Annotated in this window: 162 protein-coding genes and 3 pseudogenes; 83 read left to right on the forward strand and 82 right to left on the reverse strand. The window is 69.2% G+C overall.

Annotation, left to right across the window (positions count from 1 at the left end; all coding sequences use genetic code 11):
* Nucleotides 1-205: 205 nt before the first annotated feature.
* The 3 genes from Raf01_RS17690 (at nt 206) to Raf01_RS17700 (ending at nt 6,863) form a co-directional block, all read left to right on the forward strand.
* The gene (locus tag Raf01_RS17690; RefSeq protein ID WP_203919014.1) at nt 206-1,324 is read left to right on the forward strand and encodes a GntR family transcriptional regulator; all 1,119 of its coding nucleotides are present in this window, start codon (nt 206-208) and stop codon (nt 1,322-1,324) included.
* 321 nt (nt 1,325-1,645) lie between these two features.
* Nucleotides 1,646-6,100 (forward strand): glycoside hydrolase family 38 N-terminal domain-containing protein, encoded by a 4,455-nt coding sequence (locus tag Raf01_RS17695; RefSeq protein ID WP_203919015.1) that lies wholly within the window; start codon nt 1,646-1,648, stop codon nt 6,098-6,100.
* A complete protein-coding gene (locus tag Raf01_RS17700; protein WP_203919016.1) occupies nt 6,093-6,863 on the forward strand; it encodes a DUF7158 domain-containing protein in 771 nt (256 codons plus the stop codon). Before Raf01_RS17695 ends, Raf01_RS17700 begins: the two co-directional genes overlap by 8 nt.
* Nucleotides 6,864-7,033: 170 nt before the next feature.
* Here the strand turns inward: Raf01_RS17700 and Raf01_RS17705 are convergent, their stop codons facing one another.
* From Raf01_RS17705 to Raf01_RS17715, 3 genes are all read right to left on the reverse strand, one after another.
* Entirely contained in the window at nt 7,034-8,197 is a 1,164-nt protein-coding gene (locus Raf01_RS17705; protein ID WP_239133690.1) for an endo-1,4-beta-xylanase, read from the reverse strand.
* Nucleotides 8,198-8,458: 261 nt separating this feature from the next.
* Nucleotides 8,459-9,640 (reverse strand): ABC transporter permease, encoded by a 1,182-nt coding sequence (locus Raf01_RS17710; protein ID WP_203919017.1) that lies wholly within the window; start codon nt 9,638-9,640, stop codon nt 8,459-8,461.
* Nucleotides 9,637-10,569 carry an ABC transporter ATP-binding protein gene (locus tag Raf01_RS17715; protein WP_203919018.1) on the reverse strand — a complete coding sequence of 311 codons (933 nt, stop codon included), beginning with the start codon at nt 10,567-10,569 and terminating at the stop codon, nt 9,637-9,639. Before Raf01_RS17715 ends, Raf01_RS17710 begins: the two co-directional genes overlap by 4 nt.
* Nucleotides 10,570-10,901: 332 nt before the next feature.
* Here Raf01_RS17715 and Raf01_RS17720 point away from each other — a divergent pair, with 332 nt between their 5' ends.
* Entirely contained in the window at nt 10,902-11,741 is an 840-nt protein-coding gene (locus Raf01_RS17720) for a DMT family transporter (protein ID WP_203919019.1), read from the forward strand.
* A gap of 84 nt (nt 11,742-11,825) precedes the next feature.
* Here Raf01_RS17720 and Raf01_RS17725 read toward each other — a convergent pair whose 3' ends face one another.
* The 3 genes from Raf01_RS17725 to Raf01_RS17735 form a co-directional block, all read right to left on the reverse strand.
* Nucleotides 11,826-12,425, reverse strand: a complete 600-nt coding sequence (locus Raf01_RS17725) for a GNAT family N-acetyltransferase (RefSeq protein WP_203919020.1) — start codon at nt 12,423-12,425, stop codon at nt 11,826-11,828.
* 80 nt (nt 12,426-12,505) lie between these two features.
* On the reverse strand, nt 12,506-13,060 hold the full coding sequence (locus Raf01_RS17730; protein ID WP_239133691.1) for a hypothetical protein: 555 nt from the start codon (nt 13,058-13,060) through the stop codon (nt 12,506-12,508).
* 304 nt (nt 13,061-13,364) lie between these two features.
* Entirely contained in the window at nt 13,365-13,628 is a 264-nt protein-coding gene (locus tag Raf01_RS17735; protein ID WP_203919021.1) for a hypothetical protein, read from the reverse strand.
* 570 nt (nt 13,629-14,198) lie between these two features.
* On the opposite strand from Raf01_RS17735, the gene Raf01_RS17740 reads away from it, so the two are divergent.
* Entirely contained in the window at nt 14,199-15,158 is a 960-nt protein-coding gene (locus Raf01_RS17740; RefSeq protein ID WP_239133718.1) for a glutathione S-transferase family protein, read from the forward strand.
* 105 nt (nt 15,159-15,263) lie between these two features.
* Here Raf01_RS17740 and Raf01_RS17745 read toward each other — a convergent pair whose 3' ends face one another.
* Nucleotides 15,264-16,691 carry a carbohydrate-binding protein gene (locus tag Raf01_RS17745; RefSeq protein ID WP_239133692.1) on the reverse strand — a complete coding sequence of 476 codons (1,428 nt, stop codon included), beginning with the start codon at nt 16,689-16,691 and terminating at the stop codon, nt 15,264-15,266.
* 565 nt (nt 16,692-17,256) lie between these two features.
* Here Raf01_RS17745 and Raf01_RS17750 point away from each other — a divergent pair.
* Both Raf01_RS17750 and Raf01_RS17755 read left to right on the forward strand, forming a co-directional pair.
* A complete protein-coding gene (locus Raf01_RS17750; RefSeq protein WP_203919024.1) occupies nt 17,257-17,832 on the forward strand; it encodes a DUF6585 family protein in 576 nt (191 codons plus the stop codon).
* A gap of 29 nt (nt 17,833-17,861) precedes the next feature.
* The gene (locus Raf01_RS17755; protein ID WP_203919025.1) at nt 17,862-18,326 is read left to right on the forward strand and encodes a hypothetical protein; all 465 of its coding nucleotides are present in this window, start codon (nt 17,862-17,864) and stop codon (nt 18,324-18,326) included.
* Between the two features lie 76 nt (nt 18,327-18,402).
* On the opposite strand, the gene Raf01_RS17760 is transcribed toward Raf01_RS17755, so the two are convergent.
* Nucleotides 18,403-18,822, reverse strand: coding sequence for a nuclear transport factor 2 family protein (locus Raf01_RS17760; protein WP_239133693.1), 420 nt, complete (start codon nt 18,820-18,822; stop codon nt 18,403-18,405).
* A 118-nt stretch (nt 18,823-18,940) separates the two neighbouring features.
* Nucleotides 18,941-19,585 carry a class I SAM-dependent methyltransferase gene (locus Raf01_RS17765; protein WP_203919026.1) on the reverse strand — a complete coding sequence of 215 codons (645 nt, stop codon included), beginning with the start codon at nt 19,583-19,585 and terminating at the stop codon, nt 18,941-18,943.
* Between the two features lie 285 nt (nt 19,586-19,870).
* On the opposite strand from Raf01_RS17765, the gene Raf01_RS17770 reads away from it, so the two are divergent.
* From Raf01_RS17770 to atpB, 6 genes are all read left to right on the forward strand, one after another.
* Nucleotides 19,871-21,118, forward strand: coding sequence for a LacI family DNA-binding transcriptional regulator (locus tag Raf01_RS17770; RefSeq protein WP_203919027.1), 1,248 nt, complete (start codon nt 19,871-19,873; stop codon nt 21,116-21,118).
* 27 nt (nt 21,119-21,145) lie between these two features.
* On the forward strand, nt 21,146-22,537 hold the full coding sequence (locus tag Raf01_RS17775) for a type 2 periplasmic-binding domain-containing protein (RefSeq protein WP_203919028.1): 1,392 nt from the start codon (nt 21,146-21,148) through the stop codon (nt 22,535-22,537).
* Nucleotides 22,538-22,823: 286 nt separating this feature from the next.
* On the forward strand, nt 22,824-23,681 hold the full coding sequence (locus Raf01_RS17780; RefSeq protein ID WP_203919029.1) for a carbohydrate ABC transporter permease: 858 nt from the start codon (nt 22,824-22,826) through the stop codon (nt 23,679-23,681).
* Nucleotides 23,678-24,595 carry a carbohydrate ABC transporter permease gene (locus Raf01_RS17785; protein ID WP_239133694.1) on the forward strand — a complete coding sequence of 306 codons (918 nt, stop codon included), beginning with the start codon at nt 23,678-23,680 and terminating at the stop codon, nt 24,593-24,595. Before Raf01_RS17780 ends, Raf01_RS17785 begins: the two co-directional genes overlap by 4 nt.
* Nucleotides 24,595-26,124 (forward strand): arabinosylfuranosidase ArfA, encoded by a 1,530-nt coding sequence (gene arfA, locus Raf01_RS17790; protein ID WP_203919030.1) that lies wholly within the window; start codon nt 24,595-24,597, stop codon nt 26,122-26,124. The genes Raf01_RS17785 and arfA overlap by 1 nt, the downstream gene beginning before the upstream one ends.
* A gap of 161 nt (nt 26,125-26,285) precedes the next feature.
* Nucleotides 26,286-27,065 carry a F0F1 ATP synthase subunit A gene (atpB, locus tag Raf01_RS17795; protein ID WP_203919031.1) on the forward strand — a complete coding sequence of 260 codons (780 nt, stop codon included), beginning with the start codon at nt 26,286-26,288 and terminating at the stop codon, nt 27,063-27,065.
* A gap of 39 nt (nt 27,066-27,104) precedes the next feature.
* On the opposite strand, the gene Raf01_RS17800 is transcribed toward atpB, so the two are convergent.
* A complete protein-coding gene (locus Raf01_RS17800) occupies nt 27,105-27,533 on the reverse strand; it encodes a peptidase inhibitor family I36 protein (protein ID WP_203919032.1) in 429 nt (142 codons plus the stop codon).
* A gap of 318 nt (nt 27,534-27,851) precedes the next feature.
* On the opposite strand from Raf01_RS17800, the gene Raf01_RS17805 reads away from it, so the two are divergent.
* Complete coding sequence (locus Raf01_RS17805; protein ID WP_203919033.1) at nt 27,852-28,691, forward strand: SMP-30/gluconolactonase/LRE family protein; 840 nt, start codon at nt 27,852-27,854, stop codon at nt 28,689-28,691.
* 37 nt (nt 28,692-28,728) lie between these two features.
* Here Raf01_RS17805 and Raf01_RS17810 read toward each other — a convergent pair whose 3' ends face one another.
* Both Raf01_RS17810 and Raf01_RS17815 read right to left on the reverse strand, forming a co-directional pair.
* Nucleotides 28,729-29,460, reverse strand: coding sequence for a class I SAM-dependent methyltransferase (locus Raf01_RS17810; RefSeq protein WP_203919034.1), 732 nt, complete (start codon nt 29,458-29,460; stop codon nt 28,729-28,731).
* A gap of 106 nt (nt 29,461-29,566) precedes the next feature.
* Nucleotides 29,567-30,337 (reverse strand): aminoglycoside phosphotransferase family protein, encoded by a 771-nt coding sequence (locus tag Raf01_RS17815; RefSeq protein ID WP_203919035.1) that lies wholly within the window; start codon nt 30,335-30,337, stop codon nt 29,567-29,569.
* A 189-nt stretch (nt 30,338-30,526) separates the two neighbouring features.
* Here Raf01_RS17815 and Raf01_RS17820 point away from each other — a divergent pair, with 189 nt between their 5' ends.
* Nucleotides 30,527-31,081: an LOG family protein gene (locus Raf01_RS17820; protein ID WP_203919036.1), complete on the forward strand. Its 555-nt coding sequence runs from the start codon at nt 30,527-30,529 to the stop codon at nt 31,079-31,081.
* Nucleotides 31,082-31,087: 6 nt separating this feature from the next.
* On the opposite strand, the gene Raf01_RS17825 is transcribed toward Raf01_RS17820, so the two are convergent.
* From Raf01_RS17825 to Raf01_RS17835, 3 genes are all read right to left on the reverse strand, one after another.
* Nucleotides 31,088-32,350 carry a hypothetical protein gene (locus Raf01_RS17825; protein WP_203919037.1) on the reverse strand — a complete coding sequence of 421 codons (1,263 nt, stop codon included), beginning with the start codon at nt 32,348-32,350 and terminating at the stop codon, nt 31,088-31,090.
* 1 nt (nt 32,351) lies between these two features.
* On the reverse strand, nt 32,352-32,906 hold the full coding sequence (locus tag Raf01_RS17830) for a SigE family RNA polymerase sigma factor (RefSeq protein ID WP_239133695.1): 555 nt from the start codon (nt 32,904-32,906) through the stop codon (nt 32,352-32,354).
* Nucleotides 32,907-33,133: 227 nt separating this feature from the next.
* Nucleotides 33,134-35,629: a glucosidase family protein gene (locus Raf01_RS17835; protein WP_203919039.1), complete on the reverse strand. Its 2,496-nt coding sequence runs from the start codon at nt 35,627-35,629 to the stop codon at nt 33,134-33,136.
* A gap of 281 nt (nt 35,630-35,910) precedes the next feature.
* Between Raf01_RS17835 and Raf01_RS17840 the strand changes: the two genes are divergently transcribed.
* Nucleotides 35,911-36,369 carry a hypothetical protein gene (locus tag Raf01_RS17840; RefSeq protein ID WP_203919040.1) on the forward strand — a complete coding sequence of 153 codons (459 nt, stop codon included), beginning with the start codon at nt 35,911-35,913 and terminating at the stop codon, nt 36,367-36,369.
* A gap of 52 nt (nt 36,370-36,421) precedes the next feature.
* On the opposite strand, the gene Raf01_RS17845 is transcribed toward Raf01_RS17840, so the two are convergent.
* From Raf01_RS17845 to Raf01_RS17855, 3 genes are all read right to left on the reverse strand, one after another.
* Nucleotides 36,422-38,773: a hypothetical protein gene (locus Raf01_RS17845; protein WP_203919041.1), complete on the reverse strand. Its 2,352-nt coding sequence runs from the start codon at nt 38,771-38,773 to the stop codon at nt 36,422-36,424.
* A 164-nt stretch (nt 38,774-38,937) separates the two neighbouring features.
* The gene (locus Raf01_RS17850) at nt 38,938-41,946 is read right to left on the reverse strand and encodes a glycoside hydrolase family 3 C-terminal domain-containing protein (protein ID WP_203919042.1); all 3,009 of its coding nucleotides are present in this window, start codon (nt 41,944-41,946) and stop codon (nt 38,938-38,940) included.
* An 18-nt stretch (nt 41,947-41,964) separates the two neighbouring features.
* Nucleotides 41,965-45,489: a fibronectin type III domain-containing protein gene (locus Raf01_RS17855; protein WP_203919043.1), complete on the reverse strand. Its 3,525-nt coding sequence runs from the start codon at nt 45,487-45,489 to the stop codon at nt 41,965-41,967.
* A 309-nt stretch (nt 45,490-45,798) separates the two neighbouring features.
* Here Raf01_RS17855 and Raf01_RS17860 point away from each other — a divergent pair, with 309 nt between their 5' ends.
* Nucleotides 45,799-46,494, forward strand: coding sequence for a glycerophosphodiester phosphodiesterase (locus Raf01_RS17860; RefSeq protein ID WP_239133696.1), 696 nt, complete (start codon nt 45,799-45,801; stop codon nt 46,492-46,494).
* Between the two features lie 39 nt (nt 46,495-46,533).
* Here the strand turns inward: Raf01_RS17860 and hrpB are convergent, their stop codons facing one another.
* The gene (gene hrpB / locus Raf01_RS17865; protein ID WP_203919044.1) at nt 46,534-49,089 is read right to left on the reverse strand and encodes an ATP-dependent helicase HrpB; all 2,556 of its coding nucleotides are present in this window, start codon (nt 49,087-49,089) and stop codon (nt 46,534-46,536) included.
* A 203-nt stretch (nt 49,090-49,292) separates the two neighbouring features.
* On the opposite strand from hrpB, the gene Raf01_RS17870 reads away from it, so the two are divergent.
* The 3 genes from Raf01_RS17870 (at nt 49,293) to Raf01_RS17880 (ending at nt 50,657) form a co-directional block, all read left to right on the forward strand.
* Entirely contained in the window at nt 49,293-49,757 is a 465-nt protein-coding gene (locus Raf01_RS17870; RefSeq protein ID WP_203919045.1) for an SRPBCC family protein, read from the forward strand.
* Entirely contained in the window at nt 49,754-50,092 is a 339-nt protein-coding gene (locus Raf01_RS17875) for a helix-turn-helix domain-containing protein (RefSeq protein WP_203919046.1), read from the forward strand. The genes Raf01_RS17870 and Raf01_RS17875 overlap by 4 nt, the downstream gene beginning before the upstream one ends.
* A 124-nt stretch (nt 50,093-50,216) precedes the next feature.
* Complete coding sequence (locus Raf01_RS17880) at nt 50,217-50,657, forward strand: SRPBCC family protein (protein ID WP_203919047.1); 441 nt, start codon at nt 50,217-50,219, stop codon at nt 50,655-50,657.
* 65 nt (nt 50,658-50,722) lie between these two features.
* On the opposite strand, the gene Raf01_RS17885 is transcribed toward Raf01_RS17880, so the two are convergent.
* The gene (locus tag Raf01_RS17885) at nt 50,723-51,640 is read right to left on the reverse strand and encodes an alpha/beta fold hydrolase (RefSeq protein WP_239133697.1); all 918 of its coding nucleotides are present in this window, start codon (nt 51,638-51,640) and stop codon (nt 50,723-50,725) included.
* A gap of 86 nt (nt 51,641-51,726) precedes the next feature.
* On the opposite strand from Raf01_RS17885, the gene Raf01_RS17890 reads away from it, so the two are divergent.
* The 3 genes from Raf01_RS17890 to Raf01_RS17900 all read left to right on the forward strand — a co-directional run bounded on the left by Raf01_RS17890 (nt 51,727) and on the right by Raf01_RS17900 (nt 53,691).
* Nucleotides 51,727-52,170 carry a DNA-binding protein gene (locus Raf01_RS17890; RefSeq protein WP_203919048.1) on the forward strand — a complete coding sequence of 148 codons (444 nt, stop codon included), beginning with the start codon at nt 51,727-51,729 and terminating at the stop codon, nt 52,168-52,170.
* A 295-nt stretch (nt 52,171-52,465) separates the two neighbouring features.
* The gene (locus tag Raf01_RS17895) at nt 52,466-52,735 is read left to right on the forward strand and encodes a carboxymuconolactone decarboxylase family protein (RefSeq protein WP_203919049.1); all 270 of its coding nucleotides are present in this window, start codon (nt 52,466-52,468) and stop codon (nt 52,733-52,735) included.
* 272 nt (nt 52,736-53,007) lie between these two features.
* A complete protein-coding gene (locus tag Raf01_RS17900; protein WP_203919050.1) occupies nt 53,008-53,691 on the forward strand; it encodes a carbohydrate-binding protein in 684 nt (227 codons plus the stop codon).
* A gap of 57 nt (nt 53,692-53,748) precedes the next feature.
* On the opposite strand, the gene Raf01_RS17905 is transcribed toward Raf01_RS17900, so the two are convergent.
* Nucleotides 53,749-54,234, reverse strand: a complete 486-nt coding sequence (locus Raf01_RS17905) for a hypothetical protein (RefSeq protein ID WP_203919051.1) — start codon at nt 54,232-54,234, stop codon at nt 53,749-53,751.
* 564 nt (nt 54,235-54,798) lie between these two features.
* The gene (locus Raf01_RS17910) at nt 54,799-55,410 is read right to left on the reverse strand and encodes an RNA polymerase sigma factor (RefSeq protein ID WP_203919052.1); all 612 of its coding nucleotides are present in this window, start codon (nt 55,408-55,410) and stop codon (nt 54,799-54,801) included.
* 55 nt (nt 55,411-55,465) lie between these two features.
* Here Raf01_RS17910 and Raf01_RS17915 point away from each other — a divergent pair, with 55 nt between their 5' ends.
* On the forward strand, nt 55,466-56,518 hold the full coding sequence (locus Raf01_RS17915; protein ID WP_203919053.1) for an arabinan endo-1,5-alpha-L-arabinosidase: 1,053 nt from the start codon (nt 55,466-55,468) through the stop codon (nt 56,516-56,518).
* Nucleotides 56,519-56,702: 184 nt separating this feature from the next.
* Nucleotides 56,703-59,738 carry an AAA domain-containing protein gene (locus Raf01_RS17920; RefSeq protein ID WP_203919054.1) on the forward strand — a complete coding sequence of 1,012 codons (3,036 nt, stop codon included), beginning with the start codon at nt 56,703-56,705 and terminating at the stop codon, nt 59,736-59,738.
* Here the strand turns inward: Raf01_RS17920 and Raf01_RS17925 are convergent.
* The gene (locus tag Raf01_RS17925) at nt 59,735-60,286 is read right to left on the reverse strand and encodes a GNAT family N-acetyltransferase (protein ID WP_203919055.1); all 552 of its coding nucleotides are present in this window, start codon (nt 60,284-60,286) and stop codon (nt 59,735-59,737) included. The genes Raf01_RS17920 and Raf01_RS17925 overlap by 4 nt on opposite strands.
* A gap of 158 nt (nt 60,287-60,444) precedes the next feature.
* Here Raf01_RS17925 and Raf01_RS17930 point away from each other — a divergent pair, with 158 nt between their 5' ends.
* The 8 genes from Raf01_RS17930 to Raf01_RS17965 all read left to right on the forward strand — a co-directional run bounded on the left by Raf01_RS17930 (nt 60,445) and on the right by Raf01_RS17965 (nt 68,730).
* Nucleotides 60,445-61,362 carry a hypothetical protein gene (locus Raf01_RS17930; protein ID WP_203919056.1) on the forward strand — a complete coding sequence of 306 codons (918 nt, stop codon included), beginning with the start codon at nt 60,445-60,447 and terminating at the stop codon, nt 61,360-61,362.
* Between the two features lie 73 nt (nt 61,363-61,435).
* Nucleotides 61,436-62,746, forward strand: coding sequence for an MFS transporter (locus Raf01_RS17935; RefSeq protein WP_203919057.1), 1,311 nt, complete (start codon nt 61,436-61,438; stop codon nt 62,744-62,746).
* Nucleotides 62,747-62,966: 220 nt separating this feature from the next.
* Nucleotides 62,967-64,397, forward strand: coding sequence for a family 43 glycosylhydrolase (locus Raf01_RS17940; RefSeq protein ID WP_239133698.1), 1,431 nt, complete (start codon nt 62,967-62,969; stop codon nt 64,395-64,397).
* A gap of 93 nt (nt 64,398-64,490) precedes the next feature.
* Nucleotides 64,491-65,105, forward strand: a complete 615-nt coding sequence (locus Raf01_RS17945; protein WP_203919058.1) for a hypothetical protein — start codon at nt 64,491-64,493, stop codon at nt 65,103-65,105.
* A 145-nt stretch (nt 65,106-65,250) separates the two neighbouring features.
* The gene (locus tag Raf01_RS17950) at nt 65,251-65,454 is read left to right on the forward strand and encodes a hypothetical protein (RefSeq protein ID WP_203919059.1); all 204 of its coding nucleotides are present in this window, start codon (nt 65,251-65,253) and stop codon (nt 65,452-65,454) included.
* Between the two features lie 63 nt (nt 65,455-65,517).
* A complete protein-coding gene (locus tag Raf01_RS17955) occupies nt 65,518-66,207 on the forward strand; it encodes a MarR family winged helix-turn-helix transcriptional regulator (RefSeq protein WP_308442655.1) in 690 nt (229 codons plus the stop codon).
* The gene (locus Raf01_RS17960) at nt 66,204-67,793 is read left to right on the forward strand and encodes an LLM class flavin-dependent oxidoreductase (RefSeq protein WP_203919060.1); all 1,590 of its coding nucleotides are present in this window, start codon (nt 66,204-66,206) and stop codon (nt 67,791-67,793) included. The genes Raf01_RS17955 and Raf01_RS17960 overlap by 4 nt, the downstream gene beginning before the upstream one ends.
* Nucleotides 67,794-67,938: 145 nt before the next feature.
* A complete protein-coding gene (locus Raf01_RS17965) occupies nt 67,939-68,730 on the forward strand; it encodes a DUF2470 domain-containing protein (protein WP_203919061.1) in 792 nt (263 codons plus the stop codon).
* Nucleotides 68,731-68,789: 59 nt separating this feature from the next.
* Here Raf01_RS17965 and gnd read toward each other — a convergent pair whose 3' ends face one another.
* Nucleotides 68,790-70,268, reverse strand: a complete 1,479-nt coding sequence (gene gnd, locus Raf01_RS17970) for an NADP-dependent phosphogluconate dehydrogenase (protein ID WP_203919062.1) — start codon at nt 70,266-70,268, stop codon at nt 68,790-68,792.
* Between the two features lie 175 nt (nt 70,269-70,443).
* Between gnd and Raf01_RS17975 the strand changes: the two genes are divergently transcribed.
* From Raf01_RS17975 to Raf01_RS17990, 4 genes are all read left to right on the forward strand, one after another.
* The gene (locus tag Raf01_RS17975; RefSeq protein WP_203919063.1) at nt 70,444-70,965 is read left to right on the forward strand and encodes a hypothetical protein; all 522 of its coding nucleotides are present in this window, start codon (nt 70,444-70,446) and stop codon (nt 70,963-70,965) included.
* A 159-nt stretch (nt 70,966-71,124) separates the two neighbouring features.
* Nucleotides 71,125-71,622 (forward strand): pyridoxamine 5'-phosphate oxidase family protein, encoded by a 498-nt coding sequence (locus Raf01_RS17980; protein ID WP_203919064.1) that lies wholly within the window; start codon nt 71,125-71,127, stop codon nt 71,620-71,622.
* Between the two features lie 45 nt (nt 71,623-71,667).
* Entirely contained in the window at nt 71,668-72,075 is a 408-nt protein-coding gene (locus tag Raf01_RS17985; RefSeq protein ID WP_203919065.1) for a YciI family protein, read from the forward strand.
* Nucleotides 72,072-73,217 carry an RNA polymerase sigma factor gene (locus tag Raf01_RS17990; RefSeq protein ID WP_203919066.1) on the forward strand — a complete coding sequence of 382 codons (1,146 nt, stop codon included), beginning with the start codon at nt 72,072-72,074 and terminating at the stop codon, nt 73,215-73,217. The genes Raf01_RS17985 and Raf01_RS17990 overlap by 4 nt, the downstream gene beginning before the upstream one ends.
* Before the next feature lie 250 nt (nt 73,218-73,467).
* On the opposite strand, the gene Raf01_RS17995 is transcribed toward Raf01_RS17990, so the two are convergent.
* Entirely contained in the window at nt 73,468-74,160 is a 693-nt protein-coding gene (locus tag Raf01_RS17995) for a response regulator (RefSeq protein WP_203919067.1), read from the reverse strand.
* A 96-nt stretch (nt 74,161-74,256) separates the two neighbouring features.
* Nucleotides 74,257-75,459 (reverse strand): sensor histidine kinase, encoded by a 1,203-nt coding sequence (locus tag Raf01_RS18000; RefSeq protein ID WP_203919068.1) that lies wholly within the window; start codon nt 75,457-75,459, stop codon nt 74,257-74,259.
* 532 nt (nt 75,460-75,991) lie between these two features.
* On the opposite strand from Raf01_RS18000, the gene Raf01_RS18005 reads away from it, so the two are divergent.
* The 4 genes from Raf01_RS18005 (at nt 75,992) to Raf01_RS18020 (ending at nt 80,445) form a co-directional block, all read left to right on the forward strand.
* Nucleotides 75,992-76,999 (forward strand): lipocalin-like domain-containing protein, encoded by a 1,008-nt coding sequence (locus Raf01_RS18005; protein WP_203919069.1) that lies wholly within the window; start codon nt 75,992-75,994, stop codon nt 76,997-76,999.
* Nucleotides 77,000-77,131: 132 nt separating this feature from the next.
* Nucleotides 77,132-77,434: a cupredoxin domain-containing protein gene (locus Raf01_RS18010; RefSeq protein ID WP_203919070.1), complete on the forward strand. Its 303-nt coding sequence runs from the start codon at nt 77,132-77,134 to the stop codon at nt 77,432-77,434.
* Nucleotides 77,435-77,843: 409 nt separating this feature from the next.
* On the forward strand, nt 77,844-79,919 hold the full coding sequence (locus Raf01_RS18015) for an MMPL family transporter (RefSeq protein ID WP_203919071.1): 2,076 nt from the start codon (nt 77,844-77,846) through the stop codon (nt 79,917-79,919).
* A gap of 130 nt (nt 79,920-80,049) precedes the next feature.
* Complete coding sequence (locus Raf01_RS18020) at nt 80,050-80,445, forward strand: VOC family protein (RefSeq protein ID WP_203919072.1); 396 nt, start codon at nt 80,050-80,052, stop codon at nt 80,443-80,445.
* A 245-nt stretch (nt 80,446-80,690) separates the two neighbouring features.
* Here Raf01_RS18020 and Raf01_RS18025 read toward each other — a convergent pair whose 3' ends face one another.
* From Raf01_RS18025 to Raf01_RS18060, 9 genes are all read right to left on the reverse strand, one after another.
* On the reverse strand, nt 80,691-84,773 hold the full coding sequence (locus tag Raf01_RS18025; RefSeq protein ID WP_203919073.1) for a LamG-like jellyroll fold domain-containing protein: 4,083 nt from the start codon (nt 84,771-84,773) through the stop codon (nt 80,691-80,693).
* A 235-nt stretch (nt 84,774-85,008) separates the two neighbouring features.
* A complete protein-coding gene (locus Raf01_RS18030; RefSeq protein ID WP_203919074.1) occupies nt 85,009-86,520 on the reverse strand; it encodes a helix-turn-helix domain-containing protein in 1,512 nt (503 codons plus the stop codon).
* 10 nt (nt 86,521-86,530) lie between these two features.
* Nucleotides 86,531-87,853 carry a DUF2705 family protein gene (locus Raf01_RS18035; protein ID WP_203919075.1) on the reverse strand — a complete coding sequence of 441 codons (1,323 nt, stop codon included), beginning with the start codon at nt 87,851-87,853 and terminating at the stop codon, nt 86,531-86,533.
* Nucleotides 87,854-87,888: 35 nt separating this feature from the next.
* Nucleotides 87,889-88,851, reverse strand: coding sequence for an ABC transporter ATP-binding protein (locus Raf01_RS18040; RefSeq protein WP_203919076.1), 963 nt, complete (start codon nt 88,849-88,851; stop codon nt 87,889-87,891).
* A gap of 77 nt (nt 88,852-88,928) precedes the next feature.
* Nucleotides 88,929-89,180: a hypothetical protein gene (locus tag Raf01_RS18045; RefSeq protein WP_203919077.1), complete on the reverse strand. Its 252-nt coding sequence runs from the start codon at nt 89,178-89,180 to the stop codon at nt 88,929-88,931.
* 729 nt (nt 89,181-89,909) lie between these two features.
* On the reverse strand, nt 89,910-90,626 hold the full coding sequence (locus tag Raf01_RS18050) for an L-ribulose-5-phosphate 4-epimerase (RefSeq protein ID WP_239133699.1): 717 nt from the start codon (nt 90,624-90,626) through the stop codon (nt 89,910-89,912).
* Between the two features lie 200 nt (nt 90,627-90,826).
* Nucleotides 90,827-91,876, reverse strand: coding sequence for a LacI family DNA-binding transcriptional regulator (locus Raf01_RS18055; protein WP_239133700.1), 1,050 nt, complete (start codon nt 91,874-91,876; stop codon nt 90,827-90,829).
* Between the two features lie 103 nt (nt 91,877-91,979).
* On the reverse strand, nt 91,980-94,556 hold the full coding sequence (locus Raf01_RS49620) for an endo-1,4-beta-xylanase (protein WP_239133701.1): 2,577 nt from the start codon (nt 94,554-94,556) through the stop codon (nt 91,980-91,982).
* 116 nt (nt 94,557-94,672) lie between these two features.
* Nucleotides 94,673-99,115, reverse strand: coding sequence for a glycoside hydrolase family 3 C-terminal domain-containing protein (locus Raf01_RS18060; protein ID WP_203919079.1), 4,443 nt, complete (start codon nt 99,113-99,115; stop codon nt 94,673-94,675).
* 287 nt (nt 99,116-99,402) lie between these two features.
* Here Raf01_RS18060 and Raf01_RS18065 point away from each other — a divergent pair, with 287 nt between their 5' ends.
* Both Raf01_RS18065 and Raf01_RS18070 read left to right on the forward strand, forming a co-directional pair.
* On the forward strand, nt 99,403-100,617 hold the full coding sequence (locus Raf01_RS18065; protein ID WP_203919080.1) for an ROK family transcriptional regulator: 1,215 nt from the start codon (nt 99,403-99,405) through the stop codon (nt 100,615-100,617).
* Between the two features lie 94 nt (nt 100,618-100,711).
* On the forward strand, nt 100,712-101,668 hold the full coding sequence (locus Raf01_RS18070; RefSeq protein ID WP_239133702.1) for an aldo/keto reductase: 957 nt from the start codon (nt 100,712-100,714) through the stop codon (nt 101,666-101,668).
* Between the two features lie 37 nt (nt 101,669-101,705).
* Here the strand turns inward: Raf01_RS18070 and Raf01_RS18075 are convergent, their stop codons facing one another.
* The 3 genes from Raf01_RS18075 to Raf01_RS18085 form a co-directional block, all read right to left on the reverse strand.
* Entirely contained in the window at nt 101,706-102,815 is a 1,110-nt protein-coding gene (locus Raf01_RS18075) for an alcohol dehydrogenase catalytic domain-containing protein (protein WP_203919081.1), read from the reverse strand.
* Nucleotides 102,816-102,881: 66 nt separating this feature from the next.
* Entirely contained in the window at nt 102,882-104,168 is a 1,287-nt protein-coding gene (locus Raf01_RS18080; RefSeq protein WP_239133703.1) for an endo-1,4-beta-xylanase, read from the reverse strand.
* Between the two features lie 77 nt (nt 104,169-104,245).
* Nucleotides 104,246-106,615, reverse strand: coding sequence for a beta-xylosidase/alpha-l-arabinosidase (locus Raf01_RS18085; protein WP_239133704.1), 2,370 nt, complete (start codon nt 106,613-106,615; stop codon nt 104,246-104,248).
* Nucleotides 106,616-106,762: 147 nt separating this feature from the next.
* Between Raf01_RS18085 and Raf01_RS18090 the strand changes: the two genes are divergently transcribed.
* The 8 genes from Raf01_RS18090 (at nt 106,763) to Raf01_RS18125 (ending at nt 114,101) form a co-directional block, all read left to right on the forward strand.
* Nucleotides 106,763-107,827 carry a LacI family DNA-binding transcriptional regulator gene (locus tag Raf01_RS18090; protein ID WP_203919082.1) on the forward strand — a complete coding sequence of 355 codons (1,065 nt, stop codon included), beginning with the start codon at nt 106,763-106,765 and terminating at the stop codon, nt 107,825-107,827.
* Between the two features lie 254 nt (nt 107,828-108,081).
* A complete protein-coding gene (locus Raf01_RS18095) occupies nt 108,082-109,458 on the forward strand; it encodes an ABC transporter substrate-binding protein (RefSeq protein ID WP_203919083.1) in 1,377 nt (458 codons plus the stop codon).
* 46 nt (nt 109,459-109,504) lie between these two features.
* Complete coding sequence (locus tag Raf01_RS18100; RefSeq protein WP_239133705.1) at nt 109,505-110,455, forward strand: carbohydrate ABC transporter permease; 951 nt, start codon at nt 109,505-109,507, stop codon at nt 110,453-110,455.
* Nucleotides 110,455-111,243 carry a carbohydrate ABC transporter permease gene (locus tag Raf01_RS18105; protein ID WP_203919084.1) on the forward strand — a complete coding sequence of 263 codons (789 nt, stop codon included), beginning with the start codon at nt 110,455-110,457 and terminating at the stop codon, nt 111,241-111,243. Before Raf01_RS18100 ends, Raf01_RS18105 begins: the two co-directional genes overlap by 1 nt.
* Nucleotides 111,244-111,367: 124 nt before the next feature.
* Nucleotides 111,368-111,727: a tautomerase family protein gene (locus tag Raf01_RS18110; protein WP_203919085.1), complete on the forward strand. Its 360-nt coding sequence runs from the start codon at nt 111,368-111,370 to the stop codon at nt 111,725-111,727.
* Nucleotides 111,728-111,786: 59 nt separating this feature from the next.
* Nucleotides 111,787-112,854 carry an NAD-dependent epimerase/dehydratase family protein gene (locus tag Raf01_RS18115; RefSeq protein WP_203919086.1) on the forward strand — a complete coding sequence of 356 codons (1,068 nt, stop codon included), beginning with the start codon at nt 111,787-111,789 and terminating at the stop codon, nt 112,852-112,854.
* 77 nt (nt 112,855-112,931) lie between these two features.
* A complete protein-coding gene (locus tag Raf01_RS18120; protein ID WP_239133706.1) occupies nt 112,932-113,660 on the forward strand; it encodes an SDR family NAD(P)-dependent oxidoreductase in 729 nt (242 codons plus the stop codon).
* Nucleotides 113,661-113,750: 90 nt separating this feature from the next.
* Nucleotides 113,751-114,101 (forward strand): hypothetical protein, encoded by a 351-nt coding sequence (locus Raf01_RS18125; RefSeq protein WP_203919088.1) that lies wholly within the window; start codon nt 113,751-113,753, stop codon nt 114,099-114,101.
* A gap of 412 nt (nt 114,102-114,513) precedes the next feature.
* Here the strand turns inward: Raf01_RS18125 and Raf01_RS18130 are convergent, their stop codons facing one another.
* From Raf01_RS18130 to Raf01_RS18145, 4 genes are read right to left on the reverse strand one after another with little or no spacing between them, the layout of a single operon-like run.
* Complete coding sequence (locus tag Raf01_RS18130) at nt 114,514-116,490, reverse strand: right-handed parallel beta-helix repeat-containing protein (RefSeq protein WP_203919089.1); 1,977 nt, start codon at nt 116,488-116,490, stop codon at nt 114,514-114,516.
* Between the two features lie 23 nt (nt 116,491-116,513).
* The gene (locus Raf01_RS18135; RefSeq protein WP_203919090.1) at nt 116,514-117,410 is read right to left on the reverse strand and encodes a carbohydrate ABC transporter permease; all 897 of its coding nucleotides are present in this window, start codon (nt 117,408-117,410) and stop codon (nt 116,514-116,516) included.
* A gap of 1 nt (nt 117,411) precedes the next feature.
* Nucleotides 117,412-118,329, reverse strand: coding sequence for a carbohydrate ABC transporter permease (locus tag Raf01_RS18140; protein WP_203919091.1), 918 nt, complete (start codon nt 118,327-118,329; stop codon nt 117,412-117,414).
* Nucleotides 118,326-119,651 (reverse strand): extracellular solute-binding protein, encoded by a 1,326-nt coding sequence (locus Raf01_RS18145; protein WP_203919092.1) that lies wholly within the window; start codon nt 119,649-119,651, stop codon nt 118,326-118,328. The genes Raf01_RS18140 and Raf01_RS18145 overlap by 4 nt, the downstream gene beginning before the upstream one ends.
* Before the next feature lie 1,323 nt (nt 119,652-120,974).
* Here Raf01_RS18145 and Raf01_RS18150 point away from each other — a divergent pair.
* The gene (locus Raf01_RS18150) at nt 120,975-121,547 is read left to right on the forward strand and encodes a hypothetical protein (RefSeq protein WP_203919093.1); all 573 of its coding nucleotides are present in this window, start codon (nt 120,975-120,977) and stop codon (nt 121,545-121,547) included.
* 620 nt (nt 121,548-122,167) lie between these two features.
* Here the strand turns inward: Raf01_RS18150 and Raf01_RS18155 are convergent.
* Nucleotides 122,168-122,866: an EthD domain-containing protein gene (locus Raf01_RS18155; RefSeq protein WP_203919094.1), complete on the reverse strand. Its 699-nt coding sequence runs from the start codon at nt 122,864-122,866 to the stop codon at nt 122,168-122,170.
* A 281-nt stretch (nt 122,867-123,147) separates the two neighbouring features.
* Between Raf01_RS18155 and Raf01_RS18160 the strand changes: the two are divergent.
* Nucleotides 123,148-123,523: pseudogene (locus Raf01_RS18160) on the forward strand (CobW C-terminal domain-containing protein); the annotation flags it as partial.
* Between the two features lie 261 nt (nt 123,524-123,784).
* On the opposite strand, the gene Raf01_RS18165 reads toward Raf01_RS18160, so the two are convergent.
* Entirely contained in the window at nt 123,785-124,213 is a 429-nt protein-coding gene (locus Raf01_RS18165) for a YybH family protein (protein WP_203919095.1), read from the reverse strand.
* A 40-nt stretch (nt 124,214-124,253) separates the two neighbouring features.
* The gene (gene wrbA / locus Raf01_RS18170; protein ID WP_203919096.1) at nt 124,254-124,868 is read right to left on the reverse strand and encodes an NAD(P)H:quinone oxidoreductase; all 615 of its coding nucleotides are present in this window, start codon (nt 124,866-124,868) and stop codon (nt 124,254-124,256) included.
* A 150-nt stretch (nt 124,869-125,018) separates the two neighbouring features.
* On the opposite strand from wrbA, the gene sigJ reads away from it, so the two are divergent.
* Entirely contained in the window at nt 125,019-126,107 is a 1,089-nt protein-coding gene (gene sigJ, locus Raf01_RS18175) for an RNA polymerase sigma factor SigJ (RefSeq protein ID WP_239133707.1), read from the forward strand.
* A gap of 100 nt (nt 126,108-126,207) precedes the next feature.
* On the opposite strand, the gene Raf01_RS18180 is transcribed toward sigJ, so the two are convergent.
* The 6 genes from Raf01_RS18180 to Raf01_RS18205 form a co-directional block, all read right to left on the reverse strand.
* Entirely contained in the window at nt 126,208-126,555 is a 348-nt protein-coding gene (locus Raf01_RS18180; RefSeq protein ID WP_239133708.1) for a cupin domain-containing protein, read from the reverse strand.
* Nucleotides 126,556-126,849: 294 nt separating this feature from the next.
* On the reverse strand, nt 126,850-127,509 hold the full coding sequence (locus Raf01_RS18185; protein WP_203919097.1) for a Type 1 glutamine amidotransferase-like domain-containing protein: 660 nt from the start codon (nt 127,507-127,509) through the stop codon (nt 126,850-126,852).
* A gap of 240 nt (nt 127,510-127,749) precedes the next feature.
* Nucleotides 127,750-128,976, reverse strand: a complete 1,227-nt coding sequence (locus Raf01_RS18190) for an RNA polymerase sigma factor (protein WP_203919098.1) — start codon at nt 128,974-128,976, stop codon at nt 127,750-127,752.
* Between the two features lie 30 nt (nt 128,977-129,006).
* On the reverse strand, nt 129,007-129,378 hold the full coding sequence (locus Raf01_RS18195) for a YciI family protein (RefSeq protein ID WP_203919099.1): 372 nt from the start codon (nt 129,376-129,378) through the stop codon (nt 129,007-129,009).
* Nucleotides 129,379-129,406: 28 nt separating this feature from the next.
* Nucleotides 129,407-130,012, reverse strand: a complete 606-nt coding sequence (locus Raf01_RS18200) for a DUF998 domain-containing protein (protein WP_239133709.1) — start codon at nt 130,010-130,012, stop codon at nt 129,407-129,409.
* A 487-nt stretch (nt 130,013-130,499) separates the two neighbouring features.
* Entirely contained in the window at nt 130,500-131,144 is a 645-nt protein-coding gene (locus Raf01_RS18205) for a winged helix-turn-helix transcriptional regulator (RefSeq protein WP_203919101.1), read from the reverse strand.
* A 72-nt stretch (nt 131,145-131,216) separates the two neighbouring features.
* Between Raf01_RS18205 and Raf01_RS18210 the strand changes: the two genes are divergently transcribed.
* Nucleotides 131,217-131,777, forward strand: a complete 561-nt coding sequence (locus Raf01_RS18210; RefSeq protein WP_203919102.1) for a dihydrofolate reductase family protein — start codon at nt 131,217-131,219, stop codon at nt 131,775-131,777.
* A complete protein-coding gene (locus Raf01_RS18215; protein ID WP_203919103.1) occupies nt 131,774-132,658 on the forward strand; it encodes an NmrA family NAD(P)-binding protein in 885 nt (294 codons plus the stop codon). Before Raf01_RS18210 ends, Raf01_RS18215 begins: the two co-directional genes overlap by 4 nt.
* Before the next feature lie 138 nt (nt 132,659-132,796).
* On the opposite strand, the gene Raf01_RS18220 is transcribed toward Raf01_RS18215, so the two are convergent.
* From Raf01_RS18220 to Raf01_RS18230, 3 genes are all read right to left on the reverse strand, one after another.
* Nucleotides 132,797-134,092, reverse strand: coding sequence for an MFS transporter (locus Raf01_RS18220; RefSeq protein ID WP_203919104.1), 1,296 nt, complete (start codon nt 134,090-134,092; stop codon nt 132,797-132,799).
* 151 nt (nt 134,093-134,243) lie between these two features.
* Nucleotides 134,244-134,825, reverse strand: a complete 582-nt coding sequence (locus Raf01_RS18225; protein ID WP_239133710.1) for an isocitrate lyase/phosphoenolpyruvate mutase family protein — start codon at nt 134,823-134,825, stop codon at nt 134,244-134,246.
* Nucleotides 134,818-135,111 carry a hypothetical protein gene (locus Raf01_RS18230; protein ID WP_203919105.1) on the reverse strand — a complete coding sequence of 98 codons (294 nt, stop codon included), beginning with the start codon at nt 135,109-135,111 and terminating at the stop codon, nt 134,818-134,820. Before Raf01_RS18230 ends, Raf01_RS18225 begins: the two co-directional genes overlap by 8 nt.
* Before the next feature lie 237 nt (nt 135,112-135,348).
* Here Raf01_RS18230 and Raf01_RS18235 point away from each other — a divergent pair, with 237 nt between their 5' ends.
* Nucleotides 135,349-135,519, forward strand: a complete 171-nt coding sequence (locus Raf01_RS18235) for a hypothetical protein (protein WP_203919106.1) — start codon at nt 135,349-135,351, stop codon at nt 135,517-135,519.
* A gap of 551 nt (nt 135,520-136,070) precedes the next feature.
* Here Raf01_RS18235 and Raf01_RS18240 read toward each other — a convergent pair.
* Nucleotides 136,071-136,460, reverse strand: coding sequence for a MarR family winged helix-turn-helix transcriptional regulator (locus Raf01_RS18240; RefSeq protein ID WP_203919107.1), 390 nt, complete (start codon nt 136,458-136,460; stop codon nt 136,071-136,073).
* A gap of 103 nt (nt 136,461-136,563) precedes the next feature.
* Here Raf01_RS18240 and Raf01_RS18245 point away from each other — a divergent pair, with 103 nt between their 5' ends.
* Nucleotides 136,564-138,033: an MFS transporter gene (locus tag Raf01_RS18245; RefSeq protein ID WP_239133711.1), complete on the forward strand. Its 1,470-nt coding sequence runs from the start codon at nt 136,564-136,566 to the stop codon at nt 138,031-138,033.
* A 148-nt stretch (nt 138,034-138,181) separates the two neighbouring features.
* Here Raf01_RS18245 and Raf01_RS18250 read toward each other — a convergent pair whose 3' ends face one another.
* From Raf01_RS18250 to Raf01_RS18265, 4 genes are all read right to left on the reverse strand, one after another.
* Nucleotides 138,182-139,912, reverse strand: a complete 1,731-nt coding sequence (locus tag Raf01_RS18250; protein ID WP_203919108.1) for a dihydroxyacetone kinase family protein — start codon at nt 139,910-139,912, stop codon at nt 138,182-138,184.
* 362 nt (nt 139,913-140,274) lie between these two features.
* Nucleotides 140,275-140,811 (reverse strand): Imm10 family immunity protein, encoded by a 537-nt coding sequence (locus Raf01_RS18255; RefSeq protein WP_203919109.1) that lies wholly within the window; start codon nt 140,809-140,811, stop codon nt 140,275-140,277.
* Nucleotides 140,808-141,071 (reverse strand): hypothetical protein, encoded by a 264-nt coding sequence (locus Raf01_RS18260; RefSeq protein WP_203919110.1) that lies wholly within the window; start codon nt 141,069-141,071, stop codon nt 140,808-140,810. Before Raf01_RS18260 ends, Raf01_RS18255 begins: the two co-directional genes overlap by 4 nt.
* Nucleotides 141,068-141,556 (reverse strand): Imm21 family immunity protein, encoded by a 489-nt coding sequence (locus tag Raf01_RS18265; RefSeq protein ID WP_203919111.1) that lies wholly within the window; start codon nt 141,554-141,556, stop codon nt 141,068-141,070. The genes Raf01_RS18260 and Raf01_RS18265 overlap by 4 nt, the downstream gene beginning before the upstream one ends.
* 328 nt (nt 141,557-141,884) lie before the next feature.
* On the opposite strand from Raf01_RS18265, the gene Raf01_RS18270 reads away from it, so the two are divergent.
* A complete protein-coding gene (locus Raf01_RS18270; RefSeq protein ID WP_239133712.1) occupies nt 141,885-142,679 on the forward strand; it encodes an SCO6745 family protein in 795 nt (264 codons plus the stop codon).
* 711 nt (nt 142,680-143,390) lie between these two features.
* Here the strand turns inward: Raf01_RS18270 and Raf01_RS18275 are convergent.
* From Raf01_RS18275 to Raf01_RS18300, 5 genes are all read right to left on the reverse strand, one after another.
* Nucleotides 143,391-143,831: a CBS domain-containing protein gene (locus tag Raf01_RS18275; protein ID WP_239133713.1), complete on the reverse strand. Its 441-nt coding sequence runs from the start codon at nt 143,829-143,831 to the stop codon at nt 143,391-143,393.
* 338 nt (nt 143,832-144,169) lie between these two features.
* Nucleotides 144,170-145,669 carry a phospholipase C gene (locus tag Raf01_RS18280; protein ID WP_203919113.1) on the reverse strand — a complete coding sequence of 500 codons (1,500 nt, stop codon included), beginning with the start codon at nt 145,667-145,669 and terminating at the stop codon, nt 144,170-144,172.
* A gap of 208 nt (nt 145,670-145,877) precedes the next feature.
* Complete coding sequence (locus Raf01_RS18285) at nt 145,878-146,741, reverse strand: hypothetical protein (RefSeq protein WP_203919114.1); 864 nt, start codon at nt 146,739-146,741, stop codon at nt 145,878-145,880.
* Nucleotides 146,742-147,022: 281 nt separating this feature from the next.
* The gene (locus Raf01_RS18295; protein ID WP_239133714.1) at nt 147,023-148,021 is read right to left on the reverse strand and encodes a glycoside hydrolase family 16 protein; all 999 of its coding nucleotides are present in this window, start codon (nt 148,019-148,021) and stop codon (nt 147,023-147,025) included.
* A gap of 361 nt (nt 148,022-148,382) precedes the next feature.
* The gene (locus Raf01_RS18300; protein WP_203919115.1) at nt 148,383-149,696 is read right to left on the reverse strand and encodes a M20 metallopeptidase family protein; all 1,314 of its coding nucleotides are present in this window, start codon (nt 149,694-149,696) and stop codon (nt 148,383-148,385) included.
* Between the two features lie 180 nt (nt 149,697-149,876).
* Between Raf01_RS18300 and Raf01_RS18305 the strand changes: the two genes are divergently transcribed.
* Entirely contained in the window at nt 149,877-150,053 is a 177-nt protein-coding gene (locus Raf01_RS18305) for a hypothetical protein (protein WP_239133715.1), read from the forward strand.
* Between the two features lie 91 nt (nt 150,054-150,144).
* Here Raf01_RS18305 and Raf01_RS18310 read toward each other — a convergent pair whose 3' ends face one another.
* Entirely contained in the window at nt 150,145-151,878 is a 1,734-nt protein-coding gene (locus Raf01_RS18310; protein ID WP_203919172.1) for a pyruvate dehydrogenase, read from the reverse strand.
* Between the two features lie 104 nt (nt 151,879-151,982).
* Between Raf01_RS18310 and Raf01_RS18315 the strand changes: the two genes are divergently transcribed.
* Nucleotides 151,983-152,921 carry a LysR family transcriptional regulator gene (locus Raf01_RS18315; RefSeq protein ID WP_203919116.1) on the forward strand — a complete coding sequence of 313 codons (939 nt, stop codon included), beginning with the start codon at nt 151,983-151,985 and terminating at the stop codon, nt 152,919-152,921.
* Nucleotides 152,922-153,279: 358 nt separating this feature from the next.
* Here Raf01_RS18315 and Raf01_RS18320 read toward each other — a convergent pair whose 3' ends face one another.
* Entirely contained in the window at nt 153,280-157,455 is a 4,176-nt protein-coding gene (locus tag Raf01_RS18320; RefSeq protein WP_203919117.1) for a carboxypeptidase regulatory-like domain-containing protein, read from the reverse strand.
* A gap of 544 nt (nt 157,456-157,999) precedes the next feature.
* On the opposite strand from Raf01_RS18320, the gene Raf01_RS18325 reads away from it, so the two are divergent.
* Entirely contained in the window at nt 158,000-158,905 is a 906-nt protein-coding gene (locus tag Raf01_RS18325; protein WP_203919118.1) for a serine hydrolase, read from the forward strand.
* On the opposite strand, the gene Raf01_RS18330 is transcribed toward Raf01_RS18325, so the two are convergent.
* Nucleotides 158,891-159,859, reverse strand: coding sequence for a LysR family transcriptional regulator (locus Raf01_RS18330; RefSeq protein ID WP_203919119.1), 969 nt, complete (start codon nt 159,857-159,859; stop codon nt 158,891-158,893). The two genes, Raf01_RS18325 and Raf01_RS18330, sit on opposite strands and share 15 nt — an antisense overlap.
* A gap of 107 nt (nt 159,860-159,966) precedes the next feature.
* Here Raf01_RS18330 and Raf01_RS18335 point away from each other — a divergent pair, with 107 nt between their 5' ends.
* From Raf01_RS18335 to Raf01_RS18360, 6 genes and pseudogenes are all read left to right on the forward strand, one after another.
* Complete coding sequence (locus Raf01_RS18335) at nt 159,967-160,953, forward strand: MBL fold metallo-hydrolase (protein WP_203919120.1); 987 nt, start codon at nt 159,967-159,969, stop codon at nt 160,951-160,953.
* Nucleotides 160,954-161,123: 170 nt separating this feature from the next.
* Nucleotides 161,124-161,927, forward strand: a complete 804-nt coding sequence (locus Raf01_RS18340; protein WP_203919121.1) for a hypothetical protein — start codon at nt 161,124-161,126, stop codon at nt 161,925-161,927.
* Between the two features lie 94 nt (nt 161,928-162,021).
* Nucleotides 162,022-162,162 (forward strand): hypothetical protein, encoded by a 141-nt coding sequence (locus tag Raf01_RS18345; protein ID WP_203919122.1) that lies wholly within the window; start codon nt 162,022-162,024, stop codon nt 162,160-162,162.
* A 37-nt stretch (nt 162,163-162,199) separates the two neighbouring features.
* Nucleotides 162,200-162,742, forward strand: a pseudogene (locus tag Raf01_RS18350) (NsdA family TPR-like regulatory protein); the annotation flags it as partial.
* Nucleotides 162,739-162,918, forward strand: coding sequence for an NUDIX domain-containing protein (locus Raf01_RS18355; protein WP_203919124.1), 180 nt, complete (start codon nt 162,739-162,741; stop codon nt 162,916-162,918). The pseudogene Raf01_RS18350 and the gene Raf01_RS18355, both read left to right, overlap by 4 nt.
* A gap of 97 nt (nt 162,919-163,015) precedes the next feature.
* Complete coding sequence (locus Raf01_RS18360) at nt 163,016-163,270, forward strand: NUDIX hydrolase (RefSeq protein ID WP_203919125.1); 255 nt, start codon at nt 163,016-163,018, stop codon at nt 163,268-163,270.
* Nucleotides 163,271-163,370: 100 nt separating this feature from the next.
* On the opposite strand, the gene Raf01_RS18365 is transcribed toward Raf01_RS18360, so the two are convergent.
* Entirely contained in the window at nt 163,371-164,318 is a 948-nt protein-coding gene (locus Raf01_RS18365) for a phosphotransferase family protein (protein WP_203919126.1), read from the reverse strand.
* A gap of 284 nt (nt 164,319-164,602) precedes the next feature.
* On the opposite strand from Raf01_RS18365, the gene Raf01_RS18370 reads away from it, so the two are divergent.
* The 4 genes and pseudogenes from Raf01_RS18370 to Raf01_RS18385 all read left to right on the forward strand — a co-directional run.
* Nucleotides 164,603-165,004, forward strand: a complete 402-nt coding sequence (locus Raf01_RS18370; RefSeq protein ID WP_203919127.1) for a hypothetical protein — start codon at nt 164,603-164,605, stop codon at nt 165,002-165,004.
* Between the two features lie 137 nt (nt 165,005-165,141).
* Complete coding sequence (locus tag Raf01_RS18375; protein WP_203919128.1) at nt 165,142-168,051, forward strand: tetratricopeptide repeat protein; 2,910 nt, start codon at nt 165,142-165,144, stop codon at nt 168,049-168,051.
* A 3-nt stretch (nt 168,052-168,054) separates the two neighbouring features.
* On the forward strand, nt 168,055-168,438 hold the full coding sequence (locus tag Raf01_RS18380; RefSeq protein ID WP_203919129.1) for a Het-E N-terminal domain-containing protein: 384 nt from the start codon (nt 168,055-168,057) through the stop codon (nt 168,436-168,438).
* A 435-nt stretch (nt 168,439-168,873) separates the two neighbouring features.
* Nucleotides 168,874-169,431, forward strand: a pseudogene (locus Raf01_RS18385) (transposase family protein); the annotation flags it as partial.
* Between the two features lie 55 nt (nt 169,432-169,486).
* Here Raf01_RS18385 and Raf01_RS18390 read toward each other — a convergent pair.
* On the reverse strand, nt 169,487-169,885 hold the full coding sequence (locus tag Raf01_RS18390; RefSeq protein WP_373319537.1) for a PH domain-containing protein: 399 nt from the start codon (nt 169,883-169,885) through the stop codon (nt 169,487-169,489).
* An 878-nt stretch (nt 169,886-170,763) separates the two neighbouring features.
* Here Raf01_RS18390 and Raf01_RS18395 point away from each other — a divergent pair.
* The 3 genes from Raf01_RS18395 (at nt 170,764) to Raf01_RS18400 (ending at nt 172,655) form a co-directional block, all read left to right on the forward strand.
* Nucleotides 170,764-171,627 (forward strand): AfsR/SARP family transcriptional regulator, encoded by an 864-nt coding sequence (locus Raf01_RS18395; RefSeq protein WP_203919131.1) that lies wholly within the window; start codon nt 170,764-170,766, stop codon nt 171,625-171,627.
* Nucleotides 171,628-172,159: 532 nt separating this feature from the next.
* The gene (locus Raf01_RS50575; RefSeq protein WP_275412999.1) at nt 172,160-172,294 is read left to right on the forward strand and encodes a hypothetical protein; all 135 of its coding nucleotides are present in this window, start codon (nt 172,160-172,162) and stop codon (nt 172,292-172,294) included.
* A 127-nt stretch (nt 172,295-172,421) separates the two neighbouring features.
* Complete coding sequence (locus Raf01_RS18400; protein WP_203919132.1) at nt 172,422-172,655, forward strand: hypothetical protein; 234 nt, start codon at nt 172,422-172,424, stop codon at nt 172,653-172,655.
* Between the two features lie 22 nt (nt 172,656-172,677).
* Here the strand turns inward: Raf01_RS18400 and Raf01_RS18405 are convergent, their stop codons facing one another.
* Nucleotides 172,678-173,430, reverse strand: a complete 753-nt coding sequence (locus Raf01_RS18405) for a pentapeptide repeat-containing protein (RefSeq protein ID WP_203919133.1) — start codon at nt 173,428-173,430, stop codon at nt 172,678-172,680.
* Between the two features lie 24 nt (nt 173,431-173,454).
* Entirely contained in the window at nt 173,455-182,568 is a 9,114-nt protein-coding gene (locus Raf01_RS18410) for a DNRLRE domain-containing protein (RefSeq protein WP_203919134.1), read from the reverse strand.
* Between the two features lie 536 nt (nt 182,569-183,104).
* Between Raf01_RS18410 and Raf01_RS18415 the strand changes: the two genes are divergently transcribed.
* Nucleotides 183,105-185,369: an ATP-binding protein gene (locus Raf01_RS18415; protein WP_203919135.1), complete on the forward strand. Its 2,265-nt coding sequence runs from the start codon at nt 183,105-183,107 to the stop codon at nt 185,367-185,369.
* A gap of 46 nt (nt 185,370-185,415) precedes the next feature.
* On the opposite strand, the gene Raf01_RS18420 is transcribed toward Raf01_RS18415, so the two are convergent.
* Entirely contained in the window at nt 185,416-188,676 is a 3,261-nt protein-coding gene (locus Raf01_RS18420; protein ID WP_203919136.1) for a S8 family peptidase, read from the reverse strand.
* 333 nt (nt 188,677-189,009) lie between these two features.
* On the opposite strand from Raf01_RS18420, the gene Raf01_RS18425 reads away from it, so the two are divergent.
* Nucleotides 189,010-189,336, forward strand: coding sequence for a hypothetical protein (locus Raf01_RS18425; RefSeq protein ID WP_239133717.1), 327 nt, complete (start codon nt 189,010-189,012; stop codon nt 189,334-189,336).
* 11 nt (nt 189,337-189,347) lie between these two features.
* Nucleotides 189,348-190,058, forward strand: a complete 711-nt coding sequence (locus tag Raf01_RS18430) for a DNA alkylation repair protein (RefSeq protein ID WP_203919137.1) — start codon at nt 189,348-189,350, stop codon at nt 190,056-190,058.
* A 220-nt stretch (nt 190,059-190,278) separates the two neighbouring features.
* Here the strand turns inward: Raf01_RS18430 and Raf01_RS18435 are convergent, their stop codons facing one another.
* Both Raf01_RS18435 and Raf01_RS18440 read right to left on the reverse strand, forming a co-directional pair.
* Nucleotides 190,279-190,989 carry a VOC family protein gene (locus Raf01_RS18435; protein ID WP_203919138.1) on the reverse strand — a complete coding sequence of 237 codons (711 nt, stop codon included), beginning with the start codon at nt 190,987-190,989 and terminating at the stop codon, nt 190,279-190,281.
* Nucleotides 190,990-191,149: 160 nt separating this feature from the next.
* Entirely contained in the window at nt 191,150-192,013 is an 864-nt protein-coding gene (locus tag Raf01_RS18440) for an aldo/keto reductase (protein ID WP_203919139.1), read from the reverse strand.
* Between the two features lie 295 nt (nt 192,014-192,308).
* Here Raf01_RS18440 and Raf01_RS18445 point away from each other — a divergent pair, with 295 nt between their 5' ends.
* The 3 genes from Raf01_RS18445 (at nt 192,309) to Raf01_RS18455 (ending at nt 194,090) form a co-directional block, all read left to right on the forward strand.
* On the forward strand, nt 192,309-193,256 hold the full coding sequence (locus tag Raf01_RS18445; RefSeq protein ID WP_203919140.1) for a serine hydrolase domain-containing protein: 948 nt from the start codon (nt 192,309-192,311) through the stop codon (nt 193,254-193,256).
* Nucleotides 193,219-193,413, forward strand: a complete 195-nt coding sequence (locus Raf01_RS50580; RefSeq protein ID WP_308442657.1) for a hypothetical protein — start codon at nt 193,219-193,221, stop codon at nt 193,411-193,413. Before Raf01_RS18445 ends, Raf01_RS50580 begins: the two co-directional genes overlap by 38 nt.
* Before the next feature lie 131 nt (nt 193,414-193,544).
* The gene (locus Raf01_RS18455; protein ID WP_203919142.1) at nt 193,545-194,090 is read left to right on the forward strand and encodes a GNAT family N-acetyltransferase; all 546 of its coding nucleotides are present in this window, start codon (nt 193,545-193,547) and stop codon (nt 194,088-194,090) included.
* A gap of 106 nt (nt 194,091-194,196) precedes the next feature.
* On the opposite strand, the gene Raf01_RS18460 is transcribed toward Raf01_RS18455, so the two are convergent.
* The 4 genes from Raf01_RS18460 to Raf01_RS18475 all read right to left on the reverse strand — a co-directional run bounded on the left by Raf01_RS18460 (nt 194,197) and on the right by Raf01_RS18475 (nt 198,015).
* Nucleotides 194,197-194,724 carry a maleylpyruvate isomerase family mycothiol-dependent enzyme gene (locus tag Raf01_RS18460; RefSeq protein ID WP_203919143.1) on the reverse strand — a complete coding sequence of 176 codons (528 nt, stop codon included), beginning with the start codon at nt 194,722-194,724 and terminating at the stop codon, nt 194,197-194,199.
* Nucleotides 194,721-195,710 (reverse strand): RNA polymerase subunit sigma-70, encoded by a 990-nt coding sequence (locus tag Raf01_RS18465; protein ID WP_203919144.1) that lies wholly within the window; start codon nt 195,708-195,710, stop codon nt 194,721-194,723. Before Raf01_RS18465 ends, Raf01_RS18460 begins: the two co-directional genes overlap by 4 nt.
* Nucleotides 195,700-197,163: an MFS transporter gene (locus Raf01_RS18470; protein WP_203919145.1), complete on the reverse strand. Its 1,464-nt coding sequence runs from the start codon at nt 197,161-197,163 to the stop codon at nt 195,700-195,702. Before Raf01_RS18470 ends, Raf01_RS18465 begins: the two co-directional genes overlap by 11 nt.
* A 180-nt stretch (nt 197,164-197,343) precedes the next feature.
* Nucleotides 197,344-198,015, reverse strand: coding sequence for a TetR/AcrR family transcriptional regulator (locus Raf01_RS18475; RefSeq protein ID WP_203919146.1), 672 nt, complete (start codon nt 198,013-198,015; stop codon nt 197,344-197,346).
* A gap of 75 nt (nt 198,016-198,090) precedes the next feature.
* Here Raf01_RS18475 and Raf01_RS18480 point away from each other — a divergent pair, with 75 nt between their 5' ends.
* Nucleotides 198,091-198,513, forward strand: a complete 423-nt coding sequence (locus Raf01_RS18480; RefSeq protein WP_203919147.1) for a hypothetical protein — start codon at nt 198,091-198,093, stop codon at nt 198,511-198,513.
* A gap of 27 nt (nt 198,514-198,540) precedes the next feature.
* Here the strand turns inward: Raf01_RS18480 and Raf01_RS18485 are convergent, their stop codons facing one another.
* Entirely contained in the window at nt 198,541-199,554 is a 1,014-nt protein-coding gene (locus Raf01_RS18485; protein WP_203919148.1) for a methyltransferase, read from the reverse strand.
* 111 nt (nt 199,555-199,665) lie between these two features.
* Between Raf01_RS18485 and Raf01_RS18490 the strand changes: the two genes are divergently transcribed.
* A complete protein-coding gene (locus Raf01_RS18490; protein ID WP_203919149.1) occupies nt 199,666-200,469 on the forward strand; it encodes a class I SAM-dependent methyltransferase in 804 nt (267 codons plus the stop codon).
* A gap of 144 nt (nt 200,470-200,613) precedes the next feature.
* Here the strand turns inward: Raf01_RS18490 and Raf01_RS18495 are convergent, their stop codons facing one another.
* From Raf01_RS18495 to Raf01_RS18505, 3 genes are read right to left on the reverse strand one after another with little or no spacing between them, the layout of a single operon-like run.
* Nucleotides 200,614-201,402 carry a thioesterase II family protein gene (locus Raf01_RS18495; RefSeq protein ID WP_239133719.1) on the reverse strand — a complete coding sequence of 263 codons (789 nt, stop codon included), beginning with the start codon at nt 201,400-201,402 and terminating at the stop codon, nt 200,614-200,616.
* Between the two features lie 43 nt (nt 201,403-201,445).
* Nucleotides 201,446-202,387, reverse strand: coding sequence for a TauD/TfdA family dioxygenase (locus Raf01_RS18500; RefSeq protein WP_203919151.1), 942 nt, complete (start codon nt 202,385-202,387; stop codon nt 201,446-201,448).
* Nucleotides 202,384-203,304, reverse strand: coding sequence for a thioesterase domain-containing protein (locus Raf01_RS18505; RefSeq protein ID WP_203919152.1), 921 nt, complete (start codon nt 203,302-203,304; stop codon nt 202,384-202,386). The genes Raf01_RS18500 and Raf01_RS18505 overlap by 4 nt, the downstream gene beginning before the upstream one ends.
* Nucleotides 203,305-203,323: the final 19 nt, after the last annotated feature.

Consider the following 203,323-nt stretch of genomic DNA (forward strand, 5'->3'; position numbering starts at 1 on the left):
TGGTCCGGGTCGTAGCGCGGCGCCAGACGCGCCGAGCCGGACTGGTCGGAAACGTGTCCCCACGGCGGGGCGCGGCCTTGGCACACTGGGCCGGCGGCGGCCTCGGAGGGGCGGCGGGTCACCGCCCCGCGAGTTCGCCGTGCCGACACCGCTCACGCCGACACCGCTCACCCGGAACCTCTCTTCGGACAGAGGATGAGAATCGATGATGCAGCACCCCAACGCTCCGCTGTACCAGCAGGTCAAACGCATCCTCGTCGGGGCGATCTCCCGGGGCGAGTACGAGCCCGATCAGCCCTTCGTCACCCAGCGCGAGGTGTGCGAGCGGTACGGCGTGAGCACGACTACCGCGGTACGTGCCCTCAACGAGTTGGTCGCCGACGGGATCCTGGTACGCCGTCGCGGCAAGGGCACCTTCGTCGCCGACCGGAGCGGCCGCCCCGCCACGGACGCCGGTGGCCCGGCCATCGCCTGTGTCGTCCAGGGGCTGTCCGGGCCGCACGTGTCGCAGATCGTACGGGGCGTCGAGTCGGTCTGCGCCCAGCGCGGGTACCGGATGTTCCTGTCCGAGTCCGACGGCTCCGCCGACCGCCAGGGCCGGGCGCTGCGGCAGGCGATCGACACCGGCGCCGGAGGCGTGGTGCTGTACTCGGTCGAGGGTGAGACGAACACCGACCTGATCGAGGAGCTGCGGCACCGCCGCATCCCGCTCGTGCTCGTCGATCGGTACCGAACCGATCTGGCCACCGACGCCGTTGTGGCCGATGATTTCGGCCTCGGGTACGACATCACCCGGGAGCTGATCGAGCGCGGACATCACCGGATCGCCACGCTCTGGACCGAGACGAACTGCACGAGCGTGCGCGATCGGCTCACCGGTCACGAGCACGCGCTGCGCGAATACGGGCTGCCGATCCTGCCGGAGCTGACCCGGCTCCGGCCGTACCACACGCTGTCCGGCGGTTCCCAGCGCTCGGCGCTGTCCCGGTTGCTGGACAACGTCGAGCCGCCCACCGCGTTGCTGTGCGCCAACGGCTACATCCTCGCCCGCGCCGCCACCGACCTGCTGCACCTGAGCGGCGCGCTGCCCGCGGACGTGGAGCTGGCCAGCATGGACGACGCCGGCCCGTACGACATCGCGCCGCTGACCGTGCTCTCGGCGACGTTGCCGTCGACGGAGATCGGCCAGCAGGCCGCCGAGTTGGTGATCGATCGGATCGGGGCGGAGGACCCGTACCGGGACGTGCGGCGCATCGTCCTGGGGGTGCGGATCCGCCGCCGCGACGGGATCGCCGCGCGGCTGCAGGCGACCGCCGCCCGCTAGCGCGGCCGCTCAGCGTTCGACCCGATGCCAGCCGCTGGCGCCCGGGTCGCTGAGTGGTCGCCGCGACGCCAGAGCGTGGCGCACGACCGCCCAGCGTTCGGCGCGGCCGCCAGCCGCTGCCGCGGCGGCTACCGCAGGCAGCGGCGCACGACCGTCACACACAACCGCAGGCGGTCGCGCACTGCCGTCCCACACAACCGCAGGCAGTGGCGCACGGCTACCGCGTTCCCTTGACACGTTAAAGCGTTGAGCCCGAGGATGTCCGATACGGCCAACCGGGCACCCATCCGACAACCGGGCCGTCCCCATTCGAGGAGTGTCATGTCACTGCCGTCCATCCGGGCCGAGTCCACTGACCTGTTCATCGGTACGCCGGACGCGCCGCGGCAGGTTCTCCGGGTCACGCTGCGCCCAGCCGATGCCGAACGGCGCGTCACCGTCACCGGACCCGGGGTCAGCGGCACCGCCATCGCGCCGGCCGCCGGTGGCGAGAGTGAGACCCTGGTCGAGGTCGGCCTGGACATCGACGCAGAGCCGGGCGCCGCGGTGCCGGTGACCGTGACCGTGAGCGACGCGAACGGGGCAGCCGACGCGACGGCGGACACCACCGTGACGGTCGAGCGCACCGGCTACACCCTGCACATGGTGTCCCACTTCCACTACGACCCGGTGTGGTGGAACACCCAGGCGGCGTACACCACGCCCTGGGAATGGCTGTCCGGCGACGCCAGCACCCGGCCGCTGTTCGCCAACAACTCCTTCGCGCTCGTCGACGCGCACCTCGACCTGGCGCTGCGGGACCCCGATTACCGGTTCGTGCTGGCCGAAATCGACTACCTCAAGCCGTACTTTGATGTGCACCCGCAGCGCCGGGAAGACCTGCGCCGGCTGCTGGCCGAGGGTCGGGTGGAACTGCTCGGCGGCACGTACAACGAGCCGAACACGAACCTGACGGCGGCCGAGACCACCATCCGCAACCTGGTGTACGGCATCGGGTACCAGCGTGACATCCTCGGCGGAGATCCACGGACCGCCTGGCAGCTGGACGTCTTCGGGCACGATCCCCAGTTCCCCGGCTATGCCGCGGCCGCCGGGCTGACCGGAAGCGCCTGGGCTCGCGGCCCATTCCACCAGTGGGGGCCGATCCTCAAGAACTTCGGACCGCCGGCCGACGGTGCCACCGTCATGCAGTTCCCGTCTGAGTTCGAGTGGATCGCACCCAGCGGGCTTGGCGTGTTGACCCACTACATGCCCAACCACTACTCCGCCGGCTGGTGGATGGACTCCTCCGCCACGCTCGACGACGCGCAGAACGCCGTGTATGAGCTGTACCGCGCCCTCAAGCCGGTCGCCGCGACCCGGCACATGCTGCTGCCGGTCGGTACCGACTACACACCCCCGAACAAGTGGCTGACCGCGATCCACCGGTCGTGGAACAGCCGGTACGTGTGGCCCCGGTTCGTCTGCGCCACTCCCCGCGACTTCCTCGACGCGGTGCGGGCCGAGCTCGCCGGATCCGGCCGGCGGCCGTCCCCGCAGACCCGGGACATGAACCCGGTCTACACCGGCAAGGACGTGTCGTACATCGACACGAAACAGGCACAGCGCGCCGCCGAGGTCGCCGCGATTGACGCGGAAAAGCTCGCCACCATCGCCACCGTGCTCGGTCTCGGCCGCTATCCACAGGCAGCGCTGGACAAGGTGTGGCGTCACCTCGCCTTCGGCGCGCACCATGACGCGGTCACCGGTTCGGAGTCGGACCAGGTATACATCGATCTGCTCGGCGGCTGGCGCGAGGCGCACGATCTCGCGGCCGGAGTCCGGGACACGGCTCTCGACGCTCTCGTCTCGCGGGTGGACACGACCGGGTCGGGCCGGGCCGTGGTGATCACGAACACGCTGTCCTTCGACCGGTCGGACCTGGTGCGGGTGCCGGTCGCGGGGCCGGCCGGGGTGCTGGACGACACGGGGGCTCCGGTGCCGGCGCTCTACGACCGCGGCACGTTGACGTTCCACGCCGCCGACGTGCCGGCGATGGGATGGCGAACCTGGCGCCTGACCGACGACGCCGCACAGCAGGAAGCCACACCGGCGCCGCAACAAGACGAGGCCGGGCACCAGGAGACGGCACCGGCACGAGACGAGGCCGGGCAGCCAGGAACCGACATCGGCGCGACGACCCAGAGCTGGGTCGAGGCCAGCGGCGACAGCATCGCCAACCAGCGGTACCGGGTCGTCGCCGACCCCGCCCACGGCGGCGCCCTCAGCTCCATTGTGGACACCGCGACCGGCCGGGAACTGCTGCGCGGGTTGGGTAACGAGCTGCGCGTGTACGACGAGTACCCGACGCACCCGCAGTTCGGCGAGGGCCCCTGGCACCTGCTGCCCAAGGGTACGGTCGCCGGCTCGTCCGCCTCACCGGCCATAGTGCGCCGCTTCACCGGCCCGATCGGCGAGCGGCTGGTGGTCACCGGCACCGTCGACGGGATCGACTACGAGCAGGTCGTCACGCTGTGGAGCGGCGTGGACCGGATCGACTTCCGTACCCGGGTACTGGACCACGCGGTGCAGGACAAGCTGGTACGGGTGAGGTTCCCGGTCGACCTGCCCGGCGCGCTGCCGGTGTCGGAGGTGGCCGCGGCGGTGGTCGGTCGCGGGTACGCGCTGCCCGACGTGGACTCGGCCGAAGCGCCGTGGACGCTGGACAACCCGGCCAACACCTGGTTCGGTCTCGGCAGCACGGCGCGCGTGCGCCTCACCTCCCCGGACGGCGTACCGCTGGGCGAGCGGGCGATCGGCGTCGCTGAGGTGGTCGTGCCGGGGGTCGACGACGGCGCGGACGCCCGCGACCTCGTCGTCGCGCTGGCCCGAGCCGGTGTCACCGCGACGACGTCCAGTGCCGACGGATCCCGGTACGGCTGGCTGAACGTGGACTCCAACCTGCCGGACTTCCGCATCGTGCTGGGCGACGCCGACGCCAACGCGGTGACCCGGGACCTGCTGGCCCGGGCGGGGTCGGGGTACGCGGACGCCCTGGCCCGGCACGGCGTCGTGTGGATCCCGGCGGAGCGGCCACTGCCACAGGTGTGGCAGCCGAACGCCGACCTGCGCGACCTCCGCGCGCTACCGGCGCTCGTGGTCTCCGGCCCGGTCGAGGCCATCGTCGCCGACCTGGCCGACGCGACGCTGGAGGCGACCGCGCTGGAACCGCCCGCCGAGCCGCTGACCGACGCGACCGTCGCGCTGCTCACCTACGGGCTGCCCGGTTTCGCCGTCGATCCGACCGGAGCGCTGCACCTGTCGCTGCTGCGCTCGTGCACCGGCTGGCCGTCCGGGGTGTGGATCGATCCGCCACGGCGTACCGCGCCGGACGGCTCCGCGTTCCAGTTGCAGCACTGGACGCACGAGTTCCGGTACGCGCTGGTGTCCGGCGACGGCGACTGGCGGGCGCTGACGCTGCCGGCCCGGGGACAGGAGTACATCACGCCGCTGCTGCCCCGGCTGGTCGAGACGCTGCCCGAGGCGGCATCCGGGGCGTTGCCGGCCACCCACTCGTTCGTCCGCGTCGAGCCGGCCCGCCGGGTGCTGCTGAACGCGCTCAAGCCGGCCGGCAACCCGATAGCGTCCGGCAGCGCCGCCGAGGCTGACCCGGCCGCGCGGGTGACGCTGCGCCTGGCCGAGAGCACCGGGCTGGGCAGTGTGTCCGAAGTGGACGGTGCGCTGTCGCTGACCGACCGACGGGCGGCGGACCTGCTCGAGCGCGACCTGGGGCCGGCTCGGCTGGAGCTGACCGGCTTCGAGGTCGCGACCATCACCGCCCGACCCTCGCTTCCGGCAGCGGAGGCTGGGACGCCGTCAGGAACGCCGGCGGAAACCGTTGAGCCGCACGGCGCGCCGGCGGACACCGACACACCGCCGGAGACCGGAACACAGCACGAGACCGGAGCTCAGACCGGGACCGCGGCGCGACGGCCGTTGCTCGGCCCGGCCGGCGAGGCGGTGCAGCCCGTCTACAGCCGGTACTGGTTGCACAACCGCGGCCCCGCCCCGGCCGGGTACCTGCCGGTGACCGTCGCCGCCTCGCCCGGCCTGCTGCGTACCGGGGGCGAGCCGGTCGACGTCGACATCGTGCTCGCCTCCCAGCTGCGCGACGCCGAGCACGAGGGCATCGTGACGGTCACCGCCCCCGAGGGGTGGCGCGTCGAACCAGAGTCCCGGGTGTACCGGTTGCCGGCCGGCGGCTGGCAGCGCTTCACCGCCACGGTCACTCCCCCGCCCGGTACCCCGGAAGGCTTGTATTTCACGGCCGCCCGCCTGGTGCACGACGGCACGACGGTCGAGGATGTCGTCACCGTCGTGGTCGGGGAGCCGGACGGCGCGCTGCCGGTGCCCGGCCCGATTCCGCCGAATGACGTGGTGTTCGCCGGTACCACCGCGAGCACGGCCCGGGAGACCGGCCTGTCGGTGGACGTCGTCAAGCCCGAGGTGGTGCTGCGCGCGGGGCAGCGCGGTTCGGTGACCGTCACGGTGGCGAGCGCGGCCCGCGACGAGATCCGCGGCGAGGTGCAGTTGGTGTCGCCGTGGGGGACGTGGGAGCACCTCTCCGGCGTGGTGCGCGGTTTCACTGTCGCGGCCGGCGGCAGGTCCACAGTGGACTTTCCGGTCGCCGTGCCGGCGGACGCCGAGCCGGGCCACGCGTGGGCGGTCGCGAAGGTGATGTGGTTCGGCCGCTGCCAGTACACCCCGGCGGTGCGCCTGGTGGTGGCCGGTGACTGAGCGGGTGGCCGAGCGGGCGGCCGTCCTCGGGTACCTCGACGGCGAGCCGGTTCCCCGGGACCGGCTGGACCGGCGGCTCGCCCGGATGCGTCAGGGGTCGCGCTCGGCGATGCTTCCCGCGGTCGGCAGTCCGGAGGACCGGCAACTGGCCCGCTGGCTCACCCAGGTGATCCTCACCGAGGCGCTGTGCGAGGCCGAGGCGGCGGCCCGGGACCTTCCGCTGGATCCCCGGCGGTACGCCCGGCTGGACCACCAGGCGGCGGTGGAGTACGGCTCCATCAACGCCGCCGCGTTCCAGCGCAGTCCGGCGGTCCGGGCGGTCGCGCTGGACGTGACCGCCGGCGTGGGCGTCGTCGAGGCCGAGTTGCGCCGGTACTGGGCCGCCACCGCGCGCCCGGTGCCGGCCCGGTGGGTGCTGCGGCACCGGCTGGACGGCGGCCCGGCACACCGGCTCGGGCCGGCCGGCGCGCTCGACCTGCCCGCCGCGCTGGCCGGTGCCCTAGTGGGCGCGGCACCCGGCGACACGGTCAGGGTCACCGACCGGCTGGGCCGGCACGAGGCGCACGTCGTCGAGGTGCTGCCCGCACAGGAGCTGTGTTTCGAGCGGGACGGGCCCGGCCTGCGTACCCGGCTGGAGGCCGCGGCCCGGCGACGCGCATTCGCGCACTGGCTGGACGCGGCGCGCGCAGACCGCGTCCGGCTCGTTCCGGGGTTGGAGCATCCCGGCGATCCCCGGCAGCCGGACAACCACCACCGCCACTGACCGCGGTGCCGACGGCGACCCGGGCGGGCTCCGGGGCGCTCTCGCCGGCCCGCGCGACCCACCCGGCGACCGGGCCCGCACGATTTCCGTGCGGGCCCGGTCCGGGCGGGTGAGCGGCCCCCGCCGGGGCCGCACGCTCAAAAGTGGGCGCCCCCGTCGAGACCGCTCGCTCAGAAGTGGGCGCCCGCGCCGGTCCGATGCGGCGTGCCACCGGCGGCGAGACTCAGATCCTGCTGCATGGCGGTGAAGGCGGCCTTGGGGTTGAGGTTCACGTCGTAGATGTCCGCGTATCCCTCACCCTTGAACGTGTTCGGCACCCAGGAGTCCGCGTCGCTGACGCCCCAGACGGTGAACGAGAGGCAGTCGCGGACCGCGAGGCACGCCTTGAGCATCTGCGAGTACTCGTAGGGCTGCGCGAACGTGGCGAGCGAGTCGGTCGGGGTCTGGCTGGCGTCGGTGGTCTTGACGAACGTGCGCACATCGGCCTCGGTGATGGCCACCTTGAAACCGGCGGCGGTGTAGCGGCGCAGATCCTGGGTCAGCAGGGTCGGGAACCCGTACTGCGTGTCCAGGTGGCCCTGGTCGCCGACACCGTCGACCGGTACGCCCTGGGACCTCAGCTGCCGCACGAAGGCGTACACCGCGTCGCTCTTGGCGTTGGAGCCGTCCTCGCCCGCGATGTTGTAGTCGTTGTAGAACAGCAGCGCGTGCGGGTCGGCGGCGTGCGCCCAGCGGAACGCGTCGGCGATGATGCCGACCCCCAGGTGCGAGACCCAGAAGTCGTTGGGGTTGATGGTCGACGGGTTGCTGTCGGTGAAGAACTCGTTGGCCACGTCCCACTGCCAGATCTTGCCCCGGAAGTGGCTGACCTCGTCGGTGATGTGCCGGCGGACGATGTCCCTCAGCGCGCTGCTGGTGATGCTCCCGTCGGCGACGCCCGCGGTCAGCCAGCCGGGGATCTGGTTGTGCCACAGCAGGGTGTGGCCGCGCACCAGTTGGCCGTGCGCGCGGGCGAAGGACACCAGCTGGTCGGCCGGGCCGAAGTTCTCGGTGCCCCGGCTGGGCTCGATGGTGTCCCACTTCATGACGTTCTCGGCCGTGACGGTGCTGAACTGGTCCGCGACGATGCCGGCGTACGCGGTGTCGGCGGCCAACTTGTCCGTGTTCACCGCGGTGCCGACGCGCAGGCCGACGTGGGAGGCCAACGTGCGCAGCGAATCGGCGGGGGGACGGGAATGGCCGGCGCTCATGGGCGCTGCGCCGGCTGCGGTGCCGAGGATCAGGACGGCCGCCACTCCGGCGGCGGCGATCAGGGCAGGACGGTGGAGCTTCACGACACACTCCCTCACCAGGGGCGGCGGCGGACCCGTGCGGTACGCCGGCGCGATATCGGGAAGACAGGATCCGAAATTTTCGGCGCATTGCCGATAAACTGAGAACCTAGACCCGCGTACCGGCGTCGTCAAGGCGTCCATCGATGCCCCGATCCACGGCCGGGCATTTCCGGATAAGGCCATGTCAGCCCATATATAGACGACCGCGGCGCGCCCTCGAAGGGTGCGCCGCGGTCGTCGAAAAGTTTCGGGGTACCGCCGTCAGGCGGCCCGCCACGCATCCCGCAGCTTGACCCGGGCACCGCTGCGCAGCACCGCGTTGCGGTAGATCCGGGCGGACAGCAGCACCAGCAGTGGGATCACCACGACCATGCCGCCGACCGCGACCACGAGTTGCCAGACCGGTACGCCACCCATGGCCACCCGCATCGGCATCAGCGTCGGGGCGAACATCGGCAGCATGGACAGCGTCTCGATGAGGCCGCTGCTCGGGTCGCCCGGAAGGATCGACACGCCGAGCACGTACCCGGCGATGACGAGCATCAGAATCGGGGTCACCACGCCGCCGACGTCCTCCTGGCGGGACACCGTCGCCGCCGCGGCGGCGAAGGTCAGCGCGTACGCGACGAACCCGAGCAGGTACCAGACGACCAACCAGATCACGGTACTGAGGGCGGCCGACGTCGGGATCGTCAGCGCGCCGGTCAGCAGCCCGGCGGTGATGCCGGCTCCTCCCACGAGGACCATCTGGACGAAGCCGACGATGCCGAGGCCGACCACCTTCCCGGCCATCAGCTGCCACGGCCGGATCGCCGAGAGCAGCAGCTCGACCACCCGGGACGACTTCTCCTCCACCACCCCCTGGGCCACCATCTGCCCGGACAGCAGCAGGGACAGGTAGATCAGGATGCCCGCGATGATGCCCAGCACGAGTTGCTGGGTGTTGTACGTGTGCGGACGCTGGATCGAGGTGACCGTCACCGCCGCGCCCGCCACCGCCGCGTTGACGTCCGCCGGGTCGCCGCCCAGCGATTCGATCTTCTGGTTGAACGCGACCTGCCCGGCCAGCACGTGCAGCGCGTTGCCGAGCTTGGTGTCGAGATCCTTCTTCACCACGACCTGGACCGTGCGGCCGTCGCCGACCAGCAGGGCGTCGAGCTTGCCGGACTTCACCTCGTCGCGGCCGGTGGCCTCGTCGGGCACCGTGTTCGTGGCGACCGACTGACCGATCGACTTCGCGCTGGCCGACAGCGGCGCGGACAGCGACGAGGTCTGACCGGTCACGCCGACGGTGAAGTCGCTGTGGCCGGAGCCGCCGATCAGCTTCGTGAGGATGGCCACCGCGACGACGATGACGACCAGCACCACGGTCGAGATGACGTACGCCTTCGATCGGGCCCGGGCGAGAATCTCCCGCTGCGCGACGAGCCAGACGCTGCTCATGACTTCTCCCCGTTCGAATCGGTGGTGTCGTCGACCGGGACGGTCACGATGTGGCGGAACAGCTCCGTCAGGGACGGCCGCTGGCGGGCGAACTCGTGGACCGGCCCGGTTGCCAGGGCCGAACGCAGGACGGCCTGGTCGTCGGTGCCGGCGGTCAGCTCCAGCGAGGTACGGCTGCCCTCCTGGGACACGACCCGTACGCCGTCGAGATGGTCGGCCCAGCCCGGCTGCGCCTCGGGCGCGTCGACGACGAGCCGCTCGTCGCCGCCTGAGCGCAGCTCGTCGACGGTTCCGTTGGCGACCATCGAGCCGGCCCGCACGATGCCGATCCGGTCGCAGATGCGCTCGACGAGGTCGAGCTGGTGGCTGGAGAACATCACTGGTACGCCCTGGGCCGCCTTGTCCCGCAGCACCTGGCTCATCACGTCCACGGCGACCGGGTCGAGGCCGGAGAACGGCTCGTCGAGCACCAGGATCGCCGGGTCGTGCACGAGTGCCGCGGCGAGCTGGACCCGCTGCTGGTTGCCGAGGCTCAGCTTCTGCACCTCGTCGCCGCGCCGGGCGGCCACGCCGAGCCGGTCGGTCCACTCCCGCATCGCGGCGTTCGCGGCGGTCGCCGACATGCCGTGCAGCCGGGCCAGGTACACCAGCTGTTCGCCGACTCTCATCCGTGGGTACAGGCCGCGCTCCTCGGGCATGTACCCGATGTTCCGGCGGGTCTCGGTGGTGACCGGGCTGCCGTCCCACCGCACCTGTCCGGCGTCGGCGGCCAGGACGCCGAGGACGATCCGCATGGTCGTCGTCTTGCCCGCGCCGTTGCTGCCCACGAAGCCGAAGATCTCACCGGCGCGCACGTCGAATGACATGTCCGCCAAGGCGATGACATCCCCGTAACGCTTCGAGACTCCGTCGATCTCTAGCCGTCTCATCGCTCGTCCGATCCTGTTGGTTGGAGCACAGTGATATCACGAGGTGATCGCCCCAGCCGAGAGTCCGCCTCCGGAAGAGGGCTGGGCCACACGTGACGGCCGGCCGACGCCCGGGCCGGGCACTGGCGGCCGCGGGCAGGCCCGTGGCCGCCCCGGATGCGGGTGGGCCGCTCCGGATGCGGAGAGGAATCTTTGCGCGACTGAGGGGTAACAGCCCGGATGCGAACGATTCGACCGCGCGTCGCGGTACCCGTGCGCTGGGCACCCGGGGGTCTGGCGGAGGGCGCCGCCGGTACCGGCCGCGCGGTCGGAAGGGACGGCGTGTGAGCTCGATGACGATGGCGGTCCTGTTCGGCATCGGCTCAGCGGTGTTCTTCGCGTTCGGATCGGCGCTCGAGCAGCACGCGGCGCAGCAGGAGAAACCGACCCGGACCCTCGACCCCCGGCTGGTGCTGCGGCTGCTGCACCGCCCGCTGTGGCTGTTCGGCTGGGTACCGGACGCGGGCGGTACCGTCCTGCAGGCCGTGGCGCTCAACTACGGCGCGCTCGCGCTGGTCGAACCGCTGCTGCTCGGTGGAGTCTTCATGGCGATACCGCTGGAGGCAGCGCTGCAACGGCGCCGCCCGCACACCCGGGACCTCGTCGTGGTCGCGTTCGGTGTGGTCGGGCTGACCGCGTTCCTGTTCACCGGCGATCCCCGGGGCGGGATCACCGAGCCGTCGACGGGCGCCTGGATAGCCGTCGGGGCCGGGGTCGGCGCGGTGGTCTCGGTGTGCCTGCTGGTCGCGTGGCGGGTACGGGACGCGGCTCGCGGCGTCGCGCTCGGCATCGCGACCGGTGCCATGTACGGCGCCGCCGCCTCGCTGGTCAAGACGCTCACCGACCTGTTCGCCGATCATCCTCTGGCGGTGTTCGGCCACTGGCAGCTCTACGCGCTCGTGGTCGTCGGGGGTGCCGCGCTGGCGCTGAACCAGAACGCCTTCCAGGGCGGTCCGATCGCCGCGCCGCTGACCACGATCGCGCTCATCGACCCGGTCGTCGGCGTGATCATCGGAACCACCGCGTTCCACGAGCGGCTGTCCGCGACCGGCCCGCGGATCGTCGCGCAGGTCGCCGCCGCACTGGTGATGACCGTGTGCATCTGGCTGGCCAGCACCACCCGGCAGCGGTGACGGCCGGCCCGGTGGGGGCCTGCCCGGTGGCAGCGTGTCCGGTGACAGCCGGCCCGGTGGCGGCCTGCCCGGTGATGGCGGCCGCTACGCCGGGTCGCGCCACATCGGCCACATCGTCGGGTCCGGACCGCCCTTCGTGGCGAACGGCTCCCCGATGTCGAGGTACCCGTGGCGCAGGTACAGCTGCCGGCTGCGCGGGCTGCTCGCCTCCAGGTACGCCGGTACTCCCCGCTCGTCCAGCACCCGATGACGGCGACGCAGCAGCGCCGACCCGAGCCCACGGCCCTGCGCGCCGGGCCGCACCGCGAGGAACGCGAGGTGCTCGTGCGGCGGGCCGTCCGGGTGCGCCGCGTGCATCGCCTCGTCGAGGAGCTGAAACCGTTCGGTGTACGGGTCGCAGGCCCGCGCGACGCGTGCGTCGTAGTCGGGGATATCCGGTACCGCGTCCGGCGCCCCGGAATACCACACCGCGACGGCATCCAGCCCGCCCGAGGTGACCACCGTGCCGTGTTCGAGGGCGTGCCGCACGAGGATGTGGAAGTCGGCCGGCAGTACCCGGCGGCGCTCGTCCGGATCGGGTACCAGCCACTGGCAGACCGGCAGGTCGTGGAAGGCGTCCGCGATGAGTTGGGCGAGCGCCACGGCCTGCGCCGGGTCGGCCGCGCGCGTCGACGTGTCGCTCATGGTCTGCACTATGCGGGTCGGACGCCGGCCGGGGCAAGGCTCAGCGCGTCGCGGGCGGCGGCGGGGCGGGCAACCGGTCGCTACGGCCGTTCGGCGCCCAGCGGCCCGGTGGTCGCGGCCTCCCGACCGCGGCGGATCCGGCCCCACGGCTTGAACACCGCCAGCACCAGCGCGACCAGCAGGGCGATCGGCGACACGATCGGCGGGTACAGCATGCCGTGCAGCGCGGCATCCACCGGCGCCCCGGTGGCGAGCTGCCGCCCGACGCGGCCCAGCTCGGCCAGCCCCGGGCGCAGCGCGAGCAGGACCAGCCCGGTGAGCAGCAGGTTCAGCGCCAGCTTGGTGGCCACCCACCAGTACCGCAGCAGGCCGTACCGGCTGCCCATCCCGAGTACGAGGCCGCTGGCCAGGCAGACGAGCCCGGCGATGAACAGCGGCCACACCGCGACCAGCCCCACCACCTGATAGCAGAGCGCGACCGTCGCGTCGTCGTGCCGGATGAGCGACGTGAAGATCAGCACGGCCATGGCCACGTCGATGCCGATCCAGGCCCCCGCGGCGGCGATGTGCGCGACCAGCACCCACTTGCGGCCGCGGGCGCCGAGCCTGGGAAACCACGAGGTGTCCAGCCGCATTCCGCCCCCTTCGCCAGATCCAACCCGGCCAGTATTTCGGGGCGGAGCGAGGCGCGCATACGACCGCTGGCGGTATCGGCGGTACCACAATCGGGGTACCCGGACCGCGGCGGCTGCGTCCGGCGGGGCCGGACGGACGGCGGCTGAGCGGACGGGCGGACGGGCGCGCGGCGGACCGAGTGGACGGCGGCCGAGCGGACAGCGGACCCGAGTGGGCAGTGGACAGCAGCCCCGAGAAGATAGCGGACCGAGCGCGGCCGACCGAGTGGATCGAGGATCGCCCGGTCGTCGGCCCCGAGCCCGCTCAGATGGTCGGGCTCTCCCCCGACAGGGCATTGCGCTCGCGCAGGGAGAACAGGGCAGAGTCGCGCTCGTGGCCGGCAGGCAGCGCCAGTGCCGTCGCCAACTCCTCGATGGACTCCGAGTCGATGCCTCGGCTGCCGTCCGGCCCGGTACTCGTCCGCAAGTCGTTGGTCCGCAGCCAGTCCCTGATGTCCTGGGTCCGTACGCTCAGGCGCTGCGCGGCCTCGGAAACGCTCAGCCGGTATGCCTTGTCCTCGTCGACCATTCCCGCACCTCACCCGATCGCTGATACGACGGGTTTCCCGGTCTGCCCCGGACTAACCACGGCCGTCCCACCGCGCTCGGCGGCCGGGGACGGCGCGCGCCGGAGCCGGAAACGTCGCGCGCCGAACGCCCCCGGGATCCGGACACCGGGTCCGAAACCGGTCGAGACGGCCCACCATAGGTCCCGGGCGCCGGGCGAAGCCTGCGCCGTCCGACAGAAGGGCGTCCCGCAGAAGGGCGTCCCGCAGAGGGCCGTCGACACGTCGGCAGAAGGTCGTTCGGCACAAGTACGCCAACCCGCACGGGCGATCGGACCTCGGAGCCGAACCCGAGCATGGATCGCCGAGCGGCGTTCGGGGTCTGGGAGTACAACCAGGGGTATGAATCGGCTGGGTATGAATCGGCTGGACACCGTGACGCGACGGAGGGATGACGGACCATGTCCGAGGTGACAGAGGACAACGACTTTGACGCGTCAAACGGCGGCAGCCCCGACGCGTCCGGCAACGGCGCGTCCGAACCGCCGGGCGGCGGTCAGTACGTCGATCCGAACGGCGAGTTCAGCCGCGACATGCAGTACATCACCACCCGGATCACCGCCGACGGGCGCGACGGCTACCCCGTCGAGCCCGGCCGGTACCGGCTGGCGGTCAGCCGCGCGTGCCCGTGGGCGAACCGGGCGGTCATCGTCCGCCGGCTGCTGGGCCTGGAGAACGTGCTGTCGATGGCCCTCGCCGGGCCGACCCACGACGAGCGCAGTTGGACGTTCGACCTCGACCCCGGCGGTCGCGACCCGGTGCTCGGCATCGAGCGCCTCCAGGAGGCATACTTCGCCCGTTTCCCCGGGTATCCGCGCGGCATCACCGTTCCGGCGATGGTGGACATCCCGACCGGCCAGGTCGTCACGAACGACTTCGTCCAGATCACCATCGACCTGTCCACCCAGTGGACGGCCCATCACCGCCCCGGCGCGCCCGACCTGTACCCCGAACACCTGCGCGACGAGATTGACGCGGTCAACGACGAGGTGTTCCAGGACGTGAACAACGGCGTGTACCAGGCCGGCTTCGCCGGCAGCCAGGAGGCGTACGAGCGCGCGTACCACCGCCTGTTCGACCGGCTGGATCGGCTCTCGGAACGGCTGCGCACGCGGCGGTACCTGGTCGGGGACACGATCACCGAGGCGGACGTGCGGCTGTTCACCACCCTGGTCCGGTTCGACGCGGTCTACCACGGCCACTTCAAGTGCAATCGCAGCAAGCTGACCGAGATGCCGGTGCTCTGGGCGTACGCACGGGACCTGTTCCAGACTCCGGGATTCGGTGACACCATCGACTTCGTTCAGATCAAACAGCATTATTACGAGGTCCACCGGGACATCAACCCGACCGGCATCGTGCCCGTCGGTCCCGAGACGGCTGGCTGGCGCACCCGGCACGGCCGTGAGGTTCTCGGCGGGCACCCGTTCGGCGACGGCACTCCCCCGGGTCCACCGCCGCCACACGAAACGGTCCCCGCCGCTCGCCAGTAGGACAACGCCCCAACGGTCACGCGACCGTGGGCCCGCCGCGCATCTCCGGCGGGCCCACGGTCGTGCGATCCCCGCGTCCCCTCGACTTCCGTCAGGCTTCGCGCGTTAAACCACGACGATCCGATCGAAGTCCGGTGCCCATCCGCTCGGGTTGCCGAACCGGATGGTGTTGGCTCCGGCATTGAGGTTCAGCGTCACGCTCACCGACCCCACCGTGTCCCAGCCGCCCGAACTGGGCGTGTTCACCGTGGTCGCGGCGCCGCCGTTCACGCTGACCGTGGTCGACCGGTTCTCGCCCGAGGTGTAGTAGATGGTGACCGTGTGACTCCCGGCGGTACCGACGTTGACGTTGTTGAACTGGAGGTAGTTGGCGGTGCCGCCGCCGACGTACCCGACCAGCGCACCGCCCGAGGCGCCGGAGGACGACCGTACCGCGGCCTGCCCGGCACGCGTGTTGCTGGTGGCCTCGGCCTCATACGACGTACCGGTCGGCGGCGGGGTGGTGCCGCCCCCGCCACTGATCTGGCCGAGCCAGTCGTCGTTGGGGTGGACCATCGTGAACGTCAACGCCGGGCAGTCCAGCCGGCTGCCCGGCGCCGGGGAGGGCGCCGTGCTGTTGCTCGTCGTGACCGGTACCCACGTCGAGCCGCTCATCACCTGCACACCGCTGCTCTCGAACGCCCGGCCGGCGAGGTCGTGGCAGTAGTAGCCCGCCCCGGTGGCCGGGTTCACCGTGGTGTAGACCTCGAACATGTTCCAGCCGAAGCTGAACTGCGGCAGGTCGTACGTGCCCGAACTGGTGTAGTAGGTGTCCCAGGCGTGGGTCTGGTAGTTGTAGAGGTACGCCGTCCAGGTGTTCGCGGTGGTCGACGTCCGGTGCTCGTCCAGGCTGTAGGTGGTCCGGCCGTTCACGGTCGTGGTGTACGTGTTGAAGAAGCTCGTGTTCATCGCGGTCAGCTTGCCGACCGTGTCCCGACCCCCGCACCAGTCCCACGCCCAGAGGTCCGGGCCGCTCGGCGTGTACGCGGTGGTCATCTCGATGCACGCGTTGCCGGGCGGCAGGGCCGTCGGCGCGTAGACGTAGTCGCCGCCGCTGATCGGGCTGGTTCCGGTCAACACGCTCTGCGTGGCGTGCAGTCCCTGAACCTGGCTACTGGGCATGTTCACGCCCCAGTCGGTGTGCAGCTGTGCCGCCGGAGCGAGTCCGGTCGATCCGGTGCGCTGCTCGGTGAGCTGTTGGAACCGGTCGGCCGCGCTCCCGGCGGCAGCCCGGGCCTGCGGACCGGTCAGTCCGGGAACCACACCGCCGGTGGGCGCCATTGCGCCGCGCAGCGCGGGGTCGTCGGCGGCGGGCCGGAGCAGACCGGCGCCGTCCGGAGCGGCACTGTCCGGAGCGGCGCCGGCGGTCGCGGCGCCGGCCGTGGTACCGCCGGCAGCCGGCAGGGCCAGCGCGGCCGGTGGGCCGGCCACCGCACCGGTCGCCACCAGCGCGACCAGCACCGGTAGCACGCGGAGGATCCGTGATCGGCTCATGCGATTCCCTTCTCGTGAGAGCGACCCGCGCCATGCGGGGCCACCCGGCCGCGCCGCGGGCCGGACGGCCGCGCGGCACGACCCTCGCAGCATCCCTGCGAGCGTTGGCAGACATCGAAGTATTCGAAATATCGAACGGCATCCGACGGATGCACGCACGTTAAAGTTGACTTCGATGTTTGTCAATGCCTCACGTAGGGCCACCAGCGATCACGCTGCGCACAGTGAACAGGTGTCGAAGAAGGCGCTCGCCGGTATCCTCGCTCTGTCGCATGCTGTTCGCGATTTCGGCTGAACGGCAAACCCCGGCGAACGGTTGGCGGGTCACCCGCGCCGGGCGGCTGTCAGGCCGCCCGCGGCGGGCGGACGCCGCGGACGCACCCGTGCCGGTCCACTGTGGACTGTCCGCCGGCGCGCGGGCCCGGGTGCCGGGACCGGCGGGCTCCCGACCCCGGACCGGCCGGTCGAGCGGGCCACGGGCCAGCGACGACATCGCGGGACTGCTACGGTCTTGCCTGATCTTGTCTTCGCGGCGGCTTGTCATGACAGTGGAAGGAACGCGACGGTGACTACGGGAGAGGGACAGGTTCCCGGTAACGCGGCGGCGGCGCCGGTACCGCCGGAGGTCGTCCAGGCGGCACAGGCGCACAACTTCGGGCGGATGGAAAGCACCCGGTCGCTGGCGAATCCCCGGCAGACGTCCGTCCTCTGGCTGGTCATCGGGATCGTCTGCTTCGTCGTGCTCTGGCTGCTGTCCGAGGTCGGGTCGAAGAACTCCAGCCTGAGCGTGCTCTGGTCGATCCTGCACTTCTTCGGGCTGCTCTTCTGCTTCGCCGGGGTGTTCGCCATCGTGGCGGCGATCCGCGTCCTCGTCACCGGTGCGCGCTCCTACTACGTGTACGAGAACGGCTTCGTCTACCGGCACAACGGCAACGTACGCGCCATCGCCTGGCCGGAGGTGACGTCGTTGCAGTCGGTTCTCGGCACCCGCGGATCGAACTCCGGCAAGTTGACCCACTACAACCTGAACGTCCAGGGCATCAAGCCCATCCCGATCCCGATCCAGATCGTGAACGGCCGGGACGACTTCCTCGACCACCTGATCGCCGCGCTCGGCCGGTTCAACCGGCCGGTGGTCTGACAAAGGGCGTGGTCCGACGAGAGGCCATCATGCAGCCTGAACCACAGAATCCGGCCGGGGCGCCGCAGCCCCCGCACCAGCAGCAGGCGTACCCGCAGCAGCCGTACGCATCCCAGCAGCCGTACGCACCGCAACCGCCCTACGCACCGCAACAGCACCCGCGCCAGGGATTCCCGCCGTACCAGCAGCCGGGCACCGGTCAACCGTCGAGTGCGGGTCAGCCGCCGGGTCCGGGTCAGCAGCCCTACCTGCCGGGTGCCGGCCAGCCGCATTACCAGCAGGCGGCATCGTCTGCCGCGGCGATGAGCGCGAAGGCCCGGCATGGGCAACGGAACATGGTCTTCGGTGGGCTGTGGCTCGGCGGCGGGCTGCTCATCACGATTATCACGCTCAGCTCCGGCTCACCCGTGTTCATCGTCGCCTGGGGAGCGATCCTCGGCGGCCTCATCCAGTTCATCGCCGGGGCACGCGAGTACTCCAAGAACAAGGGGTGACCTCTGGTCGGCACGGCCCGCGGTTGACGCGTCAAGCGGCGTCAGAGGTTTCACGCGTTAAGGAGCCCAGTCGGTTTCACGCGTCAAGGTATGTCCCGTGCCCCTGCACGACGAGCGGGCCGTCGAACACCAGCACCTCGTTGACCAGCCCGCCGTTCTGATTGCGGTAGTTGATGACGAGGGTGTCGATGCCGACGTACGTCGCCACGACCTCGAAGTGCAGGCCGGGGATGCGGGCCAGTCCCTCCGCGTAGTACGCGCGCAGCGCGGCCTTGCCGCGGACGACCCCGTCACTGCCCGCGATCAGGCGCGCCGCGACCGGAGACGTGAACACCACGTCCTCGGCGAAGTCTTCGAGCAGGCCGTCCAGGTCGTGAGCGTTCCACCGGGTGACCCAGCGCTCGACGAACTCCCGCGCGGTCGTCTGGTCCATCCCGGGATTCTCCCAGACGGCCAGCCGTACCGGGGCATGGGGCGGCACGGTCGGTCGCCCCATGCCCCGACGGCCAGTGACCGACGGCCGGGGCCGACGGCCGACGGCCGACGACCGGAGACGGAAGGCCGAAGACCAAAGAGAGGCGCCCGAAGACCGAAGGCCAAAGACCGGCGCAGCGTCACCGCCCCGGCCGGGACAGGGTGAGCGACTGGAAGTGCCATGTGCCCGATTCGACGACGTGGAAATCCTCGACGTCGAACGACTCGCGGGCGAACCGCTCGATCTGCTGGTCGGTCCGCCAGGAGAAGAACCGGGGCGGGTCGTACCCGTCCCGGTCCCAGACACCCTCCGTGCCGTCGCCGCCCCACTCGCCGAGGAAGAACAGGCCGCCTGGGCGCAGTACCGACCGGATGTTCCGCAGGACCGCGGGCAGGTCGGCGTTCGGTACGTGCAGCAGGCAGTTCATCGCGTACCCGGCGTCGAACGACCCGGGCGGGAAGTCCAGACTCATCAGTTCCATCAGGTGTGCCTCGATGCCCCGCTCCCGGCACCGGGCGACCATCGCCGGGGACAGGTCGACCGCGACGACGTCGATCCCGTTGTCCCGGAAGAACACGCTGTCCTCTCCTGTGCCGGGACCCAACTCCAGCAGGCGGGCGCACCGCCCTTCGCGCAGCCGCGCCAGGAAACGCTCGCGCTCGTCGAGCTTCCACGGCGCCTTGACCATCCCGTCGCGCCGCCGCACCGCGCCGTCGTAGGCGGCGCGGAGCCCGGGAACGACATCGCCGTAGCGGAACGGCGCTTCGCCATCGGTGGTCGTCATGACATCCCTCCCGTTTCCGCGATTCTGCTCGGGCAAGGTACCCGGCCGACGCGAGGAACGGTAGCGCCGCCGGGGCGCCGAAACGGCTCTTGACAACGACCGTCCCGCCGAGTTGTCTGATGAGGCGAACGTTCGCCTAACCGACGACGTGCCATCGACGACGTGCCGTCGCCCCGAGCGCTCGACCACGCACGGGTCCGCCCGTCGACGGCCGGGGCGGGGTGCTCACCACTCGATCGTTCGGTCCGGCGGGCGTCGCCCGCCGGATGGCGAGGGGAGGCTGGCGTGGCGCAGACGTACGTGTCCCTCAAGGACGTCGCGGCTCGCGCGGGCGTCAGTTTCCAGACCGCGAGCAAGGTGCTCAACGGCAACCGCAAGGTGGTCTCCGAGGCCACCCGCGAGCGCATCCTGGCCGCCGCGGAGGAACTCGGTTACCTGCGCAACGCGCTGGCTCACGGCCTGGTCACCAGCTCGACGTACACCGTCGGAGTGATCGGCGACGACCTCGGCGACTGGGTGTTGGCGCAGTTCGTGGTCGGCGCCGAGCAGGCGGCCAGGCGGCGCGGCCACTCCGTCCTGATCAGCACCACCCATCGGGACGGGACCGACTTCGAGGGTTGCGTACGCCAGCTGCTGGAGCGCCGGGTCGACGGCATCCTCGCGGCCGCTCCCCGTTCCGAGAACGACCCCGGCATCGGCGACCTGCTGCGCGGGCGGGTTCCGGCGGTCAGCATCCACCACGTACCCGGCGGATCGGTGCCGGTGGTCGGCTCCGACCACGCCGAGACCGGCCGGTTGGCCGCCGAGCACCTGCTCGGCCTGGGCCACCGGCGCATCGCCACCATCGTCGGCCCCGAGGAGCGCCGGGTCACCCGGTCCCGGTTGCGCGGGTTCCGCGCCGCGTTGGACGAGGCCGGTGCCGCGCTGCCTGACTCCCGGCTGGTACGCGCGGACTGGACCGCGGCCGGTGGGTTCACCGCCATGGGGGATCTGATCGCGCGCGATCCCACGGTCACCGCGGTGTTCGCCCAGAACGACGACATGGCCACCGGCGCGCTCGCCGCGCTGTGGCACGTGGGTCGCCGGGTACCCGACGACTGCGCGGTCGTCGGCTGCGACGACCTGCCCCAGGCGCCGTTCCTGGTTCCCCCGCTGACGTCGGTGCACATCCCGTTCCGGGAGACCGGCGAGATGGCGATGGCGCTGCTCCTCGACCGCATCGACGACAACGAGCACGCCGACCGGGTACTCATGCCGGTGCGCCTCATCCCGCGCGCCTCGACCCTCGGCCGGGCCGCGACTCTCGACAGGACTACGCCCATCGGCCGGTCCTCGACCCTCGACCAAGCCACGATCCTCGACCAAGCCACGACCGACTCCGCCGACCCGGCCGGCGCATCCCCCGAAAACGAGAAAGAGCGCGGCTCGCCCGGCGGCAAAGACCACGCGTCCCGCAAGAGGTCCGGCACACGCGCCAGGACGGTGCCCGGCCCACGCGCCGGCCGAAAGCCTGGCGCACACCCCCAGGAATGACCCGGCACACCCCCAAGGAGTAACCACATGAAGCGGACACTCAGGAGCCGGAAACCGCGCCGCCGTCCCCGCGTGCGCGGCGGCCTGGTCGCCGCGGCGGCCGGGCTTCTCGCCGTGAACCTGCTCGCCGCGTGCGGCGGCGGGGCCGCGAGCGGCGGCCCCACCCCGACGGCGTCCAGTTCCACGTTCATCGCCAACTGCAAGGACGGGGCCACCAAAATCACGTTCTGGGCCTGGGTGCCCGGGATTTCCCGCGCGGTCGCCGCGTACAACGCCGGTCACCCGGACACCTGCGTCGAACTGGAGGACGTCGGTGCCGGCAACCCCGAGTACGTGAAGCTGACGAACACGCTGAAGGCCGGCTCCGGCGCCCCGGACGTGGCCGAGGTGGAGTACGACGAACTGCCGTCCTTCGAGATCACCCACAGCGTCCTGGACCTGTCGAAGTACAACGCGAACTCGGTGAAGGACAAGTTCGTCCCGTGGGTGTGGCAGGAAGTCAGCAGCGGCGACTCGGTGTGGGCGATTCCCGGCGACGCCGGCCCGATGGCCTTCTACTACAACGCGACGCTGCTGTCGAAATACCACATCAATCCCCCGGCCACCTGGGCCGAGTTCGCCACCGCGGCGGCCGCGCTGCACAAGGCCGCCCCGCAGACGTACCTGACCAGCTTCGCCGCCACCGACCTGCAGTGGATCCTGAGCCTGATGGCGCAGGACAACGCGTTCCCGTTCCAGTACAGCGGCGGCGACACGGTGACCATCAACTTCACCGGGCCGGCCCAGACCGCCTTCGCCGACTACTGGGACCAGTTGTTGAGCGCCCACCTGGTCAACCCCGGCACAGACGTGGACGCGCCGTCGTTCGCCAACCTGGACAAGGGGATCGACGCGAGCTGGCTCAGCTCCGCGTGGGGGCCGTCGTACTTTGCCCCGGCCGCGCAGGCATCGGTCGGTTCCTGGCGGGCCGCGCCACTGCCCCAGTGGACCGCCGGCACCAACGTCGCCGCCAACTGGGGCGGATCGTCGTACCCGGTGTTCAAGCAGTCCAAGCACCCGGCCCAGGCGGCCGCGTTCGCGATCTGGCTCAACGCGACCGACGAAGCCTGGAACATCACGAAGACCGCGCCGTCGTCGCTGTTCCCGACGTACAAGCCGCTGCTCGCCGATCCGACGTTCCAGGATCTGACGGTACCGCTGTCCGGGACGGCGACGCCGTACGTCGCGTTCTCCGCGGCGGCCAACAGCGCGACGCCGGTGCAGTGGCCGCCGTTCATGACCGAGGCGCTGACCCAGTCGACCACCGCGTTCGCCAATGTGGCCTCGGGCAAGCAGACGCTCAAGGCGGCGTTCGCCGGCTTCCAGAAGACGCTGGTGAACTACGCGAAGCAGCAGGGCTTCAAGGTCTCCACCTCCTGACCCGACTGGTCTGGGTCGCGTGGTGCCAGACGCGCCGAGCCAGACTGGCCGGCAGGGTGGGCCGGCGGGGCGCGTGCTCCGCCGGCCCGGCCACCGGGATCCGCCGGGGCCGGACCGGATCGGGCGGATCCCGGTGGCCGGCGGAAGCAGTACCCGAGAAGGGAATACCGTGAATCCAAGCAGAACTGCCCGTCCCGGCCCGGCCCCGGCGGGCGCGGAATCCGCGGCCCGGCAGGCCCTCCCCCGGCCCCAGATCGGTCGGACAAGGCGCGGGCGCCGGGAGGGAGTGCACGGCGCGTCGTTCACCGTGCCGTTCATGGTGGCGCTCGTGCTGTTCATGATCGTGCCGCTCGCCTACGCCATCTACAACAGTCTTTACACCAGCAGGCTGATCGGCGGCACCAGCTTCTCCGGACTCGACAACTACCGCCAGACCCTGGGCTCCGGCGACTTCTGGTCGGGTGTGGTGCGCACCGTCGTGTACGCGGTCATCCAGATCCCGGTCATGCTGGTCATCGCGTTCTTCTTCGCCACCATCTTCGACCTGGGCCTGGTCAAGGGCGGCCGGGTGTTCCGCACCATCTTCTTCATCCCGTTCGCGGTGCCGGCGGTGGTCGGCGCGGTCATGTGGTCGTTCATCCTGGAGCCGCAGTTCGGTCCGGTCACCCGGCTGGCCAAGGCGCTCGGCTTCGGGGAGGTGAACTTCTTCTCGTCCAACCTGGTCCTCCCGTCGATCATCGTGATCGTCATCTGGGAGTGGACCGGATACAACATGGTGATTCTCTACACCGCTCTGAAGTCGGTACCGCGGGACGTCGTCGAGTCGGCGATCCTGGACGGCGCTCCGCTGCACCGCATCATCCTCGGGGTGAAGCTGCCGATGGTCCGCCCGGCCATCGTGATGCTGTTGTTCCTCAACACGATCGGCGCGCTGCAGCTGTTCACCGAGCCGCTGATCCTCTCCTACTTCCAGAACTCCGCGATCAGCATCAACTGGACCCCCGCGCTCTATATCTACAACACCGCGGTCGGTGGCGGTCAGTACAACCTGGCCGCGGCCGCGGCCGTCGTGCTCGGCCTGGTCATCGTCGCCATCTCGACAGCCTCGCTGCTGTTCCGCCGAAGCAAAGGAGAGGTGTCGTGAGTACCACCCCCGTCCGTGGCCGCCGCCGGGACGACGACATGATCCCGGTCAAGCTCTACGGCCTGCCCCGCGGCACGGTCACCTTCTTCACCACGTTGGCCACCCTGTTCGCCATCTTCACCCTGCTCCCGATCGCCTGGCTGGTCATCAACTCCACGAAGAACCAGGCGAACCTGTTCGAGTCGTTCGGGTTCTGGTTCGCCGGCCCGTTCGAGTTCTTCCACAACTTCTCGTCGCTGTTCCACAACCTCGACGGCGACGGCGTCTACTTCCAGTGGCTGGGCAACACCGCGTTCTACGCGGTGGTCGGCGGGCTCGGCGCGACCGCGCTGTCCGCGCTGGCAGGATACGGCTTCGCGTGCTTCGACTTCCGCGGGTCGCGGGCGCTGTTCTCGCTGGCGATGGCGGCGCTGCTGGTACCGATCACCGCGATCACGCTGCCGCTGTATCTGGTGTACGCCAAGGCCGGCCTCATCAACTCGATCTGGGGCATGCTGCTGCCCAGTGTGGTCAGCCCCGTCGGCGTGTACCTGATGCGCACCTACGTGGCCGCGTCCGTGCCCCGGGAGCTGATCGACGCGGCCCGCATCGACGGCGCCGGGGAGGTGCGCATCTTCCTCACCATCGCGCTGCCGCTGATGGTGCCCGGCCTGATGACCGTGCTGCTGCTCGCGATCGTCGGCATCTGGAACAACTACTTCCTGCCCCTGCTCATCTTCAGCCAGAACAAGCTGTACCCGCTGACCGTGGGCCTCGGCCTGTGGACCCAGCGTGCCCAGAACAGCGGCGACGCCTCGATGTTCCCGGCGCTGGTCGTCGGCGGACTGGTCACGGTCGTCCCCCTCGTCGGCCTGTTCCTGATGGTCCAGCGGTACTGGCGGGGCGGCTTGCTGCTGGGCAGCATCGCCAACTGATGTCCCCCACCCGGAAGGAAGGAGCCGTCGTGGCGGCCCGTATCGCCCTCGATCCCGCGTTCGTCGTCGCAGACGTCGACCCCCGGTTGTTCGGCAGCTTCGTCGAGCACCTCGGTCGCTGTGTCTACACCGGCATCTACGAACCGGACCACCCGGAGGCCGACCCCGACGGATTCCGCAAGGATGTCGCGGATCTGGTCCGCGCGCTGGACGTGCCGATCGTGCGGTACCCGGGTGGCAACTTCGTGTCCGGGTACCGCTGGGAGGACGGCGTCGGTCCGCGCGGGCAGCGACCCACCCGACTCGACCTCGCCTGGCGTTCCATCGAGACCAACGAGGTCGGCACCGACGACTTCATGGCGTGGTGCGCGACCGTCGGCACCGCGCCGATGCTCGCGGTCAACCTCGGTACCCGCGGTGTCGAGGCGGCGCGCGACCTCGTCGAGTACTGCAACCATCCGGGCGGCACCTACTGGTCGGACCTGCGTGCCAGCAACGGCAACCGGCAGCCGCACGGCGTCAAGGTGTGGTGCCTGGGCAACGAGATGGACGGCCCGTGGCAGATCGGGCACAAGACGGCCGAGGAGTACGGTCGGCTCGCGGTCGAGACCGCCAAGGCGATGCGCTGGGTCGACCCGGACATCGAACTGATCGCCTGCGGCTCCTCGCACCACCGGATGCCCACGTTCGGCAGCTGGGAAGCCACTGTGCTGGAACACTGCTACGAGCACGTGGACTACGTGTCCGTGCACGCATACTACGAACAGCGGCCCGCCGACCGGGGCAGCTTCCTGGCCTGCGCGATGGACATGGACGGGATGATCGAGGACGTACTCGCCTCGGTCGACTACGCGCGGGCGCGCGGCAAGCACCGCAAGCGGATCAACCTGTCGTTCGACGAGTGGAACGTCTGGTACATGTCCCGGCGGGCCGAGGAACCGGTGTGGACGCAGCGGCCGAGGCTCATCGAGGACCGGTACTCGCTGGTCGACGCCGTGGTCGTCGGCAACCTGCTGATCAGCCTGCTGCGCCATGCCGACCGGGTCCGCATCGCGTGCCTGGCCCAACTGGTGAACGTCATCGCCCCGATCCTCACGGAGCCCGGGGGCGCGGCGTGGCGGCAGAGCACCTACCACCCGTTCGCGCTGACCAGCCGGTACGGTCGCGGAACCGTGCTGCGTACCGTGGTGGACGGGCCCCGGTACGAGACGTCCTGGTTCGGCGACACTCCCCTGCTCGACGCGGTCGCGGTACGGCATGACGACCCGGACGAGCTGACCGTGTTCGCGGTCAACCGGGACCAGCACGAGGCACAGCCCGTCGACCTCGACGTGCGCGGGTTCGGTGGCCTGACCGTGGTGGAACACACCACGCTGTCCGGCGACGATCCCGACGCGGTGAACACCGCCGACGATCCGGAGCGGGTCGCTCCCCGCGTCCTGGGCCGGTACCCGGTCGACGGCGGCCGGGTCACCGTGTCTCTGCCCGCGCTGTCCTGGAACATGCTCCGGCTGCGTTCGGGTGACTGAGTTCGGCTGAGTGACGCTTCTGTTCTGAGACCCTTCGGCGGGCCCGGCTGTCCACTGCGGACAGGGGCCCGCCGATCCGGTCACGCCGAGTGGTTGCTAAGCTACGGATCCCGGCCGGGGGACCAACCTGACGCACTCGACAGCGCGATGGAAGGGTCCCGATGACCGAGCGCAGCATCCTGGCCAAGGACGTGCACTGGCCGCCGTCCGTCGACGACTTTTTCCTCCCCGGTTGGCACTACCCGTGGGTCACCAAGTTCACCGTGATGGTGTGGCTCGCGGTCGCCGTCATCATCGTGTTTTTCCTTGTCGCGTACCGGAAACCCAGACTGGTCCCGACGCGTACCCAGTGGCTGGCCGAGTCCATCTACGGATTCGGTCGCAACGGCATCGCGGGCGACGTGATCGGGTCGGAGGGTGTGCGGTTCGCGCCGTACGTCACCACGCTGTTCGCGTTCATCGCGGTGATGAACGTCCTCGGCATCGTGCCCGGTTTCCAGGTGGCGCCGACCGCGCACATCGCGTTCCCGGTGGCGCTCGCCCTCATCAGCTACGTCGTGTACCTGTCGGTCGGGATCCGCCGGCACGGCTTCCGGCGGTTCCTCAAGCGGATATTCGTGCCGCCGGCGGCGCCCGCCTGGCTGCTGCCCATCATGGCGCCGCTGGAGGCGCTGGAGAACCTGTTCCTGCGGCCGTTCACCCTGTCCGTGCGGCTGTTCGCGAACATGTTCGCCGGGCACTTCATCCTGCAGGTGTTCACGCTCGGCGGGTTCATGCTCTACGGCACGGGCGTGCTGCTGCTCGAACCGCTGTCGGTGGTGTCGTGGGCGGTCGCGATCGCGGTCACGTTCCTGGAATTCATGGTCGCGGTGCTTCAGGCGTACGTGTTCGCCATGCTCAACTCGTTCTACATCGGCAGTTCGCTGGCCGACGAGCACTGACGAGGCACGGCGTTCACGCGGCCGGCATCACCGTTGGTTTCAGTACTCGGGACACGGTGCCGGGTGGAAGCTGGAGATCTCGTCATTGAGACCCTTGCCCACGTACGAGACCTCGTAGTTGGCCAAGAATCCATAGTACGTATTGCCGTTATAGTCGATGTTGCGGAACTGGCAGTAGCCGATGTCGGACGTGTTCCGCCAGGAGCTCAGCATGTCGCCCCAGGTGTTGTTGGAGCCCGGGTGCTTAGAGCTGTTGCAGCCGAGACACAGATACTCGTGTAGGGACGGCACGGCGCTCCCCGCCGGGAAAGCGATCATATAACCGCCGAAGTCCTTGTCCTCGTACAGGCACAGTGAGTCTGGTGGGCACGGCACATCGGCCTGCGCCGCCACGGCTGTGCTCGCTCCCACGAGGACACCGGTGAACACCGCGGCCAGCGCCATGACGACCCTCGACGTACGGATCATGCGACACCCCCAACGCCATCGGACTTGGTGGATTGATGGGGCTCATCGTAGGGGCGACGGGCGGGACTTCCTTCCGTCCTTCGACGATTTGCGTGTGCCTTTACGTGTTTTCACCTAACGCGCCCTGAGCGGGTGTACGCATCGGTGAGCCGGCACAGTCCGGTGACCGGCGACTCACATCGCCTAAAGCATCCTAGGAAACAAGGTCGCACGTCGTCGGCGGTCTCGAGTCCGGAAAACTTCACGACGACGGGGCGTCGGTGTCGATCCCGCCCCGGCCCGTTCGTATAACCGTTGACGAAGGACGAGGAGGCGGTCATGGACGCAACACGGGTACTGCTCGACGGGCGGGGTCTGGTCGAGTCGCCGCGGTGGCACGGCGACCGGCTGTACTTCTCCGACTGGTCCGCCGGTGAAGTCGTCGCGGTGGACCTCGACGGCCGCGACGAGGTGGTGGCCCGCGTGGCGTCGCTGCCGCTGTGCACGGCGTGGCTGCCGGACGGGCGGATGGTCATCGTGTCGTCGCCGGACGGGCGGCTGCTGCGCCGGGAACCCGACGGCACACTCGTCGCCTACGCCGATCTCGGCGCGCCGGGCTGGAACGACATCGTGGCGGACGGCCGGGGCAACGCGTACCTGAACTCCCCCGGCTTCGACCTGATGAGCGGGGCGCCCTACCAGCCGGGCTCGGTGACGCTGGTGACCCCGGACGGTTCGGTGCGGACGGTCGCCGACGGAATCGCGTTCCCCAACGGCATGGCGGTCACCGCCGACAACTCGACCCTGCTCGTGGCCGAGTCGTACGGGCACTGCCTGACGGCGTTCGACATCGGCGCCGACGGTACGCTGTCCGGCCGGCGGGTCTGGGCCGACCTCGGCGACGCCGCCCCGGACGGCATCTGTGTCGACGCCGAGGGCGCGGTCTGGTACGCCGACGTGCCACACCGGCGGTGCGTCCGGGTCGCCGAGGGCGGCGCGGTCCTGCGCACGGTCGAGTTGGACCGGGGTGGCTTCGCCTGCGCGCTCGGCGGCCCGGCCGGCACCACGCTGTTCATCGTGGCGGCCCGCTGGGGCGGAACGCCGGCGGAACTGGTCGCGCCGGGCAGTGGCCAGGTACTCGTCACCGAGGTCGACGTGCCGGGCGCCGGCTGGCCGTGACGAGTCGGCCGGTATTTCACGGGTCGCGAGCTGTCGGTCAGGCGCGGCGCGCGATCGTGAGGATGACCCGGCTGGTGCCGGTGACCGGACCGCCCTCCCCGTCGCCGTACTGGGCGTCGATGGTGAACCCGGCCTCGGACAGGAACCCGTTCAGCGCCGGTACGTCCAGGAAACGCAGGCTCGCCCGGTCCACCCGCAGCACCGAGCCCCCGGCGTCGGCGGTGGTCTCCGTGAACGTCACCACGTCGCCGTCGACCGACTCGACGCGGTGTGCCACGCGCAGCGTCCGGCCGGTGCCGTCCACCACGTCCGAGGCGTTGTCCGGATTCCAGGCCTCCCACGCCCGCGCCTGCGGGTGGCGTGTCTCGAACGCGAACCGGCCGCCGTCGCTCAGCGAGGACCGGATCGCGGCCAGAGACGCGCGCAGTTCGTCGTCGCCGACGAGGCACTGGAACGCGTTGTTGGCCATGGTGGCGAGGTCGAACTCGCCGTCCCACGCGATGTCGGCCGCCGTGCCGGCCACCCACTCGACGTCGGTACGCCGGCGAGCCCGCTCCAACGCTGCCCGGTCCGGATCGATGCCGGCGAGCCGGCCGGTGTGACCGGACTCCCGGGCCAGGTGTAGCATGCTGCCGGTGCCGCAGCCGACGTCGAGCACGCTCTCCGCGGCCATCACCAGCCGGTCGAAGAACGCGTCGCTGGAAAACCGCGCCGGATCCCACGGGTTCTGCAGATCATAGAGCGCGGCGGCATCGGCGTCGGAAAACATCACGACAGCGTATCCAGGCGGGTCGGGCCGCCGCCAACACGTTTGCGGGCAAGCCGACCAGCCGTCCAACGACATCACCGGTGGACGGGGTGATTCGATCGGCCGGTCAGTCGAACAGGTCGCGGTGCTCACGGCTCCACCGGATCCGTCGCTCCACCTCGTCGTAGTGGCCACCGGCAAGCAGGGCGCGCTGCGGTTGGTACCCCTGCGCCGCGAGTCGGCGGGCCCGGTCCAGTACCAGTTCCTGCTGGTCGATGACGGCATCGACGAGCCCGGCAACCGAGGTGAGCCCGTACGCGGAGACGAACCGCTCCAGGCGAGCGCGCCGGTCCGGTGGTGCGGGGTACCGAAGCCACCGTAGGCACTCCCGGTCGTCCCGGAACGGTACGACGTACTCCAGCGCATATGCCACGTCGTGGGCGGCCGGAGCCGGCCAGGCATAGTCCCAGTCGAGGATGCCCACCGGCCGGGATCCGCGCCACACCAGATTCCATGGCCCGAAGTCGCCGTGGCAGATCAGCTCGCCGTCGCCGACCGGCCCGGTGTGGGCCGCCCACCCGGTGCCGCCGCTGGGACGGAAGCCGGCGACCGCGTCATGGTACTCGCGGAGCAACCGGGCCATGGCGGTCAGGCCGGTGTCGTCGACGACGTTCGCCCATCCCGCGGGTCCGGACTCCCCCGCGATGAAGCTGAGGATCTCGCGACCGCGCTCGTCGACGCCGAGCACCCGAGGCGAGTACGGGAAATCGACAGCTTCCAGATACCGCAGCAACTCGTGGACCGCGGGCGTCCACGGGTACCTCGGCCGGCGTACCGTGTCTCCCACCCGCGTCACGGGACGGTACGGGTCGTCCTGCAGAACTTCGGAGTCCTCCATGTGGGCGAGACTCTACCGTGCGGCGCCCGGCGCGAGGCAGAGCGGAAGGGACGCGGCGGAGAGGCCGGCGCGCCGATCCGCGGGCCGGCACGGCGCCCGGCGGCGGGTGTGCCACGATGCGACGGGTGACCACCTGGATCGGGCGGCCGGCGCGGCGCTCGGGTGGAGATGTGCGATGCGAGGTGTGTGGTGCGGGTAACGGCGTTCACCGGCGCGGCCGAGGGCCGGTCCGAGGTGTACCGCGACGCGGTCGAGGCGTTCGGCGGGCACCTGGCCAAGGCCGGCGTCGAGGTGGTCTACGGCGGCGGGCGGGTCGGGCTGATGGGGGTGCTCGCGGACGCCACGCTCGCGGCCGGCGGCACGGTCATCGGAGTGATCCCCCAGTCGCTCGTGGACGCCGAGGTCGCGCACACCGGACTGACCGAGTTGATCGTGGTCGAGACGATGCACGAGCGCAAGGCGACGATGGCCCGACTCGGCGACGCGTTCGTCGCCCTGCCGGGTGGCACCGGTACCCTCGACGAACTGTTCGAGGCGTGGACCTGGCAGCAGCTCGGCCTGCACGACAAGCCCGTGGCGTTGCTGAACCCGGCCGGCTTCTGGGACCCGCTGCTCGCCGCGCTGGAGCACATGCGGGCGGCCGGCTTCGTCCGCCCGGCGGCCCGGCTCCCGGTGGCCGGCGACGCCGACGAGTTCCTGCGCCTCGTGTGGCCGACCCCCGCCGGAGACGCTACCGGGCGCTGACCGCCGTCACCGGCAGGTCCACAGCACAGCGTGCCGCTGGCCGGCGAGCGTCACGTCCCCGCCGATCGTCGCGCCGGTGTCGCTGATCGTGTACGCCTGCGCGTACCCGGCGCCTCCCCCGACCGGTACCGGCAGCTTCACGACGCTCCCGGCGAACACCGCCACCGGAGTCTGCTTGTCGACAGCCCCGATCGCCCATCCCCACCGGTTGACCGAGGTGGCGACGACCGAGTCCGGGTAGCGGAGGAGCTGCCCGGTGCCCAGGTCGAGGCTGCCGTACGCGAGGGTGCCGCTGGCCTTCAGGTTGCCGAGCAACTGGTCGCCGCGCACGGCCGACCGGCCGACGAACCCGTCGGGTACGGGCAGCTTCGCCGCCACCCCGGCCGGCGACCACACGTACGGCACCGACCGGAGCAGCCCCGGCTTCCCGTCGCTCACGGTGAGCGTCGCGTAGACCCGACCCTGGTCGTCGATCGACGCCAGGTCCGGCACTGCCGTCGGGGCCGGGGTGGTGCCGGCCGGCGACGCGAGGGTCCGCGGCTCGGCCGGGTCGTCCGCCGGCCACACGATCAGGTGCTCGCTCATCGTGTCCGGTTCCTTCGGGTTCAGCTCGTACCCGACGCCGACGACGTCGCCGGCGCCGTTGATGCCCTCGGCCCGGAACTGGGTCATCGCGGTGCCGCCGGGAGGCGACGGGAGGTAGGACAGCTTCCCGGCGGCGAGCGTCCAGATGGACGATTCCGTCGGACTCTGCGGGTCTCTGGGCACCGTGTACCCGGTGACCACGCCGGCCGAGTTGACCCCGGCGACGGTCGGCCGCTTCCCCGGCACCGTGGTGACGGTCTCCAGCTTCCCCTGGTCCCAGAGCACCACCGTCCATCCGGCGCCGCGCCAGGCGTAGCCGGCCTGGTACCGGCCGGTCGGGTCGGCGGCGACCACCTGAGTGTCGGTCACGCCGGGCGGCTCGGGCAGCAGCCCGGCCCGGCAGGCGGCCGGCGCCGCGGGCATCGTCGGCGACGGGCTCGGCGCGACGGACGGCAAGCTGGCCGGCACCGGAGCCGACCCGCCGCGCGGCACCATCACCGCCACCGCGACGGCCAGCGCGGCCACGGCCGCGACCGCCCCGCTCACCGACACGCGCTGCCGCCGGCGCCGGCGGCGGGCGCGCCCGTCGGTGATCGCCCGCTCGACGCTGGACATCGGGTCGGGTGCGCGGTCCCCCAACGACGCCAGGAGGCCGGTCAGGTACTCGTCGTCGTCTTCGCGCATCTCAGTTCCCTCGTCTCGTCGCGCCGTGCACCGAAGCGCCGGGGCGCGCCGCGGACAACGCGGGCGGCGCCCCGAGAAGGCGGCGGAGTGCGGCCAACCCGTGCGCGGTCTGGCTCTTGACCGTGCCCTCGGAGATGTTCAGGATCTCGGCCACCTCGGCGACCGGCAGGTCGCAGGTGAACCGCAGGACCAGCACGGCGCGCTGGCGCGGGGGTACCCGGGACAGCGCGATGCGCAACTCGTCGCGCAGTTCCACGTCGTCGCCGCCGGCCGCCTCGCGCTCGGGCGGATTGCCGACCAGCCAGACCCGGGACAGCCAGCCGGTCCGCCTCTCGTGCAGGTAGTTGCGCAGGAGCATGCTGTGCACGTACCGGTCGAGATGGGTCACGTCGCGTAGCTTGTGCCACTTCAGGTACAGCGTGGTCATCGTCTGCTGGACGAGGTCGTCGGCCCGATGACCGTCGCCGCACAGGGCGAAGGCCATGCGGTGCAGTGCCATCCGGCGAGCGGTCACGTACTCGACGTAGTCGTCGTCGTTCTGCTGCGAGCGCGCCACGGGCTCTCCATCCGTCATCAGCCACCCCCATGAGGCAGCCGGGCGCACCGGAGGTTGCATGGGAGATGAAGGTCACGCGCCCGATCGCGGAGAGTGAGCACGCGAATCCGTTCCGCAGACGGCGGGTGGCGGCCTCCCTGAGGAGACCGCCACCCGCCGTTCGCGGAGTTTCGACCAGTCTGGCTCGGCGCGTCTGGCGCCGCGCCACGACCCAGATCAGTCGGTTGTCAGCCTAGCCGCACGGTCAGGGTGTGCTGGCCTCCGCCGGTGCCGGCGGGTACCCGGACCTCGGTGCCCCGGGTGGTGGTGACCCGCTGGTACGCGATCTGGTGCCCGTCCAGCGACACCGACCGCACCGAGGCCCCGGCCGGCAGTACGGCGCCGAGGGTCAGCGTCCCGCGCACCCCGGTCCGGCGCACCTGCGTGGTCAGCGTGGCACCCGAGCGCGTCGCGGTCACGTCGATGTCGCCGCCGCCGAGCCGGATGCCGGAGCCGGCGACCCGCTGCTGCCCCGGCGGGATCTGCGGTACGACGGCCAGCTGCCCCCGGCCCAGGTCCGGCGCGACGCCGAGCTGCTGCGCGACGACCGGCCACAGCACGCCGTAGGTGCCCCACGCCTGGAGCACGCTGGAGCGGCTGAGGAAGTCGTGCGACAGGTTCGACCCGAAGTCCGGCGACGGTGCGATCTCCGGCATCGCGCCGGGCAGCTCCCACACGTCCGGGTCGAGCTGGATGCGCGCGTTGTCGGTGGTGTAGGCGTGCTGCTGGGCCAGCCGGCCGTAGTTGCCCTCGGCGACGGCCGCGACCGCGGAGCCCAGCGAGAACGTCTCGCGATCCGACGGCGCGGACGAGACCACGGAGTCGCAGGACGGGCCGGGGTTGCCCTTGGCGTCGCTGGTCGGCCCGGTCCCGGTGTGGAACAGCCCGAAGTCGCCGTTGTAGCAGGCGCGTTCGTGCTGGGCCAGGGTGTCGTCGGCGTGCGCCACCGAGGCCAGCGGGCCGCCGGGCAGGTCGGCTTCCATCGGGGTCAAGCCGATCCAGTACCGCTGGTACAGCTTGACGTTGCCGGGGTCGGACAGCGAGTCGGCGTAGCCGTGCGCGTCGCCGCCGTACCAGAAGGTGTCCTCGAACTTCTTCTCCCGGCTGGCGGCCTGAGCGTTCGCCCAGTCGGCGGTCGCGGTGTCGCCCTTGCTCGCCGCCAGCTGGGCGACGTCGGCGAGCCCGCGGATGGTGTAGACCGCGACGTCGAGCTTCTCGGCGCCCATGCCGGCCCGTTCCACATTGCCGGAGCCCTCGGGCCAGCCGTCGCCGTCGGCGTCGAGCCCGACCGCGTACTTCATCGCGCGCACGCTGAAGTCGTACATCGAGTCGCGGAACGAGTCGTCCCCGGTCCACCGCCAGACCAGCGCGACCGCGCTCGGGAACTTCACCGTCTCGTCGGTGTTGCCGGGGTCGTCGTTGGTGCCGTAGTACACCTGGCCGTCCGGGGTGACCTCGTGCACCACCTTGCCGGACTTGGCGTTCACGATGTCGCTGACGTCGCGCAGGGTGCGCAGGTGATCCTCGATGGCCTCGAAGTCGCCGGCGGCGACCGCGGCGAACGCGGTGTACTCGCCATCGGTGCCGAAGATCCACGGGTAGTCGGGCCAGCCGGCGCCGATCCAGCGCGCCTGGGCGAGGGTGCCGGCCAGCGGCGGCGACTGGGTGCCCTGGTCGCTCGCGAACAGGTGGAGGTCGCGCGACTCCTGGACGGTGTCGGCGAGGTTCTGCTTGGACCACTCGACGCTCTGCGCGAGCAACGGGTCGCCGGGCAGGTCGACGTGCGTGCGGTCGGACACCTCGCGCCGCTGTGCCTGCTTGCGCGCGAACTGACCGGACGGGTCGCGCAGCGCCGCGGCCAGCGCCGCCTGGGCCGGCTGCTTGCCCTGGTCGGAACCGGCGACCGCGAACCACACCGTCCGGCCGCCCTTCGGGACGTCCAGCGTGTAGGTCAGTTGACCGCCGGTGCCCTTGCCGGCCGGGCCGTCGTCGCAGCGCGCCGGCGCCGGATCGGTGTTCGGGCAGATCACCGCCGGATCCTGCGGGCCGCGGAAGTCCGGGCCGAGCTGGTGGCCGTCCGGGGTCAGCTGCGCGCCGACCAGTGCCGCGTAGTGGTTGGGCTGCTCCTGAAAGACGAGGTCGCGCCCGTCGAAGCTACCCGTGTCGGGCAGGTTCACCGTGTCCTGGCTGGGCGTGGTCCCGCTCCACGGGTACGCCTTGAGCAGCTCCGAGTGCGCGTCGACGGTCAGCCGTACCTGCCGGGCCCCGCCGTCGAAGTGCAGTCCGACCAGGCCGGCCCGGTTGCCGTCGGGTACCACGTCGGTGCGCTGCACACCGCCGCCGAGGTCCATCCGCGTGTACCCGTACCCGCTGGTGAAGCTCTTCGCCTTCAGCCAGGTGCCGTCGACGGCGAACCACAGCCCGTCGAGCAGCTTGATGGGCTGGCTCCAGAACCCGCCCATCTCGCCGCGGACGTGCCAGCCGGTCGCCGGATAGCTGCCGTCCGCCGCGCCGACCTCGTAGAACCGGTCGCCGATGGTGACCGTGCGCCGGTCGGCGAGACGGTCGCTGACGGTGAGTTCGTCGCCGCTGTTGTGCGCGCCGCTGCCGTGCGCGGCGGTGGCCGGTGCCGGTGTCACCGTGAGACCGGCGGCGACCAGCGCCGCGGCGGCGGTGACGAGCACCGGTGCTGAGGTCAGGACGCGCCTGCGGGTTCGGCCACGTCTCGTTGTCCAGGTGTTGGTCCATGACAGGGCATGCCAGATTGACTGAGCACGCTTGGCGGGCATCGCACGCCTCCGGGGATGAGTCGTCGCTGACTAACCACCCAACCTGCTACGGATCGATCAACTTCGCAACTGCTGGCACGCCTGCGGGTGCGGCAGGCCAGCCGGCGCCTTCCGGCCCATCGACGGCGGCCGTTCGGCGGCTGGCCCCGCCCTCCGGGCGGCATTACCGTCGCGTCATGGGAGCATCCGGCGAGCCGGAGCCCGAGAACCCGCGGCTGCCGGCCGTGGCGCTGCCGCCAGAGCCGGAGCCCGAAAACCTGCCGCTGCCGGCCGCACCGCCCGTGTCGGCCGCGGCGCTGCTGCCCGAATCGCGCCGGTGGCCATGGTCCCGCGACTCGGTCCTGGGCCCGGTCCTGATCCTGTCGCTGCCCCTGATGTTTTGCTGCCTGACCAGCCCGCTGTCCCTCTTTCTGGCCGTGGCGGGCGATCCGGTGACGCCCTGCGACCGGGCGTGCATGGATCAGCTCACGGCCGAGAAGACCGCCGCGTTCGACGCGGGCCTGCTGGCCGTGGGCGGTTCCCTGGTCGCGCTGGCGGTGGCCTGGAGTCCACGGGTGCCGACGGCGGTACGCATCGCCGCGCTGATCTGCGGCCTGGTCGCGGCGGCCCCGTTCCCGTACCTGTACTTCCGGTAGCCGCCACGCTCCTCGCCGAGGAGCCGCGCGGCCCGTGCCAGGGCTGATCAGGTCACAGGGTGCGGGCGAGGCGGGCGAAGGACAGCACCACGACGGACGAGAGCAGCCAGCCGGCGAGCGTCGCGAGGTCCAGCCACCATTCGGCGGTCCGGCCGGACGGGGCGTGCGGGTCCGGGTACCAGGTCGAGCGCTGGTCCAGGGAGATGAGCGGGATGACCGTGTCCAGGGCGTAGAAGTACGGGTTGAAGCACCGCACCTGGCCCGCGCCGCAGCCGTCCGGGGCCGGCCGCTGCGTCGAGGCGACCGCGGCGCCGTCGGCTGTGCTGCCACCGGCTGTGCTGCCACCGGCACCGGGCGCCTGTCCGGGCGCCGACGGCGAGACGGCGTCCACGGTGACGAGGCGGCCGTCGACGGCGTACACGTTCCCGCGCGCGTCGGTCGCCCGCAGGCTGGTTGCCAACGGACCCAGTTGCAGCGAGACGACGACCGCGACCAGCAGCGCGACCAACGCCCAGAGCACCCGTCCGGGCCGGAAGCCGTAGCCGACGGTGAATCCGTACACCGCGTCGACGAGGGTGCGCCGCACCGACCGGTCCGGGCCCGAACGCCTGGCGTCGGCGCGCTGGTCGATGAGGATCTGCTCGGCCTGGCGGGCGTACCCGTGCTGGCGGAACACGCGGGCGGCCTGCTCGTAGGGGCCGGCGTCGTAGTCGGCCTGGCCGCGCAGCCAGGCCCGGCGCAGCCCGCTGTCCCAGGCGTCCGCGCCCGGCTCGCCGCCGGCCGCGCCGAACCGGTCGTAGCTCAGGCCGGCGATCGAGTACCGGCCGGGCCAGGTCCGGGGGTCGTCGGCAAGCACGGTGGTACTGGTGCTAGTGAAGTCGACGCTGCCGTCGACGGCGCGCCAGGCGAGGTACATGCCGCCGCGGAACGCCGCGGAGCTGGCCGAGATGGCGTGGCCGAATCTGTCGTAGGAACTGCCGGAAGACTCGATGAACTCTCCGTCCCGGCAGTCGAGCCGGCCGTCGACGATCGCCCGGGTGAGGTTGACGTGTCCGGTCGAGCGGAAACCGTCGATGAGTCGCACGGAGCCGCGCACCGACGCCTGGTGCAGGCTGAGGGTCAGGTTGCCGGGATTGGTGAGTTCGGCGCCGGCGGCTTCGACGAAGCTGCCGATGTCGGCACCGAAGAAGTTCACCGAGCCGCCGGTGGCGCGCAAGCCGCGCAGCTGCACGGATCCCTCGACCTTCGCGCCGTTGGCGGCCAGCAGCGGCCGGCCTCCGTCGGCGCCGGACAGTACCGCTCCCCGCAGCGTCAGGTCGCCCCGGATCCGGGTGGCGGTGAGGTCGACCGTTCCCAGCACCTGGACGCCGTCGCCGATCCGCAGCGTGGAGTCGACCTGGGCGTTGGTGAGATTCAGCGCGGTCCGGCGCGGGGCGTTCAGGCGTGCCGTACCGGTGACGGACAGGCTGCTCATCTGGCTCATCGACAGGTCGATGCCGCCCTCGATGTCGCAGGCGCCCTCCACGCTGACATCGGCGCCGACGGTCAGCCTCGGCGCGCTGACCGCCGTGCCGTCGCTGCGCTGCTTCGCGTACGGGCCGCCGACCGGAGCGCCGGGTGGCTCCCGCAGGACCGCGTCGCGGATCAGCAACTGGCCGGCGACCCTTGCGCTGTTCAGGTCGATCCGGCCCTGGATCGTGGGTGGCCCGTCGGCGTCGTCGATGAGGAAGAAGCTGCCCCCGATGGTCGCGTCCGCCAGGTCGAGGGCGAGGCCGTCCGGGTTCAGGATGCGTGCGCCGGTCAGGTCGAGCGAGCCGTCGATCGTCACGCCGATGAGCCGGACCTCGCCGACGGCGGTGAACGCGTGCAGCAGCCGCACGTTCCCGCCGACGTGCAACCGGTCAGCCTGCACCGCCCGCTCACCGTCGGCGGTGATCCGGGTGTCCAGGCAGAGCAGCCGGCCACCGATGTCGGCCTCGCACAGCCACACGGCCGACCGCCGGCTGGTACTCGCCACGGTGCGGTGCGCTCCGGTGACCACCGAGCCAGACAGATCCAGGTCACGCCGTACCCGCAAACCGTTGCCCAGCAAGCCGGGTACCGCCGGGCAGTCGGTGACCGCCAGGGCGTGCAGGGACGCACCCTCGCAGATCAGCGGGGAGTCGAACGCGCACGCCTCGAACCGCAGGGGAACCGCCAGCTCGATGCCGGCCAGGTCGAGGTCGCCCACGATGGCGGCGTTACGCAACCTGAACCCGTGCGGGTCGATGCCGGCACCACCCGAGCGGCAGATCTGGCGCACCAGGCTGGCGGGCACCGGGCGGCGCGAGCCGTCCTGCGCGCAGTCGAAGACCTCGCCGGCGGCAAGCGCGTCCACCAGCTCCGTCTCATCGACCGCGCGCACGGCCCGCACTCTACCGCCGCGGCCGTCCCGGTCACCTCCGGGCGACCGGCCGACCGCCGGGCCCGGCGCAGCGCCTCACCCGGCCCGGCGCAGCCCGTCGGCCGGCCCGGCGCAGCCGAATCGATCGGCCCGGCCGGCTCAGCCCATCGATCGGCCCGGCCGGCTCAGCCGATCGTCATCGCGAAGATGTGCATCGCCGGGCTGCCGGACGACGCCGTGTCGCTCACGTCCGGCAGCGCGACGCCGGTCACCGCCTTGCCGGGCTGCAACGGCACCCCGGCGTAGTACACGTTGACCACGTGCGTCTGCTGCACGTTGCCGCCCTTGTTGCGGTACGGCATCGTCACCGCGACGTCGTTGCCGGTGGACGTGGCGGAGTACCAGTCCGGTGCGCTCAGCGTGAACGACTGGGTGCTGCCGTCGGCGTAGCTGACCCGACCGGTACCGGTGGCCGGCCCGTACGTGGCGGCCAGCAGGAACCCCAGCGTGTCCCCGGTACCCGACGCCGAGATCACCTGACCGCCGGCCACCACGTTGTCCGGCTGCCCCGGGGCGGCCGCGGGCCAGGTGAAGCTCACGCCGCCGTGCTCGATCGTCGCCCCCGGGGTGACACCGGCGGCCGCGAGCGCCTGGGCGGACAGGCTCGACCCGGTCCCGTCGATGTTCCCGGCGTCCGTGGCGGTGTCGTCGGTGACACCGACGTTGTCGAACGCGGCGGCAAGCGACGGCGACGGTACGGTCAGGCTCGCCGCGCCGGTGGCCGTCGCGTCGCCGTCGACCCCGTGGTACGTGGCACTGGCCGACAACGCGACCGTTCCCGGGGCGGCACCGGCCGGCGCGGTGACCCGCCACGCCGTCCCCTTCGACGAACGCGGCCCGACGACCGGCAGCGACACCGGACCCTCCGGCCGCACGGTCCACCCGGCCGGCGCGCGCAGCGCGAGCCGCACCTGGCTCGCCGGGTAGTCGCCGGTGTTGGTGAACGTGGTGGTGACCGTCGCGGTGCCGCCCGGCGCGACGACCTGCGGGCCGGTCACCGCCAGGTACCGCACGCCGGCCGTCCGGGTGGCGATGACCGGCGCCCGCAGCGGCAGGTTCGACGAGGAGTCACCGACGCTGACCGTGTACCGGCCGTCGACCGTGGTCCAGTCCTGGGCCGCGCTGTTCCAGATGGAGAACGCGCGCTGGTCGAGGGTGAAGCTCAGGTGCCTGGTCTGCCCGGGCGCCAGCTGCACCTTCTGGAATCCCTTGAGCTGCAGCGGCGGCTCGCCGGCCGCGGCCGGGTCGGTCAGGTAGAGCTGGGCGACGTCAGCACCGGCGCGGGTGCCGGTGTTGGTCACGTCGACGGTCGCGGTGACCGAACCGTGGGTGCCGAGGACCGGGGTCACCTTCAGGTGGCTGTACCGGAACGACGTGTACGACAGCCCGTACCCGAACGGGAACAGCGGCGCGATGTTTTGCGCGTCAAACCACCGGTACCCGACCCGCAGCCCCTCGGAGTACGCCACGGTGCCGTTGACCCCGGGGTACTGCTGCGGGGTGTGCGCCGGCAGGTCGGCCTCGGTACGGGGGAAGGTGACCGGCAGCTTCCCGGACGGGTTGACGTCCCCGAACAGCACCGCCGCCAGCGCGTTGCCGTCCTCCTCGCCCGGGTACCACGCCTCCACCACGGCCGGCACCGCCTCGACCCACGGCATCAGCACCGGCGCCCCGCTGTCCACCACGACCACCGTGTGCGGGTTGGCCGCCGCGACCGCGCTGACGAGCTGGTCCTGGTTGCCGGTCAGCGACAGGTTGGGCCGGTCGCTGCCCTCCTTCTCCGCGTCGCTGACGATGACCACCGCGACGTCGGCGGCCGCGGCCTGCGCCGCCGCCTGGGTGGTGTCGCTGCCGTCGGCGGTGGTGACCGTGACCGCCGAGCCGGCGCGCTGCCGGATGCCCTGGACCGGGCTCACCGTGTACAGCGGGTTGACGTGTGAACTGCCGCCGCCACCCGGGTACGCGGTGTTGGCGTACTGCCCGATGACGGCGATCGAGTGCAGGTCGCCGGCGGACAGCGGCAACTGGTTGCCGGCGTTCTTCAGCAGTACCGTGCTCTGCTCGCTGATCGTGCGGGCGGCCGCTCCACCGGCCGCGGCGTCGATCGGCGTCGTGGTCGCGGCGCGGTCCAGCAGACCGAACCGGATCTCGGTGGCCAGCCGGTACACCAGAAGCTGGTCGAGCCGCGCCTCGCTCACCTGCCCGTCGAGCACCGCCTGCCGCAGCTGGTCGTCGTACGGGCCGTTGTCGGCGAGTTCCAGGCTCATGCCGGCGTCCGCCGAACCGACCGCGGTGTGCGTGGCCCCGGCGTCGGACTGGATGAACCCGTCGAATCCCCACTGGTCGCGCAGCACGTCGGTGAGCAGGTACCGGTTCTCGCACATGAAATCGCCGTTGACCGACGGGTACGCGCACATCACCGCGGCCACGTCGCCCTGCTTGACGGCGGCCTCGAACGCCGGCAGGTGAATCTCGTGCAGGGTGCGGTCGTCGACCTGCTCGTCGATGGTCTTCCGGTTGGTCTCCTGGTCGTTGGCCGCGTAGTGCTTGACCTCGGCCAGTACTCCCTGGTCCTGGATGCCGCGGACGTTGGCGGCGGCGAGCTGCCCGGCCAGGTACGGATCCTCGCCGTAGTTCTCGAAGGCACGGCCGCTCTGCGGTACCCGCACGATGTTCACGTCCGGCGCCTCGATCAGGCTGTGCCCGACGTCGGCGGTCTCCACCCCCTCGACCGTCCCGTACTGCCGGGCCAGGCCGGTGTCGAACGTGGCGGCCAGCGCGACGGGTGCGGGCAGGGCGGTCGCGTTCGGTTGGGTGGGCACCGATCCGGTGCCGACGCCCGCGGGTCCGTTGGTGATGCGGAAGTCCGGCACGCCCAGCCGCGGGATGCCGGGCACCAGCCGGGCGATGCCGCCCGCCGCCGTGCCGGTGGTGTGCATCTGGGAGATCTTCTCGTCCAGCGTCATCTGCGCGACCAGTTGCTGGGCGCGCTGCTGCGGGGACTCCGACCGGTCCATCCAGGGGCGGCCCGCCGCGGCGTGGGCCGGCGTGGCCATCGCCGCGGACGGGACGAGGCTCGCGGCCAGGACGAGGCTCGCGGCCACGCCCAGACCCGCTGTCAGTTTGCGTCGCATCGTGGCGTCCTCCGGGGGTCAGTGGACAGTCATGGCGAAGATGTGCACGGCCGGCGCGCCCGAGGCCACGCCGTGACTGATGTCGGGCAGCACGACCGTCGAGACGGCCTGGCCGGCCCGCAGGGGCACGCCGACCCGGAACACGTCGATCTGGTGCGCCTGCTGGGTGTTGCCGGACCGGTTGCGGTACGGCATGGTGACGGCCGGGTCGCTGCCGGCCGGTGGAGCGGCATACCAGTCCGGGACCGACAGCGTGAACGACTGGGTGCTCCCGTCGGCGTACCGCACCTCGCCCGTACCGCTGGCCGGGCCGTACGTGCTGGTGGCCAGGAAGTCCAGGGTGGCACCGGTGGCGTCGAGGCGTACCGCCTGTCCCCCGGCGACCACGTTGTCGGGCTGCCCGGCGGCGGCGTCCGGCCAGAGGAACTGCGCGCCGCCGTGGCTGACGGTCGCGCCGGGGGTCACCCCCTGGGCCGCCAACGCCTGCGCCGACAGGCTGGAACCGGCGCCGTCGATGTCGCCGGCCGAGGTGGCTGTGTCGTCGGTGACGCCGACGTTGTCGAACAGCGCGGCCAGGGAGCCGGCCGGCACGTCGAGGGTCGAGGTCGCCGACAGGCCCTCGGGTCCGGCGGGGGTGCCGAACACGGCCCGGTGCACCAGCTGCGCGGACGGGACGGCGCCGGCGGGCACCGTCACCGTCCAGCTGGCCGACTTCGCCTCGCCGGGAGCGAGGTCGCCGAGGGTCACCGGGGACGCCGGCGACACCTGGTAGCCGGCCGGCGCGGTCAGGAACAGCTGCGCCGCGCTCATCGCCGTGTCGCACCCGTCGGTCAGGGTCGTGGTGACCTGGACGGTGTCGCCCGGTTGGGCCAGTGCCGCGTCCGGCGACACGGTCACCGCCGCCCCGTCGCACGCGGTGTCGACCGACGCGCTCACCGACGCCGCCGCCCCGGCTCCGTCCGCGGTCAGCGTGGCGACCGTGAAGGTGTACCGCAGGCCCGGCTGCAGGCCGTCGACCACCCGGATCATCGCCTTGGCGGTCGGCTGGGTGACCAGTGCGTCGCGTCCGGTCTCGTCGATGACGCGCTGATCGGCGGGGATGCCGTCGGAGACGGTGACCCGGTAGCCGATGACCGGGGTCTCCCCCGCCGACGACGGCGGAGTCCACTGTAGACCCACGGCACCGTCGCCGGCCCGGGCCTTCAGGCCGGTCGGCGCACCGGCGGTGCCGCCGGCCAGCGGGTGCGGGACGACCGCGGTGCGCGAGGGCAACGACGCCTCGCTGTCGCCGGCGGCGTTGTGCGCGGTGACCGTCGCGGTGTACGCGGCGCCGTCGGTCAGGCCGCCGACGACCGCGTACCCCAGCCGCCGGAAGTCGGCCGCGCTGACCGTGGTACTGGCGGTGTGGGTGCCGTCGGTGACCGTCGCGGTGTACGAGGAGACCGGTGCGCCGTTGCTCGCGTACGACGGGCTCCACGTCACGTACACGGACTTCTCGGCGGCGAAGGTACCGACCCGCGCCGGGGTGTCCGGCACCGACACCGGGCCGACACGACGGTTCAGCAGTCCCCGGTACGCCGGTTCGAGACCGGCGGCCGACACGATCGCGGACGGCGCGGCCGACGGCGCGGCCAGCAGGTGGTTGCCCTGGGTCACCAGGCCCTTGTTGTCCGAGTCCGGATCGCCGGTCTCCCAGTAGTTTCCGGTCACCAGCGTCGGATCGTTGTTGCCCAGGTCGTCGCGGTAGTCGGTGTGCCGGGTGCCGACGTTGGCGTACGCGGCGTGGTAGAGCACATTGCCCGAGACCGTCTCGTACGTGGCGCCGTTGTCGGTGTAGATGTTCTTGCCCAGGCCCAGTTGGTCGTGGATGACGTTGCCGGTCACCTTCTCGCCGTCGGCCATCGACGTGCCGGTGATGCCCTGGGTGTAGATGCCGCCGCCGTCGTCCAGCCATTGCATGTAGTCGACGATGAGGTTGTCGCTGACCACGTTGTCGTGCGAGAAGTTCGGTGTCGGCGGGTCGCCGATCTTGTCCGGCCAGCCGCCCCAGCCCATCGAGATGGCGCTGTACCCGACGTCGTCGATCTGGTTGTGCGTGATGAGGTCGTGCTGCGAGTACCCGTTGAGGATCGCGACCCCGCCGTGGAATTCGCGCGGTAACGCGTACAGGTGGTTGTCGGCCACCGTGACGTCGCGGGTGATGTCGGCGTCGTCGGTGGTCTGCGCCTTGTCGGTACCGCCGATTTCCAGCCCGTTGCCCGAGGTGTCGGTGAAGACGCTGCCCTCGACCGTGGCGCCCTGCGTGCCGTCGCCCAGGTCCAGCCCGGCCGCGCCGAGGTGGGCGAACACGTCATCGGTGAAAGCCACGTCGTGGCCGTAGGACACGCTGACGTTGCCCGGTTCCTTGGTCCACGCGCCGAACGGGCAGGTGCCACCCGGAACGTACTGGCACAGCCCCTCGACCGCGTACCCGTTGGCGCCGGTGATGGTGTAGCCGGCCTGGATCTCGGAGAAGCCCTCCGGGGATGAGGGGCCGAGCCAGGTCGCGTACGAGAACTGGATGCCCCGCATCGCGATGTCGTGGACCGGTGCGGTCGCGGTCCCGTGCTCGTCGACCAGGGTCTGCAGGGCCGGTGCCTCGACGTCGGCGGTACGCAGGTTCTCGCCGTGCCGCGGCAGGTAGTAGACCCGGTCAGCGGAGCGGTCCAGGTACCACTCGCCGGGCTGGTCGAGCAGTTCGAACGCGTTCTCCAGGTAGCTGGGGCGCCCGTCGCTGGTGAGACTGCCGGGTCCGACCATGCTCACGGTGCGGCCGGGGATGTCGGGGAACTCCACGCGCCTGGTGGAGTTGTCCCAGCACGGCTGCGCCATGGTGATGGTGGTGCCGCTGACCGATCCGATCGGGCAGCGCGGCTCAGTCCACTGGCCGAGACCGTCGCGCTCGATGTTCCACAGCGCCTCACCGGCCGTGTAGACGAACTCCAGGTCGCCGGGGTTGCGCCAGTGCGCCAGGGTGTCGGCGGAGGCCGTGTAGCCGGTGGCGGTCTCGGTCAGCGTGACCGGCACCGTGCCCCGGGCGCGCTGTTCGCGCGTGCCGTCGACGTACAACTGCCGGGTGTTGTCCAATCCCCGCGGAGCCGGCGCGGACCACAGTCCCGGACGGCCGGCGACCGGCTGCCACCCGGTCACCCGCAGGCCGCCGCTGAATACCACCGAGCCGGAGCCCTGCCAGGTGACCCGGTGCCCGTTGCTCCCCGAGTCTCTCGTGTCGAGCCGCAGCGGTTGGTCCAACCGGTAGGTGCCGGGCGCGAGCGTGACGGTGATGTCCCGGCGCATGTCCCGGTCGAGCGCCCGGACCCGTTGCTGCGCCCCGGCGAGCGAACAGGGCCGGCCGCGCGAACAGGACGGGCCGGCGCCGTGCGGAGCCGCGTAGACCTGCTCGGCTCCGGGACCCGGTGGGGGTCCGGCGGCCGCGAACCCCGGGAACGCCATCAGGCACGCGACGGCGGCACCGACCATGACAAGTCCTCGTCGGAGTCTCAACGGCGACACCTTCCCCAGGCACGCGAGTCACACATCGACAACGTTAGACATCGGATTAATCGCAGCCTGGCACGAGGACTGATCAAGTGTCAATGGAGTGACCACGATGATTCATCGGATGTAACCGCGCCTTTTCGTCCGGCGGAATCCTCGGTCGGTCATGCCCGGCCGGCCCGGACGGGGCATGACCATCCGCATCGCCGGACATGTCGCGGCGTGCCCGGGCGCGGGTGCCGCGTTGCCCGATCGTCACGCGCGCGCCGCGTTTTCGTCGGCATCGCGCCCCCATCGATAGATATCGTGCGGCGCATGACTGATCGGCCCCTGCTCACCGTGGCGCACCGCGCCGGAAACACCATCGCCGGCCTGCGTGCCGCCCTGCAGGCCGGCGTCGATCTGGTCGAAGCGGACGTCCACCTGTTCCGCGACGCCCTCGAAGTGCGCCACCGCAAGGCGATCGGCCGGCACCTGTACTGGGAGCAGTGGTGGGAGCTGAACCGCCGGCGCAGCCTCGAACTGCCCGAACTGGCCGACGTACTGGCAGCCGCCGACGGCGATCCGCGGCTGATGCTCGACCTCAAGGGCCCGGCACTGACCGTGGCACACCGGGTGGCCGCGCTGCTGGCGGACGTCGCTCCGGACGTCCCGCTGACCGTGTGCACCAAGCAGTGGCAGATGCTCGACGCGTTCGACGGCCTGCCGCACATCCGTCGCGTGCTGTCGGTCAACAATCCCGTTCAGCTCAACCGCCTGCGGGCGCGGCTGCGGCGCCGGCCGGTGTTCGGCGTGTCGATCCGGCGCCAGTTGCTCACCCCCGCCATCGTCGCCGAGTTGCGCCGCGCCACGTCCGTGGTGATGGTGTGGCCGGTCGACACCGAAGCGGCGCTGCGACACGCGCGCTCGCTCGGCGTCACCAGCGTGATCAGCAAGAACCTGCCGATGCTGCGCACGCTGATGACCGACGGGGTGGCGGCGTCCGATGAGGCGGTACTGAGTCCACGCTGAGCGCCTGGCCAGGCGCCGGCCCGCGATCCGCCCGACCGGCTACCGGCGGGGCCGGCCGGTGCCCCGCGTCGGTACCGCCGCGGCCGGGTCCTCCGGCCACGCGTGGCGCGGGTACCGGCCGCGCAGGTCGGCCCGCACCCTGGGATAGCCGGTACGCCAGAACGACGGCAGGTCGCTCGTCACCGCGACCGGACGGCCGGCCGGCGAGAGCAGGTGCAGCAGCACGGTGACCCGCCCGTCGGCGATGACCGGCGCGGTCTGCCAGCCGAACGCCTCCTGCACCCGCACCGCGAGCACCGGCGCCGCCGGGTCGCTGTAGTCGACGCGGATGCGGGACCCGCTCGGTACGGCGAGCCGTTCGGGCGCCAGCTCGTCCAGCCGGGCCGCCTGCGGCCAGGGCAGCAGCCGGCGCAACGCCTGGCCGGCGTCCACCCGTTCCAGGTCGGCGCGGCGGCGGGCCTGCCCGAGGTCCGGGCCGAGCCAGTCCCGCGCCCGGTCGAGCAGCGCCCGGTCGTCGACGTCCGGCCACGGCTGTCCGAAGGCGCGGTGGCAGAAGGCGAGCCGCGCGCGCAGCGCGACCGCGTCCCGGCTCCAGCGCAGCAGGCCGACGCCCTCCTGGCGCAGCCCGTCGAGCAGGGCGTCGGTGAGCAGTTCCCGATCGGGCCGGCTCAGCCGCTGCTCCGCCAGGACGATGGCGCCCAGCGTCCGTACCCGCCGGGCCCGTACGTCGCCGTCGACCCAGCCGACCTCGTCGGAGCCGGCCAGCAACGGCTCCGCGGCCTGCCGCGCGGTCGCCTCGTCGACCGGTACGGCCAGCCGGATGGTGGCCGCCGAGCTGCCCGGTACCCGGTCCGCCACGGCGACCGCCAACCATGGCGTACCGGCCAGTGCCGACCCGGGCGCGAGCGACGCGGCGGTGCCGCTGGCCATCAGGTAGGTGCCGGTTCCCGGGGCGCGCACCCGGGCCAGCCGCTCGGGGAAGGCCAGCCCGACGAGCAGCCCGGCCGCGAGGTCGTCGGGCAGGTCCGCACCACCCGGGGCCAGATCGCCCGCCGGCACCGCGGCGGCGAGCCGCCGGACTTCGTCCCGCCAGCGTGCCGACGCCGCCCGGTCGACGCCGCCGCGCAGCCGGCGCCACGCCGCCATCAGGTCGTCCCCGGCGCCGGCCAGAGTGTCGTCCGCCAGCAGCGCGACGACTTCCGCGGCCCGGTCGCGGCCGATCAGCGCCGCCCCGTCGATCAGCGCGCGGGCCAGGCGCGGATGCGTGCCGGCCGCAGCGATCGCCCGTCCCCGTGCGGTGACCTGTCCACGGTCGTCCACCGCGCCCAGCGCCCGCAGCGTCGACCCGGCCACCTGCATCGCCGCCGCCGGTGGCGGGTCGGGCAGCGCGAGGCCGGTGCCGTCCGGGTGCCCCCAGCAGGCCAGTTCCAGAGCGAACCCGGTCAGGTCCGCCACGGCCACCTCCGGCGCGGCGTGGCCGGCCAGCCGTTCGTGCTGCGCGGGCGACCAGCACCGGTACACCCGGCCGGGAGCCTCCCGTGCCGCCCGGCCGGCCCGCTGGTCCGCCCCGGCCCGGGACACCCGGACGGTGACCAGGGTGCCCAGCCCACGAGCCAGGTCGGTACGCGGCTGTCGGGACAGGCCCGCGTCCACCACGATCCGTACCCCGGGAACGGTCAGGCTGCTTTCCGCCACGGAGGTGGCCAGCACGACCCGGCGGCGGGCACCGGGCGACAGCGCCGCGTCCTGCACCCGGGCCGGTTGCCGGCCGTGCAGGGTCAACACGTCAAGCTCGGTACGCAGGTCGTCGAGCCGGCCGGCGACCGCGGCGATCTCGCCGGCACCGGGCAGGAACACGAGCACGTCGCCGGTGGCCTCGCGGACCGCCCGGCGGACGGTCGCCGCGACGTGGTCCAGCAGCCGCGGATCGACGCGCGGAGTCGCGGTACCGCCCGGGCGCCCGCTGGGTACCGTGACCGGCCCGGCCGGCCCCGGGGGCGGTGACCACACCAACTCGACCGGGTACGCGGCCGGCGGCGTGCTCAGCACCGGCACGGGTACGCCGTTGCCGAGGCGGGTCGCGATCCGCTCGGCGTCCACCGTCGCGGACGCGGCCAGCAGCGCCAGGTCCGGTCGCAGCGCGGCACGCACCTCCACCAGGAACGCCAGCGCCAGGTCGGTGTCCAGGTGCCGTTCGTGGCACTCGTCCAGCAGCACCGCCCCGGTACCGGGCAGTTCCGGATCGCGTTGCAGCCGGCGCAGCAGGACCCCGGTGGTGACCACCTCGACCCGGGTCGCCGGGCCGGCCCGGCGCTCGCCGCGCACCGTGTAGCCGACCGGGCCGCCCGGTGCCGTGCCGGTGAGCGCCGCCATCCGCCGGGCCGCCGCCCGGGCCGCGATGCGGCGGGGCTGCGCCACGACGATCCGGCCGGGAATCGCGTCGGCCAGCGCCAGCGGTACCAGCGTGGTCTTGCCCGAACCGGGCGGCGCCACCAGCAGCGCCGAGCCCGGCGCGGACAGCGCGGCCAGAACGTCGGGCAGCACCGACCGCACCGGCAGGTCGGTGTCCGGCGCGCGGTCCAGGTCAGGCAGCACGGGATCAGTCTGACGTACCCGCCGCTGCCGCCGGCCGGCGGTGATCCGGGGGCGGCCGGCGGTGGCCCGAGGCGGCGTCCGGCGGTGGTTCCGGGGGCAGCCGGACGGGCCACATCCCGAAGCGAGCAACCGATGGTTGCGCGTGCCGGGGCGCTGCCCTACAGTCGTGTGCAACCAAACGTTGCGAGAGGATGAAGAGCGGCATGGAGTACGGAAGCATCGAGCGGGAGATCCACGTCGACGCCACGCCCGAGGTGGTCTACGAGGTCATCAGCACGCCCGAGCACCTGCGGCAGTGGTGGCCGGACGACGCCGAGTTCGAGTCGGTGCCGGGCTCCACCGGACTCGTCTCGTTCGGCGACAGGTCGACGCCCGATGCGGCGGTCATACCGCTCACGGTGATGGAGGCCGACCCGCCCCGGCGGTTCTCCTTCCGGTGGGTGCACGACGAGGGCCAGCCCGCGACGCCGGCCAACTCGCTCCTGGTGACCTTCGACCTGGTCCCGTCGGGCTCGGGCACGCTGCTGCGCTTCACCGAGTCGGGATACCGGGAGAGGGGTTGGGAGGGCGCCGTGCTCGAAGAGATGTACCGCGACCACGAAACCGGCTGGGACCACTTCCTCCCGCGCCTCGTGGCATACGTCGCCCGGCTGGTGTCCACGCCATGAGCCTCACGGTCGACGACGAGCTCTGGTCGGCGGTGGGAGATCCGATCCGTCGACAGCTGCTCGACCTGCTGCTGGCCGGCGGCGGCGGGACGGCGACCACGTTGAGTCAGCGGTTGCCGGTGACCCGGCAGGCGGTCGCCAAACATCTCGGCGTCCTCGACCGGGTCGGGTTGGTCCGCGCCACGCCGTCCGGACGCGAACGTCGCTACCAGGTGGACGAGGCCCAACTCGCCCGCGCGGTCGCGCAGCTGTCGTCGGTCGGGGCCAGCTGGGATGCCCGGCTGCGCCGCATCAAGCAGATCGCCGAAGCGATCGAGCGCGCCCGGGAGAGCTGAACCCCCGCACGAACGAGCGCGCCCGGGACAGCTGAACTCCGCACGAACGAGCGTCGCCGCACTCGTGGCGACGCCGATGAATCCTGCCCGAAACCCGGGCGCTTACCGGAAAAGAGGTACCGAGATGGTGGACATCCTGCACAGGATCGGCGTCACGTCGTCCCCCGACGAGGTGTACGCGGCCCTGACCACGACCGACGGGCTGGCGGGCTGGTGGACGGAGGACACCGACGGCGACGCCGACGTCGGTGGCGTGCTCCAGTTCCGCTTCATCCCCGGCGGCTTCGACATCAAGGTCCTGGAGACCTCGCCCGCGACCAGCGTGCTCTGGGAGGTCGTCGACGGTCCGGACGAGTGGCTGGGGACGCAGATCCGCTTCGACCTCAAGCGGGAGGACGACTTCACGATCGTCCTGTTCCGTCACGAGGGCTGGCGGGAGCCGGTGGAGTTCATGTACCACTGCAGCACCAAGTGGGCGACCTTCCTGATGAGCCTGAAGAGGCTGGTCGAGACCGGCAAGGGCGAGCCGGCGCCGCACGACGTGCAGATCAGCAACTGGCACTAACGCAGGAAATGGTATTAACGCACGAACTGGTAGTAACGCGGGAACTGGCGACGCGGCAATCGGCATTAACGCAGGAACTCGAGCACCTGCTGGGTCATCCGCTCCGGCTGCTCCTCGAACAACCAGTGCCCGCAGTCCTCCACCACCCCCGGGCGGACGTCCGTGCCGTAGTGGCTGACCTGGGTGCCGACCGCCGGGCCGAGGCTGCCGTCGGCACCCAGCGCCAGCACCGGCATCGGTAGCGGCGTCTGGGCGTACCCGGCGTTGTCGGCAACGTCCTGCGCCAGGGTCCGGAAGTACCCGAAGCTCGCCCTCAGGTGCGCCTCGTCGAGCAGGCACCGGGCGTACTCCTGCATGCCGTCCTCACCGACGGCGTCCCGCCGGATCGCCAGCGCGTCGATGAAATGCCGTACCCACAGCAGTTCCCGGCCGGCGACGATCCGCTCGGGCAGGCCGTTGTCCACAGTGAACAGTCCGAAGTTCCACAGCCCCGGCCCGCCCTGCGTTAGCGCGGGAAGCTGGTAGAGGCCCTGATCCGGGATCGGGGCCTCGCACAGCACGAGCCGCCGCACGCTGTCCGGATGCTCGGCGGCGTAGGCGTAGGCGACCATCATGCCGATGTCGTGACCGACGATCCGGACCTCGTCGTCGAGACCGAGCTGGCCGAGAAGTCCGTGGACGTCGGCGGCGAGGGTCTTCTTGTCGTACCCGCCGGGTGGCGCACTACTGTCGCCGGCACCGCGCAGGTCCGGCGCCACGACGGTGTACTGGCGGCACAGCGCCGGCATGACCTTCCGCCACATGTACCAGGTCTGCGGGTACCCGTGCAGCAGCACCAGCGGTGGGCCGCCGCCGCCCCGCACGTAGTTGATGGTGACGTCGCCGACTCTGGCGGCCAGTTCGCTGAACCCGTCCGGAGGGCGGCGCTCGGCTACCGGCGACGCCATTTCGCCGATGACATCGCGGTTGTCTTCCCCGGTCACGCTCGTACCCCCGCAGCAGCGTGTTTCAACACTTTGTTCAAAACGATTCGTTGACAACGATTCACTCGGTCGGGCATGCTGGGCTCATGTCCGACACCCTCGACACCGGCGATCCGTTCTCACCACCCGACGCCCAGCGAGCCAGAGCCGAGCGGGAGTTCGCCGCGCTGAGCCGGATCTCGCAGCGGCACGCGTCCACACCCCGCCGTCGGCAACGCCAGGCGCACCCGACCGAGCTGGAACCTCACGAGGCGGTGCGGCTCGTCGCGGCCCTGGCCGGCGGGTCGGCGCCGCTGGCGTCCGGGGAGCCTCCGGTCGACGAGGCCGACCTGACCGCGGCCCTGTCCCTCATCGCGCACGTCCGCGCCGACGTCGACACGATGGAGACGGGTCTGCTCCGGTTGGCCCGCGAGCGCGGCCTGACCTGGCAGGCCATCGCGTTCGGCCTCGGCCTGGGTTCCGCCCAGGCCGCCAAGCAACGCCTCGAACGGCTGTCGGACCGTGGCCGCCCGTCCACACCCGGCGGCTGAGCGGCCCGGCAATCGGATCGGACATCGCTCACCGCCTCTCGCTCATGACGGAGCATGTCATGCGCGACCGGGCGGGAAAGATGAAAGTCTCTACGTCACACGTACGGAGTCAGCCGCGATCCCTTCGCGCGCCATGCCTCGGTAGGACGCGTCAACGATGGCCCGGCCGGCCCCGGCTCTTCGGACCTGAGCGCGCGAAAGGCAACGCCAGCAACCGTGCGGCCTATCACGCGTCAAAGATGGCCGGCCGACCCTGGCGCCCTGATCTGAGCGCGCGAAGGCGACGCCAGCCACCGTGCCGACGTCCCCTCACACTCTTCGCGGCTGCGTCGTCGAACCACTGACACAGCAGTCAGCGCTGGAACTCGTGGAGGCCGTGCTCACCCCGAACCCGTTCGGAGAGCGCGTCCCCGATGAGCTGTACGCCAGGGCGTCCGCCCACTACGACGACAAGGCACTCTGGACGCTCACCCTGGTGATCAGCCAGATCTGCTTCTTCATCCCGGTCGCCCTCATCGCCAAGCCGATCCCCGGCAGGGCCCTCGGTAAGAACTACAGCAAGTGACGGCCGACGGGCGGTAGCGGGATCCCGCCGGGCTACGGCCGTTCGCGGTTGTTCACACACCGCGACCGGCTCCCCGCCGGCACCGTCATCGCCCCGTCGGCACGGGCATCGCCTCGCAGGAAGCGTCATCGCTCCGCAGGAAGGGTCATCGGACCGGCGGGCAGCGCCGTCGGGCCGGCGGGCAGGAACAGCCCGAAAAGTATTGACTGTCGTGAATAGCGAGCCTAGCGTAGGAGCGCTTAGGAAACTTTCCTATTTATGGGAGGTTAGCCATGCTCCTCTCACGCCGGGCCATCGCCGGCGCCACCATGGTGCTGGCCGGCGCGGTGGCCGCACTGCTCGGCACGCCCGCGTACGCCGGTGTCGGGTCCGCGCACACCGCCGCCGCCCCCATGGCCACCTGCACCCAGCAGAGCTTCCTCGAGGGCACCCACTACAGCACCGTGCAGGTCGCGCAGTTCGCGCGGCAGGGTGGGTTCAGCGGAAACGACTGGGTCATCGCCGTGGCCGTCGCGGAAGCGGAGAGCGCCGGGTGGAGCCACGCCCGGCTCATCGACACCGACTGCAGCGTCGACCGCGGCATGTGGCAGATCAATTCGTACTGGCACTCCGAAGTCTCGGACTCCTGCGCCTTCGACCCGACCTGTGCCGCCCAGGCGACGCACACGATCTGGGCCAACGGCGGCTGGTCGCAGTGGACGACGTACACCAACGGCGCGTACCAGGCGCACATGGCTGAGGCGCAGGCCGCGGTGAACCAGGTCGGCGGCTCCGGCGGAGGGGGCGGCGGAGGCGGTGGCGGCTCTGGCGGCGGTACCTGGCAGGCCAACCACGCGTACACCGCCGGGCAGACCGTCACCTACGGCGGCCACACGTACCGGTGCCTGCAGAGCCACACCTCGCTGGTCGGCTGGGAACCGCCGAACGTCCCCGCGCTCTGGCAGCTGGTGAGCTGACGAGTCACGGCGCGGGCGGAGCGGTCTGGAGGACCACCCGCCCGCGCCGCCCGTCGGTCAGCCGATCCGGTCGGTCCAACCGGAGTCGAGGAATTGCACGTAGGTCGTCAACGCGGGGGACGCGACGACGGACTCCTCGAGGTCGAGCAGTTCCCCCGTACGTTCGTCGAAGATCAGCACGCTCTCGTACTGGTTGCTGTCGCCCCTGTCCTGCGGGGCACGCCCCCGGACAGTGATCGCGACGCCGTGCCGCCCGATGCGGTCGGTGACCTGGCCGCGCCAGCGGCCGGGCAGCCCCGCCAGGATGGTGAGTACCTGGGCGCGGACCCCTCGGGGAACCACGTAGCCGCGGTAGAGCTCCATGGTCCATTTGGCGGCGTCGAGCGCGCCGTATTCGGCCCGGAGCATGCCGGCCAGCTGGGCCGCGTCGGCCGGCGGCTGGGTCCAGTCCGCCGGTTGCGGTGGGGCGTTCGGGTCCGGTCGATGGGCCGGTATGTCCTGGACGTCTTCGTCGGGGATCGCGGGGGCCTGTCCCCGGGCCATCCGTGCCTGCCAGTATCGGCGGGATGCCTGGTCGGGGTACTCGGCGCCGACGGTCTTGCGTCGAACCCGGAGGCTGCCGTCCGGGGCGGTCCATGCCTGCTCTTCCTCGACGAATCCCAGGGTGTGGCCCTCGGTGCCGAGTGTCCCGGCCGACCAGGACTTCCGTGCCGATAGGCGTAACGGCCGGATCGCCCGTCGTGCGGAGCGTCGGTGATGCTGCCGGCCAGTGCCCGTAACCGGTCGGCGGCCGGGGGTGCGTCCGGGTCGTCGCGGAACGCCATGGGGACGACCACGGTACCGGCCAGAGCCCACGCCGGGGTGTCGCTGGTTCGGGGGTCGGTGCGCGATCGCGTCAGCACATAGGCTGCGGCGCCGGCTGTGACGGTGGCGGCTCCGGCCAGGACGAGCCCGCGGCGAGCCAGCCCGGGCGGCTCCGCGAACCGGTGGGGGCCCAGTGTGCGGGCCTCGGCCTCGGCGATGACCTGTGCGCTGGTCATGCGAGGTGCTGCCGGCGTTATCAGCCGGCCCGGGTCGGCCTGGCCGAACAGGTCGCGGATCTGCTGTTCACTGCTGCCCATGGTCGGCTCCGTTCGTCAGCGGGGTCATCGGCCGCGCCCGGGACGTAGCGGTCGCGCGGGACGCGGCGGCCGGCCGGGATGCGGCGGCCGGCCGGGATGCGGCGGCCGGCCGGGATGCCACGGTCAGGGAAAGAGCCGCGGGGAATCGTCGTCGCGCCCGGTGCAGACGTACCTTCGCGGCGGTATGGCTGCACGCGAGGACCGTGGCCGCCTCCTCGATGGTCAGCTGTTCCCACCCGATCAGGCGGAGGATCTCCTGGTCGATGTCGGGTAGCTGGTCCAGGGCCGTGGCCAGGTCGGTCAGCGCCGCCACCGAGTCCGGATGGTCGGCCTGCGCCGGGCGCAGCAGGTCGGCGAACGGCTGGGTGAGAGGTGCCCTGTGCTGCGCTCGGCGGTGGTTGGCCAGCAGGCGCCGGGCCACGCCGTACAACCACGGAAGGCAGTTGTCCGGAACCTGATCACGCCGCCGCCAGGCCACGACGAACACCTCCTGAGCGAGGTCGGCCGCGGCGTCCGCGTCGGCTGTCCGGCGCACGCTGTACCTGACGATGTCCGGGTAGTGGCAGTGGCCCGGCAGCGGGCACTCGCGCACGGGCATTGACGGTGTTGTCTGCGTACCGCGAAGATGAGCCCGGGATGACGAGGGGGATGCCATGAAGGTCGCCACCACCGGTCCGGCCCGTCCGCTGCTCGTGCTGCCGGTCGCGGCGGCCCTGCTGGCGCTGGGCATGCTCCTGCCGGGCAGCACGCGCGGCGCCGAGGGCGGAGCACCACCGGCGAGCCAGGCGACCCCGCCGCACGGCATCGCCGGCGACGCGCACACCCACGACCCGGGCCTGGCCCGGACGGCGGGCGGCTGGTACGTGTTCTCCACCGGCGACCCGCAGGTGGCCGGCGGTACGATCCAGATCCGCTCCTCGCGTGACGGCCACACCTGGTCGTCGGCCGGGACGGTGGACACCGCGATCCCGGCCTGGGTCAGCCAGGCCGTGCCGGGCGTGACGAACCTGTGGGCGCCGGACGTGTCGTACCACGACGGGCGCTGGTACCTGTACTACGCCGCCTCGACGTTCGGCTCCAACCGCTCGGTCATCGGGCTGTTCACCAACGCGACCCTGGACCCCCGCGACCCCCGCTACGCCTGGACCGACGAGGGACTGGTGACCCAGTCGAACGTCACCGACGACTACAACGCGATCGACCCGAGCCTGTTCGTCGACGACGACGGTTCGGCGTGGCTGACGCTCGGCTCCTACTGGAGCGGGATCAAGCTCATCCCGGTCGACCTGCCATCCGGCAAGCCGGCCACGGCGCAGCCCGATCGGGTCGCGCTGGTCGACCGGCACTTCGGGCCGAACGCGGTCGAGGCGCCGTACCTGGTCAAGCACGGCGGCTGGTACTACCTGTTCGCCTCGTTCGACTCCTGCTGCCAGGGCGCGAACAGCACGTACCGGGAGGTCGTCGGCAGGTCACGCACGATCGGCGGACCGTACCTCGACCGGGCCGGAGTCTCTATGCTCGCCGGCGGCGGCAGCGCGCTGCTCGACGGCGAGGGCGACATGCGCGGACCCGGCGGAGCGTCGGTCAGCGGCGGCACCATCGCGTTCCACTACTACGACGCGGCCCGGCAGGGCGACTTCCACCTCGGCCTCGGGCGGCTGGAGTACCGCGACGGCTGGCCGGTCGTCACCGACGTGCGCATCTGACCGGCGGGCGCCCCGCGACCGTCCTCGGGGGGTCGGCGCGACGGTACGCCGGAATCGGCCCCGGGCAGTGTCGGTGGGTGAGGCACAATCGTTGTCCCGGGCCGACGCCGCCGTCGGCAAGGAGGCCGCCAACGCAACCCCGCGGCCGACGCCGCCGTCGGCAAGGAGACCGCCAACAAAGCCCATGCTGCCCCGTCAGATTCTCAACGTGCTCGCCGACCTGGCTCCCGCGCCCGGCGAGCGGGTCTTCGACGTGTGCCGGACCGGGCAGACCCTGCACTGGCTGCCCGACCCCGACCGGGCCGCCCGCACCCGCGCCGTCGACCGCCTGGCCGCAATGGACGCGCTGAGCCCGGAGGAGCGGATCCTGCGGCGCGGCTGGGCGTTCGTCATCGGCGGCCTGGAGGTCGACGGGGTACGCCGCACCGTCCGGCTGCCGCTGCTGACCCAGCCGGTACGCCTGGAGCGGGGACTGCGCGGATACCGGGTGGCACCGGCCGGCGACCTTGAGCTGACCGGGCTGGTCGAGGACCGGGCACTGGCCGGCCAGTTGGAGGCGGCACCCGGGCTCGGCGGCGCGGGCTGGTTGCGGGCCACCGGCACGACCGCCTGGATCCGCTCCGCCGCCGAAGCGGCCGGGCTCATCGTGTCGGACGTGACCGACCGGCCGCCGACCCGGCCGCCGGACGCGAAGCTGGTGGCCGTCGCGGGCGCGGCCCTGTTCGTGATCCGCGACGTGCGCTCCGCCGGCCTGCGGGACACCCTGCTGACCTGGGCTGGTCGCCCCGGCCTGGAAGCGACCGCGCTGGCTCACGTGTACGGCCTGACCGACGCGCCCGACCCCGGCACGACCGGTCGGCCGGCCACCGGCCTCGACGACACGGCCGTCCGACAGGTCGGCACCTGCCTCGACAGCGACGCCGCCCGGCAGCTCGGCACCCGCCTCGACGGCACCGGGCCGACCACCGGCCGGCAGGTCAGCGCCGGCCAGCAGCTCGGCGCGCACCGGCAGATCAGCGCCGGCCAGCAGCTTCGCGCGGACACTGCCGGGGGCGACCCGGTCGCCTCACCGCTGCCGCTGAACGCGGCGCAGCGCGAGACCGTGCGCCGCACGCGCACCGAGCCGCTGGTCGTGGTGTCCGGACCGCCCGGCAACGGCAAGAGTCACACGCTGGTAGCCGCCGCCCTGGACACCGTCGACCGGGGCGGCAGTGTGCTGGTCGCCGCGCAGTCACCGGCCGCCGTGGATGCGCTGGCCGCGCTGCTGCGCCGCTACCCCGGACCGACGCCGGTGCTGTTCGGCGACGCGGAGCGGCGCGAGGCCATGGCCGCGGAGCTCGCGGCGGGCACGTCGGCCGGGGTTCCCGACCGGCAGCTCGCGGCCGACGCCGAGGCGGTCGCGGCGGCCAGCGGACGGGTGTCGGCCGTCGAAGCGGCGATCACCGCGGCCCTCGACCTGGAGCGGCGCGCGGCGTCGCTCTCACACTGGGCGCCGCTGCTCGCCGGGCTCGAGTCCGACGTGCCCGGCCCGTTCCGCCAGGACTTCGACCTCACCCGCGCGCGGCGCCTCGCCGGCCGTACCGGCGGTGACCGCGCCGCCGGGGATGCGCGGCCGGAGCCGGGCTTTGGCGGACCGCCACGACCAGGGCGAGGCGAGCGCCTCCACGGCTTTGCCAGGTGGTGGCGGGCGGCGGTGGGCAACCTCGCGCGCCGCCGGCTGCGCCGCCTGACCGGCGCCGGGCCGGACACGCCGCCGGACCGGATCCGGGCCGCTCTCGACGCCGCCGCGGCCAGCCGGGCGGCGGCACGGTTGGCCGCGACCGGCGGCACCGACCTCGACCCGGCTTGGCGTGAGCTGACCGACGCGGACGCCGACCTGGCCGCCGCGATCGGCACCGCCATGCGTCACCGCGCCGCCAGCGCCCGCCGCTGGACGAAGCAGGCGCGGCGCAGCGCGGCGGTGCTCGCGACGGCGTTGCGGGCCGGACGGAACCGCCGCCGGGAGATGCTCGCGGAGCTGGACGGCGAGGCGCTGGTGCGGGCGTTGCCACTGTGGATCGGCAGCATCACCGACGTCGAGGACCTGCTGCCGCCGGTACCGGGCCTGTTCGATCTGGTCATTCTCGACGAGGGCGTGCACGTCGACCAGATCCGGGCCGCACCGGTGTTCGCCCGGGCCCGCCGGGCGCTGGTCGCGGGCGACCCGCGGCAACTGCGGTTCGTCTCGTTCGTCGCGGATGTGGACGTCTCCGTCGCACTGCGCCGCCAGGGGCTGGACGGACTGGCCGACCGGCTCGACGTGCGCCGGGTCAGTGCGTTCGACGTCGCGGCGGGCGCGGCGCCGGTGACCGCGCTGACCGACCATTACCGGTCCGCGCCGCACCTCATCGAGTTTTCCGCGCGCCGCTTCTACCGCGACCGCATCGCGCTGGTCACCCGCCATCCGCGTAACGAGGGCGCGGATCTGATCGACGTGGTACGCGTGGCCGGCAACGTCGTCGACGGAGTCAACCGGGCCGAGGTCGACGCCGTCGTGGCGCAGATCCGCGCGCTGACCGGCGACGGGCACATCGACATCGGGGTGGTCACGCCATTCCGGGCGCAGGCCGACGCGCTGGAGTCGGCTCTGCTCGCCGCGTTCCCGGTGGAGCAGATCGAAGCGCTGCGGCTGCGCAGCGGCACGGTGCACGCCTACCAGGGCAGCGAAGCCGACATCGTGATCGTCTCGCTCGGCCTGGTCGACGGGGACTCGGCGGCCCGGCGGCGGTTCGTCGCCGACCCGAACCTGTTCAACGTCATGGTCACCCGGGCCCGCCGGAAGATGGTCGTGGTCACGTCGCTGACCTCGGCCGACGGGATCGTGGGCGACTACCTCGACTACGCCGGTACGGTGCCGGAGCCGTCCCCGGCGGACCCGACGGCGCACGAGGCCGGCGACTGGGTCGCCGCGCTGGCCGCCCGGCTCGACGAGAACGGCGTACCGGTCCGGGCGCGGTACCCGGTCGGCACCTGGCGCCTGGACCTGTGCGCGGGTACCGGCACGGGCGCGGCCGGCCTCATCTGCGGCGTGCACCCGGACGGCACCGACCAGCACATCGAGCGGCAGCGCACCCTGCGGGGCGCGGGCTGGCGGCTCGTCGACGCGTTCCCGAGCCGGTGGGCGGGCGACCCGCTGCGGGCCGCCATCGACCTGTCGGCCGATGGATCGGTGCCGGACTAGCCGACGGGACAGGCCGCCGGCTCAATCCGCTTGGCCATCTTCACCAGCGGTACCGGTGCCCCGCCGGTGGCGTCCTCGACGTACTCGACCGGCTCGAAGCCGTACGCCGTGTAGAGCGGCTGACCGGCGAGCGTGGCCATCAGCTCCAGGCGGGTGAACCCCTCGGCCGCGGCGGCGGCCTCGCAGCGGGCCAGCACCATGCGACCCACGCCCCGCCGGGCGAACGCCGGATCGGTGTACATCGCCCGGACCCGGGCGGCGTCGACCGCCGGATCGAGCAGCCGCGCGTTGCGGCCGGGTGCGGTGTCGCCGCCGTACAGCGTCGCCCGCCGGCTCCAGCCGCCGCAGCCGGCGACCCGCCCCTCGGACTCGACGAGGTAGTACGTGCCGTCCTCGACGAGCTGGGTGTCCAGGCCCATGACGGCGCGGCTGGAGGCGATCTGGGTTTCGGTGAGGAAGCCGCGCTGCAGTTGCCCGATGGCGGCGTCCATCACGGTACGCAGTGCGGGCACGTCGGCGAGACCGGCCTGCCGGATGTCGAACGTCATCCACTCCCCCTGGGTCTCGCGGTGCCACGGTCGCTCCCGCTTGAGCCTGCCACCCGTGCCGAGCCGCCCCGCACGGGGGCCGGCCACTCCGAGGGTGCCGTCGCGGATCCGCTAACGTCTGTTCACACCTGACAAGACCCGTACCCCCGGGAGCCGGATTGCCCCGACCGCGTCCCCTCGTCCTCCTCGGCCTGGTCGCCATGGTCGCCGTCGGTGCGCTGATCGTGGTCGTACCGGCCGCCCGTACCCGGCTCGCCGGCGCGGGGCGCGTACTGGGAATCTCGCCGGCGGTGACCGGCAATGCGCGCATCGCGATGCAGGCCCCGCCGCCGCCACCGACCCTGCTGGCCGGCCCGGTCACCGCCCCGGCCGATCTGTCCCTGTTCGGCTGGGCGTTGCTGGATCTGCGCACCGGTACGATGTCCGGCTCCGCCAACCGGGAGACCGTGCTCAACACGACCGAGTCGATGGTCAAGGTCTGGCTCGCCGCGGACTACCTGCGCCGGCTGGGGTCGCAGCGGCCGACCCAGCAGACGCTTTCCGAGATCGCCCTGATGATCGAGGACAGCAACGACCTGATGGCGGACAAGTACTACAACCTGGACGGCGGCCCGGCCGCCATCCAGCGGCTGTCCACCGTCTGCAAGCTGACCCACACCGTGCCCGGCCAGAGCTGGAGCTACACCCGGATGACCCCGGCCGACGCGGCCCGCTACGGCAGGTGCGTCGAGGACTCGACGGCGGCCGGCCCGACCTGGACCGGGTGGCTCCTGGACACGATGCGGCACGTCCGCGGCACGGTCCAGGACCAGACTTCAGAAACGCGGCAGGGTGGCCGCTGGGGGATCATCGACGGGCTGCCCGCCTCGATGGTGCCGGCCACCGCCATCAAGAACGGCTGGACCTACATCTACGCCGACGCCCGGTGGCACATCGACTGCCTGGCGATCCAACGGGACTGGGTGCTGACCGTGGAGATGCAGTTCGCCGGCTCGCAGACGTCCGCCGGGCTGCAGAGGGGCGCCGACGTGTGCGCCTCGGTCGCGCGTCAACTGGTCTACGCCCCGGCCGTCTAGCCCCCGGTCCGGCCGGCCGCCGGCCGGCGTTATCTCGGTTGCCGGACCGGTCTTCGTCGTGCAGCGTGATGCGGTGCGCACGCGGTTGGGCGGACCCTTCGGACGGCTGCTGGTCTCGGTCGGGATCTCCGGCGCGGGCGACGGGATCCGGCAGACCGCGCTGCCCCTGCTCGCCGCGGTGCTCACCGGCAATCCCCTGGGCGTCTCGGCCGTCGCGGTCGCCCAGGCGCTGCCCTGGCTGCTGGTCAGCCTGCCGGCCGGTGCGCTGGTGGACCGCTGGGACCGGCGTACCGTCACTCTGGTCACGAACGCGGTGCGCGCCGCCCTGGCCGGGGTTCTCGCGGCGTTGGTCGCGCTCGGCGCCGCCGGCATTCCCGCGCTGTGCCTGGTGGCGTTCGCGCTGACTGTGGCCGAAACGTTCGCCGACGCGGCGGCGCAGGCGCTGTTGCCGGCGCTGGTCGAGGTCACCGAACTGGAGCGGGCGAACAGCCGCCTGTCGGTGGTCGGCAGCGTGGCCGTGCAGTTCGCCGGGCCGCCGCTGGGCGGGGTGTTGTTCGCGGTACGGCGCGCCGTGCCGTTCCTGGCCGACGCGGTCTCCTTCGCCGCCGCGGCGCTGCTGCTGCGCACCCTGCCGCCGTTGCGGGCTACGCCTGCCGGGCAACCGGACTCGCCGGCCGTCTTGCCGGGCGCGACCCTGTCACCGGCCGGCGCGCGCTCCTCGCGGGTGGCGTCCTCGCGGGTGGCGTCCTCGCTGCGCGCGGAAATCGCCGAGGGACTGCGCTTCCTCTCCCGGCGCCCGTTGCTGCGCGCCCTGGCAGGTGCGGTGGCCCTCAACAACCTCCTGATGGAGGCCGTGTTCGGCATCCTCGTGTTGTACGCCCTGCGCGTGCTGCACCTGGGACCGGCGCAGTACGGTCTGCTGTTCACCGCGTACGCCCTCGGTGGTGTCCTTGGCGGCTCCTACGCGGTACGGGTACGGGACCAGTTCGGCGCCGGCCCCGCGGTGACCGGCTCGATGCTGCTGCTGGGCCTGCCGTTCCTGCTGATCGCCCTGGTACCCAACGGATACGCCGCCGGTGTGGCGATGGTCGCGATGGGTACCGGTGAGGGTGTCTGGAACGTACTGACCATGTCCTTACGTCAGGCCGTGATCCCGGATCCGTTGCGGGGCCGGGTGCTCAGCGCGTTCCGGATGTTCGGCTGGGGCGCGGCCTCCGTCGGATCGGCACTGGGCGGCGCGCTGGCGCACGCTCTCGGGCTGCGATTCCCGGTGCTGCTGGCCGGCGTGGTGCTTCCCGTCGCGGCACTGCTGCTGACGCCCGTACTGTCCACGACGGCGATCGAGCACGCCCGCACGGCCGCCGCGACGCCCCCATCACCTTGACATCCTTCGATGTGACCGATAACAATCGCGGACAGCCCGGGTGCTCCGGCCGCGAGGGAGCCGGCGTGCGCGGTGGCCTCCCGGGTGGATGACCGGTCGACGCCAGCGTCCCTGGGCAACGGGACGCGCCGAGGAAGCGACGGCCCGTCCCAGCTACCCGCGCACGTCCGCCGCCGCCCGGGTCCGACCGGCGCCGGCCGATCCCGGTAAGGAGACTCGCATGGCGAGTACCAGGAAACGACGCATGTTCCTCGCGCTGGCGACGGTGGTGGCCGCCGGCTCGGGTACGGTGACCGCGGTCGCGGCCCAGGCGGCCAGCGCCGGCTGCCGGGTCGACTACGCGGTGACCAACCAGTGGCAGGGCGGTTTCGGCGCCAGCGTGACCGTCACGAACCTGGGCGACGCCGTCAACGGGTGGACGCTGACCTGGTCGTACACGGCCGGACAGGCGGTGACCCAGGCGTGGAACGCGACCGTCACCCAGTCCGGCGCAGCGGTGACCGCCCGGGACGCCGGGTACAACGGGTCCCTCGCGACCGGTGCGACCGCCTCCTTCGGGTTCAACGCCTCGTGGAACAACGCCAGCAACCCGACGCCGGCGAGCTTCGCCCTCAACGGCGTCACCTGTACCGGTGCGGTTTCCGCGACGCCGACGCCGACCCGGACCAGCCCCACCCCGACGCCCACCCGCACAAGCCCGACGCCGACCCCCACCAGCACCACGCCGGTGCCCCCGCAGGCCACCCCGACCACGCCTCCGGCCGCGTACCCGAACCCCGGCGTCGTCACCGGTGACACCGGCGTCCACGACCCGTCCGTGGTCAAGACGCCCAGCGGCGGCTACATCCTGGTGCACACCGGCGCGAACATCAGCATCAAGACCTCGACCGACCGCACCGCCTGGCACAACGCCGGATCCGCGTTTCCCAGCGGCGCGTCCTGGACACTGTCCTACACCGGCGGCAGCAACCAGCTCTGGGCGCCCGACATCTCGTACCACAACGGCAAGTACTACATGTACTACGCCGCCTCCTCGTTCGGCTCGCAGAACTCGGCCATCTTCCTGGCGACGAGTTCCACCGGCGCGTCCGGCAGCTGGACGAACCAGGGCCTGATCATCTCCACCAGCAGCAGCAACAACTACAACGCCATCGACCCCAACCTCGTCGTCGACGACCAGGGCCGGTGGTGGCTGGACTTCGGCTCGTTCTGGACCGGGATCAAGATGATCCCGCTCGACCCGGCCACCGGCAAGCGCTCGGGCACCAGCGTCACCAGCCTCGCGCAACGCACCGGCGGCACCACCGCGATCGAGGCACCGTACATCTTCAAGCACGGCAGCTACTACTACCTCTGGGTCTCGTTCGACCTGTGCTGCCAGGGCGCGTCCAGCACGTACCGCATCATGGTCGGCCGGTCGACGAGCGTGACCGGACCCTACGCCGACCGGAACGGCACCGCGATGACCGCCGGTGGCGGCACTCAGATCCTCGCCGGTCACGGCAGCATCCACGGTCCCGGTCACGAGGCTGTGTTCGCCGACACCGACGCGAACGTCCTGGTTTACCACTACTACGCCAACAGCGGCGCCTCGTACCTCGGCATCAACCTGCTCGGCTACGACTCGTCCGGCTGGCCTTTCGTGTATTAGTGCCTGTTGGCAACCCGGCTGACCGGCACGCCCCACCCGGCGTGCCGGTCGCTCGAGTTGCCGGTGGTGCCACCGCTGCATACGTTGATGCGCATGAACCCGGAACCGGACGAGACACGGGTCGCGTTCGACTACCGCCCGCTGCGCGCGGCGCGCAACCTGACCCGGGGACTGGCCGTGTCGGTGTTGGCCCTCGCGGTGGTCGGCCTGGTGGTGGTGCTGCTGTTGTTCGCCGTGTCCTGGGTTCTCGGACTCATCGTGGCGGTCCCGTTCCTGGCCTTCTTCGGTGCCGCGCTGAACCTGGCGAGAGGCTTCGTGGACCTGAGACGGTGGGATCCGCGGCAGTGGAATCCGAAACGGTGGGACCCGAGACGGTGGACTCGACCGACCCACGCGGCGGCACCGGCCCGGCCGTACCTGCTGCGGATCGGCGCTGATGGACTCATCGTGGAGTTGGGCCCGGAGCGCCCGGCGATCGTCGCGTGGCGCCACGTGGAGTCGATCGACGTGGCGGGCCGGGGACCGGGCGCCGCTCTCGTCCTGCGGCTCGCGCCGACGGCCGCCGACCGCGCCCGGCCGCCGTTTGTGCGGCCGTTCGCGATCCGGTTCCGCGACATGGACACCGAGCCGGCGCGGGTACTGGAGGCGCTGCGCCGGTACGCCGCGGGCCGCGTGCCGATTCCGGGCACGCCGCCGGCCACTTCCTGAGGCTCACGCCGCCGGCCACTTTCCTGAATCGCGGGCGGCGTCGGGCTGAACCCACGGGCACCACCGGGCTACCGCCGGCACGCCGCTGAGACCGCGGGCACCGCCGGGCAGGCGTGCGATGGGACGCATGCGCCAGAATGCCGCCATGCCAGACCTCACGTGCCGCCGGTGTGGTCGCCCGGTGGAGAGGTTCGCCGACCAGTTCGACCTGTTCGAGCAGATGCACTGGGTCTGCTTCCACTATGAGTTCGAGCACGGCGACATCGATCCGGACTGGGTGTGCGCAGCCGGCGGCTGCCCCTCGGCCGTGCACTCCCCGACACCGCGCCCGGAGAAGCCCCGGGATTGATCCCCAGCCGGCGAGTGGCGCGAGTCACTTGAAGCTTCAACTAACGGCGGTACGCTCGGAGTCGTGAGCAGCAAGCCGGAGCCGGTGACCAGTGAGCCCGAACCGCGTTGGCTCACGCCCGCCGAGCGGGCCGGGTGGCTGTCGCTGGCCGGCATCCTGATCCGGCTGCCCGGCGCGCTGGACTCGCAGTTGCAGCGCGACGCCGGCATGAACACCTTCGAGTACTTCGTGCTGAGCGGCTTGTCGATGGCGCCCAAGCACACCCTGCGGATGACCGAGTTGGCCGCCTTCGTCAGCGGCTCTCCGTCACGGCTGTCGCACGTCGTCAAGCGGCTCGAGCAGCGTGGTTGGGTACGCCGCGACCTCGACCCGCAGGACGCCCGGTGCACCAACGCGGTGCTCACCGAAGCCGGTTGGGACAAGGTCGTGGCGAGCGCACCTGGACACGTCGAGGCGGTCCGGCACCTGGTCATCGACGCGTTGACGAGCGGCCAGATCCGGCAGCTGCACGAGATCGGCGAACGCATCCTCGGCCGGGTTGCCCCCGACGAACCATGTACCGCCTACCGCCCGGCGACGCACGAAACGACACCCACGACACATCCGGCGGAAGCCTCAACGCGTCAAACCGAGCCTTCGACGCGTCAAGCGAAATCGACAGCGCATCAAACGAAACCCACGACGCGTCAAGCGGCGTCCACGCATCAAACGCAACCGGCAACACCTCGATCGAAGAAGGTACCCAGGTCATGACGGACTACGGCCACGAGTTGCTCTTCGGCACGTTTCTCACGCCGACGGCCCAGCGCCCCGAGCAGGTGGTGGCGCTCGCACAGCTGGCCGAGCAGGCGGAGCTGGACCTCGCCACGTTCCAGGACCACCCCTACCAGCCGGCGTTCCTGGACACCTGGACGCTGATGTCGTACCTCGCCGCCGCGACCTCCCGCATCCGGCTGTCCGCCAACGTGCTGAACCTGCCGCTGCGCCAGCCGGTCGTGGTGGCCCGCAGCGCGGCGAGCCTCGACCTGCTCAGCGGTGGCCGGGTCGAGCTGGGCATCGGCGCGGGCGGGTTCTGGGACGCGATCGAGGCCAGTGGCGGGCGGAGGCTCACCCCTGGCCAGTCGGTGGACGCGCTGGAGGAGGCGATCCGGATCATCCGCGAGGTCTGGGACGCCGAGCAGCGCGGCGGGATCCGCGTCGCTGGCGACTATTACCGCGTCATGGGCGCCAAGCGCGGACCGGCGCCCGCGCACGACATCGGCATCTGGGTCGGCGCGTACAAGCCGCGCATGCTGCGGTTGATCGGGCGGGTCGCGGACGGGTCGCTGCCCAGCCTGCCGTACCTGAGCCGGGGCCCCGCCGAACTGGTCGACATTAACGCGTACATCGACGAGGGCGCGGCCGCCGCCGGGCGCGATCCCCGCTCGGTGCGCCGCCTGCTCAACATCGCCGGACGGTTCACCAACACCGCCTCCGGACTGCTCGACGGGCCAGCCGACCAGTGGGCCGAAGACCTGGCCGGGCTCGCCCTGGACCACGGCATCTCCGGCTTCATCCTGATGGGCGACGACCCTTCGACGATCCAGCGATTCGGGCAGGAGGTGGCACCCGCGGTACGGGAACTGGTCGCCGCGGAGCGGTCCGGCCCGGGTACCAACAAGAAGCCCGGCGACGACGAGCCTGGCCGGGAGGTAATCGAGGCCGGCGCCCCGTCCGCCTTCGCCACCACCCCGCCGCCGGCCACCCGGCTGACCGAGCACCGGCTCTGGGACGAGTCCGAGCGTCCGGTACGGCCACCGACCCCGGCGGGTCAGGTGTACTCGGAGCGTGCGCGGACCGTCGGCGGCCACCTCATCGAGGTGCACGACCACCTGCGCGAGGAGCTGACGCAGATCCGCGACCTGATCGACCAGGTCAAGCGCGGTGCCGCGTCGGTGAGCCGGGCCCGCGCGGCACTCAATGAGATGACGCTGCGGCAGAACAACTGGACCCTGGGCGCATACTGCGCGTCCTACTGCACGATGCTGACCCAGCACCACGGGATCGAGGACGGGTCGATCTTCCCGCACCTGCGCCGGTCCGATCCGGCGCTGGTGCCGGTCATCGACCGCCTCCAGCAGGAACACGTCGTCATTCACGAGGTGGTCGAGGCCGTCGACCGGGCCCTGGTCGATCTGGTACGCGCCGCCGACGACGGGCACCCGGCGCCGGAGGACTTCGACGGGATCCAGAACGCGGTGGACGTGCTCACCGACACCCTGCTGTCCCACCTGAGCTATGAGGAGCAGCAGATCGTCGAGCCCATCGCACGTCACGGGTTCTTCCCGGGCCAGGTGTGATCGGCCAGGTCTGACCGGGCCCAGCCCCGACCGCGGCAGATCCGACCGAGCCAGTCCCCACTGAGCCAGATTCCCCCATGGCAGATCCGACGGGACCTGGACCCCGGTCGCTCCACGAGGCCGCGATTTAGGCTAGCCTTACCTAATGCGCAGCCCCGCCTCGCCCGCCGAGATCGCCCGTACCCTGGTCGCCGGCCATCTCCCCGGGCTCGCCCACGTACCTCGGTGGCCGGTACCCCTGCCGATCCGGTACGCCGCGGACACCGCCGGCCAACCGCTCATCCTCGCCGGGTACGCCTCCGCCGCCGCCGAGGCGCTGTGGCGGGCCGGGGACGGACCCGACGTACCGGTGGCGATCGCGGTGTCCGATGTGGCACCCGTTCCGGAGGCGCCGTGCCTGGGCCGGGCCTGGGTGGCGGGCTGGGCGCGACCGCTGACCGGCACCGCCGCGCGGGATGCCGCGCTGGACTTCGCCGCCGTCCACCCGACCGGCGACCTGCTGCTGCTCGGCCAGGGGTTCGTGCTGTACCGGGTCGAGGTCGCGGCGGTACGCCTCGAGCCACCGACCGGCGAGCCCGCCGGTGACCCCGTCGAGATCGATCCGGCAGGCTACGCGGCCGCCGAGCCCGACCCGCTCCACGTGATCGAGAACGCGCTGCTGTCCGGGCTCGCCCACCACCACCGCGGCGAACTGGCAGCGATGCTGCACCGGCTCGCACCCACCGCCGGTACGTGCGGGGCGATCGTCACGCCGGTCCGGATCGACCGGTACGGCATGCTCGTCGACCTCACCGACCCGACCGCCGACGACCGGGTGGCGCCGCGCCGGATCCGGGTGGACTTCCCCGCCCCGCTGCGCGACGCGCGCCAGTTCGTCACGTTGCTGCGCCCGGATCACCCGACGGCACGCGGACCGGCCCGGTACGAGCGCCGCTGACGACCGGCGCTGACGACCGGCCTCACACCGGGCCGGTCGTCAGCGGGAATGTATTCGCCTTATGCCGAGGCCGACTCGGCTCCCCCGGTCTCCGACCGGTCGCCGGCCCACAGCGTGTGGAAGCTGCCCTCGCGGTCGACCCGGCGGTAGGTGTGCGCGCCGAAGTTGTCCCGCAGTCCCTGGATCAGCGCGGCCGGCAGCCGGTTGCGGCGCAGGCCGTCGAAGTATGCCAGCGACGAGGAGAACGCCGGGGTGGGGATGCCGGCCCGGGCCGAGTCCGCGACCACCCGCCGCCAGCTCGGCACGCCGTCGAGAATCGCCTTCGCGAAATACGGCGCCGCCATCAGCGTGGCCAGGTCGGGCTGCTCGTCGTATGCCTCCCGGATCCGGTCGAGGAACCGCGCCCGGATGATGCAGCCACCCCGCCAGATCGTGGACACGCCGCCCAGGTCGATGTCCCAGCCGTACTCCTGGCTGCCGGCACGGATGTGGTCGAAGCCCTGCGCGTACGCGACGATCTTCGAGGCGAGCAGCGCCTTGCGTACGTCCTCGATGAAGGCGTCGCGATCGGTGACCATCCAGGAGTCATTGCCGGTGCCGGCGAACGTGCGGGCGGCGAGCTTGCGCTGGTCGGCGTGGCCGGACAGCGACCGCGCGAACGTGGCCTCGGCGATGCCGGTGATCGGGATGCCCAGGTCGAGCGCGCTCTGCACGGTCCACCGGCCGGTGCCCTTCTGCTCGGCCTGGTCCAGCACGATGTCCACGAACGGTTTGCCGGTGGTCGCGTCGGTGTGTGCCAGCACGTCCGCGGTGATCTCGATGAGGAACGACTCCAGCTCGCCGGAGTTCCAGCCGCGGAAGATCTCGGCGATCTCCGCCGGACCGGCCGACAGCCCGGCGCGCAGCAGGTCGTACGCCTCCGCGATGAGCTGCATGTCGGCGTACTCGATGCCGTTGTGCACCATCTTGACGAAGTGCCCGGCGCCGTCCGGGCCGATGTGGATGCAGCACGGGACGTCGTCGACCTGCGCCGCGATCGACTCGAAGATGGGGCCGAGCTTGGCGTAGGACTCGTCGGAGCCGCCGGGCATGATGCTCGGCCCGTGCAGAGCGCCCTCCTCGCCGCCGGACACGCCGGTTCCGACGAAGTGCAGCCCGTGCTCGCGCAGCGCCTCTTCACGGCGGCGGGTGTCGGCGTAGTGGGCGTTGCCACAGTCGACCACGATGTCGCCCGGCTCCAGCAGCGGCACCAGCTCGTCGATGACCGCGTCCGTCGGGCCGCCCGCCTTCACCATCACGATGACCGCGCGGGGCCGCTCCAGCGAGGCGACGAAGTCGGCCATCGACTCGCTGGGCACGAACGTGCCCTCGGTGCCGTGGTCGGTCATCAGGCTGCGGGTGCGTTCGACGGAACGGTTGTGCAAAGCAACCGTGAAGCCGTGCCGGGCCAGATTACGAGCCAAGTTGCGGCCCATGACCGCCAGTCCGGTCACGCCGATCTGCGCTGTGCCCCGAACCGGAGTCGACTGCTCACTCATCGTGTCACCCACCTGTCTCCGGCGACCCTCCTTTGACCACCGGACCAGTCGAGCCTAGTAGAGCCGGCAGGCGTCCGGTCGCCAGCCGCCGACTGGTGAGACGAACCCTCCGGAACGGATGCCGCGCGGGTGCCGGCGGCGGTTAGGCTGCGCCGACCGAGGACGGGAGGCCGCCGTGGGGGCGTCAGCATGGGTCAGCCGGATCGCGTACCAGCCGGACATCGCGGCGGCGCTGCAGGCCGCGCGGTGGGAGGCGTTCCGGGGCGGACACTACTACCACAGCCCCGATGAGCTGCCCGAGGCACGCACCATGACCGAGGACGAGTTCGTCGCGTGGATGGTGGAGGAGTACGGGCCGAACGCCGACGGCGCCGAGACCCGGCTCGCCTGGCGGGCCGCCCGGACCGGGCCCGACAGCCCGGACGCTCTGGCGGTTTCCCAGCCCTACTCGGGCACCCATTCGGTGATCGACATGACGCGTGTCGGGGACACCCCGGACATGTTCACGGTGGCACCGCCCTCCGGCGAGGTGCTCGACGACCTGTTCGCGACGCGCACTCCCAGCACCGACGCGGTCGCGACCGCCGCCGCCGACGGCAGGCTCGACCTGTACGGGCGCTGGCACGGTACGTACGTCGTCGGGTACCGGGGCGGCGAACCCGAGGCGATCTTCTTCGTCGGTCACAGCGGCGACTGACCGGCCTTCTTCGGACACGCGGGTGTCGTGGCGACCGAGCCCAGAAAGATTTCGAGAATTCGTACGCCTCGGACGTCGAGAACGTCCGGCCGGCTCCGTCCCAGGGACACGAACGGCCACGGGCCGTCCCGCCACGACGCCGACCGAGGAGCGATCACCATGCGACCGACCGAGATCACCGATATCCTGAACCGACCGATCAGCCAGGAACTGCTGGCCCGCGACCTGACCCGCCTGGCCTACATTGCCAAGGACGGCACACCGCGCAGCATCCCGATCGCCTTCACCTGGAACGGCGCGGAGATCATCCTGTGTACCTCGAAGAACGCCCCGAAGCTGCCCGCGCTGCGCAACAACCCGATGGTTGCCCTGACCATCGACACCGAGGTCCACCCGCCGAAGATCCTGCTCATCCGCGGGCGGGCCGAGCTGGACGTCGTCGACGGCATCCCGGACGAGTATCTCCAGATGAACGGCAGCTACCAGATGACACCCGAGCAGCGCGTCGAGTGGGAGGCCGAGGTCCGCTCGCTCTACGACGGCATGGTCCGGATCGTCGTCACCCCGACCTGGGCGAAACTCATCGACTTCGAAACCACCCTGCCCACCGCGGTCGAGGAGCTGATCCGGCAACGGGCCGAACGCCAGCACGCCTGAGATCGATGCGGCCAGAATGGGCCCTACCACTCCAAGGAGAAGATGATGGCGAAATACCTGCTGCTCAAGCACTACCGGGGCGGGCCGGCGCCGGTCAACGACACGCGGATGGACCAGTGGACCCCGGAGGAGCTCGCGGCCCACGTGCAGTACATGGAGGACTTCGCCGCGCGGCTCGAGACCACCGGCGAGTTCATCGACACTCAGGCGCTCTCCCCGCAGGGCACGTTCGTCCGCTCGGACGGCGAGGGCCGCCCGCCGGTCACCGACGGACCGTTCGCTGAGACGAAGGACCTGATCGCCGGCTGGATGGTGATCGACGTCGAGACCTACGAGCGCGCGCTCGAGCTGGCCGCCGAGCTGTCCGCGGCACCCGGTGCGGGCGGGAAGCCGACCCAGGAGTGGCTCGAGGTGCGGCCGTTCCTCACCGAGATGCCTACGGTGACCGAGTGAACGAGTCGCTGCTGCGGGAACTCGTACCCGCGGTGATCGGTGTCCTCGTCCGGCGCGGAGCCGACTTCGCGTCGGCCGAGGATGCCGTGCAGGAGGCCCTGATTCGCGCTCTGCAGAGCTGGCCGGACGATCCACCGCGCGACGCGAAAGCCTGGCTCGTCGCGGCCGCCTGGCACAAGTTCCTCGACGCCGCCCGGGCCGAAACCGCGCGGCGCGGACGGGAACTCGCCATGGAGGTCGAGCCGCCGACCGGTCCGGTGCCGGGCACGGACGACTCACTGTGGCTCTACTTCCTGTGCGCGCACCCGTCGCTGTCTCCCGGTTCGGCCGTCGCGTTGACGCTGCGCGCCGTCGGCGGCCTGACGACGCGGCAGATCGCGACGGCATATCTGGTACCCGAAGCGACCATGGCGCAACGGATCAGCCGGGCCAAGCGGCGGATCACGGGGCTGCCGCTCGACCAACCCGGCGATCTGGCGACGGTACTGCGGGTTCTCTACCTCGTCTTCAACGAGGGCTACAGCGGAGACATCGACCTGGCGGCCGAAGCGATCCGCCTCACCCGCCAGCTAGCCGGCTCCACCGACGAGCCCGAGGTCGCGGGCCTGCTGGCGCTCATGCTGCTGCACCACGCCCGCCGCGCGTCCCGTCTCGGCCCGGGCAGTCGCCTGGTGCCGCTGCGTGAACAGGACCGATCTCGTTGGGACACCGGCATCATCGCCGAAGGCGTGACGATCCTGCAGGCGGCACTGGCTCGCGACCAGTTGGGCGAATACCAAGCGCAGGCCGCGATCGCCGCCCTGCACGCGGATGCCCCGAGCACCTCCGAGACGGACTGGGTGCAGATCGTGGAGTGGTACGACGAACTGCTGCGCCTCACGGACAGCCCGGTGGTGCGACTCAACCGCACAGTCGCGGTCGGCGAGGCCGACGGACCGCAGGCCGGCCTGACAGAGCTGAGCAAGGTGGATCCCGACCTGCCCCGGTACACCGCGGTCCGCGCTTATCTCCTCGAACGCGCAGGCGACCTCGCGCCGGCCGCCGAACTGTACGCCGAGGCATCCCACGCGGCCACCAACGCGCCCGAGCGCGACCACCTGACCCGCGAGGCAGCGCGGGTCAGGCAGTTACTACGTCCGTGAGTACGGCAGACGCGCCTAGAGGCCGAACGGCTTGCCGGCGGGCCGAGATTATGCCGAGCAGAGCTCCAGTACCTGGAACCTGGGCGAGCCTCGAAGGTTGGAAATGGCTCGACCACCCGCAAGATTGAAGTTGCCGGTGGATATCGTCGCGGATGCCCAGCGGATGCGTAGGCATCCGGAAGCAGCTCAGCAACGCGACCTCACCCTCGGGGTCAAGGTCGCCGCCTCCGGCGTGCGGGCATGTCAGCGGTTATGGAGCATTCGGTGACGTCGGATCGGGCACGTTGACCAGGCGGTGCCGGTAGGCCAGCGCGACCAGCTGTGCGCGGTCGCGGGCGCCGAGCTTGGTCATTGCCCGGCTGATGTGGGTTTTGGCGGTGGCCTTGCTGATGGACAGGACCGCGGCGATCTCGTCATTGCTCATGCCGTGCGCCGCCAGGCCGGCGACCTCGCGCTCCCGCTCGGTGAGCTGGGCCAGCGCTCCAGCGTCGACCTGGCGGTTGGGGGCGCGGTCGACAAGACGGGCGATCAGCCGGCGTGTCAGACCGGGTGACAGCAGCGCTTCGCCGCCCGCCACCACCCGGATGCCATACAACAGTTGGCCGGGATCCGTGTTCTTGATCAAAAAGCCGCTGGCGCCGGCGCCCAGCGCCTCGATCACGTACTCGTCGTGATCGAACGTCGTGAGGATCAGCACGTGCACCCCCGCGAGGCCCGGAGCCTCGGCGATCTGACGAGTGGCTTCCAACCCGTCGACACCCGGCATGCGGATGTCCATGAGGACGACATCGGAACGGGTTTGTCGTGCCAGGTCGACGGCCGCGGCACCGTCGGCGGCCTCACCCACCACGACCATCCCCGGCTCGGCGTCGATGAGCGCCCGGAACCCGGCGCGGACCAACATCTCGTCGTCGGCGATGAGGACCCGGATCGGCTCAGTCATGCCTGATCTCCCAGGGGCTGTCGGGGTCGTCGGTCTCTGCTCGGCCGGGTGCCACAAGGTACCTGGCGGTAGGTCAGTGACGGGCGCATGTCCTCATCACGCCTGGTCGGGGGTGGGTAACGTGCACCGCACCTGGAAGCCGCCATCGGGGTGCGGGCCGGCGGTGAACTGTCCTGACAGCGCCATGGCCCGCTCCCGCATGCCGCTGATGCCGTGTCCACCCTGACCGTTGGCGCCGGCCTGGCCCGGGCCAACGGCCGACCCGTCGTCGCGGGACCGGATGACCACGTGCGCGGGTTCGTAGTGCAGGTCGAGTTGGACGGTGCTGGCGCGGGCGTGGCGCACGACGTTGGTCAGCGCCTCCTGGAGGATCCGGTAGGCGGCCAGATCGACGGCTGCGGGCAGCGGCCGGGCCCTGCCGTGGATGGTGAGCCGGGGCTGCACCCCGGCCGCTCGGACCGAGTCCAGCAACGCGTCGAGCTGGTCGAGGCCGCCGGGAGGTGTTCGGGGCCGGTCGGGCTCGTCGCCGTCGGCGCGCAGAACGCCCAGGATGGCCTTGACGTCGGTCAGCCCCTGGTCGCTGATGTGCTTGATCGTGCTCAGCGCCTCCCCGGCCTGGGCGGGTCGGCTGGCAAGCAGGTGGATGCCGACCCCGGCCTGCACACTGATGCTGGCCATGGTGTGGCCGAGGACATCGTGCAGCTCGCGGGCGATGCGCAGCCGTTCCTCGACCACACGGCGGCGGGCCTGCTCCTCCCGGGTCTGGGCCTCGCGGGCAAGCTGAGCGCGGGTGGCCACCAGCACTGCCCGGTTGTAGCCGACCGCCGCGCCGGCGGCGCCCGCGGTGGCGGCCATCCACACGGCAACGCCGGCGATCCCGCTCGGCTCGGCAGCGCCGAAGGCCACACGGATCGCCACCACCGCGGTGAACGCGGTCACCCCCGCGCCGGCCAGCCCCCACCGCCACCCACGCAGGGCCGCGAGGGTGTAGCAGGCGATCAGCGGGATCAGCAGCACCAGACGGCCGGGATAGTGGAAGGCCGACCAGGCCAGGGCGACCACGTTGAGGACGACTAGCACCGATACCGGGTAGCGGCGGCGCAGCGCTACGGCGCCGGCCACCACCACGACAAGTCCGACCGCCACGGCGTCGATTGGGCGGGGGCTGCTGATCCACTGGGGTCCAACGCCGATCAGGCTGCCGGCCAGCGATAGCACCGCCACGCCGACGCCGACACCGGAATTGGTGAGCAGCGGTGCGGCCAGGCGCACGGTACTGAGCGTCTTTGGTGTCTCCATCCCCGAACATCCTGCCGCATCCGCCCGGCCCTGAGCATCCGCCGCGAGTGGTGCGTGAACTACCGCACTCGGCGCACCGGCCTACCACCCGGGGATGACCTACACCCGGGAGGTGAGCCACGAAACACGACCACCAGCCGACGCAGCCTGCCTGCACCTGCCGCCACGATCGGTTGGTGACGAGCACAAGCGAGGAAGGACCGATAGTGGCGCAGCGGGCAGGGACGTGACACCAGGCCGAAAGGTGACCTGGAGGCCAGGCGAAGCGGTACCACCACAGTGATTGGCGCGAACGGCATCCATGGCGTAATCAAGGCTGGCGCCGAGGAGACGTTCATCGACGACGTATCCGAGGCAAGTGCTGCCCTCCCTACGACTGGTCGCCATACCCAGCACGCAGGCAACGCGGGAATCCGGTAGTGAGCGCCGACCACTGGGGCAACGGACTCCGGCACGACAAGAGATGAGGAACACCATGCGAAAACAGCGACGTCGATCAACCGCGGCAATCGCCACCCTGGCGTTCGGCGCGGTGCTGGCCGGCGTGGCGTTGTCCGCGATCCCGGCAACAGCCCAGACCGGTTCCGACGCAGCGGGCACAGGAAAGCCGACGGACACCACCACGGCACCCGCCTTCCCAACATTCGTGCACCTGCCCGCAGACCAAGCGGCGCATCCGAACACACCCATCGAATGGTGGTACACGGTCGGCCACCTCGACGCCCACGGTCACCGCTTCGGCTACCAGGTCACAATCCTCAACATTGGCGGAGCTCCGCAGGCGTTGATCGGCATCACGGATAAGACTGCCGGCAAGTACTACACGCAGAGTCAGCGTTACTCGCCTGACCAGACCAGCTTCTCCACCACCGCGCTCGACGTCCGCACGCCATCGGCTTCCTTGTCCGGGCCGATGGATGCAATGCGCCTGCACGCCACACTGCCGGCCGGCGAGATCGATCTGACGCTGCGCGCGCGGGGACCCGCGCTGTACAACAACGGGACCGGGCTGATGCCGTTCCTCGACGGCACCAGCTACTACTATTCCCTACCCAGCCTGGCGTCACAGGGAACGCTTACCCTGAACAACCACACCTACCCGGTAACCGGAGAGTCGTGGCTGGACCGCCAGTGGGGAAACTGGGACCAGAGCACCTTGCAGAAATGGACCTGGATGCCGCTACAACTGCCAAACGGCGACCGGGTCAACCTCTGGGACATGCTCACCCAGGACGGCGAGTTCGCCTACGCGACCGTGCTCCACCCCGACGGAACCCACGAGATCGTCGCGGTGAACCCGCTCGCCGGCACCACATCCGGCTTCTGGAGCAGCCCGACCACAGGCAAGCGGTACGGCACCCGGTGGACCGTGAACATCCCGGCGCTGGATGCCAGCCTCACGGTGGTCGCCGAGCCGCAGGGACAGGAAATCCAGGCGGGCGACGGCGTCTACGAAGGCGCGAGCACCGTCACCGGACGGTACCGGGGCAAGCCGGTCACCGGCCTGGCGTACGTCGAACAGTACGGCAACTGGCGATAGCTCGGGCAGCGGAACCGTACCTGGCCGCAGTGCCTGACGGGGCAGCCTTGAGAAGAGGAGGGTGCTGTACACCGCCGGTGCTCAAGTCACGCTGCATAACACACGCTCGGTAGCGGCTCGACCGCCGACGTCATGCGTTTCGCGGTCGGGTCGCCATCGTCCGACTCCTCGTCGATCCCGGCCCGACTGTCTTTACTGCCCCGGGCCGACGCGTCGACGGCCACCGTCACCCGGGACTTCCTGTTCCAGTCCGTGGCCGGTGGCGGATGGACGATCAACGGTGAGCAGTACCGCGCCGGCCGCTCCCTGGCCACGCCAGCGCTGGGCCGGCCCGAAGTGTGGCGGTTCACCACGGACGTGCATCATCCCGTACACCTTCGCCTGGACCAGTTCCGGGTGTTGAAGCGCGGGAACGCCGGCGACATCGGGGACTAGAAAGAAGCGGGAATCGATGCCGACCCGGTCAGGGACAGCGCTGTTCCTCTGGGCGGTACATGGTGTCGGCATCTCTTGACGCCCTGCCCGCGTCCGCCGGTCACGCGCATCGGGGGTGAGGTGTGCCCCAGCTACCGCACACGACGCACCGGTCTACCGCCAGCGGATGACGGTACGCCTGCGGGTTGAGCCACGAATCGCGACCGCCAGCCGACGCGCGCCGCGCGCACCCGCCGGCATGATCGGCGGGACGAATTGATGTGTGTGCCGGCCCGGAATGAACACCGATGACCTGCCCGAGGAGAAGATAATGACGACCGACACTGCGCGAACGGGCGGGGCTCTGACGCGACTAGCCCGGTTCTGCTATCGGCGCCGCCGCCTGGTCCTGCTCACCTGGATCATCGGCGTGATCGCCGTGGCGCTGGTCGGCTTCGGCTACGCCGCCGCCCCCGACAACGACTTCGCTGGCGGAAGCTCCGATTCCGCCAAGGCGCAGGCGCTGATCGAGAAGCATTTCCCCGAGCGGCAGGGGGACACGCTGACTCTCGCGATCAAAGCAGATAAAGGGATCGACGACCCCGCCGCCCGGCGGAGGATCGACAAGGTCATCGCCGATCTGGACGCCTCACCCATTACCGGACCGGTGACCTCGCCGTACCAGGACAGCAACCTAGTAACCAAAGATCGCCGCATCGCCCGTACCACCATCCCGCTGACCGAAAAGGATGCGAAGAAGACCGAGGTCAAATCCCTGGTGGACACAGTCAAGCAGTCCTCCGGAGACGGCGTGTCGTTGGGGCTCGGCGGGAACCAGGCAGAGAAGGCCGAGACACCCACGCAGGGGCCCAGCGATAGCGTGGGCGTCTTGGCGGCTGCGGTGATCTTGTTCATCGCCTTCGGGTCGTTGGTAGCGATGGGTCTGCCGATCGTAACCGCACTGATGGCGATCCTCGGCGGCCTTGCCCTGACCAAGCTGTCGGGGTATCTCGTTCCCGCGCCGGATTTCACCGTGGTCTTCGCCGCACTGATCGGGCTCGGTGTCGGCATCGACTACGCACTGTTCATCGTGACCCGCTACAAGGACAACCTCGAGAACGGCGACGATCCCGAGAGCGCCACCGTCAACGCCATCACCACCGCGGGTCACGCGGTGCTGTTCGCCGGCACGACCGTGGTGATCGCAATGCTGGGTCTGGTCGCCGTGGGACAGAGGCTGATGACCGGGGTGGCCATCGGCGCCTCGGCGACCGTGCTGGTGACCATGATCGCCGCGGTGACCCTGCTGCCGGCGTTCCTGGGCTTCATCGGTCACAGGATCAACTCGCTGCGGCTGCCTCGCCGCACGTCCCGTCGGCGCGCGTCTCATGGTGGCCCGGCCCCGACGCGCCGTGCCGCCGCCGAACGATGGGCCGGCGTGGTACAGCGCAGGCCCTTGGTCACTGCGGTACTGGCCGGCGCGGCTCTGCTGGTGCTGGCCGCCCCCACACTGTCGATGCGCCTCAGCCTGCCCGACGCCAGCGTGCAGCCCCACGACAGGAGCAGCTACAGCTCGTACACGATCCTCTCGGAGGGTTTCGGCCCTGGCTACGGCGCACCCTTGATCTTCGCCACTGAGGCCGGCCCCAAGGATGCGCTGGGCCCCGTCGTCGAAGCGGTCAACGCGACCGAGGGCATCGCCTATGTCACGCCACCCCAGGTCAGCAAGGACGGGCAGGCCACCACCTTTACCGCCTTCCCCAAGACCGGATTCCAGGACGAGGCGACCGCGGACCTGGTGCACAAGCTTCGCGACGACGTGCTGCCCAAGGCGCCCGCCGGCGACAAGGTCTACATCGGCGGCCCGAACGCCGCCGCGATCGACTATTCGGACCAGACCGGCTCACGTCTGCCCCTGATGATCGCGATCGTCATCGTGCTGTCGCTGGTGCTGCTGATCGCGCTGGTCCGCTCGGTCACGATCGCGCTGCAGGCCGCCGTGATGAACCTGTTGTCGATCGGTGCCGCCTACGGTGTGCTGGTCGCGATCGTGCAGTGGGGATGGCTCGGCTCCGTCTTCGGTTTCGCCACCGACATGCCGGTCACGACCTGGGTACCGCTGGTGATGTTCCCGGTCCTGTTCGGCCTGTCGATGGACTACGAGGTCTTCTTGATCTCGCGGGTCCGTGAGGAATACGAGCGCACCGGCGACACCCGGACCGCCGTCACCCATGGGCTGGCACGCACTGCCAAGATCATCACTGCGGCAGCCGCCATCATGATCGCCGTCTTCACGACCTCCCTGCTCGGCCCCGATGTCTCGATCAAGCAGGTCGGCCTAGGCATGGCCGTCGCCGTGTTCATCGACGCCACCATCGTCCGGATGATGCTCGTCCCCGCGGTGATGGAACTGTGCGGCGAGGCCAACTGGTGGATGCCCGGACGCCGGGCACCGAAGATGACCTCGGGCACACCGTCCAGGATCGAAGAAGAGGCTCGGGTATGACCCTCGTCCAGCCGGATCCCGCGCTCTCGAGTGGGTACCCCGCACTCCCTCACCAAGCTCCCGAAGCGCCCTGGTAGGCCCGGCAGGCCCGTCGGACACAAATCTCACGTCAGTCCACGATGGAGGAATCATGAGTAACTGGCCCGAGGACAGCGTCAACGTCCGGTACATGGTGCACGACGTGCAGGCCGCGGTCGCCTTCTACACCATCCACCTCGGCTTCACACCCAACACCGCTTTCCTACCAGCGTTCGCCGAGGTCACCCGCGGCAACCTGCGGCTGCTGCTGGCCGGCCCGGACAGCACCGCCGGGCGGCCGATGCCCGATGGCCGCATCCCCGAACCCGGCGGTTGGAACCGCATCCACCTCATCGTCGACGACCTCACCGCCGAAGTGGACCGGCTGCGCGCAGCCGGGGTGAGCTTCCGCAACGACATCGTCACCGGCCCGGGCGGTCGGCAGATCCTGCTCGAGGATCCGTCGGGCAACCCGGTCGAGTTGTTCCAACCAGCCGAGGCCCGATAAGGGCCGGGGATGCAGCCGCGTGGCCGTTGCCGAATACTCCCTCTGCGAAGTGCTCCGTGATGTCCACCGGGCGCGGCGCCGTGGTGCGGCTTATAACCGGCGACGGCGATGGTGTGTCGCGCTGCGCAAAGGGAAATCGAATCGGCGACTTTCCTGTGAGCAAGCCTCGAAATGATGAGAGATGCTAAGCGAGAATGCGGGCCGGGGCCATCAGGCCCCGGCCGGCACCGATTACTGCGAGGTGATCAGTCGCCGAGCAGGTTGCTCGGCAGGTTACGACCAGGCACCTGGTTTGGCGCAAGGATCTTCGCATCGCCCGGGTAGGGCTTGCTCCAGTTGGTCGCGGTGTACCAGTCGTAGCGGTTGAGCTGGGCTGGGTTCGTCGCGTCGGGTGCGGCGTTGGCTCCGGTCAGCTTCGGCGTCGCCTCGATCTGGTACCACGTCGTCCACTGGTTGGCCACTGCCTGCTCCGCTCCGGGAACAGCCGGGGCGGCCGGCCCGTTGGTGGCCGTCACCGCGGCCGCGGCCGACGGGTTGGACGCCGTGCTTGAGGTCGGAGTGAGCGGGATCAGGTTCGAGACACCCTGGGTAAGCGGGATCTGGTTCGGCAGGACGTTGTACGGCGTGAGGTCGGGCGTGTTCGTGAACGCGTCGTACATCGGGATCGCAGCCTGGTCCATCTGGTTCATCGGCTGCGCACCGAGGATCTGCTCGATCGTCTTCACCACGTTGACCTGCGAGTAGTACTCACTGTTGACGACGCCGCGGTTGGCGTACGGGCTCGCGATAAACAGCGGGCCGCGGTGGCCGTCGACGTGGTCGTTGCCGGCCTGGGTGTCGTCCTCCACCACGAACACAGCCGAGTCCTTCCAGAACTGGCTGTTCGAGATATCGGAGATGATGCGTCCGACGGCCAAGTCGTTGTCGGCGACCTGGGCGGTCCCGGTCGGCGCGCCACCGGTGTGGTCGACGCCCAACTCCATGGTCGTCAGGCTCGGCAGGACGCCGGTCTGCTCGGCCTTCTTGAAGTCCTGCTCCCAGATGTCGGTGCGGTACTGGTCGGGGATGCTCGGGTCGAAGTGCGGGTAGTCGTGGTTGCTGATGGTGTTCAGACCCGGCACGTCCGAAACCCACTGCGCGGAGTTCTGCGCGATCGGCAGCGGGCCCTGGGCCTTGCCTTCCATGATCTGCGAGTCGGCGTAGTACTGCTGCCAGCTGCCCTGCTTCCCCGTCGTGGCCGCCTCGAACTCGCCGTAGTTGGCCACCGTGCCACCGGCCTTCTGCACGGTGTCCCAGATGAAGCCGTCGCTTTGGTACGACAACGCGTCACCACCCGGGTACGGGTAGCTGCGCGCCCATACACTAGCGGCGTTCTGCGCCTGGTAGTCGTTGTTGTTGCCCTGCACCAGCCACTGGTGGCCGTCCGCGGACAGCATGCCGCTGTCGTAGAAGTTGTCGAACAGGGTGAACGTGTTGGCCAGACTGTGCTGGTTCGGGGTGACGCTCGCGCCGTAGTTCAGGTACGCCGTGGAGCTGTTGCCCTTGCCGATGTCACCGAGGATCTGGTCGTAGGTGCGGTTCTCCTTGATGATCAGGAAGACGTGCTTGATCGCCGAAGGCTGGCCGAGCTGCACCGGGATCGCGGGCTTCTGACCGTGAGGGGCGTTACCGCTTCCCGTCGGCTTCGCGACGTCCCAGGCGTTGTCGTGGAAGACCGTCTGCGTCGTGGTGTTCAGGTCCTTGTCCGCCGGCATCTTGAACGAGGTCAGCGTGCCCTGGTACTTGTAGCTCTGCTGGTACCCGTTGGTGCCGATGCCCTGCTGGTTGCTGACGATGACCTTGCCCAACTTGGCGTCGTAGGACACCTGGTTCGGGTACCAGTCCGTCGGGATCAAGCCCTTGTAGCCGACCGGCTGCCGCTCGTCGGTGTAGTTGAACACCGCTATCGCGTTGTCGCGCCCGACGCTCACCAGCAGGTGACTGTCGTCGGCGAACGCGATCGAGTTCGGCCCGGCGCCCACGGTCGCGCCGTGCAGCGGCTGAACCGCGAAGGTCTGGGTCACCTTGTGCGAAGCCGCGTCGATGATCGACACCGTGTCGGCGTTGGTGTTGGCGACGAAGACCGCGCCCTTGTGCACCGTCATCGCCGCCGGCTGCAGGCCGACGTTGATCATGGCGGTCTGGTTGCCGATGTCGTAGACCGGCGTGGTGCCGGCCGACGGCAGCGCGGTGCTCCAGATCTTGCTGGTGGCGATGCTGACCGGAGAGATCATCTCGATGCCGCCCGCGCTCGCGTCGGCACCGATGGTGAAGTGGTACGCGGTCGCATCCGGCTTCGGCAGGCCCATCGCACCCGAGGCCGCCTGGCTGGCGACGAGGGTTCCGTTGACGTACTCGTCCAGGGTCGTGCCGTCCCAGGTGGTGACGACGTCGTACCACGTGCCCGGCACGACCGGGTTCGGGTCGTAGATCGTCTTGTACGCGCCGCCGATGAAGGCGTACGTCATCGGCTCGCCGTTCACGACGTGGACGCCGATGCCGCCGCTGTTGGTGTCCGAGCAGACGCCGTGGTCGGCCGTGGCCGGGCCGGCCGGGTCGTTCCAGCGGAACTTGCACTCGATGGTGAAGCCCTTGCCGATCTTCGTCCACTGGTCGGCGAAGGGGTACGTGTACGCGTCCGTGGTGCCGTTGAAGGTCGCGACGTTCTGGCCCAGGCCGGCGTCCCTGGCGATCGACGGGGTGCCGTACGTGGTGGCCGGCAGGTTCTGGGCGTGGTCGACGGAGGTGCCGTCGGCGAAGTCCACCGAGAGGACGTCCGGCGTCTTCGCGGAGGTGTCGGGCGTGGTCGGCACCGTCACCGGCACGCTCGGGCCACCCGCGAGGGCCTTGCTCCAGACCTTGCTGCTGGCGACGCTGACCCGCGCGGGGGCCTCGATGCCGGCCGGGGTGGGCGCGGCGTTGGCGCCGATGGTCCAGTGCCAGGAGGTGTCCGGGGTCGGCAGGCCGAGCGCGCCCGAGGCCGCCATCGTCGCGACCTGGGTGCCGTTGACGTACTCACGCAGCGTCGAGCCGTCCCAGGTGGTGATGACGTCGTACCAGGTCCCGGACACGACCGGGTGCGGGTCGAAGATCTCCTTGTACGCGCCGCCGATGTGCGCGTACGTCATCGGCTCGCCGTTGAGGATGTCGACGCCGATCCCACCGCTGTTCAGGTCCTCGCAGACCCCGTGGCCGTTGTTGTCGACCGCCGCGCCGTTCCAGCGGAACTTGCACTCGATGGTGAAGCCCTTGGCGACCTTGCTCCACTGGTCGCCGAACGGGTACGTGTAGGCGTCCGTGGTGCCGTTGAACGTCGCCACGTTCTGGCCTAGCTCGGCGTCCTTGGCGATCGACGGGGCGCCGTAGGTGGTCCCCGGCAGGTTCTGCGCGTGTTCGGCCGGCGTGCCGTCGGCGAAGTCGACGTCGATGATGTCAGGCGCCGTTGCCGAGGTGTCGGGCGCGGTCTGGGCGGTGACCTGCGTCTTCGCCGTCGGGTTGACGACGGAGACGGTGCCGGTGGCCGACGCGCCGGTCACCGGGTCGGAGACGATGTTGGTGCCGTCGGAGACGTTCGTCGTGTCACCCGCGACGGCCGGCCGACCGCCACGGTTGGAGACGAACACCTGGTTGCCGACGACCGCGACGCCCGCCGGCGCGTTGCCCACGGCGACCTGTCCGGTGACGGAGCCGGTCGCGGTGTCGATGATGCCGAGCTTGTTGATGCCGCTCTCGGCGGCGTACAGCGTCTTGCCGTCGGCGGAGATCCCCAGGCCGTACGGCAGCGCGCCGGACGGGAGGGCGATCTTGAGCGGCGAGGACGGGTTGACGACCTTGCCGTCGGCGCCTACCACGTACTTCAGCACGCTGGTGGAGGTCGCGGCGTAGAGCGCCGTGCCATCGGGCGAGTAGACCGGCGCCGCGTCGCCGGTGCCGCCGAAGGTCTGCAGCACCGTGCCGGTCGCCGCATCGCTGATGCTGAGCTGTGGGGTACCGGCGTTGTCGCCGCCGGTCTGCGATGCGATCTTGGTGCCGTCGGGGCTGATCGCGGTGCCGATGGTCTGAGCCGAGAACGTCACGGCACGCGTACCGTACGGCGAGATCCAGTGGTTGTCCGGTAGCAGGATCCGGCCGTCGGCCTGCTGCCGACCGACCACATTGCTGCCGAACGGATTGAGCGGGATGACGCCGTGGGCCGCCGCTGCCGTGGCGCCGCCGAAGAGGGCGAGCGCGACCGCGCCGGCGCTGACGACGGCCCAGCGTCGCCTGCGCGTCTTGGATGGGATGAGCACGAGATTGCACCTCTTACCTTGGTGAGCTGGTTGGGGGTGGAACTGCAACCCGGGACAGGCCGGTCCTTGACCAACTCCTGGTTACTCAATCCATGCCACGTGAACGCGCAGCGAATTCGGTCTTATGTGGAAGCTGGATCCGGTCATCTACTAAAGACCGTAGGGGTGCGATACAAAGCAGCGTCGGCGTAGATACAAAAAGAAGTGTTGGTCGCCGAACTGGGCCCCGAGCCGTTCACTCGAGCGTGCCGCTTTCGGGGCTGCAGAGAGCCCGATCGAGATCCGCCTTCGTCTTGGAGATCAGGTGAAGCCAGCCACCGAGCACGTGGTCGAAGATCTGGTCGCCGGCCAGCTCCGAGGCCGGAACCCAGTCGTCGTTGGCATCCACGGCGTCGGGGTCATATCCCATGTGGACCTGCACCGACCAGCCGTCCGGGACCTGCACGCGCAGCGGCTCGTCGCTCACGCGACACACCGTGAAGGCCGCCGGCTCGGCGCCGAGTTCCCGGTCCGCGGACATCGACGGCCACCAGGAAAACGTGATGCCCTCACCAGCAACGGCCGGGATTTGCGGGTGGACGCTGACGCGGACAGGACCGCGCCACCATGACGGAAACGTCGCTTGGATCACCCGCTGCGCGACCCGCCTGACGCGGACGGCCTCGAAGCACGTCCACCCCCACCCGCCGTAGAGCACGTCCAGCATCGCCGGAAGCTGCGGCAGCCTATGGGCCTTGGAGCGGCCCGATTCGTAGTTGTGCACCTGATGCAGGCTCACCGGCCTGGCGGTGCCGCCCAGAACGGTGAGCCCCGCCGCCACCTCAGACTGCGACAGGCCGCGCGCCTCGCGCAGCCGCTTGTGCAGGGCTCGCCGCTGATCCTGCGTCGCGGGCGGACGAGGTCCGGCTGGACCACCGGACACCGTGACGTGCCGATCTCGGTGCGGTTCGGCGGTGGCCGGGGCGGGCGAGGCCTGCCCTACGCATCGGTGGTAGCTCGCCTCCAACCGGTCGGCGTTGGACACGCCGATCAATTCGCCGAGCCGCTCGCGCAGCGTGCTCGGATCGCCGTGATCGCGCAGGCGGAGCGAGTCGACGCAGAACCGCAGCCATCGTGGATGAGGGTTGATGAACTCCAGGTCGCGGAACTGGTTGAACGTCTTGATCTGCGCGCCGAGCCACTCGGGCGGGACACCTCGCCCGAAGTCCACCCAGCCCGGTTCGGCCAGCACCGCGTGCAGCGCCCACTCATAATCCATGAAGGCCCCGGTCAGGAACACACCCGGCGGGCCGGCAACCTCATCCACGCGCACCCCGACCGCACCTGCATAGCACGAACCCCGAACCCGAGCGCCGCTGGCTGGTCGCACCCACACCCACACCGGACCGGCCGATCCCGAAAACAGATGGCCCCAATACGTTCGGGGGATTCGCTGCGTCGAAACGCCACCGGCATCGCGTGATGGCAGGTCGATCCGGTATCCGTCCGGGGTGCCCAGCGCTCGGACCAGGTCCACCAGGCAGCCCCCGGCAAAGTATTCGTGATCCAACCGCTCGAGCATCGGCAACGGAATTCGCCTCGCGCCGGTCTCCCAGCTGCTCACCGTCGCGCTGCTGACATGCAACGCGACGGCCACCTCGCCCTGGGACCAGCCAGCATGCTGGCGCCACGCGCGCAGCAACGCGCCCGGCGAATCCAGCGCGGTGCCGCGTTCCGACCCGCGTGCAAGCCGCTCCCCGCGTTGCACCCCCGGCGGGTCAGGACGTGCCAAGGCAGCCGTCGAAGGCGTACAGCGGGTTGATGAAGGGTTTGCCATGGTCGTCGTTGACGTACAGGGCGCCGACGGCTCCGGGCGAGGATTGGACCTGGTAGCAGCCGTTGGATTTGAGGGTGAGGTCGAGAGTGGTGACGCCGGCGCCGTCGGAGGGTCGGATGTCGGTGATGGTGCACGACCAGTCGTCGCCGGCGCCGGAGCTGTCGGACACGCCAACGCCGATGGGTGTGCCGCCTCGATTGCAGTTGGCCTGCCAAGGGATGGTGTTGTCGGCGGGGCTGCCGGTCTGCCATTCGTAGCGGACTTCGGCGAGGTTGCCGAAGGTGGCGGCGATGGAGGTGTTGAGCCGGCGGGCGGTGAGCGCGGTCCCCCCGACGCCGCTGAGACCCAGGAGCACAACCGTGATTGCGGCGACGGCGACGCTGATACGCACGGCGGCCGGGCGGCGGTTGGCCGGTGCCGCGTCGATGCCGGCGAAGTCTCGTCTGCGCAGCAGGTACCACGCCGCGCATGAGAACACGGCCAGGTAACCCACGCTGGTAAGGACGCCCTGCAGTACCGGCCCGGTCCGCAGCGGATCGGTCAGCAGTTCGTGCCAGGCGTCCAATGGCGTCGAGGGCAGCACCGAGCGCACGATCTGGCCCGATCCGACGGTCGACAGCAGCTGCAACACCAGGGCGAGCAGCACGGGGCCGAGCACACCGATGATCCCACTGCGGCTGGCGATGGACAGCAGCAACGCCAGGGCGACGAACGGCGTGATCCAGACCAGCGACAGGGCCCAGCTCGCGGCCACCAGCCCGAATGCGGAGCCGGAACCGACGGCCTGGCCGGAAAGCCCGACCAGTGGCCCCGAGCCAACCACCGCCAGCCCGGCCACAAGGCTGCTGACACCGATCATCGCGAAACTGATCCACACACTCAGCGTCGCCGCGACCGCCTTGCCCAAAAACAGCTGGGTCCGCGTTGATGAGCGGGTCAGGATCGTCTTCCAGGTGCCGAGCCGATCCTCACTGGCGAAGATGTCGCCGGCGAACAGGCCCGCCAGCAGCGGTGCGCCATAGGACGCCGCCCAGTTCAACACCGTCAGCGAAGTGGCGAACCCGGTCGTACCCGCCCAGCGGCCGAACAGTGTGTCGGCCGGCATCGTCGACGCCGCCCGCATGACGACGGCGAACGCGACGGGAACCAGGACGCACAACACGATCACTATCCGCAACGGCCACTGCGCGGTCAGCTTCGCCAGTTCGACCCGGACCGCGGCGGCAAGCCCCGGCCGTACCCGCCCGGCGGGCACCGTCGGCACGGGGATGGTAGGAGGCGCATCATCGGCTACGGTGCTCATGCCACACCCCCGACAAGAACCCGCTCCGGCACGACATTGCCATCGACACCCCCGGTCAGGACCGCGAACAAGGCCTCCAACGGCGGCACATCCGGCTCAAGCCGGCGCACCGCCACGCCAGCGGCGGCGAGTTCGAGAACGAAGGCGTCACGCTGCTCGTCACCGCCGTGCACAGTCAGCGGTGCGGCGGGCCGGCCGCCGACCTCGAGGCGAACCGGGGACCCGGTGGCCACCGCCGCAGCACGAGCGTCATCGCTGGTCCACACCCGCCAGGCAGGCGCCGGCGCGGCGGCCTGCAGATCGGCCTGCGTCCCGTCCCATACCATGCTGCCCTCGTGGATGATCAACACCCGGTCGCAGATCTCGGCGACCTCGGCCATGTTGTGACTGCTCAACAAAACGGCCACGCCGCGCTCGGCCAGCGAGCGCAGGGTCGTACGCACGGTAAGCGCACTCGCGGGGTCCAGGCCGATGGTCGGCTCGTCGAGAACCAGCAACCGTGGCGAACGAAGGAGCGCGGCTGCCAGGCCGAGTCGTTGCCGCATGCCAGTCGAGAAACCGCCGACCTTGTCACCGCTCCGATCGGCGAGATCGACAAGCCTCAGCGCGGCATCGGGTGTGACGGCTGCCTGTATGCCGTCCAGACGAGCCAGCAGTTCGAGGTTGCGTCGCGCTGACAGGTAGGGATAGAACCGTGGCTCCTCCACGAAGCCAGCAACGGCATCGCGAGCGGCGATGTCTCCGGCCGCCGCGTGTTCGCCGAACACCTCGATGGAACCGGAATCGGGCGCCAGCAGGCCGAGAACCATCCGCAACAGCGTGGTCTTGCCGGCGCCGTTGCGCCCCAACAACCCGTACACGCTGCCCTCGTCAACTCGCAGGTCGACACCGCTGACCGCCATCCGGTCCCCGAAGCTCTTGGTCAGAGCGTGCGTTTCCAGTGCGGGGTCTTCGCGCACAGGCGTGGTTCCTCTCGTGTGGTGGGTTGCCGGCCGAGGCGACGAGGCGCCGGGCGGCCCCGGTCACGGCATCCCTGTCAATCGCCGAGGAAGTCGCTCGGCAGGTTGCGACTGGGCACCTGGCCGAATGCCAGGATCTGGTCGTCGCCCGGATAGGGCTTGCTCCAGTTCGTCGCGGAGACCCAGTCGTAGCGGTTGAGCTGCGCCGGGTGCGTAATGGTGTCGAGGACCCGGTTCGTGGTCGTGTCGATTACGTCGATGGCATTGCCGCTGCGGTGGCGACCCCACCGGCGACTACGGCCGCAGCTGTCGTGCGAGCAATCAGCCAACGGTGATGCCTTACTGATCGAATCAACATGAACCTTGCATGCCTTTCACTTCACGGGCCTTGCATAGCTGGACACGGGCGTTTGCGGCCAGCATGAAGCGCGCCGCGTCGGCGAGGCGGCGGCATCCAGATCAGATCCGGGGGCTAAGTGCCGCTCTCGATGAGAGCGCCGCGGGATCCAGCCGCGCTGACGGCCCGTGGAACAACTGCTGGATTAGCGGTCCTGCTCCGACTCACGGTGACGACTCAAGCAGGCCCAACTAGCGCGTTGATAGTTGATCCATGAATCGCAGATGAACCGTACTTGTAGATCTTGGCCTAAATGACGATGACGTCGTCAGATGATGTCATGCGTCTGCCCCGCTCGTGGTCACGGGTGAGGCTCGTGTGATCTTGGAGAGCCTGACCAGGTCGCGGACGGCGGCAAGCGGGGTGTGCAGCGGGCGAGAATCGTGTTGCTGGCCGCGGATGGTTAGTCGAACCGGGCACAACGTCCCTTGCGACGAAGCGCGCGTGTCTGGTCTGCCTTCTGCGCCAGCGCAATCATCGCTTGTACCCGCTCGCGCTCGTTCGGGATCGATCGGGCGCTTACTTCGGCCCGATCGACCTCGCCAGCAGCGGCCAGAACTGAGGCGAGGTCAGCCAGAACCCTCGCACGTTCGTAGTTACTCTGGATCTGAACGACTACGATCTCGGCCCTCTCAAAGTCACCCGCAGCGACCGGCGCCGGTCATCGACGCGTCGGCGGAGGCAGAGGCGGCTGTCCAGAGATGTCCCGGTGATGCGCGTGTAGCGCGTTGACAAGCAACCGGGAAATCTCCACCGGCTCACCGAGCTGCCGGGAGATGTGCACCGTACGAGCCGCCTCTTCGCACATCACCGCGACTCTGGCCGCATCGCGCGGGGTCGCACCGATGGCGTACACGCCGTGGTTGCGCATCAACACCGCCGGCGAGCGGTGCGTGCTCAAGACCTCGACGATCTGCCGGCCGACGGAGTCGTCACCGATGAGCGAGAACGGACCGACGGGTATCTCTCCCCCGAACTCGTTGGCCATCATCGTCAAGACGCAGGGCACCGATTCGTTGCGGACGGCCCAGGCCGTGGCGTACGTCGAATGGGTGTGGACGATGCCGTTGGCCTGGTGCATGTGCCGGTACACATAGGCATGCGACTCCACGTCGGACGACGGCGGCAGCTCAGCGTCCATGACGTTGCCGTGGAGGTCGGCGACCACCGTCCCTTCCGGCGTGATGTCGTCGGGGTTGATGCCCAACGGTGTGATGACCAGGAGGTCAGCGTCGGGCACCCGGGCGGAGGCGTTGCCGGTCGCCCAGGTGACCAGGCCGCGCCGGCCGAGGTCGCCGTACAGGGCCGCGATGTGCCGGCGCAGTTCAGCGACGCGGGTCGTGACATCCCGGGCGAGGGTCATCGGTGGGACTCCCATCAAGTCAGGGCAGCGAGTGGCATGCGGGCATCGAAGGCTCCAGGCTGAGGGTGTTAGCGTTAACACGAACGGTGTCATGCAATGCCGGCTCAGCATCGATCCTAACTGGAGATGCTGGATATCCAAGGGTTTCGCCGATACATCCGGACACAGTCCTCATAGGACAGACGCGGCCCGGCACTCGCCCGAGTGGCCCCGAGTCACGGCCTGCGCGGTGGGCGTGTGGTCTCGCGTACCACCAGCTTCGGCGCCGCCGCGTTGAATTCAGGCATGATGGAGTCGGGATCCGCCGCGTGCTGCAGCAGCGCGAAGCAGTCGTGCCCCAGTCCGACGAAGTCCAGCCGTACCGTGGTCAGCGGTGGGGCGTAGAAGGCGGCGGAGGGAACGTCGTCGAAGCCGACCACGCTGACGCTGTCCGGTACCGCCCGGCCGGCCTGCCGTAGGGCGTGAATGACGCCGAGGGCGAGGTCGTCGTTGCCGCACAGCACCGCCGTCACCTGGCGGTCGGCGGCCAAGCGCTGCCCGGCCTCATAGCCACTCTGGGGAGTCCACCCGCCGGCTATCACCTCCGGGATCCGTGCGCGGGCCTCCCGAAGCGCCGCCCGCCAACCCTGTAGCCGCGCGCTGGCGTTCGTCGACGACGGTATGGACACGTGGTGCACGGTCCGATGCCCCAGGTCGAGCAGGTGCTGGGTCGCCGCGAACGCCGCCGCCCGGTCGTCCAAGGCGGCCGTAGGGTAGGCACGGCTGTCCTTCACGTTATTGATTTCCACGGCCGCCGCTACCGGGATGCCCGCCGGAATCGCACGCAGGGCGCGAACGCCGGCGAGGTCGAAGGCGATGACGATGACGCCGCCGGACGCCGGATCGCAAGACCGTTCGATGGCTGCCTCGACAGCGGACGGGCGGGGCGATTCGAGGATGCCGATGTCGGTATGCAGTCCGGCGTACCGGGCCGCCTCCTCGATTCCCTGCAACAGCGCGGCCCTCCCGTACAAGGTGGTGTTGGAGGTCATCACGGTCACCGATCGGCTCCGGCCGCGCGAAAGGTCCCGCGCCGCCCGGATCGGCCGGTAGTTCAGCTTCCGGATGGCCGCGAGCACCCGGCGGCGCGTCTCTTCGCTGACCCGGGGGTGACCGTTGATGACGCGGGAGACCGTCATCAACGAGACCCCGGCCGAGCCAGCCACATCACTGATGCTCGCCGAGCCCGCGTTCTTGCGGGAGCCCGTCGTGGCTCGACCTGTCACTCCGATGATGATGTTCAGCCTGTCCCCGGGTGTCAAGGACGGCGGGAGGGCCACCGGCGGTGGCCCTCCCCTTTGTGCGCGCCGGTCGAGCCAAGCGCGGGTACTACGAGAGAATTTCGACCAGCACCAGGTTGTACGGATCGGTCTTCGGCGACGCGTCGTTGATGGTGACGGCGGTACCCGCGGCGCCTGTCGGCGAGGCGGTCGACTGCACCCAGTAGGTGTCACCAGACGGGGTAAACGACTCATGGACCAGCGCCTGGTTCGCACCGACCGTTCGGTGCAACGGCGAGAGCCAGTCGTCGCCGCTGGCGTAGACCCACGAGTTGGCCGCCGTGGTGGTCAGCCTCGCCGTGGGCTTGCCCCGGTCGGAGCTGGCCGTCACGACCGCGCCTACCCCATTGGAATGCTGATAGGCGATCACGGTGATCGACTCGTCCCAGTTCTTCATGGTGCCCCGTGCCGTGATCTTCGTTCGGTTCAGCGCCGTCGTCGCCCGTGCCGTCCAGACCTCGGCGGCACCGGGTGCCGCGTTGGCCCGACCGGCCAGCGTCCAGGTCAACCCACCGCCGGAGACCGTCGAGGTCTGACCGCCGTCGTGCGGCGAGTCCGAGGCGACGTACGCCACGAGTAGGTCGCCCGCCTCGGCGCTGACCGTGGCGGTCGCCACGCCGCCGTGGTCGGCGCTGGATGTGCTGGTCACGGTGTCGACGATCGGCCCTGGCGCCAGTCGCACCACGACGCCGGTCTCGTGGGACTTCTCGGTCGCCGAGGCGTATCCGGGTTTTGACCCGGTGACCGCGACGGAGATCCGGCTGCCTGCGTCCGCGTCGACCAGTGTGTAGGTCGCGCCGGTCGCGCCCTCGATCGCCTGGCCCGACCGGTACCACTGGTACGACAGCGTCACCGGCTGCGGCTGCCAATTCCCGGGATGCACCGTCAGGGTGGCACCGACCTTGGCCGGCCCCGAGATCGCGGGGTTTGTGCCGACGTGTGTGAAGGGCCGTTCGAGTTGGTTGATCGCACTGGTCAGTGCACCGGTGGCGGCCGTGACCGCGTTCACCCCGTCGATCGTGTAGATCCGCACGTTGACCAGGGCCGCCGCGGCCGACCGCGCGTCGGCCACCCGCTGCCAACTGGCGGCGGTGAACTGGTGCGGGTCGAGCGCGTCGGCCCGCACGATCGCGTCGTGCATCTTCTCGCGCGCCGGCGCCCCGACGACCGCGAAGAACGAGTACTTCTCCGCGTTGCCGGACTGGCCGGACCACAGCTGCGCGCCGTCGCTGCGGTTGAACGTGTTGGAGTCCGACGTGCCGTCCCAGTCGTCAATGACGATCTTGTCCTTGTACGACAACAGCAGATCCATCCAGTCGGCCGCGAAGTCCGCCTGCTTGCGCATGATGTCCGGGCTGTTGGCCAGGGCGTCGTTCGAGCCGGTGCCCCAGGCCGGGATGCGGCGGACCGGTGAATTGCACACGTCGAACGTGTTGCCGTTGGCCGCCGAGCGCAGGTCCCACGAGCACGAGCCGTACGTCGGCCACTCGTGGGCCGGGTCGGCGCCGTCGGCCTCGGTCACCCGCCGGGTGGGCTGAGTCGGGTCGTAGTCCGGGTTGGGCTCGAAGTCGCTGCGGATGTCCGACTCGGTGATCGAGATTTCGTCGGCGACGGTGAGGCCCGCCTCGATCTGTGCCTTGAGTTGAGAGATCGATGGGTACGCCCAGGCGAGGCGCCCCTGCATGCCGTACCCGTCAATGTTGCCCGCGTCGTGGATGGGCTTGAGCACCTTGATGGTCTGGCTCATCTTGGGCTCGTACAGCTTGTTCGAGTCCTGGTAGTCGTTGTAGTAGAGCTTCCAGTGCACGCCCGCCGCGTTCGACCACGTGCGCGCGGACTCGAACGCCTGCCGGATCCAGGCCGACTCCGCGTACAGCCGGGCGTCGGGGTCACCGTCCAGGTCGGGTCGCCGGAAGATGCGGCCCCACTGGCTGACCTGAGGGTCGTCCGCGTTGCGGACCTGGCCGGTGTAGTCGTCGACGGCTTCGTTGACCACGTCCCAGGAGACGATGATGTCCGAGTACCTGGCGTACTTGTTCATCATGAGGTGGATGTAGTTGTCCAGCCGCTTGAGCATGGTGTCGGGGCTGGCCCAGTCCGGGTTGGCTGCGTCGTAGACGAAGCCGTCGCAGAAGAACCAGTTGGGCTGCTGGCCGCCGTGCCACGCGAGTACGTGCGCACGCACGATCTTCTTCTGGTCCTCCGGCAGGTTGTTGGCCGCGTTGTACGCCTCGATCGCCTGAAGGATGCCCTCAGCCTGATTCGCGCCCGTGGTCGGCTGCAGCACGATCTGCTCGTTGGCCTTCTCGATGGCGGCGGCCTTCGCCGCGTCGTCGAGGGTCGGGTCCGCGTTGATCTGGTTGACGGCGGCCACGTACGCCTGACGGGACAGGCTGTTGTTACTGCTCGTGCCGATCTGGCTGTCCAGCTTGAGTTGGTTGGGCAGGCTGTTGGAGCGGTAGTGGTACAGCGCCTGCTGGCTGTTCCAGCCGCCGAACGTGCCCATGGTGAAGTCGCCCTGGTAGGACTGCCACAGCGACGGCAGGGAATAGTCGACGGCCGAGGCGCTCTGGACGCCCGTCAGTGTCGTCAGTGCGAGCGCGCTGGCAAGAGCGGCGAAGATCACGACCGATCTTCGTAGTGCTTTCCTCACAGAGGGTGCCTCCTGTATCCGGGCTGCTCCCCGGCGCGTCACCGAAGCGCCGAGGAGCAGCTGAGTTAGCACACGAACCTGTCCGCCGGTCAGTGCCCGTGCGGTCCGGTGTTGTGGTGGTGAGTGTCGACGCGGATCGTGAGTGCCTTCGCCGGTTCGGTGTTGCCGGCCCGGTCGGTCGAGCGATATTGCAGCGTGTGCACTCCGTCGCCGGTGACGGTGAACGGTGCCGAGTACGTCTGCCAGCCGGCGCCGTCGAGGTTGTACTCGGTTGAGGCGAGGCCCCAGTTCGAGTGGTCGGTGCCGGACAGTTTCACGGTCGGCGCGGTGGTGTACCAGCCGGCGCCGTTGGGGTGCGGAGCGACCGACGCCGCGGTTGTCGGAGCCGGGGTCGCGGCGGGCGGGCTCGCCGTGACGGCAAAGGAGTCGAATGCCACCTGCAGGTCGCTGGTGGTACCGGCGCGGTTGAAGGCGAACAGTCCGACCTGTGGGTTGTTCAGGGTGGCGCCGGTGGTCCAGACGGGTACCCACGTCGTTCCGTCGACCGAGTAGGACGTCGAATACCGCGCACCGCTCTTGGTCATGCGCAGCCAGATGGTGTTGTCGGCCGGCAGAACCGAGTTGGCGTTGAGCGTGTTCAGCGTCTGCGTGACCTGCACGCCGTTGAGGTTGTCCTCCAGCGAGGTGTTGAACTGGAGGTTCGTGGGCGATGTCGCTTCGAGGTCGAACTTGAGGTAGTTGTCGTCGTCCTGGTAGGCGATGATCCCGCCCTGCTGAGTGGCGGCGTTCGGGCGTTGGCTGAAGGTGAGCTTGGTCGTCTGCGTCCAGTCGCCGAGCGCCGGCTGAAGGAGGACGTTCTGAGCGGTGTTCGTCGTGGTGGTCAGGTCGCCGGTCTTCGGCGTGATCGTCAGCGACCCCGGGTTGGTGGAAAGGTTCCAGTCTGCCGGAGCCTCGCGGACCCAGTGCCACTGGGAGCCGAGCGTCGAACTGTCGAAGGTGTCGCCGGAGGCCTGCCTCGCGAAGTTGATCTGATATTTCGCGACGATCCCGTCCGGCCCGGTCGATGTCACCGTCGCCACCCCGGGCACCGAGGTTGCCTGGGTGATCGCCACGGTGCCGGTCGTCGCGGAGGCGCTGACCTGCGGTGCCGCGGTCACCCCGTTAGGTACGACGACATCGTAGTTGGTGACGTCCGGGTTGAAGTTCGGAAGCTGCTGGCCGTTGACCTTCAGGTTGCCCAGGTCGGAAAGCACTCGCACGACGAAGGAGGTGGAAGCGGTTTTCCCGTGGTACCGCACGGTTGCGGTGATCGTCGCCGCACCGTTCGCGACCGTGCGGATCGTGCCGTTGCGGTTGACTGACACGACGTCCGGCCGGTCGCTGGAGTAGCTGAACGTCATCCCGGCGGGGAAGTTCTTGCTCTGCCCCGGTTCGATCCAGCCGTAGAGGGTGTCGTCGTCCATGGCGACGGTCAGTCCGGGGTCGATCGTGACGCCCTCGGGGAACATCACGCGCTGGGAGATGCCGCGAGCGTTGTCGGTGCTCATGATGCGCGGCTTCGCCGTCAGGACGCTGGGCTTCGGGGTGAGGGCGCCCCTGACGTTGATCATGTCCTGTACCTGGACGTCGCTGTCGGCGCTCGACGTACTGAGCTGGATGCCGTACTTGCCGGGATCGACCTCGAAGCGCTGGTGCGACTCGTTGTAGAAGGCGAGGTCGGCGATCTTGATCGGCAGCGTCACCGTCTTTGTCTGCCCGGCGGCGAGGTCGATCTTCTGGAATCCTTCGAGCCGCTTGAGCGGTCGCGCCTGCGAGGCATCCGCGTTCGGCGTGTTGACGTACAGCTGGACGATCTCGTTGCCGTCGCGCGAGCCAGTGTTTTTGACGTCGACTCTGACGTTGACCGTGTCGTCGGCGTTGGGGTTGCGGTTGGAAACGCGCAGGTTCGAGAAGGCGAAGTTCGTGTAGCTCAGCCCGTACCCGAAGGGATAGAAGACAGGGCCGTTGAAGTACATGTAGGTCCGGCCGTTGGGGCCCACCGGGCCCAGCGTGTAGCTGTCCGTGCTCGGGATCTGGTTGACGCTCTGGTACCAGGTCTGTGGCGTGCGGCCGCTCGGGTTGTACTTTCCGAGCAGCACATCGGCGAGGGCGTCGCCCTTGCGCTCGCCGTTGTAGGAACTCCACAGGATCGCCGAGGTCGTCGGCTCGAAGGACGTGACATCCTGCGCGCCGATCGTCTCCATGACGCCGACGGTGTTCGGGTTGGCGGCGGCGACCTGGCTGATGAGCTGAGCCTGCAGGCCCGGCAGCGCCAGCGAGCTGCGGTCGCGGTCTTCGGTTCCGGTGGTGCCGTTCGAGGCGGAGGAGTCCATGCCGGCGTACACGACCACGTAGTCGTAGCCGGCCGCCGCCGCGACCGCGGCCGGGTCGATGGCCGTGCAGCAGTTGCCGGCGTTGGTGCCGGTACCGATGAATCCGCGTTGGTAGTCGACCTGGGCCGACGGGTTGATCGCCTGGATCGCGGCCTTGATGCCCGCGTACGGCGTCACCTCATTGGCCTGGCCGGCGGCATCCTGCCTCGACGAGTAGCCACCGAGGTAGAAGTTCGTGTTGTTGGCGTAGGAGCCGAGCACGAGCACCTTGAACGCGCCACCGGCCGGAACCGACATCGGCAGCAGCTTGCCGGTCGAGCCGTCCTTGCGGGTGGTCGCCGCGTTCTTCAGCAGCACGAGCGACGCGTCGGCCGATCGGCGTGCCAGATCCAGCCGTGACGCCGTTTCCGTCGGCGCCGTCGCGTTGTTCCACGGGTAGACGCCGTAGGACTGGTCGCGGGCGGCGGCCTGGGTCAGCCACGGCACCGTGTTGTTCGGGTTGAACTCGCCGAGCTTCATCCGGTTGGTGAACAGCCGGGTCGCGGACACGTCGAGGTCGTTGACCGTGGTCAGGCCGGTCGGCGTGGCGATCTGCATGCCGACCGTGTTCATCGCACCTCCCGCGGTCGTCGACGGCGACGTCGGCCCCCGGTAGCTGCTGCCGGTGCCGTCGCTGTATCCGGCGTTGCACTCGGCGTCTTCACCCGATCCGAGCGTGTAGGCGAACTGCTCGACGTCGGTGACCGGGTGGCTGGTCCCGTCCGGCTGCCACTGGTGGCGCTGCCTGATCTCGTTGACCGCGTCGCAGTCGCCGGTGAAGTACCCCTGGAACCCGAACGTCTCACGCATCAGCGTGTCATTCAGGTACGCGTTGGCCGCCGACGGAACGCCGTTGATCTCGTTGTACGAGCTCATGACCGCCGCATTCTGGTCCTGCTGAACGATTTTGCGGTAGGGCATGGTGTAGTACTCGCGGATCGCTCGATCGTCGGCGTTCGAGGACCCGTTCAACCGGCCGTTCGGGTCGGCGTTCGAGGTGCCCTCGGTGTTGTTCATCGTGTAGTGCTTCAGCGTGGTGGTCGTCTTGTAGAAGCCGTTGCCCTGCGGCAGGAGCTGCCCGTTGGGATCCTTGCCCTCCATGCCGTTGACGAACTGGCCGGCGACCTGCGCTTCGAGCAGCGGATCCTCACCGTACGACTCATCGTTGCGACCCCAGCGGGGATCGCGCGCGAGGTTGACGGTGGGCGAGTAGAAGTCCAGGTCGAGGCGGTTCTGGCGGACGATCTCGCGGGCCTCGTCCGACTCCGCCTGGGCGACCTGGTAGGTCAGTGCGGGATCCCAACTCGATGCCCGGGACAGGTCGATCGGGTAGGACGTGGTGTTCGTCAGGGTGACCGCGTTGCCCGACGGGTTGAGCGACTCGGCGTTGATTCCGTGCAGGGCCTCGTTCCACCAGCCATAGGCGGGGATGCCCTGGATCAGGCCGGTGACGGCGGCCCCGTACGCGTAGTCCTTCGACAGCGCGGGCGAAAACGCCACACCGCTGCCGAGGTCCTGTGCGGCCACTCCGCTCGCGTGTGAACGTGTCAGCGGCGAGCCCAGCGTGACGCCGGTCCCGGTCTCGCCCGCCGTGCCGACCGCCTGGACCGTGGCGAACTCCTGGTTCGCACCGCCGGCCGTGTCGATCCGGATCCGCTCGCCGGCTACCACGTTGGCCACGGACGCGACCTTGAGGTTCGTGTCACCGACCACGGCCGCCGCGGCGAGGGTTGTCGCGGCCCGGGGTGCCGTGCCCACCGAGGAGACCGTGACGGTCTCGGGCTTGCCCGCCGAGCCGACGACGAGCCGCGTACCCGCCGCGATGCCGGTCACGGAGACCGGGACGACGGTCGTGTCACCGGCTTTCGCGGGGCCGGCGAGCGTGGTCATCGAGTTGCCGAAGTAGCCGGTCAACAGCGGGTTCTGTGCGCTGCTGACCGCTGGCGCCTGGCTCGAGACCAGTTGGCTCGCGCGCTGCGCCGGAGTCAGCCTCGCCACGAGGTCGGCGGCACGTTCGGCGAACGAGTAGGACGGATCCAGGTAGATCGGCATCCGGGGCGCCGGATGCGCGGCACTGGTCGCCGCGGGCAGGATCGGCGCCACCGCGCACAGACCTGCCACCGTAGGAATGATCGCGAATCGAGCCATCAGCTGTCGCCAAGCCACTGTGGCCTCCTCCATCGCGCGACACCGAATCGGTTCGACGTCGGACGTTGCCACGAAGTTACGCAGGGCCTTCGTCGGAAGTCAACATCATCAATTAGGGACAGTCGGACTTAGCCGCACATAGTATTGACTGAATTTGGCGCGTGCCCGGAGGCCCTGACCGGTGTCCATGCGGACATAATGTCGTCATTGAACTAATGCCCGATACCGTCCACGGTCGGGTCCTGCCCTAAGCTCGCCGCGTGAGCACCCCAACCGCCGCACCGCCGACACCGAACCCGCTCGGATCTCGAGACCTGAACCGGCTGCGCGTGATCGAATCGATCTACCGCCATCCCGCCTCGAGCCGGGCCGACATCGCGCGCCGGACGGGACTGTCCCGGGCAACCGTGTCGACCGTCGTCGAGGAACTCGGCAAGGCTCACCTGGTCCACGAGCAGGACGCCACGGACGACGCCGATCGCCAGCGGGGCAACGGCCGTCCCCCGACCCTGCTGTCGCTGGTACCGCGTGCCGCGTTCGCGGTCGGCATCGACATCGGCCACCAGCATGTTCGGGTGACCATCTGCGACCTGGCCGGCGAGCCGATCGCCGACGAGTGGTCGCGCGCACAGGTCGACGATGCCCCCGCCCAGACCCTCGATCTGGCCCACGACCTCGTCCGGCAGGCCATGCGCGACGCGGCTGTCACGTCGGAGCAACTGCTCGGCGTCGGCATGGGTGTCGCCGCGCCGATCAACTCACGCACCGGCGACGTCGAGTCCGACGGGATCCTGCCCGGCTGGCAGGGCATCGCCCCTGCCGCTGAGATGCATCGCCGGCTCGGCTTTCCCATTGAACTCGCCAATGACGCCAACGTCGGTGCCCTCGGCGAGAAGGTGTTCGGCGCCGGGCGCGGCGTCAACGACATGACCTACATCCGCCTCTCTGCCGGCGTAGGCGCCGGACTGATCATCGGCGGCCAGCCGCACCAGGGTTCCCTGGGCATGGCAGGGGAGATCGGGCATGTCTGCGTCGATCCGCGAGGGCCGATCTGCCGGTGCGGCAACCGCGGCTGCCTGGAGACAGTGGCCAGCCCGGTCGCCGTGACCAGGCTGCTGGAACAGAGCACCGGGCGACCGATCACGTTCGCCCAACTGCTGGGCCTCGTCGCCTCGGGTGACCGCGGCGCCCGGCGTGCGGTGGCCGACGCGGGCGAGGCCATCGGCATGACCGTCTCCTGGATTGTCAACATACTCAATCCGGAACTCGTGGTCGTCGGCGGCGAACTCGCCGCGGCCGGCGACGTACTGTTCGATCCGATCCGCACCGGCATCGATCGGCACAGCGTTCCCGCCGCAGCCGCCGGCGTGCGGGTCACCGGTGGTGTGCTCGGGGATCGCGCCGAAGTTCTCGGCGCCGCCGCGCTGATCCTTGCCCAGTCACCGCTCGCGCTCACCGAGCGCGTCAGGGGATGAGCCAGCGGCGAGGCTGGCAAGACGTGTTAGAGATAGAGCAGTGCGACCTGTCGAAAATAGTCCAGGCCAGATTTCGAACAGCGACGGAGACGAAGTGACAGCATCCGCGACCACGCGGCGTCCGCTCGGCCGTACCGGCCTCGCCGTGACCCCCATCTGCATCGGTACCAGCCCGTTTTCCACCACCCCCGGCCTGTACGGGTACGGAGTCGCACACGAGCGCGCCGAGGCGACGGTGGCCGCCGTCCTCGACGGTCCCATCAACTTCATCGACACCTCCAACAGCTACGGCGACGGCAACGCCGAGGAGCGCATCGGCAGCGTTCTGCGCACCCGCGGCGGGCTGCCCGAAGGCGTCGTGCTCGCCACGAAGGCCGACGCGGACAAAGTCACCGGTGACTTCTCCGGCGAGCGGGTACGGCGCTCGGTGCGGGAAAGCCTGGAGCGCCTCGGGCTGGACCGGGTACAGCTGATGTACCTGCACGACCCGGAGTACCACCTGACGTTCGAGGAGGCGATGGCCGAGGGCGGCCCGGTGTCGGCCCTGATCGCCCTGTGCGACGAAGGGGTCATTGAGCATCTGGGCATCGCCGCCGGCCCGGTGCCGTTGATGCGCCGGTTCGTCGCCACCGGCGTGTTCGACGTGGCGCTCAACCACAATCGGTACACCCTGCTGGATCGCAGCGCCGACCCGCTGCTCGACGATTGCGTGGCGGCCGGCGTCGGGTACGTCAACGCCGCGCCCTACGGCGGCGGCATGCTGGCGAAGGGTCCGGACGCGCAGCCGAGGTACGCCTACCGGGAGACCCCGGAGAGCGTGCGCGAGGCGGTACGCGGGATGCAGCGGGTGTGCGCCGAGGCCGACGTACCGCTGCAGGCGGCGGCGCTGCAGTTCTCGATGCGTGACGTGCGGGTCGCCTCGACCGTGGTCGGCGTCTCCGAACCGGCGCGCATCGCCGAGACAGTCCGGCTGGCGCAGCTGCCGATTCCCGAGCAGGTGTGGGGGCAACTGGACGCGCTGGCCGCGAAGGCCGGCGTGCGCCTCGACTGATCCGGGACTGGAACGGTGGCGGCGCGCGGCGCCGCGCTCAGGGCCGGCTGCCCGGTAGCACGATGCCGCGTCCGGCGCCACCGCCGATCAGGTCGGCGAAGGCATCGTTGATCGATTCAAGCGGGTACCGCTTGCCGATGAGCCGATCGATCGGCAGGCGACCGGCGCGGTACAGCTCGAGCAGTCTCGGCACGTCGAGCAGCGGGTTGGACGACCCGTACAGGCTGCCGACGATCCGCTTCTCCCGCTGTACCAGCGCGTTGACCGGTACCCGCAGCAGCTGGTCGTGGGCCGCCAACCCCACGGCGACGAGTGTTCCCCCCGGCCGTACCGCGTCGAATGCCTGGCCGAGCGTCTCCGGCCGGCCGATCGCCTCGACGGCCCAGTCGACACCGCCCGGCGAGCTTGCCTCGACCGCGCCCGCCACGTCGCCGGTTCGCGCGTCGATGAGATGAGTAGCTCCCAGCCGGCGCGCGGCGTCGAGGCGCTCGGCCACCACGTCGACGACGACAATGGGGTGCGCGCCCGACAGCACAGCACCCATGACCGCCGAGAGTCCCACCCCACCGGCACCGAAGACCGCCACCGCCTGCCCGGCGCAGCGGCCGACAACGTTGAGTACCGCCCCCACACCGGTGATCACCGCGCAGCCGGCGACGGCGGCCACCTCGGGTGGAACGTCGGCCGGGATCGGCACCACGGCCTGCTCGGAGACGACCGCGTACTCCGCGAAACACGACACCCCCAGCAGGTGGTGTACCTGCTGGCCGTCGGCGCGCCGCAGCCGCGACGTTCCGTCCAGCAGCCCGCCGGACGTCGCGTGGATCGCACCCGCCTGGCAGAGCGAGGACCGCCCGGTGAGGCAGAAGCCGCAGTGGCCGCAGCGGGGCCGCCACATCAGGCACACCCGATCGCCCGGCCGCACCCGGCTGACCCGCTCACCCACCTCTTCCACAACACCGGCGCCCTCGTGGCCGGGCACTACCGGCAGCGGACAGGCGAGGTCACCGGTGAGGTAGTGGTAGTCGCTGTGACAGATTCCGGCGGCGTCGATCCGGACCAGCACCTCGGCCGGACCGGGACCGGCGAGCGTCAGGTCTTCGACGACCAGACCTGCCCCGGCACCGCTGCACACCGCGGCTCTCATCCCGCCTCGCCTTTCTCCCGGCCTGGTGCTCGTCGCGGAAATCGTGCCCGCACACCGGACCTCCGGTCAGCCATCGATGGTCACCGACAGATCGGTCAGCCCGGGTGCGATGGCGAAAGGCGCCTGGCGGTCGCCGGCGGAGACCGTGTAGTCGCCGAAGAATCCGCGAACGGTCAACCGTCCCTCGGCGTCGGTGCGCAGTTCGGTCGGGGGCAGCCACCACTCTCCCTTGATCAGGCCCTCCAGCGCGAGGTACGACGGTTTGCTGCTGCCGTCCGCGCGGACCAGCCCGACCGGGGCGCCCAGCCAGGCCCCGTCGTCGCTGAGCCCCCAGTAGTTGATCGCCTGTACCGCCGGGTGCGCGACCAGGGACCGGTAGTGGCGCACGATCTCGTCGGCCTGGCGCGCCTCGCCCTCCGGTGTCGTCGGCCACCGAGGGATGCGGTAGTCGTTGAGGTCCTTGATATCCGGCGGCATGAGGTGGCCGGACACGATGGTGCTCTCGGTCAGATGCAGGGGCAGGCCGAACCTCGCGAACCGGTCGAGCGTGCTCCGCATGTACTCCTCGCCCCGGTACCCCTGGTGCATGTGGGTCTGCAGCCCGATGGCGTCGACCGGAATGCCGGCCTCGAGTACTCCCTCGATGAGGCATTCGTAGGCTGACGAGAGGTCGAAGTCATTGAGCACCAGAGTCGCCGACGGGTTGGCGGCGCGGGCCTCCTCGAACGCCATCCGCACCATGAAGATGCGGCCCCGGTCCCGGGCGAGCCGGGTGATGGCGTTGTCCCCGTTGGCGAACACGGGCATGATGACGGCCTCGTTCATGGCGTCCCACGTCTCGATCAGGCCGGCGAAGTCGCCGACGAGGTCGCGGATCCGGGTCCGCTGCAGTCGCTCGACCTCGTCGAGTCCGAGGTCGAGCAGCCACGGCGGTTGCACCGTGTGCCAGACGAGCGGGTGTCCCTTGACGGTGACGCCGCGTTCGGCCAGCCAGCGCGCGGTCCTGGTGAGCCGCCCGATGTCAGGTGCACCGCGGCGCGGCTCGTACCGTCCCCAGTAGAACGGCAGCGTCGCGGTGTTGAAGAGATTCAGCCACAGGCTCGCGAGCCGGTCGAGGTCCAGGCACCCGCCGCCGCCGAAGCTCTCGACGTGTTCGGCGCCGTCGGGGTCCGGCCCGCCGACCAGCCGTACGAAGTCGAACCCGATGTTGCCGAAGGCGAACGCGTGCTGTCGCTGTTCAACCGTGACGGCGCTGTCGCGCAGCGGCCGACCGTCGCGCCCGACGAGAGTGAGGGTGACTTCACCGATCCGGTGTCTCATGACCGGGTCCGGCTTGCCCGTCAACGCGTCCACAACTCCGCTCCCCTACCTCAATGGCCTCTGCGGCTGCCTCGCCCGCCTGCGGCGCCGCCGACCGATCGGACGACCGCTCAGCGGGCCACCACCGTGATCCGGCAGTGGCGCTCGCGGTGATGGTCCAGACGCAACGTCGGCCCTACCAGATCGAGTGCGGCGACCAGCCGGATGTCCGCGCTGGACGCGCCGAGCCGCAGTTCGATGCGGCCGGGCTCGACGATCCGGTCCAGCTCGGGACCGATGAACGAGGTCACCGAGGCGGGGACCTCGAACCGTACCCTCGCGGCGGCACCGGGCTCGACGCTGACGCGGGCGAATCCGATCAGCTTGACGACCGGGCGGGTGACCGCCGCCGCCGGGTCGTGCAGGTAGAGCTGTACGACCTCGACGCCTGACCGGACGCCCGTGTTCTCGACGGTCAACTCCGCGCCGACCCAGCCGCCGGTGGCGACCTCGTCGCCGTCCACGCGCAGGTCCGACCAACGGAACGTCGTGTAGCTCAGGCCGGATCCGAACGGGTATGCCGGGGTCGGGTCCAGATTGGACACCTCGGAGGCGAGGGCGAGCTTCTGGCTCAGGTAGGTCCAGGGCTGACCGCCCGGTCTGCGGGGAATGCTGACCGGTAGGCGCCCGGAGGGATTCGCTTGACCGCTCAGGATGCGCGCCAACGCCGGCCCGCCCTCCTCACCGGGGAAGAACGTCTGCACGATGGCGGCGGCACGCTGGGGCCCGGTGCCCAGCGCATATGGCCGGCCAGAGTCGACGACGAGCACGACCGGGGTGGGGCCGTCGAGCAATGCCTCCAGCAGCTGCGCCTGCACGCCGGGCAGTTGCAGCGACTCCGCGTCGCAGCCCTCGCCGGACGTACCACGTCCGAACAGGCCGGAGCGGTCCCCCAACACCGCGACCACCACCTCCGATCGGCCGGCCAGCTCAAGCGCTTCGGCGAACCCGTCGGTGCCGGGCTCGCTCACCCGGCACCCGGCCGCGAACGCCACGTCGGTGTCCGCGAAGCCGGCACGCAGCGATTCGAGGATGGTCGGGATCTCGACCCCGAGCGGCAGGTCGGGATGGTGCACCCCGATATGCGCGGGGAACGAGTAGCAACCGAGCAGCGCGATCGGATCGTCGGCGATCGGGCCGATCACCGCGATCGACCGGGGCCGGGTCAACGGCAGGAGGCCGTCGTTCTTCAGCAGTACGATCGCCTCCTCGGCGATCCTGCGCGCCAGCTGCCGGTCCGGACCCGGATCGAGATCGATGCGACCCCGCACAGGAGCGTCGAGGGCGACATCCGCGGGGTCGAGACCGGCGGGTACCGCCGACCAGTCCGGGTCGAGCAGACCGAGTTCGAGTTTCTGCAGCAGCACGCGGCGCAGCGCGCGATCGACCGTCTCCTCGCCCAGCCGCCCGGACTCGATCTCGTCCATCAGCGGCGTGAGGTAAGCGTTGGGACCTGGCAGCTCCACGTCGACCCCGGCGGTCAGCGCCTTCGTGGCGGCCTCGCCGAGCGTGCCGGCCGCACCGTGCAGGAGCTGGAGGAAGCTGATCCCGAAGTAGTCGGCCACCACGGTGCCGCCGAAGCCCCAGGTGTCGCGGAGCAGGTCGGTCAGCAGGGCGCGATTGGCGGCCGCGGGGATGCCGTCGACCTCCGCGTACGAGTGCATGACCGAACGCACCCCGCCCTCGATGACGGCCATCTCGAAGGGCGGGAGGACGACGTCCGCGAACTCCCGCGGGCCCATCGACACCGGCGCCAGGTTGCGACCGGCCCGCGAGGCCGAGTAGCCCGCGAAGTGCTTGAGGGTCGCGATGATCCCGGTGGACTGCAAGCCTCGAACGTAGGCGCTGCCGATGACACCGATCAGGTACGGGTCCTCGCCGATCGTCTCCTCGACCCGTCCCCAGCGCGGGTCACGCACCACGTCCAGTACCGGCGCCAGCCCCTGGTGCACCCCGACCGCGCGCATGCCGGCGCCGATGCGGGTAGCCATCTCGTGGATCAGCGCCGGATCGAAGGTCGCGCCCCAGGACAAAGGAACCGGGTAGGCGGTCGCCCCCCACGTGGTGAATCCGGCCAGACATTCCTCATGGATCAGCGCGGGGATGCCGAACCGGTTGGCCGCGACGATGTCGCGCTGGGTACGGGCGAGCGCCGCCGCGCCCTCGGCCGCGTCGACGGGGTTGGTTCCGAACGCGCGGGTGATCTGACCGAGGCCGTGCTTGATCATCTCTGCGAAGTCGTGGCCGTTGTCCAGCTCCGTCTGGTGCGGCGCGACGCCGGGGCCTTCCGGATCGGCGCCGACCCAGATGCCGTACAGCTGGGCCACCTTCTCCCGCAGCGTCATCGCGGCGATGAGCGCGCCGACCCGCTCGTCGGGGCTGAGCCCGGTGTCCTGCCACGTCCGTTCTGCTGGCTGCTGAGGTGGATACGCGGTCGCCACAGGGGCCTACCTTAAGAAAAGTTTCGCTACTCATTGCGAAAGTGTCGTGGTTGATCGCAGCATAAGTTGGACAGGCGGCACGGTCAAGACGACCGTCCCGCGACCGCGGTCGCGCCCCCGACGGCGCCACACAGTTAGGCTGTTCACATGTCCAGCGCGCCCTCCCAGGAAGGCAGACTCTCCAGGGCCACGTTGTCCGAGGTGGCCCTGCTCGCCGATGTCTCAATCTCCACGGTGTCGAAGGTGCTCAACGGGCGGGCCGGCGTCTCCACCGAAACCCGCGCCCGGATCGAGGCGCTGCTGCAGGACCGGTACAACCGCCGGGCTCCGAAGCGTCCGGTCGCACCGCTTCTGGACGTTCTCTGCTACGAGATAGACAGCCCGTTCGCCAGCGAGGTGCTCGCCAGCATCGAACTCATCGCGCGAGGGCGGCGGATCGGAATGGTACTCACCGGCGCGACCGAGCAGCACCTGCCGGAGCAGTCCTGGGTGGACGACGTGCTGGAGCGTCAACCGCTCGGGGTCGTCCTCGTGGCGTGCGTGCTTCCAGCCAAGGACAAGCAGCGGCTGCGTTCGCGCAATATCCCGCTTGTGATGGTCGATCCCGCAGGCGCGCCCGCACCCGACGTACCGTCGATCGGGTCGGCGGACTGGAACGGTGGCTACCTCGCCACCCGCCACCTGCTCGACCTCGGCCACCGCCGGATCGGCATCATTACCGGGCCCGACGACATGCTCGCCTCGACGGCCCGGCTGTCCGGGTACCGCGCGGCGCTCGACTCCGCCGGACTTCCCGTCGACGGCGAGCTGATCCGCCCCGGCGAGTTCCACCACCGCGACGGGCTGGCGGAGGGGCGCGCGCTGCTGTCGCTGCGCAACCGGCCGACGGCGATCTTCGCGTCGTCCGACCTGTACGCGCTCGGGGTCTACGAGGCGGCCCGGTCTCTCGGCTTCGCCATCCCCGGCGACCTTTCCGTCGTCGGGTACGACGATCTGCGGATCGCGCAGTGGGCCGGCCCACCGCTGACGACAATTCACGTCCCACTCGTCGCCATGGCCGAACAGGCGGTCCACCTGATCATGCGACTACGCGACGAGCCTGAGCTGGCATTCAGCCGCATCGACATCGACACCACCCTGGTCGTGCGCGAGAGCACCGCGCCGCTGCGGCCGACCCGGCGACAATCGAGCGCGAAAGTTTCCAACAGATAAGCGAACCTTGACGGGCAAGTTACCCCGGGCCTAGCCTCTGACACACACCTCATGAGGCCGACCCGAATGACCCATCCGGAGGCGGTAGTCCACGCTCCTCTTTACCCCTCCGCGACGGCTCGCGCATAGCTGCCGGTTCGAAAGGTTTCGCCAGCGGCAACGCTCCGCCGTCCTCGTTGGCATCGGATCTGCCTGACCGATGACGCCAAATTCCGATGCGAGACTTGCCCGGCCCCACGAGTGGAGAGGGTTGAATGCGCCTCCGACTTCTGCCGAGATCAGCATTTCGGCCACTCATCGTCCTTGTCGCGGCGGCCGCCGCCGCGACCTGCCTTGCCGCCTGTGGCTCCAACGGCCCGTCCGGCGGTGGTAGCGCGACGTCCGGCACCATCAACTGGTGGGGCTGGACACCCACCGACACGGCCACCGCACAGAACTACATCTCGGCCTTCAACAAGCAGTACCCCAACATCAAGGTCAACTACAAGCTGGTGAACATCTCGGACTGGGTAGCCGCTCTGCGACCTGCCCTGCTGTCCGGTCGCGGGCCCGACGTCTTCGACATGCAGCCCGGCGCTTACGTGACCCAGTTCAAGTCGTTCACCGAAGACCTGACGCCCCTGGCACAGCAGGCGCTCGGCAAGGACTGGAAGTCGAAGGTGGCGCCGATCGGCATCAGCGGCCTCACTTCGGACGGCAAGCTCACCGCGATGTCGGTGGGCTCGACGTTCGCCGGGATGCTCTGGATCAACGAGGAGATCTTCAAGAAGTACAACCTCTCCCCGCCGACCACACTCGCCGAGTGGGAGCACGTGTGCCAGGTGCTCAAGCAGAACCAGAAGGGCTGCTTCGTGCAGGGTGCCGCGCAGGAGGGGTTCGATCAGGACACACTGCAGTCGATCGCCAACTCGGTCCAGCCGGGGCTCTGGACCAAGGCGTCCACCGGCGACGCCAAGTGGAACGACCCGGGGATCGTCAAGACGCTGTCCATCTGGAAGGAGCTGTTCACCAGTGGGATCATGCAGTCTGGAGCGGTCGGCTACCAGCAGTACCCGGATGCCAACAACGACTTCCTGACCGGAAAGTACGCGATGGTCATGATGGGAACGTGGTACACCCAGTACGCGACGAGCAAGGCGATGACCGCGGCGCTTTCGGCGGCCGGAGTCAGCGGCGCCAAGCCGTTCCCGATCCTGCCCATCGCGTTCCCGGACGTGGCCGGCGCCGGGAACACCAGCGAAATGTACGGCGACTCCGACTTCGGTCTCGCGGTCTCGACGAAGTCGAAGTCCCGTGCGGCGGCCGAGACGTTCGTCAAGTGGATGACCACGACGACGGTTGGCCAGCAGGTGGTCGCCGATCAGCTCAACGACCTGCCGGCGCTCCCGTCGGTGCAGCCCAACTTCGACTCCATCCAGCTCGTCGACCCGACCAGCCAGACGACGCCGGTGCAGGACCTCATCGCCAAGGCGGCCAAGGTGACCGAGCCACGGGAAGCGCTGTTGAGCACGGACGTTCAGAACGCCATCCTCGCCGCGGCGACATCGGTGGCCACCGGAAAGGCGTCACCGCAGGATGCTGCCGACACACTCCAGAAGGCCGCGGAGGCCGCCGGTGAGACCTTCAAGTGAGCGGCAGCCGGAGCGGTCCGACCGGCCGGAGCCCAGCGAAGCCGTCGTGACACGAACGATCGAACGGCGTCAGCTCCATCCGGAACGCGCCGGTGCTGCCGGGGACGACGGGCGGATCGCTCGCCGCCGTCCCCGGCGGCCACCGGGCCTTCCCTGGATCCTGCCGGCACTGGCATTGAGCGTGGGAGTCATCTACTACGGCATCGGCTACACCGGCTACATCTCGACCCTCAACTGGGACGGGATCAGCCCCGACCCGCCGCATGTCGGTGCCGGGAACTACACGCGCATCCTGCACGACCCGGTGTTCTGGGACGCGGTACGTCACACTGCCGAGTTCTTCGTGGTTACCTTCGTGGTCCAGACCGTGCTCGGCCTGGTCTTCGCGGTGCTGCTTCACACCCGGTTGAAGCTCGCCGTGATCTACAAGGTCATCATCTTCATGCCGGTCGTCCTCGCACCGGCCATCATGGCGCCGGTCTTCCGCCACATGTTCGCGCCCGACGGCGAACTCAACTCGGTGCTGCGTCACGTGGGACTCGGTGCGCTCGCCCAACCGTGGATCGGGCAGACCAGCACCGCCCTGCCGGTCATCATGGCCATCACGGTCTGGGAGTGGACTGGTGTCACCTTCGTCCTCTACTACGCCGCGATGACCCAGCTCGAGCAGTCGGTGCTGGAGGCGGCCAAGATGGACGGCGCCGGCAACATCCGGACCCTGGTGAGCATCATCTGGCCGGAGATGCGCGGCACGACGGTGGCGCTGGCGATCCTCGGTGCCATCGGCGCGCTGAAGACATTCGACGTGCCATACCTGGTGACGATCGGCGGCCCGAACTACGCGACCGAGTTCCTCGGCACGTACATCTACCGCATGACGATCCCGCTCGACCACGTCGGGTACGGGGCGGCCCTGTCGATCATCCTGCTCGTGGCGGCGCTGATCATCTCAATCGCGGTGCAGCTCGGGGGGCGCGAACGAAAGGCACGTGACTGATGTTCGAGGTACGAACCTGGCGGGGCCGCACCGCGCTCCAGGTGCTCGCCACCGTACTGGTGCTGCCGTTCCTGTTTCCGTTGGTCGTGATGGTCAAGGGCTCCCTCGCAGGACAGGGGCTGCGGAATTTCACGGCGGTGCTCGCGGTACCCGGATTCGCCCGGTTCTTTGTCAACAGCGTGGTCATCGCCGCCGGGGTCATCGTGCTCGTCTACGTCGTGACCACGATGGCGGCGTTCGGGTTCGCGAAGCTGCACATCCGGTTCCGCGAGATCTACTTCTGGCTGCTGCTCGCGTGCCTGACTCTGCCCGAGGTCGTACTGCTCACGCCGCTGTTCGTGACCGCGGTACGGCTAGGCCTCTACGACACGTACTGGGCGGTCATCCTGCCGCTGGCCGCGCTGCAGGTGCCATTCGCTGTACTGCTCACCCGCAATTTCCTGAGCGGCCTGCCCGACGAACTGTTCGAGGCGGCCCGGGTCGATGGAGCGAACTCGATGCGCGGGTTCCGCTACCTGGTCATCCCGCTGACCCGCCCGATAGCAGCGGCGGTCATCATCTTCACCCTGATCGCGGCGTGGAACGACTACCTCATGCCGCTGGTCTTCCTGCAGACGCCAGACATGCAGACCATCACGCTCGTGCCGCAGTTCTTCGTCGGCGAGTTCAGCAACGACCAGACGAAGATCCTCGCCTCCGCGGTCATCACGGCGATTCCCGAGGTCGTCGCCTACCTGAGTCTCCAGCGGTTGTTCGAACGCGGCCTCTCGGCCGGCGCGATCAAGTGACAGAGCCGTACCGCACATCCATCTCTCCGCCCAAGGCTGCCGAGCGTGTACCGGCGAGCGACCCACGCGTGCCGCCTGCCGTGGTGCGTCTGAGCAGCCCTGGGCCGCACCGAAGGGTACTTCCTTGCCGCTCATCCAGGTCCACCTGAATCGCAGTGTGTTCGACGCACACCACGAAGACATCGGACGCGCGATTCACGAAGCACAGGTCGAGGCGTTGGGCATCCCAGACGACGACCGGTTCCAGATATTCCAGCCGCACGGCTCCGGCGAGCTGAAGTTCGATCCCGGCTACAACGGCGTCGACCGTCGCGACCTCCTGGTCATCCGGGTCATCGCGGTACACATGTACCCGACCGCTACCAAGCAGGCGTTCTTCCGCAGGGTGGTGGACAAGTTGGAGCCGCTGGGCATCCGCCGGGAGGACGTGCTCATCTGCCTGACGGAGAACGGTTTCGAGGACTGGTACGCCGGCCGGAACTGAGCATGAATCGAACCGCGAGCCGTGCCGAGGCACATCGGACCGTCAACGAAGGAGGCACCATGCTGCGACTGGACAGCGCGGACCTGAATGTTCTCTACATCGGTGGCACCGGAACGATCAGCGCGTCCTGCGTGCGCCTGTCCGTCGAGACGGGCATGCGCGTCTCCGTGCTCAACCGTGGCCACAACGCCGCCGGCCGGATCCTGCCCGACGCCGTCGAGACGCTGGTCGCCGACGTCAACGACGACGCCTCGCTCGCCGCCGCGGTCGGCGGACGCACCTTCGACGCCGTGGTCAACTTTCTCTCGTACGACGCGGCCGACGCGCGGCGGATGGTCGCGTTCTTCGACGGACGCACGCGGCAGTACGTGCACATCAGCTCCGGCTCGATCTACGCGAAGCCGGTGTGGCAGATCCCCATCTCCGAGTCGACGCCGACCGCACCGAACCCCCATCTGGAGTACGCGCGCGGCAAGTGGCGCGCCGAGCAGGCGCTCTACGAGGCGCACACCTCGGACAGCTTCCCGCTGACCGTCGTGCGGCCATCGCACACCTACGACGATGGCAACCCGCCACTGCCTGGAGGTTGGACAGCCGTGGACCGGATCGCCCGCGGGGACGAGATACCGGTCCACGGCGACGGGACCTCGCTGTGGACTCTGACGCACGCCGAGGACTTCGCCCAGGGCCTGGTCGGCCTGTTGGGCAACCCACGCGCGCTCGGTGAAACCTTCAACATCACCAGCTCGGACGTCTACACCTGGGACCAGATCTACACGATCGTCGCCGAGGCGCTCGGCGTCGAGGCACGGCTGGTGCACGTGGCCTCCGAGATGTACCCGGTCGTGGCTCCTGAGTGGTTCTGGTCGGGCGAGATGGTCGGCGACATCGGCCACAGCGCGGTGTTCGACAACAGCAAGATACGCGGGTTCGTGCCCGGGTTCTCGCCGCGGTTGACGTTCCACCGTGCCGCGCCGCGGATGCTTGCCTGGCGGCAGGCACATCCTCAAACGACCGGATCCGACAAGGAGACCGACGCCGTACTCAGCCGAGTCGTCGGCGCCTACCACGCGGCGAAGAGTGTCTTTCTCGCCCGCAGCCCCGAGACCGCGAAGCCGGCTTCGTGACGGCGGCGGAGAACGAGCAGCCCAGGTCCGAGCCGTCGGAGCCGCAGTACGCGGCGTATCCCTCCCTCAATCGACGAGTGGCCTTTGTCAGCGGCGGTGCGAGCGGGCTTGGTGCGGAGTTCGTGCGCCACCTGGCCGCGCAGAAGGCCCGCGTCGCCTTCGTCGACCTCGACGTCGAACGGGGCGAGGCACTCCATCGCGAATTGTCGGCCACGGGCGTGGCCGACACGCTGTTCGTGCCGTGCGACGTTCGCGACGTCGCCGCGCTGCGAGACGCGATCGGACGCGTGGCCGACCAGCTCGGCCCGATTCGGGTTCTGGTCAACAACGCCGCCAGCGACGAGCGTCATCGCATCGAAGACTTTGATGTCGCGCTGTGGGACGAGATGATGGCCGTGAACGTCCGCCACCACTTCTTCGCCGCACAGGCGGTGGCCCCGATGATGCGCGATGCCGGCGGCGGCTCGATCATCAACCTGGGCTCGATCAGCGCGCATATCGATCTGCTCGACCTGCCCGCCTACATCACCGCGAAGGCGGGGATCGAAGGGTTGACGCACACGCTTGCACGAGAACTCGGCCCATGGGGCATCCGGGTCAACTGCATCGTCCCGGGCTGGATCATGACCGAGAAGCAGCTGGCCAACTGGGTGACACCGGAGGCCGAGGAATCCATCGAACGCAATCAGTGCCTGCCATACAAGCTGTATCCGAGCGACGTCGCCCGGATGCTGCTCTGGCTCGCGGCCGACGACTCCCGGGCTTGCACGGGGCAACGGTGGATAGTGGACGGCGGGTGGATGTGACCGCGGTGAGCCGCGGCACCCGCCTCGTCCTCGCCGATCACCGCCGCCGCGCGCCAGTACGACCGGGCCAACAACGTCATCAACCTGCCCATGACGTACGTCTACGCGACCGGCCCGACCGTGCCTACCGAACCGGCGATGAAGTACGACTTGAAGGCGACGCCCGAGCCCGGCGGGGTCCGGTTGGAAGTGATCCTGCGCGACGACCTGCCCAAGCAGCTCGCCGGCTCGGCAGCATTCAACCTCGAGTTCATCCCCTCCCTCTACAAGTCCAGGAGTTACCAGGTCGACAGCAACGGCGACGGCAAGTACGACACCTTCGGCGTCTTACCGCTCTCGCCCGAGGATCCCATGGACGAGCACTGGCCCCGTCCGGATCTCGTGGGCAACGCCTGGTACGTCGACCAGTGGAACGCGGAGAAGGGTGACGCCCAACCGTGATGGACCAGATTTCTACAGGAGCTTCGCTTTCTACGCACGCTGCCACGCAACGACGCGTCAACTTCCAAGACTCAGGCCACCGGCCCGCGACCCACGTCACCTGCGGCGACCCTTATCTTCCCGGCATTGGGGTTAAGCGTCAGCTTGCTCGGCTCAGTCACTCCTTGGTCGCTCGCTCAGCCAAGCCGCTCACCAAATGCCGCTTCTCGATCGTGTAGCGGGCAACTGCCGGCACCACCGACAGCCTCGTGAATGAGGCTAGGCCGGCGCAGCCAACGCCGACTGTGCTTCCTTCGCCAGCACAGTCGGGCGTCCGGCTGGAGCGGTTCGGACTGGCCATGATGCACGTGACGATGGTCGATGCGGGCCGCCGAGTGGTGGAGCGGGTGGAACCCTACCGGGCACTGCGGCGCTAACTCATCCAGACCCGAGTGCGGCTACTTCCCGAGGATAGGTCAACGATTGGCCCGGCGGCAGATCGCCGATCTCGCTGCTTGTGCTCGCCGGTCACGTCCGTATCCATGACCGCCGGAGTACCGTCGGGCTCTTCGAAATTGGCGTCGGCAAACCGCACGCGCTCGAGGTCTCGGCCGGTAATGGGGTCGAGGCTGATGCGGTCGAACTCAACCGGCAGCTTCGTCTCCAGATAGACGCCGTCGCCCTCGACGACGACCGAGGCGGCCGCGGCGGGAAGCACCAGCGCGTCGGTCTCGCCTGCAAACGGGGCAGCGCCGGAGGCGTAGACGTTGCCGCGGGCGTACACCGGTTGCTTGACGTTCAGGAATCGCTGGTGATCGCCCGGCGGTTGAGCCGCGATGCGCGCCAGGTATTCCTCGAACGAGGCCGGGTAGCCGTCGTAGCCAGCCGTCCCTGCGAACGCCGGACCGGCGTGCTCCTCCGGAGTGCGGCCGTACGCGGTCGCCGCGTCACCGCCCACGAACAGGTTGCCGATCCAGCGGTCGTCGCCGCCGATGATGAACGCGTAGCCGGCGACCTGAGTGCTGTGCGGACGGTGGTAGGGGGTGGCTCGGTCCATGACGGGCATGAGCCACACCGTGCCGCAGATCAGATTGTGTACGAACGCACCGCCCTGGCTCCACAGCTCCACCGCGGCCGGCGAGGCCAGGATGTTGTGCTCCACCAGGTACGGGCCGTGGCTGACCTCGACGAACAGGTCCCGGTTGTTGTCGTGGAACAGGTTGCGGGAGATGCGGGTACCCTGGGTCTGCCAATCCAGCCAGGTGCCGAGCGTACAGTCGTGGATGCGGTTGTGCCTGATCGTCACGTCGATCGCGGCGTGCAGTTTGATGCCACCGATCTCGTATCCGTAGAACTCGCGTTTGATGGCGATGTTGTAGATGTGATTGTCCTCGATTGTCGAGAACACACAGCCCAGGTGGCCGACGACGCCGTTCTGGCCGCAGTCGTGGATCGTGTTGCGGCGGATGACGTGGGAGCCGATGTGCTCCTTGTCCCAGCCGATGCTCCGGGCGGCGAAGACGGACTCGAGCTGGTACTGGTAGCCGGGCTTGTCGCCACGCAGTGTCGCGTAGTTGTGGCCGGTCGATGCCTCCTTGCCGATCGAGACCGCCGAGCACTTCGCGTCGTGGATGTCGTTGTCCTCGATGACCCAGCCCTTCGCCCAGTTCGGGCCGATCAGGCCGGGCTGGTCGGCGGTCGGCGGGGCCCATGGGCTGGCTGCCTGGCACAGCTCGAAACCGCGCACGGTGATGTAGTCGAGGTGGTGCTCGGTCGGAAAGAACACCGCCCGCCGCACGTTGATCTCGACCAGCTCCGCATTCGGGTCAGCGCCCTGGAAGTTCGCCCAGATGGTCGTCTCGTCGGCGCTGACCTCGGCGTACCAGACGAATTGGGTCTGTTTCGGATCCCGGATGGGGCTGGTGACGCCGGTCCAGTCGTCGACCGCCTCGGTGCGCAGCGGCGGAGCGTCCACCTCGGCCCGCGAGCAGACTTCGTAGAAGCTGACCCCGTTGAGGTAGACGTCGCCGAGGTGCTTTCGCGGGTTGCCGGGCAGGTAAACGATCCAGTCCCCGGCGATCTCCTCGGTGAACGGGTTGAAGTCGCCGAACATCGCGTTCGGCACCGTCGCGCGCCACACGCTCCCGGCTTCCCCGACCCAGCCGGTGATCCGTTCCGACCCCTTGATCACCACGTGCTCGCCGGCCGCCGCCTCGTAAGTGATGCGCCGGGTGTTGCTCAGGCCGCCGCGCTGGGGCTTCACCCACTCCCGGTACTCCCCGGCGTGCACGACGACCGTGTCCCCTGGTTGAGCAACGGCCGCGGCGAGGTTGATGGTCCGGAAGGGCCGCTCGGCGGAGCCGTCCGCGTCGTCGGCGCCGGTCGCCGCGACGTGCAGTACTGATGTCATGTGTGTGTGCCGTTTCCTGGTAGTTACTTGCTGAAGCCGGCCGTGAGACCGCTCAGCAGCTGCCGGCGCCCGATGGCGTAGAGCAGAACGATCGGGAGGGTGGTGAGCGTGACGGATGCGGCGATCGCCGGGAAGTTCACCCCGAACGAACCCTCAAAGTTGACCAGTGCCAAGGGGACGGTGCGTTTGTCGGTACTCTGCGTCAGTACCAGCGGCAACAGGAAACCGTTCCAGATGGTCAGCCCGTTGTAAATGGTCACGGTTACCAGGGCGGGACGGGTGAGCGGGAACGCGAGCCGCCACACGATGCCCCACTCGGTGGCGCCGTCAATGTGCATCGACTCGAACAGTTCCCGCGGCACGTCCCGGATGAAGTTGCTCAGAACCAGGACGGACAGTGGAATGGCAAACGCCATCGAGGGCAGGATGATCGCGAGCAGGCTGTCGTACAGCTTGAGACGGATGATCATCAGGTAGATCGGAATGACTACGGCTTGCAGCGGAATCGCCAGGCCCATCAGGAACAGATTGTTCATCCAGCGAAGCCCACGGTTGCCGGCGCCGCGGACGATCGCGTACGCCGCCGTGAACGAGATGAGCACGGCGGGAACCGTGGCGCCGAGGGTGACGATGACGCTGTTCAGGAAGTACCGGAAAACGCCGCTGTCGACGACCGTCTTGTAGTTGTCCAACGTCGGGTGGCTCGGCGGGGCGAACGTGTTGGTGACGAAGTAGTTCGCCTGGGTCTTGAAGCTGGTGATGACGATCCAGTAGATCGGAACCATCACGATGACCAACCAGATCCACCCGAAGGATCCGCCGATCCAGTTCTTCTTCAGCAGCCCGCTTCGCCGGCTGGTCTGCCTGTCCTGCGGAGCCCGATGGGTCGGCGTTCCGGTGACGTCGATCGTCGTCGTCATATCAGACTCCTTCCAACTGGCTCTCGTCGCCGCGGCCGCCGAGGCGACGCAGCAGCTGAGCCAGTATCAGGCCGACCAGGACCAGGATCATGGCGATGGCGCTGGCCGGGCCCATCAGGTTGGCCATGAAGCCCTTCTGGTACATCTCCAGCGCGAGTGCCCGGGTCGAGTCGCCGGGACCGCCGCCGGTGAGGACGTAGATCAGGTCAAAGAACGTCAGCGAGCCCACGACCATCAGCGTCGAGGACGTGATGATCGTGTACTTGATCTGCGGCAGCGTGATCCAGAAGAATTGCCGGATCGTACCGGCGCCGTCGAGCTTCGATGCCTCGTACAGCGTGGCGGGGATCTGGCGGACCGCGCCCTGGTAGATCAAGGAGTGGAAGGGGATGTACTGCCACGACACGATGAAGATCAGCACACCGATCGCGAGCTTGGGCTCGCCGAGCCAGTTCTGCTTCAACACCGATAGCCCAAGTCCGGCACCGATGCCGAAGTTCGGGTCGATCAGCGCCTTGAACGTGATCGAGATGGCGGCCGAGGACAGCAGCAGGGGTATGAAGTACAGCACCGCCAGGAACCCGCGGTACCGCTTGAAGGCGGCCAGGAAGACTCCGATCAGGATGGAGATCGGCGTCTGCACGAGCCAGGAGATGGCCATGATCTCAAAAGTGACCCAGAGCGCGTGCGGAAGCTCCGGATCGGAGAGCGCGTTGCGCCAGCTGGTCAGTCCGGACGGGTGGATCGCGCCGATCCCGTTCCAGGTGGTGAAGCTCAGTAGGAGCACGCCGACGAGCGGGATCAGGCCGAACGCCACGAACATCAGCAGTGCGGGCAACGCCATCCACGTGACGCCGCTCCGCCCGCCGCGGACGGTGGGCCTGCGTACCCGCGCGGCGGGCGGAGCGAACGCTGTCATTTGCCGATGACCCCGTTCAGGTTGTCGACCCACTGTTGCGGCGTGACCTGCAGCTGGAACAGCTTGGCAATGTTGTCCAGCAGGGTCTCCGCGGCGGTCGGGCTCAGGGCCTGGTCCCAGGACTGCGCGAAGACCTTGGCCTTGGACGCGATCGAGGACATGTCCTTGAGGAACTGCGCGTCGTCGCCGGTGTACAGGCTTTCGCTGTCCTTCAGGACCGGTACGCCGCCCGACTTGACCCAGCCGGCCTTCTCCTGGTCGTCGACCAGAGTGGTGGAGAAGAACTTCTTCGCGGTCTCCTGCGCGGCCGCCGACGCCTTGGACGCGATCGAGAGGTACTGGCCGGGGTTGCCGACCGTGTTGCTCGGGTCGCCCTTGCCGCCGTCGATCGGCGGGAAGTTCATCCAGCCCAGCCCGCCGGACTTGACGAAGTCACCGCCGTTGGCCACCTGGATACCGTACGACCACGAGCCATGCAACATCATCGCGGCCTTGCCCGTGTAGAGCAGAGCCTGGTCGGCGTTCTGGTCGGCAACGACCGACTCGAAACCCTTGACGAACGCCTTGTTCTTCACCAGGTCCTGGACCTTGGTCAGCATGTCCAGCACGGCCGGGTCAGACCAGGCGTTCGCCTTGCCGGCAAAGACGTTGTTGAACACCTCGGAGCCGGCATTGCGGTCGAGCATGAATTCCAGCCACATCATGTTCGTCCACCGGGACTGGCCGGCGAGCGAAAACGGTGCGATCCCCCGGGCGTTGAACTTCGGGATCAGGTCGAGCATGTCGCCGTAGGTCTGGGGCGGCTGCACGCCGACCTTGTCGAAGACCTTCTTGTTGTAGAAGAGCACGATCGGCTGCACGGTCTCGACCGGCAGGGCGTAGATCTTGCCGTCGACGGTGGCGGCTCCGAACGCCGACGGTAGGATCTTGTCCTTGACCGCGGCGTTCTGGCTGAGCCAGTCGGTCAGATCCACGACCTGGTCGGCGGCGACGTAATCCTTGAGGCCGCCGCCGCCCCAGCCCCAGATCATCGTCGGGGGCTGGCCGGCCCCGAGCGCCGTCTTGATCTTCTGCTTGTAGTCGTCGTTCTGATAGAACGTCGCGGTGATCTTGCTTTTCGGGTTCGCCTTGTTAAAGCGGTCGATGGCCGCCTGACGATACGGCTGACCGGGCGGCCCGGACAGCGACCAGTAGCTCGCGCTGCCGCTGCCGCCACCGGAGCTGGACGGACCCGAGGTCCCACATGCGGCGAGCGTCGCCGCACCGGCGGCGCCCGCGGCTAAACCAAGGAACTTACGACGAGACAGAGCTGAATCGTTCACGTTGACCTCCATACAAGAGACCTGGGACGGACTCGCTGGGTGGATCCGGGCAGATGACTTCTCCGGTGGGACGCCACACACGACCTCGAACGAGACACGGGACGTTGCCTCTGAGAGGTGAGGTCAACTTCAGTTTCGAAACTCTGCGCAGACATTCGAAACCTCGCGGGGGTAGCCGGTTGCCTCATGATCAGCCGAAAACGTCCCCGGGAACCATCCCGATATCGTTCTCGAGAACGTTTCCCGAAACCTAAAAGCGCAACTCCCACCAGCGCAAGATCAACATCTTCATCGATGCCGAACCGAGACATCGGCGATCCGTGACGCGTTGCCCGGGTGGGACCAGAACCCCGGTCCCGCCTCGCCCAACAGCTGACGGCACCAGACGAAACCGCCCGGCACACTGGCCTGTGCCAGGGGTTCAGATGTCCGCCGAGCGAATGACCTTTCGCGCTGTCTGGGCCTGGCCCGGTTTGACGGACATCCGAGATCAGTGGGCTGTGCGCCCACGGGAGGATGGTTCGCTGACGGCGATCGCCGTCGACTGTACGCGACGGGGCTGGCGCCGATGGCGCCAGAGGCTCCGCATCGCCCGCTTGTCCGGGCATCATCGCGTGCAACTGCCGTCGCTGGAGCACGACGACGTTCACAACGTTCGTGTGTGCTGCCAGTAGGGCAGCATGCGTGGTCACGACGACCTGTATCCGTCCGAGCCACCTGGAATCCGTGGCGCGCTGCGACTGCTGATGCTGCTGACCCAGAACCCGGCTCTCCAGTACAGCCACGCGGCGTTCCCGGCGACGAAGGTCCGCAGCACCGGCATCGGCCGGGCGCTGCGGCTCTCGTGGCGCGATCGGAAGCTGCTGGTCGAGTCGGCACCCAGCGTCGCCGCCGAACTGGCCTCCTACCATCGAGGACCGGCAGGTCCCGGCCGTCGCCTCGGTCGACCGCCTCACCGCCGAGGCCGGCCGGGCCGCCCTCGCGGAGAACTACGCGGCCTACGTCGCCGAGTACGGCGAGCCCGCGTAGGCACTGGTCGTCGGTGGTGTGCTTGTCCCCGAGGTGTGGGGCTGTAGGTCACAAGCTCAAGCGGATGGTGCAGCGCGGCGTGCTCACCGAGAGCGAACTGCGAGTATTCGTACTTGTATAACATCGCCGACATCGAACTCAATCATATTAAATGTCATAAATCAAAAATGGTACACACTTCCCTCTCCGGGTCGTGAGAATTTTCGTCGCCACGCTGAACCGTCCGCTCTGCGCTGTCGTATTGAAGAGCGAGGGCACGCGCGTACACCTGGACGTCCAGATTGACGAGGGACTATGGCACGCGCGTCGAAGGACGCCGTTTCCGCGGGTCGGGACGGCCAGAATGAAGAGGTGATTGGCATGCGAAGGTCCATCGCGGCATTCGCGGCATTCGGCGCGGTGGTGGCGGGGGTAGGTGTCGCCACACCCGCCTCCGCGAGTGCGACCGGATCCACCAGCGTGGCCGGGTTCACCGCTGACGGCTGTAGCGCTATCATGAGCGGCATCACCCGGGAAACGGTCGATGGCAAGGCCGTTGTCACGTTCACCGGGCAGGTCTCATGCAGTTCCCCCGCCACGCAGATTCGTCTGCAGACGACCATCTTCAACTGCTGGAACCTGCAGCCCAAAGCGAAGAGGCCCTGGCTGTTGGCCAATTGCGGTTACCTGTCGAGCGCTGAAACGTTCACCCCCGTGCAGCCCGGGGTGACGTATACGATCTCATCCGCCCTCTCCGCAGCAGTCGATGCCTATTACGCCCCGCAAATGAGCTTCAACATCAACGGTACTACGGCCAGCGGTCCGGATTTCGGCACGCCGGTGCTTTGCAGTAACGGCTCGTGCACGAATACGACGTACGTGGGCTGACCGAACGGTTCAGCCGACGGCGCCAGAGATCAAGGTCCAGTGACGTGATCTCAGCAGTGACGGTCGGGTGACCTGGGCATTTATGGATGCCCCGGGTAGACCCCGGAGACGCTGGGGCCGCCGGGGCGCGGATAGCGCTGCGGCGACCTCGCCGACGTGCGGCCGGCCGGGCCTGGACCAGCGGCGACCTGGGCCGGGGGCCGGCTGGTCAGCAGTCGGACTGCCCCCGGCCTGCGAAGTCGGCGGAGTCGCGCCTGGTCGGATCACCACCCGGTTGCGGGGTACAGAATCCAAGATAGTCGATATCCAGATAGGCTGCCGTAACGCCCCCCACGCAGGCCGAAGTGGTTCTCCAGTAGTGCCAAGAGCCTGTCGATGATTCCGAGCTCACGGGCATCGCAGCGCGACCGGTTTACCAGACTGACCCGCCCCCATTTTCCAGCAACCGCCGCGGCCAGCGACGCGGCTCAGCTACCTAATCTGAGCCAACTCGCGACGACCATTGCGGCTACTACCTTGCCTACTGGTACACGAAGTAAATGTGTTGCGGCCGGCGCGACGGATGAAGCATCCGTCGCGCCGGCCGTTGATCGTCGGCGGCTCTGCAGCGCGGTGACCGGTCAGGGTCGCATCGTGGTGAATGCGGAGAACAACGGCGGCCCGGTGAAATTCCTCTCGTCCTTGAGCAGCGTCCTGTTCAACCTCCGCAGTGCGGCGCTTCCGGCGAAGACCTTGACCAGATCCGCCTGGCTGGTGATCGTCTCGAAGGACAACCCTTGATAGGTCTGGTCGAACACCTCCGGGTACGCGGTCTCGACGGCGAAATGGACCTGGGTGTAGGACGTGATCACGGGGGGCAGACCGACCTCCAGCACCAGCGGCCCGTGCCGCTGCACCCAGTGCTCCCGCGCCTCGGCCCGCGACCGGTGCGCCGGCCAGGTGTTGATGAAGGCCATCGCGACATCGTCCGGGCCGTCACCCGACCGATGAAACTGGTGGTTCACGGTCAGGAAGACCCGCCGTTGCGCGGCCGGAAGCTCGTCGCGCAGCCGGGCCAGCCCGCCGGCCTGCGATCCGGTCAGCTCCGCGGGGAGGTCGATGCGGACCAGGACGTCGTAGGGGGACCTTCTCCGTTTGGCGACCGCCATCATCAACCGCATCGCCGGTGCGATGTCGCGGGCCAGGACGTGGCAGGTCGACTGCGGGAAATGCTCCTCGGAGAGCCGGAAGAAGCGGGTGCGCAGCCAGTCAACGCCGCAGTCTCCCGCCCTGACGAGCCATACGACGCTCTGCCCGCTGAATTCCGCCAGACCCGACACGGCCGCGAGTGTAGGGTGGCGCCACCTCGACGGTCAACGCGGTGACCGTGCGGCGGTTCAGCGGCGCCGAGCGCCAGTCTCCGACTGCGGCGGCAAGGAGTTTTGCCGACGCTCCCGGACAATCTCAGCATCAGCGAACGAGACGTCGAGGTCAGGGGTTCCGCCCTCATCGAGGACGACACCATCGCACTCCTGCACGGCTGCGTGTCCTGCACGCTGCGCGAGGACGTCCTGCCCACCCTCGTCCGGCTGGCCCACGCCTACCCGGACCACGATCAGCCGCAGCACCGTTGCCCGACCTGGGCCACACCCACCGACACAACCCGGAACCACCGTCGGTTCTGGCCCGGGGCATCGAGGGCTACCAGGTCGGCGTCCGCGGACCCGTACCCGACTGTGGTCTGGTCTCCGTGGTCTTCCGCGCCCGCCGCCCGATGCACCCACGACGGCTGGACACGGCACTGCGCGACCTGACCGCAGACACGCTGCGCTCCTGCGGGCACCTGTGGCTGGCCACCCAGCCCGACATCGTCATCGCCTGGGAAGCCGCGGGCAGCGGACTGTCCATGGACTCCCCTGGGCCGGTGGCTGGCGGCGCTGCCGGACGACGAATGGGACCGGGCCAGCGACCAACGCCGAGTCGCCGCCGCCGGTGCGTAGGACCCGTACTACGGCGACCGCGACGCCCACCTGCGCCCGCCACCGCCGCGCCCAATGGAAGGCCACCGCCCCCACCCTGACGACCTGGCCCTGTCCCCTGCTACCCGGCACCTGCCCGCGCTCGCCCTGCTCACCGCCTTCCTGACCGCGGCATGCCGGTACGAATGGCGCCGGGTCGGCAACCGCCCCAGGGTGCCGGCCCTGGCGTACGGGCGCACGCGGACTGAAAGCCAGGTACGCCCCGCACGCCGTCACGCCCTAATCAGACGGGTGCCCCTCCGCGTTGGGGTCAGGCCAGGTGCCGGGCATCGAAATGTGCTCGTGCGTGATCAACCACCTGCCGTTCGACCGCTGGCAGCAGACAGTCGACCGCACCCATACCGCGCCCAGGATCCCGTTGTTGCGGGTCCCGCTGTCCAGGTGAAGCATGTGCGCGAATCCGACATCCGCGCTCGTCGCAACGGTCAGTTCGTGTGTCTCCAGGCCGATCGGGCCGTCGTACTCATCGAACCAACGCACGAAGTTGCGACGGACCTCAGCGGCTCCCGCGAAGCGGAGCGGGGTCACAACGTCGTAGTAGACGATGTCAGGAGAGTAGAGCGACATAAGCCTGTCGATGTCCTTCTCCACGCAGGCGTCCACCCGATTGCTCAGAAGCGCCCTAACCTCGAATTCACTCGAATTCATTACACCCTCCGCTCAAGAAAATGCACCACAGCCCGCCCGCTCACGAGCCCATGACGCGGCCCGCCTTGAGACAGGCCGCGGTATGGACGGCGCGGCGGGCCTGGAAACGGGCCGCCTCCAGAGCCACGTCGTCGGGCGGACCGTCGCCAGCCACGTGGGAAGTGCCGTAGGGGTTGCCCGACTTGAACTGGACAGGGTCGGTGTAGCCGGGAGGCACGATGATGCCGCCCCAGTGGTAGAACGTGGTCCCCAGCGTCAAGATGGTGGACTCCTGTCCACCGTGGGCTGTGTTGGAGGCGGTGAAGGCCGAATAGACCTTGTCGGCGAGCTTGCCCTGGTACCAGAGACCGCCGGTGGTATCGATGAACGCCCTGAGCTGGCTGGATGGATTGCCGAAGCGGGTGGGCGTGCCGAAAAGCACCACCTCGGCCCAGGCCAGGTCGTCGAGGCTCGCCTCCGCGACATCGGCGGTCTCCCGGAGGTGCGCAGCCCAGGCCGGGTTGGCGTTGATTGCCTCGGGTGGGGCGAGCTCGGCGACCCTGCGCACCCGCACCTCTGCGCCGGCCTTCCGCGCGCCTTCTGCCGCCGCTCCCGCCAAAGCATGCACCGTACCGGTGGAGCTGTAATAGATGATGGCGACCTTCACGGAATCCATGAAGGGCTTCCCTCCTTCGCGAGGCTCTATCCCGTGGCGCCGGGCCGCGACGGGTCCGCGCGCCGGACGCGTTTCCACAAAGCGACGTCCACAGCATTGAGACGACGCAACCGCCGCGAATGTCAGGCGACGCACCGACCTCACAATCCGGTGCGCCGTCTCGTCATAGTGTTGATGGCAACTGCGAACGAGGGAGCCTGCGACGCCATGACCACCCGAGCCGAGCCAGGAGACGGCCGGATCGCCCCAAGCAGGGGCCCGATCATGAGCGAACAGCGTCATTTGATCAACCTGGCGTATCGGCTCCTCGGCTCGCTGACCGATGCCGAGGACGTCGTTCAAGAGACCTATAGCCGCTGGTACGCCATGTCCCGGCAGCAGCAGGACGCCATCGAGTACCCCGCGGGCTGGCTAAGGAAGGTCGCCGGTCGCATCTGCCTGGACCTGCTGGGCTCGGCACGGGCCCGGCGGGAGAGCTACGTCGGCGAGTGGATTCCGGAACCGTTGCCCGACCGCACCGAGTGGATGAGCGGCCGGCGCGTTACCACCGTCGATCCCGCCGATCACGTAACCCTCGACGAGTCGATCAGCATGGCCTTCCTCATCGTGCTCGAATCGATGACCCCGCCCGAGCGGGTCGCCTTCATCCTGCACGACGTCTTCAGCTACCCCTTCGCCGAGGTGGCCGACATCGTCGGTCGCACCCCGGCGGCATGCCGTCAACTGGCCTCGTCGGCTCGCCGCCGCATCCGCGCGTCGCCCACTCCGGCGACTCCGACAGCGCGGCAGGCCGATGTCGTCAGGACCTTCAAGCAGGCATGGGAAGCCAAGGACGTCAGCGCCATCATCGGCCTGCTCGACCCCGACGCTACGGTGATCGCGGACGGCGGCGGCCTCGCCAGTGCCGAACTCCGACCGGTCGAAGGCGCAGAGCACATCGCGCGCACCCTCGTCGACATCGTCGGCGGAGCAACCAACCTGACGTTCCACGAGTGCACCGTCAACGGCCAGCCCGGCCTGGTGGCCCAGCAGAGCGAGACCACCGTGACAGTGCTGGCGTTCGACATCGGGAGCGGCCGGATCAGGCGTATCTGGGCAGTACGCAACCCGGAGAAGCTCCACCCTTGGTCGACAGGACGAGGCACGCCCCGTACCGGCGGATCCACTGATGACACTGGCCGACCGCTGATGGAGGTAGTTCACCGCTGGCGCCGCCCCGCTCGCGGTGAACTTGACTGACTGGCCGCAGCCACGGCTTCGGCTTCGGCGTTCGCTGCCCTGGTGGCCGACCGGTTAGGCGAAGGATTGCGCCTCGAAACTGATCCCGCCGCGTCGGAGATCAACCTGGGTCGGCTGAACGTCCCGTGCGTGAGCCGTACGCTGGGCTGAATACCACGAGAAGTGTCAGGTCCTCGGTCACGTCGTCGAACCGGTGTTCCTCACCGGCGGGCACGAAGATTACTGAACCCGGGCTTACCTCGGCCGTACTGTCCGGTGTCACGATCCTGGCCCGACCGGCCGTGACCACGTAGATCTCGTCCTCGGTGTGCGGGCTTTGGTTGTCGAGCCCGCCAGCTGGGATGCAGTACGTTCCGACTGACATGTTCGGCACCCGAAGCTGCTCCACCCAGTCGTTGGCCCCCTCGCGTGGCGCCGTCCACGCTCCGGCCCCTTCGATGATGTGCACGGCAAGAGCCTAGTGCTTCAGCCTGGAACCGTTACCCCAGTCGGGGATGAGTGGTTGACGGTCGTGTCTACGCCTAGATGGACGGCCACTACATGACCATCAGCGACTTGTGGAGACAACCGAAGATCGTGTGGCGGCCACCGACGACAGAGTCACGGCGACGATGTACGTACGCGGGAGTTGAACCGGCATTGCCGCAGGTGGCTGGTAGCCGAGGCCCAGTGGGCGCGTTGATTCGGCATGTCCGGAGAGCGAGCGGATTGCGGAGGATCCGGATGGCCGCCCGAGCGGAAATCACTGGAACTTCGTCCATTGACCTTCGGAGACCACCTCGACAAGGCCATCGACGACCTTGATGGCCGTCTGTTCGTCGATGGCGTAGGCCGGTACGCCGATGTCGGCGGCCCACCGCTGCGCGTCGGCCATGGTGTTCGTGGGGAAGGCGTTGAGGTGCGGGAAGATCGAGAAGTCGACGACTCCCAGAGTGCGGTCGTCCGGCGCGGACGACCACTCGACGAAGTACTCTCCGATCCGGGGCGTCATCACCATGCTTCCGGCACTCACTCCCACCCAGACCTTGTCGGGCAGCGAAGGCAACAGATCGGCCAGGCCGGACTCCCGCATCCAGTGGCTCAGGTACGTCGCGTCGCCGCCGTCGACCAGGAGCACGTCGGCCTCGCGGATCCAGGGAACCCATCGCTCCGCGCCGATGGTGGGCAGCGCGGTGAGTTCGAGGACACCGAGCGACGCCCAGCCCAGGCCGGAGAAGTGCCGGAAGTCGGGCTCGGCGGCTACCAGGCCCCGCACCGACGCCGGTCCGCACATCGGGTGACCCCACTGTGCGGTCGGGACGACCAGTGCGTGGCACTCGGCGATCGGCTTTCCGAGAAGCTCCACGAGCGCCGAGTGGATGCTTGGATTCGTGACGCCGCCTGACGTGAGCAAGAGCTTCAAGGTTCCTCCAAGTCGCGCGGAAAGTGGATGTGCCTGCAGACCCGGCAACCGTGACGGGACTCATCGCAGTCCGGGCCAACTCTTCAGAGGTCCGTCAGGTCGCCGGGCGCGATTGTCCGCCAATCCTCCGCCCGGCACCACCCCGCACAACACGTGCACCCGACCGAGGTACGCCAGATGCGCATGTTACGGCGATCGCTCATCGGCACGACCGGACACGGCTTACGGCTCCGCATATGGTCACCGCAGTGCGGTAGCCCTCGCCTCGAACAGCGCCCGCTCGCGGGCGTTTCGGGTCATCGCTGCGGCGCGCTCGAACTCCTGCCTGGCTTCCCCGGTGCGCCCCAGCCGCGCGAGGAGGTCGCCGCGGACCGCCGGCATCAGCGGGTAGCCGGGCAGGTTCAGACCGTCGACGATCTCCAGGCCGCGAGCGGGGCCGTACGCGTGGCCGATCGCGACCGCGCGGTTGAGGTCGACCACAGGCGAGGGCGAGACGTGGGAAAGTACCTCGTAGAGCGCCGCGATACGCCGCCAGTCGGTGTCCTCGGCACGGGCGGCCCGCGCGTGGCACGCCGCGATCGATGCCTGCAGGACGTACGGGCCATACGTTCCTTCGGCCTTGGCGAGCGCCGCCAGCCCGCGCCGAATCAGCAACCGGTCCCAGCGCCGCCGGTCCTGGTCCTGCAACAGAATAGGGGTACCGTCCGCCGCGGTCCGTGCCGCGGTCCGCGACGCTTGGAGCTCCATTAGCGCCACCAACCCGTGTACCTCGGGCTCGTCGGGCGCCAACGTGGCGAGGATCCGGCCAAGCCGCAGCGCCTCCTCACAGAGGGCGGGCCGCATCCAGTCCTCGCCGGCCGTCGCGGCGTACCCTTCGTTGAAGATCAGGTAGATCACCTCGAGCACCGAGGCCAGCCGCTGGGCGGCCTCGGCTGGCGGCGGGAGTTCGATCGGTACTTTCTTTTCGGCCAGCGTCCGCTTGGCCCGGGTAATCCGCTGCCCGACCGTTGACTCCGACACGAGGTAGGCCCGGGCGATCTCCTCGGTGGTGAGCCCGCCGAGCAGGCGCAGGGTCAGCGCGACCCGGGACTCAGTCGACAGGACCGGATGACAGGTCGTGAAGACCAGCCGCAGCAGGTCGTCGCCGACGTAGTCGTCCATGGCCGCGGCGAGGTCCGGCTCCTCGGCGTCGGGCGTCTCCCGGCCGAGCAGTTCGAGCTTTTCCCGATACCGACTCCGCCTGCGCATCGCGTCGATCGCCCGATGCTTGGCCGTGGCCATGAGCCATGAACCCGGATGGTCCGGTACTCCGATCACGGGCCACTGCTCGAGTGCGACGACCAGCGTGTCTTGCGCGAGTTCCTCGGCGAGCCCCACGTCGCGAACCAGCCGGGCCAGCGCCGCCAGGATCCGCGCGGACTCCATGCGCCACACGGTCTCCACCGTGCGGCGAGGATCGGTAGCCATCACGGCTACCGATCCTCTCTCATCGGCGGACTACACGGGAGCGCCGAAGTCCTCCGGGCCCATGACCTTGAGCACTTCGGTCTCGCCCTCCCAGCCCTCCCACAGGTCACGGTGAAGGCTCATGAACCGGGATGCCCACTCGACTGCCTCGTCCTTGGAGCGCACCTGGTAGAGCGCGTAGCTGATGGTCTCTTTAGCCTCGGCGAACGGTCCGTCGGTGACGCTCAGTCCGCCGCCGTGCACGTTTACCCGGGCGCCGGCGGCGCTCGGCGCCAGGCCGGCGGTGTCGAGCAGGGCACCGGACGCGGTCGCCTCGGCGCCGAGCGCCATGATGGCCTCTATGAGCTCGGGCGGCGGTGGGCCGGCCGGTTGGGTCGCCTTGAGGAGAGTTAGGTAGCGCATGAGCAGATCCTTTCAGGTGTGGTGACGTTCAGGCGGCTGCGTCCGCGAGGGTGCGGTAGAAGTGGATGCAGACCGTGGCGAGCCAGGCCCAGACGAGCACGACAGCTGCGACGAACGCCAACGTGGTCGGTCCGTGCGAGCCGCTGGCGATGCCCGCGAACGCGGCGAGAAAGACGATCCCGGTGACGATGGAAAACCAGGCGAGTTTGCGCCGCCCCTCCCGGGAGAAGCGGTTGGCCAGCACGAAGCAGGCCGCGATGAGGCAGACGAAGCCGACACCGCCGATGACGAGGTGCAGCGAGCCGTGCCAGCTGATGGGCATCGTCTCGGGCGTACCCGATGGAAAGCCCTGCGCCGGGTCGGCGCGGAAGATTCCGGCACCGACGAGGCTGGCGCCGTATGCGGCGATCAATCTCGACGCCAGTTGCTGATTCAGTGCGCGGCGAAGCCCGACGGCTGCCGCCATGGTTGTGATGCCTGCGATGACGAAGTTCGTGATCTGGATCCAGCCCAGGTCGCCGTTGGCGAGGAGGCTCCACGAGTGCTTACTGAGCTCGAAACCGTCGCGTGTGAGCGCCTGCGCCAGCGAAACGCCCACGTATATCGGGCCGGCGAGAACGCCGTAGCCGAGCAAGGACCTGGTGATTCGGGCGGCCGAGGTGCAGTTGGGTGTGGCGTAAGTAGTCATCGCTGTCTCCTTCGTTCGAGGTCTCTACCTGGGCCTCGAACGGGGCGGACGGATTCCGACAGGACACTTCAAGATTTTTTGCGGGGGCCTACCGTGCTCGCATGCCCTTAATCTCCACGTCCGCATCTGCCGCCCCGCGCATGGCCACGCGTCGCCAACATCAGGTGCGCCGATCTGCCGCGATGCGCGCGGCCCTACGACAGAGCGTAAGCGAGGCACGACCTGTGGTAACAGAGGAGATAGAGGTGCCGGCTGATGACCTCACAGAAAAGCAGTTCAACCAACTGAGAAGTCATACAGAATGATCAGTTGATGATGCGTCCGTAACAGATGATGGAGCACGCCGGGTCGGGAACGCTTCGGGAACAGCCGCGAGGATGCCCTCGCCTCGATCGCGCATCGATCAACGTCAATCACGTGCCTGCAGCGATGGTCAGGTACCCATGGCGGCCAGGAGCGCGACCGCGGTCTTGCGGTCTCCCTCTGTCTGGATGCCGTTGTTCCGCAGGTTGTTTGAGGTGGCAGCGAGGCCGCGCAGGAACGGCCACAGGCGGCCTGGGCTGGCGATGATCCGCGCGTCGGGGTGGCCGCCTGTCGCTCCGGTGACCAGCAGCCGGCCATCCTCCGGGAAGGCGTGGAAGACCTCACCGTCGAACTCTAGTTCGACCAGACCGGTCAGGTTCTCGACCCTGGCGGGATTAGCGAATCCCTTGAGCGCGAGCGCCATGCTCGCCGGGGTGACCGGCGCCTCGCAGTCGAACTGTGGAGATTGGATCCCCCACTGGCCTAGCGCCATGATGAGCGGCTCCAGCCTGTGGCCCCAGTCGGTCAGCTCGTACACCCACGAGCCTGCCGGTGGAGGCAGCTTGCGGCGCACGAGGACTCCCGCTCCGGCGAGCTCCTGTAGTCGCTGGGACAGCACGCTGGTGCTGACGCCGGCGAGCCGGTCGTCCAGATCCGTGAATCGCTTGGGCCCGAACAACAGCTCGCGGACCACCAGCAAGGCCCAACGCTCACCAACCAGGTCGAGGGCGTGCGTCGCGGGACAGCCCTCGTCGTAAGCCCGTCGCGCAACCATGCCCACAGTGTAGCCTGCGGTTGTCGAATTCATTGCTTGTAAATTCGAAGTATCAACTGCTAGCTTCGCAGCATGACCGCTCAGCCTCGGAAGCTCGTCGTCTCGGCCCTCACCACCGTGGACGGCGCGCACCACAACCCCATGTCCTTTGCCGGGCCGTACTTCGACGACGCGGCCGCGGCCCGGTCCATGGCCGACCTCGAAGCATGCGACGCGATGCTGATGGGCCGCAACACCTACGAGTACTTCGCGCAGGGGTGGTCGAACGCCACCGACCCCTACTCACGGCGCATCAACGACATCGTCAAGTACGTGTTCTCCTCGACGCTGACCACCGCGGCGTGGAGCAACACCACGGTGCTACCGGGTGACGTCGCCACCACGGTCGCCGAACTCAAGCAGCAAGGCGGCGGCGACCTGATGATCTACGGATACGGCCGGCTCTCCCAGATCCTGCTCGAACACGGCCTCGTGGACAAGCTGAAAATCGCGGTCTTCCCAGTCATCGCCGGCGCAGAAACGCCGCTGTCGCGGCCGGGGCGGAACGCACCCCTGCGGTTGGCGTCCACGCATACCTGGACCAACGGGACCGTGCAGTTGGCCTACATCCCAGAAGGAGGAACACCACGATGACACTACTGATCGCCGGCGCGGCAGGTCGCCACGGCGCGACCGGCAACTACGCCGCGCGGCTGCTTCTCGCGCGAGGACTGCCCGTTCGCGCGTTCGTCCGTCACGACGATGACCGGGCCGCCGAACTCAAAGCGCTGGGTGCCGACATCGTCGTCGGCGACCTGCGCGACTTCGACGCTGTACGCCCCGCCCTCGACGGAGTGACCGGCGCGTACTTCACGTATCCGCTCGCGGAAAGCCTCCTGGAGGCGACGACGACGTTCGCAGCCGCCGGAAAACAAGCTGGCCTGCAGTCGATCGTGAACATGTCGCAGATCACCGCCCGTCCAGATCATTCGAGCCCGGCCGCCCGCCAGCACTGGCTCGCCGAACGCGTGCTCGACTGGTCAGGGATCGCCGTCACACACCTGCGCCCGCCCTACTTCCTGGAGAATCTGATCACCATCGCCAGCGCGGCGACGATCCGAGCAGAAGCCAGGATCTATCTGCCGTACGGCAACGGGCGGCACGCCCCCATCGCCGGCCACGATGTCTCGCGCGTGGTCGCCGGAGTGCTGGCCGATCCGGCCACGCACCAGGGCAAGACGTACGTGCCGACAGGGCCCGCATCGTTGTCCATGGCCGAACAGGCTGACGTGTTCAGCCGCGAGCTTGGCCGTCCCGTGGAGTACGTGGACATCCCGGTCGAACGGTGGCGGCAGATGCTGTCCCAGGTGGACGGTGTGTCCGCGTACTTGATCGAACACCTCTCACAGGTGGCTGAGACACACCAGCGGGGTGAGCAAGACATGGTCACCGATGTCGTCGAGACGATCGGTGGCGCGCCACCGAAGTCGCTGGCGACGTTCATCCACGAGAACCAAGCCGTGTTCGAGCGGTAAGCCACCGGGACGGCGAGGCCGAGCCTGAACTGGCTCCGCACATCGACGTAGCTGGCTGAGATCGCTCTTGGTGTGGGCCCCTACGCGAGCGCGCCGAGTGCGCCCGGGCCCTGAGCCTCCTGCCTCGTTCCAGTTCTCTCATTCCCTCCGGGCGAGTGTGACGAACCGCGCCGCCACCGCGGCGAGTACGGCGGAGGCAAGGACGATGAAGCCGGCCGTGAGGAACACCGTCCGCAAGGTTGTCGACGAAACAAGGATCGCGCCGAGGCCAGACCCTGCCGCCACTGCTATCTGAAGGTTCGTCACATTCACCGCCGACGCGGCCTCCGGGGTTTCCGGGGCCGCGTCGAGTATCCAGACCAGGGTTCCCGGGTTCACGATTCCCCAGAACAAGCCCCACAGGACGAGCAACAGGCCAGCCAGCCAGGGCAGAGTGCCCGCGCTCGCCAGCCCGATGAGCAATGCGGCCACCACCGCCGCCGCCCCGGCGAAGCTGCCGATCACTCCGCGCTTGAACAGCGATCCGGCGATGAGTGAGCCGACGATGCCACCGCAGCCGTAGATGACGTACAGCAAGGAGATCACGCCGGTGGACAGATGCGTGTGGTCTATCAGGAACGGGGTGACATAGGTCCAGGCAGCGAACTGTCCGATGAACACCATCGCGCCCGCTGCCATCCCAAATCGGGCGGCCCGCCGCATCACGACCCTCACGAGATCACGCAGGTGCGTACGCCCGTCCGACGGAATACCCGGCAGCACGACCATCTGCACAACCACGACAAGCAATGTCGCCGCCGCCGCAATGGCGAAAGTGAGACGCCAGCCGACGAGGTTGCCGAGAAACTGTCCCGCAGGCAGCCCCACCACCGTCCCACCCGAAATGCCGGCCGCGATGATGGTGATGGCGCGAGTTCCGCCGGCCGGGCCCACCAGCTTGGGTCCGACCGGTGGCACCACGGTCCAGAAGGCTCCGAGGGTGGCGCCGAAAAGCATGCGGGCGATCAGCACCAGGACGAAGTTCGGCGCCACCGCGACGATCGCGTTCGACACCAGCACCGTGAGACCCAGGACGACGATGACCGAGCGCCGGTTGAAGCTGCCGGAGCGAAGGAAGAACAGCGGCGCCGACACCGCGGCGCTGAAGCCCGGCACGAGCACCATCAGCCCCGCGAGGCCGAGCGAGACATGCAGTCCGTCGGCGATCTGCGGTAGCAGTCCCACTGGCAGCGTCTCCGTCATGACGATGACGAACGCGCCGAGCGCGACCGCACCGACGGACGCCCAGCCCCGCCTGCTACTGAACTCCGCGGCAGAGGCGGCAGCGCGTGCGGCTGCAGGCAGGGTCGGGACGGCCGCGGTGCACGACGATGCCGTGACCACGCGCACCTGCGATGCGTGGTGTGTCGGCGTCGCCGCCTCGTTGTCGATCACGTGTTTCTCTCACTCATCGTATGTTCCTGACTGGGCTCTGCTCTGTAAGCAACCCAGGGTTCCTCCGCGAGTCACCAGGGCAGTCAAAACAGCTCACCTTGCGATCGGCCCTCATGACCCCAGTGCCCGGCTGCGCGGTCGCGCAGCCGTGTTAGCCCTTGATGAGGTCGATGATGTGGCCGAAGAGGACGTCAGCTCCTGCCTCGGCATAAGCGGAGAGGCGGCGGATAGTGTCATCGATGTCGGAGATCCCCCACAAGAAGTTGTCCGTCCGACCGGTCAGAACGATCCGCCCGTGGGCGGCTGCGGCGGCAGCCTCGATGCGGCGAACCGCGTCATCGAAGTCACGAATCGGATTGGAGGGGTCACCAGTGGTGTCTTCGACTCCGATGCCAGCGAGACCGCGGGCAATGGCAGCGTCGACAGTGGCCCGGACACCTTCGGGAGTCGCGCCGTAGCCGTCCTCAAAGTCGCCGTTGATCGGCAGGCCACTCACGGACGTCAGTAGGGCGGCATGGTCAAGGTGCGTGTCACGGCTGACGGCGTGGATGCCGTCGATCCGACCCAGTGTCGCCGCGAAAGCGGCTGAAGAGGTCGCGATGGATTTGAACCCGGCCTCCTTGAAGAGGAGGGCCGACGGGCCGTCCCATGCATTGGGCATGATGAACGTATCGGGGCCACGGTGGAGTTCGACGAACTGTTCGTAGAGCACCTGGGCTGCAATGTCAGACATGGCGGCGGGTCAGGCGCCCGGGGCGATCGCGCATGCGGAGACGCAGACCCAGGCTCCCCCACGCTTCTGGTACATGTCCGTGTACAGAGCTTCTTGCTCCACTCCATCGGCGATCATGGAGGTACTCCTCACGATCGCGGGTGACACCCGGTGTCTGCACAATGAAATCTTCAGCGAGGAACTCGCTGAAGCGCTTGGCATCGCTGACCTGGTCCGAATGGTCGTAGAGAAGGTTAAGTTGCTCGAGGATCGCCAGGCCTTCGGCCGATTGCTTGGTGTCGCTCATCCTCCTGCTCCTTCTCTGTGCGTCACGTGGAACCCGGCCCGTTCCAGGCGCGCCAGGAGCCAACATACATGGACTATATGGTCCACAGCAAGCGCCACCGAACGCGTCTCGATAGCGGACATCCTCGCCCCGGAAGCCTCGCCCGAAGGCCGGGGCGCAGCCCCCACAGGGGCCTCGCCCGCAGGGTTGGCACAGCCGAATAGCTTGGACTCTATAGTCCGGTTTCCGGTTGCAGTGGTGTGGAGCACACAGGTCGCAACTTGGCAGATCATCGCTATCGTCTCGTTCGCCGCACCTGAGAAGCTGCGCGCGATGTGGGACCGGAACACCGAGCTTGCCCGCCAGCGGCACGAGCAGCTGTCCGCACAGGACTGGGCTCGCACGGTTGTCGACCAGAACTTCATCTGACTGAGCCGCCGAGCCGCGCCAACGAGGACGACGGCCGTGCGAGCTCTGACGCTCGTACGGCCGCCGCTTCCTCGGCGATCCCAGGGTTCTGCTGACAGTTCGCTCAACCGCTCCTGTACGGCCAGCCACGCGCCGGTGTCCGCCGTGCTCGTGCTGCTGGCCATGCGGACCGCCAGCGGTGTGGTCATCGCGCTGGACACGACGCTGCTGTTGCAGACCGTGCCACAGCGGCCATACGGGCGCGTGTTCAGCATGCACGCGGTCAGCTATGGCGATGCGACGCGTGTCACTAACTCTCACCAGCGGGCTGCTCGCCGCCGCGGGGGTGCGGACGCTCATCCTGGCCGGAGGCATCGGCTCCGTACTGGTCGGGCTGGGCTCGGCGGTTGCCGTACGCCCGGACCACCGGGACCTGTCTGAGATGGACCCGGCACCAGCACGTCGAGAGCCCGTTCAGGGCGGACGTGTAAGTGTAGGGCAGGCCTCATGGTGGTCGTAGTCGCCGGGCAACACGGGGGCAGGGGCCGTCCCTAGATGATCCCGGCGATTATTCAGGCGTGTGCGGGCTGGGGCTCCAGGTGCTGGGCCAGGATCGCGAGCTGGGTCCTGCGGGCCTCGGCATGTCGCCGGACACCGGCTTCGGTGGGAGTCACGAACACCCCCCGGCGATCGTCCTGGCAGAGGGTGCGCTCCACCAGGCCGCCCTTCTCCAGCCGGGCGACGGTGCGGGACAGTGCGCTCTGGCTGAGGTACATGTCGGCCGCGAGGTCCTGCATGCGGCGCTTCTCACACTCGACGCCGATCAACCGGTCGAGAGTCTCGTACTCGCTCATGGTCAGGTCGTGGTCGTCCTGCAGCTCCCGCTCAAGCTGGCAAGCGACGGCGTGATAGCAGCTCGACAGCGAGCGCCAGCGATCGATCATGCCTGTGTCGGACCCCATGGGCGGTCATCCTACCCCGCGTCCACATTTAATGCACCTACATTAAATGCTTCCAGAACTAGTGCATGGACATTCAATGCACATGCATCTAGTGTCGTTCCACGTGACCAGCACCGAAACCCTTCCGGTCTCCACTGTCCCCACAACCGCCGGGGCCGCCACGGCCCTCACCGACCCAGCCAGCGAGCAACGCTGGACCCCGCGCCTCTGGGGCATTCTTGCGGTGCTGTGTACCGTTCTGTTCCTTGACGGACTCGATGTCTCCATGGTCGGGGTGGCCCTGCCGTCCATCGGTACCGACCTGCACCTGTCGACCACGTCCCTGCAGTGGATCGTCAACGGCTACGTCCTCGGGTACGGCGGGCTGCTCCTACTCGGCGGACGCACCGCCGACCTGCTCGGCCGCCGCAACACCTTCCTGATCGCGCTCGGCGTCTTCGCCGTGGCCTCCCTGGCCGGCGGACTGATCAACAACGGCACCCTGCTCATCGGTACCCGCTTCATCAAGGGCCTGGCCGCGGCATTCACCGCACCGACCGCCCTGTCCATCCTGACCACGACCTTCCACGAGGGACGTGGGCGCAACCGGGCCCTGTCGGTCTTCTCGGTGTTCGGCGCCAGCGGCTACTCCAGCGGGCTCATCCTCGGCGGACTGCTCACCAGCTTCGGCTGGCGGTGGACCTTCCTGATCCCGGCACCGCTGGCCGTCGTGGCGCTCATCGCCGGGATCGCCCTGATCCACCGCGACTCCCGGGCGACCGAGGGCGGCCACGATCTGGTCGGCGCCCTGACCCTCACCACGGGCATGCTGCTGGCCGTCTACACGGTGGTCTCGGCGCCCCAACGCGGCTGGCTCGACCCGGTCACCATCGCCTCCATCGTTGTCGCGGTCGCCCTACTGGTCACCTTCGTCGTGACCGAGAACCGGGTCGCGCACCCGCTGATCCGGCTGGGAATCCTGCGGGTCGGCTCGATCGTACGAGCCAATCTGAGCATGATCGCGCTGTTCGGCTCGTACCTGAGTTACCAGTTCATGATGACGCTCTACCTGCAGACCGTCCTGCACTGGTCGCCGCTGAAGATGGCATTCGCCCTGCTACCCGCCGGGCTCGTGGTCGCCTTCGGCTCACCGTTCGTCGGCCGGCTCATCGACCGATACGGGTCGCAGCGGCTCATCGTCACCTCCATGGCCTCCCTCAGCCTGGGATACGTCTGGTTCCTGGCCACAGCCGGCAACAGCCCGCACTACGCGATCACCATCCTGCCCACCATGATCCTGCTCGGCGGCGGGTTCGCCTTCGGGTTCAGCTCCATCACGGCACAGGCGACCCACGGTATCGACGACTCCGAGCAGGGACTGGCCTCCGGCCTGGTGCAGACCTCAGGCCAGGTCGGTGCGGCACTGGTGCTGGCGGTAGTCACCGCGCTGGTCGCCGGCGGCTCGTCAACCGACAGCGCGGCCGACTTCCGCCAGTTCCACCCGGGCGTCAACCTCGTCACCGGGGTCGCCGTGGTCGGACTGCTGCTGAACCTGGCGCCGCTGGTCAGGCGCTACAACCCCAGGCACGCCTGAACAACCACGGCGGCGGTTGTCCCGGAGAGCACCTCCGGGGCAACCGCCGCCGACCATGCGGCACTCGCCATACCCTGTAATACCGGACCGCACGCCCGGGCGTGAGCGAGGAGGCCCCACCTCGTGGAGGCGCTGGCGCTCCGGCAGGCTACGCCGGGAGCGCGGCGAGTACGGACCCGGCCGCGTTCAGGCACAGCGCCAGCGACACCGCGCCCGGATCCGGCGAACCGAGGCTGCGCTCGGCCAACGGCCGCGCCCGGCCCAGGCGTGGGCGCAGGTCGGCGGTCGCCGCCGCAGCCTCCGTCGCGACCTGGGCCGCACCGCTCCACGCCGCACCCAGCGGGGCTCCCGAATCAACCGCAGCGCGCAGCGCGTCGACGAACGGAACGAACGCATCGAGCATCGTCTTGTCGCCGACCGACGCGTGGCCGACCTCAGCCACCCGATCGCAGCCGAGACTCACCGCCGCCACGATGCGCGAGGCAGAGTATCCCTGCCCGTCGGCGGCCAACCCGTCGGCGACCCCGCCGAGCAGCACGCCCCACAAGGCGCCGCTGGTGCCGCCACCCTTGTCCGACCAGGCGGCGCCCGCCGCGCGCAGCAACGAGGACAGATCGCTGTGACCGGACGTGGCGGCCTCGACAGCGGCACGCAGGCCCCGGGTCATGCCGCTGCCGTGGTCGCCATCCCCCGCGATCGCATCGAGCCGCCCCAGCTCCGCCTCCGCCTCGCTGACCGCGGCGAGCATAGCCACCAGCACGGCACGGGCGAGGTCGACCTCCGGACCGGCGGCGCCGCCATGCTCTGCGAACCGGCCGTCCGCCGCCCCAACCTCGGGGACAGCGACAGCCAACTGCTCGCCGTCGACCGCCTGTACTTGCGCCGGAGCACGCCGGAACGACGGGGTGTCGGCCGGCGCGGCCCACAGCTCCTCCAGCTCATCGTCCAGCCAGCTGAGCGTCAGTGAACAGCCAGCCATGTCCAGGCTGGTAGCCAGCTCACCGACCTCCGGCAGGACAACCTCGATCCCTGCGTCGTCGAGCTGCCGGGCGATCCCGCCCCACAGCACGTACAGCTCCTCGTGAGAGGTGGCGCCCAGTCCGTTGAGGATCGCCGTGACCCGGCCGGAGTTGCCCACCGGCGCCTCGGGCAGTAGCGCCGCCACGAGTGTGGCGGCCAGCTCCCGGGCCGGCATCGACGGCACCGTACGGATCCCTGGTTCGCCGTGGATGCCCAACCCGACAGCGATCGAGCCGGGCTCGACCCGAAACAGCGGCTCGGCGGCGCCGGGAAGCGTGCAGCCGGCGAACGCCACACCGAGGCTGCGGGTGCGAGCATTGGCCAGTCGGGCAATCCGCTCGACATCGTCAATGCCGTCGCCGCGGGCGACCGCCGCGCCGGCAACCTTGAACACCGCGAGGCTCCCGGCGATGCCGCGCCGGACGGCGGCGTTGTCCGCGGCGCCCGACGCGACGTCGTCGGTGACCACGACACTGCGACAGTCCACACCCTCGCCGCGCAGCCGTGCCTGCGCCATGTCGAAGTGCAGCACGTCGCCGGCATAGTTTCCGTAACAGAACAGCACGCCTCCGGCAGGGGGCAGGATCTTGGCCACCCGGTAGATCTGCTCGGCGGACGGCGAGGTGAACACGTCACCCAGCGCCGCGCCGTCGGCGAGCCCGGCGCCGACGAACCCGGCCGTCCACGGGAAGTGCCCACTGCCGCCACCCAACACCAGGCGGGTGGTGGCGCGCGAATCGACGGTGCGCCGGACCACTCCCGCGCCAGGAACCAGCCTGAGGTAGCGCGAGTAGGCCGAGCTGTAACCGGAAAGCATGTCCCCGGCGAACTCGGTAGGACCATTGAGGATGTTCGTCATCGTCGCTGTACCTTCCTGCGGCCGGAACCGACCCCGCCGGGCCAGGGTCTGATCGTAGAGGCCCTGATCCGGCGTCTCGCGCGGCATGCCCCACTTGCTGGGGGCCAAGGCGACGCGGAACGCCAGACAATCGGTGAGCTATGGCGTTCCGAAAAGCTTCCAGCCGTGGTGGGCTGCGCTTCTACGTGGCCTGTTCTTACTCGGAATGAGCCTGCAGGAGACAGCTCGATTCCAATCTGTTGCCGGGTCGGGGTCGACGGCAGGGCTCGTACCTACCCGGATCCAGCCGGAGGAGTCGTCCGATGCGCTCAGCGACTGGCCCGACGGCAGCCGTCCATTCCGCGCACCGATCTTGCGAGCGGCTAATCAAGGTGGATTGTGGGGGCCGGGAGCTGAGCGTTTCGAAAGGAGAATATGCGCTGTAGCTCCAGGCGCAGTTGTTCGATTTCGTGGTGTGCGAGGCGGAGCCTGATGGTGAGGGCCGTCGAGCGAGCTCCCCAAGCTCGTGCGGCTTCATGGGTTAGCCGCAGGCTGAGGGTGCTGCGAATCAGCTGGAGCTCGACCAGCGCGCCGTACGCCGGTACACCGTCGTTGACGAGACAGTAGCCGTCATCGTCGCCGGGGTCGTAGGCGTCATGCTCCGGGTTGAGCGCCTGGAACTCCATGCTGCGGGGCCGATCGTCGAGCTCGCGTCCTGCCAGAACCACGCACAGGGTGTCTCCCTCGTCGCGGATCGACAGCTCCGAGGCGGTGAAGCCGGTCCGGCCCCGGCGTATCAGCCCGGCCGTAAGCCGACGCATCGGGCCGGGAGCCGCACCGGGCTCGTAGGGCGCGCCACTGTCGACTTCGATCGTGTGCCGCACGTACTCAACTGCCAGGTCCGGCCGGCTGTAGGTCATTCCGTGACGCCGCTCGGCCCGACGAACCGCAGGGCCACGTCACCGGCCGTGGTCGGTTGGTGTTGCTGCCACCACCCGGCCAGCGGCGCCGCCAGGACCGAAAGGTCGCGCAGCTCGTCCGCGGTGAATCGAACGACGTTGTCGGGTCGAAGAAACTGAATGCCGTTGGCGTCGAGGTCGGCGGCCACCGCCGCCAGCATCCCTGTCGGGTCCACCGTCTGGCCGTGGACCACGAGACTCACTCCAAACCCCACCGTCACCCAGTAAGCGTAGAGGTCCCGGCAGGCTGTAACGTCGGGACCAGACGGTACCGGCCTCGCGGCAGATCCGGATGCCTGATGAAGCTTGCGTTCGCCTTCGGCCGGGCGAAGTTCATGGCATGGGTTGGAGCTGAACGAGGATCATCCAGTTCATCGGCGTCCCACTCCACGCCATCGCGTACCGCTCGGCGCGCGGCGCGCACCAAGTCGTCTTCCTCGTACGCCGCTGCCCACCGCAGAAACAGCCGTTCCGAGGGTACGTACGTCGTCGTCGCCGGCTCGTCGCCCAGAACAAGCGCCTGCCGCTGACCGACGGCGACCACGCCGATGTAACCGTCGATCGCGCACGCTCGGCCGTAGTCCCCCCAGTCCTCCACGAGTCCATCCGTGCGATCAGCACCGGTCCACAGCGATAGCGCCGATTGCGGAGCGACGAGCAGCGGTCCGCCAGCCGACGATACCCACGTGTACTGCAACGGCCCCACCTCCCCATGTCGATCTTGCCAGACTGCGGCGATGCACGGGTGCCCGCCAAGACGCGGTAAAACCTTGTCAACGCCGGAGCATTGACTGCAAGATGCCGTAGTCAGCGGCCAGGCGGTCAGCCGGTACGGACGGTGCCGGTCACCCCGACGACAGCCGTGCGATGACAGCGGCATGAGAGTGATCCTGATCTTGGCTGGGTTGATGTCGGCGGAGTTGTCGTATCCGGCCCGGGCTGTTCGTAGCTCGGGTGAGGGGCTGCCCACGAGGGGCTGTCACGACCGCAGGAGGGGCCGACCGATGCCGCATTCACTGGCCAAGGTTCACCGTATGTTCGAGCTCGTCGAGCCGATCGCCGCCGTCACGTTTTCGGACGTGCCGAACGAGGCGTTCCTGGCCCTCGGCATGCGCAACTACTGGGACGGATACTTCGCGGGCCGCGCCGCGCCGCTGGGGCTGGCGCCGGCTGAGGTGGTGCACGCGGTCTTCTACAACTTCGCCGATGGTGAGGTGGCGCGGCACATCCCGTGGGTCTGGGGGAAGATCACCCCGCAGGAGGCGATCGCCATGCGCGAGCAGGGCAGCGCTGCCGCACTACGACAGGTGATCGGGAAGCTGGCCGACTCGCCCGGTCTGGTACAGGTCGCCGACCTCGCTACCCGAGCAGCGGTCAGTGCGCCCACCGAGGGCCGGGCGCTGTACGCCGGGCTCCGGAGGCTCGCCGTGCCCGAGGAGCCGGTGGCCAGGCTCTGGCACGCGGCGACGCTGCTACGGGAGCACCGCGGGGACGGCCACAACGTCGCCCTCGTCACTCACGGCATCGGCGGCACCGAAGCCCACGTCCTGCTCGCTGTTTCCCTCGGGATGAGGGCGGAGGAATTCGGCCGGATCCATCACCTGCCCAAGGCGCAGTTGGCCGCTGTCGTTGACGGGCTACGCGGCCGCGGCCTGGTGGACGCCGCCGGCGGGTTCACCGACGCCGGCCGGCAGACCAGGCAGCGGATCGAGTCCCTCACCGACGATCTGGCAGCGCCCGCGTACGACGTGCTCAGCGCGGACGAGCTCGACGAGCTGATCGCGGGGCTCGAACCGATCGCCAACGCGGCACAGACGATCGACGACTGAGCGGGCGCATCCGGCCGACGGCCACGACCCCCAGCTCGGCCACCGAGGTGAGCAGCAGGTAGCGAGTTGGTTGGCCGAGAGTGGCTCGTACGGCGGTCAGGTCGGTGCCGGGGGTGGGCATCCACTGGTGCGTGGAGGAGTCGTTCCAGACAGCCCAAGGGCGGGTCGGGCTGGACCGCTACCAGATACGCGGGTGAAGATCCTGGCACCGGATCGTCACCCTGGCCATGCTCGCCCTGGCCTTTCTGACCATGCTGGCCGCTGCCACAGCCCCACCAGTCAACCCCGACCGACACTATCCCGCCCGCAGTAGTGCCCCGGTCCCATTGACTACCGCGGAGATTCGACGCCTGTTCACCGCCCTTTTCACCACGCCCCTACAGGAGATGAGTCACCTGCTGTCCTGGTCATGCTGGCGGCGCAGCGCCACCCGGCCCCGTGCCCGACAGGCCCACTATCAGCGTCGCCTGACCGCCAGTACTGGATAGCCTCAGCGGCGTGACCAGACGGTTCGAGCAGGCGATGCGCCTGCCGCGTCGCCATAACCCGCAGATCACCTGGCCCAACGGACTGCCGAATCCCGAGGTGTCACTGCCGTACTAGCTCGGCCTGGGCCGAACCTCCGGATGGCCTTCCCAGAGCGTGCACGGCGAAGCGGTGGTCGATACACCACGCCCAGGCTGTCGCCTCTCCCTTTCAGCAGTTGCGGCCTCACCGATTGGGTTGCGCGGTACTGATGTCGGACAGCGCTGAGCCGGTGTCCCGCTCCACGCTCATGTCGCCGAGCGCAACCATCCCGATCAGCTTCCCTCCGTCCATCACCGGCACCCGTCGCACCGCCCGCGCGCGCATCAGCATGACCACCTTGTCCGCGTCGTCGTTCGGGCTGATGTCCACGATGTCGTGGCTGCAGACCTCGTCGACCGTCGTGCCGTTGAGGTCGCGGGCCTCGGCCGCGGCTCGTACCACAATGTCCCGGTCGGTGAGGACCCCGTGTAGTTCGCCGTCATCCATCACGAACAGGTCGCCGATGTCCCGGTCCCGCATCATCCGGGCGGCGTCGGTCAGGTTGGCCTGGCCGCTCACCGTCACCGGAGCCGTCGTCATCACCTCGCGCACCTTTTGCACCATGGTCTCCCCCTCCACGCTCATCAGGTCTGGCCTACCCGCGCCCCTGCCCGGGAAACGCGAGACCCGACGGGCGGAATGCTGCACGAGTAACGTGCCCGCCGTTGCGCCTTGTAACGCTGCTGGTGTTCCAGACCCCGGGCCAGCTGGTCTGGGCCAAGACACCGGCGCGACCGCAAGTCGAGCCCAATACAAAATCGAACTGTCGCACAAGTGTGCGACAAGAGCGCGAAAGTCGGTGTTCCCCGAATAGGCATCGTCGGGCTGGGCGAAGCCCCGCTGGGGTTGCCGGGGGCGCTTCACGAGTCGGCGCCGGGCCCGCGGACAAGCGACCGCGGGCCCGGATAGTGAAGCAGGGGGCGTTACTGGGCTGGTGCGGTGGCGGGTGTGGTGCCGACGTCGATGGTGGCCCAACCCAGGCTGCCGTTCGGTCCGGTGGCGGCGACGCGGTAGTAGCCAACGGTGGGGAACGTCAGCGTGAAGTTCGCCTGCCCGCCAGTCATCATCACGGTTGTGGGGTTGCCGGCCGGGGCGGTGACGCCGGGGGGCGGCGTGTAGCTGAGCGCGATCGGGCCGTTCGCGGCGGAGTCGAGGCTGAGCCCCGGGGTCTCTGCCATCAGGCCGATTGATACCGGCTTGCCTTTGGCGGGTTCGTCGATGTTGCTCAGGATGTTTCCGGGCTTGTGGAAAGCGAGAGCGTCCGGCGGCGCCACGGGCATGTCCGGGGCCGGCAGCGGGGTCTGACCGAAGTTGAACGCCGACGTGAGGTCGTTCTGCTGCTTGTTCAGCGGGGTAAGGGGATGCATCTTCCATAGCTTCTGCATGAAGGACAGGATCGAGACGTTCGTGGTCTGTTGGTGATAGACGCCGGGACGCGCGTACGGGCTGATGATCGTCATCGGCGTGCGCGTTCCGTACTCTCTGGCCGCGGGCGGCGCGGCGTGATCCCAGAAACCGCCGCCTTCGTCGTAGGTGACGAAGATCGCGGTCGAGTCCCAGTACTGACTGTGCGCCACGGCGTTGACCAGTTGGCCGACCCAGAGATCCGGGTTGCCGAGATCTTCCTCGGCTTCCCCGCTGAAGCCATATCCAGGCCGGACAAAGGAGAACTCCGGCAGACTGCCGGAAGTGACGTCGCTGATGAACTGGTCGCCGGTGGTGATGTCCTGCAGATGATCCGGGGGCACGATCTTCTCCCAGATCGTGCCGTTGAGGTGCTCTCGTGGCAGCCCATAGTAGATCTTCCATGACCGCTCCGCCGCGGTCATCTCATCGAAGATGGAGTTCCACGGTTGCGGGTCGTTCAGGTTGAAGTTGTTGTAGTACCAGCCGTGTGACGTGCCATTGAGCGCGGCCATGACGTTCGGCTGCGTGGGGGCGATCAGCGGCTGGAAGTTGTGGTCGGCCAGCTCGAAGTGCTGGGCGAGGTACTGCTGGTTCGGGGTGAAATCCGGGCCAAACTCGGTGATCGAGGCCATGCTGTTCGCAGGCAGCAGCGTGAAGTGGTCCATCTGGTAGCCCGTGCCAGGTTGGTAGTCCATCGACATCTGCAACTGGCCCCGACCGTTGTTCAGCGCGCTCATCACGTCGCCCTCGTTCGGAGTCGCGAACACCGGATGCACGTCCGGCGCGGAACTGGACGCCGCGTTCGGGTTGGGCAGTGTGGCGCCGGCCGGGATGCCGTCCGCGCCGGGAAAGGTGCCGAAGATGTTGTCGAACGTGTGATTCTCGAGCATCACTTCGATGACATGCTTGATCGGCGAGGCCTTGCCCGAGGCTGCTGCTGCACCCGGCGCTCCGGTTGCCAGGCCAACCGACACTGCTGCCGTCGCGGACAAGATGGATGCGATCCCGGCAGCCAAAAGTCTGGTTCGCTTCATGGCTTCGGAGTCTTGGTGGCGCCGATGTCACCTTACGGAAATCTTACGGGTATACATCTTAACCCTAGACGAACGGTAACTCGCCACGGCACCAGCCCTCAACGAGCCGGCACGCTGTCAACCGACGCGACCGCAACTGGCCCTGCTGTACCACGGTGTATCCGCTGGCGCTGAGGCACATCTGGGTCGCTCAGTTGACGAAGTACCAGTAGACACCGGACGACACAGGAGCGCTCCAGGCGGTCCAGTATTGATTCCAGATGCTGCAATCGGGAACCGAGTAGGCTCGCGCAAAGTCGCCCACCAGGCACCGGCCTGTGGCATCGTTTCTGATCCAGAACTTGACACCCTCCTCTATCGCGGTGGCCCGGGCCAGTGTCCGGAGGCTCTCGTCGCGATCGTTTATCCCCGGAGTCACCGGGCAGGTGACCATGTGTGACAGACGAACAACCGGCGGATCCAAAGACCGGAGCGCGGCCCATCCGAGTACCCGATCCCGGCAAGTACCGGCGCCCGCAGCATCCGGCCCCGCAGGCCGCCGCCGATGTCGAGGATGACACTCAACGCTGGAAAACCGCACTACCCGACGGCGAGAATCAGCCAGACTCCTCGGAATCGGCCTGACCGGTTGCAGCGAAGCTTCGACGGGTGAGGGCTGGATCTTCGCCGGCAGGGCTGACTCGGTGTGACGGGTGGATCTCGGCCCGACGAGTTGGCCGAGCACGCCGCCGACGAGTCCGGCTAGCGGCAGAGTTGCCCACAAGGAAGCGCATGGTGGTGTTCCACGAGGATCGGGCCGCGCCGTATCCACGTTGCCGATGCGGCGCGAACCGCTGGTGTGCTTGCTCAAGTGGCCGATCGCCTGAGCGACCTCGGAGGGGTCGGCGGACTCGTCGTCAGTTTGCTCGAGCACCCCGGTGAGCGCGGCTTCGTCGAGATCGTCGAGGCGCGACCTGATGTACCCGCTGACGTGCCGCGGAAACTGCACCAGACTACGCCCGAATACCCAACCCTCGATCAGCGGCGCGACCCAGTATCCGATCGAGCGGTCCACGCCCGGGTAACCAGCCCCACCCTGCGAGCCAAGAGCGCGGATCAACCCACGCCCGTCAAACGAACGACTGCTCCGCGAACCTGACGCCGCCACGCTCGGCGATGGTGAGCACCTGGCGAGTCACGCGGCGCGGGGGCAGCCGCAGTCGTCCATCACGCACCCGCCGGACAATCTCACCCCCTTGGACACGATCGGACTCGACAACGAAGTCGACCGTCAGGCCGGTGACGGGGACGCCGGTTCGGGTGAACCGCCGTCCCCGCCTGGGCGCTGCCGCCGCGCTATTGGGCGCCCTTGTTGTAGACGGCCACCCAGTCAACGTTCAGCTGGCCGCCGGAGACGGTGGCCTCGTTCGGGCCGCCGCCGAACGCGGCGGTGAGTCCGCCGCCCATAGCCAGGTCGTAGCTGATGAAAAAGGGGTGGTCGACCGCGTTGGTCCAAGTGGTCGCGTCCATCTGGGTCGAGGAGACGGTGAAGTAGTTGGCACCGTCGAGGTACCAGCGGATCTGCTCCGGTGATACCGACCGGTCGATCTGTACGCCGTAGGTGTGGTATTCGGTCTGGCAACTGGGGCAGGGGTGCTCACCGCTGCCGATGCCGGCCGGCTCGTGGCACGCGCCGCCCGGGTTCGTACCGCAGTGCAGGGTGCCAAAGACCGAGCTGCGCCCGTTGACGTCCTCCAGGATGTTGATCTGGCCCGCGGTCGGCCACGGCGTGCCGGTGCGCAGTGTCGAGCCGAGCATCCAGAATGCCGGCCAGTACCCGGCGCCGTTGGCGGTGGTCAGGTTGGGCTGCTGGATCGAGGACTCCACCATCACGACGCCGCCGGGCGGGGCACCGAAGGTAGCCGCCTGAGTCTCGATCCGGCCCGACGTCCAGCCAGTGCTCGGGACGGTGCCCGCGTGCAGTGCCTTGAGGACGAGGTGGCCGGCACCATCCTGGTACACATTCGCCGTGCTGTTCGTCATCGTCTCGACCTCACCGGAGCCGAAGCTGCCGCCTGGGCCGGTGTCGTACTTCCAGCTGCCGGTGTCCACACCGGTGCCGGCGGCGCCGTTGAAGTCGTCGCTCCAGGTCAGCTTGTACCCGGCCGGTGGGCTCGCGACGGCGGCCGGGGTCGATCGCAGAGTGGCGGCCGTCGGGGACGTCGTCGCAGCGCAGGCAAACATGAGAGTGCTCGCCACCAGGGCGAGGGTGCAGGCGCCGACCTTCAGCCGCGATACCGGCCAGGTACGGGTGAGGTTGGTTCCGGGATCGATAAGTATTCGTATGTCTGGCATGTTTCTCCCTCACGAGCTGTCGATTGGTTTAGGCGCGCCTCAAGGGGCGGGGCGTCGACGGCGTCTGTGGTGAGGGTGGGCCGTCGGCCGGGTGGGTGAGCGGCGCGGCGGCGCCGGATACGGCCGTGTCACGACTCGTCCTGGCTGTCGATATGGATAACGCTCTGTGCAGGGTTTCGGTCGCGCTACGCCCGCCGACCAAATGAGCGGCGGGCGGAGGCACCGCGGCATGTCGGCGCGAGCTCAGAGACGACGCGAGGCTGTGGCTGAGGGTGCGTTTCGAGGGGCTCAAGGGAAAGTTACGCCCTCACGACAGGCTTCCATGCACGCGATGAGTACGCATAGATGGGTATCACCGCATTCACTGGCCGCGGCGGTGTGGTAGCCAGGACTTCCTACTTTCAGCGACTGCGGCCGGATCGGCACCTCGGTGTTCTATTCCATACGTGCTGCGCCCTCGGACCGGACCCCGAGGCCGGTCGCCCGGGGCCGACCGGGCTGCCAGCCGGTCGGTCAGCAGGCCCGTCATGGCGCGCACACCGTGACCGATCGCTCGCTCGTCGGCGGCGAAGTCAGGGGCATGCGGCGCACCGTTCATCCCTGTCTCGGTGTCCGCGACGCCGAGGTAGAACAGCGCGCCCGGCGCCTCGTTGAGGAACAGGGCGAAATCCTCGCAGTTGAAGGGCCAGGACGCCCGGGCCCACAAGACGGACTCCGGCCCCAACACCGTAGCCAGGTACTGGCCGGCCACCGTGCTGAGCTCCGCCGAGCTCACCATGGCGGGAAAAGGATCGCCTGGAAACTCCACGTGCCCGCCGGCGGCCGCCGCGAGCTGCTTGACCCGTGCGCGCAGCCCCGGAAGCCGCTCCTGCGGCCAGACTCGCAGCAGAACGTTAGCGGCCGGATGCGCATCGGGTGTGTGCTCGATCCACTGGGCGACGCACACAGATGCCTGGATCGACGCGGCGATCTCCGGCGCCAGCAACGCGCGGAAGTGTGCGTGATAGTCGTCGATGCTTCGAGGGGACTCGACGGTGCCGAGCCCCGCCACCTCGGCCGCGACGGCGGCGACGACCGAGTCGTTACCGCCCGGCAGCACTATCCGGATATGGTCAAGCCCGGGCAGGCCGTACCCCGGAGAGACTGCGATGGTGCCGGACGGGAACGGGCTGCAGTGAACCGCATAGAACTCGCGCGGCGCGAGGCGTTGCACCAGGCCAGTCTTGAGCATCGCGCGTGCGCCCTGCAGGGGTTCCTCGGCCGGCTGGAAGACGAACACCAACCGTCCCCGTATCGGCTCAGAGCCCTGAGCCAGGGTCCGGGCGACGCCGACGCCGATCGCGGTGTGCAGGTCGTGCCCGCACAGGTGCGCGACATTGGGGACGCGCGAGGCGAAGTCCTCGTCGAAGACCAGGCCCGACCGCGGGAAAGGCAGCACGTTCGTTCTCGCGTCGACAGCGTCCATGTCCGCCCGGTACGCCACCGTCGGACCGTCCGCGGAACCGTTCAGCACCGCGACGACTCCGTGGCCGCCGACGCCGGTCGTCACATCGAGCCCGGCCGCGCGCAACTGCTCCGCGACCAGCCCAGCCGTCTCCCGCTCCTCACCGGCCAGCTCAGGGTGACGGTGGACCTCCCGGCGGAGTTCGATCAGTTCATCGTCAAGGTTCGGCACCGGCAGATCATGCACGCAATCGCCGATTCTCCGCACCACCATTCCAGCTCCCGTGTTTGGCGCACGCCGCGGGTAGACACGTCCAGCTCGACCTTGCGGATGCTCGCGTTGTGCGGGCGATCGGGTAGGAACCGTACGCGGCGGCCTACTAGTCAGTGCGGGGTCGCGGCGGGGACGCGAGTGGGCCCGACGGACGAGCCCGGTCGCAACTGGGTGCTCGTCGCGACCTATGTCACGGCCTTCGGCCTATCCCACCCGCTGGCCAAGCGCATCGACGCCTGGCCCACGGTGCTGGCCGTCTCGACGCTCACTGCCGCGGCCTCCTACGCCGCGGCGGACCGCCGCGCTGCGCGCTGATCGTCACGTGCTGCCGCCGGCGATGAGCGTCAGGTTCAGCGGCGCGACGACTTCCTCTTGGACAGCAGGGACAATTTCGCCACCGGTATCGTCACGGCCGGGGCATGTTGCGCAGGTTCGACCGCGCCATCTCCACCATCTTGCCGACACCACCGCTGAGCACGGTCTTGCTGGCCGCCAGCGCGAACCCGCGGAGCATCTCTCCGGTGATTTTCGGCGGGATCGACATCGCGTTCGGGTCGGTGACGAGCTCGACCAGCGCCGGGCCGGGGTGGGCGAACGCCTCGAGCAGCGCATCGCGGATTTCCGCGGGCTTCTCGACCCGGACGGCGTGAATCCCGCAGGCCGCCGCGATCGCGCTGAAGTTCACCGGGGCGTGGTCGGTGCCGTAGTCGGGCAGACCGTCGACCAACATCTCCAACTTGACCATGCCGAGGCTGGCGTTGTTGAACACCACGACCTTCACCGGTAGGTCGTAGATAGGGAGGGTGAGCAGGTCGCCCATGAGCATGGCCAGGCCGCCATCGCCGGAGATCGAGACCACCTGCCGGCCAGGCGTGGCCAAGGCGGCGCCGATCGCCTGAGGCAGCGCGTTGGCCATGCTGCCGTGCCGGAACGAGCCGATCACCCGGCGCTTGCCGTTGGGGGTCAGGTAGCGGGCGGCCCAGACATTGCCCATGCCGGTGTCCACCGTGAACACCGCGTCCTCGGCAGCCACGTCGTCAAGCACGTCCGCGGCGTACTCGGGGTGGATCGGGGTGCGGTGTTCGATCCGCGTGGTGTAGGCGTCGACCACCTTCTCCAGCCGGCGCACGTGTCCCCGCAGCATGCTGTCCAAAAAGGACCTGTCGGTTCGCTGACGCAGCAACGGCAGCACCGCCGCGATGGTGGCCCTCACGTCGCCGTGGACGGCCAGGTCGAGCGGGGTGCGCCGGCCCAGCGCCGCCGGGTCAGTGTCGATCTGGATGGTACGAGCCTGGGGCAGGAAGTTGTCGTACGGGAAGTCAGTGCCGAGCAGGACGATCCGGTCGGCGGCGTGCATCGCGTCGTAGCAGGCGCCGTAGCCGAGCAGTCCGGACATGCCGACATCGAACGGATTGTCGTACTGGATCCATTCCTTGCCCCCCAGCGAATGCCCTACCGGGGCCTGGAGCGCATCGGCCAGCGCCATCACCTCGTCGTGCGCGCCCGCGCAGCCCGCGCCCGCGAACAACATCACCTTTTCGTTCCGGTTGAGCAGCTCGGCGAGTTCGGTGATCCGCTCGGCCGGCGGCACCACCGGCGAGGGTGGGACCAGGGTGATCCGGGGATCGCTCGGCGCCGAGCTGCGTCGCTGGGCCACGTCACCGGGGATGACCAGCACCGACACACCACGCTGACCGACCGCGTTCTGCATGGCCACGCGCAGCAGCCGTGGCATCTGCTCCGCCTGCGAAACCAGCTCGACGTAGTGACTGCACTCGCGGAACAGCTGGTCCGGGTGGGTCTCCTGAAAGAACTGGGTGCCGATCTGGGAGGACGGGATGTGCGAGGCGATGGCCAGCACCGGAGCGCCGCTGCGGTGAGCGTCGTACAAGCCGTTGATCAGATGCAGGTTGCCCGGTCCGCAGCTACCCGCACAGACCGCGAGCCTTCCGGTCACCTGTGCCTCGGCGGCCGCGGCGAACGCAGCGGTCTCCTCGTGTCGGACGTGCACCCAATCGATGCCGTCCGTGCGGCGGATCGCGTCCACGATCGGGTTGAGGCTGTCGCCCACGACGCCGTAGACCCGCTGGACACCGGCGTCTCGCAAGGTGCGGACCAACTGCTCGGCAACGGTGGCCATCACTCACGCTCCTTTTTCGGACTCTCACCACCACTATCAGCCAGTGGTGCATATGCGTCCAATTCCTGTTCCGCACCGTTTCCATGCCGTGGGAGCATGGGTTCATGGATCTGCAGGTACTGCGCTGGTTTCAGGCCGTAGCGGACGGCGCCACCGTGACCGAGACAGCGCAGCGAGCTCACATCACCCAGCCGGCGCTGTCTCGGGCGCTGGGGCGGCTGGAGCGCGAAGTCGGCACGCCGCTGTTCACCCGCGCCGGACGGGCGCTGCGGCTGACTCCGGCGGGCCGGGTGTTCAAGCACACTCTCGACCAGACGCTCGACCGCTACGATGTCGGACTGCGCGCGGTCGCCGAACTGGTGGACCCCGACCGCGGAGTCGTGCCGCTGGCGTTCCTGCACACGCTGGGCACCTGGCTGGTACCGCCGCTGATCAGCGGCTTCCGCGGCGCGCACCCGATGGTGCGCTTCGAACTGCGCCAGCACGGCGAGGCCGGGATCCTGCAGAGCCTGCTCGACGGGGTCGTGGACCTCATCCTGACCAGCGGAAACCCCGGACACCCACAGGTACGGTGGCACCGGCTGCTGGTCGAACCGCTACGACTGGCCGTGCCCTCGGCGCACCGTCTTTCCCACCGCAAACGGATCCGCCTGAGCGAGGTCGCCGAGGAGCCGTTCATCCTGCTTCGATCCGGCTACGGGCTACGCACACTCACTGAAGAACTGTGCCGCCAAGCCGGCTTCGCGCCCCGGGTCACCTTCGAGGGCGAGGAGGTCGAAACCCTGCGCGGCCTGGTCGCCGCCGGGCTGGGCGTCGCGCTCCTGCCACCCCCACACGCCGTGTTGTCCACGCTGGACGCGGTCACCGCGCCGATCACGCCCGCCCACCACCTGGAGGTCACCGATGTCGACGCCACCCGCGAGATCGGCCTGGCCTGGCTAGCGGACCGGTCTCTACCCAGCTCTTCCCACGCGTTTCACCAGCACGTCCTGGCCGCAGGCCCGACGCTGGTGCCCGCCGCGTATCGCACCAGTCGCCGCTGAGCCCTGCCGCGTCGGTTCTACCGGCTGAGGTGTTCGTGCAGCATCTTCCAGACCTGTGGTCATGGAACAGGCGAGGCCCGGTGATGGGCTGCAGCTGTGGCCGTTCTGTGCCGCGCTCGCGGCGGTCGTGCTGGCTCAGCGTCATGGTCGCGGTGTTCGTCGGCCTGATGGTGTGGTTCGTGCTCGGCCGCCCGGTATGATGTGCCACCATGCGGCGAGAACTCGCCCGTGACTGGAGCCTCCGAAGAGCCATCGTCAACGAATTCGTCAGCTGGCGGCGATGGGCGACCGGCACGGATGAACAGCAGTCGGATCTGGGAGGGGCTACCGGCCCCTCCCAGATCGTCGCATTAGGCCCTCATGCCTTCTTCAAGGCGAAGTTGGCTGTCGTGGTCGTACCCTTCTTGATTCTCACGGTCGTCACCTGCGGCAGGTACCCGTCCTTGGCCACGATGACCTGCAGCCCGTCTCGGGCGTCGAGCCACAGACCGTAGTGGCCGTTCTTGTCTGTCTTCAGGCTGTAGGTGGCGGCGGACGTGGTGATCGCCACCGTCGCGCCGGCCACCGGTGAACCGTCCACCGCCGAGGTAACGGTTCCTGTGATCTTGCCCCAGGTCTTGGGTGGATTCACCGTCATGGACACCGCAATCGGCGCCGTCAGGTACGGGGTGTCGGTCGCGACGACGACCTCGCCGGTGTACTTGCCCGGCTGGGTGATCGCCGCGACGCTGGCGTCCACCGTCACGGTCACCTTGGCGCTCGCGCCCGGCTGCAAGGTGATCGTGGTCGGGCTCTCCGACAACCATGGCACCTGCGTGTTGTCGGCGCAGTTGGTGAAGCCGGGCAGCACCTCGGAGGCGGCCGTCGGGGAGCCGAACGCCCCGCCCGGGTTGCCGCCGATCTGGTAGAGACCGCAGGCGCTGGCGCCGCGGTACAGCGTGTTGTTCGCGTTGGGTAGCGGCGTCCAGGTGTTGCTGGTCGGGTCGTAGGCGAATCCCTGGTTGGTGATGGTGTTGTTGCCGTTGGTGACGCCGCCGGAGACCAACAGCAGCCCGTTCGCCGCCGTGTATGCCGAGCCCCACAGGTCGATGGGCAGACTCGCCAGCGGCGACCAGGTGTCGGTAGCAGGGTCGTAGACGTAGGTGTGCGTACTGCTTCCGGAGTCACTGCTGCCGCCCGCGCAGTACAGCTTGCCGGCGATGGCGCCGCACGACTGCCAGGCGACCGGCTCGGGGTAGGCCGCCGCCGACGTCCAGCTGTCCGTCGCTGGATCGTAGACTTCCACGTCCCTGCTGCCACAGCCGTTGACGCCGCAGCCTCCGATCACGTACAGCTTCCCACCCAACACCGCGCCTCCGGAGGCGGCGTACGGCTTGGGATCGGAGGCCCCGGTCGACCAGGAGTTGGTGGTCGGGTTGTAGATCTCCAGTTTCGGGTCGGGGGCTCCGGACTGGTCCCAGCCGCCCACGGCGTAGAGCTTGCCGCCGATGAACCCGCCGGCCGGCTTCTCCCGGATGTCGGCTGCGCTGGCCAACGTGCTCCAGGCGCCGGTGGCCGGGTCGTAGACGTACAGTGCCGAGGTGCCCTCAGCGCCGGTGAAGCCGAACGCGGAGTAGATCTGCCCGTTGTTCGCGGCGGCCAGGTTGTCCTGGATCGGGGTGGGGTAGTCGGCGACCGGGGTCCACGGCGCGTCGGCCGGTGTGGCACCTGTCGCGGCTTTGCCGTTCGGTGCCGTGGCACTGCCCTGCAGCCAGTGGTTGGAGTACGTGCCGCTGACCCTGTCCAGCGGTGCACCGCCCTGGGCCAGCAGACCGAACCCACCTGGCTGCTCGCCGAGATTGAGCGTGGCCGGCGCGGTGCCGGTGTTCTTCACAGTCACCGCGGCGCTGGCCTTGCCCGCCCAGTCCACCGTCTTGTCGATGCTCGCCGAGGTCGCCGTGACCTGGCCGGCCTTCAACACGAAGTCCGCCCGGGTGGCCGAGTCGGCCGCCACGTTCACCGTGCTGGTTGCGGTGGCGTAATGGCCCTTGACCGCGGTGAACGGATGGGCACCGGTCACCGGCGAGAACAGCCAGTAGAAGCCGTCACCGAGGTTGGGGTCCTCGGGCGTGGCCACCGAGGTCGCGTGGGCCCCGGAGGCGGCCGCCGTGGACACCAGCACGCCGGTCAGGTCGCCGTGGGTGTTCGCGTCGGTCGCCTCACCGAAGACCAGACCCCCAGGGATCGGGTCGCAGCTGCGGTTGCCAATGAACACGTTGTCCAACTCCCACCACAGCCCGTCGCTGCCGGTGAAGTGGAAGCGCACCAGCACCGAGGACTTCCCGGCCGCCTGCGGCACGGCGAGTTCCACGTGTGCCGTGCGCACGGAGGCGAACGTCTGCTCCCAGATGTTGGTCCAGGTCGCGCCTGCGTCGAGGCTGATGTCGACGTCGGCGCTCTGCCCGAAGTAGCCGGGGTAGTCGGTGTCGAAGGTGACCTCGGGGCTGGTGACCGAGCTCAGGTCGGCGGCCGGGGCGGTCAGCGTGGTGTCCTCGGTGCCACTCGGCCCGGCCAGATCACTGTCCACGATGGCGAAGCCACCGCTTCCGCCGGTCAGGTTGGCACGGCCGCCGGCGTCGGTGAACGCCCAGCCGGCCGTACCGCTGCCGTTGTCGACAGTCCACCCCGCCGGCGCGGTGGTGGCGTCGAACGGCTGGGTGGTGCCGTTGTAGTGGGCCTGATAGCCGGCTGCGTCGCACGCCGCCGCGTCGACCCGTAGGCCCATGTTGACGCTCTGGTCGGCGCCGCCCAGTGCGACGCTTTCGGTCGCGGCCTGGTAGCCGTCGTAGGCCGGCGTCGCGTGAAGCTGGTACGTCTGGCCCTGCGGCAGGCTCATGCTGTAGTGCCCGGTACCCGGGTCGGTGAACACTCCCCCGCCCGGCACGCCGTCCGCGGTGATCCTCGCGTACAGCGGCCAGCCGTGGCCGGAGGCGTCGGTGACGGTGCCGCTGACCGTCGAGCGCGGCAGGGCGGTCAGCGCGACGTTCTCGGTCACCTTCGCGCCGTCGGCGATGCTGAGGCCGGAGATGGTGGAACTCTTGTACCCATAACCTGCCACGGTCAGGTCGTAGCTGCCGACCGGGACGGTCAGGTCGTAGTGTCCCAGCGCGTCGGTGGTGCCGTGCGCGTTGCCGGCCTGCACCGTGGCGCCGGAGACGGGCGAGCCGCTGCCGGCCTCCGTGACCGTTCCGGTCACCTCACCGTGCGGGCCGGTGCCGAACGCGGCGAGCCCACTCGGCGTTCCCAGGCCGGTCGGGCCGTCGTAGCCGGGGCCGGCGGTGCACCAGTACGCCGGCGAGCAGACGGCGTTGTTGCCGGTGGTGACGTCGTTCAACGCGCTGGTGTCGGCGTACGGGTAGGAGTTGGGGTAGGTGCCGCTGACCGGGGTTCCGGCGTCGGCGTAGACCGACGCGATGATCGGCGCCGACACGCTGGTACCGCCGTAGACGGCCCAACCGCTGGCGCCGAAGGTCTGGTAAACGGCGACGCCGGTGGCCGGGTCGGCGACCGCAGAGACGTCAGCGACCGTGCGCTTGTGGCACGCCGTGTCGGTCTGGAAGGACGGCTTCGGCTCGTAGAGGGAGCATCCGCTGCCCGGACCGCCCTTGATGTTGTTCCAGACGCTCTCCGTCCAGCCGCGGGAGTTGCCGGTCCGGCTCAGCGAGGTGCCACCGACCGCGGTCACGTACTGCGACGCGGCCGGGTAGGACACGCCGTACTTGTCATCGCCCGAGCTGGCCACCACGGCCACCCCTGGGTGGTTGTAGTACGGGTCAAGCGCGGTGGTCTCGGCCGGGTCTTCGCCGCTGCCGGGCTGGGTGGTGTACCCGGAGCCGTAGCTGTTGGAGATGAACTTCGCGCCCAGCGTTACCGCCTCGTCCACCGAAGCGCCCAGATCGTCGTTGTTGTTGCTGTCAGCCTCAACGAGCAGGATATGCGCCTGCGGTGCGACCGCCGAGACCATGTCCAGGTCCAGCGAGATTTCGCCGGCCCAGCCACTGTCCGGCGCGGGGTAGCTGGTGCCGCCGTGCTCGTTGACCTTGCTGAAGCAGCCGTTCGCGGTGGTGCACGCCGGCAATCCATACTGTTGCCGGTAGACGGCCAGGTCGGCTTCGGCGTTCGGGTCGTCATACGCGTCGACGATGGCCACGGTCGAGCCGGCCCCGCCGTCGGCCGGCAGCGAGTAGGCGCTGCGCAGATCAGTGGGGCCGTAGCCCGATGGCAGGGTGTCCGCCGGGCGTAGTCCACGGGTGGCCTCGAGGTCGCTACGGCGAAGCGCGAAGCAGGTGGACTTCCCCGGCCCAGGAGTGGGGCACGCCGCAACGACGTCAGGCCCGTTGGTGCCGCTGACCGCGGTGGCCGGGCTGCCCTTGCCGGTGCCGCCCGCCGTGGCGGCGGAGGACAGGCCGAGTACTGTGCTAGTAACAAAGAGAACCCCGGTCAGCAGCCAGGCGCTGGCGCGTACCGGGGTTCGGATTTCTCTGGGCCGATGCATCAAGGTCCTTCCGTGTGGGCGAACGGCCTCGTCGAGGACGCCGACGAAGATCTACATTTGCTGGTGATCATGTAAGCGGGTCGCCGAATCTGTCAATGAAGCCGACGCGGGCAGGATGAGAAGTTGCGCATGTGCGCACCGCCGCCGTGCAGGCGCCCGTACCGCCCGGCCGGTCGGTCGGTATCCACGCAGTGCCGCCGCGGGCGCCACATCGCAATTCGAGGTGTACCAGGGTTCTTGATGAGGTCCTCTCGACTCAGAGGACGGCTCATGCCACCGTTGGTATTGCTCAACTCGAGGCATCACCAGTCGTCGCGTGCAGCGCCTGACGACAAGCCAGCGTCGGCGCCCGCCGGTTTCGCAGGGCATCGCTGGAGACACCCGGGTGACGCTGTGGTGGAATACGGTCGCCAGTGCCACAACGTACGCCGCGTTCTACCGGGACATAACGGGGGGCGAACAGTTGAGACTGTTCGCCCTTCGCAGGCGACCACGGTCACCCTGGCGGGGCTGACCAATGGGAACAACTACGAGTGACCGGTGGATGAGATGGGCGGTGGTTTGGTTGGCGCGCGGCGTTGACGCGGTCGCGGCGGAGTTCGCGGCGGTCGGTGTGACCGGCCGGGTTCATGTTCGGGACGTGGATGATGACCGCTCGCAGGTCGCTCTCGACGCCGATGAGCGGGTGGTACTGGCCTCCGTGTTCAAGGTGCTGCTGGTGCTCGAGTACGCCCGTCAGGTCGTCGCCGGGCAGTTGGACCCGACCGAGCGGGTACGGGTGGGCGCGGCGGACCGGCTGGGCGGGGTCGGTACGGCGGGCTGCGAGAACGAGGTGGACATCAGCTGGCGGGACCTGGCGATGTTCGCCATGTCGTTGAGCGACAATACCGCCGCCGATCTGCTTTTGCGCCGGGTCGGTCTGGACACCGTGCAGACCTTGACGACGGAGTTGGGGCTCGCGTCGACTCGGATCACGGGTGGGCCAAGGCAGCTGGTGGCGTCGATGTTCGCGGATCTGGGCGCCGCGGACGAGGCGGAGTTCGCCGCCATCTTCCCGGCGTTGCGCGCCGAGCAACTCGCCGGGCTAACCGTGCTGGACCCGCGACGGACCTCTGCCACGACGCCCCGCGACATGACCCGGCTGCTGTCGCTGATCTGGCGCGACCAGGCCGGACCGGCACCGGCGTGTGCCCAGGTGCGTCGGCTGATGAGCCAGCAGGTGTCGTGGCACCGGTTGGCGGCCGGGTTCGATGATGAGGTGGCGGTGGCGGCGAAGTCCGGGACGGTGCTCGGCGTACGCAATGAGATCGGGGTGGTGCGCTACCCGGATGGGCGGCGGTACGCGGTGGCGGTGTTCACCAGTGATGGTTGGGGGGTGCGCCGCCCCGACGTGGACCGGGCGATCGGGCGGGCGGCGCGACACGCGGTGGACCGGCTACGGAATGGATAGCCGCTCCGGGAACACCACGTTCCACGGCTTCGGGGTTCCCGCAGGTGCCGGTGGACCGAGCCGACCGCGGCCGCCGTCAAGGACGTGGGCGACGATCTCGCCGAACCGGTTCGCGGCGCCTGCCATCGGCCCGTCCCGCCAGGCCGTGGACATCCGCCAGACGAGCGGGATGCCGGTCAGTGGTCGCCATACCACTCTCGGCTCCTTCTGCGCGATGGCACCGTGATCGAAGGCCACGGCGTCGCCGCCCGCCACCAGTCCGAGCAGGAACTCGGCGTTGGCGGCGTGCTGGAGCCTGGTGAGGCGGAAACCGTGCCGGTGGCAGGTGTGCAAGGTTTCGTCGTACAGGCCCGGGGCGGCTTCACGGGGAAACAGCACGAGCCCGTACCCGGTGAGGTCGGCCAGCGCCACCTCGGTGCGCTCGGCGAGCGGGGAACGGCGCGACAGCACTACTCCCTGAACGATGGAGACCTCCGGTCCGAGCCTCAGGTCGCCGGTGTCGACCGGGTGCTGCAGCAGCCCGACATCGAGGGCGCCACGGTCGAGCAGGTCGAGCTGGTCGGTGGTGGTGGCGGCGCGCAGCTCCAGATCGATATCCGGTTCGGCGGCGGCGAATGCGGTCGACAGGGCGGCGAGCACGCCTCCCGGGGTATCCGGTGGAATACCCGCCCGTAGTACGCCGGTCTGGCCTGAGGCGGCTTGACGCACCAGCGACCGGGTGGCGTCGACGCGGGTGACGATGTCCCGGGCAGCGTTGACGAGGACGTCTCCGGCCGGAGTCAGCCTGACTCGGCCGCCGGAGCGGTCGAACAGTTGTGTGCCGTACTCCTGCTCCAGCCGGCGGATGCGCTGGCTCAACGGCGGCTGGGTGATATGCAGCCGTGCGGCGGCCCGGCCGAAGTGCAGCTCTTCCGCGACGACCAGGAAGTAGCGCAGGTGCAGCACAAGGTCCACGCTGCCACGATATCCGTTCGGATATCGTCGCCTAAAGATCTTGGACTTGGACATGCCCGTCATCACTCTGGTTGTCTCACCCGCGGAGACGACCAAAGGAGCAACGCATGACATCCAACGATCGCCGATTCCCCCTGACCCGGCGCCGGCTGCTGGGGGCATCCACCGCGGTGGCCACAGCCACCATCGCCGCCGAGGTCGCCCGGCCCACGAGCGCGGTCGCGGCCACCGTCTCGGCCACACCATCCTGGCAGGGCGCCCCAGGCTCCTCAGGCGTGCACCTACGCTGGCTCGGCAACAACGCTTGGGAGATCACGTTCGGTACCACCACGATCCTGATCGACCCGTGGCTGACCCGGTTCAAGACCGGCACCTACACCCCTGAGGGCATCCGTGACGACACCCCGCTGACCGTCGACCCGACCAAGATCGACCCGTACATCCGCGGCGCGAACCTGATTCTGGTCTGCCACGGCCACTACGACCACATGACCGATGTGCCGTACATCGCGGCGCGAACCGGCGCCACCGTGCTCGGCACCGAGAGCCACCACAACATGCTCCGGGCTCTCGGGGCCCCGGCCAGCCAGTTCTGCACCGTCCGCGGCGGGGAATACCTGCAGTACGACGGCTTTACCGTCGAGGTCTTCCGGTCGCTGCACTCGATGACCGGCGCCAGCAAGCAGGTGCCGTACCCCGGCACCCGGCCGGGCACCGTCCCGCCCCGACCCACGACCGTCGCCGATCTCGTCGAAGGGGACACTCTCGCCTACCAGATCACCATCGGCGAGCGATTCCGCATCCTTGCCCTCAGTACAGCGAACTTCGTCGAGCGGGAGCTGTCCGGACTCCGTCCGGACCTGGCGATCGTCGCGGCGGGCGGCGGCACCGTGCACGACTACGTCGGTCGCCTGATGGGCACCCTCGACCACCCGACCTGGGTCCTGCCCACCCACTGGGATGACTTCGACTACCCATTGAACCAGCCGGCGGTCGACTGGGGCGGTCTGCAACCCCTCCAGCAGGCGGTCAAGGCGGCCAGCCCAAAGACGACGTTCGTCAACCTGGACCATCTGGAGATGTTCACGCCGTGACGAGGCCACGCCGTCACGGCGTGGGCGACGTGTCAGCACGGCATGGAACCGAGGAGCAGCTCGTGCCAAGGTGTCGCGTCAGGCAAAAAAGCGGAGTCAGATGTCCCGGGCCAGGCAAGACCAGGACGGTCTAGCTGTGTAGCACGACCCGCAGCGGGGACAATGAAGTCGTGTCCCGACGTGGATGGTGGCTGATCGCCTCCGCCGTAGTCCTGGTACTGACGGTCGAGGCCGGCGTGGCCGCCGTGGTGTGGCAGCACGTCCGGCCTCGGCTGCCCGCGCTCGCCACGGTGACTCCGACGCTGGACCGGGCCGTCTCCGCCGCGGTGACCGATGCCGGCGACAGCGCCGCCGTCGCGGTCAGCGACCTCGTACCCGCGACCTCCTGCCAGAACACCCCCTTCGCCAAGGGCAGCATCTACACCCGATCCGCTGACCTCTACACCACCCCGGGCGGCGAAAACCCCCTCGTCGCTCGGATCGCCGCGGCCCTACCCGACAGCGACCACCCCCAGCGGGGGGCCGCCCTCAGCGGAGGTGCGGCTCCGCTGTCCGCAGACCTCCCCGGCGGGATCCGCCTGCAAGTCGACCAGATCGGAGAGGGCTGGGTCGCTGCCACCGCCAAGACCAACTGCCGCGCCGCCGGCCATCCTGAGGCGAACGCAGGCGCACCGCCCGCAGACACCATCGCCTCGGTCACTGACCTGCTTACTGCTCTCGGCACCACACCGGCCAGCTGGCACACCGACACCGTCGCATGCGCCGGCGGGCGGATCGTCACGGTCGACGCGATCAGCCAGACCACCACCACCAGCAACCTGCCGACCCGCCTGGCCGCCCAGGTACCGGCGGGCGCGCGTCGGTTCACCTCGACCTCCAACCGCCTCGCCTGGCGTACCCCGACCGCCAGCACGATCGTCGCCGCGTCCGACGACGGCACCCACATCACCGTCCAACAGACCACAACGTGCTGAGCGCCCCCGTGAATTCGCCAGTCGTCGGGCGCGGTCGCGACCCCGAGCGTCGGCCAGATGCGGGTCTGTTTCTTGTACGGTGTTTCGCCCGTTCATGAGCTACGACGTCGGCGACCACGGCATGGCCCAACGCCACTTCATCCAGTCCCTCCGCCTGGCCAAGGCCGCCGACCTCGCCAGCTTCGGCGCGCACATCCTGGCCAACATGTCCAGCCAGGCCGTCTACCTTCGATAGCCGAGCGAAGCGGTGAGGCTGGCCCCGGGCCGCCGTCGATGGTGGCCGTGGCCGCGCCCAGATCTCGGTCATGGCCCGCCTGCACACCGCGGAAGCGTGCGCCCACGCCGTCGCCGGCGACGCCCGAGGCTGCACCGCCGCGCTCCGGCTGGCCGAGAACGCCACCGCGAAGGTCGACGGTGCCGAGCAGTCCCCCTGGGCCGGCTACTTCACCCGCGCCCACCTGGCCGGTACCGCCGTGCGCTGCCTGCGCGACCTCGGCCGCGCCAAGGACGCCCTCAACTGGGCCGATCAAGCCCTCGACCTGCCCGACGGCAGCGTACGCACCCGTGGCCTGCACACAGCCCTGATCGCCAGCGTCTACGCCACCTGCCGGCCGGCCGACCCGGAGTACGCCAGCCGGCTCGGCCACGAGGCGATCGACATCGCCCAGCGGGTCCGATCGCGGCGGGTCACCGACCGCATCGCTGACCTGGCGCAACGACTGACCGCCCACCGCGGCAACCCGGCCGTCGACGACTTCCTGGCCCGCGTCGCTGGAGTCATACACCACCCCACGATGGGTACAGTCAACCAATGACCTGGGTCGAGCCGGAAAAGTGGTACGCGCAGCTCGCGACCTTCCACGCCGCGGCCGCTGTGTTCGTCACCGACGACTCCAACCGGATCCTGCTGGTCAAGCCGAACTACCGCGACCACTGGTCGATCCCGGGCGGATACGTCGACCAGCACGAGAACCCGCGCACCCGCCGCTGAACGCGAGCCACGCGAGGAACTCGGCCTCGAGCTTCCCGTCGGTGACCTGCTCGTCGTCGACTGGGCTTCTCCGGCCAGGGCGCGACCCCGCGCCCTGATGAACTTCATCTTCGACGGCGGCCGGCTCACCACCCAGCACCACATCCGGGTCGCCCACGACGAGCTGGACACGTTCGGGTTCTTCGACCGCGAACAGTGCGCGCAGCTGTTACCGCCCCGCGTCGCGCCCAGGATCGAGGCGGCGCTGGCCGCCCCGGGGCGAAGGGCACCACGCTCGACCTCAGCGACGGAGCATCACCGGCAATCGCCTGAGCCGCCCCGTCAGTGGGCGAACATGGACGGACAACGATGACGCTGTGCCTAGGTCGGAGGAGCACCCGGTGGAGGCTCTTGCGTCCGGGTTCGGTGCGGGCGAAGGGCCAGATCGCGGCGCGGTCGTCCGTACCCTGGGCTCAGCGGCCGGCGCTCCAGCGACGCTCATACAGGTCGAACACCTCGTCGAAGGGCAGCCGGTCGATGCCGGCCGCCACGAGTTTGTGGTGGTAGATGGTCGCCTCACGGACCCGCGTGGCCTCGTCCCAGTCCCCGCCGTTGCGGAGGTTGCGGACGCAGTCCAGAACCAGGGACCGGTACCGTTCAAGCCGTAGGTAAGTCTGGTACGCCTTGTGGTCGCTGGCCGAGTCGTTCCAGTCCCGGCAGCTGCCGAGCAGTCGTTGCAGGGCCCGATGCTCCTGCTCAGGCGGATAGGCGACGCGATGCATGTGGCTGGCGATGTCCCACACCGGGTCGGCCCACAGGGCCATCTCCCAGTCCAGGATGAAGTACCGGTCGTCGGCTGTGGCCAGAACGTTGCTGCGTTGCAGGTCGCCGTGGCACAGGCGGAACCTGCGTCCGGCGATGGACAGTGTGAAGTGGCGCGGGTTGAAAACGTCGGCGGGGACCCCCATCGCCTGCAGGCACTGCCTCTCCCCCGCGCTACAGGATTCGTAGACGCCGGTGAGCCACCGCAGCAACCCGCGCACGAACGCTTCGTCATGGGCCGCCTGTGGCCATGGGCTTGCCGGGAGGACAGTTCCCAACCCCTGCTCGTCCACGTCATGGAGGCTAATCATCACGGAACGGATCAGTTCGACGAACGAGTCGGGTATCGGGGTTCCCGCCGGGTGGCGGTCCGCGACGCGCTGACCTGGCAGGAACGAGATGACGCAGTATTCGGGCTGATCGGATCCGAAGATCAGTTCGGGTGTGGGTACGGCTGTGGTCGCGAGCGCGGCGAGCACGGATGTCTCGGCATACATGCGTGGTTCAACGTCGGGGAGCTCAAGATGCCGGCGTACGCGCACCACATAGGTTCTGCCGCCGCGCGCCACCACGTAGTTGTCGTGGTACAGACCCGACATTGGTTGGCACCTGGTGACCGCGTGGTGGAACAGCTGGCGCCACGAACTCTCATCGTCCATCAACACAGCGCCGCCTGCCTCAGGAAGTCTTCAGTGGAAGCCGCCACGGGCCGAGGCGGAGGGATGTGCAGGTCACACAGGCCGTGATCCAGCAGCCAGGACCGCAGTGGACGGCCGCCACCCGGCGCCGGCTCTGTCGGTCTGATCAGTGACGGGTCCAGTCCCGTGATCCCGGCGATGTCGGTGGCCCAGCGGTACTTCGTGATGCCCTGCTGAGCGGCGACGTGGACGACGCCGTGGACGCGGGTCTCGACAAGCCTGTACAGGATCCGGGCCCAGACGTCCTCGTCCGGTATCCCACAACACCGCCGATGATCGCCGCAGTCGACGCCAAATACAAACACGCCACCACGCAGGCCATCAGCAGGGACGACCTGCATCAACTGCTCACCTACGTCACCGCATACCCCATGCCCGCCCCACCCCGCATGATCGTCCACCCGGTGGACGGAAGCTGGACCCACCGCGGCACATCGCATCACACCTTGGTGGATCACCGCGACCCGGTGGTGCGCCTGCGTCCGGGTGATCCCGCCGCCGATCCGCTCTCGCACGATGCAGCCACTCGACCGCAAGTCCGGGCGGACACGACAGGAACTGGCCAACGCAATCTTCGATCACCTTGAAGCCTGGTGCGAACCCTCCTACGACGTATTCGAGCCCGCATCGATGACCGTGTCGCGAGGTTGCGGGCGTTCTCGCATCCGTGTCGAGCACCCCATACCATTTGTGGGATCACTCAACGCTGTGGAGGCCATGTCCGATGCTGCCTCACCACGACAACCCGCCGCGGATCGATGCGCGGTACACGCAGGGCGCGCAGTTCGGCGGCGGCAATGTAATGGTGAACCAGTTCATGGCGGCAGTTCCGGCGACGGCCTGGCCGGTGTACATCGGCCGGTGCCCACTGCAGGCGGATGCGTTCCAGGAACGTCCGGCAATCCAGTCGGCTCTGTCTGCCGCGGATGCGACGGCTGGTGCGGCGGTGACTCGGGTGCTGGTGGGCGACGGCGGTACCGGCAAGACGCAGCTTGCGGCGGCCCTGTTCGACCGGATCCGGCGGAACGGCGTCGACCTTGCGGTTTGGGTCGCCGCGACGTCCCGCGCCAGCGTGCTTGCCGCGTATGCGGAGGCGTTCGTGGCCACCCACCCCGGCGCGGGCACCGGCGAGGTTGAACGCGACGCCCACAGGTTCCTGGCCTGGCTCGCCGCCACGGAACGGTCCTGGATCATGGTGTTGGACGACGTCGCCGACCCGACGAAGCTGTCGGGGTTGTGGCCGGCGGGACGTACTGGTCAGCTAGTCCTCACCACCCGGCGCCGGGAAGCGGCAATCCTGGCACGCGGCGCGGTGGTCGAGGTCGGCGTGTTCACGCCGCAGGAGTCCGCGGCCTTTCTGACGGCGAAGCTGTCTTCTGCGACGCTGCCTCCGGACGCACTGGGCGAAGCCGCCGAGCTCGGCGCGGATCTGGGGCACCTGCCACTTGCGCTGGCGCAGGCCGCCGCCGTGATCGTCAACGACGCTGTCACCGCCGCGGAGTACCGAGCGATGCTGGCCGACCGCACCAGCCGCCTCGCTGACCTGTTCCCGGCTGATCCGCTCGACAGCGGCGACGAGTACGAACACGCGTTGGCCGGTACGTGGTCGCTGGCGACCGAGCGGGCCGACATGCTCGCGCCGGCCGGACTCGCCCGGCCATTGCTGTCGCTACTCGCGGTGCTGGATCCCAACGGCGTGCCGGAGGCTGTGCTGAACAGTGCGGCTGCCTCGGCCTGGGTGACCTCTCGCCCTGCCGGCAGCCCGGCGACGGCTACTGATACCCGGCGGGCGCTACGGAACCTGCACCGGCTCAGCCTGATATCCCACGATCCGACGGATGCGGTGCGGTCGGTGCGGATGCACGCGTTGGCCCAGCGGGCGACTGCAGATAATCTTCCTGCTTCGCGGCTCCCCGGCCTCGTCCGCGCCGCCGCCGACGCACTCATGGGAGCATGGCCACCCGACAAGCGTGATGCCGCCATCGGCCAGGTGCTGCGCGCCAACACGAGTGCGCTCCGCAGCCGGTACGCCGCCGAGCTGTGGTCGTCGGGTCTTCATCCGGTGGTGGCAAGGGCCGGCCAGAGCCTTGGCGACAGCGGGCTGGCCGCCGATGCGTTGATGTATTTCGATGGTCTTGTTGCCGACGCCCAGCGGGTTCTTGGACCGGACCATCCGGATACGTTGTCCGCCCGATACGAACTCGGCTACTGGCAAGGCGAGTGCGGCGACTTCGCCGGCGCCGCCGAGGCCCAGGAGCGGCTGCTCACCGACCGAGTGCGGGCGCTAGGCCCGGACCACCCCGCCACGCTGTCGACCCGGGCTAATGTGGCGTTCTGGCGCGGATACGCTGGCGATCCGAGCCGAGCGTTGGCCGAAACCGAGCAGGTCCTCGCCGACCAGGTACGGGTCCTGGGCGCCAACCACCTCGACACGTTACGGACCCGCCACAACTGTGCTCATTGGCGGGGAACGGCCGGCGATCCCGGCGCCGCTGCCACCGAAAACCAACGGCTCCTCGCCGACGCGTTGCGAGTGCTCGGGCCCGATGACCCCGACACCCTCGACACCCAGCGCAATCTCGCGTACTGGCGGGGCCGGGCCGGGGATGCTGCAGGCGCCGCCGCCGCCCTGGAAGGCGTCGTGGACGCGTACACGCGGCTCCTGGGAGCCGATCACCCGGACACCCTCCACGCCCGCGACGATCTGGCCGAATGGCGGGGCCGGGCGGGCAGTCCGGCAAGGGCCGCAGCGGACTTTGAGCGGCTCCTCGCCGATCGGCTGCGCATCCTCGACCTGGACCACCCGAACACCCTGATCACCCGTCACAACCTGGCCGAGTGGCAGGGACACGCGGGCGACCTGACCGGCGCAGTGGCAACATATCAGCGGCTGCTGGGCGACCAGACCCGGATCCTCGGCAGGGACCACCTGTACAGCCTGAGCACCCGCTGCAACCTCGCCAGCTGGCGTGGGGAAGCTGAGGGAGCCGCGACAGCTGCCGGGCTGCTTCAGGAGCTCGTCGCGGACGCAGCGCGAGTCCTGCCGCCCGACCACCCACAGCTGCTGGTCATCAGGCACAACGACGCGTACTGGCAGGGCCGCTCAGGCGACCCGGCCGCCGCGACCGCAGCCCTTCGCGACCTGGTCGCCGACTGCATACGGGTCCTCGGCCCGCGGAACCCGGACACACTGAACACCCGGCACAACCTCGCCTACTGGCAAGCACGCGCCGGCGACCCGGTGGGTGCCGCAAACGAGTTCACCAACCTGCTGGCCGACCAGATCAGCGTCTCCGGGCCGGACCACCCCGACGTGCTGGAAACCCGCCACGAGCTCGCGACGTTGCGGCAGCTCAACGGCGAATCTGCCGACGCCGCCAGAGCATTCACCGAACTGCACGCCGATCAGCAGCGTGTACTCGGTCCAGAACATCCGCGAACCCTGCTGACCCGCGCCCACCTCGCCGAGCTCGACGGCCACACCAAAGGCGCGGACGAGGCCGTCCACGCATACCGTCAACTGCTGGTCGACGCGACGCGGGTCCTGGGCGTCGAGCACCCTGACACCAACCGGATCCGGGCCGCGCTCGACCAGTGGCTGGACGGGTCCGCTCACATAACCGAAGAGAGGTAATCCGTGGACCCGCTCACGCTTGTCGTGACCGCTCTCGCCACCGGCGCCTCAAGCGGCGCCGGCCAGGCCATGACCACCGCCGCCACCGACGCCTACCAGGCACTTAAACAGCTGGTAGTCCGCAAGTTTGCCGGAAAGCACGCAGCCCAGGTGGCCCTGACCGAGCATGAGACCGACCCCGAGGTGTGGCGGGCCCCGCTGAGCAAGCAACTCACCGAAACCGGGGCCGCCACCGACCCGGCGGTTGTCGAAGCGGCACAGCGGCTGCTGACACTACTTGATCAGGCTGGTGCGAGGGCCGGAAAGTACTCCGTGGATCTCAGCGGAGCCCACGGTGTCCAAGTCGGCGACCACAACACGCAGATCAACCGATTCGGACCGAACTGACGCGACAGCTCACAGCACCACCGGTACCCGATCTAGCCCAGCAACCTGCCGCGGGACATAGCCCAGGTGTGATCTGCGGCATGCGTCTGCCCCGAGATCCGCCAGAACGCCTTAGCGTCCAGGAGCCCACGGAATGGTACTCACCGTGCTTCGCACCCGGTCACCGACCAGGAAAGCGAGACGCGCCCCGCGCATATGGTCGGCATCTGATAGCGCCGGAGGCGAAGCTGCTGCGACCGACGATGATCTTGCAGTGCTTGGCCAGGCGGGCCTTTCACGTGCCGCCAAGCCGTTGCCGTGGATTCCGACGTGAGCGCCGCGGACACCGGCCTGTGTCACAAGTCGGCGACAAACGCTGTGTCCAATGTCCAGATAGGACGAGGCTCCCGGTAGGACATCGGTCGACCAAGATCGAACGCCTGTCGGGAGCCTCGCTTGTTGACCTATCCCGCCAGCATCCCGCTGTCCACTCGCAGCCTGACCTTCCTATCCGAGCTGATCCGCATCCAGCGCATGCAGCGTGGTAACCGGTGGCGGCGGTTGGACCCCGGCCGGCAGTCGTTGTTGGTGCTGGCCCATCTGCGCAACGGTGACACCTACACCCGGCTGGCCAGCGCGTTCGGCGTCGGCGTCGCCACCATCTACCGCTACATCCGCGAAGCCCTCGACCCGCTCGCTGCCGCCGCACCCACCTTGGACCAGGCCGTCTACCAGGCCTCCCGGCTGCTGTGGGTCGTCCTTGACGGCACCCTGATCCCCATCGACAGGGTCGCCGAAGAGCGCCCCTACTACTCCGGCAAGCACAAGCGACATGGCGTCAACGTGCAGGTCCTGGCCGATATCCGCAGCCGGCTGCTGTGGGCCTCATCCGCACTACCCGGCGCCGTCCATGACCTGAAGGCTGCCCTGAGCCACGGCATCCCCGCCGCTCTGACCAAGTTCGAAATCGCCTGCTACGCCGACAACGCGTACCGCGCCGCCGGACCCACTATCGCATCAGGCGGCCGCGCGGAGCGGCATTCTCCGGTTTCGCAGCCGCCCGGACGGGTCACTCGCCCACGATGCGATTCAGAATCTCGTTGTGTACGTGCTGGGCCTTCTCGTCACCCCGGAACTCGACCTCGTAGGTCAGGGTGCCAACGTTGATCCCGATCGTGCCGCTGGAGAAGAACGAGCCGGCGAAGGACTTGTTACTCAGGACGCTGACGCTGTGGATCCGCGAGTACGGCACACTCGTGACGGCCAGCTTCTCCCCCACGAAGGACTTGTCCTGAATGATCACCCGCCGGTCGGTCAGGCCGAGGAACCCGGTACCGATGCCGTGCGCGTCGTACACAGCGAGCAGCCGCTCGCCCGCCACCAGGCCATTCTGGATCTGCTCCAGTTGGTCCTGCCGGTCAAAGGGGATGCTGTCCACTGCGGCCGTCGGCTCACTTGTCGTAGTCACGCTTCTCCGATCAAACCATTGGATGTGCTTCGACGATCGCGCGCAAGTCTGCCACTGCTCCGTGAGCCACGAAGCACCCCTCCTGCCCCCGGTTCCGCGGCGCGAACCACGACCTCAGGCTGTCAAGAGGGGCGTTGCTGGACCCGCGATCAGGGCGCCAACAGCGATGCTGACCCCACCTGCGCACGGTGCGAGCAATGCTCGAAACCTGTGGGTGAGCGTTTGGGGGGCGTACCCTCCCGACAAAAGCCCATGCCTGGAATCGAGTAAGGCCCGCGCGCCAACGCGGGTCGGGAAGGTACACCCGTCAGCGGGGCGGCGAGCATCCGCCTCGCACCCTCTCGCCCTGCTCGCCAGCGACCGCACCGCAAACGTGACCGGCGGCGACTTCCGCATCGATGGTGGACTCGTCCCCACCGTGCCAGGGCCGTAAGCGGTTCGGACCAGGTTCCGTTGCGCAACGCCATGCCACCAGTCTTCGCGCGCGTGTCTGGTCTGCCATCTGCGCCAGCGCAATCATCGCTTTTACCCGCTCGCGCTGACGTTACGGCTCTCATCATGGGCAGCCAAAAGCACCTGTCTCTCTCGCAACCACTGCTCTCTCTCCCGCGTCCACTGCCGACCGCGAGCTGGCGGGTGGCAGGACGATGTGCCGGGATCGACGTAGTAACGGCCGCGAGTGCGGTCAGGTTCACGACCGGAACCACGTTTCCCGCTCTAAGAGCGTCGGGCTCCATCGATGCGTTACACGGGGCACCGCGCTTTTTGCCGGCGCTGCGCCGCCCAGATCCCATCGACGATCACAACCTTGCGTCGCAAGACACATACCGTTAGTGTGACGACGCGGTCAGTCATCTTCACGGGGGAGGCTGCCGTCCATGTCCATACTCGTCCGGTTGCTGGGACCGGTCGAAGTCCGTCGCGACGACATCGTCACGCCGATCGGATCGTCGAAACGCCGAACGATGCTGGCGAGCCTTGCGTTGACTGCGAACCGTCCCGTCTCGCTCGACACGCTGATTGAGGCGCTCTGGTCCGACGAAGCACCATCGTCGGCGACCAAGAACCTCCGCAACCACGCCCACGCGCTGCGCGCACTGCTCGGCGAGCGAGTGGTAACCCACCCGGCCGCATACGAGCTGTGTCTAGCCACCGACGAACTCGACGTCACGCGCTTTCTCGCGCTCGCCGACCGGGGCGCGGACGCATACGCCGCCGACGAGGCTGTCACGGCGGCAGCGGCATACCGAGAGGCGCTCGCGCTGTGGCGCGGCGAACCGGCCCCCGGCGTCCCTCGCACCGCCGCGCTCAGCGCGATAGTCGCGGGCCTGCTCGACAGGCGCTTGAGCGTGTTCGAGGGCTACTGCGACGCAAAGCTGGCCAGCGGTGCGTCCGGCGAGCTTGTCCCGGACCTGCGGCAGCATCTGGTGCGTCATCCGTTCCGCGAACACGCCTGGGGCACGCTCATGCTCGCGCAGTACCGCAGCGGCGATCTGCCGGGCGCCCTGCGTTCGTATGCTCAGGCACGAACTGGGCTGCGCCGAGACCTCGGCGTCGATCCCGGGCCGGATCTGGTCAACCTTCATCGCGCGATACTCAGCCGCGACCCGTGCCTCGATCCCCCTCATCGCGGCGCTCGGCCCTCGCCTCCGGCCTCTGTCAGATGGCCTGGGGGGCGGCGATCCGGTGGGCATCAACAGTCCGAAGCCGCGAGCATGGACGCCGTCGCCCAGGCCGGATGACCCGTTCACTCGGCGCCGCGCTGGCGCGGCCGAGTGATGGGGCCGTTCGTCGACACACCCTAGGACCGGCGCTCCCAGGGGAAGAATCGCTCGGTTCCTGAGCCATCAATGGCGAGGGCATAGTCGAAGCGTGCCCGTTCAGGGCCTGTCCGCACGAAGAAGAGAGGCCGCGCTGATGGCCGCCGCCGCCCTGCACCGGGCGACCACCTGGTTACAGACCGCTGAGTGCAGGGGTCCACCCCTGGGAGGAATCGTCTAGCCTTGGGCTGCCGGGAGATCAGGTTTCCACTGACGTTCCCGACACCGACGAGAAGGGCGCCATGAGGCACACGACGACACCCGCAGGTCAATGATGTCGGGCGACGACGACCGGTACGTCGGGCGCCCATTCGTACGGCTGCTGGACTGCTTCGTCCTATGGGCGGTTGGCGAGCTTCCCGCGGCCCAGGCGGCGTAACTAACCGAGATCACCCCGAACCTACAGCGCGTCTACGGCAGCACCGGAAACTGGCAGAAGATCGTTGCCGAGCAGATGAACTTTCGGGACGGACTACCAGAGAAGCTGCGCGCGATGTGGGACCGGAACACCGAGCTTGCCCGCCAGCGTCACGAGCAGCTGTCCGCACAGGACTGGGCTCGCACGGTTGTCGACCAGAACTTCGTCTGACTGAGCCGCCGAAGCCGCGCCAACGACGACGGCGGCCGTGCGAGCTCTGACGCTCGTACGGCCGCCGCTTCCTCAGCGATCCCAGGGTTCTGCTAACAGTTCGTCCAACCGCTCCTGTACGAGTTTCATGAACAGGTCGACCGCTCGGTCTCTGGAGGCTCCGGTCAATGTCCGCCGCGGCGACTCGTCGTCATTTTGGAGTACGAGCGCCACACTCGAGCTCCCCCGAGAGACCAACTCGAGCTACCAACCCGGCAGCCGGTTCTGGCCGTTCCAATGGATCGAGGGCGGCTGGCTGCTCACGCTGTCCGTGCTCCTGATCGCGGTGACCGTCTGGGTGGTCCGCCGCCGCGCCGTCTGACGCACCGCGACCGCGAAGGTCCTCAGTCCGCGGCGATTTCGGCCGAGGCATCGGCCAGCAACGCCAGCAGCGCCCGGCCGCCCGCGACATCCTTTCGGTTCATCAGGGTACGGAAGAAGTCCTGCTGCCCGTTCGCCAGTTCGTCCAGCCCCAACCGGAGAGCGGATCGGATGCTGCCCCGGTGCGGATCCGCCGCCGGCAACGCCTCGGCAAGGTCCCACGCCCGGCGCAGCACCGGCCCGGCATCCAACAGCAGAACATAGTCCGGACCGGTCGGCAACGACTGCTGACTCAACGCGACACCGTTACGGAAGCCCACGTCCTCGAGCACGGCCCCGCTGAAGTCGTTGCCTCTGAACTCCAGTAACTTCTTCGGATTCGGCGCCATGCCCTCGTACGATGGGGGCCGCCCGTTGAAGACGGCCCCTTCGATTCGTCCGGTGAACAGACAGTCGACGAACTCCCCGTCATGACTGAACATGTCCCTGATCCGCACGTCCCGGAAAGAGCAGTTCACAAACCTGGCCCGGCCGGCGTTCACGCGGGTGAGTTCGGCCTGGTCGAACACACAACCCAGATATTCGGTGTAGTCACCGCCAGCCCCGAAGCTGCCTCCCTTGAAGATTCGCACTCCACTGAAGTCGCACTCGGTAAACCGGCTGGCGGTGACGCCGAACCGCTGGATACGCCTGCCCGAGAAGTCTGCGCGCGTCAGGTCGACCTCGTTCAGTACGAGCCTTTCCTCGACCGGCGGCGTCGACTCCTGAGATCGCATAGGCAAGCTCCTGCTACACGTGATTCACGGACGTCCGGGCAGCTGGCCAGGTCGAGCGTAGAAAACGTACATGGCTTTCATATAGAGCGGAGTTCGGAAGAACCAATGGTCAAGGAAGTCCGCACGGGTCGTCAATTCTACACGTACATCGTTTTGCGTGTCAAGGAAATCGGGATCCTTGTTGGCGGTGTATTCGAAGCGAGCGCCGTGCGTCGCCGTCAGGTCCTCCTCCACCGCCCGGTGAATGGCGGTTCCGAGCCATCGACGCGCGCCGCCCCACTTTCCGTTGTCGACGTCGTTGTAGTAAGCCTCGAGCTCCCCCGGCTTGAGGTGACCTTGGGCAATATCAGCCCATCCGCGCTGCAGCTGCCGCTCCACGGCGGCCGCGACCAGGTTACGGGACTCGGTCCGCTTGGCGTAGCACGCGTTGTGGACGAGGACCGCGGTGGTGCCGGCCACGACATAGAAGTCGTGGTCGCCGGGGACGGTGATGTCCCACATGTCACCGGTGCTGTTGGCGGGGGTGGCGCCACCCTTCACGGTGACGGTCGTGCCGTCGTCCGTGGTGAGCTGGTCGCCCTTGTGCAGCTTGGCCGCCTCTACCCACGAGTGTGTGGTGTGGTCGTAGAACCGATGGTTGGCAGTGGTGTGGATGACCTGGTCGCCCGTGCCGGTGTGGACGGTCAGGTCGTAGAGGTCGGTGTCGTGGTTGACCCAGACCGCGGAGGTGGTGCTGTCCTTGGTCTTGCCGGTGGTGGTGTCGGTGGACTTGACCTTGTCACCGGGCTTCAGGTCGCTGATGTTCTTGGTGCTGCCATCGGCGAGCTGTACCCGGGTGTCGGCGCTGAAGCTGCAGCCTCCCGCGCCGCCGGTGATGTCCTCGGCGGCGCCGAAGGCGGTGCCGAACACGGCGCCGAACGCCGCGCCTTCGGCGGCCGCCTTGCCCAGGCCACCCACTGAGCACTCGCTGCCGAGGGCGCAGCCTGTGCCGTAGGCGGCGGCACCTCCGGCGGCGCCGCCGACTGTACCGGCGATCGCGCCGGTAGCCCAGCCGGCCATCGCCTCGGGCAGGACAGCCGCGGTCGCCCCGCCGAGCAGGCCGCCGGCAAGGCCGCCCACGGCGCCGATCAGCGCTGCCTTCCCGAGCGCCGCGCCGGAGCAACTGCCCTGACCCGCCGCGCAGAGGTCGCTCTGGTACGTGACACCGGTCAGCGCCCCGAAGGCCACGGCGCAGGCCAGGCCGCCCACACCGACGGTGGCGGCGGCGACGAAGGCACAGCCGACGGCGCCGATGACGCCCATCGCGATGGCGTCGCCGGTCGCCTTCGAGATGTGGCCGTCCAGTTCGATGTTGCTCAGCGGGTTACCGCCACCAAAGCCGTACCGGCCGCCGGCAAGACCCGCGTCGGCGCCGGCGCCGTCGTAGGAGTCCCGGTTGAGGAACTGGCCGATGCCGGGGTTGTAGGTGCGGAACCCCATGTCGAGGTTGCCGGTGCTGGCAGCCTGACGGGCGGAGTTGAACCGGTAGGTGTTGAGCGGGTAGAGGTCGGGGATATCGGTACCGTCGGGACCCTGGATCGGCTTGTCGCGACCGCTGTCCATGGTGGGTGGCGTGTCGCCCTTGTACGCGACCCGGTCGTCCAGCCCGTAGGCGGTGTACCCGTAGGTGGTCACCGGGAAGCCGTCCGCCCCGGTCAGCGCCTCCACATCCTGGTGCGGGTCGTAGGTGTAATAGAGGGTTTCGTTGCTGCCCGGCGGTTCGATGAAGACGCTGTGCTCCATCGCCAGCCGCTCACCCGACGGGTCGTAGTCGTAGGTCTTGGTATCGGTGCCGCCCGCGGCAAAGATGGCCTGTTCGGTGTTGACCGTCTTGCTGGTGGCCAGGTAGTCGAACGTCTGGTCGCCAATCTTGCCGGCGTTGGGATCGGGCGGCGGCGCGTTGGGGTCCGGCGGCGGCGCGTTGGGGTCCGGCGGCGGCGTCGCGTTGACGAAGGACGACGAGGTGATCGCCCGGTTCAGCGAGTCGTAGGCGGAGGCGGTGGAGGTGGTGAACTGGTCAGCCGTGCCGAGCTTCGCCGAGCTGGCCTGGTAGACGATGTTGTCGAAACCGTCGTAACGGTACTGCTGGGACGCCTCGGCCGTGAACGTGCTGGTCGGGTCGTTGGGTGTCAGCAGCCTGTTGCCGACGATCGTCATGCGGCCCGCGGCGTCGTACTGGTAGCCGACGGTCGGGAAGTCGGTCTGCTCCGGTGTCGAGGAGACCAACCGACCACGATCGTAGGTGTTGTCCACGGTCTGGTCCTCGGGTTGGTCACCCAGAGTCTGCTTGGTGATCTCGCCCAGGCTGTCGTAGTCGTAGCTCTCCTTGGCCTTCGTGTCCGATTCCTTGTTGACCCTCGTGAGCTGGTTGTTCGGGCTGTACAGGTAGTTCTGGGTGCGGCCGAGGGAAGCGGCGGGCTGGTCAGCGTTACCGACCGCGAAGATGTCCTGCGAGATGTTGTTGTTCGCGTCGTAGGTCAGGTTGTGGACGTCGACCTGGTTGAGCTGCGGGTACCCGGTCGTCTCGAGCATCCTGGACAGAGTCCCGTCGAGATTGTACGAATACGAGACCGCGTCGTTATTGCCCTTGGTCTGCGTTTCCCGTTGGCCGTTCGGGAAGTAGCTGTACCCGGTATTGACCACCGGACCGCCGGCGGACTGCTGGTTCGACACGTGGATGAGCGCGTCACGGCCGTCGTAGTCGTAGATGTTGGTGGCGGCGTCGTTGTTGAGCGATTTGAGGTTGCCGTTGTCGTCATACCCGTAGATCAGCTTGTGGGCGACGGTGGCGCCCTTCATCTCCTGCAACTGGTACGGACGGTCGAGTGGATCGAATTCGGTCAGGTACTGGTTGAACTGGGCGGTGGGTGTGCCGGCGGCGGTAGCCGGATCGGTGGGCGAAAGGTCGTCCAGTTCGTGCTGGTTGCCGTTCGCGTCGTAGTGGAAGGTGAAGCTGACCGGCGGCTGAGGCGTGGTGCCGCCGGTACCGGTGGTGTCGTTGCGCACCACCCGCACCGCGTCGGCGATACCGGCGGTCATCTCGATCGTGTGCATGCCAGGCTTGAAGGTCCACTTGCCGGTGCTGTTGGCTGGGTTGCTCAACTGCACCCATGACCCGGCATGGTCGGACTGGGTGACGTCGACGTGGTTGTTGCTGTGGTTGGGGTCGTCGACATAGTAGATGGACGGGTTCCCGTAGATCGCCGGGTCGCCGCTTGCCATGTGGGCGTCCTTGGGTATCCACACGTAGACGGAGTAGTCGCCGTCGGCGCCGTCCGGCACCGAGATGTTCCAGCTGAACGAAGTGCCGCAGTCGGAGAAGGTCGAGCCGTTGTAGCCCGTGCCGGGGGCGCCCGGCGTGCACCCTACGCCGCGGGCCCAGGCGGTGGCCGAGTCCGCGGTGAGGATCTGGTCCTGCCAGCTGTTGGGCAGGCCGGTATCGGTCGAGGAGGCCAGCGACCCGTCCGTGTAGTAGCCCCAGTTCATCTGCCGGGCGACGTCGGCGTCGGCGGTGCTGAGCTCGGCGGGAATCAGCTTGCGGAAGGTTTGTTGGCCCCGGTTGTTGTAGTCGTAGTCGGTGGTGATGTTGAACGGGTCGGTGGTGTGTCTGATCCAACCGGTGTCGAAGTAGTCGGTGGTGGACGTGATCGAGGTCGGCTGCTTGTCGGGCTCCCGGACCCACTGGGTAACCGACCTGACCCGGCCGTCCGCGTCGTAGGTGTAGTCGGTCTGCGGCCGGAAGTTCTTGCCGTACCGGTTGTTGGCGTCCAGGCTGGCGTCGTAGGCGCCGTACTCCGTGACGCGCTGGTTGGCCGCGTTGTAGGTGGCCTCGGTCGTGAAGGAGCCGGGCGTGACGCCGTCGGCGAAGGACCGGGGCGAGGACACGGCGGTGAGGTTGCCGACCGGGTCGTAGGTGTAGCCGGTGGTGTTGCAGGTGATGTTCGCGTTGGTGGGTTCGCACTCGACGCTCTTGTCGCCGCTGTGCGGGACATGGACCTGGTAGACCCGGCCGTTCTGGTCCAGCGAATACGTGGTCCTGACACCGTTCTGGTCGCTGCTGGACACGACCAGCCCGTCCGGGTCGTAGCCCACCACGCTGGTGTTGCCCAGCGCGTCCTTGGTGGTTGTCTGCCGGTGGTCCTTGTCGTAGCCGTACGTGGTGGCGTAGGAGGAGTCCTTTGCCTTGGTGCCCTTGGGCTCCTGCACGGTCTGCTTGTTACCAACGTTGTCGTAGCCGATGACGGTGACGTGGTTCATCGCGTCGGTGACGCTGGTGAGCTGGTTGGCGTCGTCGTATCCCAGCGTGGTCTTGTACGAGCCGTCCTTGAGCACGTTGCCGATCGGCTCGGTGACGGTCTGCTGGTTGCCGACGCTGTCGTAGGTGTAGCTGATCACGCGGGCCGCAGCGGAGTCGTTCGGCGGCAGGGTCGTGGAACTGAGCTGATCGTTGGCGTCGTAGACGGCGGTGGTCACCGCTCCGGCGGGGTCGGTGGAGCTGACGATGTTGTCGTTGCGGTCGTACACCGGCTTCGGATAGTTGATGACGACCGGTGGGTTTGCCGTGTGATCCTTGGGAATCGTGGCGTCAGTCGGGCGGCCGAACACGTCATAGTTCTGGGTCGCCTTCGCGCCGTTCGGGTCGAACACCGTCGTCGGCTCGCCACGGGGCCCGTACACGGTCGTGGTGACGTGGCCCAGCGGATCGAAGACCGTGGTGGGCAGACCGGTTGGGTCGTACACCGACTCGGGGATGTCCGCCCGGAGGTAGCCATAGGTCGTCGGATGCCCGTTCGCGTCCGTTACCGTCACTACGCGGCCGGCCGAGTCGTAGTCATAGGTCGTGGTGTATCCGGAACCCGTCGCGGTGCCCTTGGGTTCCCGCACGGTGTACACGTTGCCGGTGCTGTTGCCGGCGGCGTCCTTGTAGTACTCGTAGTGCGTACGCCGCCCCGCTGGCGATGTCACGTCGGTGAGGTCTGCGATGTACCCGTCCGGGGAGTACTGGTACGTGTAGGTGGTGCTCAGTGGCGCCTCTTGCGGGTCGATCTCGGTCAGCGGGTACCCGGTCTTGGGGTCATACGTATAGGTCGTGACCGCGCCGTTGGCCTCGGTGAGCGTCTTGACGTTGTTGTCGGTGTCCCATGCGAGCTTGGTGGTGTGGGTGTTCGGGTCGGTGACCTGCACCATCCGCCCGGCGGAGTCGATCTGGTATGTCCAGGGGTGGCCGTTCCCGTTGGTCACAACGGTCTGCTGCGACGCGCCAGTGGTCGGCTCCTGGGCGAGGTAGTCGAACTTCGTGATCTGGTTGAGCCGGTCGGTCACCGACTGGGTCATCCACTTCCACGTCGACGATGTCGGGTAGTAGGACAGGTTGCTGGTGTGACCGAGCGGGTCCTTCACCGTGGCCAGTTTGACGTTCTTCATGCCCTGCGTGGCGTCGTAGGTGAAGTTGAACGTCTTGGCCAGACTGCTGTCGTTGGCACCGTCCACCAGCCGGCCCAGGAGGCCGTTGAGGGTGTAGTAGAAGTTGATGGTGCGGCCGCTGACGTCGGTGATCGACTTGATGCTGTCGACAATGCCCGGGGCGGTCAGGTTCGTGGCGGCCACCAGGAGGCCGGTGGCGGGGTCCACGTAGGAGTACGAGTCGCCCTTGTTGTAGTAGGTCAGAGTCAGCGTCTGCCGGAACATCGGGTCAGTGATGTAGGTGAGGAACTCCGTCGGCTTGTTCTGCGACTGCCGGTGGGAGTAGGTGAAGTCGGCCTCGTTGCCGTTGTTGTCCACCGTCGAGGTCGGGAAGCCGGCGCAGTCGAAGTAGTACACGGTGCGGTCGGGCCGGGTCATCGACCAGGCCCGCGCGTCCTCGGTCTGCGGTTTGCAGTCCGGGTTCAGTTTCTGCAGGTGCAGGTGCACCCCGGGTGGGGAATCCCACTGGTTCGTTGTGGTGTTCAGCGTCCACTTGTGCGCGTTACCCGTACCGTCGACCGCGACGACCTCGTTCGGGTTGCCGGGCGGGGTGATCTGCAACGCCTGACCCAGCCGGGTAGGCGTGGATGCCTCGATCGACCAGCCGAACCCGTTGCCGGTGTCGAATGTGGACAGTGAGTTGTAGCTCAGCCGCAGCAGCGTGGTGAAGCCGACCGACGGATTGGACAGGATGTCGTAGTTCCAAACCGTGTTGCCCGAGGAGATGTTGGTGTACAGGTTCGTGCCCGCGCCGGTCGGTGTCGTCGAGTACTGGTAGAAGTGTTCTAATCCCAACTGGTTGTTGCCACTGGGGTCGACACTCACCTGCTGCTTCAGCGACCCCGCGCCAGACGTACCGGCGGCCGGTACGGCGCCCGCGTTCTTCGACGCGGACGCCGCGGTACCGCCGGACAGGTACGTGCCGGTGCTGGTGTCGAGCATGTCCCAGGCGATCGAGTAACCCTCGGACTCGTTGCCGCCCGTCGGGGCCGGCGGTGTCACCTGCGCATTCAGCGTGACGGTCGCACCCGCCGCCAGATCCGCCGGCAACTTGGTCCGCAACTGGTTCGCGCTACCGGTGACGTCGGTGCCGTCGGGCTGCAACCAGTGGTACGTCAGCACCTCGCTGGCCGCCGGCCACGTCGCGCTGGTGGTGTTGTTGATGGTCACCGGCGTGTTGTACGTCTGGCCAACCACCATGTCCGTCGGCGTCGACGGCGCGTAGTAGGTCGCGGCGGTGGAGGTATCCAGATAGGTGACGACCAGCTGCGGCGCCAGGCTGGGCTCGGCCGTCTTCGGCCCGGCGAAGATGGTGCGCTCCTGCGGTGAGGTCGACGCCTCCGCCTTCAGCTTGACCAGCAGCCCGTGATTGCCGGACGGCGTGGTGACCCAGCCCTGCACGATCGAGGTGGCGTCGAAGTTCTGCCGGCTCGGATCGTTGGTCAGCCCGGAGACCGTCCCGCCCACCGTGGTGCTGAAGTCACCGCCCGCCGTGGTCCACGCCGTGCCGGTCGCCGCACTGTTCCACGTCGCCTGGGTACCGGTGAACGAGCGGGTCAGCCCGTGCAACTCGTACACCGCGCCGGTGGTGCCGGTCGTGGTGGTCTCCTGCCACGCCTTCAGGTACGCGTCCAGAACCTTTGAGCCCGCGGGAACTTGGCTCAGCGCCCCGAAGTCGAACACCGACCGGGCGACACCGTACGTGCTGGAGTTGTCGCCCACCTCCAACCACGGCTCCGCCGTTCCCGAGTTGCTCAGCGTGTTCAGCACCGTGGTCGGCTGCCCGGATGCCAGCGTTGTCGCCGCGACCACCGGTACCAGCAGCGTGGTGCGCCCGGCTTTCGGCAACCGCACCAACTGCGTGGGCCCTGGGATCAGCTTGCCGCCCTTGGTCTTGACCGCGACCATGTAGTAGTAGGCGTTGCCGTACGGGTCGCTGTTGTCGGCCGCCGTCGGCACCGCCGTGGAGTCCACAAAGGACTTGGACGTGGACGCCACCGGCGCCAGCAGGGTGTTCTGGGCCGGCGTGAACGACTCGAACACGCTGCGGTGCACCTGGTACTCGGCCAGATCGTTGTCCGCGTTGCCGGTGGTGTTCGTGTAGGCCGGCCACGACAGCTCGGCACCCGTCGCATGAATCACCGACGGTGGGTTCACGGCCACCCCGGGCACCCCATACGTGATCACCAAACGCGGGTAGTTCACCACCTCGCCGCCGTAGGCGTAGATCGAACCCTCGAACCGCGGACCCCCTTGCCCCAGGGTCGCCTCGTTCGTGGCCTTCAACACGAAGCCGTTGTTCGTCGTACCGTTGACCCAGTTCTGCACCGCCGAGGCCACCGGGAAGTGCACCCACACCCCGGCCGCCCGGGCCGTCATCGTGGCGGTACCAGCCACCGGCCCACCGATCGAACTCGCGTTGGTCCACGTCGCCGTCGCCGGAGTCCACGGTGCGTTGGCCTGCAACGCCTGCATCGGCACGTTGTTCGCGTCAGTGGTGAACGTCTGGTCGTAGTACAGTGCCAGATCCGCCGAAGCGATCGTGGTACCAGCCGGGATCGACGGCAACGGAAACTTGATCAGCGTACGCACCGCGCCGTTCGTCGTGGTACCCACCGACAATCGCCACGAGGTGCTGTTGTTCCCGCTCGGATCCTCCGCCTGAATCATCGTGTTCGCCGCGGTCGACGGCGTCGGCGAAACTAGAATTGTCGGGTCCACCGTGACCGGGTAGACCCGCTTCGAATCGGCCAGCCATTTGGCGTCCGGCGTCACCGTCAGGTGCACGATTCCAGAGGCGGCATCGAAGGTCATCTTTTGCGAGACCTTCCTGCTGTACACCTTGCCGTACGGCGAGTTCGCGTCGTCCTTCGCATCCGACATGTACGGCGCCGGAATCGTGAACGCCGCCGTCCCCGACTCGCTCGCGGCCAACTCGACCGCACCGTCCGGCAGCTGCCGCGCCACCAACCCACCACCGACCCGCACCGTGAACGAGTAGCTCTGGCCGGCCGCGGGCGCCTTCGACAGGACCAGACCCTCCTTCACGCCCTCCGGACCCACCTGGTAAGTCAGGTCCGCTCCCGGATACGCGTGCAGGTACGACACCGACGCACCGCTCGTCTTTCGCGCCGTTGTGCTCGCACCATCCGCACCCAGCTGCACGGACACCGGACCCTGCTCGATACGCAGGAGCGAAGCCGCATCCTCAGAGAAGTACGTCTGGAGCGAGTTGCCCTGTGCACCCGCGGTGAACCCGTTATGCGACAACGGCTTCACCGTCGAGTCGATCGAATGCCAGGCGCCCTTGGCATCTCGGTAGTTCACCGGAGCCGCGGAGACCTCCTGCTGCACGCTCCCGTCTGACATCTGGAAATACGACGAGTTCACCGTCCGGTGATCGGTCAACTCCTTGACCCGCTTCGCCTTCGGATCCGGCTTCAGCACCGGAGGGCCGCCAGTTCCCGCCCGCGCCTTGTACGGCGCCGTGGTCGACTTCGGCGGCTTCGCCGGCTTCCACCCACCGTCGCCCGGCGGTGCCACCGCCGCCCCGCCCGAGGGCCGCTTGGCGGGCGCTGCGGCCGCGGTGCCGGACCACGACAGGCCCGCCGCCACCATCACCAACGTCGTAGCCACAGCAGTGCCAGTGCGCCACGCGCGCCAACGAGTCCTGCGGGGCAGCCGGAGCATCGCGACCTCCACATCGATGAGCAGACGCCCGCCAAGGAAGGGACGGGCGCGCTCACCGTAGAGGAGCCAGATACTTCCAGAGATATAGTCGAGATATATTCACGTCGATATGGCTCAGGCCAATTGCTCTGCTAGAGCTTCTTCGGGCCGGTCTGAATTCGACTACCGCGAGAGGTGCGGCGCGTCTTACGACCACTTCAGGGCGTTGGGTGCCGTCGTTGCGGCGGCGCTGAACGGTTTGGAATGAATGGGTCCGCTGCTGCCTCCTGAGATCGGCGAGCCAGTCGATGAGGCGGACGCCAAAACGGATCGAGCCGTCCACGCGGTCGCGCCGGGTCGCACCGGTGACATGGACTGAGGCCACGTGGCATGATCAGCCGCATGCCGCAGGTGAAGTGCCTGTCGCCGACCGCGTTCAGGGCCCGACCCATCCCTCACAGCCGTGCTCCCCGGTGCGGCCCGGCACGTCGCCGCGGCGCCAGATGAGCGAACCGAACCGATTCGGTCTGCTGCTGCGGCATCATCGCGGCGAGGCCGGGCTCACCATCCAGGAGCTGTCCGCCGCCTCGCGGGTCAGCGTCCGAGCCATCGGCGACATGGAACGCGGACGCAGCCGGATGCCGCAGCGGCGCACCGTCGAGGCACTGACGCGGGCGCTGGGTCTCTCGGATCCCGAGGCGGTCGCGCTGCGCGAGGCGGCCCGCGGCGGCCGCCTCGCGCGGCGGCCGGCACCGGCGCTAGCACCGCCGCGGACCGTCGCCGACTTCACCGGCCGCGACAGCGAGCTGCGGTGGTTGGGCGACCTCGTCGCACGCGGCGAGCCGAGCGTCGTCGCTGTCGTCTCCGGGCCGCCCGGCCTGGGCAAGACGTCGCTGATGCTGCAGGCCGCCGGCCGGTACGCCGAGTCCTTCCCCGACGGTGTTCTCTTCCTCGACCTGCGGGGCCTGGACGCCGACCCGCCGCGCCCGGCCGACCTGCTGCTGCGCCTGTTGACCGCGCTCGGCGTGGAGGAGAGCCAGGTACAGGGCGACGAGCAGGCCCGCAGTGCGCAGTACCGGACGCTGCTGAGCGAGCGGCGCTGCCTGCTGATGCTCGACAACGCCGCTGGCGAGGCGCAGGTCCGTCCGCTGCTGCCGGGCGCCGGGACCACCATGACGATCGTCACCAGCCGGCGCAACCTGGCCGGGTTGGAGGCGGTCGAGCGGCACACGGCCCGGGCTCTGCCTCCGGGCGAGTCGGTCACGTTGCTGCGACGCATCATCGGGGACCGACGCGCCGCCGCCGAGCCGGAGACAGCCCTGTTCGGCCTCGCCGACGCCTGCGGACACCTGCCGCTGGCGCTGCGGATCGCCGGCAACCGGCTGCTCAGCCGCCCGGATTGGAGCATCGAGTACCTGCTGCGCCGGCTCGCCGACCAGGACGAACGGATCGGCCTGCTGGTCGCCGGGGACCTGCAGATCGCGGCGCCGTTCATGCTGTCCTACCAGCAGCTGTCGGCGACCGCCGCGCGTACGTTCCGAAGGCTGTCCCTGGTCCCCGGCCCGGACGGCGGCCTGGACCTCGCGGCGCGGGTAGCCGGCATGAGCGTACGTGAGACCGAGGCGGCGCTGGAGGAGTTGGCCGACCTTGGGCTGCTCCAACCGACCACCGGCGGCCGCTACCGGTTCCACGACCTGATCAGATTGTTCGCGCGGGCGCGCCTGGCCGAGGAGGAGACGCCGCGGGCATGCCGGCAGGCCCAGGACCGGATGATCACCTGGCTGCTCGACACCGCGGTCGCGGCCGGCAGGTGGTTCGAGCCGGGCGGGAGCGAACCGGCCGGCGGCGAACCCGGCCGCGGGCCGGGTTCGGCCGAGGAGGCCCGCCGCTGGCTCGAACAGGAGAGCTCGAACTGGCTCAGCGCGCTGCGGGCGGCCTTCGCCGCCGGCCGGCATGCCGAGGTGATGGCGGTCGCCGACGCCATGCACTGGTTCTCGGACAGGTGGCGGCACTGGCAGCCCTGGATCGAGGTGTTCCAGATGTCGGCCGCGTCGGCAGAGGCGATCGGCGACCGGCGCGGCCAGGCGGTCCACCTGAACTACGTGTCCTGGGCGTACTCGACCAGCGCCCTGCGGCACGACCTGGCCGACGCGCCGGCGCAGGAGGCTCTACGGCTGGCCCGCGAGGTGGGTGACCTCAGCGAACAGGGTTGGTCATGGTTGTGCCTCGGGTCCGCGGCGCGTCGACGCGGCGCGGCGGCGCAGGCACAGGAGGCGGCGCGGCAGTCGCTGTCGCGATTCGAGACGGCCGCGGACTGGGACGGGTACTCGCAGGGGCTGTCGCTGCTCGCCGCCAGCCTCGCGCAGGCCGGCCGGCACCGCGACGCCATCGAGCAGTACCGCCAACTGGAGGCGCTGCTGGCCGACCCGAGCCGCGCACCGTCCCCCGTGCTCAGTGACGCCACGGCGGGCCATCTGCACCTGAACGTCGGGTTGAGCCTGCTGGCGATGCGCCGCTGGGCCCCGGCCGTGGCCAGCTTCCGGGTGGCATTGCCGGCGGTACAGCGCTCCGGAGTGCGGCAGAGCGAGGCCCGCTGCCGGTACGGGCTCGGCTGTGCGCTTGCCCGGCTGGGCCGGCTGGAGGAGGCTCGCGTCCAGCTGCGCCGGATGGTGCGCCTCGCCCGGCAGGTCGGCCCGGCGGACCTGGTCGACCAGGGGCTGGCTCGCCTCGCCGAGATCGGTCCGGCAGTCGGTAGCCAGGTGTCCTGACGTGCGAGGGCCAGGCGGATCTCGCCCGGCCCTCGCACGAACTCCGCTACTTGACCTCGTACGCCCGGTAGACGGTGGTGGTGACCGTGTTCCCCTTGCTGTCCACGGCGGTCGCTCGCAGCGAGACGAACCCGGATTTGTCCTTCGGCTGCCGCACCGTCGCGACGTACCTCCCGCCCTTCTCGGCGGTTGGCGCCGCCACCCAGGTGGCGCCGTCGTCGAACGAGACCGACACCTTCGCCGACTTCACCCGGCCGGCGGTCGCTTGCTGGGCGAACGTCAGCGGGATCGTCAGCATGCCGCCGACGCGGTCGCTGTTGTCCGGCGCCAGGTCGGGGTCGAACCCGATCGAGGTGAGCGGCAGCGCGCCCTGCTGGTCGGCCGAGGTGGTGAAGGTCCACACCGACTCCGTACGGGTGGACAGCCGGTACGGGCCGGGCAGGTCGTACGAGTACGTCAGCCGGTACGTGGTCCGCTCGGCGGCCACGTCCCAGTTGCCGAAGTGGCCGAACGTTCCGGTGAACTCGCCCAGCAGCGTGTCGCCCTTGTACAGCGCGAGGTCGTTGTTGGTCATCGCGTACGGCCAACCGACGTGCCCGTCCCCGTCGGCATACCCGTCGAAGGTGGCGTAGATTTCATCGCCCTGCCGCAAGACGGCCGTCGCACCGGGACCCACCGGGGTGAGGGTGGCGCCCAGCACCGCGCCGTCCCAGCGCTCGTGGTAACGGCGTCCTGCCCGGTACCCCGGATCCTGCAACTGCTTCAGGTCGAGAATCAGCTGGTCGTCCGCGACGCTCGTCTCGGCGATCTCCGATCGCCACTGCACGTCGCCGCTGTAATACTCTGTGCGGTGGGCCGGCGTCCCAACCGGCGGCAGGTCGCTGCTCGACGGGTATGCGCCGGCTAGGCTCGGTTCGGGTATCGAGTTGGTGCGCGTAGCCACCACACCGGTGGCGTTCCGCGCGTAGTCGACGTCCACCGTGGCCAGGTCGTCGCGGGACACGTGCTTGGTGAAGCCGGTGACGAAGGAGCCCTCCTTCCGCCAACCCAACTGGTAGGCGTCTGGCGCGCTGCCCTTCTTCGCCGGGCCCTGGAACACCGCCTGGATCTGGGTGACCACGCCGGGCAGGTTGGTCGGACCCTCGTCCGCGGTGAGGATGGTCGCGGGATCGCCCTCGACACCGTCGTAGGTCGGATACCCGTCGGCCGCGCGGTTGACCACGGCCGAAGCGTCGTACGCGGTCGCCTTCTTGTCTGGGACCGTGATATCCAACGGCTTTGCCTTGCGGGCGTCGAGCACCACCTCTTGGTCCGCGGTGACGACGTCCTTGTTGTCGGTCAGCAGATCGACCGAGCCGTCATCGTTCAACACGTACGCCGCGATGTGCCACGTGCTGTTCAGCGGCACCCGCAGTGACTCGCTCGCGTCGTAGAAAGCGTGGTATTCGTACGTCGACGGATCGGGGTTGCTGAGCCGGATCATCACTGTGCCGGGCGTGCCGCCGTCCCTGCCGATGACGGAAACCTTCAGACTGGCCGCCGGTGGCTCGAGGTAGACGCTGAACGGCGTCTGCAGCTTGACCTCGCCTTCGGTGGCCACCAGCCAACCGCCGTAGAAGCCGTACGCGGTGCTGGCCTTCTCGTCGACGACGACCCCGACGCTCGCGTCACCGCCGGCCGGTATGGTCACCGTCTTCGGATCCAGCGTCACCAGGCCGTCCGGCACATTGCTGTTCAGCGACAGGTTGAGCGTCGCCGGTTGGTCGCCGAGGTTGTGATAGGTCATCTTCCGCGTGCTGGGCGCCTCGGTGTGCGGCCACTCGAGGTTCCCGACGCTCAGCGAGGCAGGGCTGACGGTGACCGGCTGGTGCAGCGCCTTGGCCACGTTCTCGAAGCCGGCGCCCTGGGCGAAGACGTTGTAATCCGGATTCGGTGTGGCGCTGGCCATCAGCGCCTCCTTGAGCTGCTCGCCGGTCCAGTCCGGATGAACCTCGGCGAGCAGGGCGGCCGAGCCGGTCACGTGCGGGGTAGCCATGGAAGTGCCGCTCATCGTGACGTACTGCCCCTCCGGCAGGTCCACCGCGCTGGGCGAGCGGGCCGCGGTGATGTCGGTGCCGGGCGCGCCGATGTCCGGCTTGGCGCCGTAGTCGCCGATCCGTGGGCCCTGCAGCGAGGTCCAGTTCAGCGCGCCGGTCTTGTCGAAGTTCGCCACCGACAGCGCGGCGTCGGCCGTGGACGGCGAAGCGACCTGGAAGGTCGAGCCGCCCCAGTTGCCGGCAGCGCACACGAACAACGTGCCGTACTCGGCCGACAGGTCGTTGACCGCCTGCTCCAGCGGGTCAAGGCCGAGTTCGTCCGGCCCGCCCAGGCTCATGTTGACCACCTTTGCTCCGGAGGAGGCCGCCCACTGCATCCCTTCGAGGATGGCGGAGTCCGAGCAGGCGCCGCCGCCGTTGACGTTCCAGCACACCTTGCCGTCCATCAGCGACGTACCCGGCGCCACGCCCTTGTACCTGCCGCCCGACGCGGCGCCGCTGCCCGCGATCGTCGATGCCACGTGGGTACCGTGCCCGGTCAGGTCCAGGCCGGTCTCCTCGTCGGGAACGAAGTTGTGCCGCGCGACCACCCTGCCGGCGAGGTCCGGGTGCGTGTCGTCGATGCCGGTGTCGAGCACCGCGACCTTCACCCCGGTGCCGTCGTACCCGGCCGCCCAGACCTCAGGCGCACCGATCATCGGCACGCTCACGTCCAGCGTGGACTTCTCGATCCCGTCGAGCCAGATCTTGCCACCGGTCAGCGAGGTCTTGGTGGTCTGCCAGGTCTTCGCGAGATCCGAGAGCGGCACCTTGGTGGCGAAGCCGTCCACGGCGCCCAGCGCCTGTTGGGTGGTCAGGCCGCGCACCGCGGTCGCGTCGGATACCACCAGCGGCAGATAGGAGAGCTTGTCGAAGTCGAACCCGAGCAGAGCGCTCACGTCGAACAGCCGCTCGTCCAGCCGGTCCGCCTTCAGCAGCGGGACGGCATCGGACGGGATGACGTACTGGTCCTTGTCCTGCTCGAAGCGCAGAAAGTGAACGCCAGCACGCGGGGTGACACTCAGCTGGGTACCGGTGACGGAGACCCGGTCGCCGGTCAACAGGGTCATCTGCCGCGTGGACCCGGCTTGGGTGGCGCCCGAGGTTGCCGTCGTCGGCGTGGCAGCCGGGGACGGCTGGGGTCCGGCCGTTGCGGGGCTGGCCGCCACGAGCAGCGTCGCCAGCGTGGCGCCGACCGCGCCGTACACCAGTCGACGGCGTCGTCTTCGCATGGGGTTCTCCAATTCGCTGCGGACACGGAGTATTGAGTGTGGTCATTTCCGTGTTTCGCACGCGATACCGCAAGCGTTCCGGCGCTCGGGCGCGCTCTCCGGGGCGCCCGAGTTCGCGCAGGTCAGCGCCGGATCCGGCGACGCGCCTGTGACGTACATCGCGCCGCCTCGCGCGCTTTCCGCCTCAACTTCTGCCTGTCGTTCTGCCTACGGCCAGACCAGGACGTCGGCCAGGAGCCGCTGGTAGGTCCCGAACGAGTTATCGCTCGCGGGTTGTATGTCGCGGGTGCCGGCGAACGAGAACTGTCATACCTGGCTTCTATGGTCACAGACATGCCGGACGCCTTCACCACCCTGTGGACCCACGACACCTGTCGAGCGCTGCGTCAGGCGGGCCGGGTCGGGATGCGGCCGCCCGTCGCGTTCAGCGGAGTCCACTCGTCCCTGCCGAGTTGGGCGAGCGTGGCGGCGGGCGATGACGTCTACGCGGGGCGCAACCGTCGTGGCGTCACCCGGGGTCTGAGGCACGTCGTGGACGGTCGTCTCGAGCGCGCGGTGAGTCTTCACGGCGTGTATCGCCTGACGGTCGAATCAGCCGACGCGCTCGCGAACCTCCTCGTCGACGCGCCGGACCAGAGTCCAGCGACAAGCAATCGGTAGGCGCATCGACAGTGGCTACGACCGTGGACATCAGCGACGAACTCGCCAGCCTTGCCGACCCGCGCCGGGCAGAGGGAATAAGCCGGTTTCTGCAGATGATTCCGGGCGGGTATGGCGAGGGCGATCGAGCCATCGGTGTCTCCGTACCGGAACAGCGCGGGGTTGCCGCCCGATACTGGCGCACCCTCTCCCTCGACGAGACGGCGACGCTACTCACGAGCGGCGTGCACGAGGAAAGGCTGACATCGCTGTTCATCCTGGTGCGGAAGTTCGTCAAGGGAGACGAGGGTGAGCGGGGCAGGATCTTCAGCATCGTCCTGGCCAACACCGGCCACATCAACAATTGGGACCTGGTGGACTCGTCCGCGCCGTACATCGTCGGCCCCTGGCTGATGGACAAGGACCGGAGCGTGCTGGATCGGTTGGCCGGGTCGAGCCTGGTATGGGATCGGCGGATCGCCATCATGGCGACTCTCGCCTTCATCAAGGCCGGCGACTTCCAGTGGACCTTCCGGCTCAGTGAACGGCTCCTGCGCGATCCCCACGACCTCGTTCACAAGGCGGTGGGCTGGATGCTGCGCGAGGTGGGCAACCGCGACAGAGCGGCCGAGGAGGAGTTTCTGACTTCGCGCTACCGGCTCATGCCACGAGTCATGCTGCGGTACGCGATCGAAAAGTTTGAACCCCGGCGACGCACGGAATACCTGTCCGGCACGGTCTAGGGGATCGCGGCCCCGGGCGCCTGATCGATGCGCGGAGTCGTCCTCGACCTGTGTAGTAGCTGACCACTCCCCCACGATACGGATGTACCGCAGGGGAGTGATCAGAGTCGAGGCAGTGATCAGCGTCGTCGGCCCAAGCGCATCTCGTCAACCAGCTGGAGCTGAGCTCGCCTGAAGTCGCACCAAGTACGCGGCTCCCGACTTCGAGGCAGCACCTAGCCTAGTCCCAGCAGAGGCAGAACGGCTTGCCGACCGGGTCGGCGTAGACCCGCCAGTTCACCCCGCCGGAGGACAGCGAGGTGGCGCCGAGCTTCAGCACCGCCGCCTCGGCCGCGTCGACGTCGTCGACCGTGACGTCGAGATGGATCTGCTGCGGATACGCGGGGTCGGGCCACCGCGGCGCGCGGTACTCGGTGATCTGCTGGAACAGTACCGGCTGCGCCCCGTCCTCGCCGATCATCGCCGCACCCTCGCCCTCGTACGTGACGGGCTTGCCGAGCAGTTCCGCGTAGAACGTGCTCAGCTCCTTGGCGTCCGGGCAGTCGAGCATCACGCCCATCAGCGTGGTCTCCGGCTTCGCCGGGAACAGGCACAGGTCGAACGGGTGCCCGGCCGGGTCGGCCAGCGTGTACCAGTTCTCGTTCTTGCGCAGCAGCTCGGCGCCCAGCTCGACCGCCCTCGCCGAGCCGGCTTCGAGGTCCGGCACGCGCAGGTCGAGGTGCGCCTGCTGCGGGTACGCCGGATCGGGCCACCTCGGCGGTACGTGGTCGGGGCTGTGCTGGACCGCGACGCGCCACCCGTCCCCGGTCTCCATCGAGATCCAGTCGTCGTCGGCGTCCTGCTGGGTCCACCCCGCGAAAGCGGTGTAGAACGCGGCGAGCCGCCCGGCATCGGGTGCGTCGAGTGCCACCGTGCGCAACGTGCCGATCATCGGCCACTCCCTCCTGCGTCCCCGCTCATCATGCCCGAGACGGCTCGCCCGCACCCCCCGAGGGGGATGCGGGCGAGCGTGGGCGACGCGGCGTAACCGGGTCGTCGCGGCGCCTGCCGTGGACCCGGCGCGGGGGGGGGGCGGCCGAACCGCGCGGGGGCTAGCGGTTTGCCTTGGTGACCTCGGCCACCTCTTCGGGCGTCAGCGTGATCGCCGCGGCGGCCAGGTTTTCGTCCAGGTGAGCCACCGAGCCGGTGCCGGGGATCGGCAGCATCGACGGCGACCGCGCCAGCAGCCAGGCGAGCACGATCTGCCGGGGGTTCGCGTCGTGGCGCCGGGCGATCTCCTGGATCGTGGCGTTGCCGTTCAGGTCCTGGATGGGTGCCCACGGCAGGAAGACGATCTGCTCCTGCTCGCACAGGTCGACCAGCGACTCCGACGCGCGGTCCTCCACGTTGTACCGGTTCTGGATGGACACCACCGGGGTCAGCCGCTGGATGCGCCGCAGTTGCTCCTCATTGACGTTCGACACGCCGATGTGCCGGATCTTCCCCTGCTCCTTCAGCGTGAGCAGGGCGCCGATCGAGTCCTCCAGAGGGACCTGGGGGTCGGGCCGGTGGAACTGGTACAGCGGGATCTGCTCCAGCTTCAGCCGCCGCAGGCTGCCCTCACACGCCTCGATGAGGTGTTCCGGCCGCCCGTTGCTGGGCCACTGGCCCGGGCCCGTGCGCTCCAGCCCGCCCTTGGTCGCGATGACGAGATCGTCCGGGTACGGGTGCAGCGCCTCCGCGATCAGCGCCTCGCTGATGTACGGCCCGTAGGAGTCTGCGGTGTCGATGAAGTTCACGCCGCGCTCCACGGCCCTGCGCAGCACGGCCCTGGCCTCGTTGCGGTCCGCGGGATCACCCCAGATGCCGTCGCCGGTGATGCGCATCGCACCGAAGCCGAGGCGGTTGACGGTCAGGTCCCCACCGACGTCGATGGTGCCGGCGGCCTCGGCACTGACGGAATTCCGATCTGACATGGAACACGGCTCCTTTGATCCGATGACCACGTGGTCGCGGTGCGGCGCCGGTCTGTGCGCCCGCCGGCACGAGGCTGTTCGGGTAGTCACTCGGGAACGAGCTTAAGACGGCGCTCGCCCCGACGACAAAGGCGGGGACTGAGAGACAGCGCACGGGGACGGCCCCCTAGAGGCGAACCCCGGACCCGATTCGGGGGCGGTATCGGGGTGATTCTCGATACCACGGGATCACCGCGGCAGAGAGGGTTTCCGTAGCCCTTCGGACAGAAGGGGACTTCACGGGAGGATGATGTCGATGATTCACCGCCGCTGGGCCGCCTGCGCGGCCGCCGCCTCCGTCATGATTGCCGCGCCGGCCACGGCCGCCGTCGCTGCCGGCAATCACGGGTACCCGCTGGGACAGGACCTCGACGCGGTGGCCGCGAACGGCCCCACCGGCGCCCCGGTCGACGGTACCCGCGTCACCCGGGCGACCAGCGGCAGTGCGGTGGCCGGTACCGACCGACCGGTCGACGCCCGCGGACGGTTCCGTGCCGGCAGCGTCACCAAGACGTTCGTCGCCACCGTTGTCCTGCAACTCGTGGCCGAGCACCGGCTGGGCCTCGACGACCCGGTCGACCGGTGGCTGCCCGGGGTGCTGCCCGACAACGACGGGAAGATCACCGTCCGCGAGTTGTTGAACCACACCAGCGGGCTCTTCGACGTCACCGACACGCTCCCGCTGAACCCTCCCACCGACTTCCTCCCGATGCGGTGGGACACCTGGACGCTCCCGGAGCTGGTCGACCGGGCCACCGCCAACGATTCGCTGTTCGATCCGGGTACGGACTACCACTACTCCAGCACCGACTACCTGGTGCTCGGCATGCTCATCGAGCGCATCACCGGGCACACCTACGCGGACGAGATCTCACACCGGATCCTGCGACCGCTCGGACTGCACGACACCACACTGCCGGGTACCGATCCACGCGTCGCCGGCCCGCACGCGCACGACTACATCCCGGACGGCAACGGCGGCGTCGTGGACATCACCGAGATGAACCCGTCCGTCATGAACGCGGCCGGCGAACTCATCTCCACCAGCCGACGACCTCAACCGCTTCACCACTGCCCTGCTCGGTGGCCGGCTGCTGCCACCGGCCCAACTGCGGGAGATGAAGACGGTGTCCGCGCCGTCCGAAACCGGCCTCGGCCTGGAGGTCATGCCGTTGCCTTGCGGCACGACGGCGTACGGTCATGACGGCGACGCGCTGGGCGTCTCCACCTGGACCTTCACCACCGGCGACGGGCGGGCGGTCACGCTCTCGGTGACCTGGGGGACCAACCGCCCAGCCAAGGCAGCCGTGACCGCGCTGCTCGACGACGCACTGTGCGACCCGGCGTCAGCGTCGAACTGAGATGGCACAGGTCGCGAAGCCGCGCGCCTGATGCCAACCGGGCACGCGCGGGCGGCGTCCCGCCGGCCGCTCCAAGCGGCCGGCGGAAACTGTGCCGATGGCCTGTTGTGTGTACTGGCAGAATCGCGAACATGTTTCCGGTCATGGACATCGCGCTCGATGATCTGCGGCTACGGACGTTGGACGTGCGGGACGCGGGTCTCGTCGTGGAGGCCACCCGGGGTGAGCCGGCTCGGGCGTTGTGGGATGCGCATCCGGTGGGCCCCTACTCGTGGGAGGACGCGCGGGCGGCTCTCCGGGCCTGGAACGGCGGGTCGTCGGGACAGGTCTCCTATGGTGTGCTGAAGGATTCGCGGCTGGTTGCCGCGGTAGGCCTGATGTCCAGCGGTGCCGATGTCGCGGAGCTGGCGTACTGGGTCCGTCCGGAGCAACGGCACCGGGGCATCGGGCTGCGGAGTGTGCGCGCGGTCACCCGGTGGGCTCAGACGGATGCCGGCCTGCGGCGAGTCTGGTTGGAGATCGATCCCGACAACGAGGCGTCGTTACGGTTGGCGCGGCGGGCCGGATACCGCTTCGATGAGCGCCTGCCGCGCCACTGCCGTTCCTGGATCGACGAGGCTCCCGAACGGGACGTGTGGCACGACTGCCTGATCTGGGTCGCCGTCGGAGCAGACTGAGCCAGTACTCCCAACTGCCGGTGTCGTCGTGCCACCCGCCATAGCCGTTCTTCGCGAAGTACGAACAGGCGCTGTACGCCGCACGTGTCGGCGCCGCTGGCCAGGATCAGGTCTCTCGGCGCCGCCGTCCGAACAGCGCCAGGAGACGGTCGGTGTCGGTACGCGTCGCCGAGGGCGATACCTCGTCCGCGAACAACCCGGTCCGCTCGATTTCGTGAAGCACCCGTGGCGCGTAGATGAGCAGCGCGTCCACGAGATCCAGCGGCAGTTCGTCGGAACTGCCGACGGCACGATCGATGTCCCAGGCGTGCACGGTCAGCTCGTACACGCCGGTGAGGGCCACCAGGTCGACCCCGCCGCATCGCGGAACGGACGCGACCGCCTCCCGTAGTCGGCGTAGCTCGCTTCGCGCCGCGGAACAGCCGGCCGGCGGCGGCGGCGCCGGTGGGCTGCCTTCCATCAGTTCCCGGATGCTCGCCGCGGAATGAGCCACGTGACGCACCAGCGTTCCCAGGTCCCATTCCGTGCAGGGTGTCGGGCTCGTGGGGTCGGCCCGGGAAGCGTTGTCGATGCTCCGGCTTACCAGGTCGATCGCCCGGGCCAACAGCTGCACGGCGGGCGGGATGCCGGTCATGGCGTCGCCGCCGCGGGAAGCGACGACGCCAGACCGAACGACGGGAACAGCGCCCTGTCGATGAACACCACGATGCGAGCGATCGATTCGCCGTCTGTCTCCAGCAGGTGGATCGCGTGCGGCAGGAACCTTCCGTCCGCGGATTCGCTGTACGTGGCGATGGCCGGGTACCCGTTCGCGGAGGTGCGGATCGACCGCCGGGACCGGGTGAAGACGCGGCGGTGGAGATGGTCGAGAACCGCGGCCCTGCCCCGGAACCAGATGGGGAACGGCGGCATCTCGTACTCGACGTCCTCCCGCAGCAACTCGGCGATTGCCGCGCTGTCGTCGGCTTCGAAGGCGGCCAGGTACCTGTTGAGCACGGCCTCGTCGACCCGGGCGGCGTCCGGCCGCTGGTCGTACGGCGGCACGTCGGCCAGAGTCGAGCGCGCCCGTTGCAGGAGGCTGCGGGCCGCCACCGGGCCGATGCCCAGGAACTCACCGGCTTCGGCGGGGCGGTAGCCGACCACCTCGACCAACAGCAGCACGGCCCGCTGCCGGACGGGAAGGCGCTGGAAGGCGGCCACGAGCGCCAGGCGGGTGCTGTCGCGGATCGCGACGATCGTGGCCGGATCGTCGGGCTGCTCAGCCAGCCGCGCCGTCGGTATCGGATCCAGCCACGGCACCGCGTCGGCCCGGGTCAGGTCCGCGTTCCGCGGGTCGTCGACCGCCACCCCCAGGCCCGAGGGCAGGACCCGGCGGTGGTGGGAACGCAGCGCGGTCAGGCACGCGTTGGTGGCGATCCGGTACAGCCAGGTGCGCAGCGACGAACGGCCGTCGAAGTTCTCGTACCCGCGCCACGCCCGGATGAGCGTGTCCTGCACGAGATCCTCCGCGTCGTGCAGCGATCCCAGCATGCGGTAGCAGTGCGCCAGCAGTTCGCGCCGGTACGGGTCGGCAAGCTCGGCGAACTCGTCCCCACCGGGCCAGCGGGACTCAGCTGACACCGACACCGGCCTCCTCCTCAACGGTCGGTACCGCCGCGCCCTCGGCGACACGGCCACTCGCCGGTGCCGGCGCGGGACGTCGTCCGGGGGCCAGCAGGCCCGCCGCCGCCCCGATCAGGGCCATGATGGCAGACGTGACGATCGCCGCCGAGAAACCGTCGGCGAACTGCCCCGGGGAGCGATCGCTGCCGTGGGCGGCGAACACAGCCGCGAGTACGGCGATGCCCAGTGCGCCACCGAGCTGCCTCACGGTGTTGAACGTGCCGGCCGCCTTGCCCATCGAGGACGGCGCCACCGACGCCATCACCGCGCTCTGCTGTGCGGGCATCGCCATCGACGTACCGATTCCCGCGACCACCAACGCCGGAACGCAGGCGGAGTACCCGTCGCGGTTGTGCGCGGCCATCGCCAGCCAGAGCAGGCCCACGCCCTGCAGCAGCAGTCCGGACAGCATCAGCCAGCGCGGCCCGACCTTGTCCAGAACCCGGCCGGCCAGCGGCGCGACGAAGAACAGCGGCACGGTCCACGGCAGGTACCGGATCCCGGAACCGAGCGGTGTGTTGCCCAGGCAGAACTGCAGGTACTGGGCGAGGAAGAACACGGTACTGAACAGGGACGCGGTCAGCAGCAGCGCCGAGACGTTGCCCGCCGCGAACTCGCGTACCATGAACAGCCTCATCGGCATCATCGGCTGCGGTGCGCGCAGCTCCCAGGCGACGAACCCGGCGAGCAGGACGACCCCCGCGACCAGGGTGCCGAGGACCTCGCCACTGCCCCAGCCGGCCGTACCCGAGCGCACCAGCCCCCACACCAGGCAGAACATCGACGCGGCGACCAGCAGCAGCCCCAGCAGGTCCGGCCGTACACGGTTGCCCTTCATCTCGCTGAGCTTGAGCGCGGCGAACGGAAGCACGAGTGCGATGACGGGTACGTTGATCCAGAAGATCCACTGCCACGCGACACCCTCGGTCACCGCACCGCCCACGAGCGGACCGCCCACCACCGCGAGGCCCATCACCGCGGCGTACACGCCCATGATGGTGCCCCGCCGGTGCAGCGGCGTCGCGGCCGTCAGCAGTGCCAGCGCGGCAGGAGTGATGAGAGCCCCGCCGGCGCCCTGGACGACGCGGGCGGCGATGAGCAGACCGATGTTGGGTGCGAGTGCGCAGGCCGCCGATGCGATGGCGAACACCACCAGGCCGATCAGGTAGGCGCGCTTGCGGCCGATCCGGTCACCGATCTCGGCGCCCGGAATCATCAGGGCGGCGAAGCTGAGGCTGAACGCGTTAACGGTCCATTCCAGGCTGGACATCGTCGCGTGCAGGTCCTGATGGATGGTCTGCAGGGCGGTGGCGACCACGAGCTGGTCGAGTGCCACCACCAGCGCGGCCACCGCGGTGATAGCCAGCACCCAGCCCAGGCGGGCTGGTCTGCTGGTCTGGGGAACAGTCATGTCGAGCGGTCCTCTCCTCGGGTCATCGCGGATATAGACCCGGCGGGCCCGCGAAATTCGTCGCTGAGCCCGGAGGAAATTTCGCTGGATTCGTGACCCGGTAGCGCCCTCTCCCGCTGGCGATCCGCCGCCGGTCCACGTACCGACGGATTTCCGACCGCTCGGCCGAGAAGCGCCCGGCTACGGTCGTCCGGATGGGCACACGCCGTCGAGGAGTGCCCGCAGGCCCAGCAGGAACCGAGCCTGCGGATCGTCGTGCCAGCCGCGGCTGGCCGCCGTGATCGTGGCTACCGACTCGGGGGGCAACGCCAGCAGTCGACCGCGGGCCGCGGTGGAGCGGCTGCGGTGCCGGCTGGTGCGCGGCCAGGTCGTCGCGAGTACATGTCCGTGGATATAGACCAACAAGACGTGGTACGCGTCCCAGAGCGCCTCGTCAGGTGTCCCGGCCTGCCGAAGGAGGGCGAGCACCTGCTCGGTGACGGCAACGCCGTGTGGCCCGACGGCACCGCGCTGCAGGACCGCCTGGGACAGGCCGGGGTGGGCCTGCAGGGTCTGCATCATGGACACCGCGGCGCCTTCGACTCGCGCTCGAGCGTGGCCGTGCGAGGGTACCCGGATTTCGGCCAGCAGATGGTCGATCACCAGGTCGACCACGGCGTCCTTGCTTTCGACGTGGCCGTAGATCGCGGCGGGCGATACGGCGAGCTCTGCCGACAGTGCGCGCACGGTCAGCCCGTCGAACCCGGCGCCGTCGATCAGGCGGAGCGCGGCAACCACGATCCGCCGCTCGTCGAGGACGGGAGGACGCCCGCGCTTGCCGGCAGGCTCGGGCGCCGGGTCATCCAAAGCCACTTGCCGATCCTGCCACAGACACCGTATTTTCTGAACAGCGTTCAGTTAATAGTCCGCCGCTGGAAGGCCACGTCCATGAGCCCGAGACCCGGCACTCTGCTCACGAAGATCAAGGACCACAACCGGTACAACGGCTTCCTGTTCAGTGCCGTCGAGTTCGGCGTCATCGCGGCCGTCACCGCCGGCCTGGGGGTCTACTTCGTCGTCGCGCACCGGTGGGTGCCGGCGCTGGTCGCGATCGGACTCGCGGTCAACTGCACACCCGTGGCGGTGCTGGCGCTGCGGTCCCGGGCCCGCCACGAGCCGCAGATCGGCTACGCCGGCCTCGCCTCGGCCGAGACCCGTCGACAGATCCGAGCGGAACGGCCCCACCTGCTGCGCGACACGCTCACCATCACCGGGCTGACCCTCATTCCCTACGCGGCCGCGCTGCGACTGCTGGTCGAGCGCGGTCGCGGAGCCGTAACGCCGGGAGCCGGCGCCCGGGAAGACGCGTGACCGGCCGGCGGTCGTGGCCCGATCCGGTCAGGCGGCCTGGCAGTCGATGACGACGAGGCCCGACGAGGTCGTTGCGACATCGGTCGCGGCCAGCCCGGCCGCCGCCACGAGCGCCCGGTAGTCCTCGACGCCGCGCTCCCGCCCGCCGGCCAGCACCAGCATGCGAAGGCTCATCTCGGCGAACATGCCGGGGTCGTCGCCGGCGGTGCCATGCGATTCGACGATGACCACCCGGCCGGTCCTGCCGGCAGCGTCGGCGCACCGGCGCAGGATCGCGGTGGCCTGCTCGTCATCCCAGTCGTGGAGCACGGCAACGAGCAGGTACACGTCCCCGCCGGTGGGCAGCGGGTCGAAGAAGCTCTGCCCGGCGAACTCGCACCGCCCGTCCAGCCCACGCTCGGCGAGGAACCGGCGTCCCCGGGCCACGGTGTCGGGCAGGTCGACCAGCGTGCCACGGATGCCGGCATTGGCCCGCAGAACCTCGGCCAGCAGCGCCCCGACTCCTCCGCCGACATCGACGACGTGGCGCACCCCGGACCAGTCATAGGTCGCGGCCGCCCCGGTCCGTGTCGAGGCCGCCATCGTCGCGTCGAACGAGGTCGCGACAGCGGGGTTGGCGGCGAGGTAGTCCCAGAACGGTGTGCCGAATGCCGCTTCCCACGCGGGCCGGCCGGTGCGGACCGTATGCATCAGCTCGGTGAACGCCAGGTCCATCCGGCCGCCGAACTCGTCCAGGTCGAACATCATCCGCATCCCGGCCGGATGGTCCGATCGAAGGAGATCGCCGATCTCGTTGAGGGTGAACCGCCCCGGCGAGGGTTCGGCGAACACCCCGTGAACGGTGAGGTGCCGCAGCATCCGGCCCAACGCGTCGGCGTCGGCGCCGCTCCGTCGCGCCAGGTCGTCGACCTGCTCGACGCCGCCGGCCATCAGGTCGGCCAGCCGAAGCGTGGCGGCCACCCGGACCGCCATCGGTGTCACCAGATCGGTGAGCGGAACCAAAAGCTGCCAGGCCGATGACTCATTCTCATTCGAGGTCATGCCCCACGTTAACGTCAGCGCCGAGAAGCGGTGCCCCGAAACCCCGTGGGAAACGGAGCCTGACCGCTCCATCGGCGCTCAGGCAGACTCGGCCGACGGTAAGGTAGCGCGGTGCGACACCCGGCAAGCGAACCCACGCCCGGTTCCAGCGGCTACGACGCCGAACTGCGGCGACACAACCCGGTACTGCACAGGGCCTGTGGCGTCCAGCTTCACGAGCACGTCCTGGACATCGGCTGCGGGAGAGGGCAGACGACCCGGCAGGCCGCGCGTACTGCCCGGGCAGGCAGTGCGCTCGGGGTCGACATCTCCGCGCCCGCCATCGAACGCGCCCGCGAGCACGCCCGCGCCGAGGGGCTCGACAACGTCACCTTCGAACGCGCCAACGCACAGTCCCACGACTTCCCGCCCGGGTGCTTCGACCTGGCAATGAGCAGGTTCGGCACGATGTTCTTCGACGACCCCGTCGCCGCATTCGCCAACATCGGGCGGGCACTGCGTCCGACGGGGCGTCTGGTGATGATGGTCTGGCAGCCCGCCGAGCGCAACGAGTGGGACGTCGCCATCCAGCAAGCACTCGCGGGACCGGACGGGCAGGTGGCCGCGGCTCCCGCCGGACCGGATCCGTTCTCGCTCGGTGACCCGCGGACCGTGACGCAGATCCTCGGCGTCGCGGGCTTTGCCGACATCGCTTTCACCGACGTCGACGAGCCGGTCTACTACGGTCCGGACGTGGCCGCCGCCCTCGACTGGGTCGGCGGCTTCACTAGTACCAGCAATGTCCTGAAGCGGCTGGACCCCGCCGCCGCGTCGCGCGCGGTCGGGCGTCTGCGCGAGACGCTCGCCGCGCACGCGAGCGACGACGGTGTCTGGTTTGACTCCCGCGCCTGGCTCGTCACCGCACGTCGCCCCTGAGGTAACGCGCGGCGTGCCGCCGCCCGGCTCATCGCCAGCGGGCCAGCACCGCCCGGCGGCCCCGATCGAAAAGGCAATGGAAAGCGGCTCGGTACCAGGCCTCGTCCCGCTCCGATGCGCGGGCCGCGGATCCCCCGCTCGCGTTCATCGGCGTTTCGAGGGCAAGGCGGTCACCACCGCCTCGACGAGCCCCAGCAACTGCGATTCCGCACTCGTGATGAAGAGATGCCCACCGGGCAACGTGTGCAGGGCGAAGGCTTCGCTGGTGCACGCCGCCCACTCGCCGACATCAGCCTCGGAGATATCGGAATCCTGGCTGCCGTGGAATGCGACGATCGGAGCGGGCAGTGCCGGGCACACCGGTCTGAAGTATGTCTCCGCCGCTTTGAAGTCGGCCCGCATCGTGGGCAGGATGACATCGAGCAGGTCGTCGTTGTGCAGGTTCGGATTCGGTACCTCTTGCATACCGCGCACGGCGGCGATGAAGTCGCGACGGGACAGCTCATGCAAGACGGTCCCCCGTTTCCGGACCTGCGGCGCCCGAGCTCCGGAGACCAGCAGACCGACCGGTGGCATACCGTATCGGACGAGACGCGCCGCCACCTCGTAAGCGATCATCGCGCCCAGGCTGTGACCGAAGAGGAAATAGGGTCGGTCGATGTCGGCCGCCAGCCCGGGCGCAACCGCGTCGGCGATGCCGGCGACGCTGTCGTTGGCTTGCTCGAACAACCGGCCGTCGTGTCCCGCCAGCGCCACCGGTGCCACTTCTACGGATGGCGGCAACCGGTCGGGCCAGTTCCGGAACACCCCGACGCCCGCCCCGGCCCACGGGAAGCAGTACAGCCGTGCAGCCGCTTGAGGACGCGGACGGAGAACCGCGGTCGGCTGGCGAGAAACGGCGTCGCCTGACCGACCCCACAAACTAGCCGTCATCTGCGGTCCTCCTGTGTCGCGTGCCGACACTTGTCGACGACGATCATCCCGACATCGCCACCAGTACCTTGCGCGCGCCCGTGAACGGTCGCCTACCGTGCGCTACCAGAACATTGTCGATGAGCAACAGATCTCCGGCATGCCAGTCCATGTCCCACGCGATCTCGAATCCACGGTCGCGAATCTCGCGAATGTATTCGTCCGGAATCACGCCGCCATCGGCGAGCCGAACCGATTGCGGCAGCTCATCCTCTGGCATGGTCTCCGCGAGCGTCCTGGCCGTAGCATTGTCCAGCCCCGCGGGATGCCACTGATCGGCTTGATTGAACCAGACTTCGACGCCACTAGTGGGATGTCGAGTTGTGGCCTCGCGTATCTGAACGATGCGCAGAGTCCCGTCGTTGCACCACTGCCAGTCGGCGGCGGCGGTGGCCAGGAACTCCTCGACCTTCGCCCGGTCGTCGGCCTCGAAAGTGGCCTGCCAGCTTTTGCCCAGGCCTCGGCCGTCGGGCAGATTTTGCGTGTATCTGACCCCATCCGAGAAGCTGTCGACGATCACGGGATCCAGGGACTTCAACCAACGCCTTCCATCCGTGATCGGCGTAGCACCTCCCGTCGCGGGAGCTTCCAGGCAGTAGAAGGCCAACCGCGACGGCCACCTGTTGCTGTACGAGAGCTCATTGTGCAGGGAGATCGAGAGGTCGGCGCGATACTCCGTTGAGGTGTATACGTTTTGGCCGACCTTCGTCCGCGGGGAATTCCCGTGAACGTAGGGCAGTTTGTTGGGCAGGATCCGTTCATGGACCTGTTCGAGCTCGTCCGCTGTGACGCCGAACCCACGAAAGACAAGTGCCTTGTTCTCGACGAGTAGGACCTCCAGGTCTTTGACACTGTCGAGCCACTGGTCCAAGCCACGCGCAGAGGGCTCCACCTCCACCTCGTCGGGTTGAACGACCATGGGCTTCCAGTCAGCGGCCTCAGTCATGACGGGTACCTCCTCGAAGTAGCGGCTGGTTCTCGGGTCGACCCGGCTCCATCGTCAACCCGGTCGGTGCGGTAGGCCGCCTTTGCGCGTTCATCGAAGATGGAGCGAAGGTGGGTACCGATCTGGCTGAGCGCCTCGGGTTCCATGATGCCGGCATGGTCGTGGGGCATGAAGTGGGTCTCGACGTCGCCGGCGACGAGGGGCTTCCAGCGCGCGATAAAGTCCGAACTTCCCGAGGCTGTGGCGCAGAAGAGCATCAGATCGCCCGCAATTCTTTCCGGTACGAATCGCTGCGCGATGCGGACGTTGTTCCGCCAGACCCGACCGATCGCGACGAGCGTCGCGTCGTCCATCCCCGAGTAGATCTGTCGCCGCCGCAGCCGTTCGATGTCGGAAGCCGCGTCGTGGTCCTCGATCGGTCCCGGGTGGGTCGCGGATCCGTCGCGCTCATCCACACTCTCGGTGTGACTCATCGGGTACGAGTCGATGAGCACCAACGAATCGACCTGTTCGCCTTGCTCCTGAAGGAGGGTGGCGATGGCCTGCGCCACGAGTCCCCCCGACGAGTAGCCGAGGATCCGGTAGGGACCGGAGGGGCGGACGGCGCGGATCTCCCGGAGATAGTCCTCGGCCATCTGCTCAACCGACTGCGGCAGGTCCGCTTCGTGCGAGATGCCCCGTGCCTGAAGCCCATAGACGGGTTGGTCTTCGCCGAGGTGGCGAACCAGGCGGATGTACGGCCAGCTCAATCCACCCGCGGGATGGACGCAGAACAAGGGTGGGCGAGATCCGTCGATCTGTAGCGGCAACAGCACCTCGTAGCCGGAGCGGTGATCGGTGTTCTTCAGCGATGCGGCGAACCGTTCCACCGTCGGGGCCTCGAAAATCGCCCGGACCTCCAACTCCACACCCAGCACCGCCCGGATCCGGCTGACC

Origin of the sequence: Rugosimonospora africana, assembly GCF_016862975.1 — a bacterium.
In the GTDB taxonomy this organism is placed as follows: Bacteria; Actinomycetota; Actinomycetes; order Mycobacteriales; family Micromonosporaceae; genus Rugosimonospora; species Rugosimonospora africana.

What these genes read in the sequence shown, in the direction of transcription:
- Raf01_RS17850 (WP_203919042.1), bottom strand. Translation starts at nt 41,946, where the DNA reads ATGCGACGCAAACTGACAGCGGGTCTGGGCGTGGCCGCGAGCCTCGTC.
- gnd (WP_203919062.1), bottom strand. Translation starts at nt 70,268, where the DNA reads ATGAGTGAGCAGTCGACTCCGGTTCGGGGCACAGCGCAGATCGGCGTG.
- Raf01_RS18215 (WP_203919103.1), top strand. Translation starts at nt 131,774, where the DNA reads ATGACACTACTGATCGCCGGCGCGGCAGGTCGCCACGGCGCGACCGGC.
- Raf01_RS18420 (WP_203919136.1), bottom strand. Translation starts at nt 188,676, where the DNA reads ATGCGAAGACGACGCCGTCGACTGGTGTACGGCGCGGTCGGCGCCACG.
- Raf01_RS18435 (WP_203919138.1), bottom strand. Translation starts at nt 190,989, where the DNA reads ATGATCGGCACGTTGCGCACGGTGGCACTCGACGCACCCGATGCCGGG.
- Raf01_RS17875 (WP_203919046.1), top strand. Translation starts at nt 49,754, where the DNA reads ATGAGCCTCACGGTCGACGACGAGCTCTGGTCGGCGGTGGGAGATCCG.
- Raf01_RS17735 (WP_203919021.1), bottom strand. Translation starts at nt 13,628, where the DNA reads ATGGTCGACGAGGACAAGGCATACCGGCTGAGCGTTTCCGAGGCCGCG.
- Raf01_RS18375 (WP_203919128.1), top strand. Translation starts at nt 165,142, where the DNA reads ATGCTGCCTCACCACGACAACCCGCCGCGGATCGATGCGCGGTACACG.
- Raf01_RS18150 (WP_203919093.1), top strand. Translation starts at nt 120,975, where the DNA reads ATGGCACGCGCGTCGAAGGACGCCGTTTCCGCGGGTCGGGACGGCCAG.
- Raf01_RS17965 (WP_203919061.1), top strand. Translation starts at nt 67,939, where the DNA reads ATGCGCAGCCCCGCCTCGCCCGCCGAGATCGCCCGTACCCTGGTCGCC.
- Raf01_RS18270 (WP_239133712.1), top strand. Translation starts at nt 141,885, where the DNA reads ATGTTCGAGCTCGTCGAGCCGATCGCCGCCGTCACGTTTTCGGACGTG.
- Raf01_RS18090 (WP_203919082.1), top strand. Translation starts at nt 106,763, where the DNA reads ATGTCCAGCGCGCCCTCCCAGGAAGGCAGACTCTCCAGGGCCACGTTG.
- Raf01_RS17940 (WP_239133698.1), top strand. Translation starts at nt 62,967, where the DNA reads ATGGCGAGTACCAGGAAACGACGCATGTTCCTCGCGCTGGCGACGGTG.
- Raf01_RS18400 (WP_203919132.1), top strand. Translation starts at nt 172,422, where the DNA reads ATGAACAGGTCGACCGCTCGGTCTCTGGAGGCTCCGGTCAATGTCCGC.
- Raf01_RS17730 (WP_239133691.1), bottom strand. Translation starts at nt 13,060, where the DNA reads ATGCGGCTGGACACCTCGTGGTTTCCCAGGCTCGGCGCCCGCGGCCGC.
- Raf01_RS17995 (WP_203919067.1), bottom strand. Translation starts at nt 74,160, where the DNA reads ATGACTGAGCCGATCCGGGTCCTCATCGCCGACGACGAGATGTTGGTC.
- Raf01_RS18405 (WP_203919133.1), bottom strand. Translation starts at nt 173,430, where the DNA reads ATGCGATCTCAGGAGTCGACGCCGCCGGTCGAGGAAAGGCTCGTACTG.
- Raf01_RS18470 (WP_203919145.1), bottom strand. Translation starts at nt 197,163, where the DNA reads ATGACTGTTCCCCAGACCAGCAGACCAGCCCGCCTGGGCTGGGTGCTG.
- Raf01_RS18205 (WP_203919101.1), bottom strand. Translation starts at nt 131,144, where the DNA reads ATGGTTGCGCGACGGGCTTACGACGAGGGCTGTCCCGCGACGCACGCC.
- Raf01_RS18225 (WP_239133710.1), bottom strand. Translation starts at nt 134,825, where the DNA reads ATGTCTGACATTGCAGCCCAGGTGCTCTACGAACAGTTCGTCGAACTC.
- Raf01_RS18310 (WP_203919172.1), bottom strand. Translation starts at nt 151,878, where the DNA reads ATGGCCACCGTTGCCGAGCAGTTGGTCCGCACCTTGCGAGACGCCGGT.
- Raf01_RS18395 (WP_203919131.1), top strand. Translation starts at nt 170,764, where the DNA reads ATGTCCATACTCGTCCGGTTGCTGGGACCGGTCGAAGTCCGTCGCGAC.
- Raf01_RS17715 (WP_203919018.1), bottom strand. Translation starts at nt 10,569, where the DNA reads ATGAGACGGCTAGAGATCGACGGAGTCTCGAAGCGTTACGGGGATGTC.
- Raf01_RS18250 (WP_203919108.1), bottom strand. Translation starts at nt 139,912, where the DNA reads ATGACGAACATCCTCAATGGTCCTACCGAGTTCGCCGGGGACATGCTT.
- Raf01_RS18210 (WP_203919102.1), top strand. Translation starts at nt 131,217, where the DNA reads ATGACCGCTCAGCCTCGGAAGCTCGTCGTCTCGGCCCTCACCACCGTG.
- Raf01_RS18320 (WP_203919117.1), bottom strand. Translation starts at nt 157,455, where the DNA reads ATGCATCGGCCCAGAGAAATCCGAACCCCGGTACGCGCCAGCGCCTGG.
- Raf01_RS17860 (WP_239133696.1), top strand. Translation starts at nt 45,799, where the DNA reads ATGACTGATCGGCCCCTGCTCACCGTGGCGCACCGCGCCGGAAACACC.
- Raf01_RS18445 (WP_203919140.1), top strand. Translation starts at nt 192,309, where the DNA reads ATGATTCACCGCCGCTGGGCCGCCTGCGCGGCCGCCGCCTCCGTCATG.
- Raf01_RS18415 (WP_203919135.1), top strand. Translation starts at nt 183,105, where the DNA reads ATGAGCGAACCGAACCGATTCGGTCTGCTGCTGCGGCATCATCGCGGC.
- Raf01_RS50580 (WP_308442657.1), top strand. Translation starts at nt 193,219, where the DNA reads ATGCCGTTGCCTTGCGGCACGACGGCGTACGGTCATGACGGCGACGCG.
- Raf01_RS17890 (WP_203919048.1), top strand. Translation starts at nt 51,727, where the DNA reads ATGTCCGACACCCTCGACACCGGCGATCCGTTCTCACCACCCGACGCC.
- Raf01_RS17710 (WP_203919017.1), bottom strand. Translation starts at nt 9,640, where the DNA reads ATGAGCAGCGTCTGGCTCGTCGCGCAGCGGGAGATTCTCGCCCGGGCC.
- Raf01_RS17755 (WP_203919025.1), top strand. Translation starts at nt 17,862, where the DNA reads ATGCAGCCTGAACCACAGAATCCGGCCGGGGCGCCGCAGCCCCCGCAC.
- Raf01_RS18255 (WP_203919109.1), bottom strand. Translation starts at nt 140,811, where the DNA reads ATGACCTACAGCCGGCCGGACCTGGCAGTTGAGTACGTGCGGCACACG.
- Raf01_RS18275 (WP_239133713.1), bottom strand. Translation starts at nt 143,831, where the DNA reads ATGAGCGTGGAGGGGGAGACCATGGTGCAAAAGGTGCGCGAGGTGATG.
- Raf01_RS18315 (WP_203919116.1), top strand. Translation starts at nt 151,983, where the DNA reads ATGGATCTGCAGGTACTGCGCTGGTTTCAGGCCGTAGCGGACGGCGCC.
- Raf01_RS17910 (WP_203919052.1), bottom strand. Translation starts at nt 55,410, where the DNA reads ATGCCCGTGCGCGAGTGCCCGCTGCCGGGCCACTGCCACTACCCGGAC.
- Raf01_RS17960 (WP_203919060.1), top strand. Translation starts at nt 66,204, where the DNA reads ATGACGGACTACGGCCACGAGTTGCTCTTCGGCACGTTTCTCACGCCG.
- Raf01_RS18480 (WP_203919147.1), top strand. Translation starts at nt 198,091, where the DNA reads ATGAGCCCGAGACCCGGCACTCTGCTCACGAAGATCAAGGACCACAAC.
- Raf01_RS17825 (WP_203919037.1), bottom strand. Translation starts at nt 32,350, where the DNA reads ATGCGCGAAGACGACGACGAGTACCTGACCGGCCTCCTGGCGTCGTTG.
- Raf01_RS17690 (WP_203919014.1), top strand. Translation starts at nt 206, where the DNA reads ATGATGCAGCACCCCAACGCTCCGCTGTACCAGCAGGTCAAACGCATC.
- Raf01_RS18010 (WP_203919070.1), top strand. Translation starts at nt 77,132, where the DNA reads ATGCGTTTCGCGGTCGGGTCGCCATCGTCCGACTCCTCGTCGATCCCG.
- Raf01_RS17920 (WP_203919054.1), top strand. Translation starts at nt 56,703, where the DNA reads ATGCTGCCCCGTCAGATTCTCAACGTGCTCGCCGACCTGGCTCCCGCG.
- Raf01_RS18020 (WP_203919072.1), top strand. Translation starts at nt 80,050, where the DNA reads ATGAGTAACTGGCCCGAGGACAGCGTCAACGTCCGGTACATGGTGCAC.
- Raf01_RS18135 (WP_203919090.1), bottom strand. Translation starts at nt 117,410, where the DNA reads ATGACGACGACGATCGACGTCACCGGAACGCCGACCCATCGGGCTCCG.
- Raf01_RS17980 (WP_203919064.1), top strand. Translation starts at nt 71,125, where the DNA reads ATGCGACCGACCGAGATCACCGATATCCTGAACCGACCGATCAGCCAG.
- Raf01_RS18105 (WP_203919084.1), top strand. Translation starts at nt 110,455, where the DNA reads ATGTTCGAGGTACGAACCTGGCGGGGCCGCACCGCGCTCCAGGTGCTC.
- Raf01_RS18425 (WP_239133717.1), top strand. Translation starts at nt 189,010, where the DNA reads ATGCCGGACGCCTTCACCACCCTGTGGACCCACGACACCTGTCGAGCG.
- Raf01_RS17800 (WP_203919032.1), bottom strand. Translation starts at nt 27,533, where the DNA reads ATGATCCGTACGTCGAGGGTCGTCATGGCGCTGGCCGCGGTGTTCACC.
- Raf01_RS17905 (WP_203919051.1), bottom strand. Translation starts at nt 54,234, where the DNA reads ATGGCCCGGGGACAGGCCCCCGCGATCCCCGACGAAGACGTCCAGGAC.
- Raf01_RS18130 (WP_203919089.1), bottom strand. Translation starts at nt 116,490, where the DNA reads ATGACATCAGTACTGCACGTCGCGGCGACCGGCGCCGACGACGCGGAC.
- wrbA (WP_203919096.1), bottom strand. Translation starts at nt 124,868, where the DNA reads ATGGATTCCGTGAAGGTCGCCATCATCTATTACAGCTCCACCGGTACG.
- Raf01_RS18440 (WP_203919139.1), bottom strand. Translation starts at nt 192,013, where the DNA reads ATGTCAGATCGGAATTCCGTCAGTGCCGAGGCCGCCGGCACCATCGAC.
- Raf01_RS17840 (WP_203919040.1), top strand. Translation starts at nt 35,911, where the DNA reads ATGGGAGCATCCGGCGAGCCGGAGCCCGAGAACCCGCGGCTGCCGGCC.
- Raf01_RS18140 (WP_203919091.1), bottom strand. Translation starts at nt 118,329, where the DNA reads ATGACAGCGTTCGCTCCGCCCGCCGCGCGGGTACGCAGGCCCACCGTC.
- Raf01_RS17695 (WP_203919015.1), top strand. Translation starts at nt 1,646, where the DNA reads ATGTCACTGCCGTCCATCCGGGCCGAGTCCACTGACCTGTTCATCGGT.
- Raf01_RS17985 (WP_203919065.1), top strand. Translation starts at nt 71,668, where the DNA reads ATGGCGAAATACCTGCTGCTCAAGCACTACCGGGGCGGGCCGGCGCCG.
- Raf01_RS17775 (WP_203919028.1), top strand. Translation starts at nt 21,146, where the DNA reads ATGAAGCGGACACTCAGGAGCCGGAAACCGCGCCGCCGTCCCCGCGTG.
- Raf01_RS17805 (WP_203919033.1), top strand. Translation starts at nt 27,852, where the DNA reads ATGGACGCAACACGGGTACTGCTCGACGGGCGGGGTCTGGTCGAGTCG.
- Raf01_RS50575 (WP_275412999.1), top strand. Translation starts at nt 172,160, where the DNA reads ATGAACTTTCGGGACGGACTACCAGAGAAGCTGCGCGCGATGTGGGAC.
- Raf01_RS17720 (WP_203919019.1), top strand. Translation starts at nt 10,902, where the DNA reads ATGACGATGGCGGTCCTGTTCGGCATCGGCTCAGCGGTGTTCTTCGCG.
- Raf01_RS18365 (WP_203919126.1), bottom strand. Translation starts at nt 164,318, where the DNA reads ATGTCGGGTCTGTACCACGACAACTACGTGGTGGCGCGCGGCGGCAGA.
- Raf01_RS18345 (WP_203919122.1), top strand. Translation starts at nt 162,022, where the DNA reads ATGAGCTACGACGTCGGCGACCACGGCATGGCCCAACGCCACTTCATC.
- Raf01_RS17815 (WP_203919035.1), bottom strand. Translation starts at nt 30,337, where the DNA reads ATGGAGGACTCCGAAGTTCTGCAGGACGACCCGTACCGTCCCGTGACG.
- Raf01_RS17900 (WP_203919050.1), top strand. Translation starts at nt 53,008, where the DNA reads ATGCTCCTCTCACGCCGGGCCATCGCCGGCGCCACCATGGTGCTGGCC.
- Raf01_RS17765 (WP_203919026.1), bottom strand. Translation starts at nt 19,585, where the DNA reads ATGACGACCACCGATGGCGAAGCGCCGTTCCGCTACGGCGATGTCGTT.
- Raf01_RS18095 (WP_203919083.1), top strand. Translation starts at nt 108,082, where the DNA reads ATGCGCCTCCGACTTCTGCCGAGATCAGCATTTCGGCCACTCATCGTC.
- Raf01_RS18230 (WP_203919105.1), bottom strand. Translation starts at nt 135,111, where the DNA reads ATGAGCGACACCAAGCAATCGGCCGAAGGCCTGGCGATCCTCGAGCAA.
- Raf01_RS18000 (WP_203919068.1), bottom strand. Translation starts at nt 75,459, where the DNA reads ATGGAGACACCAAAGACGCTCAGTACCGTGCGCCTGGCCGCACCGCTG.
- Raf01_RS18125 (WP_203919088.1), top strand. Translation starts at nt 113,751, where the DNA reads ATGACGTACGTCTACGCGACCGGCCCGACCGTGCCTACCGAACCGGCG.
- Raf01_RS17760 (WP_239133693.1), bottom strand. Translation starts at nt 18,822, where the DNA reads ATGGGGCGACCGACCGTGCCGCCCCATGCCCCGGTACGGCTGGCCGTC.
- Raf01_RS17915 (WP_203919053.1), top strand. Translation starts at nt 55,466, where the DNA reads ATGAAGGTCGCCACCACCGGTCCGGCCCGTCCGCTGCTCGTGCTGCCG.
- Raf01_RS18190 (WP_203919098.1), bottom strand. Translation starts at nt 128,976, where the DNA reads ATGGCTACCGATCCTCGCCGCACGGTGGAGACCGTGTGGCGCATGGAG.
- Raf01_RS17945 (WP_203919058.1), top strand. Translation starts at nt 64,491, where the DNA reads ATGAACCCGGAACCGGACGAGACACGGGTCGCGTTCGACTACCGCCCG.
- Raf01_RS17810 (WP_203919034.1), bottom strand. Translation starts at nt 29,460, where the DNA reads ATGTTTTCCGACGCCGATGCCGCCGCGCTCTATGATCTGCAGAACCCG.
- Raf01_RS18325 (WP_203919118.1), top strand. Translation starts at nt 158,000, where the DNA reads ATGAGATGGGCGGTGGTTTGGTTGGCGCGCGGCGTTGACGCGGTCGCG.
- arfA (WP_203919030.1), top strand. Translation starts at nt 24,595, where the DNA reads ATGTCCCCCACCCGGAAGGAAGGAGCCGTCGTGGCGGCCCGTATCGCC.
- Raf01_RS18355 (WP_203919124.1), top strand. Translation starts at nt 162,739, where the DNA reads ATGACCTGGGTCGAGCCGGAAAAGTGGTACGCGCAGCTCGCGACCTTC.
- Raf01_RS18115 (WP_203919086.1), top strand. Translation starts at nt 111,787, where the DNA reads ATGCTGCGACTGGACAGCGCGGACCTGAATGTTCTCTACATCGGTGGC.
- Raf01_RS17870 (WP_203919045.1), top strand. Translation starts at nt 49,293, where the DNA reads ATGGAGTACGGAAGCATCGAGCGGGAGATCCACGTCGACGCCACGCCC.
- Raf01_RS18460 (WP_203919143.1), bottom strand. Translation starts at nt 194,724, where the DNA reads ATGACCGGCATCCCGCCCGCCGTGCAGCTGTTGGCCCGGGCGATCGAC.
- Raf01_RS18500 (WP_203919151.1), bottom strand. Translation starts at nt 202,387, where the DNA reads ATGACTGAGGCCGCTGACTGGAAGCCCATGGTCGTTCAACCCGACGAG.
- Raf01_RS17725 (WP_203919020.1), bottom strand. Translation starts at nt 12,425, where the DNA reads ATGAGCGACACGTCGACGCGCGCGGCCGACCCGGCGCAGGCCGTGGCG.
- Raf01_RS18455 (WP_203919142.1), top strand. Translation starts at nt 193,545, where the DNA reads ATGTTTCCGGTCATGGACATCGCGCTCGATGATCTGCGGCTACGGACG.
- Raf01_RS18360 (WP_203919125.1), top strand. Translation starts at nt 163,016, where the DNA reads ATGAACTTCATCTTCGACGGCGGCCGGCTCACCACCCAGCACCACATC.
- Raf01_RS18335 (WP_203919120.1), top strand. Translation starts at nt 159,967, where the DNA reads ATGACATCCAACGATCGCCGATTCCCCCTGACCCGGCGCCGGCTGCTG.
- Raf01_RS17925 (WP_203919055.1), bottom strand. Translation starts at nt 60,286, where the DNA reads ATGACGTTCGACATCCGGCAGGCCGGTCTCGCCGACGTGCCCGCACTG.
- Raf01_RS17880 (WP_203919047.1), top strand. Translation starts at nt 50,217, where the DNA reads ATGGTGGACATCCTGCACAGGATCGGCGTCACGTCGTCCCCCGACGAG.
- Raf01_RS18165 (WP_203919095.1), bottom strand. Translation starts at nt 124,213, where the DNA reads ATGAATTCGAGTGAATTCGAGGTTAGGGCGCTTCTGAGCAATCGGGTG.
- Raf01_RS18295 (WP_239133714.1), bottom strand. Translation starts at nt 148,021, where the DNA reads ATGCCAGACATACGAATACTTATCGATCCCGGAACCAACCTCACCCGT.
- Raf01_RS18050 (WP_239133699.1), bottom strand. Translation starts at nt 90,626, where the DNA reads ATGGGAGTCCCACCGATGACCCTCGCCCGGGATGTCACGACCCGCGTC.
- Raf01_RS18075 (WP_203919081.1), bottom strand. Translation starts at nt 102,815, where the DNA reads ATGAGAGCCGCGGTGTGCAGCGGTGCCGGGGCAGGTCTGGTCGTCGAA.
- atpB (WP_203919031.1), top strand. Translation starts at nt 26,286, where the DNA reads ATGACCGAGCGCAGCATCCTGGCCAAGGACGTGCACTGGCCGCCGTCC.
- Raf01_RS17745 (WP_239133692.1), bottom strand. Translation starts at nt 16,691, where the DNA reads ATGAGCCGATCACGGATCCTCCGCGTGCTACCGGTGCTGGTCGCGCTG.
- Raf01_RS17950 (WP_203919059.1), top strand. Translation starts at nt 65,251, where the DNA reads ATGCCAGACCTCACGTGCCGCCGGTGTGGTCGCCCGGTGGAGAGGTTC.
- Raf01_RS18195 (WP_203919099.1), bottom strand. Translation starts at nt 129,378, where the DNA reads ATGCGCTACCTAACTCTCCTCAAGGCGACCCAACCGGCCGGCCCACCG.
- Raf01_RS17740 (WP_239133718.1), top strand. Translation starts at nt 14,199, where the DNA reads ATGCAGTACATCACCACCCGGATCACCGCCGACGGGCGCGACGGCTAC.
- Raf01_RS18495 (WP_239133719.1), bottom strand. Translation starts at nt 201,402, where the DNA reads ATGACGGCTAGTTTGTGGGGTCGGTCAGGCGACGCCGTTTCTCGCCAG.
- Raf01_RS18485 (WP_203919148.1), bottom strand. Translation starts at nt 199,554, where the DNA reads ATGACCTCGAATGAGAATGAGTCATCGGCCTGGCAGCTTTTGGTTCCG.
- Raf01_RS18240 (WP_203919107.1), bottom strand. Translation starts at nt 136,460, where the DNA reads ATGGGGTCCGACACAGGCATGATCGATCGCTGGCGCTCGCTGTCGAGC.